General features: G+C 70.9%; 198 protein-coding genes and 2 riboswitches (2 of these 200 running past the window's edge). Of the genes, 104 read left to right on the forward strand and 94 right to left on the reverse strand.

Annotated features, from left to right (window positions below; genetic code table 11):
• Positions 1-135 carry the beginning of a serine hydrolase domain-containing protein gene (locus ACZ7M7_RS08195; RefSeq protein ID WP_472115179.1) on the reverse strand. It extends 957 nt beyond the left edge of the window, so the window shows 135 of its 1092 coding nt (coding positions 1-135); its start codon is at positions 133-135; its stop codon lies beyond the left edge, outside the window.
• Between the two features lie 210 nt (positions 136-345).
• Here ACZ7M7_RS08195 and ACZ7M7_RS08200 point away from each other — a divergent pair, with 210 nt between their 5' ends.
• The 8 genes from ACZ7M7_RS08200 (at position 346) to ACZ7M7_RS08235 (ending at position 16578) form a co-directional block, all read left to right on the forward strand.
• Positions 346-2499, forward strand: coding sequence for a serine/threonine-protein kinase (locus ACZ7M7_RS08200; RefSeq protein ID WP_472114102.1), 2154 nt, complete (start codon positions 346-348; stop codon positions 2497-2499).
• Positions 2500-2684: 185 nt separating this feature from the next.
• Positions 2685-5369 (forward strand): protein kinase, encoded by a 2685-nt coding sequence (locus ACZ7M7_RS08205; protein WP_472114105.1) that lies wholly within the window; start codon positions 2685-2687, stop codon positions 5367-5369.
• 163 nt (positions 5370-5532) lie between these two features.
• Positions 5533-7194: a serine/threonine-protein kinase gene (locus ACZ7M7_RS08210; RefSeq protein ID WP_472114107.1), complete on the forward strand. Its 1662-nt coding sequence runs from the start codon at positions 5533-5535 to the stop codon at positions 7192-7194.
• An 863-nt stretch (positions 7195-8057) separates the two neighbouring features.
• Positions 8058-9335, forward strand: coding sequence for a serine/threonine-protein kinase (locus ACZ7M7_RS08215; protein ID WP_472114110.1), 1278 nt, complete (start codon positions 8058-8060; stop codon positions 9333-9335).
• A 92-nt stretch (positions 9336-9427) separates the two neighbouring features.
• Complete coding sequence (locus ACZ7M7_RS08220) at positions 9428-11125, forward strand: serine/threonine-protein kinase (protein WP_472114113.1); 1698 nt, start codon at positions 9428-9430, stop codon at positions 11123-11125.
• A gap of 38 nt (positions 11126-11163) precedes the next feature.
• Complete coding sequence (locus tag ACZ7M7_RS08225; protein ID WP_472114115.1) at positions 11164-12969, forward strand: serine/threonine-protein kinase; 1806 nt, start codon at positions 11164-11166, stop codon at positions 12967-12969.
• A gap of 137 nt (positions 12970-13106) precedes the next feature.
• Complete coding sequence (locus ACZ7M7_RS08230; protein WP_383630060.1) at positions 13107-14720, forward strand: succinic semialdehyde dehydrogenase; 1614 nt, start codon at positions 13107-13109, stop codon at positions 14718-14720.
• A 49-nt stretch (positions 14721-14769) separates the two neighbouring features.
• On the forward strand, positions 14770-16578 hold the full coding sequence (locus ACZ7M7_RS08235; protein ID WP_383630062.1) for a GMC family oxidoreductase N-terminal domain-containing protein: 1809 nt from the start codon (positions 14770-14772) through the stop codon (positions 16576-16578).
• Between the two features lie 88 nt (positions 16579-16666).
• Here the strand turns inward: ACZ7M7_RS08235 and ACZ7M7_RS08240 are convergent, their stop codons facing one another.
• Positions 16667-17716 (reverse strand): LAETG motif-containing sortase-dependent surface protein, encoded by a 1050-nt coding sequence (locus ACZ7M7_RS08240; protein ID WP_383611897.1) that lies wholly within the window; start codon positions 17714-17716, stop codon positions 16667-16669.
• Between the two features lie 374 nt (positions 17717-18090).
• Here ACZ7M7_RS08240 and ACZ7M7_RS08245 point away from each other — a divergent pair, with 374 nt between their 5' ends.
• Positions 18091-18261 carry a hypothetical protein gene (locus ACZ7M7_RS08245; RefSeq protein ID WP_472114118.1) on the forward strand — a complete coding sequence of 57 codons (171 nt, stop codon included), beginning with the start codon at positions 18091-18093 and terminating at the stop codon, positions 18259-18261.
• Between the two features lie 720 nt (positions 18262-18981).
• Here the strand turns inward: ACZ7M7_RS08245 and ACZ7M7_RS08250 are convergent.
• A complete protein-coding gene (locus ACZ7M7_RS08250) occupies positions 18982-19263 on the reverse strand; it encodes a chorismate mutase (RefSeq protein WP_472114121.1) in 282 nt (93 codons plus the stop codon).
• Positions 19264-19614: 351 nt separating this feature from the next.
• Between ACZ7M7_RS08250 and guaA the strand changes: the two genes are divergently transcribed.
• Positions 19615-21192 carry a glutamine-hydrolyzing GMP synthase gene (guaA, locus tag ACZ7M7_RS08255; protein ID WP_383630064.1) on the forward strand — a complete coding sequence of 526 codons (1578 nt, stop codon included), beginning with the start codon at positions 19615-19617 and terminating at the stop codon, positions 21190-21192.
• A 25-nt stretch (positions 21193-21217) separates the two neighbouring features.
• Here the strand turns inward: guaA and ACZ7M7_RS08260 are convergent, their stop codons facing one another.
• Positions 21218-21691, reverse strand: coding sequence for a pyridoxamine 5'-phosphate oxidase family protein (locus ACZ7M7_RS08260; protein WP_383611885.1), 474 nt, complete (start codon positions 21689-21691; stop codon positions 21218-21220).
• A gap of 158 nt (positions 21692-21849) precedes the next feature.
• Here ACZ7M7_RS08260 and ACZ7M7_RS08265 point away from each other — a divergent pair, with 158 nt between their 5' ends.
• Positions 21850-22656, forward strand: a complete 807-nt coding sequence (locus ACZ7M7_RS08265; RefSeq protein ID WP_383611882.1) for a class II aldolase/adducin family protein — start codon at positions 21850-21852, stop codon at positions 22654-22656.
• A 105-nt stretch (positions 22657-22761) separates the two neighbouring features.
• Here ACZ7M7_RS08265 and ACZ7M7_RS08270 read toward each other — a convergent pair whose 3' ends face one another.
• Entirely contained in the window at positions 22762-23649 is an 888-nt protein-coding gene (locus ACZ7M7_RS08270; RefSeq protein WP_472114125.1) for a DUF4429 domain-containing protein, read from the reverse strand.
• A 346-nt stretch (positions 23650-23995) separates the two neighbouring features.
• Between ACZ7M7_RS08270 and ACZ7M7_RS08275 the strand changes: the two genes are divergently transcribed.
• Positions 23996-25273 (forward strand): hypothetical protein, encoded by a 1278-nt coding sequence (locus ACZ7M7_RS08275; protein WP_383611876.1) that lies wholly within the window; start codon positions 23996-23998, stop codon positions 25271-25273.
• A 424-nt stretch (positions 25274-25697) separates the two neighbouring features.
• The gene (locus ACZ7M7_RS08280; protein WP_383611874.1) at positions 25698-26216 is read left to right on the forward strand and encodes a DoxX family protein; all 519 of its coding nucleotides are present in this window, start codon (positions 25698-25700) and stop codon (positions 26214-26216) included.
• A 12-nt stretch (positions 26217-26228) separates the two neighbouring features.
• On the opposite strand, the gene ACZ7M7_RS08285 is transcribed toward ACZ7M7_RS08280, so the two are convergent.
• Together ACZ7M7_RS08285 and ACZ7M7_RS08290 are read right to left on the reverse strand one after the other, a co-directional pair.
• Entirely contained in the window at positions 26229-26492 is a 264-nt protein-coding gene (locus ACZ7M7_RS08285; protein ID WP_472114128.1) for a hypothetical protein, read from the reverse strand.
• Positions 26479-27921: a PspC domain-containing protein gene (locus tag ACZ7M7_RS08290; protein ID WP_383630074.1), complete on the reverse strand. Its 1443-nt coding sequence runs from the start codon at positions 27919-27921 to the stop codon at positions 26479-26481. Before ACZ7M7_RS08290 ends, ACZ7M7_RS08285 begins: the two co-directional genes overlap by 14 nt.
• 178 nt (positions 27922-28099) lie before the next feature.
• On the opposite strand from ACZ7M7_RS08290, the gene ACZ7M7_RS08295 reads away from it, so the two are divergent.
• Together ACZ7M7_RS08295 and ACZ7M7_RS08300 are read left to right on the forward strand one after the other, a co-directional pair.
• Positions 28100-29389: an ATP-binding protein gene (locus ACZ7M7_RS08295; protein WP_472114131.1), complete on the forward strand. Its 1290-nt coding sequence runs from the start codon at positions 28100-28102 to the stop codon at positions 29387-29389.
• Entirely contained in the window at positions 29386-30105 is a 720-nt protein-coding gene (locus ACZ7M7_RS08300) for a LuxR C-terminal-related transcriptional regulator (RefSeq protein ID WP_383611862.1), read from the forward strand. Before ACZ7M7_RS08295 ends, ACZ7M7_RS08300 begins: the two co-directional genes overlap by 4 nt.
• A 27-nt stretch (positions 30106-30132) precedes the next feature.
• Here ACZ7M7_RS08300 and ACZ7M7_RS08305 read toward each other — a convergent pair whose 3' ends face one another.
• On the reverse strand, positions 30133-31203 hold the full coding sequence (locus ACZ7M7_RS08305) for a C40 family peptidase (protein WP_472114135.1): 1071 nt from the start codon (positions 31201-31203) through the stop codon (positions 30133-30135).
• Positions 31204-31660: 457 nt separating this feature from the next.
• Between ACZ7M7_RS08305 and ACZ7M7_RS08310 the strand changes: the two genes are divergently transcribed.
• On the forward strand, positions 31661-32014 hold the full coding sequence (locus tag ACZ7M7_RS08310) for a hypothetical protein (RefSeq protein WP_383611857.1): 354 nt from the start codon (positions 31661-31663) through the stop codon (positions 32012-32014).
• On the opposite strand, the gene ACZ7M7_RS08315 is transcribed toward ACZ7M7_RS08310, so the two are convergent.
• Together ACZ7M7_RS08315 and ACZ7M7_RS08320 are read right to left on the reverse strand one after the other, a co-directional pair.
• A complete protein-coding gene (locus ACZ7M7_RS08315) occupies positions 31992-32978 on the reverse strand; it encodes a tellurite resistance/C4-dicarboxylate transporter family protein (RefSeq protein WP_472114139.1) in 987 nt (328 codons plus the stop codon). The genes ACZ7M7_RS08310 and ACZ7M7_RS08315 overlap by 23 nt on opposite strands.
• 329 nt (positions 32979-33307) lie before the next feature.
• Positions 33308-34489, reverse strand: coding sequence for a C40 family peptidase (locus ACZ7M7_RS08320; protein ID WP_472114142.1), 1182 nt, complete (start codon positions 34487-34489; stop codon positions 33308-33310).
• Positions 34490-34497: 8 nt separating this feature from the next.
• Positions 34498-34667: riboswitch (cyclic di-AMP (ydaO/yuaA leader) on the reverse strand.
• Positions 34668-35032: 365 nt separating this feature from the next.
• Here ACZ7M7_RS08320 and pcrA point away from each other — a divergent pair.
• Positions 35033-37519: a DNA helicase PcrA gene (pcrA, locus tag ACZ7M7_RS08325; RefSeq protein WP_472114145.1), complete on the forward strand. Its 2487-nt coding sequence runs from the start codon at positions 35033-35035 to the stop codon at positions 37517-37519.
• A gap of 94 nt (positions 37520-37613) precedes the next feature.
• Here the strand turns inward: pcrA and ACZ7M7_RS08330 are convergent, their stop codons facing one another.
• Both ACZ7M7_RS08330 and ACZ7M7_RS08335 read right to left on the reverse strand, forming a co-directional pair.
• Positions 37614-39083 (reverse strand): M23 family metallopeptidase, encoded by a 1470-nt coding sequence (locus tag ACZ7M7_RS08330; protein ID WP_472114148.1) that lies wholly within the window; start codon positions 39081-39083, stop codon positions 37614-37616.
• 302 nt (positions 39084-39385) lie between these two features.
• The gene (locus ACZ7M7_RS08335; protein WP_472114150.1) at positions 39386-40246 is read right to left on the reverse strand and encodes an esterase/lipase family protein; all 861 of its coding nucleotides are present in this window, start codon (positions 40244-40246) and stop codon (positions 39386-39388) included.
• Between the two features lie 646 nt (positions 40247-40892).
• Between ACZ7M7_RS08335 and ACZ7M7_RS08340 the strand changes: the two genes are divergently transcribed.
• Positions 40893-41309, forward strand: coding sequence for a cobalamin B12-binding domain-containing protein (locus tag ACZ7M7_RS08340; RefSeq protein ID WP_383612044.1), 417 nt, complete (start codon positions 40893-40895; stop codon positions 41307-41309).
• A gap of 99 nt (positions 41310-41408) precedes the next feature.
• Here the strand turns inward: ACZ7M7_RS08340 and ACZ7M7_RS08345 are convergent, their stop codons facing one another.
• Positions 41409-43058 (reverse strand): DUF5691 domain-containing protein, encoded by a 1650-nt coding sequence (locus tag ACZ7M7_RS08345; protein ID WP_472114152.1) that lies wholly within the window; start codon positions 43056-43058, stop codon positions 41409-41411.
• A 130-nt stretch (positions 43059-43188) separates the two neighbouring features.
• Positions 43189-44547 carry an SWIM zinc finger family protein gene (locus ACZ7M7_RS08350; protein WP_472114155.1) on the reverse strand — a complete coding sequence of 453 codons (1359 nt, stop codon included), beginning with the start codon at positions 44545-44547 and terminating at the stop codon, positions 43189-43191.
• A 166-nt stretch (positions 44548-44713) separates the two neighbouring features.
• Between ACZ7M7_RS08350 and ACZ7M7_RS08355 the strand changes: the two genes are divergently transcribed.
• The 7 genes from ACZ7M7_RS08355 (at position 44714) to sucD (ending at position 56550) form a co-directional block, all read left to right on the forward strand.
• Positions 44714-45844 (forward strand): ATP-binding protein, encoded by a 1131-nt coding sequence (locus ACZ7M7_RS08355; protein WP_383611833.1) that lies wholly within the window; start codon positions 44714-44716, stop codon positions 45842-45844.
• A gap of 305 nt (positions 45845-46149) precedes the next feature.
• Positions 46150-48771: a DUF5682 family protein gene (locus ACZ7M7_RS08360; protein WP_472114158.1), complete on the forward strand. Its 2622-nt coding sequence runs from the start codon at positions 46150-46152 to the stop codon at positions 48769-48771.
• A gap of 148 nt (positions 48772-48919) precedes the next feature.
• Positions 48920-50083 (forward strand): vWA domain-containing protein, encoded by a 1164-nt coding sequence (locus ACZ7M7_RS08365; RefSeq protein ID WP_472114161.1) that lies wholly within the window; start codon positions 48920-48922, stop codon positions 50081-50083.
• Between the two features lie 905 nt (positions 50084-50988).
• Positions 50989-51678, forward strand: a complete 690-nt coding sequence (locus tag ACZ7M7_RS08370) for a hypothetical protein (RefSeq protein WP_472114164.1) — start codon at positions 50989-50991, stop codon at positions 51676-51678.
• A 198-nt stretch (positions 51679-51876) separates the two neighbouring features.
• Positions 51877-53988: a hypothetical protein gene (locus ACZ7M7_RS08375; RefSeq protein WP_472114167.1), complete on the forward strand. Its 2112-nt coding sequence runs from the start codon at positions 51877-51879 to the stop codon at positions 53986-53988.
• A gap of 468 nt (positions 53989-54456) precedes the next feature.
• A complete protein-coding gene (gene sucC / locus ACZ7M7_RS08380; protein WP_383611816.1) occupies positions 54457-55638 on the forward strand; it encodes an ADP-forming succinate--CoA ligase subunit beta in 1182 nt (393 codons plus the stop codon).
• Between the two features lie 27 nt (positions 55639-55665).
• A complete protein-coding gene (gene sucD, locus ACZ7M7_RS08385; protein WP_383611814.1) occupies positions 55666-56550 on the forward strand; it encodes a succinate--CoA ligase subunit alpha in 885 nt (294 codons plus the stop codon).
• 76 nt (positions 56551-56626) lie between these two features.
• On the opposite strand, the gene ACZ7M7_RS08390 is transcribed toward sucD, so the two are convergent.
• Positions 56627-57808: a helix-turn-helix domain-containing protein gene (locus tag ACZ7M7_RS08390; protein ID WP_472114170.1), complete on the reverse strand. Its 1182-nt coding sequence runs from the start codon at positions 57806-57808 to the stop codon at positions 56627-56629.
• A 114-nt stretch (positions 57809-57922) separates the two neighbouring features.
• Here ACZ7M7_RS08390 and ACZ7M7_RS08395 point away from each other — a divergent pair, with 114 nt between their 5' ends.
• Positions 57923-59641, forward strand: a complete 1719-nt coding sequence (locus ACZ7M7_RS08395) for a cell division protein PerM (RefSeq protein ID WP_472115182.1) — start codon at positions 57923-57925, stop codon at positions 59639-59641.
• 198 nt (positions 59642-59839) lie between these two features.
• On the opposite strand, the gene ACZ7M7_RS08400 is transcribed toward ACZ7M7_RS08395, so the two are convergent.
• On the reverse strand, positions 59840-60634 hold the full coding sequence (locus ACZ7M7_RS08400; RefSeq protein WP_383630097.1) for a hypothetical protein: 795 nt from the start codon (positions 60632-60634) through the stop codon (positions 59840-59842).
• A gap of 146 nt (positions 60635-60780) precedes the next feature.
• Here ACZ7M7_RS08400 and purN point away from each other — a divergent pair, with 146 nt between their 5' ends.
• Both purN and purH read left to right on the forward strand, forming a co-directional pair.
• Entirely contained in the window at positions 60781-61566 is a 786-nt protein-coding gene (gene purN / locus ACZ7M7_RS08405; protein WP_383611805.1) for a phosphoribosylglycinamide formyltransferase, read from the forward strand.
• The gene (purH, locus tag ACZ7M7_RS08410) at positions 61563-63128 is read left to right on the forward strand and encodes a bifunctional phosphoribosylaminoimidazolecarboxamide formyltransferase/IMP cyclohydrolase (protein WP_383611802.1); all 1566 of its coding nucleotides are present in this window, start codon (positions 61563-61565) and stop codon (positions 63126-63128) included. Before purN ends, purH begins: the two co-directional genes overlap by 4 nt.
• Before the next feature lie 61 nt (positions 63129-63189).
• Here purH and ACZ7M7_RS08415 read toward each other — a convergent pair whose 3' ends face one another.
• The 6 genes from ACZ7M7_RS08415 to ACZ7M7_RS08440 form a co-directional block, all read right to left on the reverse strand.
• Positions 63190-64959 (reverse strand): protein kinase domain-containing protein, encoded by a 1770-nt coding sequence (locus tag ACZ7M7_RS08415; protein WP_472114174.1) that lies wholly within the window; start codon positions 64957-64959, stop codon positions 63190-63192.
• 97 nt (positions 64960-65056) lie between these two features.
• Positions 65057-65218, reverse strand: a complete 162-nt coding sequence (locus ACZ7M7_RS08420) for a hypothetical protein (RefSeq protein WP_472114177.1) — start codon at positions 65216-65218, stop codon at positions 65057-65059.
• A 65-nt stretch (positions 65219-65283) separates the two neighbouring features.
• On the reverse strand, positions 65284-65670 hold the full coding sequence (locus tag ACZ7M7_RS08425) for a hypothetical protein (protein WP_383613606.1): 387 nt from the start codon (positions 65668-65670) through the stop codon (positions 65284-65286).
• Between the two features lie 95 nt (positions 65671-65765).
• Complete coding sequence (locus ACZ7M7_RS08430; protein ID WP_472114180.1) at positions 65766-67349, reverse strand: protein kinase domain-containing protein; 1584 nt, start codon at positions 67347-67349, stop codon at positions 65766-65768.
• A complete protein-coding gene (locus ACZ7M7_RS08435) occupies positions 67346-68134 on the reverse strand; it encodes an FHA domain-containing protein (protein WP_472114183.1) in 789 nt (262 codons plus the stop codon). Before ACZ7M7_RS08435 ends, ACZ7M7_RS08430 begins: the two co-directional genes overlap by 4 nt.
• A gap of 142 nt (positions 68135-68276) precedes the next feature.
• Positions 68277-68990: an RDD family protein gene (locus tag ACZ7M7_RS08440; RefSeq protein WP_383613615.1), complete on the reverse strand. Its 714-nt coding sequence runs from the start codon at positions 68988-68990 to the stop codon at positions 68277-68279.
• Positions 68991-69246: 256 nt separating this feature from the next.
• On the opposite strand from ACZ7M7_RS08440, the gene ACZ7M7_RS08445 reads away from it, so the two are divergent.
• From ACZ7M7_RS08445 to ACZ7M7_RS08465, 5 genes are all read left to right on the forward strand, one after another.
• The gene (locus ACZ7M7_RS08445; RefSeq protein WP_383613618.1) at positions 69247-70101 is read left to right on the forward strand and encodes a bifunctional methylenetetrahydrofolate dehydrogenase/methenyltetrahydrofolate cyclohydrolase; all 855 of its coding nucleotides are present in this window, start codon (positions 69247-69249) and stop codon (positions 70099-70101) included.
• Positions 70091-70585, forward strand: coding sequence for a DUF3017 domain-containing protein (locus tag ACZ7M7_RS08450; protein ID WP_383613621.1), 495 nt, complete (start codon positions 70091-70093; stop codon positions 70583-70585). The genes ACZ7M7_RS08445 and ACZ7M7_RS08450 overlap by 11 nt, the downstream gene beginning before the upstream one ends.
• A 215-nt stretch (positions 70586-70800) precedes the next feature.
• Positions 70801-71328, forward strand: coding sequence for a helix-turn-helix domain-containing protein (locus tag ACZ7M7_RS08455; protein ID WP_383613624.1), 528 nt, complete (start codon positions 70801-70803; stop codon positions 71326-71328).
• A gap of 439 nt (positions 71329-71767) precedes the next feature.
• A complete protein-coding gene (locus tag ACZ7M7_RS08460) occupies positions 71768-73102 on the forward strand; it encodes a helix-turn-helix domain-containing protein (protein ID WP_472114187.1) in 1335 nt (444 codons plus the stop codon).
• 444 nt (positions 73103-73546) lie between these two features.
• Positions 73547-74536: a malate dehydrogenase gene (locus ACZ7M7_RS08465; RefSeq protein WP_383613630.1), complete on the forward strand. Its 990-nt coding sequence runs from the start codon at positions 73547-73549 to the stop codon at positions 74534-74536.
• A gap of 93 nt (positions 74537-74629) precedes the next feature.
• Here the strand turns inward: ACZ7M7_RS08465 and ACZ7M7_RS08470 are convergent, their stop codons facing one another.
• The 4 genes from ACZ7M7_RS08470 to ACZ7M7_RS08485 all read right to left on the reverse strand — a co-directional run bounded on the left by ACZ7M7_RS08470 (position 74630) and on the right by ACZ7M7_RS08485 (position 81489).
• Complete coding sequence (locus tag ACZ7M7_RS08470; RefSeq protein ID WP_383630113.1) at positions 74630-77983, reverse strand: SAV_2336 N-terminal domain-related protein; 3354 nt, start codon at positions 77981-77983, stop codon at positions 74630-74632.
• A 22-nt stretch (positions 77984-78005) separates the two neighbouring features.
• A complete protein-coding gene (locus ACZ7M7_RS08475; RefSeq protein WP_383613636.1) occupies positions 78006-78956 on the reverse strand; it encodes an AAA family ATPase in 951 nt (316 codons plus the stop codon).
• Complete coding sequence (locus ACZ7M7_RS08480) at positions 78953-81031, reverse strand: VMAP-C domain-containing protein (protein WP_472114191.1); 2079 nt, start codon at positions 81029-81031, stop codon at positions 78953-78955. Before ACZ7M7_RS08480 ends, ACZ7M7_RS08475 begins: the two co-directional genes overlap by 4 nt.
• Positions 81032-81105: 74 nt before the next feature.
• Positions 81106-81489 (reverse strand): CU044_2847 family protein, encoded by a 384-nt coding sequence (locus tag ACZ7M7_RS08485; RefSeq protein ID WP_472114194.1) that lies wholly within the window; start codon positions 81487-81489, stop codon positions 81106-81108.
• Between the two features lie 265 nt (positions 81490-81754).
• Here ACZ7M7_RS08485 and ACZ7M7_RS08490 point away from each other — a divergent pair, with 265 nt between their 5' ends.
• From ACZ7M7_RS08490 to ACZ7M7_RS08500, 3 genes are all read left to right on the forward strand, one after another.
• Positions 81755-83593: a hypothetical protein gene (locus ACZ7M7_RS08490; RefSeq protein ID WP_472114197.1), complete on the forward strand. Its 1839-nt coding sequence runs from the start codon at positions 81755-81757 to the stop codon at positions 83591-83593.
• A 99-nt stretch (positions 83594-83692) separates the two neighbouring features.
• On the forward strand, positions 83693-84076 hold the full coding sequence (locus tag ACZ7M7_RS08495; protein ID WP_383613647.1) for a hypothetical protein: 384 nt from the start codon (positions 83693-83695) through the stop codon (positions 84074-84076).
• 3 nt (positions 84077-84079) lie between these two features.
• On the forward strand, positions 84080-84982 hold the full coding sequence (locus ACZ7M7_RS08500) for a hypothetical protein (RefSeq protein ID WP_472114200.1): 903 nt from the start codon (positions 84080-84082) through the stop codon (positions 84980-84982).
• 15 nt (positions 84983-84997) lie between these two features.
• Here ACZ7M7_RS08500 and ACZ7M7_RS08505 read toward each other — a convergent pair whose 3' ends face one another.
• Complete coding sequence (locus ACZ7M7_RS08505; RefSeq protein ID WP_472114203.1) at positions 84998-85888, reverse strand: GNAT family N-acetyltransferase; 891 nt, start codon at positions 85886-85888, stop codon at positions 84998-85000.
• 139 nt (positions 85889-86027) lie between these two features.
• Between ACZ7M7_RS08505 and ACZ7M7_RS08510 the strand changes: the two genes are divergently transcribed.
• Positions 86028-86450, forward strand: a complete 423-nt coding sequence (locus ACZ7M7_RS08510) for an SRPBCC family protein (protein WP_362385017.1) — start codon at positions 86028-86030, stop codon at positions 86448-86450.
• 47 nt (positions 86451-86497) lie between these two features.
• On the opposite strand, the gene ACZ7M7_RS08515 is transcribed toward ACZ7M7_RS08510, so the two are convergent.
• Positions 86498-87781, reverse strand: a complete 1284-nt coding sequence (locus ACZ7M7_RS08515; RefSeq protein ID WP_383613659.1) for a YhgE/Pip domain-containing protein — start codon at positions 87779-87781, stop codon at positions 86498-86500.
• Between the two features lie 352 nt (positions 87782-88133).
• Here ACZ7M7_RS08515 and ACZ7M7_RS08520 point away from each other — a divergent pair, with 352 nt between their 5' ends.
• The 5 genes from ACZ7M7_RS08520 to ACZ7M7_RS08540 all read left to right on the forward strand — a co-directional run bounded on the left by ACZ7M7_RS08520 (position 88134) and on the right by ACZ7M7_RS08540 (position 95308).
• Positions 88134-89660 carry an aldehyde dehydrogenase family protein gene (locus ACZ7M7_RS08520; RefSeq protein ID WP_472114206.1) on the forward strand — a complete coding sequence of 509 codons (1527 nt, stop codon included), beginning with the start codon at positions 88134-88136 and terminating at the stop codon, positions 89658-89660.
• Between the two features lie 63 nt (positions 89661-89723).
• Positions 89724-91253 carry a GMC family oxidoreductase gene (locus tag ACZ7M7_RS08525; RefSeq protein ID WP_383613664.1) on the forward strand — a complete coding sequence of 510 codons (1530 nt, stop codon included), beginning with the start codon at positions 89724-89726 and terminating at the stop codon, positions 91251-91253.
• Positions 91253-92377 (forward strand): quaternary amine ABC transporter ATP-binding protein, encoded by a 1125-nt coding sequence (locus tag ACZ7M7_RS08530; protein WP_383630127.1) that lies wholly within the window; start codon positions 91253-91255, stop codon positions 92375-92377. The genes ACZ7M7_RS08525 and ACZ7M7_RS08530 overlap by 1 nt, the downstream gene beginning before the upstream one ends.
• Entirely contained in the window at positions 92377-94326 is a 1950-nt protein-coding gene (locus ACZ7M7_RS08535) for an ABC transporter permease (protein ID WP_472114210.1), read from the forward strand. The genes ACZ7M7_RS08530 and ACZ7M7_RS08535 overlap by 1 nt, the downstream gene beginning before the upstream one ends.
• A 1-nt stretch (position 94327) precedes the next feature.
• Complete coding sequence (locus ACZ7M7_RS08540; RefSeq protein ID WP_383613672.1) at positions 94328-95308, forward strand: ABC transporter substrate-binding protein; 981 nt, start codon at positions 94328-94330, stop codon at positions 95306-95308.
• A gap of 3 nt (positions 95309-95311) precedes the next feature.
• On the opposite strand, the gene ACZ7M7_RS08545 is transcribed toward ACZ7M7_RS08540, so the two are convergent.
• From ACZ7M7_RS08545 to ACZ7M7_RS08555, 3 genes are all read right to left on the reverse strand, one after another.
• Positions 95312-96049, reverse strand: a complete 738-nt coding sequence (locus ACZ7M7_RS08545) for an isocitrate lyase/PEP mutase family protein (RefSeq protein ID WP_472114213.1) — start codon at positions 96047-96049, stop codon at positions 95312-95314.
• A 20-nt stretch (positions 96050-96069) separates the two neighbouring features.
• A complete protein-coding gene (locus ACZ7M7_RS08550; protein WP_472114215.1) occupies positions 96070-96471 on the reverse strand; it encodes a carboxymuconolactone decarboxylase family protein in 402 nt (133 codons plus the stop codon).
• 68 nt (positions 96472-96539) lie between these two features.
• Entirely contained in the window at positions 96540-97088 is a 549-nt protein-coding gene (locus ACZ7M7_RS08555; RefSeq protein ID WP_472114218.1) for a carboxymuconolactone decarboxylase family protein, read from the reverse strand.
• Between the two features lie 47 nt (positions 97089-97135).
• On the opposite strand from ACZ7M7_RS08555, the gene pdxR reads away from it, so the two are divergent.
• Entirely contained in the window at positions 97136-98644 is a 1509-nt protein-coding gene (gene pdxR, locus ACZ7M7_RS08560) for a MocR-like pyridoxine biosynthesis transcription factor PdxR (protein WP_472114221.1), read from the forward strand.
• Positions 98645-98693: 49 nt separating this feature from the next.
• Here the strand turns inward: pdxR and ACZ7M7_RS08565 are convergent, their stop codons facing one another.
• Entirely contained in the window at positions 98694-99560 is an 867-nt protein-coding gene (locus ACZ7M7_RS08565; RefSeq protein WP_451171916.1) for a hypothetical protein, read from the reverse strand.
• A 124-nt stretch (positions 99561-99684) separates the two neighbouring features.
• Here ACZ7M7_RS08565 and ACZ7M7_RS08570 point away from each other — a divergent pair, with 124 nt between their 5' ends.
• The 3 genes from ACZ7M7_RS08570 to ACZ7M7_RS08580 all read left to right on the forward strand — a co-directional run bounded on the left by ACZ7M7_RS08570 (position 99685) and on the right by ACZ7M7_RS08580 (position 102259).
• On the forward strand, positions 99685-100047 hold the full coding sequence (locus ACZ7M7_RS08570; RefSeq protein WP_472114224.1) for a hypothetical protein: 363 nt from the start codon (positions 99685-99687) through the stop codon (positions 100045-100047).
• Positions 100048-100063: 16 nt separating this feature from the next.
• Positions 100064-101266: a glutathionylspermidine synthase family protein gene (locus tag ACZ7M7_RS08575; protein ID WP_472114227.1), complete on the forward strand. Its 1203-nt coding sequence runs from the start codon at positions 100064-100066 to the stop codon at positions 101264-101266.
• A gap of 120 nt (positions 101267-101386) precedes the next feature.
• The gene (locus tag ACZ7M7_RS08580) at positions 101387-102259 is read left to right on the forward strand and encodes an alpha/beta fold hydrolase (RefSeq protein ID WP_472114230.1); all 873 of its coding nucleotides are present in this window, start codon (positions 101387-101389) and stop codon (positions 102257-102259) included.
• A 24-nt stretch (positions 102260-102283) separates the two neighbouring features.
• On the opposite strand, the gene rocD is transcribed toward ACZ7M7_RS08580, so the two are convergent.
• The gene (gene rocD / locus ACZ7M7_RS08585; protein WP_472114233.1) at positions 102284-103498 is read right to left on the reverse strand and encodes an ornithine--oxo-acid transaminase; all 1215 of its coding nucleotides are present in this window, start codon (positions 103496-103498) and stop codon (positions 102284-102286) included.
• A gap of 162 nt (positions 103499-103660) precedes the next feature.
• Positions 103661-103763: riboswitch (ZMP/ZTP riboswitch) on the forward strand.
• Positions 103764-103794: 31 nt separating this feature from the next.
• On the opposite strand from rocD, the gene ACZ7M7_RS08590 reads away from it, so the two are divergent.
• On the forward strand, positions 103795-105243 hold the full coding sequence (locus tag ACZ7M7_RS08590) for a glycine hydroxymethyltransferase (protein ID WP_383613698.1): 1449 nt from the start codon (positions 103795-103797) through the stop codon (positions 105241-105243).
• Between the two features lie 27 nt (positions 105244-105270).
• Here ACZ7M7_RS08590 and ACZ7M7_RS08595 read toward each other — a convergent pair whose 3' ends face one another.
• The 4 genes from ACZ7M7_RS08595 to ACZ7M7_RS08610 all read right to left on the reverse strand — a co-directional run bounded on the left by ACZ7M7_RS08595 (position 105271) and on the right by ACZ7M7_RS08610 (position 108842).
• Positions 105271-105939 (reverse strand): hypothetical protein, encoded by a 669-nt coding sequence (locus tag ACZ7M7_RS08595; protein WP_472114236.1) that lies wholly within the window; start codon positions 105937-105939, stop codon positions 105271-105273.
• A 199-nt stretch (positions 105940-106138) separates the two neighbouring features.
• Positions 106139-106846, reverse strand: a complete 708-nt coding sequence (locus ACZ7M7_RS08600) for a hypothetical protein (protein WP_472114239.1) — start codon at positions 106844-106846, stop codon at positions 106139-106141.
• Positions 106847-107251: 405 nt separating this feature from the next.
• Positions 107252-108247 (reverse strand): hypothetical protein, encoded by a 996-nt coding sequence (locus ACZ7M7_RS08605; RefSeq protein ID WP_472114242.1) that lies wholly within the window; start codon positions 108245-108247, stop codon positions 107252-107254.
• Positions 108240-108842, reverse strand: coding sequence for an RNA polymerase sigma factor (locus tag ACZ7M7_RS08610; RefSeq protein WP_472114244.1), 603 nt, complete (start codon positions 108840-108842; stop codon positions 108240-108242). Before ACZ7M7_RS08610 ends, ACZ7M7_RS08605 begins: the two co-directional genes overlap by 8 nt.
• A 100-nt stretch (positions 108843-108942) precedes the next feature.
• Between ACZ7M7_RS08610 and trpS the strand changes: the two genes are divergently transcribed.
• Together trpS and ACZ7M7_RS08620 are read left to right on the forward strand one after the other, a co-directional pair.
• Positions 108943-109956 carry a tryptophan--tRNA ligase gene (gene trpS, locus ACZ7M7_RS08615; protein WP_383613713.1) on the forward strand — a complete coding sequence of 338 codons (1014 nt, stop codon included), beginning with the start codon at positions 108943-108945 and terminating at the stop codon, positions 109954-109956.
• 211 nt (positions 109957-110167) lie between these two features.
• The gene (locus ACZ7M7_RS08620) at positions 110168-110746 is read left to right on the forward strand and encodes a 2'-5' RNA ligase family protein (protein WP_383613716.1); all 579 of its coding nucleotides are present in this window, start codon (positions 110168-110170) and stop codon (positions 110744-110746) included.
• 330 nt (positions 110747-111076) lie between these two features.
• Here the strand turns inward: ACZ7M7_RS08620 and ACZ7M7_RS08625 are convergent, their stop codons facing one another.
• Both ACZ7M7_RS08625 and ACZ7M7_RS08630 read right to left on the reverse strand, forming a co-directional pair.
• Positions 111077-111832 (reverse strand): decaprenylphospho-beta-D-erythro-pentofuranosid-2-ulose 2-reductase, encoded by a 756-nt coding sequence (locus ACZ7M7_RS08625; RefSeq protein ID WP_472114247.1) that lies wholly within the window; start codon positions 111830-111832, stop codon positions 111077-111079.
• A gap of 69 nt (positions 111833-111901) precedes the next feature.
• A complete protein-coding gene (locus tag ACZ7M7_RS08630) occupies positions 111902-113257 on the reverse strand; it encodes an FAD-binding protein (RefSeq protein ID WP_472114250.1) in 1356 nt (451 codons plus the stop codon).
• Between the two features lie 133 nt (positions 113258-113390).
• Here ACZ7M7_RS08630 and ACZ7M7_RS08635 point away from each other — a divergent pair, with 133 nt between their 5' ends.
• From ACZ7M7_RS08635 to ACZ7M7_RS08650, 4 genes are all read left to right on the forward strand, one after another.
• Positions 113391-113927: a phosphatase PAP2 family protein gene (locus ACZ7M7_RS08635; RefSeq protein ID WP_451171762.1), complete on the forward strand. Its 537-nt coding sequence runs from the start codon at positions 113391-113393 to the stop codon at positions 113925-113927.
• Entirely contained in the window at positions 113920-114912 is a 993-nt protein-coding gene (locus tag ACZ7M7_RS08640; RefSeq protein ID WP_472114253.1) for a decaprenyl-phosphate phosphoribosyltransferase, read from the forward strand. Before ACZ7M7_RS08635 ends, ACZ7M7_RS08640 begins: the two co-directional genes overlap by 8 nt.
• Positions 114913-115133: 221 nt before the next feature.
• Positions 115134-115559 carry a GtrA family protein gene (locus ACZ7M7_RS08645; protein ID WP_383613853.1) on the forward strand — a complete coding sequence of 142 codons (426 nt, stop codon included), beginning with the start codon at positions 115134-115136 and terminating at the stop codon, positions 115557-115559.
• Entirely contained in the window at positions 115547-116527 is a 981-nt protein-coding gene (locus tag ACZ7M7_RS08650) for a YihY/virulence factor BrkB family protein (RefSeq protein ID WP_383613731.1), read from the forward strand. Before ACZ7M7_RS08645 ends, ACZ7M7_RS08650 begins: the two co-directional genes overlap by 13 nt.
• Here ACZ7M7_RS08650 and ACZ7M7_RS08655 read toward each other — a convergent pair.
• Positions 116475-117761: a D-alanyl-D-alanine carboxypeptidase family protein gene (locus ACZ7M7_RS08655; RefSeq protein WP_383613734.1), complete on the reverse strand. Its 1287-nt coding sequence runs from the start codon at positions 117759-117761 to the stop codon at positions 116475-116477. The two genes, ACZ7M7_RS08650 and ACZ7M7_RS08655, sit on opposite strands and share 53 nt — an antisense overlap.
• 91 nt (positions 117762-117852) lie before the next feature.
• Between ACZ7M7_RS08655 and ACZ7M7_RS08660 the strand changes: the two genes are divergently transcribed.
• The 4 genes from ACZ7M7_RS08660 (at position 117853) to ACZ7M7_RS08675 (ending at position 122072) form a co-directional block, all read left to right on the forward strand.
• Entirely contained in the window at positions 117853-118092 is a 240-nt protein-coding gene (locus ACZ7M7_RS08660) for an SCO4848 family membrane protein (RefSeq protein WP_383630163.1), read from the forward strand.
• Positions 118093-118149: 57 nt separating this feature from the next.
• Positions 118150-119751 carry a metallophosphoesterase gene (locus ACZ7M7_RS08665; RefSeq protein WP_472114257.1) on the forward strand — a complete coding sequence of 534 codons (1602 nt, stop codon included), beginning with the start codon at positions 118150-118152 and terminating at the stop codon, positions 119749-119751.
• A 240-nt stretch (positions 119752-119991) separates the two neighbouring features.
• Positions 119992-121551 (forward strand): ABC transporter substrate-binding protein, encoded by a 1560-nt coding sequence (locus ACZ7M7_RS08670; RefSeq protein ID WP_472114259.1) that lies wholly within the window; start codon positions 119992-119994, stop codon positions 121549-121551.
• Between the two features lie 113 nt (positions 121552-121664).
• Entirely contained in the window at positions 121665-122072 is a 408-nt protein-coding gene (locus ACZ7M7_RS08675) for an ATP-binding protein (protein WP_383613743.1), read from the forward strand.
• A gap of 60 nt (positions 122073-122132) precedes the next feature.
• On the opposite strand, the gene ACZ7M7_RS08680 is transcribed toward ACZ7M7_RS08675, so the two are convergent.
• Positions 122133-123590, reverse strand: coding sequence for a sensor histidine kinase (locus tag ACZ7M7_RS08680; RefSeq protein ID WP_472114262.1), 1458 nt, complete (start codon positions 123588-123590; stop codon positions 122133-122135).
• Entirely contained in the window at positions 123587-124276 is a 690-nt protein-coding gene (locus ACZ7M7_RS08685; protein WP_383613749.1) for a response regulator transcription factor, read from the reverse strand. Before ACZ7M7_RS08685 ends, ACZ7M7_RS08680 begins: the two co-directional genes overlap by 4 nt.
• Before the next feature lie 164 nt (positions 124277-124440).
• On the opposite strand from ACZ7M7_RS08685, the gene ACZ7M7_RS08690 reads away from it, so the two are divergent.
• Positions 124441-126885 (forward strand): MMPL family transporter, encoded by a 2445-nt coding sequence (locus ACZ7M7_RS08690; protein WP_472115185.1) that lies wholly within the window; start codon positions 124441-124443, stop codon positions 126883-126885.
• Between the two features lie 18 nt (positions 126886-126903).
• Here the strand turns inward: ACZ7M7_RS08690 and ACZ7M7_RS08695 are convergent, their stop codons facing one another.
• The 5 genes from ACZ7M7_RS08695 to ACZ7M7_RS08715 all read right to left on the reverse strand — a co-directional run bounded on the left by ACZ7M7_RS08695 (position 126904) and on the right by ACZ7M7_RS08715 (position 130430).
• Positions 126904-127689 carry a TetR/AcrR family transcriptional regulator gene (locus ACZ7M7_RS08695; protein WP_472114266.1) on the reverse strand — a complete coding sequence of 262 codons (786 nt, stop codon included), beginning with the start codon at positions 127687-127689 and terminating at the stop codon, positions 126904-126906.
• 37 nt (positions 127690-127726) lie between these two features.
• The gene (locus tag ACZ7M7_RS08700; RefSeq protein WP_472114269.1) at positions 127727-128743 is read right to left on the reverse strand and encodes a trypsin-like serine peptidase; all 1017 of its coding nucleotides are present in this window, start codon (positions 128741-128743) and stop codon (positions 127727-127729) included.
• Between the two features lie 196 nt (positions 128744-128939).
• Positions 128940-129440 carry a thiol-disulfide oxidoreductase DCC family protein gene (locus ACZ7M7_RS08705; RefSeq protein ID WP_472114271.1) on the reverse strand — a complete coding sequence of 167 codons (501 nt, stop codon included), beginning with the start codon at positions 129438-129440 and terminating at the stop codon, positions 128940-128942.
• A gap of 37 nt (positions 129441-129477) precedes the next feature.
• Positions 129478-129885 carry a hypothetical protein gene (locus tag ACZ7M7_RS08710; protein ID WP_383613760.1) on the reverse strand — a complete coding sequence of 136 codons (408 nt, stop codon included), beginning with the start codon at positions 129883-129885 and terminating at the stop codon, positions 129478-129480.
• A gap of 134 nt (positions 129886-130019) precedes the next feature.
• Positions 130020-130430: a VOC family protein gene (locus tag ACZ7M7_RS08715; RefSeq protein WP_383613763.1), complete on the reverse strand. Its 411-nt coding sequence runs from the start codon at positions 130428-130430 to the stop codon at positions 130020-130022.
• A gap of 68 nt (positions 130431-130498) precedes the next feature.
• Between ACZ7M7_RS08715 and ACZ7M7_RS08720 the strand changes: the two genes are divergently transcribed.
• The gene (locus tag ACZ7M7_RS08720) at positions 130499-130891 is read left to right on the forward strand and encodes a hypothetical protein (RefSeq protein WP_472114274.1); all 393 of its coding nucleotides are present in this window, start codon (positions 130499-130501) and stop codon (positions 130889-130891) included.
• 168 nt (positions 130892-131059) lie between these two features.
• On the opposite strand, the gene ACZ7M7_RS08725 is transcribed toward ACZ7M7_RS08720, so the two are convergent.
• From ACZ7M7_RS08725 to ACZ7M7_RS08745, 5 genes are all read right to left on the reverse strand, one after another.
• The gene (locus ACZ7M7_RS08725) at positions 131060-131821 is read right to left on the reverse strand and encodes a succinate dehydrogenase iron-sulfur subunit (protein WP_383613769.1); all 762 of its coding nucleotides are present in this window, start codon (positions 131819-131821) and stop codon (positions 131060-131062) included.
• Entirely contained in the window at positions 131821-133575 is a 1755-nt protein-coding gene (sdhA, locus tag ACZ7M7_RS08730) for a succinate dehydrogenase flavoprotein subunit (protein ID WP_383613772.1), read from the reverse strand. The genes ACZ7M7_RS08725 and sdhA overlap by 1 nt, the downstream gene beginning before the upstream one ends.
• Positions 133576-133596: 21 nt before the next feature.
• Positions 133597-134079 carry a succinate dehydrogenase hydrophobic membrane anchor subunit gene (locus ACZ7M7_RS08735; RefSeq protein ID WP_328879757.1) on the reverse strand — a complete coding sequence of 161 codons (483 nt, stop codon included), beginning with the start codon at positions 134077-134079 and terminating at the stop codon, positions 133597-133599.
• A gap of 5 nt (positions 134080-134084) precedes the next feature.
• Entirely contained in the window at positions 134085-134465 is a 381-nt protein-coding gene (gene sdhC / locus ACZ7M7_RS08740; RefSeq protein WP_079052045.1) for a succinate dehydrogenase, cytochrome b556 subunit, read from the reverse strand.
• A 253-nt stretch (positions 134466-134718) separates the two neighbouring features.
• Positions 134719-135258 carry a 2-oxo-4-hydroxy-4-carboxy-5-ureidoimidazoline decarboxylase gene (locus tag ACZ7M7_RS08745; RefSeq protein ID WP_383630177.1) on the reverse strand — a complete coding sequence of 180 codons (540 nt, stop codon included), beginning with the start codon at positions 135256-135258 and terminating at the stop codon, positions 134719-134721.
• Positions 135259-135483: 225 nt separating this feature from the next.
• Here ACZ7M7_RS08745 and ACZ7M7_RS08750 point away from each other — a divergent pair, with 225 nt between their 5' ends.
• From ACZ7M7_RS08750 to ACZ7M7_RS08760, 3 genes are all read left to right on the forward strand, one after another.
• A complete protein-coding gene (locus ACZ7M7_RS08750) occupies positions 135484-137085 on the forward strand; it encodes a beta-N-acetylhexosaminidase (protein WP_383613857.1) in 1602 nt (533 codons plus the stop codon).
• A gap of 88 nt (positions 137086-137173) precedes the next feature.
• The gene (locus tag ACZ7M7_RS08755) at positions 137174-137677 is read left to right on the forward strand and encodes a hypothetical protein (protein WP_383613778.1); all 504 of its coding nucleotides are present in this window, start codon (positions 137174-137176) and stop codon (positions 137675-137677) included.
• 117 nt (positions 137678-137794) lie between these two features.
• Positions 137795-138415 carry a hypothetical protein gene (locus tag ACZ7M7_RS08760; protein WP_383613781.1) on the forward strand — a complete coding sequence of 207 codons (621 nt, stop codon included), beginning with the start codon at positions 137795-137797 and terminating at the stop codon, positions 138413-138415.
• A gap of 86 nt (positions 138416-138501) precedes the next feature.
• On the opposite strand, the gene ACZ7M7_RS08765 is transcribed toward ACZ7M7_RS08760, so the two are convergent.
• Positions 138502-138963, reverse strand: coding sequence for a DUF1877 family protein (locus ACZ7M7_RS08765; RefSeq protein WP_472114281.1), 462 nt, complete (start codon positions 138961-138963; stop codon positions 138502-138504).
• 166 nt (positions 138964-139129) lie between these two features.
• On the opposite strand from ACZ7M7_RS08765, the gene ACZ7M7_RS08770 reads away from it, so the two are divergent.
• Positions 139130-139513 carry a hypothetical protein gene (locus ACZ7M7_RS08770; protein WP_472114285.1) on the forward strand — a complete coding sequence of 128 codons (384 nt, stop codon included), beginning with the start codon at positions 139130-139132 and terminating at the stop codon, positions 139511-139513.
• A 70-nt stretch (positions 139514-139583) separates the two neighbouring features.
• On the opposite strand, the gene ACZ7M7_RS08775 is transcribed toward ACZ7M7_RS08770, so the two are convergent.
• Positions 139584-140459, reverse strand: a complete 876-nt coding sequence (locus ACZ7M7_RS08775; RefSeq protein WP_472114288.1) for a septum formation family protein — start codon at positions 140457-140459, stop codon at positions 139584-139586.
• Between the two features lie 253 nt (positions 140460-140712).
• Between ACZ7M7_RS08775 and ACZ7M7_RS08780 the strand changes: the two genes are divergently transcribed.
• The 4 genes from ACZ7M7_RS08780 (at position 140713) to ACZ7M7_RS08795 (ending at position 144573) form a co-directional block, all read left to right on the forward strand.
• Positions 140713-141330 (forward strand): RNA polymerase sigma factor, encoded by a 618-nt coding sequence (locus ACZ7M7_RS08780; RefSeq protein WP_383613792.1) that lies wholly within the window; start codon positions 140713-140715, stop codon positions 141328-141330.
• 273 nt (positions 141331-141603) lie between these two features.
• On the forward strand, positions 141604-142425 hold the full coding sequence (locus tag ACZ7M7_RS08785) for a PT domain-containing protein (RefSeq protein ID WP_472114291.1): 822 nt from the start codon (positions 141604-141606) through the stop codon (positions 142423-142425).
• A gap of 358 nt (positions 142426-142783) precedes the next feature.
• Positions 142784-143446: an RNA polymerase sigma factor gene (locus ACZ7M7_RS08790; RefSeq protein ID WP_383613796.1), complete on the forward strand. Its 663-nt coding sequence runs from the start codon at positions 142784-142786 to the stop codon at positions 143444-143446.
• Positions 143446-144573, forward strand: a complete 1128-nt coding sequence (locus ACZ7M7_RS08795; protein WP_472114294.1) for a hypothetical protein — start codon at positions 143446-143448, stop codon at positions 144571-144573. Before ACZ7M7_RS08790 ends, ACZ7M7_RS08795 begins: the two co-directional genes overlap by 1 nt.
• 202 nt (positions 144574-144775) lie before the next feature.
• Here ACZ7M7_RS08795 and ACZ7M7_RS08800 read toward each other — a convergent pair whose 3' ends face one another.
• Positions 144776-145636: a L,D-transpeptidase family protein gene (locus ACZ7M7_RS08800; protein WP_472114298.1), complete on the reverse strand. Its 861-nt coding sequence runs from the start codon at positions 145634-145636 to the stop codon at positions 144776-144778.
• A 176-nt stretch (positions 145637-145812) separates the two neighbouring features.
• Here ACZ7M7_RS08800 and ACZ7M7_RS08805 point away from each other — a divergent pair, with 176 nt between their 5' ends.
• Complete coding sequence (locus ACZ7M7_RS08805; RefSeq protein ID WP_472114301.1) at positions 145813-147393, forward strand: acyl-CoA mutase large subunit family protein; 1581 nt, start codon at positions 145813-145815, stop codon at positions 147391-147393.
• Positions 147394-147459: 66 nt separating this feature from the next.
• Complete coding sequence (gene leuE / locus ACZ7M7_RS08810; protein WP_453824708.1) at positions 147460-148107, forward strand: leucine efflux protein LeuE; 648 nt, start codon at positions 147460-147462, stop codon at positions 148105-148107.
• Here the strand turns inward: leuE and ACZ7M7_RS08815 are convergent, their stop codons facing one another.
• Complete coding sequence (locus tag ACZ7M7_RS08815) at positions 148108-149505, reverse strand: FAD-dependent oxidoreductase (protein ID WP_472115188.1); 1398 nt, start codon at positions 149503-149505, stop codon at positions 148108-148110.
• A 97-nt stretch (positions 149506-149602) separates the two neighbouring features.
• On the opposite strand from ACZ7M7_RS08815, the gene ACZ7M7_RS08820 reads away from it, so the two are divergent.
• Complete coding sequence (locus tag ACZ7M7_RS08820) at positions 149603-150253, forward strand: TetR/AcrR family transcriptional regulator (RefSeq protein ID WP_472114304.1); 651 nt, start codon at positions 149603-149605, stop codon at positions 150251-150253.
• Positions 150254-150266: 13 nt separating this feature from the next.
• Here the strand turns inward: ACZ7M7_RS08820 and ACZ7M7_RS08825 are convergent, their stop codons facing one another.
• The 5 genes from ACZ7M7_RS08825 to ACZ7M7_RS08845 all read right to left on the reverse strand — a co-directional run bounded on the left by ACZ7M7_RS08825 (position 150267) and on the right by ACZ7M7_RS08845 (position 157116).
• A complete protein-coding gene (locus ACZ7M7_RS08825; RefSeq protein ID WP_472114307.1) occupies positions 150267-151196 on the reverse strand; it encodes a class I SAM-dependent methyltransferase in 930 nt (309 codons plus the stop codon).
• Positions 151197-151397: 201 nt separating this feature from the next.
• Positions 151398-152276, reverse strand: a complete 879-nt coding sequence (locus tag ACZ7M7_RS08830; RefSeq protein ID WP_383613816.1) for a sulfotransferase family protein — start codon at positions 152274-152276, stop codon at positions 151398-151400.
• A gap of 132 nt (positions 152277-152408) precedes the next feature.
• Entirely contained in the window at positions 152409-153578 is a 1170-nt protein-coding gene (locus tag ACZ7M7_RS08835; protein WP_383613819.1) for an acyltransferase family protein, read from the reverse strand.
• A 1229-nt stretch (positions 153579-154807) separates the two neighbouring features.
• Complete coding sequence (locus ACZ7M7_RS08840; RefSeq protein ID WP_472114310.1) at positions 154808-156142, reverse strand: polysialyltransferase family glycosyltransferase; 1335 nt, start codon at positions 156140-156142, stop codon at positions 154808-154810.
• Positions 156139-157116, reverse strand: a complete 978-nt coding sequence (locus tag ACZ7M7_RS08845) for a glycosyltransferase family 2 protein (protein WP_328424248.1) — start codon at positions 157114-157116, stop codon at positions 156139-156141. Before ACZ7M7_RS08845 ends, ACZ7M7_RS08840 begins: the two co-directional genes overlap by 4 nt.
• Before the next feature lie 198 nt (positions 157117-157314).
• On the opposite strand from ACZ7M7_RS08845, the gene ACZ7M7_RS08850 reads away from it, so the two are divergent.
• The 4 genes from ACZ7M7_RS08850 to ACZ7M7_RS08865 all read left to right on the forward strand — a co-directional run bounded on the left by ACZ7M7_RS08850 (position 157315) and on the right by ACZ7M7_RS08865 (position 162178).
• Positions 157315-158628, forward strand: a complete 1314-nt coding sequence (locus ACZ7M7_RS08850) for a DUF6716 putative glycosyltransferase (RefSeq protein ID WP_472114313.1) — start codon at positions 157315-157317, stop codon at positions 158626-158628.
• 65 nt (positions 158629-158693) lie between these two features.
• Positions 158694-159992: a cytidylyltransferase domain-containing protein gene (locus tag ACZ7M7_RS08855; protein ID WP_472114316.1), complete on the forward strand. Its 1299-nt coding sequence runs from the start codon at positions 158694-158696 to the stop codon at positions 159990-159992.
• 13 nt (positions 159993-160005) lie between these two features.
• Entirely contained in the window at positions 160006-160944 is a 939-nt protein-coding gene (locus ACZ7M7_RS08860) for an N-acetylneuraminate synthase family protein (protein ID WP_383613831.1), read from the forward strand.
• Positions 160945-161107: 163 nt separating this feature from the next.
• Positions 161108-162178, forward strand: a complete 1071-nt coding sequence (locus tag ACZ7M7_RS08865) for a hypothetical protein (protein WP_472115190.1) — start codon at positions 161108-161110, stop codon at positions 162176-162178.
• Here ACZ7M7_RS08865 and ACZ7M7_RS08870 read toward each other — a convergent pair.
• Genes ACZ7M7_RS08870 through ACZ7M7_RS08880 form a run of 3 tightly spaced genes read right to left on the reverse strand, consistent with a single transcriptional unit; the run spans position 162165 to position 163413 of the window.
• Positions 162165-162353 (reverse strand): DUF397 domain-containing protein, encoded by a 189-nt coding sequence (locus ACZ7M7_RS08870; RefSeq protein ID WP_472114319.1) that lies wholly within the window; start codon positions 162351-162353, stop codon positions 162165-162167. The genes ACZ7M7_RS08865 and ACZ7M7_RS08870 overlap by 14 nt on opposite strands.
• 8 nt (positions 162354-162361) lie before the next feature.
• Complete coding sequence (locus tag ACZ7M7_RS08875) at positions 162362-162553, reverse strand: DUF397 domain-containing protein (protein ID WP_472114322.1); 192 nt, start codon at positions 162551-162553, stop codon at positions 162362-162364.
• Between the two features lie 8 nt (positions 162554-162561).
• Positions 162562-163413: a helix-turn-helix domain-containing protein gene (locus ACZ7M7_RS08880; protein ID WP_472114325.1), complete on the reverse strand. Its 852-nt coding sequence runs from the start codon at positions 163411-163413 to the stop codon at positions 162562-162564.
• 224 nt (positions 163414-163637) lie between these two features.
• Between ACZ7M7_RS08880 and ACZ7M7_RS08885 the strand changes: the two genes are divergently transcribed.
• Positions 163638-164054, forward strand: a complete 417-nt coding sequence (locus tag ACZ7M7_RS08885; RefSeq protein ID WP_472114328.1) for an ATP-binding protein — start codon at positions 163638-163640, stop codon at positions 164052-164054.
• An 11-nt stretch (positions 164055-164065) separates the two neighbouring features.
• Here ACZ7M7_RS08885 and ACZ7M7_RS08890 read toward each other — a convergent pair whose 3' ends face one another.
• Complete coding sequence (locus ACZ7M7_RS08890) at positions 164066-164752, reverse strand: class I SAM-dependent DNA methyltransferase (protein WP_472115193.1); 687 nt, start codon at positions 164750-164752, stop codon at positions 164066-164068.
• 196 nt (positions 164753-164948) lie between these two features.
• On the opposite strand from ACZ7M7_RS08890, the gene ACZ7M7_RS08895 reads away from it, so the two are divergent.
• From ACZ7M7_RS08895 to ACZ7M7_RS08935, 9 genes are all read left to right on the forward strand, one after another.
• Positions 164949-165266, forward strand: coding sequence for a hypothetical protein (locus ACZ7M7_RS08895; RefSeq protein ID WP_472114331.1), 318 nt, complete (start codon positions 164949-164951; stop codon positions 165264-165266).
• A gap of 436 nt (positions 165267-165702) precedes the next feature.
• On the forward strand, positions 165703-166923 hold the full coding sequence (locus ACZ7M7_RS08900; RefSeq protein WP_472115196.1) for a M20 family metallopeptidase: 1221 nt from the start codon (positions 165703-165705) through the stop codon (positions 166921-166923).
• A gap of 390 nt (positions 166924-167313) precedes the next feature.
• On the forward strand, positions 167314-168369 hold the full coding sequence (locus tag ACZ7M7_RS08905; RefSeq protein ID WP_383613847.1) for a BMP family lipoprotein: 1056 nt from the start codon (positions 167314-167316) through the stop codon (positions 168367-168369).
• A 311-nt stretch (positions 168370-168680) separates the two neighbouring features.
• On the forward strand, positions 168681-169727 hold the full coding sequence (locus ACZ7M7_RS08910; RefSeq protein WP_383616277.1) for a BMP family lipoprotein: 1047 nt from the start codon (positions 168681-168683) through the stop codon (positions 169725-169727).
• Between the two features lie 221 nt (positions 169728-169948).
• Positions 169949-171535 (forward strand): ABC transporter ATP-binding protein, encoded by a 1587-nt coding sequence (locus ACZ7M7_RS08915; protein ID WP_383616280.1) that lies wholly within the window; start codon positions 169949-169951, stop codon positions 171533-171535.
• A complete protein-coding gene (locus tag ACZ7M7_RS08920) occupies positions 171535-172659 on the forward strand; it encodes an ABC transporter permease (protein WP_383630211.1) in 1125 nt (374 codons plus the stop codon). Before ACZ7M7_RS08915 ends, ACZ7M7_RS08920 begins: the two co-directional genes overlap by 1 nt.
• Positions 172656-173930 carry an ABC transporter permease gene (locus tag ACZ7M7_RS08925; protein ID WP_472114336.1) on the forward strand — a complete coding sequence of 425 codons (1275 nt, stop codon included), beginning with the start codon at positions 172656-172658 and terminating at the stop codon, positions 173928-173930. The genes ACZ7M7_RS08920 and ACZ7M7_RS08925 overlap by 4 nt, the downstream gene beginning before the upstream one ends.
• Complete coding sequence (locus ACZ7M7_RS08930; protein WP_472114339.1) at positions 173927-174334, forward strand: cytidine deaminase; 408 nt, start codon at positions 173927-173929, stop codon at positions 174332-174334. Before ACZ7M7_RS08925 ends, ACZ7M7_RS08930 begins: the two co-directional genes overlap by 4 nt.
• A 90-nt stretch (positions 174335-174424) precedes the next feature.
• Positions 174425-175702 (forward strand): thymidine phosphorylase, encoded by a 1278-nt coding sequence (locus tag ACZ7M7_RS08935; protein WP_383616288.1) that lies wholly within the window; start codon positions 174425-174427, stop codon positions 175700-175702.
• Between the two features lie 77 nt (positions 175703-175779).
• Here ACZ7M7_RS08935 and ACZ7M7_RS08940 read toward each other — a convergent pair whose 3' ends face one another.
• Positions 175780-176700, reverse strand: a complete 921-nt coding sequence (locus tag ACZ7M7_RS08940) for an AEC family transporter (RefSeq protein ID WP_472114342.1) — start codon at positions 176698-176700, stop codon at positions 175780-175782.
• A gap of 174 nt (positions 176701-176874) precedes the next feature.
• On the opposite strand from ACZ7M7_RS08940, the gene ACZ7M7_RS08945 reads away from it, so the two are divergent.
• A complete protein-coding gene (locus ACZ7M7_RS08945) occupies positions 176875-177261 on the forward strand; it encodes an STAS domain-containing protein (RefSeq protein ID WP_383630219.1) in 387 nt (128 codons plus the stop codon).
• Here the strand turns inward: ACZ7M7_RS08945 and ACZ7M7_RS08950 are convergent.
• From ACZ7M7_RS08950 to ACZ7M7_RS08960, 3 genes are all read right to left on the reverse strand, one after another.
• Entirely contained in the window at positions 177145-178164 is a 1020-nt protein-coding gene (locus ACZ7M7_RS08950; RefSeq protein ID WP_383616293.1) for a sigma-70 family RNA polymerase sigma factor, read from the reverse strand. The two genes, ACZ7M7_RS08945 and ACZ7M7_RS08950, sit on opposite strands and share 117 nt — an antisense overlap.
• 192 nt (positions 178165-178356) lie before the next feature.
• Entirely contained in the window at positions 178357-178725 is a 369-nt protein-coding gene (locus ACZ7M7_RS08955; RefSeq protein WP_383616296.1) for an ATP-binding protein, read from the reverse strand.
• Positions 178726-178864: 139 nt separating this feature from the next.
• Positions 178865-180028 (reverse strand): adenosine deaminase, encoded by a 1164-nt coding sequence (locus ACZ7M7_RS08960; protein WP_383616299.1) that lies wholly within the window; start codon positions 180026-180028, stop codon positions 178865-178867.
• Between the two features lie 173 nt (positions 180029-180201).
• Between ACZ7M7_RS08960 and ACZ7M7_RS08965 the strand changes: the two genes are divergently transcribed.
• Positions 180202-180963 carry an alpha/beta hydrolase gene (locus ACZ7M7_RS08965; RefSeq protein ID WP_383630221.1) on the forward strand — a complete coding sequence of 254 codons (762 nt, stop codon included), beginning with the start codon at positions 180202-180204 and terminating at the stop codon, positions 180961-180963.
• Positions 180964-181036: 73 nt separating this feature from the next.
• On the opposite strand, the gene ACZ7M7_RS08970 is transcribed toward ACZ7M7_RS08965, so the two are convergent.
• Entirely contained in the window at positions 181037-181990 is a 954-nt protein-coding gene (locus ACZ7M7_RS08970; protein WP_472114346.1) for a LysR family transcriptional regulator, read from the reverse strand.
• Between the two features lie 63 nt (positions 181991-182053).
• On the opposite strand from ACZ7M7_RS08970, the gene ACZ7M7_RS08975 reads away from it, so the two are divergent.
• Positions 182054-183328 (forward strand): MFS transporter, encoded by a 1275-nt coding sequence (locus ACZ7M7_RS08975; RefSeq protein WP_383630223.1) that lies wholly within the window; start codon positions 182054-182056, stop codon positions 183326-183328.
• Between the two features lie 101 nt (positions 183329-183429).
• Here ACZ7M7_RS08975 and ACZ7M7_RS08980 read toward each other — a convergent pair whose 3' ends face one another.
• From ACZ7M7_RS08980 to afsQ1, 5 genes are all read right to left on the reverse strand, one after another.
• Positions 183430-183639 carry a PspC domain-containing protein gene (locus ACZ7M7_RS08980; protein WP_383616311.1) on the reverse strand — a complete coding sequence of 70 codons (210 nt, stop codon included), beginning with the start codon at positions 183637-183639 and terminating at the stop codon, positions 183430-183432.
• Positions 183640-183747: 108 nt separating this feature from the next.
• Positions 183748-184299 carry a VanZ family protein gene (locus ACZ7M7_RS08985; RefSeq protein WP_472114349.1) on the reverse strand — a complete coding sequence of 184 codons (552 nt, stop codon included), beginning with the start codon at positions 184297-184299 and terminating at the stop codon, positions 183748-183750.
• 335 nt (positions 184300-184634) lie between these two features.
• Positions 184635-185279, reverse strand: coding sequence for a hypothetical protein (locus tag ACZ7M7_RS08990; protein WP_472115199.1), 645 nt, complete (start codon positions 185277-185279; stop codon positions 184635-184637).
• 50 nt (positions 185280-185329) lie between these two features.
• On the reverse strand, positions 185330-186916 hold the full coding sequence (locus ACZ7M7_RS08995) for an ATP-binding protein (protein WP_383616320.1): 1587 nt from the start codon (positions 186914-186916) through the stop codon (positions 185330-185332).
• The gene (gene afsQ1 / locus ACZ7M7_RS09000) at positions 186913-187590 is read right to left on the reverse strand and encodes a two-component system response regulator AfsQ1 (RefSeq protein WP_190072356.1); all 678 of its coding nucleotides are present in this window, start codon (positions 187588-187590) and stop codon (positions 186913-186915) included. Before afsQ1 ends, ACZ7M7_RS08995 begins: the two co-directional genes overlap by 4 nt.
• Before the next feature lie 267 nt (positions 187591-187857).
• On the opposite strand from afsQ1, the gene ACZ7M7_RS09005 reads away from it, so the two are divergent.
• Positions 187858-188604: a SigE family RNA polymerase sigma factor gene (locus ACZ7M7_RS09005; protein ID WP_369273049.1), complete on the forward strand. Its 747-nt coding sequence runs from the start codon at positions 187858-187860 to the stop codon at positions 188602-188604.
• Between the two features lie 195 nt (positions 188605-188799).
• Here the strand turns inward: ACZ7M7_RS09005 and ACZ7M7_RS09010 are convergent, their stop codons facing one another.
• The 5 genes from ACZ7M7_RS09010 to deoC all read right to left on the reverse strand — a co-directional run bounded on the left by ACZ7M7_RS09010 (position 188800) and on the right by deoC (position 193410).
• Positions 188800-189159 carry a DUF6281 family protein gene (locus tag ACZ7M7_RS09010; RefSeq protein WP_472114353.1) on the reverse strand — a complete coding sequence of 120 codons (360 nt, stop codon included), beginning with the start codon at positions 189157-189159 and terminating at the stop codon, positions 188800-188802.
• Between the two features lie 61 nt (positions 189160-189220).
• The gene (locus tag ACZ7M7_RS09015) at positions 189221-189865 is read right to left on the reverse strand and encodes a uridine kinase family protein (protein ID WP_383616326.1); all 645 of its coding nucleotides are present in this window, start codon (positions 189863-189865) and stop codon (positions 189221-189223) included.
• 192 nt (positions 189866-190057) lie between these two features.
• Positions 190058-190978, reverse strand: coding sequence for an aldehyde dehydrogenase family protein (locus ACZ7M7_RS09020; protein ID WP_472114355.1), 921 nt, complete (start codon positions 190976-190978; stop codon positions 190058-190060).
• A complete protein-coding gene (locus ACZ7M7_RS09025; protein ID WP_451171874.1) occupies positions 190979-192436 on the reverse strand; it encodes an aldehyde dehydrogenase family protein in 1458 nt (485 codons plus the stop codon). It abuts the gene before it with no gap.
• Between the two features lie 5 nt (positions 192437-192441).
• Entirely contained in the window at positions 192442-193410 is a 969-nt protein-coding gene (gene deoC, locus ACZ7M7_RS09030; protein ID WP_427840220.1) for a deoxyribose-phosphate aldolase, read from the reverse strand.
• A 225-nt stretch (positions 193411-193635) separates the two neighbouring features.
• On the opposite strand from deoC, the gene ACZ7M7_RS09035 reads away from it, so the two are divergent.
• Positions 193636-194337 (forward strand): PH domain-containing protein, encoded by a 702-nt coding sequence (locus tag ACZ7M7_RS09035; protein WP_472114358.1) that lies wholly within the window; start codon positions 193636-193638, stop codon positions 194335-194337.
• Between the two features lie 80 nt (positions 194338-194417).
• On the opposite strand, the gene ACZ7M7_RS09040 is transcribed toward ACZ7M7_RS09035, so the two are convergent.
• The 5 genes from ACZ7M7_RS09040 to ACZ7M7_RS09060 all read right to left on the reverse strand — a co-directional run bounded on the left by ACZ7M7_RS09040 (position 194418) and on the right by ACZ7M7_RS09060 (position 199326).
• On the reverse strand, positions 194418-195656 hold the full coding sequence (locus ACZ7M7_RS09040; RefSeq protein WP_472114360.1) for a hypothetical protein: 1239 nt from the start codon (positions 195654-195656) through the stop codon (positions 194418-194420).
• A 126-nt stretch (positions 195657-195782) separates the two neighbouring features.
• Positions 195783-197423, reverse strand: a complete 1641-nt coding sequence (locus ACZ7M7_RS09045; RefSeq protein WP_472114363.1) for a phospho-sugar mutase — start codon at positions 197421-197423, stop codon at positions 195783-195785.
• 202 nt (positions 197424-197625) lie between these two features.
• Positions 197626-198450 (reverse strand): purine-nucleoside phosphorylase, encoded by an 825-nt coding sequence (locus tag ACZ7M7_RS09050; RefSeq protein WP_383616344.1) that lies wholly within the window; start codon positions 198448-198450, stop codon positions 197626-197628.
• A 109-nt stretch (positions 198451-198559) separates the two neighbouring features.
• Complete coding sequence (locus ACZ7M7_RS09055; protein ID WP_362385170.1) at positions 198560-198838, reverse strand: type II toxin-antitoxin system RelE family toxin; 279 nt, start codon at positions 198836-198838, stop codon at positions 198560-198562.
• A gap of 50 nt (positions 198839-198888) precedes the next feature.
• The gene (locus tag ACZ7M7_RS09060; protein WP_328879680.1) at positions 198889-199326 is read right to left on the reverse strand and encodes a gamma-glutamylcyclotransferase family protein; all 438 of its coding nucleotides are present in this window, start codon (positions 199324-199326) and stop codon (positions 198889-198891) included.
• A gap of 96 nt (positions 199327-199422) precedes the next feature.
• On the opposite strand from ACZ7M7_RS09060, the gene ACZ7M7_RS09065 reads away from it, so the two are divergent.
• Both ACZ7M7_RS09065 and ACZ7M7_RS09070 read left to right on the forward strand, forming a co-directional pair.
• On the forward strand, positions 199423-200871 hold the full coding sequence (locus ACZ7M7_RS09065; RefSeq protein ID WP_328879679.1) for an NAD(P)H-quinone dehydrogenase: 1449 nt from the start codon (positions 199423-199425) through the stop codon (positions 200869-200871).
• 166 nt (positions 200872-201037) lie between these two features.
• Positions 201038-201994: a DeoR/GlpR family DNA-binding transcription regulator gene (locus ACZ7M7_RS09070; RefSeq protein WP_328879678.1), complete on the forward strand. Its 957-nt coding sequence runs from the start codon at positions 201038-201040 to the stop codon at positions 201992-201994.
• Positions 201995-202116: 122 nt separating this feature from the next.
• On the opposite strand, the gene ACZ7M7_RS09075 is transcribed toward ACZ7M7_RS09070, so the two are convergent.
• Both ACZ7M7_RS09075 and ACZ7M7_RS09080 read right to left on the reverse strand, forming a co-directional pair.
• Positions 202117-202665 (reverse strand): TetR/AcrR family transcriptional regulator, encoded by a 549-nt coding sequence (locus ACZ7M7_RS09075; protein WP_383616348.1) that lies wholly within the window; start codon positions 202663-202665, stop codon positions 202117-202119.
• A 213-nt stretch (positions 202666-202878) separates the two neighbouring features.
• Positions 202879-204651: an acetyl/propionyl/methylcrotonyl-CoA carboxylase subunit alpha gene (locus tag ACZ7M7_RS09080; RefSeq protein WP_451171886.1), complete on the reverse strand. Its 1773-nt coding sequence runs from the start codon at positions 204649-204651 to the stop codon at positions 202879-202881.
• Positions 204652-205015: 364 nt separating this feature from the next.
• Here ACZ7M7_RS09080 and ACZ7M7_RS09085 point away from each other — a divergent pair, with 364 nt between their 5' ends.
• Complete coding sequence (locus ACZ7M7_RS09085; protein ID WP_451171889.1) at positions 205016-205531, forward strand: hypothetical protein; 516 nt, start codon at positions 205016-205018, stop codon at positions 205529-205531.
• On the opposite strand, the gene ACZ7M7_RS09090 is transcribed toward ACZ7M7_RS09085, so the two are convergent.
• Together ACZ7M7_RS09090 and mmpB are read right to left on the reverse strand one after the other, a co-directional pair.
• A complete protein-coding gene (locus ACZ7M7_RS09090; protein WP_383603708.1) occupies positions 205500-206120 on the reverse strand; it encodes a Maf family protein in 621 nt (206 codons plus the stop codon). The genes ACZ7M7_RS09085 and ACZ7M7_RS09090 overlap by 32 nt on opposite strands.
• A gap of 31 nt (positions 206121-206151) precedes the next feature.
• A complete protein-coding gene (gene mmpB / locus ACZ7M7_RS09095; protein ID WP_328424162.1) occupies positions 206152-206280 on the reverse strand; it encodes a morphogenic membrane protein MmpB in 129 nt (42 codons plus the stop codon).
• 121 nt (positions 206281-206401) lie between these two features.
• On the opposite strand from mmpB, the gene ACZ7M7_RS09100 reads away from it, so the two are divergent.
• Entirely contained in the window at positions 206402-207556 is a 1155-nt protein-coding gene (locus ACZ7M7_RS09100; RefSeq protein WP_472114369.1) for an SGNH/GDSL hydrolase family protein, read from the forward strand.
• Here ACZ7M7_RS09100 and ACZ7M7_RS09105 read toward each other — a convergent pair.
• A complete protein-coding gene (locus ACZ7M7_RS09105; protein ID WP_328879672.1) occupies positions 207553-207762 on the reverse strand; it encodes an acyl-CoA carboxylase epsilon subunit in 210 nt (69 codons plus the stop codon). The genes ACZ7M7_RS09100 and ACZ7M7_RS09105 overlap by 4 nt on opposite strands.
• A 17-nt stretch (positions 207763-207779) precedes the next feature.
• Positions 207780-209402 carry an acyl-CoA carboxylase subunit beta gene (locus tag ACZ7M7_RS09110; RefSeq protein WP_383603702.1) on the reverse strand — a complete coding sequence of 541 codons (1623 nt, stop codon included), beginning with the start codon at positions 209400-209402 and terminating at the stop codon, positions 207780-207782.
• 110 nt (positions 209403-209512) lie between these two features.
• Between ACZ7M7_RS09110 and ACZ7M7_RS09115 the strand changes: the two genes are divergently transcribed.
• Entirely contained in the window at positions 209513-210373 is an 861-nt protein-coding gene (locus ACZ7M7_RS09115) for a biotin--[acetyl-CoA-carboxylase] ligase (protein WP_383603699.1), read from the forward strand.
• Between the two features lie 97 nt (positions 210374-210470).
• Entirely contained in the window at positions 210471-211598 is a 1128-nt protein-coding gene (locus tag ACZ7M7_RS09120) for an adenylate/guanylate cyclase domain-containing protein (RefSeq protein ID WP_383603696.1), read from the forward strand.
• Positions 211599-211605: 7 nt separating this feature from the next.
• Here the strand turns inward: ACZ7M7_RS09120 and ACZ7M7_RS09125 are convergent, their stop codons facing one another.
• Positions 211606-212256, reverse strand: a complete 651-nt coding sequence (locus ACZ7M7_RS09125; protein WP_472114373.1) for a hypothetical protein — start codon at positions 212254-212256, stop codon at positions 211606-211608.
• A gap of 214 nt (positions 212257-212470) precedes the next feature.
• Between ACZ7M7_RS09125 and ACZ7M7_RS09130 the strand changes: the two genes are divergently transcribed.
• From ACZ7M7_RS09130 to hutH, 3 genes are all read left to right on the forward strand, one after another.
• A complete protein-coding gene (locus ACZ7M7_RS09130) occupies positions 212471-213265 on the forward strand; it encodes an enoyl-CoA hydratase/isomerase family protein (RefSeq protein ID WP_383603691.1) in 795 nt (264 codons plus the stop codon).
• An 89-nt stretch (positions 213266-213354) separates the two neighbouring features.
• Entirely contained in the window at positions 213355-214503 is a 1149-nt protein-coding gene (locus tag ACZ7M7_RS09135; protein ID WP_383633563.1) for a GGDEF domain-containing protein, read from the forward strand.
• A gap of 93 nt (positions 214504-214596) precedes the next feature.
• Positions 214597-216135 (forward strand): histidine ammonia-lyase, encoded by a 1539-nt coding sequence (gene hutH, locus ACZ7M7_RS09140; RefSeq protein ID WP_472115202.1) that lies wholly within the window; start codon positions 214597-214599, stop codon positions 216133-216135.
• Between the two features lie 69 nt (positions 216136-216204).
• Here the strand turns inward: hutH and ACZ7M7_RS09145 are convergent, their stop codons facing one another.
• Both ACZ7M7_RS09145 and ACZ7M7_RS09150 read right to left on the reverse strand, forming a co-directional pair.
• Positions 216205-216984: a hypothetical protein gene (locus tag ACZ7M7_RS09145; RefSeq protein WP_383603686.1), complete on the reverse strand. Its 780-nt coding sequence runs from the start codon at positions 216982-216984 to the stop codon at positions 216205-216207.
• Between the two features lie 42 nt (positions 216985-217026).
• Positions 217027-217323, reverse strand: coding sequence for an LAETG motif-containing sortase-dependent surface protein (locus ACZ7M7_RS09150; RefSeq protein WP_383603771.1), 297 nt, complete (start codon positions 217321-217323; stop codon positions 217027-217029).
• 208 nt (positions 217324-217531) lie between these two features.
• Here ACZ7M7_RS09150 and ACZ7M7_RS09155 point away from each other — a divergent pair, with 208 nt between their 5' ends.
• The 6 genes from ACZ7M7_RS09155 to ACZ7M7_RS09180 form a co-directional block, all read left to right on the forward strand.
• Positions 217532-217828, forward strand: a complete 297-nt coding sequence (locus ACZ7M7_RS09155) for a hypothetical protein (protein WP_472114377.1) — start codon at positions 217532-217534, stop codon at positions 217826-217828.
• A 219-nt stretch (positions 217829-218047) separates the two neighbouring features.
• On the forward strand, positions 218048-219292 hold the full coding sequence (locus ACZ7M7_RS09160; protein WP_472114380.1) for a L,D-transpeptidase: 1245 nt from the start codon (positions 218048-218050) through the stop codon (positions 219290-219292).
• Between the two features lie 158 nt (positions 219293-219450).
• Positions 219451-220923: an ABC transporter permease gene (locus ACZ7M7_RS09165; protein ID WP_472114382.1), complete on the forward strand. Its 1473-nt coding sequence runs from the start codon at positions 219451-219453 to the stop codon at positions 220921-220923.
• A gap of 218 nt (positions 220924-221141) precedes the next feature.
• On the forward strand, positions 221142-221825 hold the full coding sequence (locus ACZ7M7_RS09170) for an ABC transporter ATP-binding protein (protein WP_383603675.1): 684 nt from the start codon (positions 221142-221144) through the stop codon (positions 221823-221825).
• A 268-nt stretch (positions 221826-222093) separates the two neighbouring features.
• Complete coding sequence (locus ACZ7M7_RS09175; RefSeq protein WP_472115205.1) at positions 222094-225342, forward strand: S8 family peptidase; 3249 nt, start codon at positions 222094-222096, stop codon at positions 225340-225342.
• Between the two features lie 83 nt (positions 225343-225425).
• Positions 225426-226013, forward strand: partial view of a group II truncated hemoglobin gene (locus tag ACZ7M7_RS09180; protein WP_383603672.1) — the 5' portion only. It continues 183 nt past the right edge of the window; the window shows 588 of its 771 coding nt (coding positions 1-588); its start codon is at positions 225426-225428; its stop codon lies beyond the right edge, outside the window.

Raw genomic sequence — 226013 nt, forward strand, 5'->3', positions numbered from 1 at the left:
GCTGGAGGTCGACGAGGCGGTGCGGGCCGACGAGGAGGTCGAGGAAGTCGCGGACGGACCGAGAAGGGCCGGGGACACGAGGCACAGGACGGTCAGGCACACAGGTATGGCCAGTAGTGTCCGAAGCAGTGGCATCGCCGTTCGCGCCATGCAGGGTCCTTCCCTTGTCGCGGGTCATCATGCCGGGCAAGCGGAACCTGTGATTCACCGGGCCTCGGGTGTGCGGTGCCCGGGCGACTCGGGCCGTGCGGCCGGGTGGCGACGCGTGAGGCACCCTGGGCGTCGGGCACTTGTCGGGTGAGAGACAATGGAGGCTCTGTCAGGGCGGGTTGTATGAGGGGACGCATGTCGGAGGCGGAGCGGGCGGGGACATCTCGTCAGGAGACTCGTCAGGACGACCGTGAGCGTCTCCTCGCGGGGCGGTACCGGCTGGGAGGAGTGCTCGGCAGGGGCGGCATGGGCACGGTGTGGCGTGCCGTGGACGAGACTCTGGGGCGGACCGTCGCCGTCAAGGAGTTGCGGTTCCCGTCGAACATCGACGAGGAGGAGAAGCGGCGGCTGATCACGCGCACCCTGCGTGAGGCCAAGGCGATCGCCCGGATCCGCAACAACAGCGCGGTCACGGTGTTCGACGTGGTCGACGAGGACGACCGGCCGTGGATCGTGATGGAGCTCGTCGAGGGCAAGTCGCTCGCCGAGGTCATCCGCGAGGACGGCCTCCTGGAGCCCAAGCGGGCCGCCGAGGTCGGCCTGGCCGTCCTCGACGTGCTGCGCTCCGCGCACCGCGAGGGCATCCTGCACCGCGACGTGAAGCCGTCGAACGTCCTGCTGGAGTCCGACACCGAGCGGGTCGTGCTCACCGACTTCGGAATCGCCCAGGTCGAGGGCGACCCCTCCATCACCTCGACCGGCATGCTCGTCGGCGCGCCGTCCTACATCTCCCCGGAGCGGGCCCGCGGCCACAAGCCGGGCCCCGCGGCCGACCTGTGGTCGCTGGGCGGGCTGCTGTACGCGTCGGTCGAGGGTGTGCCGCCGTACGACAAGGGCTCCGCGATCGCGACGCTCACGGCGGTGATGACGGAGCCGCTGGAGGAGCCGAAGAACGCGGGACCGCTGAAGGACGTCATCTACGGCCTGCTCACCAAGGACCCCGCCAAGCGGCTCGACGACGCCGGTGCGCGGGCGATGCTCAACGCCGTCATCCATGCGCCGGCGTCCAAGTCCGAGCCGGAGCCGGCGGACGCGACGAAGGTCGTGCCGCTGCCGCCGCAGCCCGACGCGCCGGAGAGCAAGGGGCGTGCCGGGGCCGGTAAGCGGGGCGAGGAGGCCGGGGAGCGGTTGCGCGGGGCGCTGCGTTCCGTGCGCAAGGCCGCGGTGAGTGCGGGGGCGGCCGGGGCGGCTGCGGCCCGTACCAAGTCCGGGAGTGAGACGGCCGCTTCGGGGTCCGACGGGGCGGCGGCCGGTGGGTCGTCCACGGGAGTTGGTGCCCAGGGCGGGGCAGGGGCGTCGGCGAAGGCTGGGGGTTCCGGCCGGGCTTCCGGCGCTGGGGCCTCCGGTGCCGGGGCCGCCGGGGTGGGTGCCGGGTCGACCGGCGGTGACCGTGCCGGTGCCGATGCCGGTGACCGGTCCGGTGCCGGTGAGCAGGACGGGCAGGCGGCGAACGGGCAGGGTGCGGGGGGAAGTTCGGGGTGGCCCAAGATGGCGCCGCCGGATCTGCCGTCGCGGCCCGCGCCGCGGGCGCCGCTCACCGATGTGGTGCCGAAGCGGACCCTGGCGATCATTGCGGTGGCCGTCGTGGTTGCCGTGATCGGTGTGGTGCTTGCCCTCACGCTCGGCGACGACGACTCGAACGGTGCGGCGGGCGCCGGCGGTGCCAAGGCTTCCGCGAAGGCGAGCGCGAGTTCCGACACCAAGAAGGACGACAAGGACAAGACCCGTACGGACGGGGAGAAGTCGGCCTCGGCCGGGTCGGGTTCGGGTTCCGGTACGGAGAGCGGGACCACGCCGAGTGCCGGGGCGAGCGCGACCGGCGGGAGCGGTGCCGACGCGGGATCCGGGAGCGGGAGCAAGGCCGCGTCGACGCACGACGGGAGCCAGGGGTACTCGCTCGGGCTCCCCGAGGGATGGAAGTTCCAGTCCACGGGGTCGGCGGGCGACCGGTTCACCGGGCCCGACGGGCAGAAGCTGCTCGTTGCCTGGACGTCTACGCCGAAGGGTGACCCGGTGGCGGACTGGAAGGACCAGGAGCAGTACATGCAGCGCTCCGGGTACAAGAAGATCCGCATAGAGGAGGTGGACTACCGCGACTGGAACACGGCCGACTGGGAGTTCACCTACGCCGAGGGCGGGACGGAGTACCGGACGATCGACCGGGGGTTCGTGGTGAACGGGCAACTCGGCTACGCGCTGATGTACACCGCGAAAGCCGCCAACTGGGACAGTGACCTGCGTAAGGAAACGTGGCAGACGCTGACGGACTCGTTCAAGCCGAAGTCGTGAAGTGAGCGAATTTCGGTTTGGGCTCGCCAAGGGCGCGATTGGGCCGTGAGATCCGGCAACCCCTCTTTGCGAGTTGCCTCCGGCACGTATCGTGAGTGCTTGCGGACCGTACGCATCCAGTCGTGCGTCCGGAACGGGACGCAAGGCGAACGGAATTGACCAACCGGGCGGCCGGGGGAGGCAACGTGGACGACTATGCGGGTCGGGTACTGGCCGACCGCTACCGCCTGCCGCTGCCGCCGTCCGACGAGTACGAACTCACCGAGACGCGCGCCTTCGACACGTACAGCGGGCAGGAAGTCCTGGTCCGGCAGGTGCCGTTGCCGGAGGTCGTCGAGGCGGAGGTGCTCGACGCCGAGGGGTTGCCCGACGGTTTCACGGCGCGTGACGCGCGCGAGCGCGGGCCGGGGCGACGGGCGTCGGCGCGTTCGAGCACGCGGCGGCCCAGCGATCCCGCCGTTCGGCGGGCGGTCGAGGCGGCGCAGGCCGCGGCGCGGATTCCCGACCATCCTCGGCTGGACCAGGTCTTCGACGTGTTCGCCGAGGGCGGTTCACTGTGGATAGTGAGTGAGTTGGTGGGTGCGCGCCCGCTGGCCGCGCTGCTCGCCGAGAAGCCGCTGACGCCGTACCGGGCGGCCGAGGTCGCCTCCGACGTCCTCATGGCGCTGCGGGTGCTGCACGCGCACGGCTGGGTCCACCGGAACATCACCGCCCGCACGGTGCTCGTCTGCGACGACGGCCGGGTGATGCTGACCGGGCTCGCGGTCGGGGCCGCGGAGGAGGCGCTGTGCGGGTATGACCCGGTGCCGGTCGAGGACGGTGCCGGGGACGGCGCCGCCGGGACATTCGGTGGCGGGGCGGCTCCGGGCGGAGAGTTCGGCGGCCCGGGTGGTCTCGGGGCACCCGGCCCACACGCCGGAGCTGCAGGCGTGGACCCCGAGGCTGCCCGGCGTGCCGCCATAGAGGCGCGCTCCACCGAGGGACTGCCGCTGCCGGCGGCCGAGACGGGTCCTGGGGCCGGAACCTCGGACGCGGCACCGGGTGGCGCCCTCGAAACCGGTGGGGACATCAGGGCCGCGCGGGCCGGAGCCATCGCCGCGTATCGGGCGGGCGCCCGTGCGGCGGCCCGCGTGCAGGAGGCGCAGAACGGGCGGGCGGCGTTGCCCGCGGGGCGCCCGGCAGCCGAAGGCGACCGCGCCGCCCAGGCCAACGGCTCGGCGCAGCAGCCGTACCACTCCGGCAACGGCATCACCACGCCTCCGGGCCGGATCGCCGACCCCTACGGCACGCGGGCCACGCCCTGGCACGGCGCCGCGCCGCGGACCGGGGCCGGTGGAGCCGCGCCGGACGCGGGCCGTACCGCACTTCCGCCGGCGGGGCCGGGCACGCAGCCCGGGGCCACCGGCGCACCGTATGACACACGCGTGCCCACGCCCGGCGTCGGCGGTTTTCCCGCGCAGGGGGCTCCTGCCCCCGGCACCCCGGGCTCGGCCGTGCGTGGCGTGCCCGTCGCTCCCGGCGCGCCCACCCCGCCACCCGTCGGCGACTCCGCCCACCCCGCGACCCGTTGGGGCGACCTGGTAGCCGGTACTCCGGCCCACCGAGGGCCCACGACCGCGCTCGCCGCGGAGCGGGCACGGCAGGCGCGGATGGCTGTCGTCGGACCTGTGACCGAGCGGTGGGCGCCCGAGCAGGCCGGGCCGGTGCACGAGAACTGGCAGCTGGCGGCGCCGATCGGGCCCGCGACCGACCTGTGGGCGCTGGGGGCGCTGCTCTTCCGGGCCGTACAGGGGCATGCGCCGTATCCGGAGGAGTCGACGGCCGAGTTGGTGCAGATGGTGTGCGCGGAGCCGCCCGCCTACGCCGAGGAGTGCGGACCGCTCAGGCCGGTCGTGGAGTCGTTGCTGCGTCAGGACCCCACCGAGCGCCTCGACTTCGAGGAAGTGCGCGGCTGGCTGCGTTCGCTCGTGCGGTCCGCGCCCGAACCGGAGGCTGGTGCGCATGTCGTCGCCGCCCCGCCGGTCGATCCGAACCGGCTGCCGATCGTGCGGCGCCGGGGCGAGCTGGTGCGCAGGCGGCGGTCCGGGCTGCCCGCGCATCACGGGCGGCACAAGCGGGCCAAGCAGGAGGCGGCGCACTCGCCGCGCAGGCTCGGACGTACGTTGCTGGTGCTCGTGCTGCTCGGCATGGCCGCGGCGATCGCGTACGCCATGCTGTTCATGCCGAAGGCCGACCCGGGCGACGGCCCCACCGCGGACGCCGATCGCACCGGAGCCGCGGGACAGGCGAGCGAGGCGCCCGACCAGTCCGCCGACGCGAGCAGCGAGCCGCGGCCCGACCAGACCTCGCCCGCGTCCGACAACAGCCCCTCGGAGTCGGCCGGTTCGACCGAGACGCAGACCAACGGCCCCGAGGTCCCCGACGGCTTCACCCTGCGCAAGGACACGGCCGGCTTCCAGGTCGCCGTGGCCAACGGCTGGGACCGCACACCGGAGAACGGGCGCGGGCAGGTGGTGTACGCGCACGGCGACTTCGACCTCATCGTCGTACCGGGCCGGGACACCACGGCGCAGTACGGCAGCGACCCCATGGTCTACCAGCGGGAGCACGAACGGGAGTTGCAGCCCTACCGCGACTCCAGCTGGGCCTCCTCCAGTGGGCTGAAGACCATTCAGGTCGGGGAGCGGACCATGGCCGAGGGGCAGTTCACCTGGACCGACGACCAGGGGCGCGAGATTTTCGTGCGCAATGTCGCGATCCTGATCGACGGGAAGTACCACGTCCTGCAGGTGCGCGGCCCGGAGGCCGAGCGGGACGAGGTGACGCGGTTGTTCGAGCAGGCGTCGGCGACCTATCAGGTCACCGGCTGATTTCTGGTGCAAACCCTGTGTGACAAAGGCTTGATGGTTGCTTCGCCGCGGCGAAAGCGACAACCATCACAGTGGGGTCTCCTTGGTACCCCCGTGGTTCCCGTCGAGTCGACCGGTCCTTAACCTGACCCTGTCAAGAGCATTGCGGGGCAACGTGAATCAGATGCAGGGCCAGCTCATTTCGGGCCGCTACCGGCTCGCCGACGCGATCGGCAGCGGCGGCATGGGCCGGGTGTGGCGTGCGCATGATGAGGTGCTGCATCGGGCCGTCGCGATCAAGGAGCTGACCGCCGCGCTCTACGTCTCCGAGAGCGACCAGGAGCGGTTGCTCGCCCGCACCCGCGCCGAGGCGCGCGCCGCCGCGCGCATCAACCACTCCGCCGTCGTCACCGTGCACGACGTGCTGGAGCACGACGGCCGGCCGTGGATCGTGATGGAACTCGTCGAGGGGCACTCCCTGGCCGACGCGGTCAAGGAGAACGGACGCGTCGAGCCGACCGAGGCCGCCCGTATCGGCCTGTGGGTGCTGCGGGCGCTGCGCGCCGCGCACTCCGCCGGTGTCCTGCACCGCGACGTCAAGCCCGGCAACGTCCTGCTCTCCGAGGACGGCCGCGTCCTGCTGACCGACTTCGGCATCGCCCAGATCGAGGGCGACTCGACCATCACGCGCACCGGAGAGGTCGTCGGCTCCGTCGACTACCTCGCCCCCGAGCGCGTCCGCGGCCACGACCCGGGCCCCTCCTCCGACCTGTGGGCGCTCGCCGCGACGCTCTACACGGCCGTGGAGGGCCGCTCGCCCTTCCGCCGGACCTCGCCGCTGGGCACCATGCAGGCGGTGGTCGAGGAGGAGGCCGCCGATCCGCAGCACGCCGGCGCTCTCGCGCCCGTGATCAGCGCCCTGCTGCGCAAGGATCCGGCCACCCGGCCCGGTGCCGCCGAGGCCGAGCAGATGCTGGCCGAGGCGGCGGAGGGACGGCGGCCCAGCGCGGCGCAGGTGTACGTCCCCACACAGCACACGCGGTATGAGCCGGAGGCGCGCACAGGGTCCGGGCACGCCGGGGCGCAGACTTCGGTGACCGGTACGCCGTACCCGCCGATGAACGGGCCCACGACGATCGGCCCGCAGTACGCCACCGCAGGCACCGGTGCCGGTGCCGCCCGGCCGCCGCGCAGACGCCGTCGGCTGCGCACGCTGGCCCTCGTCGTCGCGATCGCCGCGATCATCGGCGGGAGCACCGCCGTGGTGCTGCACAGGTGGGGTCCGGGGAGCGGTGGCACGCCCGCTGCTTCCTCGCCCGGCTCCACGTCGAGCGAGTCGGCGCGCCCGGAGGCCGGCGTTCCGTCGTCCTGGAAGCGCTACGAGGACCCCCTCGGCTTCAGCCTCTATCTGCCCGCGGGCTGGGAGCGGGAGGTGGTCGGCAAGGAGATCGAGGGCCTCCAGCAGGTCGACTACACCCCCGACGGCGGCGAGCACTTCGTCCGCATCGCCGTCGACACCTCGCCGGACTTCGCGAACGCCTACGACCACCTGGCCGACCTGGAGCAGCAGGTGGGGGAGCGGCTGGTGGCTTACGAGACGGTGTCTCTGAAGCGGAACCTCTACCGCGACCGCGACGGCTCCCTGTGGGAGTACACGTGGGACGCACAGGCCAAGGACACCCCCTTCCCCGGCCCGCGCCGCGCCATCGACCAGGCGTACATCGACCGGGACGGCACGGAGTACGCGATCTACATGTCCTCCCCCGAGCCGGACTGGGCAACGGCACGCAAGCAGTTCACCGCGGTGCTGCAGGGGTGGCAGGCGAGCGGCGGCGGTAGCTCCTGAGCGGACTTGGGCCTTGCGACGGGGGTTCCAGGGGGCTCGCGGGGCTGCTCGTTGTGGGTGGCCCAGTGGCTTGAGGTGCGGGGGCGGCGAGGTTTTCCCGGTGGTCATGGGGTTTCCCTGGCGGGGGCGCGCCTGTTGGGCCTGTGGCGAGGGAGCGCTGGTCCCTGACGCCGGCTCACCGGGCCCTGACTCCAGGCGGTCCAGTGGTTTCTGACGCGGGCTGCTGCCGAGGTCATGATGGTGGACGGCTGCCGAGGCCTTGCGTGGCATGGGGCTCTCTACGGTGTGCGGGTCCAGGGACCGAGGGGGCTGACCAAGTCGGTTGCCGAGGCCGTGATGGCCCGGTGCGCCACAACCCTTGCGCGGCTCGCAGGGCACCTCACGGCGCGTGGGGTCCGCACAATCCTGTGTACGGGGCCCGATACTTTCGCGGCGGGCGCCTCCCGTGAATTCTCGCTGAGTGCCGGGCTGGGGTACGCCTGGGGCGCGACGCCCGGCCTCGCGGCACCCCGCTCCTGAGGTTCCTCGCGGCCCCCCGCTCCCGAAGCTCAGTCGCCGCCGGGCTCCCGAGGCCCGACGCGGCAGATGGCCCTAAGGTCTTGACGGCACTGGGTCCTGAGGCCCTGGCACCGGGTCCGGAAGCCCTCACGGCACCGAGGCCTGAAGCCCTGACGGCACCTGTCCCGACCCCCTCCCGGCCCCCGGTCCCTCCCCCCCACGCCGACCCCACCCCACGCCCCGACACTCCAGCCTCCCGACACCCCCGCCGAGCATCCCGCGGCTTTTGGAACCCTTTGCTGCTTTGCATAGTTGGCCGATCGGCGCCCGGGAGTCGATCCGTCCGGTGCTGCATGATGGGGCGCATGGGGACCGAGGGAGCCAACTTCCGTGTGATCGCGGGGCGTTACCGTCTCGAGGCTAGGCTCGGTCGCGGCGGCATGGGTGTCGTATGGCAGGCGACCGATCAGTTGCTCGGACGAAGGGTGGCCGTAAAAGAGCTCCCGCTCGACGAGACGCTCTCCGCGGCCGAGGCCCGGCGAGCGCGTGAGCGCACGTTGCGCGAGGCGCAGGCGGTGGCGCAGCTGAGCCACCCGCATGTCATCGTCGTCCACGACATCCTGGAGGACGGCGAACGCCCGTACATCGTGATGGAGTTGGTGGACGGCGACTCCCTCGCCGACCGGATGGCGGCGCACGGCCCCGTCGACGCGCCGGAGGCCGCCCGGATCGGCGCCGACCTGCTGAGCGCGTTGCAGACGGCCCACGCGGCCGGCGTCCTGCATCGCGACATCACCCCGGCCAACGTACTCATCGAGAACGGCACCGACCGCGTCGTCCTCACCGACTTCGGCATCGCCCAGGTGGCCGGCGCGACCACGCTCACCGAGTCCGGGTCCTTCGTCGGCTCGCCCGAGTACACCGCGCCGGAGCGGATGTCCGACTCCAGGACCGGACCCGCATCCGACCTGTGGTCGGTGGGCGCGCTGCTGTGCGCGGCCCTGAGTGGTGAATCGCCCTTCCGGCGCGACTCGTTGAGCGGCATCGTGCTGGCCGTCGTGTCCGACGAGATCTGCCCGCCCGCGCAGGCGGCGCCGATCCTGCCCGTCGTTCAGGGGCTGCTGGAGCGGGATCCGGCGCTGCGGCTGGACGCGGAGGCAGCCGAGCGGATGCTGCGGGAGTTCCTGGACACGGGGCGTGTGCTTGCGGAGAAACGGTTCGGCAGGTCTGCCGTGCGCCCGGGCGGCGGCGCGGAAGGCACGTATTCGACGCGCAGCAAACTGGCCACCGTCGTGCTGGTCGCCGCGATGGCCGTCGCGGGGGTGTCGGCGGCGGCCCTGCTGGTGAGCCGGGGCGGGGACGGGGGCGTGGTGCCGCCCAGCTCGACACCGGGGACGTCGGCCGGACCGACCGGGACACCGAGCGCCTCCAGCCGCCCCGGTACGCCGAGCGCCTCCAGCAGACCCGGTACGGCAAGTCCGTCCGGCGGACCCGGCACGGCAAGTCCCACCAAGCCCGGCACGGTCACCCCCTCCGGAACACCCCGCCCCCGCCCCTCCAGTACCCCCAGCACACCCACCAGCCCCCTCTCGCCCCGCGCCACCACCACCCCGTCACCCCTCGCGCCGGCCAACCTCGGATAAAGCGGAGATAAGTTGCGAGCTGAGTCACGGCTCTGTGACCGGAAAGCATTCCCGCTGGATACCGAGGCGCTTACCGCGATATGGATGGACGTATGAGCAGCAACGGGGGAGCCCCTTACCGGTCCGACGAGCCGACGAGTTTCGAACTGCAACCACCGCAGCCGAACCCGCCCGGTCCCGTTCCTCACCCGGGCAACCCGTACGCGTCGCCCACTCAGGCCGTACCGCAGCAAGCCGTACCGCAGCAGGGCGCGCCCCATCAGCCGGCGCCCGCCCACCCCGCCGCGCCCTCCACCCCGGACCCCGGCACCGGACGTCTGATAGCCGGCCGTTACCGGCTGCTCGCCAAGCTCGGGCACGGTGGGATGGGTACCGTCTGGCGGGCCAAGGACGAGACGGTGGACCGCGAAGTCGCCGTCAAGGAGCCCCGCGTACCTGATCACCTTCCCGATCGCGAACGCGCCAACGCCTTCGAGCGGATGCGCCGCGAGGCCCGCGCCGCGGCCCGGCTCGATCATCCGGCGGTCGTGAACGTGCATGACGTCGCGGTCGTGGACGGCCAGCCGTGGATCGTGATGGAGCTGGTGCAGGGCCGCACGCTGGGCGACGCGCTGCAGGAAGGCACGCTCGGTGCCCGGGACGCGGCGAGAATCAGCCTCGAAGTCCTCGGCGCGCTGGAGGCCGCACACGCGGCGGGCATCCTGCACCGCGACGTGAAGCCGGACAACGTCCTCCTCGGCCGCCACGACCGCGTCGTCCTCACCGACTTCGGCATCGCCCAGATCGAGGGCGAGACCAACCTGACCGACACCGGCGGCTTCGTCGGCTCGCCCGAGTACATCGCGCCGGAGCGGGTGCTGGGACAGCGGCCGGGACCGGCGAGCGACCTGTGGTCCCTGGGCGTCGTTCTGTACGCGGCGACGGAGGGCGTCTCGCCGTTCCGCCGCAGCAACACCCCGGCGACCCTCCAGTCGGTCCTCAACGCCACGCCCGCGCCGCCCGCCGCCGCGCAGGGCCCGCTCGCCGAGGCCATCAACGGCCTGCTCCAGAAGGACCCGGCCCGCCGCCCGAACGCCGCGCAGACGCGTGCGCTGCTGGAGCAGACGGCCAACCCGCGGGCGCCGGCGCCGACGACGCAGATCGTGCGGGTCGCGGAGGGTGCCAAGGGAGGCATCCTGCTGGGGCGCAAGGCGCTGCTCGGAATCGGGGCGGCCCTCGTCGCGGGCGCGGTGGCGGCGTATCTGGTGATCGCGGATCCGTTCGCGGGGTCCACGCCGGACGGCTGGACGCAGCGGGCGCACCCGAAGCTGGGTGTGACCCTGAAGGTGCCCGCGGCCTACCAGCTCACCAAGCCCGACGCCGACGACACGGACAAGAACTGGCTCACCTACTCCGACTGGAGCGGCAGTATCTGGGTCGGCGTGAGGCTGGCCCGGAAGTCCGAGGACACCTCGAACCAGATCAAGAACTCCGCGGCGGCCCAGATGTACGCCGACAACGAGCAGTTCAAGGAGCAGGGCAACTACGAACTCTCCATGCCCGACGGGCCTCAGACCGACACGAGGCAGACCACGTACCAGGGCAAACAGTCCGCCGAGAACACGGTCAAGTACACGACCGACGACACCCAGAACCCCCGCCCCCGCGAGCTGAAGATCTTCTACTACAAGACCACGGCGGGCGACATGTACAAGGTGACGATCAGCTACCCGGGCAAGGGCGACTTCACGGACCGCGGACGTGAGGTGGCGCAGGCGACCATCGCGAACCTGGACATCGGCAAGCTCTGAACTGGCCAACGGCCCGCCCCGCAAGGTAGGCATGGGGCATGAGTAGCGACGGGGGCGGCACCGGCCCCAAGGGGCGTGTGATCGGCGGGCGTTACCGTCTGGCCGAGCGCATCGGCTCCGGCGGAATGGGCACCGTCTGGCGGGCACTCGACGAGCTGGTCGACCGTGAAGTCGCCGTCAAACAGCCACGGTTGCCCGGCGACCCGGATGACGCGGGCCATCAGCGGGCCGCCCACCGCCTCTACCGCGAGGCCCGCGCCGCCGCCCGCGTCGACCATCCGGCCGCCGTCGCGATCCATGACGTCGTCGTGGAGGACGGACTGCCCTGGATCGTCATGGAGCTGGTCCGCGGCGAGTCCCTGCACGAGGTCCTCCAGCGCGGCCCGGTGGAGGCCGCCGAGGCCGCCCGCATCGGTGTCGCCGTCCTCGGTGCCCTGCGCGCCGCGCACGCCGTCGGCATCGTCCACCGCGACGTCAAGCCCGCCAACGTGCTGCTCGGCGCCCACCGCCGCGTCGTCCTCACCGACTTCGGCATCGCCCACATCCAGGGCGAGGAATCCCTCACCGTCAGCGGCGAGTTCGTCGGCTCCCTGGAGTTCATCGCCCCCGAGCGGATGTCCGGCCGCGGCGCCGGCCCCGCCTCCGACCTGTGGTCGCTGGGCGTGCTCCTGTACGCCGCCGTGGAGGGCTGGTCGCCCTTCCGCCGTACGACCCTGGAGTCCACGCTCGCCGCGATCCTCGCCGCCGACCCGCCCGAGCCGAAACAGGCGGGGCCGCTGGGGTCGCTGATCGTGCGGCTGCTGGGGAAGGATCCCGAGCTGCGCCCCGACGCGGAGGATGTCGGCGCCGCGCTGGAGGCGGTCGCGCGGGGGTGGCCCATGCCGGAGCCCGCCCGGGGTTCGGCGGGGGCGGGGCCCCAGGACGCCTCGGGGCTACGGGAGTTCACGGAGGACGCGGGGACGGTGCGGCTCTCGGGCTCGGCGGCTTTAGAAGGGGCGGCCTCCGAACGGACACCTTCCGAACCGGCACCTTCCGAAACCGCGGCGTCCGAACCGGCACCTTCCGAAACAGCGGCGTCCGAAGCAGCGGGCGAGCCGGAGCTGCCGACCTCCGCAGCGGCGCCCGGAGCAACCCCGGACGCGCCCCCCGAAGCACTGCCCGAACCGGCAACCGCCGCCATGACCCCCTCCGGGCCCAAGAGCCGCCCCTGGCTGCGCCCCCTTCCCGTCGCCGTCCTGGGCGTCCTCCTCGTGGCCGGCACCTGGTTCACCACCTCCTCCTTCCTCGTCGACAAGGACGACGGCCCCCAGGAGATGAACCCCGTCTACTCCTCGGCCCCCCTGGCGCCGAGCAGCTCGGGCCCCCGCCCCGGCTCCACCCCCACCGCCGGCTCCTGGATCGCGCACCGGGAGAAGGAGATGGACGCCGTGCTCTCCCTCCCGGCCGAGTACAAGGAGATGGCCAGGGAAGGCAGCGCCACCGACCAGCCCCGGCTCGTCGTGTACGACATCGGCCTCGTCCAGGTCCGCCTCACCCTGTGGGACAAGTCGCCCCGCCCGTTGCTGGACCAGGCGCAGTACGCGCTCGACACCTGGAACAGCTACAACAACGACGCCAGTGGCCAGTCCACACGCACCACCTTCAAGGGCTACGACGCCGTCCTGTCCGACGTCACCTACGACAAGGAGGAGTCCCCGAGCCGCGTCATGCAGCTGTTCGTGGTCACCGGTGACGAGCGCATGTACGAGCTGCGCGTCGACATGCCGAAGGGCACGCCCACGGAGAAGAAGGGCACCGCGGTCTTCAAGGGCGCCCGTGACCGACTTGAGATCGGACCGGACTGAGCGCCACCTCCTCGTCCCCGCGCAACGCCCTGATCAGCGTGTTTACTGCCAGTGGACACTGGCAGCATGTGAGCACTCGGTGAATCCCCGTTACCGACGGGTACACAAAGCCTCCGTCGCGGCATACTCTGCGGCTCATGACGGACGCGCAGGCCCCGGCCAAGACCGGCACGAACCCCCTCGCCCCCGCCCCGGAGGGCGCCCGTACCGCCGCCGACGTGGTGACTCCCGAGCTGGTGGCCCAGCTCACCAAGGGTGTGGCCGGCTCCGGCCGTACCGCGAACCACACGCCGTTCACCGGCGAGAAGCTGGCCGACCTGCCCGAATCCACGCCCGAGGACGTGCAGAAGGCCTTCGAGGCGGCCCGTAAGGCCCAGGCCGTCTGGGCGCAGGTCCCTGTGCGGCAGCGTGCCGCGGTCCTGCTCCGCTTCCACGACCTGGTGCTCGAACGTCAGGCCGAGGTCCTCGACCTCATCCAGCTGGAGACCGGCAAGGCCCGTCTGCACGCCCACGAGGAGGTGCAGGCCGTAGCCGTCGCGGCCCGCCACTACGGCCGTAAGGCGCCCTCCTATCTGAAGCCGAAGCGGCACGCGGGCGCCATGCCCACGCTGACCAAGGTCACCGAACTGCGCCACCCGCGCGGCGTCGTCGGCCAGATAGCCCCCTGGAACTACCCGCTGGAGCTGTCGGTCGGCGACGCGCTCCCGGGGTTCGTCGCGGGCAACGCGGTCGTGATGAAGCCCGACACCGAGACCTGTCTGACCGCCCTGTGGGCCCGTGACCTGCTCATCGAGGCGGGACTGCCCGCCGACGTCTTCCAGGTCGTCCTCGGCGAGGGCCCGGTCATCGGCCCCGAGGTCGTCAAGCACGCCGACTACGTCTCCTTCACCGGCTCCACCCGCACCGGCCGCGAGGTAGCCCAGGGCGCCGCCGCCCGCCTGGTCGGCGTCTCGCTCGAACTCGGCGGCAAGAACGCGATGCTGGTCCTGGAGGACGCCGACGTGGAGAAGGCCGCCGCCGGCGCCGTCCGCGCCTGCTTCTCCTCCGCGGGCCAACTGTGCATCTCCATCGAGCGCCTGTACGTCCACGAGTCCGTCGCCGACGCCTTCGTGGAGCGCTTCGCCGCCCGCACCAAGGCGATGCGGCTCGGCAAGTCCCTCGCGTACGGGGCCGACATGGGCTCACTGGTCGGCGAGCGCCAGCTGGAGACGGTCACCCGGCACGTGGAGGAGGCCGTCGCCAAGGGCGCGAAGCTCGTCGCCGGCGGCACCGCTCGCCCCGACATCGGCCCGTACTTCTTCGAGCCCACGATCCTCGACGGCGTCGAGGCGCCGATGGCCGTCTGCTCCGAGGAGACCTTCGGCCCGGTCGTCTCCATCTACCGTTTCAAGAACGAGGAGGAGGCGATCGAACTCGCCAACTCCACGCCGTACGGCCTCAACTCGTCGGTCTGGACGAAGGACGGCAGCCGCGGCCGCGCGGTCGCCGCCCGTCTGCGCACCGGCACGGTCAACGTCAACGAGGGCTACGCCCCCGCATACGGCAGCGTCCAGTCGCCCATGGGCGGCATGAAGGACTCCGGCCTCGGCCGCCGCCACGGCTCCGAGGGCATCCTCAAGTACACGGAGGCCCAGACGGTCGCCCAGCAGCGGCTGCTGCCGATGGCGCCGTCGCTGGGGATGGACGACGAGAAGTACGCGCAGTTCATGAGCCGGAGCCTGCGGCTGATGAAGGCGTTCCGCTTCCGCTAGATCACGCTCGACCGCACCGCCGCTTCACCGCTTTCAATGAGGAGAGCAAGTGTCACAGGAGAACTCTGCCCAGAAACAGGACGACGGCTCCGGATACGACTATGACGTCATCGTCGTCGGGTCGGGGTTCGGCGGGTCCGTAACGGCGCTGCGCCTGACGGAGAAGGGCTACCGCGTCGGTGTCCTCGAAGCCGGCCGCCGCTGGACCCGCGAGACCCTTCCCAAGAACTCCTGGGACCTGAAGAACTACCTCTGGGCCCCCAAGCTCGGCATGTACGGCATCCAGCGCATCCACCTGCTGGGCAACGTCATGGTGCTGGCGGGAGCGGGCGTCGGCGGCGGCTCACTGAACTACGCCAACACCCTCTACGTACCGCCGAAGGCCTTCTTCGACGACCCCCAGTGGCGTGACATCACCGACTGGCAGGAGGAGTTGAAGCCGTACTACGACCAGGCGCAGCGCATGCTCGGCGTACGCATCAACCCGACGATGACCCCGTCGGACGTCCACCTGAAGGCGGCTGCCGAGCGGATGGGCGTCGGCGACAGCTTCCACATGGCGCCGGTCGGCGTGTTCTTCGGCGACGGCAAGGACGCCGAGGGGGAGTCGCGGGCCGAGCCCGGCAAAGAGGTGTCGGACCCCTACTTCGGCGGGGCGGGACCGGCGCGCAAGGCGTGCACCGAGTGCGGCGAGTGCATGACCGGCTGCCGGCACGGCGCGAAGAACACCCTCAACGAGAACTACCTCTACCTGGCCGAGAAGGCGGGCGCGGTGGTCCACCCCCTGACGACGGTCGTCTCGGTCACGGACGACTCGCAGGGCGGCTTCGCGGTGGCGACCCTGCCGACCGACCGCGGGAAGAAGGGCGAGGGCAGGCTGTTCAAGGCCCGCAAGGTGGTCCTGGCCGCCGGTACCTACGGCACCCAGACCCTGCTGCACCGGATGAAGGCGGGCGGCCAACTGCCGCACCTCTCGGCGAAGCTGGGCGAGCTGACCCGTACCAACTCGGAGGCCCTGGTCGGCGCCCAGACCGACAACCGGCGCTACCGCAAGGCGACGGGGCAGCCGAAGGTCGACTTCACGCGCGGGGTCGCCATCACGTCCTCGATCCACCCCGACGAGAACACCCACATCGAGCCGGTCCGCTACGGCAGGGGCTCCAACTCGATGGGCGGCCTGTCGATCCTGCAAGTGCCCTACGTGGACGGCCGTTCGCGGGCCGGCGCCTGGCTGGCGAACGCGGCCCGCCATCCCCTCCTCGTCCTGCGCTCCCTGTCCAACCGCCGCTGGTCGGAGCGGACCATCATCGGCCTGGTGATGCAGTCGCTGGACAACTCGCTGACGACGTATCTGAAGCCGGACGGCGTGGGCAAGGGCCTGCTGACCGCCCGCCAGGGCCACGGCGCCCCCAACCCCAAGCAGATCAAGGCCGCCTCGGAGGCCGCCTCGGTGATCGCGGCCGACATCAACGGCTTCGCCGGCTCCAACGTCGGCGAGCTGATGGGCACCCCCCTCACCGCCCACTTCCTCGGCGGCTGCCCGATCGGCGACTCGCCCGAGACCGGCGTACTCGACCCGTACCACCGTCTGTACGGTCACCCCGGCATCTCGGTCGTCGACGGAGCGGCGGTGTCGGCCAACCTCGGCGTCAACCCCTCCCTGACGATCACCGCACAGGCCGAGCGGGCGATGTCGTACTGGCCCAACAAGGACGACGCGGACCAGCGCCCCGCGCAGGGAGCGGCGTACGAACGCCTCAAGCCCGTCGAGCCGAAGTCCCCGGTGGTCCCGGCGGAGGCCTTCGGGGCACTGCGGCTGCCGTTCCTGGGGATGCCGACGGTGCCGCCGAAGAAGTAGCGGCCGGCGACAGCCGACAACAGAGAAGGACCTGCGCCCCCCTCCGAGCGCAGGTCCTTCTCCGTCTTGCGTAGAGCTTCGGTGAGGCTTAGGCCTCCGCACCGACCTTGCGGCGCTTCATGGCGAACACGACGCCGGCACCGGCGAGGATGGCGACGCCACCGATGGTGCCGATGACCGGGAGGTTGGAGTCGGCGCCGGTCTCGGCCAGGTTGCCGGTGACCTCCTGGACCTCGCCCTGCGGCTTCTTGCCGTCGACGCCCGAGGGCTTCTCACCGTTCGGCTTGGCCGGGTCGACGTCACCCGGGTTGCTGCCCGCGGCGAGCACGGTGAACTCGTAGAACTCACCGTTGCCGTAGCACGCGGCGTCGTCGCCCGCGTAGATCGCCTGGCTCAGCGCGAAGGACGAACCGGCCGGGGCGGACGACTTCACGCGCACGCGCAGGTCGAGCGTGGAGGAGGAGTTCGCCTCCAGCTTGTCCAGGGAGGCGACGAAGCTGCCGGTGAAGACGATCTCGCCGTCCTCGTCCTTGTAGAAGTCCTGGTAGCTGCTGGTCCACTTGCCGTCCTGCTTGACCTGGATCTCGGCCATGTCCAGGTACAGCGACTCGTCGACGTTCTCCTCCGCGTACTCGGTGAACGCCTCGATCCAGACGTTCTCCAGGTCCTTGTCGGAGTTGTTCGTGGCGACGAACTCGAAGTTGTGCCAGCCCGAACCCGCGACGATCTTGCTCGGCAGGCCCGAGATCTCGGCCTTGAGGTTGTCGTCGAGGTCGAAGGTCTCGCAGTCCTCGTACGGGTTCCAGGACGGGTCGTCCTCGGGGGTGCTCTCCTCCGGGGCCGGCGTGCTCTCCTCGGCGGCCGGGGTCGACTCCTCCGCGGCAGGCGTGCTCTCCTCCGCGGCGGGGGTGCTCTCCTCGGCGGCCGGCGTGCTCTCCTCGGCGGCCGGGGTCGACTCCTCCGCGGCCGGCGTGCTCTCCTCGGCCGCGGGGGTGCTCTCCTCGGCGGCCGGCGTGCTCTCCGACGCCGTCGGCGTCGCAGTGTCGTCCGTGGCAAACGCAGCCGGCGCGGACAGCAGTGCGATCGGCGCTATGACTGCCGTCGCGGCCGCAGCGGCCAGGGCACGGCGAAGCTTCATGAAGACCTCGAAAGTCCGGAGTGCTGCGATGTCGCAGCACGCGCATACAGGGAGGCCTCCGCGTGTGGGGCGCGGGAGTGGCCCTTGGTACGCATGGTTTGATCAGTGACGGCTGTGAATGGTTGCACTGTCACTAACAAGTTTCTTATGTGGCCTGCATCACATGATCTGGTCGCATTGGGTCGCGGTGGGAGTGTGGCCGTCGCTGCTGCCGGGCGACCCCTTGGCTGCGGGCGGACCCGGGACCGCCCCGACGACACTGCTCCCGGCGGAGCCCATCGCCCCGAGCGCCGCACCCGCAGGCACGGCCGCCACTCCCACCCGCTCCCGGCCCTTCGCAGGAGTTCCTGGTCGCCTCGAACCTCGATCGCGAGGTGCTGTACGGCGCCGAGCCGAAGGCCGCCCTGGGACTGGTCGACCCGCCGGAGAAGGACTACCTCGCCGATCTGCGGACGGGCCTGCGCGGCCCCACCCTCGAGAACGACCCCAAGTGGACCTTCACCCGCTTCGACCGCGACGAGGTCGAACTCGTCGCACCCAGGTGAAGGTGCGCGGCCGTATGACGGTCGTGACGGCTTCATCCATCCCCAGTTCGAGGCCGAGCTGTAGGCGAGTCCCCCAGCCCTCCGGCGCCGTGGTCGACCCGTACGACCGGAGCAGGGGACTGGACGGGGCGGACGAGGAGTGCGGCACCATCTCGCGCACCCGACGGGCCGGCATCGGACAGGCGGGCACGAGACGGGTGGGTGCGAGAGGGGCATGAGAAGGGCCCCGCGGGACGGAGCCGCGGGGCCCTTCTTTCGTCAGCACCGACGTCAGGGCAGCGTCGGTGCCTGGGGAGCGGCGCCGGGGGGTTGCGCCGCTGGCCTGTGTGTCTCGACCTCTGGCAGTGCGTCAGCGCACGGCCGGGCCGAAGGAGTTGCAGGTGTCCACGGAGGGACTTGGAGCTTTCTACGCATCGTGCTGGACGGACTCGGCCACCGCAACCGCTCGATCCCGGCGTTACTCCGTCCTGCCCCTTCCGCCGACCGGCCCCGGGCGTCCCCGGAGCCGACCGTTCTCTTGGTGACCGGGCTGCTGTCCCCTGCCGTCCGGTCACTTTCCTGGAGCGAGGTCCCACGACGCACGGGACGATCCGTACGCCACATCGCTCCAGCGAGCCACGCGTGGTTCTTTCGGGCCCGTCCCTGGCTGGCACGGACACCGGTACCAACGAAGGGGTCCGGGCGGCGTCACGCTCCGACCGGGTGAGAGGGGGCCCGAACTCAGATGCGACCCCGGCACAGTTCGAGCAGCGTCATGGCGAGGGCCGTGCCCGGCTTGCCCAGCGCGTCCCTGTAGTGGCCGAGGACCTCCATCTCCCGGGAGAGGTTCACGCGCCGGCCACCGGAGGTGATCCGGGCCTGCTGGATCACCGCGGACACGGCCATCCGTTCCTGGATCAGACCGATGATCCGGTCGTCCAGCGCGTCGATGCGCTCTCGGGCGCCGGTGATCACATCGGCCGCCTCGGGGGTGCGGGCGCCGGTCACGTCGATCGCGGTCATTGGGGGCTCCTCGTCTGGTTCAGCTGTCCCGGCCCGTGTCGGGCCGATACGGCGGGAGGTGCCCCGGAGCGGCAGGATCCGCAAACGCCAGGCGCCCCGGACCTTGTCGGCCCGGGGCGCCTGGGAAGTCGCTTGTCAGTTGCTCAAGCAGCACGACCATGGCAGCCGGTGGGCCGGTTGCCATAGGTAAAGAGGAAGGTCGGGTGCGTGAGCATGGGGCCAGTATGCCGTGCCGCCCGGGGGAGTCCAAGGCGGTTCGCATCCTGAGACGGGGCTTGCCCCGGTAGGGGCCCCGTGGACCCCGGTAGACTCGGCCCCACACACACCTCGCTCACCGCCGGAAGGCAACCCGTGTCATCAGCGAACCCCGCAGCCGCCCCCGACACCGTCCTGGTCGTCGACTTCGGTGCGCAGTACGCCCAGCTCATCGCCCGTCGCGTCCGCGAGGCCCGGGTCTACAGCGAGATCGTGCCGAGCACCACGCCGGTCGCCGAGATGCTCGCCAAGAACCCGGCGGCGATCATCCTCTCCGGCGGCCCCTCGTCCGTGTACGAGGAGGGCGCCCCCCGCCTCGACCGCGCACTCTTCGAGGCCGGCGTCCCCGTCTTCGGCATGTGCTACGGCTTCCAGCTGATGGCGCAGAGCCTCGGCGGGACGGTCGACAACACCGGCTCCCGCGAGTACGGCCGTACCGATCTCCATGTCTCGAGGTCGTCCTCCACCCTCTTCGAGGGCACCCCGGCCGAGCAGCACGTGTGGATGTCGCACGGCGACGCCTGCTCCGCCGCCCCCGAGGGCTTCACGGTGACGGCCTCCACGGACGTCGTCCCGGTCGCCGCCTTCGAGAACGACGAGCAGAAGCTGTACGGCGTCCAGTACCACCCCGAGGTCATGCACTCCACGCACGGCCAGCAGGTCCTGGAGCACTTCCTGTACCGCGGCGCGGGCCTGAAGCCGGACTGGACCACCGGCAATGTCATCGAGGAGCAGGTCGCGGCCATCCGCGAGCAGGTCGGCGACCGGCGCGCCATCTGCGGGCTGTCCGGCGGCGTGGACTCCGCGGTCGCGGCGGCGCTGGTCCAGAAGGCCATCGGCTCCCAGCTGACCTGCGTGTATGTCGACCACGGCCTGATGCGCAAGGGCGAGACCGAGCAGGTCGAGAAGGACTTCGTGGCCGCGACCGGCGTACAGCTGAAGGTCGTGGACGCGGAGGAGCGGTTCCTCAAGGCGCTCGCCGGGGTCTCGGACCCCGAGGAGAAGCGGAAGATCATCGGCCGCGAGTTCATCCGGGTCTTCGAGCAGGCGCAGGCCGAGATCATCGCGGACGAGGGCCCGGCGGTGGAGTTCCTCGTCCAGGGCACCCTGTACCCGGACGTGGTCGAGTCCGGCGGCGGCACCGGCACCGCCAACATCAAGTCCCACCACAACGTCGGCGGCCTCCCCGAGGACCTCGAGTTCCAGCTGATCGAGCCGCTGCGCAAGCTGTTCAAGGACGAGGTCCGGATGGTCGGCCAGGAGCTCGGCCTGCCGGACGAGATCGTCCAGCGCCAGCCGTTCCCGGGCCCGGGCCTGGGCATCCGCATCGTCGGCGAGGTGACCAAGGAGCGTCTCGACCTCCTGCGCGAGGCCGACGCCATCGCCCGCGAGGAGCTCACTGCCGCCGGCCTCGACCGTGACATCTGGCAGTGCCCGGTGGTCCTGCTCGCGGACGTCCGCAGCGTGGGCGTGCAGGGTGACGGCCGGACCTACGGCCACCCGATCGTTCTGCGGCCGGTGTCCAGCGAGGACGCCATGACCGCCGACTGGTCGAGGCTGCCGTACGACGTGCTGGCGAAGATCTCGACGCGGATCACCAACGAGGTGCGGGACGTCAACCGCGTCGTCCTCGACGTGACCTCGAAGCCGCCGGGCACCATCGAGTGGGAGTAGGCCCCATCGCTGAGTGGGGCAGGCCCTAGGTGCGCTTGATCGTGCGCAGGGGCCGGCCGGGCTGCCAGATCTTGACGACGAGGTACTTGTCGTCCTCGATGTAGGTCCTCACGACCTCGGTGAGCTCGGTACGGAAGAGGTGGAACGGCTCCGGCGGTTCCACCTCTTCGCCGTATGCGGCCTTGGTCCCGGGATCCTCGACCTCGATCGCCCGCCCGGCGATCCGTACGTCACCCCCGCCCATGGTCTGCCCCTCCCCGGGGTTCGCCTGGAGCGCGAAGCGCGGGTCGCGTCGCAGGTCGAGGGCCTTGAGCGAGTCCGGCATCATGCCGAGCCACAGCTCGCCGTTCAGGAAGCGGACCTCCAGGCCGGTGGTGCGCGGGGAACCGTCCTTGCGGAGGGTGGCGAGGACGTGGTGCGTGAAGGCGCCGAAGCGTTCCTCCGCGATGCGGGCGAGGTCCGGCTCGGCCGCGGTGAAGGTTGCCCAGTTCGCTGTCATACGGTGAGTGTGGCGCCGATACCTGACATCTGCTGTCGGGTATGCGCCCAACCTGCTCCCGCGGGCGTTGCGTGCGTCATCTTTACAGAACAACTCTGTTTTCCTGCGCTGACCGACGGTAACTTCCGCCCCGTAAGTAACCCAGTGCTGGAGGACACATGCACGGGACGCCCCTCGGGTCCACCCCGCCCTCGCCCCTGCCGACCGACCGCCTGCAATTCGCGATGCCGCCCATGCACGACTCGGTCGAGGACGAGCGCCGACACCGCAAGGAGCGGCTCGCGGGCGCGCTGCGGATCTTCGGGCGGCTCGGGTTCGAGGACGGAGTCTCCGGGCACATCACCGCGCGCGATCCGGAGTTCAGCGACTGCTTCTGGGTCAACCCGTTCGGGATGCCGTTCCGGCACGTCACCGTCAGCGACCTGGTCCTCGCCAACTCCGAGGGGCAGGTGATCGAGGGCCGTTACCACGTCAACCAGGCCGCGTTCACCGTGCACTCCCAGGTCCACGCCGCCCGCCCGGACGTCGTCGCGGTCGCCCACTGCCATTCGGTGCACGGGCGGGCCCTCGCGGCGCTCGGCGAGCTCCTCGACCCGATCACACAGGAGAGCTGCGCCTTCTACGAGGACCACGCCCTCTACGACGCCTACTCGGGCGTGGCCGTCGACGCCCTGGAGGGCCGGCGCATCGCGGCAGCGCTGGGCACGCACAAGGCCCTCGTGCTGCGCAACCACGGGCTGCTGACCGTCGGCGACTCGGTGGACGCGGCGGCCTGGTGGTTCCTGTCGATGGAACGCTCCAGCCAGGTGCAGCTGACGGCCAGGGCGGCGGGCCGTCCGGTCCTCATCGAGCATCGGCAGGCGGTGGCCACGCGGGAGCAGCTGGGCGGGGATCTGGTGGCGTGGATCAACTATCAGCCGCTGTGGCAGGACGTCAGCCGGAGCGAGCCGGATCTGCTGAGCTGAGGGTTCAGGAGGCCGTTGAGCTGAGGATTCGGGGGGCCGGGGGGCAGGGGGCAGGGGGGCAGAGCTCCTTCCGCGGTCAGCGGTGCGATGGTCTGTGGGCCGCGATCAGAAGCTGCGGAGGACGACCGCCTTCGTCATCGCGAACTCCCCGTCCGTGAGCACCCCGTCCCGGTGCAGCTCGCCCAACTCCCGCAGTCTGCGCAGGAGTACGTCGTGATGGTCGGCCGGGGGCGGTACGGACGCCGCAAGCTGCGGGCGGTCGGTGGGGTCCGCGATGCCGGGGTGAGTGGACGGGTGCGGCAGCCGGGCGGTGACCGCAGTCGCGACCAGGGCGGTGAGCAGGTCGCGGCGGGCGCTGCCCCACAGGTCAAGGGCGTACGGATCCTTCTCCGGCGGCAGCTTGGAGAACACCGTCTCCCGGGTCACGAAACGCAGGAAGCCGTCCTCGTAACCTGAGTTGGGCAGCCATTCGACCTGGACCAGGTCGCCTACGTTGATGATCCGGGGACCCGTCGCCCGCTTGACCCGCTCGGACGTGTCCGACCAGTCGATCCGCACCTGGACGCCGTCGAAGGACACCGTGCCGTCGGAGGAACGGACGGAGACGGGGACCGGTGGGCCGGGGAGGAGGTAGGCCTTGGTCGGCTCCTTGGAGATCTGGTCGAGCAGCAGCGCGCGGCGGATCTCCTCGGCGACGTACTCGGCGGCCCCGGCACGGTCGATGTCCACCGTCAGCCGATAGGGGTCGGCGGGGTCGGGGAGCCGGCCGCCGGTCGCCTGAAGGAGCGGGTCGGCGCCCTCGCGCAGCCGCATACGCAGCCGTCCGCGCTTGCGCTCGGGCTCGAAGACGATGCTTGCGACGGCTTCCAGGGGTACGGCGATCTCCCCGTACGTCTGCCGGAACAGCGGCACGGAGCGGTGGAGGCCCGGCGTGATCCGGACCGTTGTGCCGTCGAAGGCCCAGGTCCCGTCGCGCTGGATGATCTCGGCCATGGAGAAATTCTCGCAGCCGGGTCAACACGATGGCCTTGTCTTCACCCGCGCCGACCGGACCTGCCGGGTGGGGAGCGGGCCGGGTGCGGGACAATTCGCTGTCGCCCTCCGGGAGTTGTCGGTCGTGCGGCGGTGGTGCGGCGATGGTCGAGGGCAGCGATGTCCGAAAACGGTGATGGCCGGTATCTGAGATCGGGCTGCCGATCGGTGGGCCATGCGGCTATAAGGCCATGAGGGTTGTCGGGGCCTGTGAAGGACGTAGTGCCCCGAGGGCCGTGAGTTCGTGACTTCGTGAGTTCGTAAGTTCGTAAGTTCGTGAGGATTGTCGGGAAGGCGGGCGTCGGGCGTGGCGGTGCAGGAGGCTGGGCATGGGGGCGCGGTGGGCGCGCATGGGGGCAGCTGCACCTGTGGGGACTGTCCGCACGGGGCGCGGGCGGGGCATCGGCGTGCGGTCGCCGCGTTTCTGCTGAAGCGGGACGAGTTCGCGGCCGGGCAGGGACTGCCTGCGGCCGTGGCCCACTCGGCCTCCGCCTCCCGGCAGTGGGTGTCCGAGGAGTTGACACAGTCCGCAGAACTCGTCGCCCAGCGGGGGCGGGCCGAGGGGGAGGCGTGGCTGGCGCGGCTGTGGTCGCGTACGGCGTGCGTGGTCTGGGCACTGGTCGTGGCGTTGCTCCTGGGGCAGGCGTTCACGGCGATCGGCGCGGGGTGGACGGCTGCGCGTACGGCCGGACTGCTGGCCGCGCTGGTGACGGGCGGGGCGCTGACCGCGGCGTCGTGGTTCCACCGGGCGCGGGGTGGGGCGCTGGCGCCGGTCATCGGTGAGGACAACCGGCTGTCCACGTCGCGTGCGGTGGCCGGGGCGTGGGTGCTGTTCGTCGCATACGCCGTGCTCGTGCTGGTGGGGCAGCTGGCGGTCGCGTCCGGCCACGCGGAACGCGACGCGCTGATCGCCGGCCTTGAGCTGGAGCGTGGCGCGGGTGTCGTGACCGTGCTCGCCGTGGTGTGTGCGATCGCGGTGCTCGTGCGGCGGGTCGTCGGGGTGCGGGTGTTCGGGCAGCGGCTGCAGAAGCTGCGGGCGGATCGGCCTCGTGCCGCGGATCTGCTGACGGATGACGCGGGGCGGGGGACGTTCGCCGACATCCAGTACGTCGTGATCGGCGGGGTTGCGCTGCTGTTCGCGGCGGTGCGGTTGGGGCGGCGGCCGGATCAGTTGCCGGATCTGCCGTGGGGGCTTGCGGTGGTGGTGCTGATCTCGGCGGCCACCTACCTGGCCGGGAAGTATGCGGAAGGGGGGCGGCCGGTGATCCTTTCCGTGGTGCGGGCGCGGGAGGCGGGGGATCTGGACGCGCCCATTCGTACCGGCGACGACATCGAGATTCGGGGAGCGGGGTTCGTGCCGCCGGGGGCGCAGGGGGCGGAACGGTTGTCGCGGATGGTGGTGCGGGTCGGGGCGGTGCATGTGCACGTGCCGTTGGTGCCCGTGAGCGGAGGGTTCAGCAATCCCACGGATGCGGTGCTGACTGTGCCTGTGCCGGTGGAGGTTGAGCCCGGGCGGGTGGAGGTGCAGGTGGTTACTGCGGCGGGGGTGGAGACCAATCGGTATGCGATTGACGTGACCGATTGACGTGACTGGCTGACGGGACGTGGGCCTTCGGCGGTTGGGCGGGGGTGCCTGCGGCGGCCTGTGGCTGTGTGGTGGGGGTTCGCGTAGCGCCTGGGGTTCGGTGGGTGGGTCGGGGCCGTGCCGGGGGGTGTCCGTCCTCGGACCGGCGGCCGGGGTCGGGCAGGGAAGTGCCGCTTCTTGACGCCGGCCACTGCGGGCGGACACCCCCCGGCACGTCCCCTTGCCGCCGTACGCGGGTGCGGCGCCGCGGGGGTCGCCCGCCATGGCCACTCTGTGAGGCCCGTGCTCGAGGGCGACGCAGGGTTTCCTTCGGGCGGGGGAGGTCCCAGAATTCGGGTTGAGCGGCGCAGCCACTGCGTACGTATCGTTTTTTGAGGGGTCACGGCACGGCGGGCGAGAGGCGGCTAGGGCGATGGCTCACGGTATGCATTCGGACACGCACCCCCCTTATCTCGACGGCGACCGGAACTGGCGGGATACCGCCACCCGCTACGCACTGCTCCCGCTCCGCGTCTTCCTGGGCGTCACCTTCATCTACGCCGGCTTGGACAAACTCACCGACAGCGCCTTCATGAAGGACTCCGGCGCGGGCTCGGTCGGCGACATGATGCGGGCCGTGCGGGACTCCTCGGCGATTCCGGCCATGGTCGACATGGCCCTGGAGAATCCCGTCGGGTTCGGCTATGCCATTGCCTTCGGTGAGCTGGCCGTTGGGATCGGCACGCTGATCGGGCTGTTCGCCCGTTTGGCGGCGCTCGGTGGGGCGCTTATCTCGCTGAGTCTGTGGTTGACGGTTAGCTGGGCCTCCGATCCCTACTACTACGGCAATGACCTGGCCTATCTGATGGCCTGGCTGCCTCTCGTGCTGGCAGGCGCCCCCATGTTCTCGGTGGATGCCGCATTTCACAGGCGGCGACGGCAGCGGTCCGGGGGCTATCGGTAGCTCTCGCCGTCGTCAGTGGGGTGCTGCCCGGTGTGAGTTCGGGTCCGGGGGTGCGGGGTGGGCGCCGGCCGGAGTCGTGGAGCTGCGGCGTCTGCGTATCCCTCGGGTCGTGAGCGCCACCGCGGCTGCCAGGCAGAGGCCGCCGATCACTATGGGGATCACCACGAACCATGGGGTCTCCCAGGCGTCACCCGCGTCTCCGACGTAGATGATGCCCGCGAGGGTCAGGAAGGTGCCGGCGACCAGTCTTCCGGGCTGGAACTCATGACGTAGCACGGGTCACCTCCGCCTGTCCCACACCGATGCTCAAGTCGAGGTCCAGCGTGCCCGCCTCCTTGGTGCCCTTGGGCGGTGTCAGGGTCAGCTCCTTGTGCTTGCCCGGTGCCACGTCCACGTCCTGCTTGTCTTCACCCGGCAGCTGGATGTCGCCCACGCCCACGTCGATGCTCACCTCCACGGTCACGTCCTTGGGGACGATCACCTTGAGCCGGCCCACGCCCACGTCCGCTCTCGTCGTCACCGTCTGGTCGTCGGTGAGGTTCAGGCGGGTCAGGTCGAGAGTGCCGACGCCGGTGCCCAGGTCGTACTGCTCTCGGACGTCGGTCACGGCCGCCGGGCGCCAGGTTCTCTCTATCCAGTGGGTGCTGATGTCCTTGGGCAGGGCTGCCGAGGCGGCCAGCAGGCCCGCGGTGATGATCGCCAGGAAGATGGAGCCCGCTCCCGTGCGGCCCAGGAACGCGCTCAACGCTATGCCCAGGCCGAGGACGAGCAGGGCGCAGGCCAGGCCGGTCTGCAGGCTGGTGCCGAGCGCTCGGTCCGCCCAGGTCGCGCTGGTGCCGAGGGCGCCCGCGAGCAGGGCCAGCAGGAACACCCAGCCGCCGATCCAGCGGGGGCCGCGCTGCTTCGGCTGTTGAGGAGGCCGGGCGCGTATGTCCTGGCGGCTGCTCCAGGTCGTGCCGAGGCTGATGTTGACCGCCGCCGCGATGTCGCGGTCGCGCGAGTCGCGGGGGCCCCAGAGATAGCCGGTGCCGCCCTCGTGCGTGCCGTCCTTCACGATGGGCTCGCGCCACCAGGAGGAGAGGGCGGCGGGGACCGGTGGGGCCTGGGCCTCCGGCGGGGCGTCGGCGACGGCCTGGGCGGCGAGCGGGTCTGGGTCGGGGGTGCTGCGGTGGCGCGACCAGTAGCCGGCGCCCGCGAGGAGGAGGGACAGGACCACGGCGAAGGCCAGCACACCGCCGTTCCTCAGCAGGGTCAGCAGGACGCCGCAGCCGACCAGAGCGAACAGCACGGCCGTCAGCGCCTGGCCGTCCACGCGGCCGGTCAGCAGCTTGCGCACCTCGTTCTCGTCCTCGTCGTCGTACGGGACGAAGAGCCAGGCGAAGCCGTAGAAAATGAGGCCGATGCCGCCGGTCGCGGAGAGGACGGCGAGGGTGATCCGGAAGATCACCGGGTCCATGTCGCACTGCCGTCCGAGCCCGGCGCAGACACCGGCCAGCATCTTGTGCCGGCGGTCGCGCCGGAACCTGTGCGGCGGGTCGAGTGCGCCCGTCTCCTCGGGCGGGGCTGCTTCTCCGCTTTCTCCGCCCGTGCGCGCGCGGGGTTCCTCACCCGCGGCGCTCGCGGGTGCCGCGTCGGACGTGGTGCCCGCGGTGGGCACGGCGTCCGGCTCGGGCACGGAGTCCGCGGCGTGCTGGTGATCTGTCATGTGTCCATGGTGACGGGCGGGTCGGCGTGGCGGGAGTCGGAATGACCCTGGTCGGACCCTGATATCGGCCCTGAGGCGGCTGCGGGGACGCGTTCGAGGCGGTGATGGCCGAAGATCAGGGGAGTATCGGGGGTCGACCCTGATGCTCGGGTGCTCCGACCGTGTGAACATCGATGGCATGCCGGAAGCCGCAGCAGCGCCACTCGTCGAACCGCGGCCGCCGCGCAAGCTCTACCGCAGCAGCGACGGACGCTGGCTCGGGGGCGTGGCGCGGGGGCTCGCCGGGCATCTCGGCCTGCCCGTCATCTGGGTGCGGCTCGTCTTCGTCGGCCTGTTCATGGCGGACGGCCTGGGTGCATTGCTGTATGCCGCGTTCTGGTTCTTCGTGCCGCTCGGCGTCGGCGGCGTCGACGCGCAGAAGCCGTCGACCTTCACCACCGAGACCGCGACCGACGGCCGCCGCAGACTCGTCGCCCGCAAGCCGGACAAGGGACAGATCGTCGCCCTGCTCCTCATGGTCGTGGTGGCGATGGTCTTCGTCGGCAGCGTGGACCTGGGAAGCGGCGCCAAGGCCTATCTCCTTCCCGCCGTGCTGGTCGGCGCGGGCGTCGCCCTGGTCTGGCGTCAGGCGGACAACGCCCGCCGGGCCCGCTGGATGGAGGTCGGGCGGCGTCGGCGCACCCTGACTCTGCTGCGCGCTGCGGGTGGCGTGGTGCTGGTCACGGCCGGCGTCTCCGGCATCTTCGTCCTGCAGGGCTCCGCCGCCCACCTCGGCTCGGTCCTGCAGGCCGCGCTGGCGGTCCTCGTGGGCATAACACTCCTCGCGGGCCCGTACCTGGTCCGGATGACCCAGGACCTCTCCGAGGAGCGTCTGATGCGCATCCGGGCCCAGGAGCGCGCCGAGGTCGCCGCGCACGTCCACGACTCGGTGCTGCACACCCTGACCCTGATCCAGCGCAACGCGGAGAACGCGAACGAAGTCAGGCGCCTCGCCCGCGCCCAGGAGCGCGACCTGCGCACCTGGCTCTACAAACCCGAGGGCACCGGCAAGGACGAGGCCGACGAACCCACCAACCTCGCCGACGCGGTCCGGCACAACGCCGCCGAGATCGAGGACAAGCACGGCGTCCCCATAGAGGTCGTGGTCGTCGGTGACTGCCCGCTCGACGAGAAAATCGCCGCACAGATGCAGGCCGCGCGCGAGGCTATGGTGAACGCCGCGAAGTACGGTGGCGAGGGCGGCGCCGTGCAGGTCTACGCCGAGGTGGAGGGCAAGACCGTCTTCGTGTCCGTCCGGGACCGCGGTCCGGGCTTCGACCTCGACTCGATACCCGCCGACCGTATGGGCGTCAGAGAATCGATCATCGGCCGCATGGAGCGCAACGGCGGTACGGCCCGGCTGCGGGCGGTCCCCGGCGGTGGCACGGAGGTCGAGCTGGAGATGGAGAGGGCGGAGAAGACGTCATGAGCGACCCGACCGAGGCGAACGAGCCAGTGGAGTCGACCGGCGGGAGCGCGGGCGAGCGACATGTCCGCGTGGTGCTCGTCGACGACCACCGCATGTTCCGTACAGGAGTGCAGGCCGAGATCGGCCGGACCGAGCAGACCGGCGTCGAAGTCGTCGGAGAGGCCGCGGACGTCGACCAGGCGGTCACGGTCATCACCGCGACCCGACCCGAGGTCGTCCTCCTCGACGTGCATCTCCCGGGCGGCGGCGGGGTCGAAGTCCTGCGCCGCTGCGCCCCGTTGATGGGCGATGCCGAGCAGCCCGTCCGCTTCCTCGCGCTGTCCGTCTCGGACGCGGCGGAGGATGTGATCGGGGTGATCCGGGGCGGTGCGCGCGGGTACGTGACGAAGACGATCACCGGCACCGACCTGGTCGACTCCATCTTCCGGGTCCAGGACGGCGACGCGGTGTTCTCGCCTCGCCTCGCCGGGTTCGTACTGGACGCCTTCGCGTCAACGGACGCGCCGCCGGTCGACGAGGACCTCGACCGGCTCACTCAGCGCGAGCGGGAGGTGCTGCGGCTGATTGCGCGGGGGTACGCGTACAAGGAGATCGCCAAGCAGCTGTTCATCTCCGTCAAGACGGTCGAGTCCCATGTGTCGGCGGTTCTGAGGAAGCTTCAGCTGTCCAACCGGCACGAGCTGACACGGTGGGCCACGGCGCGGCGTCTGGTGTGACGCCGAGCTCCGGTTCGGCGGGCCGGTTCACACCACGCGCGTGGCCCCTGCGAACGGCATCTCGTCGAGGGGGGCCACCCGGACCGGGGCCGAGGGGTTCGGGGCGTGGATCATCTGGCCGTTGCCGATGTAGAGGCCGACGTGGCTGATGCCGGAGTAGAAGAACACCAGGTCGCCCGGGAGTAGTTCGGAGCGGGAGACGCGGCGGCCGGCGTCGATCTGGGCGTAGGTCGTGCGGGGCAGGGAGAGGCCCGCCGAGCGGTACGCGGCCTGGGTGAGGCCGGAGCAGTCGAAGGCGTTCGGGCCGGTCGCGCCCCAGACGTAGGGGCTGCCGAGTTTGGAGTATGCGTACGAAATGGCCGACGCCGCACGGGCGTTGGGTGCCTGCGTCGTGGCTGAGCCGGGGGCCGCCAGGGCGTCGCGGGTGTCTGCCGAGGAGCGGGCCGCGCGGTCGGTGCCGCCGTTTGCGCCCTGGAGTCGGGCGCGCTCCTCGGCGGTCAGTTGGGCGAGCAGAGTGCGGGCGGCGTCCAGCTTGCCGGTGATCGTCTCTCGGTGCCGTTGCAGTTCCGCCTGGCGGGACTGCAGCGAGGTCAGTTCGATGCGCGCAGCCCCGCGCAACTGCTCGATCTCGCGTAATTGCCTGCGGACGCTCGCGACGGACGCCGCCTGACGGTTGCCGGCGCGTTCGGCGAACTCCGCGCCGTCGAGGTAACGGTCGGGGTCGTTGGAGAGGGCGAGCTGGAGGGCCGGGTCGACGCCGCCGTCGCGGTACTGCGCCGCGGCCATCGAACCGAGCGCCTCGCGCGCCGAGTTGAGCTTCTCCGTCTTGCGGGCGGCCTCGTCCTGCAGTGCACTGATCCGCTGCTCGGCAGCGTCCGCCTTCTCCTTCGCGCCGTTGTACTTCTCGGTCGCGACCTCCGCCTCGTGGTACAGCTTGTCCACCTTCGCCTTCACCTGAGCCGGTGTCAGCTGTGGTTCGGCGTGTCCGGTCCCGTCGAAGCCCGTCGCCGTCGCCGCGCCCGCCAGGGCGATCGTCCAGGCCGTGCGGGCCGTACTGCCGCCGACCGAGCGCCGGCGGGGCTTTCGGTGCGCTGCCACGTGGACTGCACGTCCTTTCGTACGACCGCCTCGTCCCGTACGTCCGCCCCGACAGCCTGGGGAGCGGACGTACGACTGCCCGCGGGCGGGATACGCGTCCGGCGACGGCCCACACAGGGGGAGCGGGCCGCCGCCGGACCTTTCTCGGCGGTGGTGGCCGACTGCCGCCCCTGGCCCGGGCGGCGGTGGGGAGCCGGTCACCTGGTGGAGGACGCTAAACCTGAGTGTGTCGGGGTGGTAACGCGTTGTGCGGAAGTGCCGGGAGCGGATCGTGCGTGACCGTAAGTGAGCGTGATCGCGGGATGAGGGCGTCTTGTTCACGCTGTGTGCTGACCGATGTGGCGGAAAGGGGGGTGGGTGGGGGTGGCGGGGTGCTATGGGGCGCATATATGCAAGATCGGAGTGGGGGAGGGGGTGGGGGCGGGTGCCTTGATGGGGCTGATTAGGCTCCCGCCTCATGGACGTACTCATCCACCTCTTCGTCGGTCTGCACATCATCGGCATCGCCGCGTTGCTCGGTGGTTTCTTCACCCAGATGAAGGCGATGGGCCAGGGCACCGCCCGGTTTGTGCCCGCGATGCTGCACGGCGCGCTGACCATGCTGGTCACCGGTGTGATCCTTGTCGGCCTCAATCAGGCGGACGATCAGTCCGTCAACAACATCAAGATCGGTGTGAAGCTGGCGCTGCTGGTCGTGATCCTCGGGCTGGTTTATGTGAAGCGGGACGAGGAGACGGTGGACAAGCGGCTGTTCGGGTTGGTGGGTCTGCTGACCATGGTGAACGTCTTCATCGCCGTTCTGTGGACGTGACCTCGGCGTAGTTCAGCGCTGCGCCTGCGGTGACCGCCAGCCATGCCGCGACGGCGATCCACAGCAGTGCCTCGCCGGGATCCGTGAGCCAAGAAACGTCCACTGCGGTGGCGACGGCGAGGGTCGCTGCGGCGGTCATGCCCATGGGGAAGACGGTGGCCCAGCGGCGTACGTCGTAGCGCAGCCGGGGCCGGCCGATCTCGGCGATGAGCAGCACGGCGTACCAGGCCAGGTCCAGGATCAGCAGGGCGATGGTCACGGTGCGCAGGACGTCGGTGTCGTCCTCGTTCCACAGGTACAGGCTCGGGCTGTCGGCGGACAGGAGCTTCGAGCCGGCGAGGGCGGAGATGGCGAGGGCGCCGCCCGCCACCCAGTGGTCGCCTGCGCCCTCGATCAATTGCCGCAGGTCGAAGCGGGTCAGGGCGATGACGTAGAGCACCAGGCCCAGCCAGAACAGCACGAGCGCCGCGTGGGCGAGCCATGCCGTGGACTCGGTCGCGGCGAGGGTTGCGGCCAGGACGGCCAGGCCCTCGGTGGCCACGCAGCCGAGGAAGACCGCGCCGGGCATGCGCGGGTGCCAGCGGCGTACCACGGCGATGAGGAGGCCCGGCCAGAGCAGGGCCGCCAGGGCCAGGAGGGCCTTGGCGAGGGGTTGCCAGCCGAGGGTGGCGAAGCGGGTGCCGAGAACCGTCGTTGCGGCTACGGCGGTGAGGGCTGCGGGGGTGGCGGCTTCTTTGAGCCACCTGGCGCGGTCCCGGAGGAGCCTTGCGGTGAAGTCGCCGGCGAGGGCCAGCCAGGCCGCGCAGGCGAGGGCCAGGGCGATTCGGGACAGGGTTTCGTAGCCGGTCTGGTGGAGGGCGACCGACAGGATGCCGGTTGCCATGACGGCTGCGCCGGCTGCGGGGGGACGTTGCGACCACCAGGTGTGGAGGGGGGATGTGGTGGTGGTCGTGGGGGCGGGCATGAGATCGATGCTAGGGAGTGGGGGGAGTGGGACGGGTGGGGGCACGCGCGCGTGTGGGGTGAAATGCGGGTGGTTGAGCGCCGGGATGCCTGCGGCGGCCCGCTCGGGTGAGTGGGGGTGCGCGCAGCGCCTGCGGGTGTGTGGTGGGTCGGGGACGTGCCGGGGGGGTGTCCGTCCTCGGTCGGGCGGTTGCTGTGCCTCGAGAGGGGCTGTTTGTTGACGCCCGCCTCTGCGGGCGGACACCCCCGGCACGTCCCTTGCCGCCGTACGCAGCTGCGCTCATCCGCGTCCACGCGCGCGTGACATTGCGCCACGCGCGCGTGCGGTCGTCAGGCCGGGCGGACCACGCTGTGGATCGACGACTCTCCGTCGTAGAAGATCGACTCCTCACGGACGTACGTGCCGGGCTTCGGGGCGTGGATCATCATGCCGTTGCCGATGTAGAGGCCTACGTGCGTGATGTCGTCGTAGAAGAAGACCAGGTCGCCGGGCTGGGCGCTGGAGACGGAGACCGTGGTGCCGGCGTTGACCTGGTCGTAGGTGACGCGCGGGATGTCGACGCCTGCGGCCTTCCAGGCGGCCTGGGTGAGGCCGGAGCAGTCGTAGGAGTCGGGGCCGGTGGCGCCCCAGACGTACGGCTTGCCCACCTGGGAGCGGGCGAAGGCCAGGGCCTTCTCCGCCTTGGTCGCGTACGAGGAGTCCGACGCGGACGAGTCGGAGGAGGACGAGTCGGACGAAGACGAGTCGGACGAGGAGTCGTTGCTCTCCTGCTGCTGGGCCGCTTCCTGGCGCCGCTGCTCGGCCGCCTCTTGCTGGCGGGCCAGTTCCGCCGCCTTGCGGGCGGCCTCCTCCTCCTTGCGCTTCTCGATCGCGGCGAGGCGCGCCTTCTCCTCCGCCGTCAGCTTCGACAGCAGTTCGCGTGCGTCGGCGAGCTTCTGCTGGACGGTGGACTTGGCCGTCCGCAGGTCGTTCTGCGACTCGGTGAGCGTCTCGAGGCTCTGGGCGGCCTCCTGGCGCTTCTTCATCGTCGCGGACTGCTGGGTGAAGTAGTCGTCGACCGATTCCTTCTGGCGGCCCGTCATGCGGTCCATCAGCTGGGTCTGGTCGAAGTAGTCCTGCGGGGTGTCCGCCAGGAGGAAGGTCGCCGTGTCGGGGGCCGAGGCTCCCGTGCGGTACTGGGCGGCTGCGTTGCGGCCGAGTTCCTCGCGTGCGTCGTTGAGCTTCTGGGTGCGCTGGGCGACGTCGTCGAGGAGGGTGTCGACGCGCTTGCGCTGCTTCGCGGTCTTCTCCTTGGCCGCGTTGTACTTCTCGGTCGCCGACTCCGCCTGGCGGTAGAGGTCGTCGACCTTCTTCTCGACCTCCTCGAGGCTCGGCTTGTCGTCCGTCGAGGGGCTCGCGTTGGCCGTCTGGGACAGCAGGGCGACGGACGTGAGGGCCGCCGTGGCGAGGGCGGGGGTCCGTATGCCTGCTACGCGCGTACCAGCGGGACGCGACTTGCGGTGCGACGCCAAGGGAGGCGACTCCTTCCATGCTCCGCCTACCGAGTTAGCTGTCGGGTTCGGGCGGGTGTTTCGGAAGGGTTGCCCTACGGCCGTCCCCCGGGCGGGAGTCGAGCCGATTCACCCCAAGTTCGGTGGGTCCCCGGCTCCGGGTTGCACGGCGGCGCTCCGGACTCGGCGGAGGCCGTGCGGCCCGGCGTCGTTCGCCGGTGGGGGTCGTACGGCCTGTCCGGCACGGTAGCCAACTCGTGTGGCCCCTGTGAAGGTTGATGTTCGATATGCCCGATACGTTTTCGTGACCTTGGCGATGTGTGTCGTGGATCGCGGTCGATGTGGGGCTGTTGGTGGCTGCTTGTCAGATTTTCTGAGGGTGGCGTGCATGTGGGAGGGATTAGGGCGGTTGGGTTCGAGGGGTTGCGCATCGTAATGGGATGGTTCTGCAGGGTGAGGGGGGTGTTGGGGTGTGCGGGGTTCGAAGATCGATGAGTGCTGAAACAGGTGATGTTCTCAGGGTGGCGGCGGGCTGTCAGTGGGGCGCCCTAGACTCGGAGAGCGATGAGCAGCCTCTTTGACGACAGCTTCCTGGCGGACCTCCAGGCCCCGCGGGCCCATGCGGGCGAACCTCCGCCGCCGCCCGAGGACGATCACGCTCCGGAGCCGGTTCCGGACGATCTGTTCGGCGGGAAGTTCGACATGCCGCCGGACCGGGACGAGTACTACCGCGACGGCGCCCCGCGCCCGGCCCTCGACGCGGCCGCGCTGCTGGAGGGGCTGAACGAGAACCAGCGTGCGGCCGTCGTCCACTCCGGCGGCCCGCTGCTCATCGTGGCCGGAGCCGGGTCCGGCAAGACGCGTGTGCTCACCCATCGCATCGCGCACCTGTTGGCTGAGCGGAATGTGCATCCGGGGCAGATCCTCGCGATCACCTTCACCAACAAGGCCGCGGGTGAGATGAAGGAGCGTGTCGAGCAGCTCGTCGGCCCGCGCGCGAACGCGATGTGGGTGATGACCTTCCACAGCGCGTGCGTCCGCATCCTGCGCAGGGAGAGCAAGAAGCTCGGGTTCACCTCGTCGTTCTCGATCTACGACGCTGCCGACAGCAAGCGGCTGATGGCGCTGGTATGTCGTGATCTGGATCTCGACCCCAAGCGTTTTCCGCCCAAGTCCTTCAGCGCCAAGATCAGCAATCTGAAGAACGAGCTGATCGACGAGGAGGACTTCGCCGCCCAGGCGACGGACGGCTTCGAGAAGACCCTCGCGCAGGCGTACGCCCTGTACCAGTCGCGGTTGCGGGAGGCCAACGCCCTCGACTTCGACGACCTGATCATGACGACGGTCAATCTGCTGCGCGCCTTCCCGGACGTCGCCGAGCACTACCGTCGGCGGTTCCGGCATGTGCTGGTGGACGAGTACCAGGACACCAACCACGCGCAGTACGCCCTGGTGCGCGAGCTCGTCGGTACCAGTGAGCACCCCGTCGACGTGCCGCCGAGCGACTCCGACATCCCGCCCGCCGAGCTGTGCGTGGTGGGTGACGCCGACCAGTCGATCTACGCCTTCCGGGGCGCCACCATCCGCAACATCCTCCAGTTCGAGGAGGACTACCCGGACGCGACGACGATCCTGCTGGAGCAGAACTACCGCTCCAGCCAGACGATCCTGACCGCCGCCAACGCGGTCATCGAGCGCAACGAGTCCCGGCGCCCCAAGAACCTGTGGACCAACGCGGGCGCGGGCGCGCGCATCACCGGCTATGTCGCGGACACCGAGCACGACGAGGCGCAGTTCGTCGCCGAGGAAATAGACCGACTGACGGACGCGGGCGATGCGAAGGCCGGTGATGTCGCCGTCTTCTACCGGACGAACGCCCAGTCCCGTGTCTTCGAAGAGATCTTCATCCGCGTCGGCCTGCCCTACAAGGTCGTCGGCGGGGTTCGGTTCTACGAGCGCAAGGAGGTCCGGGACGTCCTGGCCTACCTGCGCGTGCTCGCCAACCCCGAGGACTCCGTGCCGCTGCGGCGGATTCTGAACGTCCCGAAGCGGGGCATCGGCGATCGCGCCGAGGCGATGATCGACGCGCTTGCACAGCGGGAGAAGATCAGCTTCCCGCAGGCACTGCGGCGGGTCGACGAGGCGTACGGCATGGCCGCGCGGTCGACGAACGCCGTCAGGCGGTTCAACACGCTGATGGAGGAGCTCCGTACGATCGTCGAGTCGGGCGTGGGGCCGGCGACCGTTCTGGAGGCGGTCCTCGAACGGACCGGGTACCTGGCCGAGTTGCAGGCCTCCACCGACCCTCAGGACGAGACCCGGATCGAGAACCTTCAGGAACTCGCGGCCGTGGCCCTGGAGTTCGAGCAGGAGTCGGCTGAGGGTGAGGCCACCGTCGGGCTCGCGGCCTTCCTGGAGCGGGTCGCGCTCGTCGCCGACTCCGACCAGATTCCGGACGAGGAGGAGGACGGCTCCGGCGTCATCACCCTGATGACCCTGCACACGGCCAAGGGCCTGGAGTTCCCGGTCGTCTTCCTCACCGGCATGGAGGACGGCGTCTTCCCGCACATGCGCGCCCTCGGTCAGGCCAAGGAACTGGAGGAGGAGCGGCGGCTCGCGTACGTCGGCATCACGCGCGCGCGTGAGCGGCTGTATCTGACGCGCTCGTCGCTGCGGAGTGCGTGGGGGCAGCCTTCGTACAACCCGCCGTCCCGCTTCCTGGAGGAGATCCCGGCGGCGCACGTGGACTGGAAGCGGACGGGGGCGACCGCGCCCGTGTCGTCCGGTCCGGCGGCCGGCGTTGCGGCCTCGCTGTCCTCGTCCCGCTCGCGCTCCTCCGCGTCGGGGGCGTCCGGGTTCGCCACCCGGCGGACCTCGGAGAAGCCGGTCGTCCAGCTGGCGGTCGGGGACCGGGTCACGCACGACCAGTTCGGGCTCGGCACCGTGACGGCGGTCAAGGGCACGGGCGGGAACGCCGAGGCGACGATCGACTTCGGGGACACCAAGCCGAAGCGGTTGCTGCTGCGGTATGCGCCGGTGGAGAAGCTGTAGCGCAGACAAGCGTGCGCCCCCGCTGAGGTCTTGAGGAGCGGGGGCGCTGAGCGCACAAGGCAGTCGGCGGTGCCGAAGGTGTTGGTCGGGCTGCTTACGACGGGTCGAGGCCGTGGCTGCGCAGCCAGGACAGTGGGTCTATCGCCGAGCCGCCGCCCGGTCGCACCTCGAAGTGCAGGTGCGGGCCGGTCGAGTTGCCGGAGTTGCCGGAGTACGCGATCGGGTCGCCGGCCTTCACCGTCGTACCGGAGGCGACGCGGTAGCTGGAGAGGTGGCAGTACCACGTCTCCGTGCCGTCCTTCGCGGTCACGATCATCATGTTGCCGTAGGCGCTGTTCCACTGCGTGCGGACGGTGCCGTCGGTCGCGGCCATCACCGTCGTGCCGTACGAGACGGGGAAGTCGATGCCGCTGTGGATGGACATCCAGTTGATGCCGGACTGGCCGAAATAGGCGCTCAGGCCGTGCTGCGCGACCGGAACCGCGAACTTGGGGCGCAGCCGCTCCTTGCGGGCCGCCTCCTCGGCGGCCTTCTTCTTCTCGGCCACCTGCTGGGCCTTGAGGTCGATGCGCTCCTGCGTGCGGCTGGCCCGGTCGGCGAAGTCGTCGGCGCCGGCGGAGAGACTCTCGAGCTGGGTGTCCAGCTTGTTGTTCGCCGTGGACGGCTTCACGGCCTCGGTGTCCGAGGCCAGCGTGGAGGACGCTTCCTTGTCGTCGGTGAGGCTGCCGACGGAGGCGGCGGCGATTCCCGCGACACCCATCACACACGCCGAGGGCACAGCGACCGTCAGCAGCGCGGAGCGCTTGGGGGGCGTGCGGCGGCGGGAGCGGGCCCCGCTGCGGGAGGCGGCGCGCGGGGAGGGTGCCGGAGCGGTCTCCTCCTGGTCGTCCAGGAGGGGCGTCACGGCGGGGAGTTCGCCGGTGGCGGTCAACTCGGCGTCGCCCTCGGCGGGGGCGTCGTACGCCGTCGGGTCCAGATGCTCGAAGTGCGCGGTCGCCTGCTGATCGAAGGATTCTGCTGAGTGCTCGTACTCGTCGATCGCCTGCGTGCCGGTGTCGATGCCGCCGTCGGAGTTCCATTGCGTGGCGTCGTACGCGCCCGTGTCGTACGCCTGGGTGCCCCATTCCCAGTTCTGGGTCTGGTCGGCCGGGGCGCCGGACTGATCGGGCTGGAGCCAGGCGTTCGCGTCCCACTGCCCCGAGGCGTCGTGGCCGTTGGCCTGCTGGGGGACGAAGGCGAGCCGCTCGTGGTCGGTCGTCCAGGCGGTGGTGTCGTACGCGCCGGTGTCGTAGGCGGCGTGGTGCTGGGCCGCGTAGGCGTCGTAGTTCACGGTGTGGTGGCTGCCCGTGGACCACTGCGTGGTGTCGTACGTGCCCGTGTTCTCGCCGGGAAGGCTGCCGAACAGGGGGTCTGCGTCGAAGGTCGTGGTGGTATGCCCGGTGGCGCCAAATCCGGTGGCGTCGTAGGTGCCGTACGTGGTGGAGTCACCGTAGTGGGCTTCCTGGGCACCGTACGACGCGTAATGCGCCGAGGCGGCATCGGAAGCCGAGGTCGGGGAGGTCATGGTCCCCGACGGGTGACGATCGTCCACCAACTTCTCTCTCGCCTCGACAACAGGGGCTGCCAGAGCAGTGCGGCGACTGTACCCGGCGGTATGCGGGCACGACAATCTTCGGCAGGTTTCGCGCGCGCAGGAAACGGGCATTCGGCCGTGTTTTGGCGGACTGCGGGCGTGAGTTTGGCCTTGTGTTCGAAGATTGTTCGACGTTTGGTCAGCTGTCCTGAGGCCGTATGGCGAGTGCGATCAGCGCGTCGGGTGGCTGTCGGGTGATGGTCGGGCGAGGCCGGCGGGATGGTGCGGGAGGGTTACGCCACTGTCAGGCCGCCGGCCTGGGCGGTGGCCTCGGCTCCGGTTCGTGCGGTGTCGAGGGCCTGCCGGATCCCGGTCGCCACGGCGGGGTGCACGGGCAGGGCGAGGTGCCCGATGCCGGTGACGCGGACGTTCTGCGCCATCAGGTCCGGGTGGTCGATGCAGGCCGTCTCCAGCGGGTCCATCAGGTGGTCGAGATCGCTCCAGAAACTCACGAAGTGGGTACGGCAGCCGGGCGCGGGCCGGGCCAGCTCCTCGAGGACCGGTGAGCCGGGGCGCATCTGACGCACGATCGGGTGCGCGTTCGCCAGCGGGACGACACGGGTGCCGGAGTGCGGCGTGCCGAGTGTGACGAGGGTGCGGACCCTGAGGTCGCCGCCGAGACGCTGCACGTAGTAGCGCGCTATCAGCCCGCCGAGGCTGTGCCCGACGACGTCCACCTGCCTGCTGCCGGTGCGCTCGCAGATCTGCTCTATGTGCCGGCCGAGCAGTTCGGCGGCGGTGCGGATGTCGCAGGTCAGCGGGGAGTAGTTGAGCGACTCGACCTGGTGCCTGCCGTGCTGGGCCAGGCTGCGCCGCAGCAGGACGAAGACGGAGCGGTTGTCGATGAAGCCGTGCAGCAGGACGACGGGGGGATTGGTCTCCGTCGGCAGCTGGGCGGGCTCCTGCCCGGGGAGCTGCGGGCCGGGCCGGCGCTCCTGTGCGATGCCGGAGGGGTACAGCAGCACGTGTCCGGCAAGGATCGCCAGCTCGAGGGCGGTCGCCTTCAGCAGGGCCAGGGAGAGGCCGGCGAGTCTGCTCGGGAGCAGGCGTCGGCAGAGCGGGAGAAAGGGGAGTACTACCCCGGTGACCTTCATGGCCGACCTCCTTGTGGCACGCAGGAGGACGGCTCCGGCCCCCGTGTGCCCTCATGGGAAGCCGCGGTGGAGGTGGCCGGCGAGGCATGAGGAAGGCGCGTGGGGTGAGCGAGGCGCGAGAAGTGGTCGGTCGGGTCGGCCATGGTGCACCGATGACCTGACGGGGCTCCCTGCCGGTGTGGCGACGAGGCTCCCCGCTGTCGTGCCTTACCTGCCCTACGTGCCCTTCGTGCCAGCGTCGATGCGCCGCATCGCCACGTCGCGCGGCCTGCGGCGCGGTGGTGCGGCGACCTCGTTGCGGCTCCCGTTGCGCTTGGTCCCGCTGCGACGCGTGTACCGCAGACCGCTGCGGCGCGTGTGCCGCAGAGATACGGAACGGTGCGCGGCGAACGTGTCCCACCGTGTGATTTCCCCCTCGCTCTGCACCGCGAAACTGCCGGTTGCGGGATGCTGGAGATAACGTTCGTTTACTTGCTCGGGCGGTGTGGCCCGGGACGTCCGTGCCGTGAGGGTGCGTCCGGCGCTGTGAGCGGCGGAAAAGTGCGATACGCGCACCATGTATGACATGTGCGGCCAGTGCGGCATAACTCATATGTGAGCGGTGCTTGTCGGTACGGATGGATGTAGTCGCTTCATGGAGGCAGTGATGGGTGTGGCAGCCGGTCCGATCCGCGTGGTGGTGGCCAAGCCTGGGCTCGACGGCCATGATCGAGGGGCCAAGGTGATCGCGCGGGCGCTGCGCGACGCCGGTATGGAGGTCATCTACACCGGGCTCCACCAGACTCCCGAGCAGATCGTCGACACCGCGATCCAGGAGGACGCCGACGCGATCGGTCTGTCCATCCTCTCCGGCGCCCACAACACCCTCTTCGCCGCCGTGATCGAACTCCTCAAGGAGCGCGATGCGGCGGACATCCTGATCTTCGGAGGCGGGATCATCCCCGAGGCGGACATCCCCCCGCTGAAGGAGAAGGGTGTCGCGGAGATCTTCACGCCGGGGGCGACGACTCACGCGATCGTGGACTGGGTGCGGGCGAACGTCCGACAGCCCGCGGGAGCGTAGGGCGCTGCTCGGTGCGGGGGACTCGACGGTGATCGGGTGGCTGCCCCTGAGGGCTGCCGCCCCCCCACCCCCGGCTTCGGCACTGAACGGGCCTTGTCCTCAAACTCCCCCAGAGGGGATGCCCCCGGACGGGCCGCACGGCGTCAGCTCCTCGATCATGGCCGCCCGCAACCGCAACGTCGTGACCAGCCGCTGAAACGCCTCCGCCCAGTAACCCCCCGCCCCCGGTGACGCGTCCTCCGGCTCGTCCGGTACCGCCAGCAGGCCGTCGAGGCGGCTTGCCTCGGTCGGGTCGAGGCAGCGCTCGGCCAGGCCCATCACTCCGCTGAAACTCCATGGATAACTCCCCGCGTCCCGCGCGATGTTGAGCGCGTCGACCACCGCCCGCCCGAGCGGCTCGGCCCAGGGCACGGCGCAGACTCCGAGCAGCTGAAACGCCTCGGACAGGCCATGCGTCGCGATGAACCCGCCGACCCATTCGGCCCGTTCGGCGGAACCCAGCGTGCCGAGCAGCTTCGCGCGCTCAGCCAGGGACACCGCACCCGGGCCGCCGGCTTCGGGGGCCGAGGGCGACCCGAGGAGTGCCCTCGCCCACTCGCCGTCCCGCTGGCGCACCGCCGCCCGGCACCACGCCGCGTGCAGCTCGCCCTGCCAGTCGTCCGCCACCGGCAACGCCACGATCTCCTGAGGCGTACGTCCGCCCAGCCGCCCCGGCCACGTGCCGAGCGGCGTCGCCTCCACCAACTGGCCGAACCACCATGACCGTTCACCCCGGCCCGCCGGAGCCTTGGCCACGACGCCGTCGCGCTCCATACCCGCGTCGCACTCGTGCGGTGCCTCCACGGTGACCGTCGGGGCCTCGCCTGTGTGATCGAGGGCCACGCATGTCCCGGCCCGCACTGCCATTCGCGCCGCGAGTGCCGAATCCGGCAGCGCCGACAGCAACTCCGCCGCCGTCGCCCGGACATTGCGGCTCCGGTCGGCCAGCGCCTGCTCCAGGAACGGCTCGTCCTGAGGGCCCAGACCACTGCGCAGCGAGTCCAGGAACATCAGCCGGTCCTCGGCCCGCTCCGTCGCCCACGTCGTGGTCAGCAGCTCACGGGCGGCGGCGGGCTCACCCGCGCGTATCGCGGAGAGCAGGGCAACCCGCTCGGCGAACAGTCCCTCCTGCCAGAGCTGCTGGACCTCGGCGGGGTTGTCCAGGTGCGGGAGTGCCGCGCCGCCACCCGGGGTCGCGCGCAGGGCGAAGCGCCAGTCCGGGTTCAGCCGGGCGAGCCACACCGCCCGCGGGCCGGCGAACGTCAGGGCCGCCGGTCGAAGGTCCGTCCGGCCCCGCGCCGCGTCCAGCAGCGCGGGCAGCAACTGCGGGGGCGGCGCGAAACCGCGGTCGTTCGCCGTCGCGAGCCACTGGGGCAGCAGCTCCATGAGGTCCGGGGCCGTGCCTCTGCGGCCGCCGCCGACGCCGGGACGGTCGGTGAGCAGCATCCCCAGCCTGCGGGCCGCAGCCGAGGGCAGTGCGGGGCGAGGGTCCTCGGGGGCCGGCCGTGGCCGCTGCGCTGCCGGGGTCGGCCGCATCCCGGCACGCCGTCGTACGGTCTCCACGGCCGCCGTGTCGAGCAGTGCCAGCGGTGCTTCCTGGCCCGGTGCGGAGCCGGGAGGCGTACGCCGGTCCGTGCCGAGGAGCGCCGCGGTGACGAGTTCCTCCCAGGCGCTCGGTGGCGAGTCCACGGGAACCGAGGGGCTGTTCATCAGGGTCGTTCCTCTCTGCCTTCGTGCTGGGTGCCGTGGAGCGGTGACGGGAGCCTTGGGGTCGGATGCCCCTGGGGCTGGGGCTGGGGCTGGGGCTGCAGCTGGGGTGGGTGGGCGGATCCGGTGCCGCTCAGCACAGCTGCACCGCCTCTCCCTGCCCCTGCGGCCAGGCCGTCAGCGGGGTGAAGCCGCGGTGGCCGCACTCGCCGAACACCTTGACCGGCGCGCCGCCCGACAGCGCGACCAGGCGCCAAAAGCCCGGACGGGCACGGGCGGCCGGCGTGAGTGGCAGGGCCGAGTCCGTGTCGGCATCGGCCAGTTGCCACGAGTCGCCGTCCGGCGTCGGTACGACCCGGTCCAAGGTCACCGGGACGGAGTCCAGCCATGGGTCGTCACGGAGCGCCGCGCCGTAACGGGCGGTCGCCTCGGTCGTCGTCACGCCCGGCGGCCGTATTGCTGCGGGCGCGGGCGGTGCGAACTGCTCGCCCAGGGCCGCCCGCAGCTGCCCGGCACCCGGGTACGCCGACACCTCCGCCTCCAGGGCCAGCCCCACCGGCAGCGCCAGCTCCGGGGCGCGGCCGGCGGCGCCATAGGAGAGGAGCAGTGCCGTGCGGCCCGACTCGGCGCCGTGCAGCCATATCCGGCGCGTCGTCAGCTTCGTGTCCGCCGTGTCGTACTGGGCGAGGACCAGCCAGCGGTCACGGACGGGCGGGCCGTCCGCCGAGGCGGGCAGGCCGATGCGGGAGCGGACCGTGTCCCCCAGGGCGTCGGGCAGCCGCTCTCGGCGCAGCCAGCCCTGGTCGAGGAGGTGGAGAAGCGAGCACTCCTCCAGCAGACGCACCGGCCAGCCGGGGCCCGACGCCGGGATCGTACCCAGTTCCCTTACCCGCGCGGCCAGTCCGGGAGCCTGCGCGTCGACCATGCGGGCCGCTGTCTCCTCCCACATCCCGTACCCCGCCTGTTCCGCGCCGGCCAGGCCGCCGCGCAGCAGGTCCGCCAGGCGCTGCTCCAGCTCCGTCGCCCCCGCCGTGACGCGCACGGCCCGGCGCTCCGCACGACGCCGCGCCGCCTCCGGGTCAGCCGACGCCGTCGAGGAACCGGAGGCGCCCGCCGTCCGCTTCTCGTCCGCGCGCTGCCTTCTCCCCTTTATCCACTCCTCCGCCCAGTCCGGCGGCTGCTGCGCCGGCGGCACCGCACCTTCTCCGCCCGCCCAGAGCAGCAGCAGCCCGAGCGCGTGCTTGCATGGGAACTTCCGGCTCGGACAACTGCACTTGTACGCGGGCCCGGACGCGTCCGCGATGTCGATGACCGTCTGATACGGCTTGCTGCCACTGCCCTTGCACAGCCCCCACACCGTCCCCTCGTCGGAACTCCCCGCCTCGGACCACGGTCCTGCCGCGCCGAGTTTGCTTCCCGCTTTGCGTGATGCGGCGTCAGGTGCCAGTGCCAGCACCTGGTCCGCGGTCCAGCGCACCCCCTGCTGAGTCATGCCATCGAAGGTAGATCCCACCACTGACAATCGGCCGGGGCGGACGACCCGCGAGTGGCTCTGCGGGTGCGTTTGCGCAGGTCGGAACGCGTTGTCAGTGGCGTGGTGCAACGTGGATGCCAGATCCGAAACGGCTGAACCGGCCGAGCTGGAGGGGGACTTTGCCATGTCTGTTTCCGTAGAACCGAAATCCGTCGAAGCGGGGAAGACGGAAGCGGCCGAGGTGTTGCGACCGCACGCCGAGAACGCCTTCGCCCATGAACTCGCCGCGCTGGCCGAGCAGGACGACCGCCCGCGTCCGACCCGCTGGAAACTGTCGCCGTGGGCGGTGGCCACCTATCTGCTCGGCGGCACGCTGCCGGACGGCACGGTGATCACACCGAAGTACGTGGGCCCGCGCCGCATCGTCGAGGTCGCCGTCACCACGCTCGCCACGGACCGCGCCCTGCTCCTGCTCGGTGTGCCCGGCACCGCGAAGACGTGGGTCTCCGAGCACCTCGCCGCGGCGGTCAGCGGCGACTCGACGCTGCTGGTGCAGGGCACGGCGGGCACGCCGGAGGAGGCGATCCGCTACGGCTGGAACTACGCACAGCTGCTCGCGCACGGCCCGAGCCGTGACGCCCTCGTGCCCAGCCCCGTCATGCGGGCCATGGCGGAGGGGATGACTGCGCGCGTCGAGGAGCTGACCCGAATTCCGGCGGACGTGCAGGACACCCTGATCACGATCCTGTCGGAGAAGACGCTGCCGATACCGGAGTTGGGCCAGGAGGTGCAGGCGGTTCGCGGCTTCAACCTCATCGCCACGGCCAACGACCGCGACCGCGGGGTCAACGACCTGTCCAGCGCTCTGCGCCGCCGCTTCAACACGGTCGTGCTGCCGCTGCCGGAGAGCGTCGATGCCGAGGTGGACATCGTCTCCCGGCGCGTCGACCAGATCGGCCGCTCGCTCGATCTGCCGGCCGCGCCCGACGGCATCGACGAGATCCGCCGTGTCGTGACTGTCTTCCGCGAGCTGCGCGACGGGGTGACCGCCGACGGCCGCACGAAGCTGAAGTCGCCGAGCGGCACGCTGTCGACGGCCGAGGCGATCTCCGTCGTCACCAACGGCCTCGCCCTGGCCGCCCACTTCGGTGACGGAGTGCTGCGCTCCGGCGATGTCGCCGCGGGCATCCTCGGCGCCGTGGTCCGCGATCCGGCGGCGGACCGGGTCGTCTGGCAGGAGTACCTGGAGGCGGTCGTGCGTGAGCGGGACGGCTGGACGGACTTCTACCGGGCGTGCCGGGAGGTGAGCGTGTGAACGAGGACGACCTTGGGTGGGGTCGCCCGAGCGGTGGGCCCAAGTCGGGCGGGTCCGTGGCGGCGGATTAGGGGGATGCGGCGGATTCGGGGGATGGGGGTGGCCGGGGTGGCGCCAGGCGGTGGTGCGACGGGTGGGGCGGGGAGGGTGCGGTCGTCGGCGTCGTCCGGCGGCTGTGCAGGAGACGGGGATGGTGCTGTGAGGGGTGACGAGATGCGTCGGGAGCTGAGCGCGGACGGGCGGTCGGCGGGCGTGGCGGTGCGGGCGGCGGCGGTGTCGGACAGTTGGGGACCGAGGGGGACGGTGTGACTGGCGTGGACAGGTCCGGTGGCGAGGGGCGGGCTGTCGGGCCGCTGCTGCTCGGCGTGCGGCATCACGGCCCCGGGTCGGCGCGGACGGTGCGGGCGGCGTTGGACGCGGCGCAGCCTCGGGTCGTGCTGATCGAAGGGCCGCCGGAGGCCGATGCCCTGATCGCGCTCGCCGGTGACGAGGACATGCGACCGCCGGTCGCCCTCCTTGCCCACGCCGTGGACGAGCCCGGCCGCTCGGCCTTCTGGCCGATGGCCGAGTTCTCCCCGGAGTGGGTCGCGATCCGCTGGGCCTTGGAGCACGAGGTGCCGGCCCGCTTCATCGACTTGCCGGCTACGCACACGTTGGCGTGGGGGAGGGATGAGGAGTCGGCGGGTGTCGATGAGGACGGGGGGCCGACGCCCGCCGACAAGGACGGTGGGCTGGTGTCGGCCGACGACCAGGCGGGCTCGGCACCCGGGCCGGCCGACCGGGGGGCCGATGAGCCTGACGGGGAGCAGGCCGACGGGAGCGGCGCCGGTCTCGTCGTCGGCCCTGGCTCCGGCGCCGACGGTCCTGGCCCCGGTCCCGGTCCCGGTGCCGATGTCCGGGTCGACCCTCTCGCCGTGCTCGCCGATGCCGCTGGTTACGACGATCCCGAGCGGTGGTGGGAGGACGTCGTCGAGCACCGGGGGGTGGCAGACGGGGATGCGTTCGCGCCGTTTCTCGGGCTCGAGGAGGCCATGGGGGCGTTGCGAGAGGCGTACGGGAGCGGGGGGCATGAGCGGGACCTCGTGCGGGAGGCGTATATGCGGCTCCAAGTACGAGCCGCACAGCGGGAGTTCGCGGACGATGTGGCCGTGGTCTGCGGGGCGTGGCACGTGCCCGCGTTGCGGCAGAAGAGCACCGTGGCCGCCGACAAGGCGCTGCTGAAGGGGCTGCCCAAGGTCAAGACCGATATGACGTGGGTGCCGTGGACGAACCGGCGGTTGGCCCGGGCCAGTGGTTACGGGGCGGGGATCGACTCTCCGGGGTGGTACGGGCACCTTTTCGGCGTACCGGACCGGCCGGTCGAGCGGTGGCTGACCAAGGTGGCCGGGCTGCTGCGGGACGAGGACCAAATCGTGTCCTCGGCGCACGTCATCGAGGCCGTGCGGCTGGCGGAGACGCTGGCGGCGATGCGCGGACGCCCGTTGCCGGGACTGGGCGAGATGACCGACGCGGTGCGGGCGGTGATGTGCGAGGGCTCGGACGTGCCGCTCGCGTTGGTGCGCGACCGGCTGGTCGTGGGGGACGTGCTGGGGGAGGTGCCGCGGTCGGCGCCGACGGTGCCGTTGCAGCGGGACCTCGACCGGATGCAGCGGCGGCTGCGGCTCAAACCGGAGGCGTTGGAGCGGGAGTTGGAGCTCGACCTGCGCAAGGAGAACGACGCCGAGCGCAGCAGGCTGCTCCATCGGCTGCGACTGCTCGGCGTGGAGTGGGGTGAGCCGGTCGCGTCGCGGGGGAGTACGGGGACGTTCCGGGAGACGTGGCGGCTGCGGTGGGAGCCCGAGCTGTCCGTGCGGATCGCGGAGGCGGGGGTGTGGGGGACCACCGTGTTCGCGGCGGCCACCGCCAAGGCGGAGGCGGACGCCGTCGCCGCGCAGGGGCTCGCCGACGTCACCGCACTCGCCGAGCGCTGCCTGCTGGCCGAACTGCCGGACGCGCTGCCTGTGGTGATGCGGATCCTGGCCGATCGGGCGGCTCTCGACGCCGACGTCGGCCATCTCGCCCAGGCGCTGCCCGCGCTGGTGCGGTCGCTGCGGTACGGCGATGTGCGGGGCACGGACACCAGGGCACTCACAGAGGTCGCTGCGGGGCTCGCCGAGCGCATCTTCGTCGGCCTGCCCCCGGCCTGTGGCGCGCTGGACGCGGATGCCGCCGAGGAGATGCGGCGCCATGTGGACGCGGTGCATGGAGCGGTGGGGTTGTTGGGCGACGCGGTGGCGTCGGCGCGGGGCGAGGGCGAGGGCGAGGGCGTCGCGGTCGGGCCCGGTACCACTCCGGGCGACTCGGCCGCGCTCGGACACGGCGACCTGCGCAATCGTTGGCACGGGGTGCTTCGGGTCCTGTCCGTGCGGGACACCGTGCCCGGCGTCATCAGGGGGCGTGCCGTGCGGCTGCTCCTGGATGACGGGGAGTTGGTGCAGGAGGAAGCGGCGCGGCTGATGGGGCTCGCGTTGTCGCCGGGGACGCCGCCGGGGGACGCGGCCGCGTGGATCGAGGGGTTCGTGGGAGGTGGGTCCGGCGGCGGGATGCTGCTGGTCCACGACGAGCGGCTGCTCGGGCTGGTCGATACGTGGCTGACGGGCGTGTCGGCGGAGGCTTTCACGGACGTACTGCCGCTGCTGAGGCGGACGTTCTCGGCGTATGAGGCCGGGGTGCGGCGAACCTTGGGTGAGCTGGTCCGGCGGGGGCCGGGGGAACGGGGGAGCAGGCAGGCCGGCGGGTCCGGCATACCCGGCTTCGGTGCCGAGCTCGATGTCGAGCGAGCGGATGCCGTGGTGCCGGTGGTGCGGTTGCTGCTGGGACTGGATCGGGCGGAAGAGGACGCCGAGGGCGACGTCGGCGCGAACAAGCTGGTGGGGGCTACGGGATGACGACTGGCGGAGTGACGGAGCCGAGGGAGCGCGTCGGAGCGGTGGGCGCTGTCGGGCAGCTGCACGGGTTCGCGGCGCAGGGGCGGCGCACGACCACGACCGTGCCGGTGATGCCGCTGTGGGAGCGGCCTCGTGAGGGAGTGTGCCGATGACGACCGAGGCGATGGATCCGGCCCGAGAGCGGCTGCGGCGGTGGCGGATGGTGCTGGGCGGTGACAATGCCGACGGCACCGGGTGCGCGCTCTCCGGGAAGGACGCCGCGATGGACGGGGCGCTCACCGCTCTCTACGGCAAGGGGGACAAGTCGTCGGCGGGGAAGGACCGTTCGGCGGGACTCGGGGCGTCGGCGCCGTCCGTGGCGCGGTGGCTCGGGGACATCCGTACGTACTTCCCGTCCTCCGTCGTACAGGTCATGCAGCGGGACGCCATCGACCGGCTCGGGCTGTCCACGCTGCTGCTGGAGCCGGAGATGCTGGAGGCGGTGGAGGCGGACGTGCACCTCGTCGGCACGTTGCTCTCGCTCAACAGGGCGATGCCGGAGACGACGAAGGAGACGGCAAGGGCCGTCGTGCGCAAGGTCGTCGAGGACCTGGAGAAGCGGCTCGCCACCCGCACGCGGGCCACCCTCGCCGGCGCTCTGGACCGCAGTGCCCGCATCAACCGGCCGCGCCACCACGACATCGACTGGAACCGCACGATCGCGGCCAACCTCAAGCACTACCTCCCCGAGTACCGGACGATCGTGCCGGAGCGGCTCATCGGGTACGGGCGGGCGTCGCAGTCCGTGAAGAAGGAGGTCGTTCTCTGCATCGACCAGTCGGGGTCGATGGCGGCGTCGGTGGTGTACGCGTCGGTGTTCGGGGCCGTGCTGGCGTCCATGCGGTCCATCAGCACGCGGCTCGTCGTCTTCGACACCTCCGTCGTCGACCTCACCGACCAGCTCGACGACCCCGTCGACGTCCTGTTCGGCACGCAGCTCGGTGGCGGCACGGACATCAACAGGGCGCTCGCGTACTGCCAGTCGCAGATCACCCGGCCCGCGGAGACGGTGGTCGTGCTGATCAGCGACCTCTACGAGGGCGGTATACGGGACGAGATGCTCAAGCGGGTCGCCGCGATGAAGGCCTCGGGGGTGCAGTTCGTGGCGCTGCTGGCGCTGTCGGACGAGGGGGCGCCGGCGTACGACCGGGAACACGCGGCCGCGCTCGCCGTACTGGGCGCACCGGCCTTCGCCTGCACGCCCGACCTGTTCCCGGAGGTGATGGCGGCGGCCATCGAGAAGCGACCGATACCGGTGCCGGACATGGTGTGAGGGGAGGGGCTGAGAGGAGAGGGCGAGGAGGGGCCCGAGGACGGGATCGGGAAGGTCGAATAGCCCGGAATGGCTGGCGATTTGTCGACCTGGTGACGCCCGACTTGAGTCAGCAAAAGGGACATGAGGTGCATCGGTAGCGGAGGACTTGCGCAACATCGGGAGGACCGTGCGAGTATCGGACGCCTGTTCAGCGGTGCGCCGCGCTCCGCTCGTCCGTACCGCGTCGCATCGACTCGCTGCTCATCACGCGTACTTCGTTCCGCCGCACGGGAGGACTCCCCGTCTTGACTTGGCCGGCCACGTTGCCCGGTGCCGCTCTGCGTGTCCTGCGCACTGCGGCTGGGTGGCGTGCGCTGCAGCTGGCTCTGCTGGTGGGCGGCGTGCTCGCGATCGGGCTCCTCTGCGGAGAGCGGGCTTACGCATCCGACGGGGTTTCGGCGGGGACGGCCACCTCGTCGTCCTCGGGCTCGGCGCCCTCCGTCGTCGTCGGGGCCACAGCTTCGGCGCCGGAGGGTGAGGAGACCGGGACGTCGGCCGGGGGCGCGGTCGAGCGGTTGGTGAGCGGCCCGGCGGAAGCGGGAGCGCGCGCTGCGGCCGACCCGGCGGCGCCGGAGCCTCCGGCAAGTGCGCAGCCCCAGGCGACTTCGCCGTTCTCCCCGACTTCGCAGCCGCCGGCTGCCAGTGGTCCGGCGCCCGAAGCTCCGGCTGCCGGAGCCTCCGCTTCCAGTGCCCCGGCGCCCCACGCTCCGACTTCCGGAGCACCGGCTCCCGGTGACCCCGCTCAGGGTGACCGGGCTCCCGGCACCCCGCCGCCCTCCGGCCAGGCTCCCCACGGCCAGGGCAGTGTCGACAACGCCGCCACCGCGATCCCGCACCCGACCGACGACCAGGTCCTCCGCCCCGTGACCGAGCATGTCATCCAGGGCGTGGGTCATCGCGTCGTCGCGCCGGTCGCGGACGTGGTCGAGCCGGTGACCGGCGGGTTGGCCGAGGTGCAGGCACAGATGCCGCCGTTGGCGTCGCTCCCGACCCTGCCCGCGCTGCCGACGGCGCCCGAGTCGCCGGCGTGGCCGAGTTGGCCCAGCCGGCCGGGGCTGGAATTCCCTGAGTTCCCACTCCCAGAGCTTCCCGGCGCCGGCCTTCCCGGCTTCCCCGACGTCCCAGGCTTCCCCGCCCTGCCCGGACAGACATTGCCCGCGCCCGGCGCTGAGACGCCCCACCCGGTCACCGAGGTGCCCGCGGCCGTCGGCGGACCGGGCGACAAGGGGCGTACCGGCAGGGAAGCGGTCATCGTCGACTACGGCCCCCGGTTCGTCGCTGATGTCGCCGCGTCCCATGCCTCGACGTCCGGCGGTGCGCGCACGACCGCGCCTTCCCGTTACGCCCCCGTTCCTCAGGCGCCGGTCGATCACCCGGGTGGTGTGCTGGGGAACCGTTCGGCGGGGGACAACAACTCGTCGCGGCACGGGGACGCGCACGCCGTCTCGTTGAACGGGCGGGCGCCGCTGCGGTTGGTGCCCGGCGCTGCCGCCCGCGTCGAGGCGGACGAGATCCAGGACAGGCACCGGGACATTCCGGTTTCCCCCGCTTAGGACAGTAGGCCGGCCTTCCCCGCCCTTGACGGAAGCCGCCGGAGCCGTAGCCGGTACCGCTGGTCCTCAACTTCCCGGATCAGCGACCGGAGCCGGCCGGTGCCGCAATGTCCCCAAACCGTCCGAAGCCCCGGAGTTCCTCGACTCTCCGATCCTCCCGGGCCTTCGGAGCCCAAGATCTAGGGATCCGACGCACGTATGAACAAGAACATTCGCCGTTCGATCGTCATAGCCGCCGGTGTCACCGGCGCGTGGGCGCTCGGTTCGGCCGCCGCCAGCGCGGACGAGCTGCACGCCCCCACTCTCTCCGTACCGGACACGACCACCGACGCGACTGAGGCCGCGGACAGCGCCGGCGCCCCCGGGCTGCTCGGTGCGGTCACCGACACAGTCGACGGTGTCGTCTCCGACGTGACGAACACCGTCACCGACGGCGCCACCAGCACGGTCACCGAGACCGCCAGGACCGCGCCCGCGAACACGGGCGGCGCCGAGCAGGCGCGCCGTTACGTCGACGCCGACGTCTCGGCCCCGGCGGCCGCCCAGGAAACCAGGGCCGCCACCGCCACGAAGGCCAAGGCACGGAGCGCCGCCGAGGTCATCCACGGCGCCAAGGCCGCCCGCGCGGACAAGGCGGCAGCGCAGGATGCCGCGCAGGCCGAGGCACACGTCTCCGCGAGCGCCGCCGCTGCCGTCACCGACGTCAGGAACGCATCGCAGGGCGCCCCGCAGCTCCCCGGCACGCCCGACGCCCCCGGCACCATCGACTACCTCTTCGGCCCCCTCGCCGCCTTCGCCCCGGAGCTGGAGCAGGCGCTCGCCGCCACCCAGACGAAGCTGAGGGGCACGCAAGGCGTCACCCAGGCCACCGCAGCCGAAGTCCAGCGCAGGGCCACGGGGAAGACGACGGCCGCGCAGGCCACCGCCACCGGCAAGGCCACCGCCGTCAAGGGGGCCGCCGAGGCCTCCGTCGCCGCCGTGCCGAGCCACGTCACCGGGACGGTCGGCGGCACGGTCGGCCGTGTCGAGCAGCGGGTCGTCGGCACGGTCAGCGCCGTCCCCGGCACGGTCACCCCGGTCGTCGCGCAGACCGCCGACGCGGTCGTCCCGCCGATCGCGACCCAGGCCGTGAACGGCGTACTGCCCGTCGCCGGCCAGGCGGTCCAAGGCGTCGCCCCGACCGCCGAGCACGCCGTGTCCGGCGTCGTCCCCGCCGCCACGCACACCGCGGCCGGGGTGACGCCAGTCGCCACGAACGCGGTGGACAGCGTCCAGTCGGTGGCCGGCGGCGCGGTAACCGGCGTGCGGCCGGTCGTCGGGCAGGCGGTGGACGGCACCGTCCCGGTCGCCCATGGCGCCGTGGCCGGGGTCGACCGGACCGCCGGGCACACGGTCGACGCCGCGACGGCGCTGGCGTACGGCGTCGTCGCCGACGTGCAGCCGGTGGCCGGGCAGGCCGTCGCGGGCGTCCAGCCGGTTGCCGCCGATGCCGTCCAGGGGGTCCATCCGGTCGTCGGCGGGGCCGTCCAGGGCGTGCAGCCGACGGCCCACGGCCTGCTCGGGGACGTCCAGCACCTCGCCCACGGCGCGGTCGGCGACGTCCGGCCCATCGCCTCCGGCGCCGTCGCCGACGTGCAGCCGGTCGTGCGGGGTGCCGCCACGGACGTACCCCCGTACGCCACCGGTCTCGTCGGCCAGGTCACCGCGGACGTCACCGGTGCGGTCCTGCCGCCCGTCGCCGACACCGCCGTGCACGGTGTCGTGCCGGTCGCGGGCCAGGCCGTCGGGGATGCGAGCGGGCTGGCGTACGGCGTGGTCGGCGAGGTCCGGCCGTTCGCGGGCGGTGTCGTCGGCGAGGTCGACCCGCTCGTGCACGGCGTCGCCGGGCAGACCGTGCCCCTCGCCGAGGGCGTCACGCAGGAGGTGCCGCCGTTCGCGTACGGCGTGACCGGTGCCGTGCGGCCCGTCGTCGACACGGTCGTGGACAGCGTCCAGCCGGTCGTCCGGGGCGTCGGCGGCAGCGCCACGACGCTGGCGTACGGCGTGGTCGGCGACGTCCACCCCTTCGCGGGCGGTGTCGTCGGCGAGGTCGACCCCTTCGTGCACGGCGTCGCCGGGCAGGCCGTGCCGTTCGCCGAGGACCTGACCGGCACGGTCCGCGACTCGGCGGGCCCGCTGGCCGGCAACGCCGCCGCGGGTGCGCAGCAGGTCGGCCGGTCGGTCACGCCGGATTACGCGGAGGACCTCCAGCGCGGTCTCTGGAACGAGGTCCGGCACGACCTCCCCCAGGGCGGCGCCTACCGCATCTGACGCATCGCTCCCCACCGACTCCGCGGGGCAGACGGTCCGGCCGGCCGAAAGCCGTCGGCTGTGCCGACCGGAACCCCGCGGACGGGCCGGGTGATCCCCATTGGGGTGGGGATCACCTGCCCGGAGCCCACAGGGGCGGCCCATACGTGCCCCTACGGGCTGCTCAGGGGACCTCACCGGGTCAACCCCAACCCGGTGAGGTCCTTCCGTCCCGCCGTCCGTCCTCCTCACAGTCGGCACGCCGTGCCAGTGATCCCCGCTGATCACGGCATCATGTGACAGGTATCACCGCTCAGGTGTGACCCTCGATTTAGGGGCCTCCTGCAAGCAGAGATAACCTGCGAGACGGACATGCCGCGCGCTCGGACACCGTGTGCGCCTCCCTTGTGACAGCGGACGTCACGTTGCCCTTCGCGGCACGCCCACGCATCCAACGAACCGCGAGATCACTGATAGGGACGGAAGCGCGTGGACCTGTTCGAGTACCAGGCGAGGGACCTCTTCGCCAAGCACGATGTACCGGTGCTGGCCGGTGAAGTCATCGACACGCCTGAGGCGGCCCGCGCAGCCACCGAGCGTCTCGGTGGCAAGTCCGTCGTCAAGGCCCAGGTGAAGGTCGGCGGCCGTGGCAAGGCCGGTGGCGTCAAGCTCGCCGCGAACGCGGACGAGGCCGTCGCCCGCGCGACGGACATCCTCGGCATGGACATCAAGGGCCACACGGTCCACAAGGTGATGATCGCCGAGACGGCCCCGGAGATCCTGGAGGAGTACTACGTCTCCTTCCTCCTCGACCGTGCCAACCGCACCTTCCTCTCCATCGCCTCCGTCGAGGGCGGCATGGAGATCGAGGAGGTGGCGGCCACCCGCCCGGAGGCCGTCGCCAAGATCGCGATCGACGCCATCGACGGCGTGGACGAGGCCAAGGCCCGCGAGATCGTCGAGGCCGCCAAGTTCCCGGCCGAGGTCGCGGACAAGGTCGTCAACGTCCTGATCACGCTGTGGGACACCTTCATCAAGTCGGACGCCCTCCTCGTCGAGGTCAACCCGCTCGCGAAGGTCGCCTCCGGTGAGGTCATCGCCCTCGACGGCAAGGTGTCGCTCGACGAGAACGCCGAGTTCCGCCACCCCGAGTACGAGGAGCTCCACGACAAGGACGCGGCCAACCCGCTCGAGGCCGCCGCCAAGGAGAAGAACCTCAACTACGTCAAGCTCGACGGTGAGGTCGGCATCATCGGCAACGGCGCGGGTCTCGTCATGAGCACCCTGGACGTCGTCGCGTACGCCGGTGAGAACCACGGCAACGTCAAGCCGGCCAACTTCCTGGACATCGGCGGTGGCGCCTCCGCCCAGGTCATGGCCAACGGTCTGGAGATCATCCTCGGCGACCCGGACGTCAAGTCCGTGTTCGTCAACGTCTTCGGTGGCATCACCGCCTGTGACGAGGTCGCCAACGGCATCGTCCAGGCCCTGAAGCTCCTCGAGGACCGCGGCGAGAACGTCTCGAAGCCGCTTGTCGTCCGTCTCGACGGCAACAACGCCGAGCTCGGCCGGCAGATCCTCACCGACGCCAACCACCCGCTGGTCCAGCGCGTCGACACCATGGACGGCGCGGCCGACAAGGCCGCCGAACTGGCTCACGCCGCCAAGTAAGCACTCAGGACGAGGACACAACACACCATGGCTATCTGGCTCAACAAGGACAGCAAGGTCATCGTCCAGGGCATGACCGGCGCCACGGGCATGAAGCACACCAAGCTCATGCTCGGTGACGGCACCGAGGTCGTGGGCGGCGTGAACCCGCGCAAGGCGGGTCAGACCGTGGACTTCGACGGCACCGAGGTACCGGTCTTCGGCACCGTCAAGGAGGCCATCGAGAAGACCGGCGCCAACGTCTCCGTCATCTTCGTGCCGGAGAAGTTCACCAAGGACGCGGTCGTCGAGGCCATCGACGCCGAGATCCCCCTGGCCGTCGTGATCACCGAGGGCATCGCGGTGCACGACTCCGCGAACTTCTGGGCGTACGCGGGCAAGAAGGGCAACAAGACCCGGATCATCGGCCCGAACTGCCCCGGCATCATCACCCCGGGTCAGTCGAACGTCGGCATCATCCCGGGCGACATCACCAAGCCGGGCCGTATCGGCCTGGTCTCGAAGTCCGGCACGCTGACGTACCAGATGATGTACGAGCTGCGTGACATCGGCTTCTCGACCGCCGTCGGCATCGGTGGCGACCCGATCATCGGCACCACGCACATCGACGCGCTCGCCGCGTTCGAGGCCGACGCCGACACCGACCTGATCGTCATGATCGGTGAGATCGGTGGCGACGCCGAGGAGCGGGCCGCGGACTTCATCGCGAAGAACGTGACCAAGCCGGTCGTCGGCTACGTCGCGGGCTTCACCGCGCCCGAGGGCAAGACCATGGGCCACGCCGGCGCCATCGTCTCCGGTTCGTCCGGCACCGCCCAGGCGAAGCAGGAGGCCCTGGAGGCCGCGGGCGTCAAGGTCGGCAAGACGCCGACCGAGACGGCGAAGCTGGCTCGCGAGATCCTCGGCGGCTGACCTTCACCGGCGCCAAGCGCACCATCCGGTGGGCCCGTTCCCTGCGTGGGGGCGGGCCCACCGGCGTTTTCGCAGCTCACTCTGCCCGCGGCGCGAGTCTCTCCGGGCCGTGCTGCATCTGTGCCCGCAGCTTCGCGCGCAGCTTCTGCTCCTTCTCCGACAGCGGCCCCGGGGCCACTCGCGGGGGTACGCCGAGCACCGTCTCCCCCGGCGGCACCGGTGGCTCGTACTGGGTCGGGGCCGTGCGCAGGGTCAGGGCCGTCGTGCCGATCAGGGCCACGGTGAAGGCGATCGCCGCGCGGGTCCAGAAGCGGGCCCGGCGCTCACTGCCGTCGCGCACCACCGCCGGTTTGGCCGCGCGCAGGCGCTCCGTGGAGGCCAGATCCGCCAGGCGGTAGTGGAGTTCGGTGGGGTCGGACAGGTCCGGGAGGCGGGCGGCGACCGCGGCGCGGGCGTTGAGGAGACGGTTCGCGGTCGCCGGGGTGGTGGCCTCCGTCTCCGCCGCCGTCTCGGGCAGGTCGAGGCCCACACCGTCGTACAGGAGCAGCGTGCGGCGCTGGGGCGGGGTGAGTTCGAGGAGTACGTTCAGCAGGGCGCGGTCGGACGCGTTCGACGGTGGGGGTTCGGGGTGCCGGTAGCGCGGGCGGAACCGGTGCCAGGGGGAGAGGGCGAAGTCGTACGCCGTCGCCCGCACCCAGCCCGCCGGGTCAGGGTCGCAGGCCACCTCGGGCCAGCGCTGCCAGGCGAGTTCGAAGGCCCGCTCGACCGACTCGCGCGCGAGTTCGCGGCGCCCGGTGAGCACGTAGGTCTGCCGTACCAGGGCCGGGGCGCAGAAGGCGTAGAGCGCGTCGAACGCCTGGGCGGGGGAGAGGGGGCGTTCGGCCCGGGCTTCGGGGGGCGGTGCGGCCTCGGTGGGATCTGCTGCCGGTACGGCAGTCCGTACGGCTTTGTCCGCGCGTTCGCGGGCACTCTGACCTACCGTCATGTCGCGCCCTCCCATGGCGTGCTGAGCCTCTGTCTCTTCCGGTGACTTCTTCGCCGACGTCTCCGCCGTCTCCTCCGCAAGCGAGCCGAGCAGGTGCGCGTACGCCTCCCTCCTCAGGCCGCGTGGCGTCGTACGGCCGTTCTCCCAAGCGCGTACTGTCTCGCGGCTGACGCCCACCCGTTCCGCGACCTGAGCCTGCGTCAATGAAGCGGCCTCGCGCAGGCGTCGGCGTTCCTTGGGCGGGGGAAGCGGGGATGCGGGGGGCTGCGTCACAGTACGCCCCTTCGTGCGAAAAAGTACATAAACGTATATTGAGCGACACTTCGGAGGTTCGCCTGTTACGACGGGAAAGCGCGTGTCGTTGGGAGCATTGCGGGCGTGATCGAGATGACCGCTCGTCGAACGCCCCTGTCGTCCCTGCTCACTCGGCTTCGGTACCGCACGCCCGGACTCGGCGCGAGCCTTCTGGGCGGCGCGGTCGCGGCGGGGCTGGGGCTCGGTGTGATCGCCGTGGTGGTGATGGTGCTGTGGGTCAGTTCGCCGTACCCGGACAAGGGGCCGGGAGGTGCGTTGCAGGTCGCCGCCGTCCTGTGGCTGCTTGCGCACGGTGCCGAACTGGTCCGCACCGACACCCTCTCCGGTCTCCCCGCGCCGGTGGGCGTCACGCCGCTGCTGATGCTCATGCTGCCGGTGTGGCTGGTGTACCGGGCGGCGCGGGACGCGGCGGCGGACGGCGGTGACGGGGCGCCGCTCGTGTCGGGCCGTACGGCCTGGGCGGGTGTCGTGCTCGGGTACCTCGGGGTCGGGGTGGCGGCCGCGGTGTACGCGGCGGGCGGTGAGCTGCGGCCCTCATGGTGGTGGACAGGGGTGTGTGTGCCCCTTCTCGCGATGGGAGCGGCGGGGGTCGGCGTGTGGACGGCGTGCGAACGGCGGCCCGAGGCGGCCCACGGTGTGCTGGGCGTGATGCCGACGCGGGTACGGCGGCTGGTTCCCGAGGCGGAGGCGCCCGCCCGTCTCGGTGCGGCGGCCCGGGCGGCCGGGGCCGGTGCGGCGGCGCTCGTCGCGGGTGGGGCGTTGCTGGTGGCCGGGTCGCTGGTGTGGCACGGCGCGGCGGCGCGAGGGTCGTTTCTGCAGCTGACGGAAGGGTGGTCGGGGCGGTTCGCGGTGCTGTTGCTGTGCGTGGCGCTCGTGCCGAACGCGGCGGTGTGGGCGGCGGCGTATGCCCTCGGGCCGGGGTTCGTGCTCGGGGCGGGGCATGCGGTGGGGCCGCTGTCCTCGGCGCCGGCGCCGCTGCTGCCGCCGCTTCCGCTGCTGGCGGCGGTGCCGGACCCGGGGGTCGGGGGGCCGGCGCAGTGGGGGGTCGCGGTGGTGCCGGTTGCGGCCGGCGTGGTCGTGGGGTGGTTTGCGGCGGGGTGGGGCGGCGGGCTCGGGGCTCGGTACGAGGGCGGGCAGGCGCCGGCCGTGGTCTGGGCGCCCGGGCGGACCGCCGGGGTTGCCTTGCTGGCCGCCGTGTTCTGCAGCGTCCTGGTCGCCGAGCTGGCCGCGTTGTCGGGTGGGCCGCTGGGGAGAGGGGCGCTTGCGGAGTTCGGGCCGGTGTGGTGGCAGGTGGGGGCGGCGGTGTTGGGGTGGGTCTCTGTGGTGGCGGTTCCGGTGGCTGTGGTGGTGCGGGGGTGGCGTTGCCACCTGGGGCGGCGGGCGGGGCGGCTTGGTGAGACCGAGGGGGCTCGGATCGGGCGGCCTCGGGTGGAGGCGGCGGCGGGGGGTGCGGCCGGGCGGGCGGCCTTCGTGCAGGAGGGGCCGTTCACTGCGTTGGTGCAGGACCAGGAGGGTCGGGGGGGTGTGGCTGATGAGGACGGGGCCTACGGGGGTGAGGGGGAGGGGGTTCCGTACGGGGCGTATGACCATGACACGACGTTCGAGCCGGACGGCTTTTCGCCTGTGGAGGTGCCGGTTGCGGGGGTGGCGGAGGGTGAGCCTGAGCCTGAGCTGGAGTCGGCGTCGGCCCCCTCGCCGTGGGGTGATGACGACTCGCGTGAGGCGCGTTGGGCGGCGATGAAGGATGCGGCGGATCCGCCGGAGGCGCCGGAGGAACGGGCGTCGCCGTGACGGAGCGGATCTCGCCCCCGCCGCCCCTGCCCTTCCCGTCCTTGAAGAGGCGCTGCCCCTACGACCCCGGTCCCTGGGGGCTGCCGCCCCCAGACCCCCGCTTCGGCCTGAACGGCCTCGTCCTCAAACGCCGGACGGGCTGAAATACCCGGACCGGCACCGAGGGGGTGCCGTCAGCGGGGAGCGCGTCCGCGTTGCTCAGTCCCCCGTCCCCAGAACCCCTCGCAGCTCCTCCGGCAAATGCTCGTTGCACGCCTTCTTCGCCGCGGTCGTCAGGGCGTCGTTCGTGCAGGTGTAGTAGTCGCTGTAGACCATCTGGGCCGTGAAGCCGGCGGCGACCACTGCGATGGCGAGGGAGGCTGTGACCAGGCCGCTTACTGCTGCTGTGGTCTGGGGGCGGCCGGTGGGGCGCGGGGGGGCCGGGGTGTTCGGGTCGGGGGTGCGGGGCTTGGCCCGGAGGCTGGTGATGCCCCAGTAGAGGGCCAGGGCGCCCAGGAGCAGGGCGACGTACGGCCAGCTGAAGAGGGCGAAGAAGAAGGCCCACATACCGGACAGCAGCGCGAAGCGGGCGCGGCGCTGGACGGGGTCGGTCGGGTCCCAGCGCGGGCCGGAGCCGGGGCCCGGGCCGCCGGAGCCGTCCTGGCCGCGTCGGGAGTTGTCGCCGAAGCCGTCGGGGGAGCGGCCGGGCTGGCGGTCGCTCCACTGGTTGCCCCACGGCGAGCGGCCGCTGCCCTCGTCGGAGTCCTGCGAACCGTCCTCGCCCGAAGGGCGGCGGCGCGGCTGCCACGGGCGGTCCGGGGTGCCCTCCGGCGGCGGCGCGAAGGGGTTGTCGTCGTCCTGCCCCTGGCCGCTGCCCCGCTCGTCGCCGTTCTGTCCGCCCGAAGGCGCGTCGGGCGGTGAGGTGGGGCGCTCCCGCAGCAGCACGCCGCTGTGCTCCCCTCCCTGCACCGGGTGCGGGGGGAACGTGAGGAGTCGCAGACTGCGGTCCGGCATCAAGTGAGCGTCTTCCCCTAGGTGATAAGGCTGGCTGTTCTGAGCTGTCACACAAAGAACGCACCGCACGACGACCGCGTTCCCGAGCCCGCTCGCCCCAGACGCTACCTTCCGGCCACGCCCCCGTCCCGTGGGGGCCTTCCGGTGTGCCGGTATCGTTGCTGACGGTCGGCTGCTTCGTAGACTTCCCCGTATCCAGGGGCGCGATGCATTCGTATGAACGTACAGGTGTGAGACGTACGGACGTGAACCTACATGCCGTCGGCCGCATGAAGAACGCACCCCCGAGAAAGGGCCCCACCGTGGCCGCCAAGCCCGTGGCCAAGCGCCTCGTCGTGCTGGTCTCCGGATCCGGCACCAATCTGCAGGCGCTGCTCGACGAGATCGCCGCCGTCGGTTCCGAGGCGTACGGCGCCGAGATCGTGGCCGTCGGCGCCGACCGCGAGAACATCGAGGGGCTCGCTCGGGCCGAGCGCGCGGGACTGCCCACCTTCGTGCGGAAGGTCAAGGACCACGGCAGCCGGGAGGAGTGGGACGCGGCGCTCGCGGAGGCCGTATCCGCCTACGAGCCCGACCTCGTCGTCTCCGCCGGGTTCATGAAGATCGTGGGGAAGGAGTTCCTCGCGCGCTTCGGCGGGCGGTTCGTCAACACCCACCCCGCGCTCCTGCCCAGTTTTCCCGGCGCCCACGGCGTCCGCGACGCGCTCGCGTACGGCGCCAGGGTCACCGGCTGCACCGTCCACTTCGTCGACGACGGCGTCGACACCGGGCCGATCATCGCGCAGGGCGTGGTCGAGGTCCGGGACGAGGACGACGAGAGCGCTCTGCACGAGCGCATCAAGGAAGTCGAGCGAAGGCTGCTCGTCGAGGTCGTGGGGCGGATCGCCCGCAACGGCTATCGCATTGAGGGACGAAAGGTAGTTATCCAGTGACCGCCGAGAGCAACAAGCGGGCCATTCGACGGGCGCTCGTCAGCGTCTACGACAAGACCGGTCTGGAAGACCTCGCGCGCGGCCTGCACGAGGCGGGTGTCGAGCTCGTCTCCACCGGCTCCACGGCCGCGAAGATCGCCGCGGCCGGTGTCCCGGTCACCAAGGTCGAGGAACTCACCGGCTTCCCCGAGTGCCTGGACGGCCGCGTCAAGACGCTGCACCCGCGCGTGCACGCGGGCATCCTCGCCGACCTGCGCCTGGACAGCCACCGCGAGCAGCTCGCCGAGCTGGGCGTCGAGCCGTTCGACCTGGTCGTCGTCAACCTCTACCCGTTCCGCGAGACCGTCGCCTCCGGCGCCACCCCCGACGAGTGCGTCGAGCAGATCGACATCGGCGGTCCGTCGATGGTGCGCGCCGCCGCCAAGAACCACCCGTCGGTCGCGGTCGTCACCGACCCGGACGCGTACGCCGCCGTCCTTCAGGCGGTCCGCGAGGGCGGTTTCACCCTCGGGCTGCGCAAGCTGTTCGCCGCGCGGGCCTTCCAGCACACCGCCGCCTACGACGTGGCGGTGGCCTCCTGGTTCGCCTCCTCCTACGCCCCGCTGGACGACTCGCAGTTCCCGGAGTTCCTCGGCGCGACCTGGGAGCGCGAGAACACCCTGCGCTACGGCGAGAACCCGCACCAGCCGGCCGCCCTCTACGTGGACGGCGACGGCGGCGGTCTGGCCAAGGCCGAGCAGCTCCACGGCAAGGAGATGTCGTACAACAACTACACGGACACGGACGCCGCGCGCCGTGCCGCGTACGACCACGCCGAGCCCTGCGTCGCGATCATCAAGCACGCCAACCCCTGCGGCATCGCGGTCGGCGCGGACGTCGCCGAGGCGCACCGCAAGGCCCACGCCTGTGACCCGCTGTCGGCGTTCGGCGGCGTGATCGCGGTCAACCGCCCGGTCAGCAAGGAGATGGCGGAGCAGGTCGCCGAGATCTTCACCGAGGTCATCGTCGCGCCGGACTACGAGGACGGCGCCCTCGAAGCCCTCGCCAAGAAGAAGAACATCCGCGTGCTGCGCTGCCCCGAGGGCCCCGGCAACCCCGTCGAGATCAAGCCCATCGACGGCGGCGCCCTCCTCCAGGTCACCGACCGCCTCCAGGCCGACGGCGACGACCCGGCCAACTGGACGCTGGCGACGGGTGATGCGCTCAGCGCCGAGGAGCTCTCGGAACTCGCCTTCGCCTGGAAGGCGTGCCGGGCCGTGAAGTCCAACGCCATCCTGCTCGCCAAGGACGGCGCCTCGGTCGGCGTCGGCATGGGCCAGGTCAACCGCGTCGACTCCGCGAAGCTGGCCGTCGAGCGGGCCGGCGCCGAGCGCGCGCAGGGGGCGTACGCCGCGTCCGACGCGTTCTTCCCGTTCCCCGACGGCCTGGAGATCCTGACCGAGGCCGGCGTGAAGGCCGTGGTCCAGCCCGGCGGATCCGTCCGTGACGAGCAGGTCGTCGAGGCCGCCCGGAAGGCCGGCGTCACGATGTACTTCACGGGGACGCGGCACTTCTTCCACTGAGCCGACATGGGTGAGGGGCGGGCCGTACGTGCGGCCCGCCCCTCACCCGCGGCTGCCGCCGTCACGTCGAACTGCGCAGCGCCGCCCAGGTGTTGGGTCCCACCTCGCCGTCGACCTCCAGCCCCTTGTCGCTCTGGAACAGCCTGACCGCGGACTCCGTGTCCGCGCCGAACTCTCCGTCCACGCCCGAGCCGCCGACGCTGTAGCCGCGCTTGCTGAGCATGCACTGGACCTGGACGACGCGCTGACCCTTGTCGCCCCGGTCGGTGAGTTCGGTGCCGGAGTAGTGGGTGCAGTCCGAGATCCAGGGCGGGGTGGCCGGCGTCGTGGCGGTCCTGGTGGGGGTGGCGGTCGGGGCGCCCCCACCGTTGCCGCTGTCGCCCTCGTCGCTGCCGGAGGGGGTGGAGCCCTCGCCGGGCGTGGCCTGCGTTCCGCCCGCGCCGCCGCTCTCGGAGGCGCTCGGGTCGGCCGACTCGGCATCGGCCGACGCCTTCGCGTCGGTGTCCTTCTCTTTCCCTTCCCCCTTCTCCTTGTCACGGGAGGGCGACGCGGAGGAGCTGGGGAGGGAAGAGCCCCGTGCGTCGTCGGGGGCGGTTCCGGCGGCCGACGTAGCCGCAGCCGAGGCCGTTTCGTCGACGGACGGGCCGGTGAGGAAGAAGGCGCCCGCGGCGACGGCACAGACGGCGAGACCCGCAGCGACGGCGAGGTATGCCCGCCCCTTGCGCCGCTTGCCGTCGCCGTCCGGGGCGGGGGCAGCCGTACGTTCCCCCGGCAGCCGCAACTGGACCGTCTCCTGCGAGGTCCGAGAGGTGTGCGAACTCAGGGGTGCCCGGGCGGTCTCCTGGACGGCGACACCTTCCAGTACCTCGCAGGCCTGCCGCCGGGCCAGCAGCCGGGCGCTCAGCGGCTTGTGCCAGACCGCTGCGCCGCCGTGACCGGCTGCCGTGGCGGCGTCGGTGAGCTGGCGTGGGGTGGGGCGCCCTGCGGGATCCTTGGCGAGACAGGCGGTCAGGAGGGCGGCCAACGCGGGTTCCACGGCCAAGAGTTCGGCCATGATGTCCTGCTTGGGCTCCTCGAACGCGACCCGGTGCATCACGTCGACGCCCGTTCCGTCCCCGAAGGGGGCGTGCCCGGTGGCGGCGTAGATCAGGCTTCCCGCGAGCGAGAAGACGTCGGAGGCGGTGTCGCAGCGGCCCTCGCGCAGATACTCGGGTGACATGAAGGCGGGCGTGCCGACCCGGCTCCCGGTCGACGTGATCGCGCTGCTGTCGGCGGCCTGCGCGATGCCGAAGTCGATGACGTGGGCGCCCTGCAGGGACAGGATCACGTTGGACGGCTTGAGATCCCTGTGTACGACGTCGGCGGCGGTCAGCGCCGACAGGGCCTGCCCCATGTCCCCGACCAGCCGCCACACCCCGGCGCGCTCCAGCTTGCCGCACTCGCGGACCGCTTCGGCGAGGTTGAGGCCGGGCAGGTACTGCGTCGCCATCCACAGCAGCGAGTCGTCGAACCCGGTGCCGAGCAGCTGCGGCGTGCGCGGCGTGTGAACCCGGCCGTGCACGGCGGCCTCCCGCTCGAAACGCCGCCGGAAGCGGGGGTCTTCGGCGTACTCGGGACGGATCACCTTGACGGCGGCGAGGCCGGCGGTGTCGGCGGCGGGGCGGGCCAGGTAGACGTGGCCCATGCCGCCGCTGCCGAGCAGTCCAAGGGGGACGTAGGGGCCGATGCGGGAGGGGGCGGTCGGCTTCAGCGGGGTGGCGCCCGCCTCCACCAGAGCGGCGTCGACGGCCGCCGGGGTGGGTGATGGCATGGGCTGCCGCTGGTCGGTCATGGATCCCCCGAGTGCTGCTCTTCCCCAACGGCCACTCGTGTCCCGTCAGTTGATGTGAGGCTACCGCTTGAGGCGGCAGGGGGATGGGCGCTCGCGGTTACGGAAGGGTGCCGCAGTGGCCGGTGGCGACGCGGACGTCGTCGTCGGACATGTCGTCGACGTCCGGGCCGTCCGCGTCGGAGGCGGCTGCCACGGGGACGGCCGGCGGCGGGGCCGATTCGGTACCGGTCGCTGCCGGAGAAGGGAGAAGCACGGGCACGCGTCGCGGCCTCCGGCCCTCCCCCGAGGGAGCCGGAGGCCGCGACGCGTGCCGTCAGCAGGCGCTCAGCAGGTGCGCAGACCCGGGATCGCCCCGTAGTTCACGCCGCCGGACACCTTGTTGGCGGGGAACCAGCCCCAGCCGCCGTTGCTGACGTTGGTGTCGGCCTGGGTCCACAGCCACCAGTCGTTGCGGGCGTCGCCGACCGGCGGGTTCTCCTGGCCCGGGAACTTCTTCTGGCAGACGAACCAGTTGTCACCCGCGTGCAGCCGGCCCGCGACGTTCCCGTTGAACATCACGTTGCCGGCCTGGTAGTTGTGGCAGTAGCGGGAGTTGTTCGGCCCGCTGCCCCAGCAGCCGTTCGGTGCCGCCGAAGCCCCCGTCGGCGTCAGGGCCACGGCGCCCGTGGCGAGTACGGCAACGGCTCCCAGCGAGGCGAGCATGCGCTTCATGGTCGGTGTCCCTCCGGAATTGCCACCCCCGTTGGTGGACAGGAACACCGTGGCGCCGACCGGCCCCGAGCGGTACCTGTGAACTCTCAGGGTCCCTACTTCGCGGGCGGCGTGTACTCCTTGAGGTAGTGGGCGACGCGGGTGGCGTAGTCGCGGTACTTCGGGGGAACGCCGCCCGCGTTGTTCACGACCTTGGTCGAGGTGCGGTAGGCGGCGGCCAGCAGCACCTTGCGGTCGCCGGAGAGGCCCGTCCGGTTCAGGAGCGGCTCCATGTAGCAGAGGTAGCGGCCCACGGCGGGGATGGACTCGGCCGGGGTGAGGGGAGGCTTGGGGGTCTCCGTCGCGGGGACACCGTCCGCGCGGATCCACCAGCGCAGCAGACTCGGCGTCCAGCGGGCGATGCCGTACTCGCCCTCCTTGCCCACGGACGGGTCGGCGAGGTCCGGGTCGAAGTTGCTCTCCGCCTTCAGCAGGGCGGCGATCAGCGCGGGGGTGACCTCGGGCCGGACGCAGTCGTGGGCGGAGTCGACGATGAGGCGGCGGTAGGCCACCGGGACGCCCTTGTCGGTACGGAGTTCGGAGGCGCCGTAGGAGGCGGCCGTGCCCCTCGTGGTCTCGCGCCCCGGCCCGCCAGCCCCGCTTCCGCCCCCGTCGGCGCCGGTGTCCGCCCAGTTGCTGACACCGTAGCCGAGGGCCGCCACCGCCACCACGGCGGTCGCGGCGGTCAGCATCGTCGTACGGCGGGAGCGGCGGCGAGGGAGGAGCGCCCGCGGCAGCCGCGGCGAGCTGCCCGTGCCCGCCGCGGCGCCCACCCGCCGCAGCAGCGCCTGGGTGCCGATCCGGTCGCCGTGCGTACGGGTCAGACAGTCCCGCACGATCTCCCGCCAGACGTCAGGGAGTTCGGGCGACAGGCGTAGTTCGTCGGTGCCGCGCGCGTAGGCGGCGGCAGCGTCGCGGCGGGTCGACGGGGTGGCGCCGGGCAACGGGAAGGAGCCGGTGAGGACCAGATGCGCCAGCACGCCGAACGCCCAGACGTCGGCCGACGGGCGGATACGGCGGCCGCGCTCGCCGATCTCCGACCAGAGCAGCTCCGGCGGCGTGTAGTCGGGCGTCGAGAAGGCGGGCGTGTACGCGTGCGTGCCCTCCAGTTCCGCCGCCATGTTGAAGTCGGCGAGCCGGGCCGAACCGTCCTTCATCAGCAGCACGTTGGCGGGCTTCAGGTCCCCGTGCACCCAGCCCGCGTGATGCAGCTGCGCCAGCCCCTCGCAGATCTGCGCGAGCAGGACGGGGCCGGAGCCGGGGCGCGGCTCCGCCGAGAGCAGTGCGGACAGGGAGCCCTGCGCCTTCTCCAGCACGAGGATCGTGGCGCCGTCGAGGGCGGGACGGGCCGGGTCGTCGACGGTGAGGGTGTCGTACATCCGGATCAGTCGTGGCTGCTTCAGCCGGCGGTGCAACGCGACCTCGCGCTCGATGAGTTCGCGCAGGTGAGTGAGTTGACGGGGGGTGCCGGTGCCGGTGGGCAGGAACTTCAGGGCGACCGTCTTCGGCAGGGCCTCGTCGTCTCCGACGCGCCTGCCCTCGTACACACTCCCGAACGCCCCCGTGGCGATCGGCTCCCGCACCTCCCACACGCCCACCCGGTACCCCTTCGGCACCGGCACGGCATACGGCTCGGTCACCGGGCCACCCGGCCGGACGCCGACGCGGACGAAGCCGAGAGCGACGGAACTGACGGCGACGACTCGCGCAGGACGACGAGATCGTCCTCCCGCACCAGGTCGAACCGTAGCGCCAGAGAGACCAGCGACTCCTTCTTGCCGTTGAGCCGCGGACCCGTGTCCGCCGTCTCCGGGCCGGGCTTGAGCCGCAGCTTCACGGCGAGGTAGTCGATGTTCCACTGGACCGACGTACGGGACGCGGCGGGCCAGTTGGGGCGCAGCCGCTCCACGACCTGGTCGACCGTGGGCAGCGGGGCGTGCGGTTCACCGCGCAGCCGGGGCTCGCACAGGGCCGCCAGGACGGCGAAGTAGCGCTTGGTGTGGTCGACCGAGAACGCGGGGGCGGTGGTCGCGCCGTCCAGGCCGCCCTCGGAGCTGAGGTAGTCGTGGCGCGGCGCCCACACCTCGATGGGCAGCAGATCGCCGGCCGCCGGCAGCACGATCCGCGAGAACTCGAAGGGGATCGGCGCGTCGAGGCGCCCCGGCCCGACCTTGATGTGCTCGCCCGCGCCCTCCGGGTTCTCCACGACGTACGTCTGTTCCCGGCTGAGGTTGCTCAGTATCCAGAAGGCGCCCTGCGCGGTGATTTGACCCGCTCTGCGGGACACCCCGTCGTGCGCGATCGTGAGGTCGTTGTCGGCGACGGAACGGCCGAAGCCGAGCCGCTCGCCGGGCGCCAGCCGGAGCTGGGTGCGGTCGGTCTCGTCCTCCGTGGTCGGCGGAGGTACCACGATGATGCTGTACAAGGTGCGTCTCCCCGTGCCTGACGGCTACCCACGTCAGGGTAGGGCGACGCAGCGAGGCCGTGCCCCCCTCGTACGAGTGAGACACGGCCATCGGCTGTGTTTGGCGTGAAGTGAGTCCCGCCCAACGAAACCTCGGGTGAGGTCAGTTCTGTACGACCATCGTGCTCGCGGCCTTGTCGTGCCAGCCCTGCTGGCGGCCCGACTTGTCCCAGAACGGGGACAGGTAGACGAGGAGCTGGCCGATGCCGCAGGCCAGGCTGCCGACGATCGGGATGATCCAGCGGATGAACGAGGAGCCCAGGCCGGGCTTCTGGCCGGTGTCGGCCTTCACGACCCGCAGGCCGACGGCCATCTTGCCGAGGGTGGCACCCACCAGACCGACCATCAGCCACTCGTACAGCAGGCCGATCACCGCGAAGACACCGACCACGGCGCCGATCGAGGCCACGATGTCGGAGCTGGCGTCGTTCACGCAGGAGCTGTAGTCGACGGCGTTGGGGTCACATTCGTTGGCCGCGCTGAAGGAGCCCGCGACACCGACGGCGGCAAGGATGATGTAGATGACGGTGAACGCCACACCGTCGATCAGCCGCGCACCGAAGCGCCGGCCCATGGACGCCACGCGGGGAGGCATGCCCGAACCGCCGGGGTAACCCGGCTGCTGCGGATAGCCGTAACCGCCCTGCGGGGGCACGCCCTGCGGCGACTGCGGGTAGCCGTAACCGGCCTGACCCTGCGGGTAGGGAGGCTGTCCCGGCTGGGGGTAACCGGGCTGCTGTCCTTGCTGGGGGTACCCGTAGCCCTGATTCGGGTCCTGCGGCTGACCGTAAGGCGGGTTGGGCGAGCCGAAACTCATGGCCGGATTCCTCCGTTGCGAATGCGGGGACGATGCGGCATTGCGCGGAGGAACTTCACGATTTGAGCGGTTTTGCCCCCCGAACACGTTCCGCGAAACTGCGCCGTTCATCGTTCTAGGTACCGTGCGATTTTGTCCAGTCTGAGGCGGAACCTGTTGTGCAGATGCAATCTTCGGGATCTTGCTGGGGCGATGTACGTCACGGGCCAGGCGTCCGATTGGAACACCGAGGGCGTCATCCGGGAGGATGGGGGTCATGACCGCCCAGATTCTCGATGGCAAGGCCACCGCAGCCGCGATCAAGTCCGATCTGACCGCCCGGGTGGCGGCGCTGAAGGAGAAGGGCATCACGCCCGGCCTCGGCACGATCCTGGTCGGGGAGGACCCCGGCAGCCAGAAGTACGTCGCCGGCAAGCACCGCGACTGCGCCCAGGTCGGCATCGCCTCCATCCAGCGCGAGCTGCCCGCCACGGCGACGCAGGCGGAGATCGAGGCGGTCGTCCGCGAGCTGAACGAGGACCCGGCCTGCACCGGCTACATCGTCCAGCTGCCGCTGCCCAAGGGCATCGACGAGAACCGGATCCTGGAGCTCATGGACCCGGACAAGGACGCCGACGGCCTCCACCCGATGAACCTCGGGCGCCTCGTCCTGAATGAGCCGGCCCCGCTGCCCTGCACCCCGAACGGCGTCCTCACCCTCCTGCGCCGGTACGGCGTCGAGATCAAGGGCGCCGAGGTCGTGGTCGTCGGCCGCGGTGTCACCATCGGCCGTCCGATGCCGCTGCTGCTGACCCGGCGCAGCGAGAACGCGACGGTGACCCAGTGCCACACCGGCACGCGGGACCTGGCCGCACACCTGAAGCGCGCGGACATCATCATCGCCGCCGCGGGCTCCGCCCACCTGATTCGCCCCGAGGACGTGAAGCCCGGCGCGGCCGTCCTCGACGTCGGTGTCTCGCGCAGCGCCGAGGGCAAGATCGTGGGCGACGTCCACCCCGGCGTTGCCGAGGTGGCCGGCTGGATCTCCCCCAACCCCGGTGGCGTGGGCCCGATGACGCGGGCGCAGCTGCTGGTCAACGTGGTCGAGGCGGCGGAGCGCAGTGTCGGCTGAGGGCGGCGCCGGCAAGGCGCAGGAGATCGAGGACGCCGAGGAGATCGAGGTCCGGGATCCGGTGAGCGCACCGGACGCGGAGGGTACGCCCCGGCGCACCACCCGCCGCTTCCCGCTGTTCACCAAGGACACGGCACGTCCCGAGGGCGGCGGCCGCGCCGCTCCCGGTGACGCCCCGGCGCCCGCCCGGCAGTGGCCGGTCCTGCTGGTACTGGGCATGGTCGCGGTGGGTCTGCTGATCACCGCGCTCGACGTGTTCCGGGTCGGCACCCTGGTGATCGGCAGCGCCCTGCTGGTAGGCGCGGTGCTGCGGTGGCTCCTGCCGAGCGTCGGCATGCTCGCCGTACGTTCCCGCTTCACCGACATAGTGACGTACGGCGTGCTGGGCCTCGTGATCGTGCTGCTGGCGTTGATGGCGCAGCCGGACCCGTGGCTGAAGATCCCGTTCCTGAAGGACGCCCTGCATTTCACGGTGGACAGCTGAGGCCTCCCGGCCCCGAAGGCCACTGGGCGCGACGGCGGCCCGTCCTCTCCCCCGAGGAAGGACGGGCCGCCGTCTGCGTCAAGCCTCGGGCACGGCGAAGGTGCTGTTCAACGCCTGTCAGTGCGCTGTGGCACGGAAGTGACCGTTCCGCTACGTCGGGAACCAATGCGCCGCCCCGTGTCGTCACCCGATCGGATCCGGTTCGGAGGTGAGCGATGGGTGCGTGGCAGCCGCTGCCCGACGATCTGCCGCCGGAGGTGCGGCACTTCGTGGAGCAGTTGCGGCAGCTCAAGGACCGCACGGGCCTGAGTCTGGTCGCGCTGGGCGCGCGTACCGCGTACAGCAAGTCGTCCTGGCAGCGCTACCTCAACGCCACCCAGCCCCCGCCCCGGCAGGCGGTCGTGGCCCTGTGCCGGGTGGCGGGGACCGGCAGGGACGAGGCGGAGCGCTTCGGAGTGCGGTGGGAACTGGCCGTACAGGCATGGCCGAAGCCTGCGGTGATGCCCACGAAGGCGGAGCCGGGGGCACACGGGGCGCACGGGATGCACAGGCCGCGTGAGGCGGGCGAGACGCATGAGGGGCCCGAGGGCTACGAGGAGTACGAGGACGACCCCACCCTGCCGTGGTGGGACGCGCCGCCGAAGGAACCGGAGCCGTCGTCGAGTTGGCTGCTGGCGGCCGCCGTCGCACTCGCCGTGGTTCTGGTGCTGACGGCACTGGTCGGGGCCCTAGCGCTGGGGTGAGCCCGGTGAGGCCCCCGCGTCTGACCTGCCCGAATACGACCCCTGTGACGGGCGTGATCGTTTATGTGCTTTCTGTGTGTCGATGTGTTGACAAGTTCGCGCATTTGCAAGGAAGTCGTTCAACAGGCGGGCTAGCGTGGTCGACCGGGACGCACCGGGGTCGTCCCGCGTGTTGGCAAGGGCTTACTACCAGGGTTGCGTCGGCCGAGGAGGGTCGCCGATGGAACACTGGACGCCATTCGACGGGCGTGCAACGGTGCATGCCCACGGTCCCAATGCTCCCGTGCGCCCCCACCCCGGGAACTGAGATCCTTACTGGGCGCATCCCTGTGGGTAGCCACATCGGGGACTCGGCAGAGGGCACCACGCGCGGGGGAACGCGAGAAACACCAGCACGAACCGGGGGGAAGAGGGGGAAGCAATGCCTCGTTGGAGGGCCTTGCCGGATGAACTCGATCCGCAGGTCAGGGAGTTCGCGAGCCAGCTGCGCCGGCTCGTGGACCGCAGCGGTCTGAGCATCGCGGCGCTGGCCGACCGCACGGGATACAGCAAGACGTCCTGGGAGCGGTATCTGAACGGGCGGCTGCTCGCGCCCAAGGGTGCGATCGTGGCGCTTGCCGAGGTCACGGGTACGAATCCGGTCCACGTGACGACGATGTGGGAGCTCGCCGAACGTGCCTGGAGCCGTTCGGAGATGCGCCACGACATGACCATGGAGGCCATCCGGATCTCCCAGGCCCGCGCGGCGCTGAGCGAGTTCGGGGCGCCACCGGCCGGCGCCAAGGAGGGCGCCAAGGCGGGCCGGACGGCACGCAAGAGCGGGAGCGCGACGGCGACGCCCGGCATTGCGGGTCCGGCGGGCGTGGCACCGACGGTGCCGCCGGTGCCTGCACAGCCGACGGCGCCGGAGGTGCGGGACTCGGCCGCGCGGGATTCCGCGGTTCGCGACACCCCGGTGCGGGACTCCTCCGTACGGGACTCGGTCCGGGATTCCTCGGTACGGGACTCGCCGGTCCGGGACTCGGACGGAGCCGACGTCCGGGAGGACGGGGCCGCTTCCGGGGGCAACTCGTGGGGGCTTGCGGGGTATCGAGGTCCGGCGGCGGGTGGCCGTACGTCGGGGGCGGTGCCGTCGGGAGCATCCGGGGCGTCTGCGACGTCCGGGGCATCCGGTGTCTCCGGGGCGTCCGCCGCGTCGGGGTGGGCGCAGAGTCCGCCCCAGCCGTACGGCGAGCCCCCGCAGGGCCCCCGTCCCGGAGGCGGGTCCTCCGGTGGTGGCGGTGGCAAGCGGCGGCTGACGATGTTCCTCGCGGGGGTCGTCGGCGTGCTGGTCGTGATCGCGGCGGTGTTCTTCTTCACCGACGCCGGCCGCGGGCAGAAGGGCGACGAGGCCGCCAACTCGCCCTCTCCGTCCGCGACGACCGACCCCGATCTGCCGGCCGGCGTCAAGTGCAGCGGTGACTCCTGCACCGGCAAGGACGCGGAGAGCATGGGGTGCAGCGGTGACCTCGTGACGACCGCAAAGACCGCGACCGTCGGCGCGGCCGTGGTCGAGGTGCGCTACAGCGAGACGTGCGGCGCCGCGTGGGGCCGCATCACGCAGGCCGCGCAGGGGGACGAGGTGGAGGTGTCGGTCGGCAAGAAGAAGCAGAGCGGCACGATCACCGTCGTCGGCGACACGATCGCGTACACGCCGATGGTGGCCGTGAAGGACGCGGGCGAGGCCACGGCCTGCGCGACGCTGGCCGCCGGTCAGGAGGGTTGCACGCAGTAGCGGAGCACCCGAAAGCTCCTCGGAGCGCTGTCTCGACGCCGGTCAGGCCCTCGCGGCCTGGCCGGCGTCGGGCGTTGGCGACGGGCCGGCGGATCGGGACGATCGGGGCGACCGGGGCGAAAGCACCAAGGCGAAAAGATTTCGGGTTGGACAGGAATGGCCGTCGGCAAAGTGGGCACGCGCACCGTACCCCCACGGGAGTCCGGCAACCGGTACCCCCACCCGGCGGCCGCCCGAGTCCCCCTCTCCCGGACAGGGCGGCCGCCGCTTTTCGGCCCACTTGTGCCTCTCTGTGGGCCGGGCCACACGGACCCGGCCGTGCGAGATCCCGGAGGCGCGATAGCCTGACCGGTGGATCTCTCGACGCCAAGAGATCGATCATCTCTACGCCCCGCACCCCGGGGCAGGGATGCCCTCACCGCCAGCTGTCATACGGAGAACGCCATGACCCGCACTCCCGTGAACGTCACCGTCACCGGCGCGGCCGGCCAGATCGGTTACGCCCTGCTCTTCCGCATCGCCTCCGGCCAGCTGCTCGGCGCGGACGTGCCGGTCAAGCTGCGCCTCCTTGAGATCACCCCCGCGCTCAAGGCCGCCGAGGGCACCGCCATGGAGCTCGACGACTGCGCGTTCCCGCTCCTTCAGGGCATCGAGATCTCGGACGACCCGAACGTCGCCTTCGACGGCGCCAACGTCGCGCTGCTCGTGGGTGCCCGCCCCCGCACCAAGGGCATGGAGCGCGGTGACCTCCTGGAGGCCAACGGCGGCATCTTCAAGCCGCAGGGCCAGGCCATCAACGCCCACGCCGCGGACGACATCAAGGTCCTGGTCGTCGGCAACCCGGCCAACACAAACGCGCTCATCGCGCAGGCCGCCGCCCCGGACGTACCGGCCGAGCGCTTCACCGCGATGACCCGCCTCGACCACAACCGCGCGCTGACCCAGCTCGCGAAGAAGACGGGTTCGACGGTCGCCGACATCAAGCGTCTGACGATCTGGGGCAACCACTCCGCCACGCAGTACCCGGACATCTTCCACGCAACGGTCGCCGGCAAGAACGCCGCCGAGGTCGTCAACGACGAGAAGTGGCTGGCCGACGACTTCATCCCGACCGTCGCCAAGCGCGGTGCGGCGATCATCGAGGCCCGCGGCGCCTCCTCCGCCGCCTCCGCCGCCAACGCCGCCATCGACCACGTCCACACCTGGGTCAACGGCACCGCCGACGGCGACTGGGTCTCCATGGGCATCCCGTCCGACGGCTCGTACGGCGTCCCGGAGGGCCTGATCTCCTCCTTCCCGGTCACCACCAAGGACGGCAAGTACGAGATCGTCCAGGGCCTGGACATCAACGAGTTCTCCCGCGCCCGCATCGACGCCTCCGTCAAGGAGCTCGAGGAGGAGCGCGAGGCGGTCCGCTCCCTCGGCCTCATCTGACGGGCGCGAGCCGACACTCACACCGATCCCCGGGCGGCAGGGCTGCCCGGGGATCGGTGCGTCCGCATCCCCGCTCCCTCGCAGTCGGCCCGTTCAGTGACCTACGACCAACTCGGCCAGATCCAGAAACGCGTTCAGCGTCGGCGTCCGCAACTGCTCCAGTTCCCGGAAGCCCGGGGAGTGCAGAGCCTTGTCGAACGGGACGGCGACCACCTGGTCGGCACCGATGTCGAAACGGCCGGGCAGATCGGCCGGTACCGGACGGCTGGAGACCCCCTCCACCTGCGTCACCACGACGATCGCCTCGTCCGCCAGCTGACGGCGCCCGCTGCCCCGCAGCTGGTCGAGCACCCGCCAGGCGGCGTCGAGGAACCAGCCTGCACTGCCGCAGCACAGGATCAGCCGGTCGGTCAGATCGAGGACGGTGTCGGCCGACCGGTCGAGCCGCAGGGGGGCCCAGTCGGTGAGGACGAAGGAGTAGTACGGCGCGGTCCGCGCCAGGGCGTGCGTGTACGCCTGGGTGTGGGCGAGGTTCGGGGGGACGTGGCCCGGCGGGTGCGCGGCGACCTCCAGACCCGACGACAGGTGCGTGGTGCGGGCGCCGACCTCCTCGTACGAGGCCTCGGCGGGAAGGTCGGCCAAATCGCGCACGGTGGCGGGGTTCCGGCGGGTGAGGAAGGAGCCGAGCGCGCCCTCGTCGGCCGCTCCGTCGAGGGCCAGCACTGGTTCGCCCCGGACGGCGGCGAGGAGGGAGCCGAGCGCCATGGTCGTGGTGGCCCGGCCGCTGTAGTGGTAGGCGCCGATCAGCGTGAGCCGCCTGGCTCGGTTCAGAGGCGTCCGCAGCCGGGCCAGCCGGGCCTCCCGCTCGCGGCGGGCGGAGCCGAACCGTGGCGGGCGGATCGGCGGAACTCCGGTGGGCGGCACGGTGGTCCGCGGCAGCGCGAGTGGTGCGTCCACCGCGGGCCTGGCTGCGGAGGCCGACCGGGGCGTGGGAGCGCGTTCGGCGCGGGACTGGGCGATGTAGTTGGCCAGGACGTCCGCGACCTCGCCCGCGGAGGGCCGTTCGGCCGGATCCGGGTCGAGGCAGCGCAGCACGACCTGCCGCAGCCGTGCCCAGGTGTCGCCCTGCCACAGATGCATGCCCTCGGGGCCGGGAACATGCCGGTGCAGCTCCCGGCCCGCCTTGCTGCTGACGAGCTGGAGCAGATCGCCCAGCGCGCGCACGTTGTCCTCGGGGGTGGGTACGGGGCCGGTGCCCGCGTAGCGGCCGGCTACGGCACAGTCGGACAGGTCGCCGAGCAGCACGGTGCGCCGTAGCACGAAGATGTTCTCGGCGCTGAGGTCCGCGGGCACGATCTCGTGGAGGTGGCAGAGGGCCACGGCGCTCGCCAGATGCCAGCCGACCAGGAGCGCGGTGAGCTTGTCGAAGGGGGCGGTTCTCGTCGCGTGGGCCTGGTTGAAGATCTCCGCGAGCCGTGGCGGCGGCTGGGTCCCGGAGTCGTCCTGGATCGGGGCCGTCGCCAGCCACAGCCGGCCGCTGCTGTTGTCGCGCCCCTGCGCGAGCATCGCGGGGGCGTACTGCCGGTTCAGCCTGAGCAGTGCCTCGGCCTCCAGCGAGATCAACTCGTGCGCGCCGACCGGCAGATCGAGCCGCGCGGTGCGAACCATGGCGCGGGTGCCCTGCCGATGGATGCCGTCGTACTCCACCGTCCGTCGCAGCCGTCGTCGGCCGTGCAGCCGGTAGGGGCCCAGTTGCCGGGGATCGTCGTCGGTCAGCGGCTGCCAGCCGTCCGCCGTGGGGCCATCCCTGCCCGGCTCTCGCTCCAGCCCGTGCACGTCCCGGTCGAACGACACCCCGAACCGGGTCAGCAGTCTGCGCTCGACGTTCGTGAACGGACGGTGCGAGCCCGGCAGCTGGGCCGAGCCGTCAGGATGGGCGAGCCAGGCAGGGAAGTCGGGGGAGACCCCGGCGAGTTGTTCGAGGCGCCGCCCGATGCTGCGGCTGGTCCTCAGGAGCTCGGACTGCGGGACCGCGTCGAGGAGCGCCGAACGTGATGAGTCGGAGAAGTCGAACACCTGGTGCTTGGCGGGCAGCGGCCCGGACACCGGCGCGGGATGCGGCCGCATGAGGCCGCCGAGGAAGACCTCCGCGAGATGGGAGGTTCGCGCCTGCCACGGGACCGCTGTCTGGACCAGCCGCATGACCGGCACGGTGAGCGGCGACACGGCCGCCAGATGGGCGGCGAGCCGGTAGGCCTCCGGCGTGGCCGCGTCCCGGAAGTGCTGCAGGTCCCCTTGGCCGGCGGATGCAGCGACGGTGCCCGACCGGAGCGGCCGGGCCAGCATCGGCAGCTCGACCGTGGCGCCGGGCGAGGCGAGGAGGTGGGCCCAGTCCCGCAGGGAGGCGGCCGTCGGCTCCAGGACCGGGACCGGCACGCCGTCGAAGCGGGCGAGGTCGGACGGCAGCACAGGATCGGTGATCTCCCAGGAGGTGTTGGCACCGCCGATCCGCCGAGTCGTGGCCTGCCACCGCTCCGCGTGGATGCCGGATCCTTCCCACAGGCCGGACGGCAGGGTGTGCAGCACCGCGGCCGGGCCGCGGGAGGCCCAGAAGGAGAGCAGGTCGTGCAGGGCACCGCTGCGCCAGGAGCCGCCCATGCCGTCGCTGATGACGAGGACGAGGGTGCGGCCCGACGGGTCGCCGACCGCGCTCAGCGGCACCGGCGTGCTGTCGGGCCGGAACGGGCGGGCGTGCAGGCGCGGCTCGGAGACGCTGCGGGCGTCGAGGCCGAGGACGCGGGTGGTGGCGAAGGCGCCCAGGCGTTCGAGCAGGGTGCGCAGTTCGGCGCCCAGCCGGTGCCACAGCAGCATCGACAGGCCGTCGTCGACAAGCAGTGCCAGATGCAGCCAGCGCTCCTGCACGGGCCGCAGCACCACGTCGGGCAGCAGGGTCTCGGCGAGCTCGGCGGCGGTGCGTTCCTCGTCGATCTCCCGCCGGTGCGGGCTGGCCTGCCTGCGCCGCAACGGTCGCAGCGCTCGCCCCAGTTCGAGCTCGCGGGTCAGCGCCTTGTCCTCCGGCACCCGTACGGGCAGCGCCTTGCCCGGTTCGGGGTCCTGGCGCAGTCGTATCCCGGGAAGGGGCGGCGGGGTCTGCCGGGCGGCAGCGTACAGGGAGGGGGCGGTGAGGTCGGGCAGGTCCGGGTCGTCGGGGTCGGGCTCCGGTGTGGGCCGGGGCGGCGTGGCCCCCTCCGGCTCGACGGTGGGCGGTGGTTGCGGCGCCGGCTGCTCGACGCGGGCGAGCCGGTTGAGCGGTGCGACGTCCCCGCCCGGCATCCGACGCGCCAGCCACAGCACGTCGAGCACCTGGTCGGCGTCCAGCTCCTGTCCGGAGGCCGCCAGCACCCGCAGAGCCGCCACGAGCCGCGACCCGCCCCCACCCCCGCTCACGACGCGCCCGTCCACACCGCCGTCACAGCGCCCCGGTCAGCTGGTGCAGCACGGCGTCCAGCAGGCCCTCCGCGTCCAGGTCGACACCGCCGGTACGCAGGAACACCGCGTTCAGGAGCTGGTCGGTGGCCAGTTCGCCGGGGGCGCGGCGGCGCAGGAAGGCCTCGATGAGTTCGTCCGCGTCGCGCAGGGCTTCCTCGCCGAGGTGGGCCGTGACGATCGCGCGCAGCCGTGCCTCGTCGGGGACCGGCAGGGCGAGGCGCACACAGCGGCGCAGGAAAGCCGGCGGGAACTCGCGCTCGCCGTTGCTCGTGATGACCACGACCGGGAACTCGGCGCACTGCATCCGGCCCTGGTGCACCGTCACCGAGCCCCGGTGGTCCGCGGTCTGCACCTCGACATCCGCCATGTCCTCGGGGAGCCGGGTCAGTTCGGGGATGTCGAAGTAACCCTCCTCGAAGACGGTGAGCAGGTCGTTGGGCAGGTCCACGTCGCCCTTGTCCATCTCGTCGATCAGCAGCGCCCGCGGTGTGGCCGACGGCACCAGGGCCGTGCCCAGCGGGCCGAGCCGGATGAACGTCCCGATCGACGGCTCGCTTTCGCCCCGGTCACGGCTGAGCGTGGTTTCGCGCAGGCGGCCGATCGCGTCGTACTGGTAGAGCGCCTCGCGTACGGTCGACCGGCTGTTGATGGACCAGCGCAGCAGCTCGCCGAGCCGCAGTTCGTGCGAGACCGCCCGGGCCAGCGACGACTTGCCGGTGCCGGCCGGCCCGGTGACCAGCAGCGGTCGGCGCAGATGCAGGGCGGCGTTGACGACGTCGGCGTGCTCCGGCTGGATCAGGTACGGCAGTTCGGGGCGCAGGGCCGGAGCCGGGCTGAACCGGCGCCACGGCGGCGCCGAGGGCAGGGTGACGGCGCGGGGGACGCCGTCACCGCGAAAGAGGCGCCAGTCGGCCTCGGAAGCGGAGGTCATGCGCTCTCCTGTGGTTCGCTCAGGTGCAGTCGGGGCACCGTACGGTCGGCGTCCGCCCAGGCCAGGACCGGGCGCCCGGGGAAATCGGGGGCGCGGGTGCCCCGGGCGTTGGCCCGGTAGACCCGCACTCCGTCGGGCAGTTCACGGGTGGCGACATCCGCCATGTGCTTGGTGACATGCGAGGGGGTCTCCCGGCCGCGGTCCCACACCACCACCGGTATGCCCACGGCGAGACAGATCTGAACGATCGCGTCGCGCGGCCCCGGGGGCACGTCGACGGACACCCGGACGGTGTCGAGCCGGCCCATCAGCTCGTAGTAGATCTGATGCGGGTCCTGCGACGCGTCCGAGACGACCAGGGTCTCCCCGGAGTCGAGCTGGCTCCACCGCTCACGCCAGTCGGGTAGGAAACGCTCGTGCCGGCGCAGGAGTTCCGGACAGTGCACGACCAGCGGGAACTCCACTCCCAGCATGCCCGGCACGACTTCGCCGGGTACCTGGGCCGCCCATTCGTCGATCGGCAGGTTCAGGTCGGCACGGTCCACGAGCACCTCCACCAGCGGCCGACCGACGTCACGGTCCGAGGGGGTGAGGGACTCCATGACACGCAGCAGTTCGCGCGCCGCCTCGGGCGCCGAGTACGAGGCGGCGCTGTCGACCGACACCTGCCGTGGGCCGGTGCCCTCGTCGCACCAGATGCGCAGCCGGTGCCGCCCCCGACCGGCCCGCGCCACCTGGACCAGGACCCGCTTGCGCCGGACACTGCCGCGCAGCACGCGAGCCCAGTCCTGGGCGTCCGAGCGCCGCTCCCTGACGGCGGCGCCCGGGATACCGAGCCGGCCCGCCACGCCGTCCGACCACAGCCGGAGCTCGGCCTGCCGGGGCGCCGGGCACAGCGCGGCGACGTACTCGACGACCCGCAGCAGGGCCGGAACCCGTGTCTCGCCGTCGTCCGAGTGGCCGTCTCCGGGCAGCTTCTCCAGGTCGTCCAGCAGGACGTCCAGGGTGGCGCCGTCGGTCAGGGCGGCGACCCGCTTGGTGGCCTCGCGCACCGCCTCGGGGAACCGGTCGAGCACCGACCGGTCGACGTTGCGCAGGAGTTGGTGGAGGCGACGGTGTTCGCGCGGTGAGAGCAGCAGCGGAGTCTCCGACAGCCGGCCGGCGACCAGCACGCGGTTGGTCGCCATCGGGTCCCTGGGGCGCAGGATCTCGGTGAAGGCCGCCAAGGCGCGGCGATCGCGGAGCAGGAACGCCGCGAACTCCTCGATGGGGGGCGGGCTCACCGGGCTGCCCTGTGCGACGCCGCACGCGAGGGCCAGTTGGCGGGCGGTGTCACCCAGCGAGTACGGCGACGGCAGGGCGTTCCCGATCGCCGTCACGAGCATGCCGAAGGCGGGGTCGTCCGGATCGGCGGCCTCGGCGCCGTCCTCGACGAGGATGCCGAGGGGCCGCAGCTCGGCCTCGACCTGCTGCCAGGGAATCGCCCAGCTGCGTCGGACCATGTGCTGCGGGCTGTGCGGAAGCGGGGCCCCGCCGGGATCGCACGGCGGCATGAAATGCGCGGCGAGGAGTCCGACCACGGCTCCGTCCTCCTCGCACCACAGCGGGCCGCCGCTGTAGCCGGGGCCGACCGCCATGCCCGTGGCCTTGCCGTCGAGGTAACCGACGGAGCCGTCGAGGGCGGCGACCCGTAGATCGGCGAAGGTCGCGCTGTGCCCGCTGCCGTGCCAGGCCCGCACCTGCTGACCGGGAACCATGGCCGTACGCCGGTCGGCTGCGGGCATGCCGACGGGCGGTGCGTCGATCCGCAGCACCGCCAGATCGCCGAGCCACTCCCCGTCGCCGTCCCGCACGGCCGTGCCCTCGCGTGTGCGTGGGGCGATCCAGTGCGCCACGCGCGCGGGGTACCGCTCCGTCTTCCGCGTCCCCTGCACCTCGACGAACAGCGGGTCGAGCCCGGGTGGCCGGGTCTCGAACAGCGCTCTGCCCAGGGCGTCGTTGACGACATGCGCGCAGGTCAGCATCGCGTCACCGCCGAGTGCGACGGCCGCGCCGGCCGTCTTGCCGTCGGTCATGCGGCGCACCGACGCGACGCGGGATCTCCCCTCGGTGTCCGGCGCTGCCCCGACCGGCCTGAACCAGTCCACCATCACTCCGCGCCGGGTGACGGCTTCCAACTGGCGGTGACGGTGAGGTGCGCCTGCCCGTTGCCACCGACGATCCCGAGCTTGAGGTCCTGGCCGACCTGGACGCCGAACGTCACGCTGAGCTCGCTCGGCGGATCCGGCACGGACGAGGCCACGTCGTGCACCTCCTGCAGCAGCGGCCCGAGCGGCCTGAGCGCCCCGCGCAAGGTCGCTGCGGCGAGGTTGGCGACGGCAGCCCGCCCTCCCGTGGCGACGGGGACGGCCCGCCCCATGCCCTCGGGCAGGTCGCCGTCCTGCGCGGAGGGTTGTCCGGTGGCCGCTGCTGGAGCGAGGAGGAACCTTACGACCGTTCCGTCGTCGAACTCTGATTCCAAGAAGGTGGACACCACAACATTGTGGCCTGAACTCCCGTGACAGGAGGCCAAGTTCGCCACTCACAGCGGACCCTCCCCCTCGGCGCAGGCCCGGTGCAGGCGCTGCGCAGGAAACGTGAGCGGAAGGGGTGAGACCATGGCTTCGGGTGACTCGCGTCACACGTGTGGCCTATGCTGGTCGATCCTGATGAGACCAACTCCTGTGCAGGATGGGGGAGTTGGTCGCGCCATGACAGGGCAACCTGCCATGACTGGTTCCTGAATCGGGGGACGATCCATGACCCAGCCGCAGCTTCCGCCGCAGCGGGAGCAAGCGCCGAGATCCGGGCCGCGCCGTCCGGTCGACCCGGCGCGCAGTGAGGCGTGCCGGCTGCTCTGCGCGGGGACGTATCTGCACGTCGGTTACCGGGACGCGGTGATCGACGAACTGTACGTGCACCGCGAGCGGTTCGCCGCGCCCTCCTACGGCTACGACGCGGCCCGCGTCCTCGCCCATGCCCTGCGTTCCCGCCGCCAGGAAGTGGCGTGGTCGGCGGGGATGATCGCCCTGTGGGTGGTCGTGGCGGCGCTCACCAAGTTCCACATCACCGTGGTGATCTGGCCGATCCTCCTGATCGCGCTGGGCCGCCGACTGGGCGGCAGCCGCGACATCGACGGGAAGTTCCCGCAGTTCGCCATGTTCCGGCGGCTCCTCGCCTTCGTACTGCGCTGGTACGGGCGTATCACCCTGGTCTTCGTGTACGTCACCCTGTTCCGGCTGCTCATCGCCGGTCCGGACGAGTACGCGTCCGACTCCTACGGCGATTCCGGGGACAGCTTCCTCGACGCGTCGGACGGCGCCGACCTCGGCACCCCCTTCGACCTGCTGAACGCGGCCCTCGCGGAACCCAACCGCTTCACCGCCGCCTGCCTGCTCGCGCTGCCGCTGCTGCTGGCCCTGCTCAGCGTGGGGCAGCGGGGCCAGTTCGCACGCACGATCGCGGGCGAGCTGTCCAAGCAGCGTTTCCCGAACGTCGCCGACGACCCGGCCGAGGCGGCATCCGCACCTCGGTTCGGCGAACTGAGCCGGCGTATCCGCCAGGAGCAGCACGCGCCGCTGATCCTCTACACCAAGGCCGACCCGTTCCGCGGCGCGGGACTGCCCTTCGAACCGTGGTCCCTCTCGATCGAACTGCGCCCCCGCACGACCGGCGACGGGGACTCCCCTCTCGACGTTCTCAGGAAGACCGACGCGACGCCCGCGGAGCTGCTCGACAACGCCACGGTCCTGGAGAAGATCAAGCCGCTGGTGGAGCAGTTGCGGGAGCCGTCGGCGCGCACCTCCCCGCAGACCTCCGACGCCGTGCTCGACCGGCTGCGCGAACTCGTCGTGGACGAGTGCGTGTTCCTGCCCGCGGAAGGACTGCCGGGCCGGATGGCCTTCCCGTACACGCAGGACACGTATCGGATGCACCGCACCGACGCGGTCGAGGAAGGCGGCGAGCAGCGACGGCACTTCCTGCGGGTGCGTGTCGGCGGGTGGGACGAGGAGGTCGTCGTCACCGTCTTCGTCCGGGTCCACACCCAGGGCGGCATGCTGATGCTCGAAGTGGCCCCGCACGTACTGCCGCCGGTCAACGCGCTGTTCGCGACCGCCGACAGGAAGGCGCACGAGCATCTGCACCGCGGCGGCTTCGGCCGCTACCTCTTCGCGTTGCTGCGTATCCCGGCCGCGACCGGCGACGCCCTGCGGGTCCTCGCCCGCGCCGTCGCCCAGACGTGGCGGCAGCTCACCGACGTCCACGCGGACACGCTGCCGGACGGGCCCGGTGCGTCCGTACGGGAACTGGGCGCCGACGACCGGGCGACCCTCTTCCAGGAGATGGACATCGCCCGCTACCTCAAGTCCATCCAGGACCGGATCGCGAGCGGGGTCGGCGAGGCGCTGTGGAACGCGGGGTACGAGGTCGCCGAGTTCGAGCAGAAGGTCACCAACGTGTTCAACAACAGCGGGACCTTCGTCGGCGGCAACGTACAGGGCAACGGGATCGCGATCGGCAAGGACAGCAAGGCCAACTCGCCGGCCGGCAAGCCGCCCCCGGCCGCGTCGGCCGGTGCCGGTGGCGCGTCGAAATAGCGCGTCGCAGCAGAGCGCCGCATCAGCCCATCGCATCAACGCATCGCATCAACGCATCACACCAGCGCGTCGAACAGCAGCAGACAACGGAGGGATCACATGAACCAGCCGCCAGCGGCCGACGGACCCGGCTCCGGTACGTACGTCGGGGGATCCGTCACCGGCAACGGCATCGCGGTCGGTGCCGGTGCCAGCGCCGCGTACACCTCGACGTCGGCCCCGGCCGACGAGTCGCATCAGGCCCTGCTGAAGGCCGTCCGCGACCTCGGCGAGGACCTGAAGAGGTACCCCGCCACCTCCGAGACGGAGGAGCTCTCCGCAAGCCTGGAGGAGACCGAGCGGCAGGTGACCACCACCGGCCGCGCCCAGCCCGGCGTCCTGGACCGGCTCCGCACCGCCCTGGAGGCGGCCAGCGGCATCCTCGGCGCGATCACGTCCGCCACCGCCCTCGGCACGGCCGTGGCCGGCCTCATCGGGGGCTGAGCGATGCGCGGCGGGGGCGCCGGCGAGGTCCGGTGGAACAAGGACGCACAGTCGTGGGAGCGGGTGGGCGCGGGCGGTCACTCGGCTCCGCCCCCGCCTCCCAAGCCGCCGACGGCCGGGGCGCCGGGGGAGTGGCCGGAGTGGCCCGCCGGGGATCCGGTGGACGGGTCGTTACCGCCTGCCCCGGGCTCCGACTGGCCGCAGGCGCCCGTCGCACCGCCCGGGGCCCCGCGCGGCCGCCGGAACAGGGTCATCGCCGGCGCGGTCGGCGCGGCGGTCGCGGTCACCGCGCTCGCGACCTGGCTGGCGGTCGACCGGGCAGGGGACGACGACAAGGCGGGCGGCGCCTCGTCGAGCACGGCCGCGACGTCCCGGGACGGACAGGCCGAACCGCCCTCGGACACCTGGTCCGACCCGGCTCCCACCTCCGAGGACCCGTTCACCGCGGCATCCGGGTCGCCCGAGGTACCCGACGGGTTCCGGGCGGTCGAGGACACCTCGGGCTTCTCCACCGTCGTCCCCGAGGACTGGACCCGCAGCGAGCAGAAGGGCGGAGCCGTCGTCTTCTACACCTCGCCCGACGAGCTCGGCCTGCTGCAGATCTTCGAGGTGGTCGAACCGGGCTACACCCCCGACGACGCCCTCGACATCGCCGTCGACAGCCTCTCCGGGCAGCCCGGCTTCACCCAGATCAGCCGGGGAGCGGTCCCGGACGAGACGTATGCGAGCGAGCTCGTCTACGAGTACGACAGCGAGGAGCTCGGCGAGCGGGTCAAGGCCGTCGACCGGGTCTTCCAGACGGACGACGGACGCCTGTACGCGATGGTCGTGCGGGGCACGACGCAGGACTGGCCCGGGACCCAGGAGACGCTGGAGCAGGTCAGGGCCGCGTTCACACCGAGCTGAGGCCCTCAGGGGCGGTCAGGCGGGAGGCAGCCGCTTCTCGAACCAGTGGCTGGCATAGATGTTGTCGTCATACGCCGGGATGTCCGTGTATCCGCAGGCCCGGTACATCGCCTGCGCCTCGGTGAGTGCGGCGTGCGTGTCCAGGCGTACGGCGGTCAGGTGCCGTGCGGCGGCCTCCTGTTCGAGGGCGCCGAGCAGACGGCGGGCGAGGCCGAGGCGGCGGGCGTCGGGGTGCACCCAGACATGGCGGATCTCGCCGACGCCGGGTTCGAGACGCCGTAGCGCTCCGCAGCCCACGGGGCGGCGCTCCTCGTAGGCGACGAAGAACGCGCCGGCGTCGCCGGACACCTCCTCGGGCAGTACGAGGTCGTCCTTGTCGAACCCCTCGGGGAACCGCTCGTCGAGGTCGGCCGCGTAGGCGTCCAGACAGGCCCGGGCGTCCGGTGCGGCGCCGTCGACGAGGTCGACGGTGATGCCCGCGAGGCGCAGCAGCCGCTGGGCGGTGGCCATCGCCCCGGTCAGTTCGGTGCGCTGCGGTGCGCTCAGGCCCGCCAGCAGCCCGGCCGCGGCGACGCCCGCCCGCCGGTCCTGCTCCGTCACCTCCACCCGCCCGGCCGGGGTCAGCTCGATCATGCGCGACCGGTTGTCCTGCGGGTGCGCGCTCAGCCTGACCATGCCCTGGGCCTCCAGTGCCTTGGCCATCCGGCTCAGATACCCGGCGTCCAGACCGAGCCGGCTCCTGAGCTCCCTGAGGGACGCGCCGTCCCCGATCTCGAACAGCAGCCGGGCCTCGCCGAGCGGGCGGTCCTGGCCGAGGTAGTGGTCGTCCAGTACGCCGATGCGGCGCGTGAAGTAACGGTTGAAGCGGCGGAAGGCCGTCACATGGTCCGTCGACACTGGCTCCATATTTCTTTGACTTTAGTCAAAGACCTTGCCGGCGTCCAGACCTCCGCCGGGCCGCGAGACTGCCGGTGCGCAGCGCTGGGCCGAGGTGCATCCTGAGAAGTGGTCCTTCAGCGGTCTTCTCGAACGAAGGAGCAGGTCAATGCCATCCCTGCATTTCCACGTGAACTCCTCGATGAGCCCGTCCGAGGTCATGGGGGTACTGACCAATTTCAGCCCCACCCGCGTCGAGGAGTGGCCCTCGATCGACGCCGAGCACTTCCAGGTGCACGAGCGCGGAGACACCTGGGCCGAGGTCACCGAGGGAAACGAGAAGTCGTGGGAGCGCGCACGCTACGAGTGGGACCCGTCGACGAACCACGTCACCGTCACCACGCGTGACTCGAAGCCCTTCGGCTCGGGCGGCTGGGAGTTCCAGATGACTCCCACGGATGACGGCACGCGCATCGACGTCGATCTCGAACGGCACCCCACCTCGCTCAAGGCGAAGATGCTGTCCCCGATCATCCCCTTCGCCGGGCCGGTGTTCCGCAAGTCCTTCAAGGAGCCCCTGCACACCATGTAGCCACCTCGCCGAGGGCCGAGGGCCGAGGCCGCGGCACACGCGCCGACTCACGCTTCCTGGAGGACCAGGCGGTGCAGCCCCTTGCGGTCGTAGTAGCGGGTCATGGCGAAGCCGAAGAGCAGAGCGACGGCGAGGCCGATGCCGATCATGGTCCAGCCGCGGGTCAGGCCTGCTTCGGCGCGGGCGTCGAAGTAGAGGATGGCGCGCACGCCGTCGGTCACCTGGCGGAACGGTTCGAACAGGGCGAGGAAGCGGTAGAAGTCGGGGACCGCCTGGAGGGGGACGGTCGCTCCCGAGGACGGCAGGGCCAGGGCGATGAACACGAACATGGACACCACCTGGCCGATGCCGCCGAAGGCCGCGTTGATGGCCTGCACGCCCAGGCCCACGGCCAGGCTGGCGCAGTACGAGAAGATCCACAGCAACGGCAGATGCGACGCGTCCATGCCCAGGATCGCGACCGTGGCGACCATCGTCAGGCTGGTGGTGATCACGGCAATGCCGGCAGTCATGATCATTTTCAGCAGCAGTGTCTGCGTACGGCTGATCGGGACCGTCGGGCGTCGCGAGTGCCAGGGTCCGATCTCGTTGTCGGTATAGCCCAGGCCCGCGTCGACGCCGTTGTTGATGATGTTGCCGCCCACGAAGGCGGTGAGCACCAGGAGCAGCGTGTAGTAGAAGGCGCTCAGACCCAGGCCGCTGTGGCGGCCGATCGGGTGGCCCACCCGGGTGGTGACGGTGACCGGGTCGGCCAGGAGGGCGCGGAGCGTCGCGTCGGCACCGCCGGCCTGTGCCCGGTCGGTCAGCTGACGGCCGATCGTCAGGGAGCTCCGGTGAGCGGCGCGCTGGGAGATCTGGTTGGCCAGGGACGAACCGAGGCTTCCCAGGCCGGGGTTGGTGAGGAGGGTGAGGGTGGGCCGTGCCGTGGCGCGGGAAGTCGTCAGGGCCGCCACCGACGAGGTGAAGTCGGCCGGGACGACGAGGGCGCCGTAGATCTTGCCCGCCGCCAACTGCTCCTGCATCTGGGCCTGGTTCAGTCTGCGCCACTGCACGGCCTTCGACGGAGTCGCCGCGATGACCTCCCGGCTCAACTGCGCCCCCACGGGCTGCCGCTGTCCCGGCAGAGGCGGGCCCTCGTCCGAATCGACCAAGGCGATCGGCAGATCGCGCAGGCTGTCGTTCGGATTGATGATGCCGCCCATGTAGAGCAGCGACAGGAACAGCGCCACCAGCGCGGACAGGATGGTCGGCACAAGCCAGAGCTTTCCGTGCCGCGCGACGACGACTGCGCGTGCCTGTGCCGGCTGCTGCCCGGACCCCGCTGATGTCATGGCACTCCGTCCGGCTCCTGTCCGACGTGGCGCCGGCCTCGTCGTGATGTCGACGGTCGGACCGCGGCCGCGCACCAGGGGTCACAGCTCATCCCGGGAACGGCGGCGGCACCGGGGCGCTGCCGGCGACGATAGCTCCGCTGCTGGAGGCCCTCCGCCACGACACGCTGCGTCGATCGAGGGGAGGAGTCGGCTGCCTTTTGTCGTATTTGTGCGCATCTTCCGTGACGCAGCGCACTTTCGACCGTGGATCGCGCATGCATTCGGAGGGTGGGGGCAGGCGCACTCGGTCCCGTGAGTGACACGTGTGTGACACAGGGGCTCTGAACAGGAACGGAAGGCAACACCGATCATGGCGGACAGTACGGAACTCCAGGCGCGCGGCACCCTCCACGTGGGAGGGGAGTGGCGGACGGCCGTCTCCGGCGCGACGCGCGAGATCCTCGACCCCGCGGACGCCACGCCGTTCGCCGTGGTCGCCGAGGGCGACGAGAAGGACACCGATCTGGCGGTGGCGGCAGCCCACCGTGCCTTCGACGGTGGCCAGGGGGAGTGGCCGCGCACGCCCGTCGCCGAGCGCTCCGCCCTGCTGCGCCGCGTCGCCGACCTGCTGACGCGCGACCGCGAGAAGCTCGGCCTGCTGGAGAGCCGCGACGCCGGCAAGACCGTCGAGGAGGGCCGGGTCGACATCGACTGCGTCGCCGATGCCTTCCGCTACTTCGCCGACCTCGTCGCCGCCGAGGCCCCGGGTCGGGTCGTCGACGCGGGCTCGCCCGACCTGCACAGCGTCGTCGTCCATGAGCCGGTCGGTGTCTGTGCGCTGATCACCCCCTGGAACTACCCCCTCCTCCAGGCGAGTTGGAAGATCGCGCCGGCCCTCGCCGCCGGGAACACCTTCGTCGTCAAGCCCAGCGAGATCACCCCGCTGACGACCATCGCCCTGATCGAGCTGCTCGTCGAGGCGGGCCTGCCGGCCGGTGTGGCCAACATCGTGACCGGGCCCGGCCACACCGTCGGCGCCCGGCTCGCGGAGCACCCCGACGTCGACCTCGTCTCCTTCACCGGCGGCCTGGTCAGCGGCACGAAGGTGGCCCAGGCCGCGGCGCCCTCCGTCAAGAAGGTCGCCCTCGAACTCGGCGGCAAGAACCCCAACGTCGTCTTCGCCGACGCCTGCGCCACCGACGAGGCCTTCGACACCGCTGTCGACCAGGCCCTCAACGCCGCCTTCATCCACAGCGGCCAGGTCTGCTCGGCGGGCGGCCGCCTCATCATCGAGGAGTCCGTCAGGGACCGCTTCGTCGCCGAACTCGCCCGCAGGGCAGGCCGGATCCGGCTCGGCCGCGGCACCGCCGACGGCGTCGAGTGCGGACCGCTCGTCTCCGAGCAGCAGCGCGCCAAGGTCGAGGCGTACGTCGACTCCGCGCTCAAGGAGGGCGCGGTGCTGCGCTCCGGCGGCAGGCGGCCCGAGCCGTCCCCGGAGCGCCCGGCGAACGGCTACTTCTACGAGCCGACCGTCCTCGACCACTGCCACCGCGAGATGCGCGTCGTGCGCGAGGAGGTCTTCGGCCCGGTCCTCACCGTCGAGACCTTCCGCACCGAGGACGAGGCGATCGCCCTCGCCAACGACACCGAGTACGGCCTCGCCGGCGCCGTCTGGACCGCCGACGCGGGACGCGCCCGCCGGGTCGCCGGCCGGCTGCGGCACGGCACCGTCTGGATCAACGACTTCCACCCCTACCTCCCGCAGGCGGAGTGGGGCGGCTTCGGCAAGAGCGGAGTGGGCCGTGAACTCGGGCCCGCCGGACTCGCCGAGTACCGCGAGAGCAAGCACGTCTACCAGAACCTCGCGCCGAAGCCGGTCCGCTGGTTCGCCGGCTGACCGGTCCGGTCCCGCTCCCCTCAACCCCGTAAGACCTCGCACGCCCCTGGAGCCACCCCCACCATGTCCCAGAGCACCCATGTCTACGACTACGTCGTGATCGGCGGCGGCACGGCCGGCTCGGTCATCGCCTCCCGCCTCACCGAGAACCCCGACGTCACGGTCGCCGTGATCGAGGGCGGACCCAGCGACGTCGGCCGCGACGACGTCCTCACGCTGCGCCGCTGGATGGGCCTGCTCGGCGGCGAGTTGGACTACGACTACCCGACCACCGAGCAGCCACGCGGCAACTCGCACATCCGGCACAGCCGGGCCCGCGTCCTCGGCGGGTGTTCGAGCCACAACACCCTCATCGCCTTCAAGCCGCTGCCGTCCGACTGGGACGAGTGGGAGGAGGCCGGCGCCACGGGCTGGGGCGCGGTGCCGATGGAGGCGTACTACGCCCGGCTGAAGAACAACGTCGTTCCGGTCGACGAGAAGGACCGCAACGCCATCGCCCGCGACTTCGTCGACGCCGCCCAGGGCGCACTCGGCGTCCCGCGCGTCGAGGGCTTCAACAAGCAGCCCTTCACCGACGGCGTCGGCTTCTTCGACCTCGCCTACCACCCCGAGAACAACAAGCGCTCGTCGGCGTCGGTGGCGTATCTGCACCCGGTGATGGACGAGCGCGAGAACCTGACGATCCTGCTGGAGACCTGGGCGTACAAGCTGGAACTCGACGGCACCCGCGCCGAGGGCGTCCACGTGCGCACCAAGGACGGCGAGGAACTCCTCGTCCGCGCCCGCCGCGAGGTCGTCCTGTGCGCCGGCGCCGTCGACTCGCCGCGGCTGCTGATGCACTCCGGCATCGGTCCCAAGGAGGACCTCACCGAGCTGGGCATCCCGGTGGTCCACGACCTGCCGGGCGTCGGCGAGAACCTGCTCGACCACCCCGAGTCGGTGATCGTCTGGGAGACCGACGGCCCGATCCCGGACAACTCCGCGATGGACTCCGACGCGGGCCTGTTCGTCCGCCGCGACCCCGAACACCAGGGCCCGGACCTGATGTTCCACTTCTACCAGATCCCCTTCACGGACAACCCGGAGCGACTGGGCTACAAGCGCCCGGAGTTCGGGGTGTCCATGACGCCGAACATCCCCAAGCCGAAGAGCCGCGGCCGGCTCCACCTCACCAGCGCCGACCCGTCCGTGAAGCCCGCGCTCGACTTCCGCTACTTCACCGACGAGGACGACTACGACGCCCGCACCCTCGTCGACGGCATCCGCATCGCCCGAGAGATCGCCAAGACCGAACCGCTGGCGCACTGGCTCAAGCGCGAGGTGTGCCCCGGCCCGGACGTCACGGGCGACGAGGAGCTGAGCGAGTACGCGCGCAAGGTCGCGCACACCGTGTACCACCCGGCCGGTACCTGCCGTATGGGCGCCGCCGACGACGAACTGGCCGTGGTGGACCCGCAGTTGCGGATCCGCGGCCTGGACGGAATTCGTATCGCCGACGCCTCCGTCTTCCCGACGATGACCGCCGTGAACCCGATGATCGGGGTGCTCATGGTCGGGGAGAAGGCCGTCGACCTGATGGGAAGTGAGGCGTGATGAGTACTGCGACGCCCGAGAACGTGACGAGTACGACGACCGCGACGAAGGCGGCGACGCCCGAGGACACACCGGTCTTCTCCGTCGAGGGCCTGTGGAAGGTCTTCGGCTCGAAGGCGCACCGCGTGCCCGCCGACCCCGAGCTGGCCTCGCTCGCGCCCGCCGAGCTGCGCGCGCGAACCGGCTGCACGGCGGCGGTGCGGGACGTGTCCTTCGACGTGCGCAAGGGCGAGGTCTTCGTCGTCATGGGCCTGTCCGGCTCCGGCAAGTCCACGCTGGTGCGCTGTCTGACCCGGCTCATCGAGCCGACGGCGGGCTCCATAGCCATCGACGGTGAGGACGTCCGCGCCATGGACAAGACCCGGCTGCGCGAACTGCGCCGCCACCGCGCCGCGATGGTCTTCCAGCACTTCGGCCTGCTGCCGCACCGCACGGTCCTGGACAACGTGGCGTACGGCCTGGAGATCCAGGGCGTCGGCAAGGCGGAGCGCCGTGAGCGGGCCGCCGAGGTGGTGGCCAAGGTCGGTCTGGAGGGCATGGAGCACCGCAGGCCGGGCCAGCTGTCCGGAGGTCAGCGCCAGCGCGTCGGCCTCGCGCGGGCGTTGGCGGTGGACCCGGAGGTGCTGCTCTTCGACGAGCCGTTCAGTGCGCTGGACCCGCTGATCCGTCGGGACATGCAGGAGGAGGTCGTGCGCCTGCACCGCGAGGAGGGCCGCACGATGGTCTTCATCACCCATGACCTCAGCGAGGCCCTCAAGCTCGGCGACCGCATCGCCCTGATGCGTGACGGCAGCGTCGTCCAGCTGGGCACGCCGGAGGAGATCGTGGGCTCCCCGGCCGACGACTACGTCCGCGAGTTCGTCCGGGACGTCCCGCGCGAGCAGGTCATGACCGTGCGTACGGCCATGCGGGCCGCGTCGGCGGACGAGACCGGCAGCGGCCCGGCGATCGCGCCGGACGCGACGGTGTCCGAGGCGATCGAGGCCGTGGCGCGCACCGGTTCCCCGGTCCGCGTCATGGAAGCCGGACGGTGCCTGGGCGTCGTCGACCACGAGCGGCTTCTCGGCGTCGTGGCCGGGACGCAGCAGGGTGCGGGCGTGGAGAAGAGTAAGGAGGTGGCTTGATGGCCACCGTCACAGCCGCCGCCCCCAGGGCCACTGCGCCCGGCATCCTCAAACGCCCGGTCGTCCGCAAGCTCCTGCTGCTGGCGCTCGTCGCCGCGATCCTCGTACCGCTGGCGAACGCCCGCTGGGCGAGCGGCACCTGGCCCTCCGCGCTCACCGTCGACTTCTCCGAGCCGCTCACCAAAACCAGCGACTGGATCATCGACAACCGGGACGGCCACCCGCTGTTCCTCTACTTCTTCGGCCACATCAGCAACGCGGTCGTGATCTGCGTACGCGCCGTGTACCTGGTGCTCCTCGCCGCCGGCTGGGCCGGCGTCACGGCCGCCGCGTCCCTGACCGCCTGGCGCGTCGCGGGCCCGAGGCTCGCCACCGGCACGGCTGCCGCGTTCCTGGCCTGCGGGTTCCTCGGCATGTGGATCCCGACCATGCAGACCCTCGCGCTGATGATCGTGGCGGTCCTCGCCTCGGTCGTCGTGGGCATGCTGCTGGGTCTCGCCGCCGGGCTGTCCGACCGTATGGACCGGGTCCTGCGTCCCGTCCTGGACACCATGCAGGTGCTCCCGGCCTTCGCCTACCTGCTCCCCGTCGTCCTGGTCTTCGGCATCGGGGTCCCCGCCGCCGTCCTGGCCACTGTCGTCTATGCCGCCCCGCCGATGGCCCGCCTCACCGCACTCGGCCTGCGCGGCGCCGACAAGGAGGTGCTGGAGGCCGTCGAGTCGCTGGGCGCCACCGCACGGCAGCGCCTGCTGACCGCCCGCATCCCGCTGGCCCGCAAGGAACTCCTGCTCGGCCTCAACCAGACGATCATGATGGCGCTGTCGATGGCGGTCATCGCCTCCGTCATCGGCGCCGGCGGCCTCGGTGACCGCGTCTACCAGGCGCTGGCCTCGGTCGACGTCGGCGCGGCGCTCGCGGCCGGCATCCCGATCGTGCTCCTCGCCGTCGTACTGGACCGGGTGACCGGAGCGGCCGGGGAGGGCCTCGGTGACGAGCCCCAGCCGAACGGCCGGGCACGCTGGCTGTACGCCCTGGTCGCCGCCGTCGCCGTAGCCGTCGTCGGACGCCTCCTGGGCCGCCTCGACTGGCCCGACGCCTGGACCCTGAACATCGCCGAGCCGGTCAACCGTGCCGTCGACTGGATGACCGCCCACCTCTACTCCGGTGTCCCCGTCATCGGCGGCACCGCCGACTGGGCGGCCCACTTCACCACCTGGGTCCTCGACCCCGTGCGCGACGGCCTGCAGTGGCTGCCCTGGTGGTCGGTCCTGCTGATCGTCGCCACCCTCGCCTGGCTGATCGGCACCTGGCGCACCGCGCTGACCGCCGTGCTCGCCATGGCCGCGATCGGCGTACTGGGCGTGTGGGGACCGTCGCTCGACACCCTCTCCCAGGTCCTCGCGGCCGTCGCCGTCACGCTGGTCCTGGGCTTCGCGACCGGCATCGCGGCGGCCCGCAGCGACCGCTTCGAACGCCTGCTGCGGCCCGTCCTGGACGTCTTCCAGACGATGCCGCAGTTCGTGTACCTGATCCCGGTGGTGGCGCTGTTCGGCGTCGGCCGCGCACCCGCGGTCGCCGCGGCCGTCGTCTACGCGCTGCCCGCCGTCGTCCGCATCACCACCCAGGGCCTGCGCCAGGTCGACCCGGCCGCCCTGGAGTCGTCCCGCTCACTCGGCGCGACCCCCGCGCAGCAGCTGCGGCAGGTCCAGCTCCCGCTCGCCCGCCCGGCGTTGCTGCTCGCCGTCAACCAGGGCGTGGTCCTGGTCCTCGCCGTCGTCATCATCGGCGGCCTGGTCGGCGGTGGCGCGCTCGGCTACGACGTCGTCTTCGGCCTCGCGCAGGGCGACCTCGCGACCGGTCTGGTGGCCGGCGCGGCGATCGTCTGCCTGGGTCTGATGCTGGACCGCGTGACCCAGCCGACGGAACGCCGCGCGAAGAAGGGAGCGTGACATGCGACTTCGTACGCGTAGTACCCGTGCGTTTCGCACGACTGCCGTAGTGGCCGGCGTGTCCTCGCTGGCACTGCTGACCGGCTGCGGCGCCGCCGACATGACCAAGCAGGCCTCGCCGTTCGCCAACGCGCAGGGCGCCAGGACCGTGACGCTGTCCGTCCAGTCCTGGGTCGGCGCGCAGGCCAACGTGGCCGTCGTGCAGTACCTGCTGGAGAAGAAGCTCGACTACCGCGTCGACACCGTCCAGATCGACGAGGTGCCCGCCTGGGACGCCCTCAGCCAGGGCCGGGTCGACGCGCTCCTGGAGGACTGGGGCCACCCGGAGGAGGAGCAGCGGTACGTCAAGGACAAGAAGACGATCGTGCCCGGCGGCGACCTCGGGGTCACCGGGCACATCGGCTGGTACGTCCCGACGTACTTCGCCAAGCAGCACCCGGACGTCACCGACTGGAAGAACCTCAACAAGTACGCCGAACAGATGCGCACCGCCGAGAGCGGCGGCGAGGGCCAGCTGATGGACGGCTCACCCTCCTACGTCACCAACGACAAGGCGCTGGTGAAGAACCTCGACCTGGACTACAAGGTCGTGTTCGCCGGCTCGGAGGCCGCGCAGATCACCCAGATCAAGCAGTTCGCCAAGGAGAAGAAGCCCTTCCTGACGTACTGGTACTCGCCGCAGTGGCTGTTCAAGAAGGTCCCCATGACCGAGGTGAAGCTGCCGGCGTACAAGGAGGGCTGCGACGCGGACCCGGAGAAGGTCGCCTGCGCCTATCCGCACACCCCGCTGCAGAAGTACCTCAACGCCGACTTCTCGAAGAACGGCGGCGAGGCGGCGGCCCTGCTGAAGAAGTTCAAGTGGACGACCGAGGACCAGAACGAGGTCTCCCTGATGATCGCCGACCAGAAGATGTCGCCCGAGGAGGCGGCGAAGAAGTGGGCGGACAGCCACGAGTCCACGTGGAAGGCGTGGCTGTCCTGACGTTCATGTGGTGAGGTCGGCGGCGATGCCGCGCAGCGCCTGAGTGGCGGTGCGGTGGAGCCCCGGCCCGAACGTGATGCGGGTGGCCCCGAGTTCGCCGAGTTCGGCGGGCGAGGGGCCGCCGGTCACGGTGCCGTGCACATTGACCGGCCCCTGGATGCCGGACCGCAGCAGTGGCAGTACGTCCACGGGGGCGCCGATCGGATAGACGCAGTCGGCGCCGGCGGCGACGTACAGGGCGGCGCGCTCGATGGCCTGTTCGGCGGCCCGCTTGGGGTCGGCGTCCTGGCGCGCCCGGATGAACGTGTCGATCCTGGCGTTGACGAAGAGCCGGTCGGCGGCGGCGTGCCGCACCTCGGCGAGCCACTCGGCGTGCCGGCGCGGATCCTTCAGGACCCCGCCCTCGGAGTCCTCCAGGTTGCATCCCACGGCCCCGGTCTCCAGCAGCCGTTCCACCAGCTCCTTCGGCGCGATCCCGTACCCGCCCTCGATGTCCGCCGACACCGGCACGTCGACCGCCCGTACGATCCGCGCGACCGCCGCGAACATCTCGTCGGCCGGGGTCTGCCCGTCCTCATGGCCGAGGGAGGCGGCGACCCCTGCACTCGGCGTGGCGAGCGCCGGGAACCCCGCCTCGACGAAGACGCGGGCGCTGGCGGCGTCCCAGGGACCGGGCAGGACCAGCGGGTCGCCGGGGGAGCGGCGCCGGTGCAGTGCGCGTAAGGCGTCGGCCTTGCTCACGGTTTCCGTCCGTCGTTCGGTCACGTCGGGTATCCCCCTGGTGGAATGCGGCGGGCGACCATCACCCGGTTCCAGTTGTTGATGGCGACGACCAGCCCGATGAGATGGGCGAGTTCGGAGTCGTCGAAGTGCTTGGCGGCCCGCTCGTACACATAGTCGGGCACGAAGCCGTCCGTGAGGACCGTGACCGCCTCGGTCAGCGCGAGCGCGGCCCGCTCCCGTTCGTCGTAGACGTCCTCTGCCTCCTCCCAGGCGGCCAGCAGATCGAGCTGCCGCTCGCTCACGCCGTACTTGCGGGCGATCGTGAGGTGCATGTCCAGGCAGAAGGCGCAGTGGTTGAGCTGTGAGGCCCGGATGACGACGAGCTCGGCGAGCGCGGGGTCGCCGAGGCCCTTCTTGGCGGTGGCGCTGAGGGAGGACATGGCCTGCCCGACCGCTGGGTCGAGAGACCGGGTCCGGACGGTTCGGGCCGTTCCGGCCGTTCGGACCGTCACTTGTGCCCGCCCGCGTGCTGTGCGGGCTGGTGGTGGCCGGGGGCCATGCGGAAGCTCACGCCGAACCGGTTCCATGCGTTGATCACCGCGATCGCCGAGATCAACTGAGCCAGCTCGGCCTCCTCGAAGTGCTTGGCGGCCCGCTCGTACACCTCGTCCGGCACGAAGCCGTCCGTCAGGACCGTCACCGCCTCGGTCAGCTCCAGGGCCGCGACCTCCTTCTCGGTGTAGAAGTGCCGCGACTCGTCCCAGGCGCTGAGCTGGACGACCCGCTCGACGCTCTCGCCCGCCGCGATCGCGTCCTTGCTGTGCATATCGACGCAGAACGCGCAGTGGTTGATCTGCGACGCGCGGATCTTCACCAGCTCGTACAGCCTGTGGTCGAGGCCCTGCTTGGCGGCGGTGTCGAGCCGGATCATCGCCTTGTAGACGGCGGGGGCGAGCTGGGCCCACTGCAGCCGGGCGGGGCGTTCGGGGGCGTACTCGATGGTCGAGGTGGAGGTGGAGGTGGAGGTTCTGGTCGAGGTCGTGTCCGTGGTCGTCATGATCTCGACCCTAGGAGCGAAGCAGCCCAGGAGTATGGTCCACTTCCATGCCGAAACCCTGGGCCACTTTGGGCGTCGACCTCCACCTGGAACCGGCGGGTGGGGGCCTGCGGCGGGGCCTGACAGGCGCTCTGCGCGAAGCGGTCCGCACCGGCCGCCTCGCCCCGGGCACCCGCCTGCCCTCCTCCCGCTCCCTCGCCGCCGACCTGGGCATCGCCCGCAACACGGTCGCCGAGGCCTACGCCGAACTGGTCGCGGAGGGCTGGCTCACCGCCCGCCAGGGGTCGGGCACGAGGGTGGCTGACCGGGAAGTGATCCCGCCAGGGGGCGGGGTGACGGCATCGGCCGCCACGGCCGCGGCCGGCGTCAGGCCGGCATCCGGCGGGCCCACCGCGCCCGGCGCCGGCGCCGCGCCTCGTGCCATCACCCCACCTCACGCCCCCGCCCGCCCCTTCACGGGTCCCCGTCCGGAGCGCCCCCGCCCCGTCTACGACCTGGTCCCCGGCACCCCCGACCTCTCCGCCTTCCCCCGCGCGGAGTGGCTCAAGGCGGCCCGCCGTGCCTTCCTCGCCGCCCCGAACCACGCCCTCGGCTACGGCGACCCGCGCGGCCGTGCCGAGTTGCGCACCGCCCTCGCCGGCTACCTCTCCCGAGCCCGCGGCGTACGCGCCGACCCCGACCACATCGTCGTGTGCGCCGGCTTCGCACACGGCCTGCACCTGCTCGCCACCGTGCTACGGGCACGCGGGCTGAAGACGGTGGCCGTGGAGTCGTACGGCCTGCCACCGCACTGGAGGCAACTGACGAGGGCGGGCCTGTCCACGACCCCGCTCCCCTTCGACGAACTGGGCACGAACCCTGGGCAGTTGAGCGACGAGGGCGCGGTCCTCCTCACCCCCGCCCACCAGTTCCCGATGGGCGTGCCCCTGCACCGCGACCGCCGGGCGACCGTGGTCGACTGGGCGCGCCGCACCGGCGGTGTGGTCCTGGAGGACGACTACGACGGCGAGTTCCGCTACGACCGCCAGCCCGTCGGCGCACTTCAGGGCCTGGACCCCGACCGCGTCGTCTACCTCGGCACGGCCAGCAAGTCCCTCGCCCCGGGCCTGCGCCTGGGCTGGATGGTGTTGCCGCCGACCTTGCTGGAGGAGGTGACGGAGGCGAAGGGCGGCGTGGACACCTGCGGCACCCCGGACCAGCTGACCCTCGCGGAGTTCCTCACCTCCGGCGCCTACGACCGCCACGTCCGCGCCGCCCGCCTGCGCTACCGCCGCCGCAGAGACGCCCTGGTCCGCACCCTCGCCACCCACGCCCCCCACCTCCAGGTCACCGGCATCGCGGCGGGCCTCCACGCCGTCCTCCGCCTCCCAGCCGGCACGGAACAGTCCGTCACCCAGGCAGCAACCTGGCAGGGTCTGGCCCTCCACGGGCTGACGGCCTACCGCCACGAGTCGGCCACGGTGCCCCCGCTGGATGCCTTGGTCGTGGGATACGGGACGCCGCCGGACCATGCGTGGGCGGGGGCGTTGGAGGCGTTGGGGAGGGTGTTGCCGTGAGGGGGCGTGGGCATTGCAGCCCGTCCGGCGTCTGAGGACGAGGCCCCACTCAGTCGGCCACCCGAGCCCGCCCCTCCCCGTCCCCCTCCCCGCCGGAGGCAACCGGCGCCTCCCCGAACCGCGCCAACGCCAACGCCCCCACCACCGACACCACGAACCCCAGCACCGCCAGCCAGGCCAACCCCTCCCGCGTACGATCCCCCAGCCACACCACCCCCACCAGCGCCGGCCCAATCGTCTCCCCGATCACCAACGCCGCCGTCGCAGTCGTCACAGACCCCCGCTGCAACGCCGACGTCAATGCCAGAAACGCCGCCCCGCCCCCCAACACCAGCGCATACGTGGCCGGGTTGGCCAGCAGCTCCGGCACCGCCACCGAGTCGATCAACCGCACCGCCACCTCCACCACCCCGAACCCGAACCCCGCGGCCAACCCCAGCACCAACCCCCGCCCCCGCTCCGGCAACCGCCCACCGGCCAGCCCGACCCCCAGCACCGCCAGGGCCACCCCGAGCATCGCGAACCTGAGCGCGTCCGACCCCTCCCGATCCCCCTCCGCCCCCGAAGCGAGCCCCAGCATCGCGAGCCCGGCGCACACCACCCCCACCGCGGCCCACTCATTGCGCCGCAACCGCACCCGCAGCAACCGCGCCGCGACGACCGCCGTCACCGCGAGACTGGACGCCAACGCCGCCCCGACGGCGTAGATGGGAAGCGACCGCAGGGCGACGACCTGCAGCACGAACCCCAGCCCGTCCAAGGCCAGCCCGGCCAGATACCGCCACTGCCGAAGCGACCGCAGCAGCACCCCCGCCTCGCCGCCCCGGCCGCCCTGCGCACTCGCCGCCCGCGCGGCCATCGCCTGCAGGACGGTGGCCGTACCGAAACAGACCGCCGCACCCAGCGCACACACCATCCCAAACAGCACAAAGCGACTGTAGGCGAGCATCGAATGGGCAGCCCCCCTGACAGCCCCGTACGAAACGATCTCTAGGCTGTCCGCCGGACGAGTCGGAGCAGGACCATCGGGGGAGACACACATGGCGGAAACACGACGCAGGCTGCGCTCCAGCACTGTCGTCCTCGGCGGCATGGGAGTCATAGCCGCGGCCCTCACCTCCTGCAGCTCCGCCCCGGACCGCCGCTGTGTCGACCGCGACAGCTACACCTACGAGGGCTACAAGGTCGTCGCGGACAAGAACTGCAAGTCCGGCACGGGGTCGAGCACCTCGTACGGCAAGAGCGGCAAGGGCGGCAAGAAGAAGACCGGCAGCGCGGACGCCGCCTGGTACTACGACGCCGACGTCTCCGGAAGCCGCGCCGACTACGGCACCTTCAGCCGCAGCGAGGCCGTCGACCGCGGCGGCTTCGGCTGCTCGGGCTCGGGCAGCGGCGGCGGCTGAGCGGGACCCGTAGACGATGGAGCGCCGCACGACCACCCCCCGCCCCGGCTGGCAGCAGACCGTCGAGGAGCAGGGGCTCATCTATCCCCTCACCCGCCACCCCGACAACTCCCTGCGCCCGTACTGGGACGAGAGCGCCTACTACGTCTTCTCCCTGGAGGAGGTCGAGGCGCTGGAGGAGGTCGTCGAGGAACTCCACCGCATGTGCCTGACGGCGGCCGAGCACATCGTCGCCGAGAACCGCTTCGCCGACCTCGGCATCACCGACCCGCGCGTCGTGCACGCGGTCACCGACGCCTGGCACCGCCGCGCCGAACTCCCCTCCGTCTACGGCCGCTTCGACCTGCGCTACGACGGCACCGGCCCGGCGAAGCTCCTGGAGTACAACGCCGACACCCCCACGTCCCTCGTCGAGGCCGCCTCGCCCCAGTGGTTCTGGATGGAGGAACGCTTCCCCGGCGCCGACCAGTGGAACTCCCTCCACGAACGCCTCATCGCCGCCTGGAAGAAACAGTCCGCCCTGCTCCCGCCCGGCAGCCCCCTGTACTTCGCGTACTCCTCCGCCGACGAGCTCGGCGAGGACATGATGACCGTCGCCTATCTGAAGGAGACCGCGGAACAGGCGGGGCTGGACACCGGCTGGATCTCCATGGAGGAGATCGGCTGGGACCGTCTCTCCGGCCGCTTCGTCGACACCCGACTGCGCTTCATCCGCAGCTGCTTCAAGCTCTACCCCTGGGAGTGGCTCACCACCGACCGCTTCGCCGACCACGTCCTCGGCACCCTCGACAACGGCGGCGGCACCGGCTCGACGCTGTGGATCGAGCCCGCCTGGAAGATGCTCCTCAGCAACAAGGCCCTCCTCGCCATCCTCTGGGAGCTCTACCCGGACCACCCGAACCTGCTCCCCGCCCATCTCGACGGGCCACGGGAGCTGGCGACGACGACGGGCTACGTCGCCAAGCCCCTGCTGGGCCGGGAGGGCGCCGGGGTGACCGTGCACGAGCCGACGTCCTCGAACACCACCGGCGCCGACCCGGCCGTCCGCGAAGAGCCCTGCTGCTACCAGCAGTTGGCCCCCCTCCCTGCCTTCGACGGCAACCACGTCGTCCTCGGCGCGTGGGTCGTCGAGGGCGAATCGGCAGGCCTGGGCATCCGCGAGTCGTCCGGCCTGATCACGGATGGGTACGCGCGCTTCCTCCCGCACGTGATCCTCTGAAAGCGCCGACCGGCGCACCAAGCCCAGGAGCCTGAGAACGGCATGACCGACCGGCAGCGGCAGCGGTAGCGGCGAAGTTGCGATACGGTACGTATCGTCTCGCGCTTCGAAGGGGGTCACATGGAACACGTCATCGACGCAGCACCCGGCATCCATCTCTGGGCAGAAGACCGCGGCGCCCCCGACGCGCCCCCGCTCCTGCTGATCATGGGCGCACAGGCCTCCGGCTGCGGCTGGCCGGACGAGCTGGTCGACCTCCTCGCCGCCCAGCACCGAGTCATCCGCTACGACCACCGCGACACCGGCCGCTCCACCTGGGCATTCGACAGCCACCCCTACCCCCTCACAACCCTCGCCGACGACGCCCTCGCGGTCCTGGACGGACTTGGCGTCGCACCTGCCCATGTCGTCGGTATGTCGCTGGGCGGCATGCTCACCCAGCTCCTGATCGCCGATCACCCCGACCGCCTGCGCAGTGCGACCCTGATCGGCACCGGTGCCCTCAGCGACACCCCGTACCTCCACCCGGACGGCACCCGCACCCCGCCGGAGGAACTCCCCGGCGTCGACCCCCGCATCATCGAACTGTGGTCCCAGCCGTGGACGGACCAGGGTCAGGAGGCCGAGCTGGACCGGCGGGTCGAACACTGGCGAGCACTGTCCGGCGACCAACTCCCCTTCGACGACGACTACTTCCGCACCCTGGAACGCAAGGTCATCGCCCACACCGGCCACCACAGGCCCGGCGACGCCCACGCCCGCGCCGACACCTCCGGCATGCTCCGCACCGAGCAGCTCGCCCGGACCACCGTGCCCACCCTCGTCGTCTCAGCGCCCGCTGAACCCGTCTTCCCCCTCCCGCACGCCCACCACCTGACCCAGACGATCCACGGTGCCAACCTCGTGGAGCTCCGCGGCATGGCCCACGCCCTCCCGCCCGAGCTCCACAAGCCTCTCGCCCATGCGATCCTCGACCACACCGAACACAGTTGAAGCCGGCCGTCCGGCGGCGCCGGTTTACATCCCGAGCACACCCCGCAACTGGGCCAGCCCCCAGTCCAGATCCTCCTCCCCGATCACCAGCGGCGGCGCGACGCGGATCGTCGACCCATGGGTGTCCTTGACCAGCACACCCCGGTCCATCAACTTCTCCGACACCTCCCGCCCCGTGCCGTACATCCGGGCGATGTCGATCCCCGCCCACAGCCCGCGTCCCCGCACCGCCGTCACCCGCCCCGTCCCGGCCAACAGGCCCAGCTCCCGATGCAGATGCGCGCCGAGTTGCGCCGCCCGCTCCTGGAACTCGCCCGTCCGCAGCATCGCGATCACCTCCAGCGCCACCGCACAGGCCAGCGGATTCCCGCCGAACGTCGACCCGTGCTCCCCGGGCCGGAACACGCCCAGCACATCGGCCGACGACACCACCGCCGACACCGGCACGACACCGCCCCCGAGCGCCTTCCCGAGCACATACACATCGGGCACCACCCCCTCGTGCTCGCACGCGAACGTCCGACCCGTGCGACCCAGCCCCGACTGGATCTCGTCCGCCATGAACAGCACGTTCCGCTCCCGCGTCAGCTCCCGCACCGCCGGCAGATAACCAGCCGGCGGAACGAGCACCCCCGCCTCGCCCTGGATCGGCTCCAGCAGCACCGCCACCGTGTTCTCCGTCAACGCCTCCCGCATCGCCGTCAGATCCCCGTACGGCACGATCTCGAAGCCAGGCGTGTACGGCCCGAAGTCCGCCCGCGCCTCCAGGTCGGTGGAGAAGCTGATGATCGTCGTCGTACGGCCGTGGAAGTTGTTGCCCGCGACGACGACCTTCGCCATCTCCGCAGGCACTCCCTTGACCCGGTAACCCCACTTCCGGGCGGTCTTCACCGCCGTCTCCACCGCCTCCGCCCCGGTGTTCATCGGCAGGACCATCTCCATCCCGCACAGTTCGGCGAGCTGCTCGCAGAACGCAGCGAACAGGTCGTGATGAAACGCCCGCGACGTCAGCGTCACCCGCTCCAGCTGCGCCTTCGCCGCATCCAGGATCCGCCGGTTGCAGTGCCCGAAGTTGAGCGCCGAATACCCGGCCAGCAGATCCAGATACCGCCGCCCCTCCACATCCGTCATCCACGCCCCGTCCGCCGTCGCCACCACGACCGGCAGCGGGTGGTAGTTGTGGGCGCTGTGCGCGTCGACCGCGGCGATCAGGGATTCGGTGGTGCTCGACGTACTCACGGGGCTCTCCGTTTCCGCCGCCACGAGGACTCGCGCTCCGCCAGTCACGAGATTCGTGGCCACTGTCCATTTCTGGCCGTTCGAGTGCTTTGCGGCCCCTTCCTATCGTTGCTCGCATGGCGGACGCGGGACCATGCCCCATCGGCGCGCCCGGTAGGCTGATCGACGGGCCGTGACTGGCGCGCTGGGATGGGACCGACCATCGGGGAGCGGCCCACTGGACCTCGTCGTCCAGTACCGAGTGCCGTGCGCCTGGGCCGAACCGTGAACGCTGTACACGCCGTCCGGAGGTCCCCATGTCAGCCGAGCCCCTTTCCACCGAGTCCACCGCCTTCCGCTCCGCCCTCGACGTGATCCGCGCCGTCGAGCCGCGCGTGGCCGACGCCATCGGCCAGGAGGTCGCCGACCAGCGCGAGATGCTCAAACTGATCGCCTCCGAGAACTACGCCTCCCCGGCCACCCTCCTGGCGATGGGCAACTGGTTCAGCGACAAGTACGCCGAGGGCACCGTCGGCCGCCGCTTCTACGCCGGCTGCCGCAACGTCGACACCGTCGAGTCCCTCGCCGCCGAACACGCCCGCGAGCTCTTCGGCGCACGCCACGCCTACGTCCAGCCCCACTCCGGCATCGACGCCAACCTCGTCGCCTTCTGGGCCGTCCTCGCCGCCCGCGTCGAGGCCCCCGCCCTGGAGAAGGCCGGCGTCCGCCAGGTCAACGACCTCACCGAGGCAGACTGGGCCGAGCTCCGCCAGGCCTTCGGCAACCAGCGCATGCTCGGCATGTCCCTGGACGCCGGCGGCCACCTCACCCACGGCTTCCGCCCGAACATCTCCGGCAAGATGTTCAACCAGCGCTCCTACGGCACCGACCCCACCACGGGCCTGATCGACTACGAGGCGCTGCGTGCCTCCGCCCGCGAGTTCAAGCCGCTGATCATCGTCGCCGGCTACTCCGCCTACCCCCGTCTCGTGAACTTCCGGATCATGCGAGAGATCGCCGACGAGGTCGGCGCCACGCTCATGGTCGACATGGCCCACTTCGCGGGTCTCGTCGCCGGCAAGGTCCTCACCGGCGACTTCGACCCGGTCCCGCACGCCCAGATCGTCACCACCACCACCCACAAGTCGCTGCGCGGCCCGCGCGGCGGCATGGTCCTGTGCGACGACTCCCTCAAGGACCAGGTCGACCGCGGCTGCCCGATGGTCCTCGGCGGCCCGCTCCCGCATGTCATGGCCGCCAAGGCCGTCGCCCTGGCCGAGGCCCGCCAGGAGTCCTTCCGCGACTACGCACAGCGCATCGTGGACAACTCCCGGGCGCTGGCCGAAGGCCTGATGCGCCGCGGCGCGACCCTCGTGACCGGCGGCACCGACAACCACCTCAACCTGATCGACGTCGCCTCCTCCTACGGGCTCACCGGCCGCCAGGCCGAGGCCGCGCTCCTCGAGTCCGGCATCGTCACCAACCGCAACGCCATCCCGGCCGACCCCAACGGCGCCTGGTACACCTCCGGCATCCGCATCGGCACCCCCGCCCTGACCACCCGTGGCCTGGGCACCGCGGAGATGGACGAGGTCGCCGCCCTCATCGACCGTGTCCTCACCACCACCGAACCCGGCACCACCAGCAAGGGTGCCCCCTCCAAGGCTCAGCACATCCTGGACCCGAAGGTCGCCGACGAGATCTCCCACCGCGCCACCGACCTCGTGGCGGGCTTCCCGCTGTACCCGGAGATCGACCTGGGCTGACGCCTCTGGGGCATCTTCCTGGCGTTCTCAGAGATCCAGGTCGATCAACTCATGGCGTGGTTCCTCCCGCGGCGGTCCGGCTCCCGGCCGGGTCGCCGCGCGGCGTATCAGGAGCGTGCCGCCCACTCCGGTCGCGAACCCGAGAGCCAGCCCGGCCACCGCCCACCCGGCATCCGTCTTTGCCAGGCCGGGCCGCTCCCCGGCGTCAGAGGCTTCGACGAACTGGTCCTCCGTCTCGCCGAGGAGTCCTGCCAGGTCCAGCCGCTCGAAGACGGAGCGTGGGGCCCGGTGCCAGCGGATGTCGTCGTCCTCCACGTCGGGAGCGAGATCCGACCGCACCCAGGGCGTGCCGTCCCCGGCCACGAACAGCTGGTCCTGCCGCTGGATGGCCACGTCTCCGCCCGGCGGCCGATGCGTGCGAGGCCAGCCACCGACCCCGGTCAGTCCCCAGATCACCGTGATGCGCATCGACGGATGACGCCCTTCGACCCACTCCTCCGACACCCGCTCCGTCCCGACATACGTCGGCTGCAGCAGCTGCCAGAGGCGAGCGAAGGCCGACTCGCCGGAGCGCAGAGTCGTCGTCCGTCCCATGCCACCCGCGACGACCACCGCCACATCGGGAACGTCCCGCCCCTGCGCCGGGGCCGCCGCGGCGGTCGTCGCTGGTCCGCACAAGGCCAGCGCAGCCGACATCGGGACGAGCAGCGCGAGCCTTGCCTTGCCCCAGCCAGCTGCTCTCCACCCTTTCCATCCTCTCCGCCCTCGGCCAGGTGCCCCCACTGCTCCCCCTCGCGTCTCATCAGCCCCATCAGTTCGCTCGTCGGCCGAGCCGTTCCTTGCCGGGTAGGGCCCCCAGTCCCCACCGGTCTGCGGTCCGCCTCTCAGGCCGTCCTCACACGTCGCGCAGCTCCTGCCTGGGCCCCGGTTCACCGCGCAAGCGCGTCAGAGGCAGCCGAGTGGCAAAGGGCCGCAGGACCAGCGCAACCATCGCTCCGGCTGCCGCGCCCGGCAGTGCCCACCACCAGTCGGTGCCGTCACCCGACCCGGTTGATTGGGCCAGCGGCGCCTCGGTCGCGGTGTCCGTGGTGTCGGTCGCGATGCCGGACGAGTCCTGCGCGCCCTCGCCGTCTCCGGATGCCTCCGACTCCGGAGGGACGGCTGCTGCGCTTCCCTCGGCCGAGGTCTTGCTCATCAGGCCCAGGTCCTTGAACAGGGTGCGCAGCTGGGCCGGCTGCTCGGCGCGATGCCAGGTGCCGTTCATCGGCTGGTCACGGCCCACAGCTGTGTGTATCCAGACGTTCCGTCCGTCGTCCATCTCGTAGACCCGGTCGAGGCGCCACGGCGTCACGTCATGGGCCATCCACGTGACGCTGATCTGGTGGGACGCCATGAGGTCGGCCTCGGGCGGCTTGTCCCGCGTGCCCCTGCCCCCGGGGCCGAGCAGCCGGTCCAGCTCGCCGTACTCCTCGTCCGAGTAGTACAGCGAAGCCGTCTCCTGGCTCTCCGGTGAGGCCAGGAAGACGCTTGTCGATCCTCCGGCCGCGGCGGGAGCCGCACCCCACAGCAGCAGGGCGAGCGTGGCACCCAACGCCCCGGTCATGGCCGTAAGTTCACGACACCTGCTCCTCCAGCCGCCCCCGCGCCCAAGCGACCGAGCTCCCGAGCGGCCGGCCTCCTGTCCCGGCAACCGGCCTTCGAAGCGGCCGACCTCATGTCCCCACATCCGAACCCCCAAGCGAGCGATCCCCGTACGGCCCGTCCCCGAGCCGCATGTCACTTCTGGTACACCGCCCGACCCGCCGGGGTTCCCACCCTCGGCCCACTATTTCCGGACCGGCTCCTTCATGCCTTCGTCCCGACCATGGGCTCGTGCCGACCATGGGTTTGGCCCCAGCCATGGACTCGTCCCGACCGTGGGTTGGTCCCGGCCGTGGGTTGGTCCCGGGTTGGGTCCCGGCAACGGGTTGTGTCCCGACCGTGGGTGGTCCGGCCACGGTCGGTCCGCCTAATTCGAGGACACCTCGGCCGGCCTCTCGAGCGACTGCGCGATCTCCACCGCTCGGTCCTTCGAGGCCACGCCTTCCAGCCGCAGGGTCACGACCTCGCCCCTGGCCTTGTGGGTCCACAGCAACGTCGGCCCGGCCGTCCGCTCCTCTTGGGCATAGCGCCGGCCGCTCGCGTCGACGAGCCAGAAGGTCAGCAGGTGCGGTCGGGCGAACCACAGGGCCGGATCGGTCGTGCCGCTGGTCGAGGTGTCGGTGCCCAGGGAGATCCATTCCGGCGGTTCGCGCACCGTCTTGGCGAAGCCGACGTCCAGGCTCGCGCGCCGCACGTCCAGCCGTATCGGGCGCCCGTCCTCGCGCCAGCACAGGCTCACCACGATCCGTCCCCGCGGCTCACCCGTCACCGCGACCGCGTACGGCATGCCGAGCTCCTCCGGCACCGGTGGCTCGAACCCGGCCCGGCGCTCCGCCTCGGCGAGCGACACCGAGCGGCCGCAGCCGGGGACCTCGGCACCGGGCGGGGGGACCGCCGACGGGTCGTACCGCACCTCGACCCCGGCGAAGTCGAACCAGTCGAACACCGCAGCCCGCACCGGGGGCGTGAGCACGAGCACCGCCAGCAGGCCGCACAGCGCCGCGGTCAGCGAACGCCACCGCACCCGCGTCCAGCGCCGCAGCGCTCGCAGCCGTTCGGTGGCGCCCGGTCGCTCGGCCGCCGGAACCGGTACGCGCTCGGCGAGTATCTGCCCCAGCACCCGCTCGACCATCGTCTCGGCGCCGTCTGCCGCGCCCGGCGCGTCCAGCGAACGCCCGAGTGCCCGCAGCTCCTCGGGCAGCCCTGCGGCGGCGTCGCGTCGGCCGCGATCACCAGTGCCCGTGCTGCCGGATCCCCGACCGCCCCGACCGGCGCCGTCACGCCCGTACGCAGGTCGTCCGTCGCCCTCACCCTCGTACGCCCCCTGACCGTCGCTGTCGTAGGGCTTGCGTCCGTCACCCATGCTCATCACCCCCTTCCCGAGGCTGAAAATCGGGCAGCAACCGCCCCAGCTTCCGCAGCGCGCGGTTCAGCCGGGATTTCACCGTGCCCCTGGGCCAGCCCAGCGCCTGGGCCGTCTCGGACTCGTCCATCTCCAGGAGATAGCGGTAGGTCACGACCAGGCGATGCTCCTCGCTCAGCTTCTCCAGGGCGGACTGCAGCGCGGCACGACGCTCTATCTCCAGCGCGGCCACCGCCGGGTCCGCCGACTCCGGTATCAGCGGCTCCGCCTCCACGAACGCCGCCTCACGCCCGGCGAGCGAGCGCTGGCGGGCCGCCGTGCGCACTGTGTTCCTCGTCTCATTGGCCACGATCGCGAGCAGCCATGGCTTGAACGCCGAGCCGTCCTTGAAGCGGCCCAGCGAGCAGTACGCCTTCACGAAGGCCTGCTGCACCACGTCCTCCGCGTCCGCCCCCGCCCCGAGCGCGGCGGCCGCCCTGAGCGCGATGCCCGTATGGGCCCGCACCAGCTGCGCATACGCCTCCGGCTCTCCGGCGCGTACGCGTGCGATCACCGCGGCCTCATCGACGATGCGGCCCCCCTCCCGCGTTCTCACATTCTTGGTACACCGCCCGGACCGGATCGGTTCCCACCCGTGTCAGATCTGTTTCCGTGCCGTTCCGGATCGGCCCCCGACACCTGAGAGAATGGTGAGCATGGCCTCTGATCGACCCCGCGTGCTCTCCGGAATCCAGCCCACCGCAGGCTCGTTCCACCTCGGCAACTACCTCGGCGCCGTCCGCCAGTGGGTGGCCCTGCAGGAGAGCCACGACGCGTTCTACATGGTCGTCGACCTGCACGCGATCACGCTCCCGCAGGACCCCGCGGACCTGCGTGCCAACACCCGGCTCGCCGCCGCGCAGCTCCTTGCCGCCGGCCTCGACCCCGAGCGCTGCACGCTCTTCGTCCAGAGCCACGTCCCCGAGCACGCCCAGCTCGCCTGGGTCATGAACTGCCTCACCGGCTTCGGCGAGGCCTCCCGCATGACCCAGTTCAAGGACAAGTCCGCCAAGCAGGGCGCGGACCGGGCGTCGGTCGGCCTGTTCACGTACCCGATCCTGCAGGTCGCGGACATCCTGCTGTACCAGGCCAACGAGGTCCCGGTCGGCGAGGACCAGCGCCAGCACATCGAGCTCACCCGCGACCTCGCCGAGCGCTTCAACGGCCGCTTCGGCCAGACCTTCACCGTCCCGAAGCCGTACATCCTCAAGGAGACGGCGAAGATCTACGACCTTCAGGACCCGTCGATCAAGATGAGCAAGTCGGCGTCCACGCCGAAGGGCCTCATCAACCTGCTCGACGAGCCCAAGGCCACCGCCAAGAAGGTCAAGAGCGCGGTCACCGACACCGACACCGTCATCCGCTACGACGTCGCGAACAAGCCGGGCATCAGCAACCTGCTCACGATCTACTCGACCCTCACCGGGGCGGGAATCGCGGAACTGGAGCAGAAGTACGACGGCAAGGGCTACGGTGCGCTCAAGACGGACCTCGCCGAGGTCATGGTCGAGTTCGTGACGCCGTTCCGGGAGCGCACCCAGCAGTATCTGGACGACCCGGAGACGCTGGACTCGATCCTGGCCAAGGGTGCGGAGAAGGCGCGTGCCGTCGCCGCGGAGACGCTCTCCCAGGCGTACGACAAGGTGGGCTTCCTGCCCGCCAAGCACTGAGCCCGCACCACGGCAGGCGGCCGGAATACGGCCGTACCACCGCACAGCGCTGCACATCACTACGGTTGCGCCTGCCCGCAGCACTGCCGTGGCCGTACAGTCGATAGCCAAGTGGCCGCACCAGCGGCCGCTCACGCTCACCAACAGGGCACGAGCTCACAACAGGACGAGCCTCGCGATGCGAGCTCACCGACAGACGACAGGAGACGACGTGGGGACCGTAACGATCGGCGTGTCGATCGCGGTCCCGGAGCCTCACGGCAGCCTGCTCCAGGAGCGGCGCGCGGGCTTCGGCGACGCCGCGGCTCACGGCATCCCCACGCACGTCACACTGCTGCCGCCGACAGAGGTCGACGCCTCGCTGCTGCCCGCGATCGAGGCGCATCTCGTCGAGGTCGCGGCGGCGGGCCGTCCCTTCCCGATGCGGCTGTCCGGCACCGGCACCTTCCGGCCCCTCTCGCCGGTCGTCTTCGTCCAGGTCGTCGAGGGCGCCGCTGCCTGCACCTGGCTGCAGAAGCAGATCCGCCACGCCTCCGGGCCGGTCGCCCGCGAACTGCAGTTCCCGTACCACCCGCATGTCACCGTCGCGCACGGCATCGACGAGGCCTCGATGGACCGTGCCTTCGAGGAGCTGGCCGACTACCAGGCCGCGTGGTCGTGCAACGGCTTCGCCCTCTATGAGCAGGGCGCCGACGGTGTGTGGCGCAGGCTGAAGGACTTCGCCTTCGGCGGCTCGGTGGTGCCGCCGCAGGCGGGCTCGGTGGAACGTGGGTCGATCCCGGCGGGGTAGCTCCGCTGGTGAGGCGGGGGCGGTGGTTGGTCGGCTGCGGGTTTGTTGTGGCTGGGTGCGCAGTTCCCCGCGCCCCTGGGGGGTTGTGGGGGCGCGGCGTTGATGCGGCGCCCCACTTGGCTTCGCTGGTGGTGCCGGGACCGGTTGTTGGTCGGCTGCGGGTTTGTTGTGGCTGGGTGCGCAGTTCCCCGCGCCCCTGGGGGTTGTGGGGGCGCGGCGTTGATGCGGCGCCCCAGTCTTGCGCCACAGGGGGCAGCCGGGTGGGCGGCACCATGGCGACGAGTGCGTCGCGCGGGGCGTTGTGGAGTCGGGGCGCCCCACCAGCGGGATCTAGATCGGCAGGCGGCGGAACATCGCTCGGGGCATGTGCCGTAGCGCTGACATCACCAGCCTGAGCGCGCCCGGGACCCATACCGTCTCCGAGCGGCGCCGGAGGCCTACTTCGATGGCCGTGGCGACGGCCTCCGGGGTGGTCGCGAGCGGGGTTTCCTCCAGGTCGGCGGTCATCTTGGAGCGTACGAATCCGGGGCGGACGATCATGACGTGGACGCCGGTGCCGTGCAGGGCGTCGCCCAGGCCCTGGGTGAAGGAGTCGAGGCCGGCCTTGCTGGAGCCGTAGATGAAGTTGGCGCGCCGGGCCCGTTCGCCGGCGACCGAGGAGAGGACCACCAGGGAGCCGTGGCCCTGGCTCTGGAGGGCGCTCGCGGTGACCAGGGTCGCCGACACGGCGCCCGTGTAGTTGGTCTGGGCGACCCGCACCGCGCTCAGCGGCTCGCGCTCGTCGTGGGCCTGGTCGCCGAGGATCCCGAAGGCGAGCAGCACCATGTCGATGTCGCCCTCCGCGAAGACCTTGCCGAGCGCCGTCTCGTGGGACTCGGGGTCGAGGGCGTCGAAAGCCACCGTGTGCACGTCGGCTCCCAGAATGCGCAGATCGGCCGCGGACTGCTCCAGGGCGGGTGACGGGCGGCCCGCCAGCCAGACCGTGCGGGTGCGGCGCGCGATCAGGCGGCGTGCGGTGGCCAGCGCGATCTCGGACGTACCGCCGAGGACGAGCAGGGACTGGGGGAGGCCGAAGGCGTCCTTCACGACAGCTCCTAGGGATCTGAGGGTCCGAGAGATGAGGGGTTGACGGTGCGAGAGGTCCGTTGGCCGGTGCTACAGGCCCAGGCGGCGGGCCAGGTCCGAGACGAACACCCCGCGCGGGTCCACTTCCGCGCGCAGCGCGCGGAAGGCGTCCAGGCGGGGGTACATCGCGGCGAGCAACTCGGGCCGCAGCCGGGAGTCCTTGGCGAGGTACACACGCCCGCCCGCCGCGGCCACTTCCTCGTCCAGCGTGTCGAGGAGGGTGGCGAGGCCGGGCAGGCGGGCTGGGATGTCCAGGGCCAGGGTCCAGCCCGGCGCGGGGAAGGAGAGCCAGCCGGGGTCGGCTTCCCCGAAGCGTTTGAGGACGGCCAGGAAGGACGGGCAGCGGTGCTCGGAGATGCGCCGCACGATCCGGCGCAGCGTCTCCTCCTGGCCGTGTCCGACGACGAACTGGTACTGCACGAAGCCGTCCCGGCCGTAGATCCGGTTCCAGTGCGGGACGCCGTCCAGCGGGTGGAAGAAGGCGGAGAGCCGCTGCAGTTCGCCGGTACGCGCGTGTGGGGCCTTGCGGTACCAGAGCTCGTTGAACCAGCCCACGGTACGGCGGTTGAGCAGTCCTCCCGGCAGGAACGCGGGCGCGGCCGGCAGGCGGGCGGGGCGGAAGGCGAGCGGGTCCTTCCACGCGCGTGTGCCTTCGCGCAGCGCCTCCAGGGGCGCATGGCCGCCGCGCGTGAGCACCGCGCGCCCCAGGGCCGCGCCGCGTGCCAGCAGGTCGATCCACGCTACTGAGTAGCGGTAGTGGTCGTCGCCGGTCGCCAGGCGTGCCATGAGGTCGTCGAGGTCCCGCGCGCGTTCCGTGTCGACCGACATCAGCGAGGTCTGCACCGGCTGGAGTTGGAGCGTGGCCGTCAGGATCACGCCGGTCAGGCCCATGCCGCCGGTGGTCGCGTCGAAGAGGGGCGTGCCTCGGCGGACGGTACGGATCTCGCCGTCGGCGGTGAGGAGTTCCAGCGACAGGACGTGACGGGAGAACGCGCCCGACACGTGGTGGTTCTTGCCGTGGATGTCGGCCCCGACGGCGCCGCCGACCGTCACATAGCGGGTGCCGGGCGTCACCGGCACGAACCAGCCGAGCGGGAGCAGCACCTCCATCAGCCGGTGCAGGGAGACACCCGCGTCGCAGGCCACGGTGCCGCCGTCGGCGTCGATCGCGTGGATGCGGTCCAGGCCGGTCATGTCGAACACGGCACCCCCGGCGTTCTGCGCCGCGTCCCCGTACGCCCGCCCCAGGCCCCTCGGGATGCCGCCACGCGCCCCGCAGCCCCGGACGGCGGCCGCCGCCTCCTCGTACGTCCTGGGGCGGATCAGACGGGCTGTGGTGGGGGCGGTGCGGCCCCACCCCGTGACGGAGACGGTGTCGGCAGGCATGTCGGCGACCGTAGCGCCCGCATCTGAGGGATTACTTCTGAAACATCCAGCTTCTCCCCGAAATGGGTGATTAATGGGATGTCGCTCAATATTGCCGTAATTCTGGCTCTGTGGGCGTGAACAGTGAGTCCACATGGACCACCTCGACGACATCGATCAGCGGAGCCTTCGGGGCGCGGACCGCCGAACCCTTTCCGCACTCCATGCCCGCGGCCGTGACCCACGGGTCGCCGCCGCCGCTCGTGTCCTCTCCCGGGCGGGCGAGCACGGCGCGCTGTGGCTGGCGGTCGGCGTCGCGGGTGCCGCCCTGGACGGTGGGCGTCGCGGCGCATGGCTGCGCGGTACGGCGCTCACCGCGGGTGCGCACCTCGTCAGCATGGGTGTGAAGAGGGTGGTGCGCCGCCCGCGCCCCGCGCATGTCGAGCCCCTGGTGCGCACCCTCGGCCGGCACTCCTTCCCCAGCTCCCACGCGGCCTCCGCGGCGGCTGCCGCCGTCGCCTACGGCGCGCTCGGCGCGCACACGATCGTGCCGCTCGCCGCAGCGATGTGCGTGTCGCGCCTGGTCGTCGGTGTGCACTACCCCTCGGATGTGGCGGCAGGCGTGGCGCTCGGGGCGCTCACGGCGCGCGCCGGGTCGCGCTGGATGAGCGCAGGGGGCGCCCGTGCCTGAGACCGCGCACCTGACGAGCGCCGCGCGCATCAGACAGGCTGCGCTCCACGAGCAGCGCACGCCCCCGCGACGAGCCGTGCCACCACCCCGCAAAGGCGGCCCCCGCGCGCTGCTGAAAGGCCTGCTCAGGACCGCACGCCCCAAGCAGTGGATCAAGAACGTTCTGGTCATCGCCGCTCCGGCTGCCGCCGGTCGGCTCTTCTCGACCCATGCCCTGACCCAACTCGCGCTCGTCTTCGTCCTCTTCACCGCCAGTGCCGCCGCCGTCTACCTGATCAACGACGCCCGCGACGCCGAGGCGGACCGCGCGCACCCCACCAAGCGCCACCGGCCGGTCGCCGCCGGGCTGGTCCCCGTGCCGGTCGCCTACGCCGTCGGAGGCGCCCTGGCCGCCCTCGCGCCTGCCGCCGCGGCCTGGTTGACCTCACCGGCCGTCGTGGCCCTGCTGGCGGCGTACATCGGCATGCAACTGGCGTACTGCGTCAGCCTCAAGCACGTCCTGGTCGTCGATCTCGCCGTCGTCACGACCGGATTCCTGATGCGGGCGGTGATCGGCGGGCTCGCGCTCGGCATCCCGCTGTCGCGCTGGTTCCTGATCACGACCGGGTTCGGGGCGCTGTTCATGGTGTCGGCCAAGCGCTACTCCGAGGCCGTGCAGATGGCCGGGAAAGCGGGCGCCACGCGCGCGTTGCTCACCGAGTACACGACCGGCTACCTGCGCTTCGTCTGGCAGCTGGCGGCAGGGGTCGCCGTCCTCGCCTACTGCTTGTGGGCCCTGGAGGAGGGCGGCGTCCCGCACACGAGCGTGCTGCCCTGGCGCCAGCTGTCCGTGGTCGCCTTCATCCTCGCCATCCTGCGCTACGCCGTCTTCGCCGACCGCGGCACCGCGGGCGAACCCGAGGACGTCGTCCTGCGCGACCGCGCGCTCGCCCTCATCGGCATGGTGTGGCTGGCCATGTACGGGTTGGCCGTGGCCAATTGGTAGGCACGCGCGTGTGTCGGGGCCGGGGTGAAGTGATCGCCACGCGTGCGTGGCACGACGGGAGTGAGAGGGGCTGTACGCATGTGAGGGAGGGCGGAATTGACGGGGAGGGCTCGCGTGCGTGGGAGGGCGGAGGCGAGGGGGATGGCCCACGTGTGCGGGAGCAGGGGCGAGGGGGCGGCACGCGTGTGTGCGAGCGCGGGGACGCGGCGCGGGGTACGCGCGTGTGGGGTGACCGGCGTGAACTCCTCGGCTTCGCCACTGTCGGCCTGCTCGCCTACGCCGTCGACCTCGCCCTCTTCACCTGGCTGCGAGGCCCGGCCGCCCACGGCCCCCTCACCGCCAAGGCCCTCTCCTTCGTCGCCGCCTGCACGGTCGCGTACGCCGGGAACGCCCTCGGCACCTACCGCCACACCCAGCCGACGGGCCTGCGCCCCTACGCCCTCTTCCTCGTGGTGAACATCGCCGGGGCGGCCGTACAGCTGCTGTGTCTCACCGTGAGCCACTACGGGCTCGGCTTCACCTCCCAGCGTGCGGACACCGTCTCCGGAGCGGGAATCGGGATGGTGCTGGCTACGGTCCTGCGGTTTTGGGGCACTCGCACATTGGTCTTCCGGAGGGAGGGCAGAGTCGGATCATGGACTGGCTGAAGAAGCTCCCCGTCGTCGGGTCCGCGGCGACCTGGCTGATGACCACGCACGCGTGGCGGTCGTACGAGCGCATGGACCGGGTGAAGTGGACACGGCTGGCCGCCGCGATGACGTTCACCAGCTTCGTGGCGCTGTTTCCGCTGCTCACCGTGGCCGCGGCGATCGCTGCCGCGACGCTGAGCACGGAGCAGCAGGACAAGCTCGAGGACAAGATCGCCGACCAGGTGCCCGGCATCGCCGACCAGCTCAACATCGACGCGCTGGTGCAGAACGCCGGCACCATCGGCCTCATCGCCGGTGCCGCCCTGCTGTTCACCGGCATCGGCTGGGTCACCGCCACGCGCGAGTGCCTGCGCGCGGTGTGGGAGCTGCCCGACGAGGAGGAGAACCCCGTCCTGCGCAGGGCGAAGGACGCGGGCGTCCTCCTCGGCTTCGGCGGCGCCTTGCTCGTGACGATCGCGGCCTCCACGGTCGCCTCCGCCCTGGTCGGCTGGATCACCCGGCAGCTGGGCATCGACGAGGGCGGCTGGGGCGGGATCCTGCTGCAGACCGCCGCGTTCCTGGTCGCCGTACTCGCCAACTTCCTGCTCCTGCTGTACGTGCTGACCCTGCTGCCCGGCGTCGAACCGCCGCGCCGCCGGCTGATGGTGGCCGCACTGATCGGCGCGATCGGGTTCGAACTGCTGAAGCTGCTGCTGAGCGGCTATATGCAGGGCGTGGCCACGAAGAGCATGTACGGCGCGTTCGGCGTGCCCGTGGCCCTGCTGCTGTGGATCAACTTCACCTCGAAGCTGGTGGTGTTCTGCGCCGCCTGGACGGCGACGCAGAGCAAGGAGGTCGAGCTCGCCGACGAGTCCGACAGCCCCAGCGAGCCCGAGACGGATGAGCCCGGGAAGAGTGAGCCCGAGCCCGAGGTCAGGAACGGCCCCGACGCCGCACCAGGTCGGGCAGCGGCCACCGGCGGTTGATCAGGAACGCGCCCGCCGCGAGCAGCACCAGCGCCCCGCCGGTGATCCCGAGCGCGACGCCGACGCCGCTCGAGCCGTCCGCGGCCGAGGCTCCCACCGCCGGCTTCGAGGACTTCTCGGCGTCCCCGGCGCCACCGGCCTCCCCGGAGTCGTTCGCACCCGGCTGGGCGGTGGCCTGCGCCGCGCTCTTCGGCGGCACCAGCTCACCCACCGGCTGCACCTTGCCGGCCGCCTGGAAGCCCCAGTCGAAGAGCCTCGCGGTCTCCTTGTAGACCTCGTTGTGCTCGCTCTTCTCCGGGTTCATGACGGTGACGAGCAGCACCTTGCCGTCGCGCTCGGCGACGCCGGTGAAGGTGGAGCCGGCGTTCGTGGTGTTGCCGTTCTTGACACCCGCGATGCCCTGGTAGACGGAGATGTCGGAGTCGCCGCTGAGGAGTCGGTTGGTGTTCTGGATCTCGAAGGTCCCCCGGACGGACTTGCCCTTCTTGTTCTTCTTCGTCTCGCCCGGGAACTTGGCGCTGACGGTCGAGCAGTACTCCCGGAAGTCCTTCTTCTGCAGTCCGGAGCGGGCGATCAGCGTCAGGTCGTACGCCGACGAGACCTGGCCCGGAGCGTCGTAGCCATCAGGGGACACCGCGTGCGTGTCGAGGGCCTGCAGCTCCTCGGCGTGCTCGTTCATCTCCTTGACGGTGTTGTCGATTCCGTCGTTCATCTTCGACAGCACGTGCACGGCGTCGTTGCCGGAGCGCAGGAAGACCCCGAGCCACAGGTCGTGGACGCTGTACTTCTCGCCCTCCTTTATCCCGACCATGCTGGAGCCGGACCCGACGTCCGCCAGGTCGGACGGGACGACCTCGTGCTCCATGGTCTTCGGGAACTTCGGCAGCAGCGTGTCGGCGAACAGCATCTTCATGGTGCTCGCGGGCGGCAGCCGCCAGTGCGCGTTGTGCGCGGCGAGCACATCGCCGGACTCGGCGTCGGCGACGACCCAGGAGCGGGCGGTCAGGTCCTTGGGCAGCACGGGGACACCGCCCGCGAGGTTCACCTGGGTGCCGGCCTGTCCCAGCCGCTCGCCGCCCACGCTCGACATGTTCGCCGGGGGAGTGGCCGAGGGGCTCGTACTCGGTGACGGCTTCGGAGCCGCGTAGGAGACTGGCGCGGTCAGCGCGAGGGACGACACGACGGCTGAAGTGACCAGCAGGGCTCGCCCGGTGGTCTTCTTGGGTGCGGACACGAGCGAGAACGTACATGCCGTTCCCATGGAAGTCCCGCTTCTGTCCCCACCCCGCCCGGACGGCCGGACACGCGGCGGCGATACTGAACGCATGAAGCTCAGCCGCCCCGTCTCCTGGTTCCTGCTCGCCTTCGGGGTGTGGAGCTGGGTCATCTGGGTCACTTTCGTCAAAAACCTGATCAAGGACAGCAGCGGGCTCGCGTTCGACGACGGTCACCCGACGGCCTACTTCTGGGTGCATCTGCTGCTCGCCGTCGTCTCCTTCGTATTGGGGACGGGCGTCGGGGTCATCGGGTTGCGTGGAGTGCGCGCACTGCGCCGGACGTCATAGGAACTCGGCCATCGCGCCGGGCGTTCACTCAGCACGCAACGGAAAGGGAACGTCGGCGTGGTCATCGTCTTCGCGCTTGTCGCACTGCTGGTGCTGTCCGTCCTGGTGGTGGGCAACTGGTGGCTGTGGCGCCGCCTGTTCCGCGACACGACCCGCGGCCCCGGGTTCGTCCGCCGCGCGGGCGTGGTGGTCATCGCCGGTGGCTGGGCGCTGACGATCGGGGGCCTCGTCGCCGAGCGCTCGGGCGCACCTTTCTGGCTCCAGCAGGTCCTGGCCTGGCCGGGCTTCCTGTGGCTGGCCCTGTCGATGTACCTGATGCTGGGTGTGCTGGCGGGTGAGGTCGTACGACCCCTGCTGCGACGGTGGCTCGAGCGGCGGGCGGGCACGGGGGAGCCCGAGCCCGTGCCGGAGGGTGTGACGCCGGCCACGTCACCCGACACCGGGACCGCCGACCGCCGGACCCTCACCCACGCGTCCGGCCCGGCGCCGACGCGTCCGGCCGCCCCTGACCCGGCGCCCACGACCGTCCCGACCGGGGCACCTACCGCGGGTGCCACCATGGCGCCCACGGCCGGCTCGGCGACGGCCCCTACGGCAGGCCCGACCGCGGCGCCCTCGACGGGCCTTACCGCGGCGACCAAGGCCGGCGCGGCCTCAGCGCTCACGACCGACCCGTCTCCGGCCCCCACCCCCAGCCCGTCCCCGGCGTCCGTGACGGACCCGATCCCGGCGTCCGCGAACGGATCTGCCCCGGCGACTGCGACCGACCGGTCCCCGGCGTCCGTGACCGACCCCGCCCCCGACCCCACAGCCCCGTCCCGCCCCCTGGCCACCCCCACCCGCCGCCTCTTCGTCTCCAGAGTCGTCGCCGGGGCCGCCGCCGCGGCTGCCGTGGGGACCGTCGGTTACGGCTCGTACGGCGTGCTGCGCGGCCCCAAGGTGAAGCGGGTCACCGTCCCGCTGGCCAAGCTCCCGCGCGCGGCGCACGGTTACCGGATCGCCGTCGTCAGCGACGTCCACCTGGGCCCGGTCCTGGGCCGCGGTTTCGCGCAGAAGGTCGTCGACACGATCAACGGCACGCAGCCCGACATGATCGCGGTGGTCGGCGACCTGGTGGACGGCAGCGTGAAGGACCTCGGCCCGGCCGCGGCCCCGCTCGCCGGGCTCCGGGCGAGACATGGCGCGTTCTTCGTCACCGGCAACCACGAGTACTTCTCGGGCGCCGAGCAGTGGGTCGAGGAGGTACGCCGCCTGGGCCTGCGCCCCCTGGAGAACGCCCGAGCGGAACTGCCCCACTTCGACCTGGCCGGCGTCAACGACGTCGCGGGCGAGAGCGAGGGCCAGGGTCCCGACTTCGCCAAGGCCCTCGGCGACCGGGACACGGCACGCGCGTGCGTGCTCCTCGCCCACCAGCCGATCCAGATCCACGACGCCGTCGACCACGGCGTCGACCTCCAGCTCTCCGGCCACACCCATGGCGGCCAGCTCTGGCCGGGCAATCTCGTCGCGGAGCTGGCGAACCCGACCCTGGCCGGCCTGGAGCGGTACGGCGACACCCAGCTGTACGTCAGCCGCGGCGCGGGCGCCTGGGGCCCTCCGACGCGCGTGGGCGCTCCGTCGGACATCACGGTGATCGAGCTGACGTCCCGTCAGGCCTGACGACGCCTGCTGCCCGGTCGGCGCAAGGCCCGCCCAACTCGCCTCACCCTGACTGTGAATGAACTACGGATCACCTGTGAAACACGGCCGAAACGCCCGTAGGTAAGTTCTTTCCCATGTCACCAGAATCCTCTTCCCCCTGCTGAAACACGTGTGATTGGGTGTGCGCGCCGCCAAGGGGATGCGGCGCAATTCACTGCTCATGCGGGGCTCGTAGAGGGCCGGGGAGAGGGCACACCCATGCGTTCGGTTCGCATGCGGATTCTCGCGACGCTGCTCGTGCTGGCGGCCGTGGGAGTGGGCGGCTGGCAGCTGTTGCCGTCGCAGCGGGACGAGAACAGGACCATCACGGTCGGCACGACGGACGCCGTCACGTCGCTCGACCCGGCCGGCGCCTATGACGCCGGCTCCTGGGCGCTGTTCAACAACGTCTTCCAGTCATTGCTGACCTTCGAGCCGGGCGGCGTCACACCCGTGCCGGACGCGGCTCAGAGCTGCGAGTTCGTCGGCAGCAACCTGAGTATGTACCGCTGCGAGCTGCGCGAGGGACTCACCTTCCCGAGCGGGCGCGCCATGACCGCGCAGGACGTCAAGTACTCGTTCGACCGGGTCAAGCGGATCAAGTCGGACGTCGGCCCGTCCTCTTTGCTGGACACCCTCGGCTCGGTGAGCGCCAGCGGCCGTACCGTGACGTTCCAACTGTCGTCGCCCGATGCCACGTTCCCGCTGAAGGTGGCCACCGGGGCGGGCGCGATCGTCGACCGCGAGAAGTATCCGGCCGACGCGCTGCGCACCGACAACGCTGTCGACGGCACCGGCCCGTACACCCTGACCGCGTATACGAAGGACAGCAAGGCCGTCCTCGCGCCCAACTCCCTCTACAGGGGCGCCCTGAAGGAAACCGGACGCCCCGTCGAACTGCGCTACTTCTCCGACGCGGACGCCCTCGACGGCGCGTGGAAGGCGAAGCGGATCGACGTGGCCACCCGCACACTGCCGCCCGAGGTCCTCGCCGGTCTGAACTCCGCGGACCCGGACCAGCGCGTCTCCGAGGCCGACAGCTCCGAGACCCGCAATCTGTACTTCAACACCCGCACGGGCTCACCCCTGCACGACGTCCGGGTCCGGCAGGCCCTGGCCTGGCTGATCGACCGCGAGCGGCTGGCGGCCACGGTCTACAAGGGGACCGTCGACCCGCTGTTCTCGCTGATCCCGACGGGCATCACCGGCCACACCACCTCGTTCTTCGACAGCTACCCCAACCTGAGCCCGACCAAGGCGCGCGCCCTGCTCGACGAAGCCGGCGTCAGCCTGCCCGTCCGTTTCACCTACGGCTACGCCACCGGTCGGGGCGCCGCGACCGCCGAGGAGGCCGCGGAGATCAAACGGCAGCTGGAGGCGAGCGGGCTGTTCAAGGTGACGGTCAAGGGCTACGAGTGGACCGACTTCCAGAAGCGCTGGGCGAGCGGAAAGCTCGACGCGTACGCCGTCGGCTGGGTCGCCGACTTCCCCGACCCGGACACCTACGGTGGACCGCTCGTCGGCACCAAGAGCACCATGAACACCGGTTACAGCGACAAGGCCGTCGACCGGCTGATCACGGCCAGCCAGCAGTACGCCGACCGCAGCGAGGCCACGAAGGACTTCCGCTCGTTGCAGGAGGCCGTCGCCCGCGACGTCCCGGTGATCCCGCTGTGGCAGGCCAAGGAGTACGTGGTCACCAGCGAGGACGTCGGTGGTGGTCAGTATCTGTCGGACGGTACCGGCCTCTTCCGTCTCTGGAGCCTCACCTGGATCTGACGTCTCACCCGGATCTGACGCGATCTCGCGGCCTTGACATTCGCCCGGTGATGCCAGGGGACCGCTCGGCGCTGCACCATGTGTCGAAGGTGTGCGCGGGGTGAGGAGCAAACGTGCTGAGACGCAACGCCTTCCGGCTGCCCCGGCATCCGGCGTCGGTAGGTCTCGCCCGGCGCCGGGTCCAAAACCACCTGGCCGACTGGGGGCACGGGCCCAGGGATCCGGCGCTGGAGGACGCCGTGCTGCTCGTCTCCGAGCTGGCCACCAACGTCGTACGCCACGGCCCGCTGCTGGAGCGCGAGTTCGAGGTCGCCGTGACCGCACTCGCCGACGGATCCTGTCTGATCGAAGTGTCGGACGAGGGACAACTCGCCCCGCGCCTGAGGTCGGTGGGGGAGTCGGAGGAGACCGGCCGCGGCCTGCATCTCGTGGAGAACCTGGCCTCGGCGTGGGGAGTGTGGAGCCGGGGGCGGCACGGGAAGACGGTGTGGGCACTCGTCCTCGCCGACGCCAACCCATGAGAACCGGCAGGCTTTACGAGCGTAAAGGCGCGCGTGGACGCGGGCGTGGATGCGCGCCTGTCACCGCGACGGCAGCGTCACCGTCACCGCCAGCCCGTCATCCTGCGCTGTCCGCACCGCCACCTCCCCGCAGTGCGCCTCCACCACCCCCTGCACGATCGCCATCCCCAGTCCGCTGCCCGCGCCCCCGCCGGTCCGGAAGAACCGGTCGAAGACGCGTGCCGCGTCCTCCTCGCACAGCCCCGGCCCCTTGTCCGCGACACATAGCCGTACGACCCCGTCCGTCCGCTCCACGCCCAGCCGCACCGGCACATCGGCGGGCGTGTGCGTGCGGACGTTGCTCAGCAGGTTGCCCAGCACCTGCCGCAGCCCCGACTCGTCGGCGTGCACGAGCAGTGTGCCGTCGGCGTCGACGGTGATGGGCCGCTCGGGTTGCTGCACTCGCAGGTCCTCGGCGGCCTCGCGCACGAGTCGGCTCAAGTCGACGTTACGGAAGCGCAGTTCGGGCCGCTGGTCGAGGCGGGCGAGGGTGAGCAGCTCGTCGACGAGGCGCCCCATGCGGTCGACCTCGCCGTTCATCCGGTCCCAGGCCCGTCTGCGCTCGGCCGGGTCGGTGAGCATCCCTTTGTCGTACAGCTGGAGGTAGCCGCGTATCGCGGACAGCGGCGTGCGCAGTTCGTGCGAGGCGTCACCGACGAAGCGGCGCAGCTGTGCCGTGCTGCGCTCGCGCGTGCGGTAGGCCGACTCGACCTGGTGGAGCATGGAGTTGAGGGCGACCCGGAGCTGTTCGACCTCCAGGGTCGGGTCGCGGCTGGAGGGGACGCGCCGGGTCAGATCGCCCTCGGCGATCGCCGACGAGGTCTCCACCATGTCCTCCAGCGGGCGCATCCGGCGGCGGACGCTGAACATGGTCAGACAGCCGAGCAGGGCCAGCAGCAGGGCGCCGACGGCGAGGTCCATCCGCAGTGCCTTGCCCATGCCCTCGTGCAGGCCCTCGGTCGGCATGGCGATCAGCACGACGGTGCCGTCCGACAGCCGTGCGCCGACCATCCGGTGGCGGTCACCCTCGACCCGTACGTCCCGTGGCTCCTCGTCGGCGGCGAAGTCGACCGGGTTCTTCGCGGCGGCGGCGAGGGCGTGCTGCCGGGGCGTCGGCTGCAAGGGGCCCAGGGCCACCGGCTTCCCGCCGGAGCCGACCGCGACGTACACCATGCTCGGGCTCGGCAGCGGATCGGTGTCCGTGGCTCCGCCGCCGTTGAACCTGTCCAGCGCGATGCCCAGTTCGCTCAGCGACTCGATCTGCCGCAGGGTGAACCCGGCGTTCTGCAGTGCGGTCCGCGCCCCCTGGAGTTCGGTGTCCACCTTGTCGAGCAGGTAGAACCGCGCGGTCATCAGGCTGACCGCGGTCGCCACGACGATGCCGACGGCCAGCAGCGCGACGTTCGCCAGCGTCAGCTTCCCGCGCAGCGAGTGGATGCCGCGCCGGCGGCAGACGTCGAGGATCCCGGCGAGCCTCATGCCAGCCCGTACCCGACGCCCCGCCGAGTGGTGATCACCGGCGGTCCCAAGGTGTCCAGCTTGCGCCGCAGATAGCTGATGTAGGTCTCCACGACGGTCGACTCGGGCGGCGTGTGCTCGTACTGCCAGACGTGGCGCAGGAGTTGCTCCTTGGGCACGATCCGGCCGCCGTTGCGCACCAGGAAGCGCAGCAGGGCGTACTCGGTCGGGGTGAGTTCGACGGTGCGGCCCGCGCGGTGGACCGAGTACGTCGTCTCGTCCAGCTCCAGGTCGCCGTACCGCAGGGGCGGTCGCTGCGGGAGGACGTCGGCAGGGCGGGTGCGGCGCAGGACCGCCGTGACGCGGGCTATGACCTCGTCGATGTTGAACGGCTTGGTGATGTAGTCGTCGCCGAAACCGAGGGCACCGACGATCTCGGCGGGGGAGTCGCGCGCGGTGAGGAAGACGAGCGCCAGGTCGGGGCGCCGCTCGCGCAGTTCACGCCCGAGCGCCCGGCCGTCCCCGTCCGGGAGCATGACGTCGAGCAGCGCCGCGTCGGGGCTGGTGCGCTCGACCAGCGTGAGCGCCTCGCGGACCGAGCCCGCGGTCATGACCTCGAAGCGGTGGTAGCGCAGGGCGATCGCGAGGACGTCCGCGATGCTCTCCTCGTCCTCCACGATCAGCACGGTGCCGGAAGCCGTCGTCATGCCCCCAGTATCGGCGGCGCCACTGACAGTCGGGTGGCCGGCCGCTTTGGAGTTCCTTGAGAGTCATGGCCATCGCCTGTCACGCGCGCGTGCCGCCGCCAATCCTGTTGCCCAGGACCTGGGGGACCGACCGAACCGAATAAGGAGCGTTGAGCGTGGCGGCATTGGCACGGTGGTGCTATCGGCACCGGCTGGTGGTCCTGTTGCTGTGGTTGGGGGCACTGTTCGGCCTGGGAGCGGCGAGTTCGGCCGCGGGTACGAACTACGCGAACGTCTTCTCCCTCCCGAACACGGACTCCACCACCGCGTACGACCTGATGGAGAAGGCCTTCCCGGAGCGCGCGGGCGACACCGACACGGTGGTGTGGAAGGTGGACGGAGACGGCGGGGCGTCCGTCCGGGACGAGTCCGTACGGTCCCGGATCGAGCCCGCGCTGGAGGAGATCGGGCGGATGAAGGGGGTCGGTGAGGTCACCGACCCGTACGCGGCACAGGGAGCCGCGCAGATCAGCCGGGACGGGCGGATCGCGTACGCCCAGATCACCTTCACCGAGCAGGCGAACGCCATCCCCAAGGAGCTGATCGAGGACGTCGTCGACACGGCGCAGGCCGCCGAACGCGACGGACTCCAGGTCGAGCTGGGCGGCCAGGCGATCGCCCGCACCCAGGAGCCGCCGCAGGGCACGGCGGAGGCGGTCGGCATCCTGGCCGCCGCGGTCGTGCTGTTCCTGGCGTTCGGCTCGCTCTTCGCGATGCTGCTGCCGATCATCGTGGCGATCGCGGGCGTCGGCACCGGCCTGATCGGGACGATGCTGCTCAGCCATGTCACGGATGTGCCCGAAGTGGCCCCGCTGCTCGGCTCGTTGATCGGACTCGGCGTCGGCATCGACTACGCCCTGTTCATCGTCACCCGGCACCGCCGCGGCATCCTGCGCGGGATGAAGCCGGAGGAGTCGGCGGTGACGGCCCTCAACACCTCCGGGCGTGCGGTGCTGTTCGCGGGCGGCACGGTCTGCATCGCGCTCGCCGGCATGCTGGTGATGAACATGCGGTTCCTGGACGGCGTGGTCGTCGCGACCTCCCTGACGGTCGTCCTGAGCGTGTTGGCGGCGATCACCCTGCTGCCGGCCCTTCTCGGCCTGCTCGGCATGCGGGTCCTCAGCCGCCGGCAGCGGCGTCGGCTCGCCGCGGCGGGACCGGAGCCGGAGGAGGCGAGCGGCCTCGCGGCGCGCTGGTCGGCGTACGTTCAGAAGAGCCCGCGTCGGCTCGCGGCGCTGGCCGTCGTCGTCATGGCGGTCCTCGCGATCCCGGTGCTGTCGCTCCGCCTGGGCGCCACCGACCAGGGCAACCACCAGGACTCGACCACGACCCGGCAGGCCTACGACCTGCTCGCCGAGGGCTTCGGGCCCGGCGTCAACGGCCCGCTCCAGGTGGTCGTCGACGGCAACGCCCCCGCCGGCCTGGTCGACGGCATCCGATCGACCGAGGGCGTCGCCCAGGTGGCCGCCGTCCCGCCCGCGAACGGCGTCACGGTCATCCAGGTCGTACCGACCACCTCACCCCAGTCCGAGCAGACGGACCGGCTGATCGACCGGCTGCGCGACGACGTGATCCCGAAGTCCGGGGCCGAGGCCCATGTCGGCGGAGTGACGGCGGTCTTCAAGGACTTCGCCTCGGTGACCGGCGATCGCCTGCCGTACTTCGTCGCGACGATCATCGCGCTCGGCTTCCTGCTGCTGATGGTGGCCTTCCGCTCGCTGGTGGTGCCCCTGACGGCCGCCCTGATGAACCTCATCGCCGCGGCGGCGTCCTTCGGCGTCCTGGTGGCGATCTTCCAGTGGGGCTGGGGCACCGAGCTGATCGGTGTCGGCAAGGAGGGGCCGATCACGTCGTTCCTGCCGGTCATCATGCTGTCCCTGCTGTTCGGTCTCTCCATGGACTATCAGGTGTTCCTGGTGAGCCGTATGCACGAGGAGTGGGTGCACACGAAGGACAACGCGCGCGCGGTGCGCGTCGGCCTCGCGGAGACCAGCCGGGTCATCAACTCGGCCGCCCTGATCATGATCTGTGTGTTCAGCGCGTTCGTGCTGAGCGGCGACATGGAGGGCGCGATGGCGGGCATCGGCCTCGCGGCCGCCGTCGCCCTGGACGCGTTCATCCTGCGTACGGCCCTGGTGCCGGCCGCGATGCACCTGCTCGGCAAGTCCAACTGGTGGCTGCCGGACTGGATGGAGAAGCGGCTGCCGCACCTGGCGGTCGAGCCGAAGGAGGAGCCGGTCGCGCCGGCGGGCGAGGAGGAGCCGGCCGGGGCGGGCCGGACCTCGGTCGTGCACGGGTACGTCCGCACGGCCGACGGTGAGCCGGTCGACGGCGCCGCGGTGACGCTGCTGACGAAGGGCGGGCGTCAGGTGGACCGGGTGACGTCGCTCGCGGACGGCTCGTACATCGTGTCCGTGCCGGCGCCGGGGACGTATCTGCTGGCGACGACCGCCCCGTCTTACGGGTCGCGCGCGGGGCAGGTCGTCGTGGCGGACGGGCCGCTCGTGCACGACGTCGAGCTGGCCGAGGGAGAGGTGGACGCCGCACCGCGCGGGGGCGGCGTCAACTGACCGGCGCGGCAGGAGGCTTCAGGGGCGCTCGTCCTCGACGGGCGCCTCTTTGCCTTTCGTCCTGTCCTTCGTCCGGCCCTTCGCCGGGTCCGGCAGCGCGTTCGTCATCCCGGGCAGGAAGTCCGTGAACAGCTCGTGCACGTCGCGCACCAGCGGCCGCAGCACCCGGAACCGCGCCAGCGCCACACCCCGGGCGGTCAGCCGGGCGGACCGCTCGGCCAGCCGATAGCTGCGCTCGCGCCCCTCGGTCCGGTCGAAGATCCAGTACAGGACGAGCCCCATCTGGCCGAGCCACATCATCTCGGGCAGTACGTCCCGGAGGTCCTCGGGCACCTTCGTCTTCGCGGAGCCCGCGAGCACCTGCCGGTGGATGGCGATGGCCTCTTCGCGCGCGTGCTCCGACTCGGCGGAGAAGGGGCTGAGCGGGCTGTCGGGATCGGCGGCGTTCTTGAAGAACTGCACCGCGAACTCGTGGTACGGCGTGGCGATGTCCAGCCACACCTTCAGCACGCCCGCGAGCCGAGTCTCCAGGTCGGTCTCGCGGGCCAGGACGTCCCGGATCGCCGCTCGGTGCTCGCCGGCGATCCGGTCGTAGAAGCCCTGGATCAGGTGTTCCTTGCCCGCGAAGTAGTAGTACGCGTTGCCGACGGAGACCCCGGCCTCCTGGGCGATCGCCCGCATCGTCGTCTTGTCGTAGCCGCGCTCCTGGAACAGCCGCATGGCCGTCTCCAGGATGAGCGCACGGGTCTGCTCGGACTTGCTGGGCGCATCGCCCTGTTCAGGGCTGTCGTTCTTCGAGGACACGGAAAGAGAGCCTAACGAGTGGCGTTTCGGCCGCCGGTCAGGAGGCCTGTGCCGCCTGGTAGAGGTTCTGGGCGTCGGCGCCGAAGTACGGGCCGTACATCCGGTTCGGCAGGAAGTTGTACTTGAAGCTGTTCACCGAGGACAGCAGGCCGGTACCGGTGGCCTCGTTGAACTGTGTGAACCAGGGGCCGCCACTGGAGCCGCCGGTCATGTTGCAGTTCATGCCGTGGTCGTTCGACAGCAGGAAGTCCCGGTTGGTGTTGCCGCTGCAGTAGATGAACTTCTCGCCGTTGTACGGGGCCGCGGCCGGGAAGCCGAACGCGTACATGGGCAGGTTGTAGCCGGTGTTGAAGGCCAGCCCCTGTCCGCCGACGACGTCCGTCAGCAGTTTGCCGTCCAGCGGGGCGACGACCGCCGCGCCGACGTCGTAGTTAATGTCCTCGCTTGCCGTCCACTGCGGGGTGGACAGGGTCTTCGACGCGGTCCAGCGGCCATGGGGGGCCTGTCCGTCGTGGTAGCCGGGCACGAAGACCCAGTTGGTGTGCCAGGCGCCCTCCAGCTTCACGCAGTGGCCCGCCGTGATCACGGTGCTCTTGTTGGCGCTGGTGACGGCGTTGCCTGAGCAGGACGCCGTACGGCCCTGGTACGAGAAGAACACGCGGCCCGCGGTGGACACGATCGCTCCACCGCCGGTCCACTGGCCGCCGCCGTTCGGGAAGGCCAGCACACCGATGTCCGATCCGGTGCTGTTGACCGGGGCGCTGGGCGCGATGGTGGTCGCCTTGCCCTTGAGGGGCGCCGAGCCGCCGTCGTAGTGCCCGTTCACGGTCACCAGGTCGAGCGGGGTGGCCGCGCGCATCCGTTCCGATGTCCAGAACTCACGGGCCTGCTGCTGCGCGCCGGCCGAGACCGAGCTGACACCGGTCGGGTTGTCGGACCTCGGCGCGGCGCCCGCGGGTGTGGCGAGGGCGCCGGCGGTGAGCAGCGCGGTGACGCCGACCAGAGCGCCGAGGAGGGGGCGGGGTATGCGGGTGACGCGGGGTATGCCTCTCACGCGTACTCCTTCTGCGATGGGGGGACCGGGCGACCGGGTGGGGCGCCGCCCGGCGGACGACAGACAGTCGGTGCGAGTGCGGAGTGGTGAACCGGGGGCAGCGTGCCAACCTCGGGACGGTTTTGGAAGGGTGCATGCCAAACCGGTGTCCCAAAACGTGCCGTTCAGGACGAGTTGGGTCCGCTCGGCACCCGCCTCACCGCGTGGCGCAGGTGCCGCTCTCACAGCCCGGCGGCTCGTACGTCCAGCCCCGGCTCGTGTCGTACGCCCATCCGTCCGGACGCCGGTAACTCCGCCCGCCCCGGCCTGTCCCGTCCCACTGCGCCCCTCGCCACTTGGCGGCGGCGAGCACGGCTCCCTTGGCGAGCCGTGCCCCCGACGGAGTACTGAGGCGATGTGCGAGCGGCCGGTGCTCGCGCAGGGCCCACAGGGTGACGATCCAGGCGGCGCCGCCCCGGTAGACCTGCCCCGCGTCGCCGACGACGGTGATCTCGGCGAGGGTGGCGCTGTGGTCGAGCCCGGGGTAGCGCCGCCGTGCCTCGTCGGACCCGGCGGCCACGAAGTCCAGCGGCACCAGCTGGGGCTGCCGTACGAGCCAGTCGTGCAGGAAGGTGCACAGGGAGCACTGGGCGTCGTAGAGGACGGTCAGGCGGCGGACCTGAGACCTGGGCGTGTCGGTCGCGACGCGGTCCGTCATGGCGTCCGTCCCGCTCGTCGCCTCGCCGGGCATCCGCTCACGCCCCGGCTGTCGGAGCGACCCAGTCCTGCGGCGCGACCGGCGGCGTCTGCTCCCGCTCCATGACACTGCGCCGCCGGATCTTGTTGAGCACGTAGACGTTGCCCAGGTGCATCACGCCGAGCACCAGCAGCACCACGCCGAGCTTGGTCGACAGGGCCTCGAAGACCCCGCGAACGTCCACGACGGTGTCGTCGTCGCTCAGGTACAGGGCGACGAAGCCGAGGTTGACGAGGTAGAAGCCGACCACCAGCAGGTGGTTCACGGCGTCGGCGAGCTTCTCGTTCCCGCGCAGCACGTCGGCGAGGAAGATCCGTCCGTTGCGGCTGAGAGTGCGGGCCACCCAGATGGTCAGGGCGATGCTGACGACCAGGTAGATGACATAGGCGATGACCGTGCGGTCCATGACGCCTCCCCCTCCTTGAACACGTTCAAAAAGCTGACAGTGATGACTTTAGAGCTGTCTTTGAACGTGTTCAACTCAATAGCGTGAGGCCTGCGTCACGCACCACGGCAGGGCGCTGCCCGCCGTGACTTCGGTCAGGGGCGGCGCCCGAGCATCGGTCGTTTGGAGTAGTCCGTGAACCCGACGACGTTCCCCCAGGGATCGGCGATCTCGACCGTCCAGCCGGTGGCCACCGAGGCCGGCTCGTCGAGCAGCACGATGCCCACGTCGCACAACGCCCGCGCCGCCGCACGCGCGTCCGGCACCTCCAGCCATACGCGCGCGGAGGGCCAGGGTGGTGGCCGGTACGTCAGTCCTTCCTCGGTGCGCAGCAGGATCCCGGGCGTCTCGCCGCCGACCTTCAGCCCCGCGATCCCGGCCTCGTCGAGCCGGAACCCGACCGCGAACCCGGCGCGCTCGTAGAACGCGAGGGCCTCGGCGAGGTCACCGACCGGCAGCAGCACGTTGTCGAACCCGAGCAGTTCGTACGACTCGTCATCTGACATACCGTCAGGGTAAGGCGATGATCGGCGAGAACCGGTGATTGTCAGTGGTGACTCGTACCGTCGTCGTCATGGGAATCGTGACGTTCGTCGACGAGACGACCAGCGGGGGCCGCAGCGACGGCTGGGGGCTCGAGATCGCCGAGGAGCGGCTCACCGTGCGCGAGTTGATCCGGCGCCGGGTGTTCCAGGAGGTCGCCGAGTACAACGCGCGCACGCCGGAGGTCTTCCAAGGGCTCGTGCAGCCAAGGGACGTGGAGCGCGTGCTGAACGGCTATGCGGTGCGCACCCGCCGCCGGATGGACCCCGAGACCCGGACCGACCAGGCGCTCAAGGCCTTCGCCGGCAACGGATTCCTCGTGCTCGTCGGCGACCGCCAGGTCACCGACCTCGACGACGAGATCGAGCTCGGGCTGGGCCCGGAGATCACGTTTCTGAAGCTTGTACCGCTGGTGGGTGGCTGATGACCGAGTCGCTCGCGTTCGCCGAGATGGCCGACGGCCACTGGGGTCACGAGCTGCTGTAAAGGGCGCACGGGCGCGGCGCAGCGTGTTCCGCCGTGCATACCCGAACACCACAGGGCCCCGTTCCCGAAGTGACGGAAACGGGGCCCTGATGTGGACCTGGGAGGGTCAGAAGCGCCGAGTGATCAGCGCCTTCTTGACCTCCGCGATCGCCTTCGTGACCTCGATGCCGCGCGGGCAGGCGTCCGTGCAGTTGAACGTCGTGCGGCAGCGCCACACGCCGTCCTTGTCGTTGAGGATCTCCAGGCGCTGCTCGCCGGCCTCGTCGCGCGAGTCGAAGATGAAGCGGTGCGCGTTGACGATGGCGGCGGGGCCGAAGTACTGGCCGTCGTTCCAGAAGACCGGGCACGAGGACGTGCAGGCGGCGCACAGGATGCACTTCGTCGTGTCGTCGAAGCGCTCACGGTCCTCGGCCGTCTGGAAGCGCTCGCGCGTCGGCTCGTTCGTGTCCTTCGTGATGAGGAAGGGCATGACGTCGCGGTACGCCTGGAAGAACGGCTCCATGTCGACCACGAGGTCCTTCAGGACCGTCAGGCCCTTGATGGGCTCGACCGTGATCGGCTTCTCGGGGTTGATGTCCTTGATCAGCGTCTTGCAGGCAAGGCGGTTCTTGCCGTTGATCCGCATCGCGTCCGAGCCGCAGATGCCGTGGGCGCAGGAGCGGCGGAAGGTCAGCGTGCCGTCGACGTCCCACTTGATCTTGTGGAGGCCGTCGAGGACGCGCTCCTTCGGGTCGATCTCCAGCTCGAAGTCTTCCCACACGGCCTCAGCGGAGACTTCCGGGTTGAAGCGGCGGACCCGGAACGTGACCGTGATGTACGGGGAGGCCGTGGACTCCGCCTCGACCTTGTCCATAACGGGGGTTGCCATCAGTACTTACGCTCCATCGGCTGGTAGCGGGTCTGGACGACCGGCTTGTAGTCGAGACGAATGGACTCCGTGCCGTCGTCGCCGACCTCGCGGTACGCCATGGTGTGGCGCATGAAGTTGACGTCGTCGCGGTTCGGGTAGTCCTCGCGGTAGTGACCGCCGCGGGACTCCTTGCGGGCCAGGGCCGAAACCGCCATGACCTCGGCGAGGTCCAGGAGGTTGCCGAGCTCGATGGCCTCCAGCAGGTCCGTGTTGAACCGCTTGCCCTTGTCCTGGATCGAGACGTTCTTGTAGCGCTCGCGCAGCTCCGCGATCTTCTCGACCGCCGTCTTGATCGTCTGCTCGGTGCGGAACACCATGACGTTGGCGTCCATGGTCTCCTGCAGCTCCTTGCGGAGCGTGGCCACGCGCTCGGTGCCGGTGGAGGTGCGCAGGCGCTCGACCTGGTCGATCACCAGCTCCGAGGGGTTCTCCGGCAGCTCCACGAAGTCCGCCTTCTGGCTGTACTCCGCGGCCGCGATGCCGGCCCGGCGGCCGAACACGTTGATGTCCAGGAGGCTGTTCGTGCCCAGCCGGTTCGCGCCGTGGACGGACACGCAGGCGACCTCGCCGGCCGCGTACAGGCCCGGGACCACCGTCGTGTTGTCGAGCAGGACCTCACCCTCGACGTTCGTCGGGATGCCGCCCATGGCGTAGTGCGCGGTGGGCTGGATCGGGATCGGGTCCGTGTACGGCTCGATACCGAGGTAGGTGCGCGCGAACTCCGTGATGTCGGGCAGCTTCGCGTCCAGCTGCTCCGGCGGGAGGTGCGTGAGGTCCAGGTAGACGTGGTCGCCCTCGGGACCGCAGCCACGGCCCTCGCGGATCTCCGTGTAGATGGAGCGCGAGACGACGTCACGGGACGCGAGGTCCTTCATGACCGGCGCGTACTTCTCCATGAAGCGCTCGCCGTCCTTGTTGCGGAGGATGCCGCCCTCACCGCGGGCGCCCTCCGTCAGCAGGATGCCCATGCGCCAGATGCCGGTCGGGTGGAACTGGAAGAACTCCATGTCCTCCAGCGGCAGACCCCGGCGGTACACGGCCGCCTGGCCGTCACCGGTCAGCGTGTGCGCGTTCGACGTCACCTTGAAGAACTTGCCGGTGCCGCCGGACGCGTAGATCACGGCCTTCGCCTGGAAGATGTGGATCTCGCCGGTCGCCAGTTCGTAGGCGACCACGCCGGCGGACCTCTTGACGCCGTCCACCTCGGTGATCAGCTGGTCGAGGACGTAGAACTCGTTGAAGAACTCCACGCCCTCCTTGACGCAGTTCTGGTACAGCGTCTGGAGGATCATGTGGCCGGTGCGGTCGGCCGCGTAGCAGGACCGGCGGACCGGGGCCTCGCCGTGGTTGCGGCTGTGACCGCCGAAGCGGCGCTGGTCGATGGTGCCGTTCGGGGTGCGGTTGAACGGCAGGCCCATCTTCTCCAGGTCGAGGACCGAGTCGATGGCCTCCTTCGCCAGGATCTCGGCGGCGTCCTGGTCGACCAGGTAGTCACCGCCCTTGACCGTGTCGAAGGTGTGCCACTCCCAGTTGTCCTCCTCCACGTTGGCGAGCGCTGCGGCCATGCCGCCCTGCGCGGCGCCCGTGTGGGAGCGGGTGGGGTACAGCTTGGTCAGCACGGCGGTGCGGCTGCGCTTCGTGGACTCGATGGCCGCGCGCATGCCCGCGCCACCGGCGCCGACGATGACGGTGTCGTACTTGTGGATCTTCATGGTGGTTCCTCAGCCCCGTGCCTAGCGGATGTTCGGGTCGAAGGTGAAGATCACCAGCGTGCCCAGCAGGATGGTGAACACCGTGGCGGTGTAGAGCAGGCCCTTCAGCCACAGCCGGGTGTTCGCGCGCTCCGCGTAGTCGTTGATGACCGTGCGCAGGCCGTTGGCGCCGTGCAGCATCGCGAGCCAGAGCATCAGCAGGTCCCAGACCTGCCAGAACGGGGACGCCCAGCGGCCCGCGACGAACGCGAAGCCGATCTTGGACACGCCGCCGTCCAGCACGAGCTGGATCAGCAGGTGGCCGATGACCAGGACGACCAGCACGACGCCGGACAGGCGCATGAAGAGCCAGGCGGCCATCTCGAAGTTGCCCCGCGTGGACTTCGGGGTCTTCTTGGTGCGCTGGCGCGGTGCCTCGATGTAGGGGGCCGGGTTGTCGACGTTGTAGAGGGACTCGCCCTCGACCGGGCCGATACCGGTGGCGGTCTTCTCAGTGGTGGACATGCGCGTCAGCTCCCGAACAGTTCACGAGCGGCGTGGCCGAGGACGGGGTAGATCGCCCCGAGCATCAGCACGACCCACAGGCCGACGACGGACCAGAGCATCTGCTTCTGGTAGCGCGGGCCCTTCGACCAGAAGTCGACAGCGATGACACGCAGGCCGTTGAGCGCGTGGAACAGGATGGCGGCGACGAGGCCGTACTCCAGCAGCGCGACGATCGGCGTCTTGTACGTGGCTACGACCTTGTCGTAGTCCTCGGGGGAGACACGCACGAGAGCGGTGTCCAGCACGTGAACGAACAGGAAGAAGAAAATGAGGACGCCGGTGACTCGGTGAGCCACCCAGGACCACATTCCTTCCCGGCCGCGGTACAGCGTTCCAGCCGGCACGGAAGTTCCTCCGGGAGCGGGGATTGGGGCCGCGCCGGCTTGTGCTGTCGGTCGGGCCCGGCCGGGTACGGTCCACCGGCCCTCAGCATCGTATCCACGTGGCGCCGCGCAGCTGAGCGGGGGGCTGCGTATGTGATCAAAGTGGCACGCGGATGGGGTATTGGCGGCCAATGCGATGGAATGTTCGGTTATCCATCGGGTGTGGCGCCGTTGACGCTGGTCGCGCGCCCGCGCGGCCGTGGTCGCGCATCGACTACAGCCCCGCGCCCCTGAGGGAATCGAGCAACCGCCCCTTCGCCAGGCGGCGCAATTCCTCCGCCGCGACGACGCGTTCCTCCTCAGGATCGTTCGTCAAACGTGACCGGATTCCCGCCAGTGCCTGGTCCAGGGCCTGGGTCGGCGACAGGTTGTCCACGCAGATCACGAACGCGTGGCCGAATTTGGCCTCGTATGCGGCATGCGCGGCGCTGAGTGCCGTATGGGCCGCCCCGTACACACCCTCCGGCAGCACCGGCAACGTTTCTCCTGCCAGGGCCTGCGCCAGATCGCCCGGAGCCAGGTCGTAGGCCGCCTCGTCGGACGCGGCCAGCAGGGACTCGACGTCGGGGTACGGGCGGTGGTCGGTGAGGCGGTCGGCCCAGCGGGGGCTGTGCAGGCAGGTCAGGAGGACGCGCCGGACCGCGTCGGCAGGGGCAGCGTTGAACGCCTCCAGCGCGTCCGGGGACGGTGGAGTGCGGGTCTGCTCGGGCAGCGACGGTATGGCGACTCGGCCAGGAAGGTGTGTGGGCGTCACGTGGTTTCGACAGGAGATTTTGGGGGAGGAGTGGCGCCACGTTACCGAGTGTGGACGTGAGGTGTCCGACGGATGCCCGAATTTCAGTCGAACGGGAGAGTTTCGGAACGCTCGCTGGACGGCGGCCGGACGGCGGGCTGAGTCCATAGGGCCTACGTTGGCCATGTGAGCCAGCACAAACACAGGCGCCGGGCATCGGCCAGGAGGACGCTGAAGCAGACGTGGGTGCTGATCGTCGCCGTGGTCGTCGTGACGGTCGGGGCCGGGGTGAGCCTCGGACTCCTGGCCACCGGCGACGACGGATCGTCGGCGCAGTCGGAGCAGCGGCGGTCGGGGCCGGGGACCGGCGAGGCCGCCTCGAGAGGGGCGACGACCCCGACTCCTTCGCCCACCCGGTCGTACCCGCTCTCGAAGGCCCCCCGCACCATCCCGGCCGTGACCTCCCACACCGCCGCCCGCGGGCCCGGCTGGCGTCCCGCGCAGGGCGAGCGGGTCGTCGTGAGCGATGCGGGCCTGGCCGACGAGGGCCGGCTCATCGCCGGTGAGCTGGGGCTCAAGTACGCCGGCGAGAAGGACGACGTGCGGGCCGGGGACGTGCGGCTGGCCCTGAACGACGACGAGGGTGCGGACCCGGAGTCGTACGCCATGACCGTGCGCGGCGGGCGGGTGACCATCAGCGGGCCCGGTGAGGCGGGGGTCTTCTACGGGACCCGGACGCTCAAGCAGGAGGTCCATGACGGGGGTACGGCGCCGGAGGGCGTCGTGCGGGACGAGCCCGCCAAGCCGGTGCGCGGGTTCATGCTCGACATGGCCCGCAAGTACTTCACCGCGGACTGGATCGAGGACCGGGTGCGGGAGCTCGGCGACCTGAAGTACAACCAGCTGGGGCTGCATTTCTCCGACGACCAGGGATTCCGTATCGAGTCCGAGTCGCATCCCGAGATCGTGTCCCAGCAGCATCTGACCAAGGCCCAGGTCCAGAAGATCGTCAAACTGGCGCAGAGCCGGCACATCCAGATCGTGCCCGAGATCGACTCGCCCGGGCATCTGGGCGCCGTCATCGCCGCGCACCCCGATCTTCAGCTGCGCAATGTCAACGGGGTGGCGACCCGGGGCGCCATCGACATCTCCAAGCCCGAGTCCGCCGAGATCGTCGACGACCTGCTCAACGAGTACGTCGGCCTCTTCCCCGGCAACCAGTGGCACCTCGGCGGTGACGAGTACCAGGCGCTGGTCGTCTCCGACCCCCAGGCGTCCTACCCGCAGCTCGCCGCCGCCGCCCGGGAGGCCTACGGCTCCGGCGCCACCGTCGCCGACCTCGCCACCGGATGGCTCAACGACCGCGCCGACACCGTCCGCGCCCACGACCGCACCCCCCGTGCGTGGAACGACGGGTTCTTCCGGGACACCTCCGTCCAGCCGGACAAGGACATCCAGGTGGCGTACTGGACGGGCAAGGAGATCGGCGCCCGGCTGCCCGAGGAGTATCTGAGCACGGGTCGGAAGGTCATCAACTACAACGACGAGTTCCTCTACTACGTGCTCGGGGAGCCGCAGACCTTCGTCTATCCGACGGGTCAGCGGATCTACGAACAGTGGACGCCGCGCGTCCTGCGGGGCACGGCGCCCGTGCCGGCCAAGTACGACGACCAGATCCTCGGCGGTTCCTTCGCCGTGTGGTGCGACCTCGCGAACTCGCAGACACAGGACCAGGTCGCGGCCGGGATCCGGATGCCGCTGCGGGCGACGGTGCAGAAGCTGTGGGACGCGGGTGAGCCGGAACTGTCGTGGGCCGAGTTCAGGGCGCTCGCCGACCGGCTGGACTGAGCCCCGGATTGGCCGATACGGCTGCGAACCCCCGTGCGACTGTGGTGTATTCGGCCCGAGCCGTACCTAACAGCCAGGGGGAACCGGAATGGGGTACTGGGGGTACTTCGTCGTGGGCCGCGGGGAGCGGCCGCTGGCGGAGCTGGACGCGCTGGCGGGCGCCGAGGGGATGACCCTGCGGGCGGAGGCGCCCGGCGGGTGGCAGGTGTGGGAGTACCCGAGCAGCGGCGCCGACGTCGGGAGCATGAACGCCCTGGCCCTGGAGACGGGGGCGCCCGCGCTCTTCGGGTACGTCATGGACAGCGACTGCGTGGTGGTGGAGGCGGCGGCGCCGGAGAGCGGGGCCTGGACGACGTGTCTCGCGCGCGGCGCGATGGCCGGGTACCTCGGCGCCGGAACCGAAGGGCTCACGCTCGAGGACTACTTCCTCGAACCCCCCGACGCCGCCGAGCGGGCCGTCGCCTGGGCCGCCGAGGCCGGGCACGAAGTGAACGCCGAGTCGCTCGTCGCCGTACTCACCGCTGATGCGGACCCTTTGGCCGAAAACCTCTTCTTCCGGCTGCTCGACCGGCTGGGCGTCGTGCCCCTGTGACACTCACGGGCCGTCGCACGCAGTAAGGGGAAGTGCGGGCTCCGTAAAGGATGGCGCTCGCCAGGGTTCTGTGCGGGGACCCCGACCCTCAGGAATGACCCGCTTAGGGAGGCGTGGATGAGCCTGGTGGAATTGATCGCTCAGGCCGACGAACGCGGACTGGCCGCCAGCGGGTTGGCTTGTTTGGATCGGTGCGTGCCGCTGCTCGGCGGTGACGACGAGGTGCTGCGGCCGCTGTGGGCGAACCTCGCGGACGGCGGGGACTCCGCCGCCTGGGGCGAACTGCTGGAGCAGGTACGCGCGAAGCTCGGCGTCGCCGATGTCATGGACGACGAGGACGTCGAGGACGAGGCCGCCCTGCTCGCCCGGCGGATGCTGGCCGCGGCCCCGGCCGTACGGTCCGCCGCCGAGGCACGGATCTGGGCCGACGCCTGCTCCGTCGCCTCGCTGCAGATCCACCGGCTCCTCGACCCCGCGGAGGACGACGCGTCCTCGGCCGACGCCCTCCCCGAGGCGCTCAGCTCGGCCCGCGCGGAGGGGCCCTCCGCCTCAGCCGGGGGCCGTACGCAGGGCATGTCGCCGCTCGTCGCCGCCGAACTTCGCCGCCAGATCGGCGTCCTGGAGATTCTGGCCGGGCATGGCGCGAGCGGGTTGCGCCGGGCGCTGGAGGTTTCGACGGAGGGGCGGCGGGTGCTGCGGGCGGTGGTTTCCCGGCGTGCGCGGACGCTCCGCGGGTAGTTCCGGGTGCGGGGTGGTGCGGGTGCGTTGGGGCTTGTCGCGCAGTTCCCCGCGCCCCTTCTTGCGGCGTTGGAGGCATGGGACCTTCATCGCAGGAGGCACTTCACCACCGCGTCGCCGTACTCCGCGGTGCGGGTGTAGAAGGCCGTCAGGTCGCGGTGGGCGGCCGCGAGGATGGTGCGCACTTCCGGTTCGAGAGGGACTGTGGTCTGCAGTGGGCGCCACAGTGCCTCGAAGTCGGTCGATCCGAGGTAGTCGGCCACACGGGTGACCTGAGCCGCGGTGAGGATCAGGAACGGCGGGTGTTCCGGCACCGGGTGGTACACCGGCCGGCCGCCCAGGACCACGTCGGCCCGCGGTCCGTCCTGGACCTTCCCGGCGTAGAGGGCGTGCTGCTCGGCGTACCGCTCGTCCAGCATCTCGTCGCGGTGCCGGTCGAGCCGTCGGCGCACGGTGTCCCAGTCGTCCTGGAACAGGCGCTGGAACCAGGTTGCGCTGTTGCGCAGCGCCGGGGGCGGCACTGCTCGGAGATGGAAGTACAGGCTCATCAGTGAGTGGAGCGCACGCGAGCGGCGAAGCGTCACTCTCCCGTAAACCTGGTTCCTGGGTGAGTCCTGTGACGTTGGTGGGAGCGAGGTGGGGCGGTCCTGCACCGGTCCCGGGAAGTCGCCGGATCCGGGTGACGAATCCCAGTTCAGGCACGCTCTCCAGGGTGTGACGACTCAAGCGGAAACCAGGCCCGCAGCCGCTACCAAGCCGGTGCGGTGGGCGGCGGACGCGGTGGCGACGATGCGTGAGGGGGCGCGGCTGCGACTCGACTACTCGGCGCAGAGTCTGTGGCGGGTCGACCGGATGATCGAGGAACTGCGCCGGGAACGGACGCCGTATGCCGCCGTGGAGAACACGCTGCGCGGCCTCGGCGCATACGCCGGTGAGGTGATCGCCCGTCAGGCCGGCGCCGAGTGGTGGGCGTCGGGAGGCGACCACTGGATCCGTACGCCCGACGGTCGGCTGTGGGATCCGATGGAGGAGGCGCGGCGGTGTTTCGCGGGCGACGGGTCGCTGCGGTTGCTGTGCCGGGACGCCGTCCAGCAGTAGGCGACGGAGGGGAGACGGCCCGGCCGGGCCGCCCTGGAGGGGCGGGGTCCCGGCCGGGGCCGAGGGAGCGTCAGCTCGCCCAGACCTCCGCCTCGTCGGCCGGGACGGTGGTGGCCAGGCCCAGTTCCTTGCGGGCGGCGACCGTCTTGTTCGGGTCGATGCCGGTGAACGCCGGGTCGTAGGCGACGTAGAACGCGTCCGTGTCGGCGGCGTTCGCGGCCTTCCTCCAGTGCGCGGCCGTCTTCGTCAGGTCCGCGCGGAGCTTGCCGACCTCCGTGCCGTCGACGTCCTTCAGGCCCTTCACGTGCGCGTCGAGGGCGTCCGCCACGGCCTTGGCCTGCGCCTTGTAGCCGGCGAAGTCCGCCTCGACGGAGTCCTTTTCGGACTGGTTGGTCCACAGCGCCTCGTAGACGGCGTTCGAACCGTTCAGGTACGCGGTCTGCTCGGGCTTCGGGGACTTCGCGTTCAGCTCGCCGGCGAAGGTGCCCGACTCCTTGGTGTAGCTGCAGCTCACGGCGCGGTCGCCGGTCGCCCAGCTCTCCTGGGTCGGGGTGTAGTGGATGAGCCCGACACCCTTGGGGAGTGCCCAGGTGTCCGGGGCGAACTTCTGGGCCTCGGCCGGGCATCGCTCGTCGGCGATGGCGGCGACCGCGTCGGTGCCGGGGTACTTCGACCCTTCTTCGATCTTGAAGTCGCCGACGACCTGACCCGTGTGCGCCTCGGCGCAGGGCACGATCTCGACGAGGATCTCCGTGCCTTCGCCCTTGTTGTTCGGGTTGTAGCAGTCCCCGACGTTCAGCGAGAACACCGATCTCTGGCGGGCCACCTTCTTCGCGCCGTCCTTGGCGCTGTCGACGACGTCCGAGCATCCCACCGCACCGATCGCGAGCAGGGCGACGACGGAGGATATGCCACGAAGGGAGCGAAATGGACTGCGAGCTGACATGACGTTACATCCTCTTATGCGAACTTTATGTGGATCGCGCCGCATCGTATGCCATCCCTGTGATGGGGCTGTGTGCAGGTCGCGGCGTCTGTGACTCCCGATGGGCGGCAATGGTTGTAGCGACCGGCCGCAGGTGCGGCCCCTGTGACACTTCTGTGAGGCCGGGCGCTGTTGACCGTGGAGGGGCGTGGGAAAGGGTGGCCGCACCGTGGGGTGCGAATCCGCCGCGAACCGGTACGGACGAGGACAGTTCTTGGGCCAGGGAGGGGAACCCCGCCGCGGGCACGCGCACGACGGGGAGTTGAGCGCGGCCGTCGCGCGGGCTCAGGAAGGTGACGAGGCCGCCTTCGCGGTCGCGTACCGGCTGGTGCACCCGGGACTGCTCGGGTACCTGCGTGGGCTGGTCGGGGACGACGCGGAGGACGTGGCGTCCGACGCCTGGCTGGAGATAGCCCGGGACCTCGGCCGGTTCAAGGGGGACGGCGCCGGATTCCGGGGCTGGACCGCGACCATCGGCCGGCACCGGGCGCTGGACCATCTGCGCCGGCAGAAGGTACGGCCGCGGTCGTCGGCGCTGGAGCACGACGTACTGGACCTCCCGGGTCCGCAGAACACGCACGACCAGGCCCTGGAGTCGATCTCCACCGAGCACGCCCTCGAGCTGGTCCGGGGGCTGCCGAAGGACCAGGCCGAGGCCGTACTGCTCCGGGTCGTCGTCGGCCTCGACGGCCCCGCCGCCGCACGCGTCCTCGGCAAGCGACCCGGCGCGGTCCGGACGGCCGCGTACCGGGGGCTGAAGCGACTGGCCGAGCAGCTGGGCGTCGCAGGTGTGACGGATGACGGCCCCCGGACGCTGGGGGAATCGAAATGAACAGTGAGGGTGTCGGCGGCTGACGGGCGGCGCTTCGGCGCATCGCGCACCGGTGCCACGGCGCTTCGGCGAAGCGAGGCGACGTGTTCGGTGAGTCGAACGGGCCGTGACGGACGTACAGGCTCTTGAAGCTCGTGAGTCACAACAGCAACGAGAGTCACAACAGCAACGACAACTCACTGCAGCCACATGGGCCACGCAGGTCGCAGCGGTTGCGCAGCCAAAGGGTGGCAAAGGCCAACCAAGCAGGTCGGACAGGGACGGGAAACGGACATGGGTGAACGGCAGAGTCGCGGCGGAGACACCGGCCGTCGGCATGCGCACCCTGACGGCAGGGCAGCGGGTCACGCCTCCGGCCCGGCAGTGGCCCTCGACGCCGCCGAACTGGAGGCGCTGCTCTCCGCCGCCGTGCTGCGTGGGCACCCCGCGGACGCCGAGGGCGAGCAGCGTGCCGTGGCCGCCTTCCGTGCCGCGCGTGCCGAGGGCGCCCACGGGGCACGCACCCGGCGCCGGGACGACTGGCGGCCGCGTGCGCCGCGCCGACTGGCGCTGTCGGTGAAGACCACGCTCTCCCTGTTCGCCGCGAGCCTCACGCTGGGCGGCGTGGCGGTCGCTGCGATCGGCTCGTCCGGCTCCTCGGAGGCCCCCGGCGACGACAGGGCCAGGCCCACCCCGTCGGCCGGCGCCCCCGACCGGCCGACCGCCGCGGACCTCTCCACGGCGTCCGGCGCCGCCTCCGCCAAGCCCGGCCACCCGACCACTGCCCAGGACACCGAGGCCAGGTGCCGCGCGTACGACCAGGTCGAGGATCGTGGCAATGCCCTGGACTCGACGGCCTGGCAGCGGCTCGTCGCGGCGGCGGGCGGTGCGGACAAGGTGGACGCGTACTGCGACGAGCAGTTGGCGGGGGCGAAGGGCGGGCCGACGGACAGGCCCACGAACGGCCCGACCAACCGCCCCACGAACGGGCCGGCCGGCGAGCCGACGAACGGGCCGACGGACCGGGCTGACGAGGGCGGTGTCACCGGCAACGGCCAGAGCCAGGGCCCGGGCGACAAGGGTGAGTCCGGCAAGAGCGCCGAGAAGAAGGACTGACCCCGCACCGACGCGACGCGGGCCTTGCGCGAGACGACCGGGGCCGCCACCCCCCACAGGAGAGGCCCCGGCCGTCGCGCGGCACGGGCCGCGCGGCGGCCCGTACTTTCTACAGCGCCATGACTGCGTTTTCTGTCACACCTGGGCGAGGACATCGCGGAATCCGGGGTAGTTGCACGTTGTACGGACATGGACGAGCAGCGCTTTCAGGCCGTAACGTGCCTTTCGCGCCGGACGCGGAAGGTGTATGACCACCGCAACGACCTGCGGTTCCAGAACCGCAACCATCAATTGAGGAACCACGACGGCGAGAACCGGTCCGTGACAGCGGCACCGGCTTAGGCGCAAAAGGGGCGCAGTGCTGGGGGACGACGCGGAGCTGACCGCCGCGGTGCTTGCGGCACAGGACGGGGACGAGAGCGCGTTCCGGACTGTGTACCGCACTGTGCACCCGCGGCTGCTCGGGTACGTACGGACGCTGGTCGGCGACCCGGACGCCGAGGACGTAGCGTCGGAGGCGTGGCTGCAGATAGCGCGTGACCTGGAGCGGTTCAGCGGGGACGCGGACCGCTTCCGTGGCTGGGCCGCCCGGATAGCCCGCAACCGCGCCCTGGACCACATACGCATGCGCGGCCGCCGCCCCGCGATCGGCGGCGATGAGACGGAGCTGACCGGGAAGGCCGCCGAGTCCGACACGGCGGGGGAGGCCATGGAGGCCCTGGCCACCGACGGCACCCTCTCCCTCATCGCCCGCCTGCCGCAGGACCAGGCCGAGGCCGTCGTCCTGCGCGTGGTCGTGGGGCTCGACGCCAAAACGGCCGCCCAGACGCTGGGCAAGCGCCCGGGTGCCGTACGAACCGCCGCGCACCGGGGGCTGAAGCGGCTCGCCGAGCTGCTCGGCGACGATCCGGAATCGACCGGGGTGCTCGACGCCCTGCCTCCCCAGCGAGGAACCCGCGACCGTGCGGTGACGTCTGCGAGTGTGACGCATATGCGTGCGCGGACGCAGAAGGATGTGTGATGGCCGACGAGCAGTACAGGTGGCTGGACCGCGAAATTGCGGAGCGTTTGCTGCGCGGAGAGTCACTCGAAGCTGTCGATCCGGTCGACCGAGATCAGGCCGAACGCCTCGCCAAGACGCTTGAGGCGCTGACCGCCGAACCCCCGTTGAGCAGCACGGAACTCCCCGGAGAGGCCGCAGCGCTGGCGGCGTTCCGTGCGGCGCGCGCAGGCCGGGACACCGAGTCGGCGACCGTCGGCCAAGGCTCCGCATCCGGTGGCTCCGAGGACCGCAACGCCCCCGATGCCGGGCCCGTCGACGTCGGGCTGGTTCGTATCGGTTGCGCCGACAACGGTGTCCGCCGGCCCCGCTGGGCCCGTCCCGTACGGCTCGGTCTCGCCGCCGCACTGGCCGTCGGCATGATCGGCGGGGTTGCGGTCGCGGCCGGAACCGGAGTCCTGACATCGCCCTTCGTCGAAGACGAAGGGGGCCGCCCGGCCGCCACGGTCTCGGCACCCGCACCACCGGAACGCCCGCTCTTCTCGCCCTCGCCGGAGGGCGGCGTGCGGGGCGGACCCACTCCCGACGACGACTCGCGGGCGCCCACCGATCCGGGCACGACCGAGGGCGCCGAACCCGGCGGTCCCGCCCCGGACCGCGGATCGGCTCCTGACCGGGACAAGGCCGCCGGCGGCTGGTGGAAGGTCGTCACCGCGTACTGCCGCGACCTGAGCGACGGCAGGGACCTGTCCAACGACCGCCGCCGCGCCCTGGAGCGCGCGGCGGGGGGCTCCGAACGCGTGCGGAAGTACTGCGCGGGCGTCCTCAAGGCCGCCGGCGACGGCACCTGGGGCAAGTCGGGCGGCACGGACAGGGACCGCGACCGGGACCGGGAACGGGAACGGGACAGGAACCGAGACCGGGACGGCGACGACGACGAGGGCGACCGTGCCGATGCGCGTGGCGACGGCCGGGGCGGCCGGCACGGCGACGACGACCGCGACCACCACGGTGACCGCGGCCGTGACCGTGACGGCGGCCGTGCCGGTCACCGCACGCAAAGCGCCGCAGCAGCCCCGTCCACCGTGGTGGCACGCGCGGCGGCCCTCTTGCCGGACCGCGTCCTCACTTCCGTAACAGGTCGCTGACCTGCGGTTTTGTGATTGGTTGAAAATTCTTCGCCGCAGGGAGTGACACTTTCGGCCGCCATGGCGCTGATGTGAGTGAGCCGACTGGTCATCGGCCGTCGCACAGAGCCGGGGTTCCCCCCGTACCTACGGCTCAGTGCATCGGCGCGGGCGGGACACGTTCCCCCGGTCCCGCCCGCGCCCCACACCCACCCCTCGCGCCTCACCAGTGGACGACGACCTTGTCGCCGGTCCTCACCTGCGCGAACATCTCCGCGATCGCCCGCTCGTCCCGTACGTTGACGCAGCCGTGCGAGGCGCCCGCGTAACCCGTGGCCGCGAAGTCGGACGAGTAGTGCACCGCCTGGCCGCCGCTGAAGAACATCGCGTACGGCATCGGCGAGTCATAGAGCGTCGACACATGATGCCGTGACTTCCAGTAGACGCTGAACACACCTTCCCGGGTCGGCGTGTACTGCGACCCGAACCGCACCGGCACCGTCAGGACCGACCGTCCGTCGATCATCCAGCGCAGCGTCCGGCTCGACTTGCTGATGCACAGCACCCGGCCGGTCAGGCACCGCGCGTCCGGCGCGTCGGCCGGCTGGCCGCCCATCAGATACAGGTCCCACTTGCCGGGCTCGCGCGTCATCCGCAGCAGCCGCTGCCAGGTGACCTCGTCGGTCTTCCCCGTTCTCGGCAGTCCCCGCTTGCCCTGGAATCCCCGGACCGCCTGCTCCGTCAGATCGTCGTACGACCCGGTCGGCCCGTCGAAGAGCCAGGCGATCTGACGCAGACGGGCCTGGAGCTCGCGTATGTCACGGCCCTCGTCGCCCCGGGACCACAGCACGGCGGGTGGTGCCGCGGGCGTGGGCTTCGCGCTCGGCTTGTCGTCGGGCGGTGCCGACTTCGGGGACGGTGTGCCGCTCGGGAGCTCTATGTGCACGGGTGAGCGCCGCTCCTCTTCGCCGGAGGCCTGCACGGTGCAGCCGCACAGCACGGTCAGCGCGGCACCGCAGGCCAGCACGGCGGTCCCGCTCCCCAAGCCCCTGCCCCGTGTCCGCCCCATACCCCTGGTACGCATCCCGGCCCCCGTCGTCTCACCGCGGCCGCCCCCGACCGCCCGACCGCCCTGGTGTCACCTGAGATGTTCCCCGCACGTGACCGGTTGCGAACTACGCGGCATGGTTGGACACAGAGGTGAAGGACACCGTCCGTCTTTTGCGGGCGACAACCACGGCGACCTCGGAGGCACCCACCATGACGCGCGAGTCCGAGTCCGCAGTGCCCATCGAGCCGGTCTACGGGCCGGACGCGCTCAGCGGCTGGGACCCGGCCGAAAAGCTGGGTGAGCCGGGCTCGTACCCCTTCACCCGCGGCGTGTACCCCACGATGTACAGCGGCCGCCCCTGGACGATGCGCCAGTACGCCGGCTTCGGTACGGCGACGGAGTCCAACGCCCGCTACCGACAGCTGATCGCCCACGGCACGACCGGCCTGTCGGTCGCCTTCGACCTGCCCACCCAGATGGGCCACGACTCCGACGCGCCGATCGCGCACGGCGAGGTCGGCAAGGTGGGCGTGGCCATCGACTCGATCGACGACATGCGGGTGCTCTTCGGCGGGATCCCGCTGGACAAGGTGTCGACGTCGATGACCATCAACGCGCCGGCCGCGCTGCTGCTCCTGCTGTACCAGCTGGTGGCGGAGGAGCAGGGGGTCCCGGCGGACCGGCTCACCGGCACGATCCAGAACGACGTGCTGAAGGAGTACATCGCGCGCGGGACGTACATCTTCCCGCCGAAGCCCTCGCTCCGGCTGATCGCCGACATCTTCCGGTACTGCCAGGCCGAGATCCCGCGCTGGAACACGATCTCGATCTCCGGCTACCACATGGCCGAGGCGGGTGCGTCCCCCGCGCAGGAGATCGCCTTCACGCTCGCCGACGGCATCGAGTACGTCCGCACCGCGGTGGCGGCGGGCATGGACGTGGACGACTTCGCGCCCCGGCTGTCCTTCTTCTTCGTGGCCCGTACGACGATCCTGGAGGAGGTCGCCAAGTTCCGCGCGGCCCGCAGGATCTGGGCCCGGGTGATGCGGGACGAGTTCGGCGCGCGCAACCCCAAGTCCCTGATGCTGCGCTTCCACACGCAGACGGCCGGCGTCCAGCTGACGGCCCAGCAGCCGGAAGTGAACCTGGTGCGTGTGGCGGTGCAGGGCCTCGCGGCCGTGCTGGGCGGCACCCAGTCCCTGCACACCAACTCCTTCGACGAGGCGATCGCGCTGCCCACGGACAAGAGCGCCCGCCTCGCCCTGCGCACCCAGCAGGTGCTTGCGTACGAGACGGACGTGACGGCGACGGTGGACCCCTTCGCGGGCTCGTACGCCATCGAGCGGATGACCGACGACGTCGAGGCGGCCGCGGTCGAGCTGATGCAGCGCGTCGAGGACCTCGGTGGCGCGGTGGCGGCCATCGAGCACGGCTTCCAGAAGGGCGAGATCGAGCGCAGCGCCTACCGGATCGCCCAGGAGACGGACTCCGGCGAACGGGTCGTCGTCGGCGTCAACCGCTTCCAGCTCGACGAGGAGGAGCCGTACGAGCCGCTCCGCGTGGACCCCGCCATCGAGGCCCGGCAGGCGGAGCGCCTCGCGGAGCTGCGCGCCGGGCGCGACCGGTCCGCGGTGGACTCGGCCCTCGCCGAGCTGCGGAAGGCCGCCGCGGGGGAGGACAACGTCCTGTACCCGATGAAGGACGCGTTGCGGGCCCGGGCCACGGTGGGGGAGGTGTGCAACGCGCTGCGGGAGATCTGGGGGACGTACGTCCCGAGCGACGCCTTCTGATCCGCGCCGTCTCGCCCGCTGAAATCCGGGATCGGAATGTCGTACCCCCGTGCCACACTCCTTTCCATGTTCGGTGTCATCGACCTCCCCACCTATCTCGCGGGCCTGATTCTGATCGTCCTGCTGCCCGGTCCCAACTCGCTGTACGTGCTGTCCGTCGCCGCGCGCCGGGGCGTGCGTCCCGGGTACACCGCCGCGGCCGGTGTCTGGTGCGGGGACACCGTGTTGATGACACTGTCCGCCGCCGGCGTCGCCTCGCTGCTGCAGACGAACGCCGTGCTGTTCGGGATCGTGAAGTACGCGGGAGCCGGGTATCTGACCTGGCTGGCGATCGGGATGATGCGGGCGGCCTGGGGGATGTGGCGGGCCCGGCGCGAGGCGGTCGTCGAGGACAGCCTGGCCCCGGCCTCCGAGGAGCGGCCCTTCCGGCGGGCCTTCGTCGTCAGCCTCCTCAACCCCAAGGCGATCCTCTTCTTCGTCGCCTTCTTCGTGCAGTTCGTCGATCCGGCGTACGCCTACCCCGCGCTGTCGTTCGTCGTGCTCGGCGCCTTCGCGCAGCTCGCGAGCTTCCTGTACCTCAGCGCGCTGATATTCGGCGGTACCAAGCTGGCGGCCGCGTTCCGCAGGCGCAAGCGGCTGTCGGCCGGGGCCACTTCGGCGGCGGGGGCGTTGTTCCTCGGGTTCGCGGTGAAGCTCTCGCTCGCCGGCACCTGATCAGAGGCCGACGCGCGCGAGGTAGGCGGGCAGGCCGTCGGCAGTTCCGCCCGCCCACCCCACATACCCGTCCGGCCGGACCAGGAGCAGGCCCTTGCCGTACGACGCCTGCGCCTGCCCGCCGACCACCCGCACCGCCTCCGGCAGTTCCGGTGCCTGCGCGCCCACCGCGACCAGCGTCCAGTGCGGCCCCCGGAACGCGTCGAACAGCCGCACGCCGCCCAGCGTCCCGTCCGGCGCGCGGTCACCCGCCCGCACCGGGCCCGGCGTCGGCCGTGTCTCCCGGGTGAGCGACGACTCCCGGTACCCCAGGCCGAGCTGGCGGGTCGCCTCGCCGCGGCGCACCTGGCCGCGGTGCACGCTCGTCGACAGGCCGAGCATGTCGGCGGCGATGGGACGCCGTTCCTCCTCGTAGGTGTCGAGGAGCGCCGCGTCGGCCCGGTCCCGCAGCACCGCGCCCAGCTTCCAGCCCAGGTTGTAGGCGTCCTGGACACTGGTGTTGAGGCCCTGCCCGCCCGCCGGCGAGTGGATGTGCGCGGCGTCCCCCGCGAGGAACACCCGCCCGTCCCGGAACCGGTCCGCCAGGGCCGCGCGCGGCCGGAAGTCCGAGGCCCAGCGGACCTCCGTCACGTCTTCCGGCGCGAGGTGGGAACGCGCCGCGACCGCCTTGCGCACGCCGTCCGGTGAGACGTCCACCGACGTCCCCTCGGGGAACCGGGCCGCGACCTGGAAGTCCTCCGTGCCCGCGAGCGGGCAGATCGCGAGGAAGTCCTGGCCCTCCCCACGCGGCGGGAAGAGGTGCCAGTTGTCCCGGTCCAGGCCCGTGATCCTGACGTCCGCCACCAGTGTCGGGCTCGGGTCGACGGTCTCCCCGGTCATACCGATGCCGAGGGCCCGCCGTACGGCCGAACGGCCGCCGTCGGCGGCGACGACGTACCGCGCGCGGACGCTCTCGCCGGACGCGAAGAGAGCCGTCACGCCGTCCTCGTCCTGTGCGATCCCGACGACCTCCCGGTCGAAGGCGACCTCTCCGCCCAGCTCCGCCAGCCGCGCGAAGAGGATTTCCTGCGTCCGCCACTGCGGAACCATCCAAGGCTCGTTGTACGGCGAGTCCTCCGTGACCTCCGCCGCGTCGAACATCTGGTGCTCGCCGATCCGCCGGCCCTCCTGCCAGATCATCCCGACCGGATAGCCACCGCCCGCCGCGCGGATCGCGTCGAGGACGCCCAGGTCGTCGAAGACCTCCATGGTGCGCGGCTGGATTCCCTTGCCGCGCGACCCGGGAAAGAGCCGCTCGGCCCGCTCCACGGCCAGCGCGTCCACCCCACGCCGGGCGAGATCGATGCCGAGGGCGAGGCCGGTGGGGCCCGCGCCGACGATCAGTACATCCGTGTCCACCGGTACATCCGCATACGCGTTCATGAGCACACCCTCCTTAACGCTGTTAAGTTCCCTCGGTCACGAGCGTGCCCTTAACGGCGTTAAGCTGTCAAGCGTGAATACGGAACGCCGAGCGCCCCTGGATCGCACACGCGTCGCGGACACCGCCCTCAAGCTCCTGAACGAGGTCGGTCTCGACGGCCTGACCCTCCGGGCCATCGCCAAGGAGCTGGACGTCAAGGCGCCGGCCCTGTACTGGCACTTCAAGGACAAACAGGCGCTGCTCGACGAGATGGCGACCGAGATGTACCGGCGGATGGTCGCCGCGACGCCCCTCGACCCGGACGAGGGCTGGCGGGAGCGGCTCCTGAGGTCCAACCGCGGACTGCGCGCGGCGCTGCTCGGCTACCGCGACGGGGCCAAGGTCTTCAGCGGCTCACGCTTCACCGGCATCGAGCACGCCGAGCAGATGGAGGACAACCTGCGCCTGTTCACGGCCGTCGGCTTCGCCCTCGCCGACGCCGTCCGCGCGACCTCGACGACGTACTTCTACACCCTCGGCTTCGTCACCGAGGAACAGGGCGTCGAGCCGCTCGCGGGTGAGCGCCGTGAGGGGTACGACATAGAGCAGCGCGCCCGCCTGATGGCCGACTTTCCCTTGTCGGCTCAGGCGGGCGCGGAGATCTTCACCGACTACGACCGGCACTTCGAGGAGGGGCTGGCGGTGGTGATCGCCGGGATCGAGGCGCGGTACGGGGTCGGCTGAGCCGGGCGGCGGATCACCTCGCCCGGCGGCGGGCGTTGCGGATCGCGCGGGTGACGACCGGCGGGAGCACATCCGCGGCGAGCCTGCGGGCGCGGCTGCGGGGCGCCTTGGGGCGCGCGGGACGAGCGGCGGAGGCGGCGGGCGAGGCGGGCGCGGCGAGCTCCGCGGGGATGCTGTCCGCGTGCCGGGACGGCGGGAACGGCGGCGCCTGCGTGCCCTTGGCCTTGAGACGGATGATGCGGTGTCCGGCCGCCTGCTGGACGCTGAGGTGGCAGTCCTTGCGTGCCCGCACCATCGCCAGCAGCTCCTCCTGGACCGGCTCGGGGTCGCCCCAGGTGGCGTACAGCTTCTGGGTGCTCAGGCAGATCGGACGCAGACCACGGTTGATCACGGCCTCCCAGGTGGCTATCGCCACTCCCGGGGTGTGCTCGGAGCGGAAGTCGTCCAGGACGACCACCCCGTCGGGCAGCAGCAGGTCGTGGGCCGCGCCGATGTCCGCGTACACGTGCTCGTACAGGTGCGAGCCGTCGACGTGGACGAACCGGCAGGAGCCCGCCGGGACCTCGTCGGGCACGATCGAGCTGGGGCCCTGCAGGACGCGCGGCAGCTCGTCGTGGAAGGAGAGGTAGTTCTCCTCGAAGGCCTGCCGGGTCAGCGCGCTGTACGACTTCGCCGACTCCGCCTTGTTGGCGTCGTCCGGCGCGTCGCCCTCGAACAGGTCGCACACCGTGTAGCGCTCACCCGGCTGGAGGCGTTGGCCGGTGAAGATCGCGCTCTTGCCCATGAACACCCCGATCTCCAGCAGGTCGCCGCGCATCCCCGCGGACTGCTGCCGGTCGAGGAGCCAGTCGAAGAGCACCTGGTCGAGCGGGGGAAACCAGCCAGGGACGTCGTCAAGGGTGCGAGGGCGTCGGACGGCGGGCGTGGACTGTGTGGCTGCCATAGGCGCGAGCACTCCGTTGTGATCCTGCGAGTCGGACGGGGTACTCCGGTGTCTGCCCCGTGCGAATACGCCAAACCAGCTGTGCGATGAACGGCAGGACAACATCGCATGGTCAACGGGGGGCTCGCCGGTTTCCTGGTGGTGTACCGGGTCGCCGGGCCGTGGCAGGCCGCCCCGGACGGGGTGCCGGACCAGCGGTTTTCAGTCCGGATACCCCCATGCACGCGCCAATTCTGCCAGCCGTTGCGGAAGCTCTACGTCCGGGTGTGTTGTGCGGGCGGGCTGGATCCGGCCGGACTTGAGGGTGCTGGACCAGTCGCCGAGCTGAGGGCGGAGAGTGCCGTGGTCCTGTGCGCCGTAGTCGAGCATGCCGGGCTCCCACGGAAGGCCGAGATAGGCGCAGATGCCGCGGGTGACCCGCTCCGGCTGCGCGGTCAGCTCCTCGTACCGGATCACATGGACGTCGAGGTTCCGGCGCGCCTCCTCCAGCTTCTCGCTGTAGCCGAGGACCTCGGCGCGGATGGCCTCGTGGTCGGGGTCCGCCCGGCGGCTGGTCAGGGACGCGATCACGGCGGCCGGGTGCCGCAGGAGCAGGATGTGGCGTGCCTGCGGCCAACATCGGTGCAGCCTGGGCCAGATGAGGGTGTTCGGCGGGGTCTTGTCGACGATGACGTCCTTGCCGCTGCGGGTGAGCTCCAGGTGCAGCACCCGGTCCCACAGCAGGTGTTCCAGCTCGTCCTTGTCGAGCTCCAGCTCCCTCATGGCGGCCGCGGTGAACTCGCGGGACAGGTGCACGTGCAGGGTGCGCAGATGCATCTCGTGCGGGGCCCGGATCCGGCTGTGGCTGTTCAGCAGCACCCGAAGCAGCGTCGAGCCGGAACGCACCGAGGACAGGACGAAGACCGGCGACTCCACGAGGCGCGGTGCGGGCGGGGCGGTGTAGCCGGCGTCGCACTCATCGGGGCTGCGGGGCGAGGGGACCGCGTTGAGGTTCCCGCGCGGCGGGCTCACGGCCTGCATCATCAGCCTGCCCCGACGCTTCAGTCCCTTGCTGATCGCCGTCATCCGAGGGTCTCGCACGGTGACACCTTTCTCTCGCGCTGTGCCCTCCGCATCCCAGGGGCGGCAGTTGAACGGCAGATGACGCGCGGGAGAAGCGAAGCGGGGACGTGCGTGCGCACATCCCCGCTGACCAGGTGTCTTACCGCTTCCTTAATTCTTCCTGGGAATCGAGGCCAGCTTGCGACGAATCAGCGGAGTGGCCCGGTCCTCCACGTACCGGTTGAGCAGCCGGGCGAGCAGCAGCATCGCGCCGACGGTCAGCAGGACGGTGGCGTACGACGGGATGTTCAGCCCCTGGTGGAGTGCCTTGATGACGACCCAGCCCAGGTGCTCGTGCACGAGGTAGAAGGGGTACGTCAGGGCGCCCGCGACCGTCAGCCAGCGCCAGTTGGCCCAGTGCAGCCAGCCCAGTGCGATCGCGGCCACGGCGACGTAGCCCAGGGTGACCACCAGCATGATGCCGAAGGAGCTTCGGTAGGAGAAGGCGTCCACGTCGGGGGCGTGCCACAGCCGCGACACCGCGTAGTGCTGGCCGATCAGCCAGCTCACGATCACGATGCCCCAGGCGTACGCGTCCTTGCGGTCGCGGTGCACCAGGTACAGGCCGACGCCGCCGATGAAGTACGGGGCGTACTCGGGCATCAGGACGATGTCGAGGAGCGGCTCCTGTGCGCCCTCCGTGATGACTGCGGCGAGGGTCCAGACGGCGCAGAACAGGATCACGCGGCGGCGGGTCGCGCCGGGCAGCACGACGCACAGCGCGAACAGGGCGTAGAAGCGGATCTCCGCCCACAGGGTCCAGCACACGCCGAGCACCCGGTCGACACCCAGCGGCTGCTGAAGCATCGTCAGGTTCACCAGGGCGTCGCTGGGGGACACCGCCTTGTAGGTGACGACCGGCAGCGCGAAGACGAGGGTCACGATGATGATGGCCGCCCAGTAGGCCGGCAGCAGCCGGGCGGCGCGGGACGCGAAGAACGACTTCAGCGGTCTGCCCCAGCCGCTCATGCAGATCACGAACCCGCTGATCACGAAGAACACCTGGACGCCCAGGCAGCCGTACGCGAAGTAGCCGTGCAGCGTGGGGAACTGCTGCTGGGGCGAGCTGCCCCAGGCGTCGGTGACCTCGCCGCCGCGGCCTCCGTAGTGGTACGCCGCCACCATCAGCGCGGCGACCAGGCGCAGTCCGTCCAGTGCGCGCAGCCGGGACTCGCGGGGCTTGTCCGGCTTGGGTGGGCGGGACGAGGCGGCCGGTGGGAGGACGGTGCGTACCACGGTGCCCGTGGAGGTCACTTTGGTGTCCTCGGGCGTGTCGATCACAGGATTCCCCTCGCTGGGATTCAGCCGGACCACAGCACACTAGTCCGAATCCAAGCGCCCACTTCGGCGAGCGGAGCAAGATTCGCCGCGCCGTCCGCGCGAGTTCACCTACGCGTCGCTTCCAACTCCGGCCCCACCGTCCCCACCCGTGCGACGCCTCGCGGTTGTGAAAACGCCGCATAGATGGAGTGTCGTTTCGGCGACGCGGGGGTGCCGGGTGGGTGGGTCCGCGCGGGTGAGGGGAGCGGAACAACTGCTCGACGGGGAGGGTCGGGCGGGGCCCTCCGGGCGTATCAGCGGGACGTCGAAAACGCCGTCGGGGACGGGTGGCTGCGCGGCGCCTACCGGCACGGCGTGCAGCATGCTCTGCCCGGGCGCCGAGCCTCCGCCCACCCGGCCGGCGCGCACCCCGCCGAGGGCGACGCCGGCGCGGGAGCGCCCCTCGCGCCACCGAGCTCTTACGACCGACGGCTCCGCCTGCTTCGAACGACAGCCGAACGCCCCCGGTGGTCGAAAGACCTCGCACGAGCGCCCCGCAGCACCCTGCCGTGGCCGGCGGCCGGATGTCCTCAGGCTCGACGGGTGGTCGGCAGCCCTGTTCTCGGAGGCCTCGGGTGTCGCGCCCCGGCGTGCCGGTGTCCTGCTGTGGCCGACAGCGGAAGGCTCGCCGGGCTTGACCGGCAGTCGGGCAGCGCCCGGCCGGCACGGTTCGCGCCGGGTGCCCGGCAGCGCTGCCTCTGCCGTGGTCGGCGGCCGGATGTCCTCAGGCTCGGCTGGCGGTCGGTTGTCCTGTTGTTGGAGGCCTCGGGTGTCGCGCCCCGGCGTGCCGGTGTCCTGCTGTGGCCGACAGCCGAAGGCTCGCCGGGCTCGACCGGCAGTCGGGCAGCGCCCGGTCCGCACGGCTTCGCGCCGGGTGCCCGGCAGCGATGTCCCTGTCGTGACCGGCGACCGGAGGCCCCCACGCTCGAACGGCCTCGTCACAGTGCCGCCACTCTTCCGACGCGGCCGGCCGGAGGCTTCTCCTGCTCGGACAGCCTTGCGCGAAGGTGTTCCAACAGGGCCCCCGGCGGGCGCATTCCGGGCTCGCGTCAGCGTCGCGCCGGGGCACCACAACGTGGCCGCTCTTCCGCGGCCGGCCGCCGGAGGCCCCGTGCCGAAGAGACGGGGCGGGGGCGCACCCGACGTCAAGACGCCGTCAGCTTCTTTCCGAGTAGTCCGCCGGCCAGGCGTCAGCGGCGTACCGCCCGCCGCAGGTTGCGGGCCTTGCGGGCCATGCGGCGGACCGTGGCGTTGCGGGGGATGAAGGACAGCTGGGCGGGGACGCCGCCGGGCAGGGCCAGGGACGTCAGGCGCTTGCGCTTGAAGTAGCGGAGCGTCCGTTCGCTCAGGTTCTTCGCCAGGTACCGCTCGGTCTCCTCGCGCAGCCCCGGCAGGATCTTCGGCTGCATCGCGAAGCCCACCGCACGCACCAGCGCGCCCAGCGCATCGACGTCCATGCTCCGGCGCTGCTCGGTGACCGCGGTACGGTCGCCCAGCTCAGGAAGCAGCGCGTGCACGATCGTGACCGGCACACGGTTGCTGTTCTCGTACGGCGTCAACCGCTCCAGCAGCAGCTCGGTGCCCACCTGCGCGACCGGCAGGCCGTACAGCGCGGACGCGGTGAGCAGGGCAGTCGAGAAGCAGCCCACGACCAGCGCGGGCCGCATCCGCTGGTACAGCACCTCGGCGAGGACCGGCGTGTCGAGCACGGTGAGCTCGACGCCGAGCTTCTCCGCCTCCTTCTCCAGGCTGCGGGTGAAGCGGGCCGGAGCCGAGGGGTGCGGCTTGAACACCACCTTGTCGTGGCCCAGTCCGGCCGCGCCCTTCAGCATCCGCACATGCAGGGCCTCCTCCTCGTCATCGCTGAGGATGCCTAGCGCGGAGAGGTACTGGCCCAGCAGCAGCGCGGGCTCCTCGATCTCCGGCAGGGTGTCACCGGAGGAGACGAGTTCGGCCAGCACCTTGGTGATGGCCGGAGTCGGCACGATCTCCGCCGGCACACCGAACTCGGTGAGCAGCAGCGGCTTCAGACCGGGCACCAGATCGAGGTGCAGCACCCGGTCCACGCGGGTGCCGACCAGCGGGTCGATCTTGTTGCGGGTGGGGCCGTAGCTCATCAGGCCGTCGGCGTAGACGGTGACCGGCGCACCGGTGAAGATCTGCGCGATGCCCAGCGACGGGTTGACCTGGATCGACTCGACGGCCAACTCGACGTCGTCGTCCTCGAGTTGCCACTCGTGGCGCAGGAACCTCTCCCACAGCGGCAGGTCGTCCTGCCGCGGGGCCCAGCCACCGGGGTGGAAGGGGAAGATCGTCTCGTTGTACGACAGCACGTCGTCGAAGCGCTCACGCAGCCGCTCGAAGCCCGGCATCTCGTCGAGGCCGGGCGTCGTCTCCGGCGTGGCGGCGTTGTTGCAGACCAGCAGGATGCGCCGGTCGGCGGGGCGGAAGCAGCCGGAGTCCAGGGCGGTGGCGAGGGTGGCCACGCCGTACAGGGTGGACGCCTGGAAGATCTGGGTGGTCACGCGGCGACCCCCGCGGGGGCGGGACGGCGACGCAGCCGGCGCAGCCGCGTGGCGCGCTGGATGTCCATGGAGTCCAGCGCCTCGTCCAGGACGTTCTGCGGCATGCGCCGCAGGGCCGCGGCACTCATGGATTTCAGCTTTTTCGCCACCGCGGGCTCGAACCTTTCGATGGATCCCAGATGATGGGAAATGATGGCGCAATAAGTACGCACAGCCTTCGGCAGGAGTTTGTCCGCCTCCGGGTCCTGCGCGGTTTCCTCGATGACCTGGTCGAACGCGCGAATGAAATCGAGTTGGCGCACATCACCGATCTGGGTGAGCGACGAGGCGACGCCACGTCGGTAGAAGACACCGAGCAGGCTCACCGCGGCGAAGGAATCCGCCTCCCGGTGCAGCTTCCAGATCCACGGCCGGTCCTCGGCCGTCCGGAGCCCGTCGGTGAAGTGCAGCACCCCCTTGTCGACCAGCCGGCGGTGGTAGATCCCCGCCCAGGCGTACGCGTAGTCGACGGAGGTGGAACGGTCGGCGGGCAGGATCGCCTCGCGCGGAGTCATCACGACGTTCCGGCGCCCGTGCGGCACCCGGTGCACCGCGCGCGCCCGTGCCGTGCACTGGACGTGATCGGTGCGCAGGAAGTCGCAGCCCAACTCCTCGATCGCGGCGACCAGCCGGGGGTAGTAGCCGGGGGCGAGCCAGTCGTCGCCGTCCAGGAACGTCAGGTACTCGCCGCGCGCGCGGTCGATGCCGGTGTTGCGCGCGGTCGCCAGTCCCCCGTTCTTTTCGTGTCTGACATGTACCGCGCCTGGCAACTCGCGTTCCGCGCGCGCGAGGATCTCTGGCGTCCCGTCGCGCGAACAGTCGTCGACGAGAATGAATTCGAAGTCCTCACGTGCGTTCGCACGCAGGCTCCTCAGGGTGTCGGGCGCGTATTGCTGCACGTTGTAGAACGGCACGATGACGGAGAGCTTGACCACGCAATGGACGTTAGGACGAAGCCCGTCATTCGTCTTGACGATCGCCTTGAATCGAGGTGAACGACGTGTGGCGAAGCCGTGAACCGGGCTTTTTTACAGCCTGTTCCCGGCTCGATTCGCCGTTCGTCGATGTGCTGTTAACCGTCTGTTGCATTCTGGTTGGGCAGAACCTCGAAAAGGCTTCCTAGCGTCTTCGGTGTGCCAGCAAGTGCGACGAAGACCCGACGAGTTGCCGTCCTCGCGGATTCCGATACCCGGTGGAAATGGGGCGCGCTCACCGCGAACCGTATCTCCCCGGAGGATTCGGACATCCGTTTGGACGGATTCCTCCTGCGTGGCCGGGCGACCCCCACCGCCCGCCAGCTCCAGGAAGTGGGCGTCCACGCCGACTCCCTCCGTGAGGTGAGCGCCGTCGAGTTCCTGCGCACCATGGCGCAGGAGTCGTACGACGTCCTGGTCCTCGCCCTCGTCGGCGGGGGCGTACAGGCCATGCTGCACGGCCTCAAGCGGGTCTGGGAAGCGCAGCCCCAGCGGCCCGTGGTCGTCACCGGCTACGTCGGTGTCGTCTACGAGAAGCTCGCCGACGGCCTGCTGCTGCGGCACGGCGCGGACCTCGTCCTCGCCAACTCCCGCCAGGACGCCGAGCGTTTCCGCGCGGTGTACGACGGGGTCGGCGCCGACTCCTCGGCGGTGACCGAGGTCGCCCTGCCGTTCCTCGGCGGCGCGCCCTACCCCGGCGAGCACGACCCGTACACGGTCGTCTTCGCCGCCCAGCCCTCCGTGCCGGACAGCCGCAAGGACCGTACGTACCTGCTGAACCGGCTCATCCAGCACGCCCGCAAGCACCCCGAGCGCGAGGTGCTGCTCAAGCTGCGCTCCAAGCCGGGCGAACACACCACGCACATCGAGGAGTTGCCGTACCAGAAGCTGGTCCAGCGGCTCGAACCGCCGGCCAACTTCAAACTGGTGTACGGGAACATGGGCGAGGTCCTCGACCGCACCGACCTGCTGGTCACGATCAGCTCCACGGCGGCGCTGGAGTCGCTGCACCGCCGTATCCCCACCGTCGTCCTCAGCGACCTCGGCGTGCGCGAGGTGCTCGGCAACCACCACTTCGTGGGCTCCGGCTGCCTCGCCTCCTGGGACCAGCTGGACGACGGACACAGCCCGGCACCCGACGAGGAGTGGGTGTCGCGGCAGGGCGTCTGCGCCGACGGCTCGTACGCCACCGCCTTCGACGCGGCCCGCGAGCGCATCTCCAAGCTGCTGGAGCGTCCGGGCGGACTGCCCGCCCTCACGCCGTACTACACGCCGGCCACCGCGCCCGGCTATCTGCCCGGCATCCTCGCCCGCCACCACCTCGGCCCGGACGGCAGCCCGCTGCCCGGCGCCCCCGCCCACGACAGGGAGCCCGGCCCCGTCCGGCAGATCGTGCGCCGGGCGGCGCGCGGCGCCTACCGGCACGGCGTGCAGCGCGTGGCCCCGGTCATCCGGCGGATGGGGGAGCTGTGAGCGACCCGACCGGGGCGCCGGGACGCGCCCCGAAGCCTTTGCAAGGAGCCCAAGGAGTGGAGCCCATGTCCAACCCGGAAGCAGGTCAAGGCACCTCGGTGCCCAGGGTGCTCGCCGTGATCCCCGCGCGCGGCGGCTCCAAGGGCGTGCCCGCGAAGAACCTCATGCCCGTCGGCGGCGTACCGCTGGTGTCGCGTGCCGTGCGTGAGTGCCGGGCCTCGCGGCTCGTCACGGACGTCGTCGTCTCCACCGACGACCAGGGCATCGCGGCCGCCGCCCGCCAGGCCGGCGCCGAGGTCGTGCTGCGCCCCGCCGCCATCGCAGGCGACACCGCCACCTCCGAGGCGGCCGTCCTGCACGCCATGGACGCCCACGAGGCGCTGCACGGCTCGCCGGTGGACGTGGTCCTGCTCGTGCAGTGCACCAGCCCGTTCATCATCCGCGAGGACCTCGACGGCGTCGTCAAGGCGATCGTCGCCAACGGCGCCGACACGGCCCTGACCGTCGCGCCCTTCCACGGTTTCGTGTGGCGCCACGGCGACGACGAGCCGACAGTCCTGCGCGCCGAGCGCGAGGCCGCCGAGGGCGGCACCGACACCGTCACCACCCGCACCATCAGCGGTGGCGGCTACGGCGTCAACCACGACAAGTCCTTCCGCCCGCGCCGCCAGGACCGCCCCCAGGACTTCCTGGAGACCGGCGCCGCCTACGCGATGGACGCCACGGGCTTCCGCGAGCACAAGCACCGCTTCTTCGGCCGCACGGAACTCGTGCGCACCGACCCCGCCCGGGTCCTGGAGATCGACGATCCCCACGACCTGGCCCGCGCCCGCGCGCTGGCCCCGCTGTTCGACGCGGACCGGCCCGGCGCACTCCCGACCGCCGACGACATCGACGCGGTCGTACTGGACTTCGACGGCACCCAGACCGATGACCGGGTGCTGATCGATGCCGATGGAAAGGAGTTCGTCTCCGTGCACCGCGGAGACGGCCTCGGCATCGGGGCCCTGCGCAAGAGCGGGCTCAAGATGCTCATCCTCTCCACGGAGCAGAACCCGGTCGTCGCCGCCCGCGCACGGAAGCTGCAGATTCCCGTGCTGCACGGCATCGACCGGAAGGACCTCGCACTCAAGCAGTGGTGCGAGGAGCAGGGCATCGCGCCTGAGCGCGTGCTCTACGTCGGCAACGACGTCAACGACCTCCCGTGCTTCGCCCTCGTGGGCTGGCCCGTGGCGGTCGCGAGCGCCCACGACGTCGTGCGCGGCGCCGCACGCGCGGTCACCACTCTCCCCGGTGGCGACGGCGCAATCCGAGAGATCGCCAGCTGGATCCTCGGCCCCTCTCTCGATTCCCTCACCAAGTAAGGACATCTCTGCCATGAGCACCTACTCCCGCCTCCGCAACTTCGGTCCGCGCGAGGTCGGCCCGGGCAAGCCCGTCTACATCTGCGGCGAGATCGGCATCAACCACAACGGTGAGCTGGAGAACGCCTTCAAGCTCATCGACGCGGCCGCCGAGGCCGGCTGTGACGCCGTGAAGTTCCAGAAGCGCACCCCGGAGATCTGCACCCCGCGCGACCAGTGGGACATCGAGCGCGACACGCCCTGGGGCCGGATGACCTACATCGACTACCGCCACCGTGTGGAGTTCGGTGAGGACGAGTACCGCCAGATCGACGAGTACTGCAAGACCAAGAACATCGACTGGTTCGCCTCCCCGTGGGACACCGAGGCCGTCGCCTTCCTGGAGAAGTTCGACGTCCCCGCCCACAAGGTCGCCTCCGCCTCCCTCACCGACGACGAGCTGCTGCGCGCCCTGCGCGCCACCGGCCGCGCCGTCATCCTCTCCACCGGCATGTCGACGCCGAAGCAGATCCGTCACGCGGTCGAGGTCCTCGGCTCCGACAACATCGTCATGTGCCACGCCACCTCGACGTACCCGGCGAAGGCCGAGGAGCTCAACCTCCGTGCGATCAACACGCTGGAGAAGGAGTTCCCGAACGTCCCGATCGGCTACTCCGGCCACGAGACGGGCCTGCAGACCACGCTGGCCGCGGTCGCCCTCGGCGCCGTCTTCGTCGAGCGTCACATCACCCTGGACCGCGCGATGTGGGGTTCGGACCAGGCCGCCTCGGTCGAGCCGCAGGGCCTGACGCGCCTCGTCCGCGACATCCGCACCATCGAGGCCTCCCTCGGTGACGGCGTCAAGAAGGTCTACGACTCCGAGCTCGGCCCGATGAAGAAGCTGCGCCGCGTCGCCGGTGTGGTCGCCGAGGCGGAGATCGCCGCGGCGGCGGGCGAGCCGGTTTCGGTCTGACCCGGAACGCCTCAAGTTCGAACGTGCGCCGTTGTCCGAGTGCCCCGATCAGGGGGCGCTCGGGCTCGGCGCCCTTCGAGCTTCCCGAACACGAGCAGCGCGAGCTGCACGAGCTGAATACGAGCGCCGCATGAGCGCCTTACGACGGGACGGTCGTACGTCGATGAGCCCCCGCGCCGGGAACACCGGCCCCCACACTCTCGCCTTCGTCGAGAGCCCGGTACAGCTCCTGAATGTGCTGGAGTGGGCGCACGCCCGCCGGCATGCCATCGGCACGGGACTCACCCTCGTCGTCCTGTCCCCGATCGACCCCATGACCCGCGGCCAGCTGCGCCGGATGGCCGAACTGGCGCGCGAGGACGGGCACGCGGTCCGCTGGGAGGAGGCGCGGGGCGGCCCGGCGGCCCCCTTCCAGACGATCGGCGGCCTGGCGGGCCTGCTCCGCCGTGCCGACCGGATCGTCCTGGGCGACCCCTTCTCCCGCTACGTACAACTCCTGCTGACCATCACCAAGGCCCGTGACATCGTCGTCGTCGACGACGGCACGGCGACCATGGAGTTCGTCGCCCAACTCGCCCGCGGCGAGCGCCTGGTCCGCTGGCACCGCAAGGGCGGCCGCCCCGGCCCGCGCGACCTGGTCTTCGCGCCGGTGTCGTCCGCGGCCCGCAAGCGCCTCACGCCGAGCGAGCGCCGCACGGTCGAGATCTTCTCGTCGATGCCGATGGAGGAGACGCCGGAAGGCGTGACGGTCACCGCCAACACCTTCGCGTGGACGCGTGACCGCTTCGGGCCGCCGCGCATCACCAAGGGCGCGGACATGGTCGGTACGTCGCTGGTCGAGACGGGCGTGGTCGACGGCGACCGCTACCTCGAAGCCGTCCGCTCCCTGGCCAAGGCCCACGGCGCGACCCGCTACTTCGCCCACCGCCGCGAGAGCGCGGAGAAGCTGCACCGGCTGGCGGTGGAGACGGGGTTGGAGGTCGTGCGCCCTGATTTGCCGCTGGAGCTGATCGCCCGCCGCGGGCCCATCGGCCGTACGATCCTGAGCTTCCCGTCGACGGTCGTCCACACCTTGCCGCTGGCGCTGTCGGGGACGGAGGTCCGCGTGGCGGTGTGCGACATCGACCCGGCATGGCTGACGGAGAACGCCTCGCCGCGGGCGCAGGGGTTCTTGTCGGGGGTTACGGGGACGGCGCGGGATGTGCACCGGTTGTCGGCGGTTACGGCTGTGTGAGCGACTTCAGGGCTTGGATGAAGGGGGTGAAGGCTTCGGCCGGGACGCTCAGGGGTCCGTGGGCCGGGGCCTTCGAGTCGCGGATGGCTATGTGGGTGCGGCGGTCTGAGACTTCCACGCAGTCGTTGCCTTCGCCGCCACCGGAGTAGGACGACTTCCGCCAGTGGGTGTCCATTGGCTGCCTCACAGCTCTTTCGCCTTCAGGGCTTCGATCAAGGGAGTGAAGGCGTCGGTCAGGAAGTTGAGGGTTCCGTAGGCTGGGGCCTTTGAGTCGCGGATGGCTATGTGGGTGCGGCGGTTCGAGATCTCCACGCAGGAGTTGCCGTCGCCGCCACCGGAGTAGGACGACTTCCGCCAGTTGTCGGAGGTATTCACTGTGTGCCTCACAGCTCCTTGGCCAGCTTGTGGATCAGTTCACGCGACCCTTCGGGATCGAGCGACGCAGCTTCTACTCTACGGAAGAGCGTTCGAAAGACGCCGAGTTGTGCCTCGGAGTCGATGAACGTTGTGCCGTGAGGGCCATCGCGCACCACGGTGTCCAGCTTCGGCACGGCGCCGCCCGCATAATTCATGGCGCTGCCGGTGTCGTCGAAGCGTTCCAGGGCGAAGGGGATGACACGGACGGTGACGTGGTCCGCTTCGGAGATTTCCAGGATGCGGGCGAGCTGAGCCTGTCCGGCGGCCCGGCCGCCGACTCTGATCCGCAGAGCCGCCTCGTGGATCACCGCCTCGTACGGGGTCGGTGTGGACCCTTCGATGATCAGTCGCCGTTGCATGCGGTGCCGAACACGCAACTCAAGCTCACCCTCTGGTAGTTCGGGAATGCGGGTCGAGAAGAGCGCCCGTGCGTAGTCCTCGGTCTGCAGAGGCCCTGACACGTGGAGCAGGTCCACGTCCCTTCGGGAGGTGGCGTGGTGCTCCAGCTCGGACAGGTCCAGGAATGAGTTGGGCAGATGCCCCCGGTACTCCTCCCACCAGCCGCGCGTCCGGTCGGTTGCCATCGCCGCCAGAGCGTCGATGAACTTCTCGTCCGTGCAGGAGTAGTGCGCCGCGAGTCGACGCAGCCGCTGCTCACTCACGCCTGAGGTGCCGGACTCGATCTGACTGATCTGGACGGAGTCCACGCCGAGGAGCGCTGCTGCCTCACGGGCACTGAGCCCCGCTGCTTCGCGGAGCCTGCGCAGTTCGACCGCGAGCCGCATCTGTCGCGCTGTGGGCTCGCGCTTGGTCCCCATCGACTGCTCCTTGGCTCAACGCGCCTGTCAGCGCGAATCGTTCGGGGGTCAGGTTACGCGATCGGCTTGCCGTTTCTTAAATCTAAGGTCTACCGTCGGTGACGCAACGCACACCCTGCGGAACCCCGGGACCCCGGAAGCGCACCACTCCGTCCTGCCACGACGGCTGCGGCACTGCCACCGCCCGCCGACCGCACCCCCCACCACCGAACCGGAGCTGACGCATGCCCGAAACCGAGCCCGAGGCCGAGCCCTGGGAGTACTCCCTCTACATTCCGAACGACGTCAGAGCAGTCACCGTCTCCCGCCGCACCCTCCGCCTGATCCTCACCATGCACGGCCTGATCAGCCACGTCGACGTCGCCGAACTGCTCGCCACGGAGCTGGTCTCCAACGCCGTACGCCACACGAAGGGGCCCGCCGCCCTACGGGTGCGCTGGTCGGCGGGCGTGCTCCGGATCGGAGCGTGGGACGCAGACCCCGAACCGCCCGAACCCCCAGGATCCCTGGACCGGCCGGCCGAGCTGGAGGACGGACGCGGCCTCGTCCTCGTCCGGGCCTGCGCCGACCTGTGGGGGTGGCAGCCGCTCTCCCGGCACGGCAACCGGGGCAAGTACGTGTGGTGCGAACTGGCCACGTAGGTCAGATCACGTCACGGCTGCTTGCGGGCCAAGATGAACGCGCGGGGGCGCTTCTCCCCGTCGACCGGTTCGCGCAGCACGCGGGCCTGGACCGGGAGGCCCGCCTCGGCCAGGTGGGCGGCGACCGTCTCCGGGGCACGCCAGTAGTAGTCGAGCGAGATCTCGTGACCGAAGCGCTCCGCGAGGTGGAGATGCTCCTCGTCGTGGTCGGCTCGGCCGGTCTGGAACCCGAGGAGTACGTGCCCGCCGGGTACCAGAACGCGGTGGAACTCGGCGAACGTGGCGGCGAGGTGCTCGGTCGGGATGTGGATGACCGAGTACAGCGCGAGGATCCCGCCCAGGGTCCCGTCCGGGAGGTCGAGGGACGTCATCGAGCCCACGTGGAACCGGAGTTCGGGATGCGCGCGACGGGCCAGCGCGACCATTTGCGGCGAGAGGTCGACTCCGAAGACCGGTATGCCGAGGTCGTCGAGATGGGCGGTGGCGTAGCCGGGACCGCTGCCGAGGTCGGCGACGGGAGCCGGGACGTGCTCGCGGGCCAGTTCGGTGAAGGCGCTGATCAGGGAGCGGTCCAGTGGATGGCTGTCGGCCGGCCAGTCGGGGAAGCGGTCCGTGTAGGCGGGGGCTATCGCGTCGTACGAGGCCTTGGTGGCTTCGAGGAAGTCGGCGTTCTCTGCGTACTCGGCGTTGTGGGGGATCGCGGGGATCTGAGGCTTCCGGCGTTTGTCGGCGGTCACGCGGCACACCCTAGCTCCAGCCTTTCCCGGTCCATCTTCGGTCTCGTTTTGTTCATCTGCTGGGCACGACCCCGAATTTGAGAATTGGGCATACCCTCGAACGCGCATACGAGGTTCGGGGAATTTCCAGACTGATGCTGGGGGTGCAATGAGACGCATGACGGCTGATGCGCGCGACATCATGGTCACAGCTCAGGAGGTCGCCAGGCTTCGAGATGCTGAGCAGCTCGAAGTGAGGGATATCGCGTTGGCCGCGTTGATCCGCCACTTCCTCCGGGCGTCGGAAGAAGTGGAGGGCCCGGAGGTTCCGTCGCTCTCGCCGGAACAGCTGCCGATGGCCGATGCGGTGCGGGAAATCATGACTGCCGGAGAGGGTGACCTCCGGAATCTCGACCTCGTCGAGCTGGCAAGGCGGGATGAATCCGAACTCTCCGGTTATTTGGGTCCTGTGCGGCAGGCGATAGAGGGGCTCTGATTCCGTCGGGCCCGTCGCTCGCGGCCTCCTCGCCGGCACCGCCGTATGGCTGCTGTCCCGTGCTACTGGCACCTCGCGGCCCTGTCCGACCCGCCCGGCGTCCGGAAACTCATAAATCACCCGAAATGTCCGACTGTAATCTGCCCCCAGGGCAGTGGTGGCACCGTGTCCCGGAGCCGACGTATCGCCCACGCCGGGCTCCGACAGGTGAACAGAACCGACGGGACGGAGCTGAACGTGGTATCCGTGAAGGAGGGAGATCCTCACTCTCCGTCGATTTCATGATCGACTCGGCGGAGTTGGGCGAGTTTACCCACCTAAATCGATACCTACGCGTCGGGCGGCCAGATTTTCTTCCCCAAACGGGTTGAACTTTTGTTGATCGAGGGTCAGTTGGCCACCTCGGCGTCCTACCCTTTAGAGGGTGAACCAACTGATGTCCTCCGAGTCCGAGTCCGATCAACCCGGGGAAGCCGCCCTTCCCGGCACCTTGCCGGAGGCGCTCCGTGCCGAACTCATCGAGTTCCGGCGCGACTTGCACATGCACCCGGAGCTCGGCAACCAGGAGTTCCGTACGACCGCCGCGATCAAGGGCCGCCTGGAGAAGGTCGGCCTGACGCCCCGCGTGCTCGACTCCGGAACCGGGCTCATCTGTGACATCGGGGAGTGGGACGGCGAGCGCCCCATGCTCGCCCTGCGCGCCGACATCGACGGCCTGCCCATCCCGGACACGAAGAGTGAGTGCTCGTACCGCTCTACCGTGCCGGACCGCGCGCACGCCTGCGGGCATGACGTGCACACGACCGTGGTGCTGGGCGCCGGCCTGGTCCTGGCCGACCTGCACAAGCGCGGACAGCTCCCGCGCCCCGTCCGGCTGCTCTTCCAGCCCGCAGAGGAGGTCCTCCCCGGCGGCGCCCTCGACGCGATCGAGTGCGGGGTGCTCGACGGGGTCGGCCGGTTCCTCGCCCTGCACTGCGACCCCAAGGTGGACGCCGGGAAGCTCGGCCTGCGGGAGGGCCCCATCACCTCTGCCTGCGACCGGCTGGAAATCGCCCTCGACGGGCCCGGCGGGCACACGGCACGCCCCCATCTGACGACCGACCTGGTCACCGCCGCCGCCCGCGTCGTCACCGACGTGCCCGCGGTCGTCGCCCGGCGCACCGACGCCCGCAGCGGCCTGTCCGTGACCTGGGGCCGTATCGAGTCCGGCCACGCGCCCAACGTCATCCCCCAGCACGCCGAGCTCTCCGGGACCGTGCGCTGCCTGGACCTCGACACCTGGCGGCAGGCGCCCGATCTCGTCGTCGCCGCCATCGACGAGGTCGCCAACCTGCACCGCGCCAAGTCGGAGATCAACTACGTCCGCGGCGTCCCGCCCGTCGTCAACGACCCGGACTCGACCGAGCTGCTGCGCGCCGCCATGACCGCCCGCCGTGGCGCCGACTCCGTCGAGGGCACCGAGCAGAGCCTCGGTGGGGAGGACTTCTCCTGGTACCTGGAGCACGTGCCCGGTGCCATGGCCCGGCTGGGGGTCCGCGTGCCCGGTGACCGGATCGGGCGCGACCTGCACCAAGGGGATTTCGACGTGGACGAGTCCGCCATCACGGTGGGCGTGGAGCTGTTCACCGCGGCAGCGCTGCTCGACGCCGCGGGTTAGGCGGGGCCCAGTCGCCGTAGGGGGCTGCGGTCGTGTGGCGGCTGCGGGTCCTTCGGGGCTGGTCGCGCAGTTCCCCGCGCCCCTTGAGGCGTTGCCCTGCCCGGCCTCGTATGTCGCCGTCAGCCGGCCCTCCCGCTCCGCTTGCGGGCTCGGTGAAGCAGGGGGAGTCTTGCCCCATGGCGGGCGGTCCTGAGCGCCATCGTGGCGAAGGCACCACCGGTGTTGTCGCCCCATGCGTGCCTTTCGATCCGGTGGTTCACAAGGACGTAACCGGCCATCGGCACGAATGGATAACGGCCAGGCGAAACCCCGTTCCCAGGAGTGTCTACGCGCGTTAATGTGCGCCGAACTCAGCACCCACTGCGGGGCTTGGAGAATGGGGACTTCACGATGCGTCGGACATCCAAACTGACCCGTGTCGCGGTGGGGGTCGCGTCGATCGCGCTCGCTGCCACGGCGTGCGGTGGTACCAGCAGCGACAGCGGCAGCGACAGTGACGCGAGCGGCGACACCAAGGGTCTTGCCATCGCGTACGACATCGGCGGCAAGGGCGACCAGTCCTTCAACGACGCCGCGTACGCCGGTCTGCAGAAGGCTCAGAAGGAGTTCAAGTACAAGACGGCCGACATCGAGCCCACCGAGGGCGAGACGGACGCCGACAAGGAGCAGCGGCTGGCGTCGCTGGCCAAGCAGGGCTACAACCCGGTGATCGGCGTCGGCTTCGCCTACGGCCCCGCGATGGAGGCCGTGGCCAAGAAGTACCCGGACACCACCTTCGGCATCGTCGACTCGGTTGTCGAGGGCGACAACGTCGCCTCCCTCGTGTTCGCCGAGGAGCAGGCCTCGTACCTGGCGGGCGTCGCCGCCGCCAAGGCCACCAAGACCAACACGGTCGGCTTCATCGGCGGTGTGGACATCCCGCTGATCCACAAGTTCGAGGCCGGCTACAAGCAGGGTGTCCAGGACACCAGCGGCGGCAAGGTCAAGGTCCTCTCGCAGTACCTGACGCAGACCGCGGAGGAGGGTGGCTTCTCCAGCCCCGACAAGGGCAAGGCAGCCGCCGAGGGCCAGATCGAGAAGAACGCCGACGTCCTCTACCAGGCGGCGGGTCTGTCCGGTCAGGGCGTCATCGAGGCCGCCGCGAAGGCCAAGGTCTGGGCGATCGGCGTCGACTCCGACCAGTTCGAGCAGGCCGCTCTGGGCGCGTACAAGGGCTACATCCTGACCTCCGCCCTCAAGGACGTCGGCGGCGCGGTCTACGCGCTGGCCAAGTCCGTCGAGGACGGCAAGCCGCTGACCGGCACCCAGACCTTCGACCTGAAGGTCAACGGCGTCGGCCTGTCCGAGTCCAACCCGGAGTTCGCGAAGATCCCGGGCCTCACGGACGCCGTGGCGAAGGCCAAGGAAGGCATCATCGACGGCTCGATCAAGGTCAAGACCGAGTAGTCACGGCCGTCGCACAAGGTCGCACCAGGCAGAACCGGGTCGTACCAGGTCGTACGGCCGGAAGCGGGCGGGCATCCGAGGATGCCCGCCCGCTTCGCTGTTCCCGGCCCCTCCACCCCTGCTCCCGCTTTGCGATCGGCAAGCCCCGGGTCAAGGTCGCGCGTGGACTTGGCCACGGGCGCATAACAAGGTGGACAGAAGGGGTTTTCAGGTTGGTCTACGCGCGTTAATCTGCGGCGAAAGCCAGCGCCGTTGCTGTGAAGCTGTACCGAGCTGTACCGTCCGGCGCTTGTACTAAGGAGCACCTACACATGCGCCGGATTTCCCGGATCACGGTCGCAGGCGCAGCGACCGCCTCCCTGGCCCTCGCGCTCTCCGCCTGCGGCGGCACCTCGACGTCCGCCTCGTCGGACTCGAAGGGCGACAAGGGTCTCGCCATCGCGTACGACGTCGGCGGCAAGGGCGACCAGTCCTTCAACGACGCCGCGTACGCGGGCCTGGAGCAGGCGAAGAAGGAGTTCCAGTACGGCACGGCCGACGTCGAGCCCACCGAGGGTGAGACGGACGCCGACAAGGAGCAGCGCCTGGCCTCGCTGGCCAAGCAGGGCTACAACCCGGTCATCGGTGTCGGCTACGCGTACGCGGCCGCCGTCAAGGGCGCCGCGGAGAAGTTCCCCGACACCACCTTCGGCATCGTGGACGACTCCACGGTCGAGGCGAAGAACGTCGCGGACCTGGTCTTCTCCGAGGAGCAGGCCTCGTACCTGGCCGGTGTCGCCGCCGCCAAGAGCACCAAGACGAACACGGTCGGCTTCGTGGGCGGTGTGGACATCCCGCTCATCCACAAGTTCCAGGCCGGCTTCGAGCAGGGCGTCAAGGACACCAACCCCAAGGTCAACGTCCTGTCCCAGTACCTCACGCAGACCGCGGAGGAGGGCGGCTTCTCCAGCCCGGACAAGGGCAAGTCGGCCGCCGAGGGCCAGATCGAGAAGAAGGCCGACGTCGTCTACGCGGCCGCCGGTCTGTCCGGCCAGGGCGTCATCGAGGCCGCCGCCGCCAACAAGGTGTGGGCGATCGGTGTCGACTCCGACCAGTACAAGCAGGAAGCCCTTGACAAGTACAAGGACTCCATCCTGACTTCGGCGATGAAGGACGTCGCCAAGGCGGTGTACAACCTGGCGAAGTCGGTCGAGGACGGCAAGCCCGAGACCGGTATCGTTCGTGGCGATCTGAAGACCGGCGAGGTGAGCCTGTCGAACTCCAACCCGAAGTTCGCGGACAACACCGAGCTGCAGGACGCCATCAAGACGGCCAAGGAGAAGATCATCAGCGGCGAGATCAAGGTCAAGTCCAGCTGATTTGCAACACCCTGAGCAGCGGTAACCGAGGGGTTACGTCCGCGCGACGGGGTACGGAGAGACTCTCCTGGTGGGAGATTTCCCCGTACCCCGTTGTCGCGGTGCGTCGGCCCCTTATCAGGCCATAGGGGCGCTACGCGCGTAGACGACCCCCGTCCCCAGGAGAGTGCGCCATAAACGCGTCCAGCAGCCCTCCGGCCGGAGCGGCGGTCAACGGTCAGGTGACCGCCGTCGAGCTCGCCGGGATCACCAAGCGTTTCCCGGGCGTCGTGGCCAACCACGACATCCACCTCACCGTCCGCAAGGGCACCGTCCACGCCCTCGTCGGCGAGAACGGCGCAGGCAAGTCGACACTGATGAAGATCCTCTACGGCATGCAGAAGCCGGACGAGGGCACCATCGCCGTCGAAGGCCGGCAGGTCACCTTCTCGTCGCCGGCCGACGCCATCGTCCGCGGCATCGGCATGGTGCACCAGCACTTCATGCTCGCCGACAACCTCACCGTCCTCGAGAACGTCGTGCTGGGCAGCGAGAAGCTCCACGGCATCGGCGCCAAGGCCCGCCGCAAGATCAAGGAGATCTCCGAGCGCTACGGCCTCGGCGTGGAGCCCGACCGCCTCGTCGAGGAGCTCGGTGTCGCCGCCCGCCAGCGCGTGGAGATCCTCAAGGTCCTCTACCGCGGCGCCACCACGCTGATCCTCGACGAGCCCACGGCCGTCCTGGTGCCGCAGGAGGTCGACGCGCTCTTCGACAACCTGCGCGAGCTGAAGTCCGAGGGCCTGTCGGTCATCTTCATCTCCCACAAGCTCGGCGAGGTCCTCTCCGTCGCCGACGAGATCACCGTCATCCGCCGCGGCACGACGGTCGGTACGGCCGTGCCCGCCGAGACCACTCCCAAGCAGCTGGCCGAGATGATGGTCGGCAGCGAGCTGCCCACGCCGGAGACCGCCGAGTCCACGGTCACCGACCGCCCGGTCATCACCGTCGACAAGCTGCGCCTGGAGGCGGTGGGCGGCAAGGCCCTGCTGGACGACATCACGTTCACCATCCACGCGGGCGAGGTCCTGGGCATCGCCGGCGTCGAGGGCAACGGCCAGACCGAGCTGGTCGATGCGCTCATCGGCCTCAAGGGCGCCGACTCCGGCACGATCACCCTCATCGACGAGGAGATCACCGGCTGGACCACCCGCAAGCGCCGCGAGCAGGGCATCGGTTACATCCCCGAGGACCGCCACCGCCACGGTCTGCTCCTGGAGGCCCCCCTCTGGGAGAACCGCATCCTCGGCCACGTCACCGAGAAGCCCCTCGCCAAGGGCGTCTGGCTGGACCCGAAGGCCGCGCAGGAGGACACGCGTCGCATCGTCGAGGCGTACGACGTCCGCACCCCAGGCATCGACGTCACCGCCGCGTCCCTGTCCGGCGGCAACCAGCAGAAGCTGATCGTCGGCCGCGAGATGAGCCACACCCCCCGCTTCCTGATCGCCGCGCACCCCACCCGTGGTGTGGACGTCGGTGCGCAGGCCGCGATCTGGGACCACATCCGTGAGGCCCGCCGCGAGGGCCTGGCCGTGCTGCTGATCTCCGCCGACCTGGACGAGCTCATCGGCCTGTCCGACACCCTCCGCGTGATCTACAACGGCAAGCTGGTCGCCGACGCCGATCCGGCCACCATCACCCCGGAGGAGCTCGGTTCGGCGATGACCGGCGCCGCGACCGGTCATCTGGAACACGACGAGACCCCCGAGACCCCGGCAGACACCCCCGAGATCCGCAAGTCTCCCGAGTCCGGCGAAGACGAGGCCCGCTGATGAAGAAGTTCGACAAGGAGCGCCTGCTCCTCGCGGTGGCCGGCCCGGTCATCGCGCTCGCCGTGGCCTTCGTGCTCAGCGCGATCGTGCTGATCGCCTCCGGCAAGAGCCCGGTCGAGCCGTACACCCTGATGTTCGAGCAGCTCGGCTTCTCGGACATCCAGGTCCTGATCATCAACCAGGCCTCGATGTACTACATCGCGGCCCTCGCGGTGGCCATCGGCTTCCGGATGAACCTGTTCAACATCGGCGTCGACGGCCAGTACCAGCTCGCCGCCATGATGGCCGCGATCGTCGGTGCCCACGCGAACCTGCCGGCCGCCCTGCAGATCCCGCTGCTGCTCCTCACCGCCGTCTGCACCGGCGCCTTCTGGTCCGGAATCGCCGGTGTCCTCAAGGTCACCCGCGGTGTCAGCGAGGTCGTCGCGACGATCATGCTCAACGCGATCGCCACGTCGGTCATCGCCTACCTGTGGCTGCCGAACGTCTTCGGCGTCAAGGTCGGCAACAACAACACCACGGGCGAAATGCACGAGTCCGGCTGGGTTCCCGGCATCAGCATGGGCGACGCCGGCGAGATCTACGGCCTGGTCTTCCTCGCCGTCCTGCTCGGCATCGCCTACTGGGTCGTCCTCAACCGCACCCGCTTCGGCTTCGACCTGCGCGCCTCCGGAGCCTCGCTGACCGCCGCCGCGGCCAGTGGTGTCGACCCCAAGCGCATGGTGCTCACCGCCATGCTGCTCTCGGGCGGTCTCGCCGGTCTCGCCGGTCTGCCGATCCTGCTCGGCGACACCCACACGTACAGCCTGAACTTCCCCACCGGCATCGGCTTCCTCGGCATCGGCATCGCCCTGCTCGGCCGCAACAGCCCCGTCGGCATCGCGTTCGCCGCCCTGCTGTGGGCCTGGCTCGACAAGGCGTCGCCGGAGCTCGACTTCCACGGCTACGACAAGGAGATCGCGGTCATCATGCAGGGCCTGATCGTGCTCTCGGTCGTCGTCTCCTACGAGGCCGTCCGTGAGTGGGGCCTGCGCCGTCAGCAGCGCCAGGTCGGCGCCGAACTTGCCGCCGGTCACGTCCTCGGCGCCGACAACAACACCACGAAGGAGGTGGCTGGCCGATGACCGCCCCGACCTCGGCGACCGACGTCAACCAGCCCACGCTGCAGCCCGCGGCACCGACCGGCCGCCGCCTCTCGTGGCCCGTCCTGCTCCTGGTCATCGCCGGAGCCCTTGCGCTGACCTCGATCGTCCGCCTCATCACCGGCGCCGACGGCATCACCAACGTCAGCCAGATGTCCACCGCGCTCCAGCTCGCCGTGCCGATCGGCCTCGCCGGTCTGGGCGGTCTGTGGGCCGAGCGGGCCGGCGTGGTCAACATCGGCCTCGAGGGCATGATGATCTTCGGCACCTGGTTCGGCGCCTGGGCCGGCTTCCAGTGGGGCCCCTGGAGCGGTGTCGTCTTCGGCATCCTCGGCGGCTGCATCGGCGGCATCCTGCACGCCATCGCCACCGTCACCTTCAGGGTCAACCACATCGTCTCCGGTGTGGCGATCAACATCCTCGCCCTCGGCATCACCCGCTACCTCGCGCCCCTCGCCTTCGAGGGCCACGCGGGCGGCTCCGCCAAGCAGTCCCCGGCGATCGACTCCCTCGGCCACTTCACGGTGCCCGGCCTGTCCGACGGACTGCGGGACCTGAACAACCAGGGCTGGTTCTTCATCTCCGACATCGCCGGCCTGCTCGGCGGTCTGGTCACCAACGTCTCCTGGCTGACCCTGATCGCCATCGCTCTGATCCCCGGCACCTGGTGGATCCTGTGGCGCACCGCCTTCGGTCTGCGCCTGCGTTCCTGCGGCGAGAACCCGGTCGCGGCCGAGTCCCTCGGCGTGAACGTCTACAAGTACAAGTACATCGCCGTGATCATCTCCGGCGGCCTGGCCGGCCTCGGTGGCGCCTTCCTCTCCATCGTCGCCAATCCCTTCTACCTGGAGGGTCAGGTCAGCGGCCGCGGTTACATCGGCCTCGCCGCGATGATCTTCGGCAACTGGATGCCCGGCGGCCTGGCCCTCGGCGCCGGCCTGTTCGGCTACACCGACAGCCTCAACCTGCGCGGCGGCTCCACGAACGTGCACGCCCTGCTGCTGCTCGGCGCGCTCCTGCTGATCATCGGTGCCATCTGGCTGGTGATCCGCAAGAAGTACGCCCCGTCGATGATCACCGCGGTGGTCGGCGCCCTGGTCTACACCTGGTACGCCACCACCAACGAGGTCCCGAACCAGGTCGTCTCCGCCACGCCGTACGTCGTCACGCTCGTCGTCCTCACGCTGTCCGCGCAACGCCTGCGGATGCCGAAGGCGGACGGCCTGCCGTACAAGAAGGGCCAGGGCAAGTGACCCCGGCCGCCTCCCACGACGTCGACTGGGACAAGCTGCGCGCGGCGGCCCGGGACGCCATGTCCCGCGCCTACGCCCCGTACTCCGGCTACCCGGTCGGCGTCGCGGCCCTGGTCGACGACGGCCGTACGGTCACCGGCTGCAACGTCGAGAACGCGTCGTACGGCGTCGGCCTGTGCGCCGAGTGCGGACTGGTCTCGGAGCTGCAGAACACCGGGGGCGGCCGTCTGACGCACTTCACCTGCGTCGACGGCGACGGCGACGTCCTCGTCCCCTGCGGCCGCTGCCGGCAGCTGCTCCACGAGTTCGGCGGCCCGGAGCTCCTCCTGGAGACCCCGGCGGGCATCCTGCCGCTGTCGGAGATGCTGCCGCAGGCCTTCGGGCCGGGCCACCTCAGAAAGTAACTCCCGTGCGGCCCTTCCGAGTTGCTCCCGTGAGCCGCTCGGAGGGGCCGTGCCGTTTCCGAAAGTTCGGCCGGAAGGAAAGTCATGGCCATGGACGCAATCTCTGTCATCCGCACCAAGCGGGACCGCGGTGAGCTCAGCGACGAGCAGATCGACTGGGTCATCGACGCGTACACCCGCGGGGAGGTCGCCGACGAGCAGATGTCCGCGCTCGCCATGGCGATCCTGATCAACGGCATGAACCGCCGCGAGATCGCCCGCTGGACGGCGGCGATGATCGCTTCCGGCGAGCGCATGGACTTCTCGTCGCTGTCGCGCCCGACGGCCGACAAGCACTCGACGGGCGGTGTCGGCGACAAGATCACGCTGCCGCTGGCTCCCCTGGTCGCGGCCTGCGGCGCGGCCGTCCCCCAGCTCTCGGGCCGGGGCCTCGGCCACACGGGCGGCACGCTGGACAAGCTGGAGTCGATCCCGGGCTGGCGCGCCCTCCTCTCGAACGAGGAGATGCTGTCGGTGCTGGACGGCACGGGCGCGGTGATCTGCGCGGCGGGCGACGGTCTGGCCCCCGCGGACAAGAAGCTGTACGCGCTGCGCGACGTCACCGGCACCGTCGAGGCGATCCCCCTGATCGCCTCGTCGATCATGTCGAAGAAGATCGCGGAGGGCACGGGCTCCCTGGTCCTGGACGTGAAGGTCGGCACGGGTGCCTTCATGAAGACGATCGAGGACGCGCGCGAGCTGGCGTCCACGATGGTGGGGCTGGGCACCGACCACGGCGTGAAGACGGTCGCGCTCCTCACGGACATGTCCACGCCTCTCGGCCTCACGGCGGGCAACGCCCTGGAGGTCCGCGAGTCGGTCGAGGTCCTGGCGGGCGGCGGCCCGGCGGACGTCGTGGAGCTGACCATCGCCCTGGCCCGCGAAATGCTGGACGCCGCCGGGGTGAAGGACGCCGACCCGGCCAAGGCCCTGGCCGACGGCTCGGCGATGGACGTCTGGCGCCGCATGATCGCGGCCCAGGGCGGCGACCCGGACGCGAAGCTGCCGGTGGCGCGCGAGCAGCACGTCATCAAGGCCCCGTCCACCGGCGTCCTGACCCGCCTCGACGCCTACGACATCGGCGTCGCCGCCTGGCGCCTGGGCGCCGGACGCGCCCGCAAGGAGGACCCCGTGCAGGCGGGCGCCGGCATCGAGCTGCACGCCAAGCCCGGCGACACGGTCACCGAGGGCCAGCCCCTGCTGACCCTGCACACCGACACCCCGGAGCGCTTCGAGTACGCGCTCCAGTCGGTGGAGGGCTCGTACGACATCGCGGGGGCGGGGACGGACTTCTCGGCTTCGCCGGTGGTGCTGGAGCGGATTGCCTGAAGCGCATGAGCGGGCGACGGGCCGGGGCCCTCGGGTCCCGGCCCGTCGTGCTTCGAGCTCCTTCAGGCTCCTCCGGGTCAGCCGAGAAGTGCGGCGACGACCACCAGCACCGGCACCGAAATCACAGTCGACAGCAGAATCGAGTCCCGCGCCAACCGCTCGCCCACCCCGTAACTCGACGCGTACGTATAGAGGTTCTGTGCGGCAGGCAGTGCCGACGTCACCACCACGTCGAGCAGGGGAGCGCCCCGCAGGCCGAAGATGCCCGCCGCGAGCGCCCAGGCTGCCGCCGGCTGGCCCAGGGACTTCAGGGCGACCGAGAGCAGGACGGGATGCCGGTCGGGTCCCCGGCCGGGCATGGTGCTGCCGCACAGGGAGATGCCGAAGGCCAGCAGAACCGCCGGGACCGACATGCCGCCGATCAGGGTCAGGGGGTCCAGGACGGGGGCCGGGATGCGCAGTCCCGTCGCCGACACCGCCACGCCCGCCAGTGAGCCGACCGCGATCGGGTTGCGCAGCGGGGTCAGCAGGCGGCGCCACAGCGGGCCCTTCCCGCCCCCGCCGGACAGGTCGAGGATCGTCAGGGCGATCGGAGTGACCCCGACCAGCTGGAACAGCAGCACCGGCGCCACCAGCGAGGCGTCGCCCAGGACGTACACCGCGATCGGGATGCCCAGGTTGCCGGAGTTGACGTAACTGGAGCACAGCGCGCCGATCGTCGTACGGCCCACTCCCCAGCGCCGTACGACACCCACCGCGACGAAGACGCCGGCCGCCGCGGCCGTGCTCAGGGCGGTGACCAGGAGGCGGCTGGAGAAGATCACCGAGAGGTCGGTCTGCGCGAGCGTGGTGAACAGCAGCGCCGGGGACGCCACGTGGAAGGCCAGCTTGGTGAGGACCTCGCGGCCGTGGTCGCCGAGGTAGCCGCGCCGGCCGATGGCATAGCCCACTCCGATGACGACCGCGATCACCGCGAACCCCGTCAACACCCCCTGCACGGCACCTCCTTGGCGGAAACGAAACCGCAGGGTATTCGGGGAGGTGCTGATACGTGGGGCATACAGGCAACCCTCCGGGGAAGGAGGGCACCGGGTCAATGTGATCCCGGCAGGCGGACACCTCGACGGCGCACGACACCGGGCGGCGGGCGACGGACGGGGGCCCCGGCCGCGATGAGTTATCCGTCGCCGCCCGGTCTACCGATCGTGGATGCCATGACACCCGCTGTACTCGTGCTGGCCGGCCCCGTCACCCGGGATGAGGTGGCAGGGCTGTGCGACGACGTGCGGGCCCGGCTGGAGGCCGGCAGAGCGGGCGTCGTGGTGTGCGATGTCGGAGGGCTCGGACCACCCGGACTGGGCACCGTCGACCTGCTGGCACGGCTCCAGCTCGCCGCCCGGCGGGCCGGGGGCCGGATACGGCTGCGCGACCCCGACCCCGCGCTACACGCCCTCCTCGACCTGGTCGGCCTCCGCTTCGAGGTGGAGAGGGAGCCCGAACAGCGGGAACCAGCGCTTGGTGTCGAGGAAGCAGTGGAACCCGGTGATCCGGCCGTCTGAGACCTCCAGCACCTGCACCGCCCACGGAGTGAAGCCGCCCGCCTCCGGGTCCGGCTTGTACTGGGCGAAGCCCGGCAGCCCGTTGACCTGGACCGGCAGCAGACGCGAGCCCGCACAGGGGGCGCCGAGCGTCGTCATGAAGCCCGTGATGTCCTTGACGCCGGTCAGCCACAGATCGAACGGCGGCATCGTCATGATGGCGTCCTCGTGCAGCAGCGCCGTGAGCGCCGTCATGTCGTAGCCCTCGAAGGCCGCGACATACCGATCCAGGAGCTTTTGCTGCTCCTCGTCCAGCGGATCGGAGACGACTGCCTCACCGCCCGGCTGCTGCTGCTCGGCGAGCGTGGCGCGCGCCCGCTGCAACGCGCTGTTGACCGAAGCGACCGTCGTGTCGAGCAGCTCGGCGACCTCGCTCGCCTTCCAGGCCAGCACCTCGCGCAGGATCAGCACCGCCCGCTGCTTGGCGGGCAACTGCTGCAGGGCGGCCATGAAGGCGAGCCGCACCGTCTCCTTGGCGACCGCGGCCTCGGCCGGGTCCTCGGTGCTGGGCAGCACGCGGTTGTCCGGCATCGGCTCCAGCCAGGTGTTGTCCGGGCGGGGCGAGAGCGCCGCCTGCGCGAGCGGGGTCGACTCCGTGAGGTCCATGGGCCTGGCCCGCTTGTTGCCGGCCGTCAGCATGTCCAGGCACACGTTCGTCGCGATGCGGTACAGCCACGACCGGAGACTGGAGCGCCCCTCGAACTTGTCGTAACTCCGCCAGGCGCGCACCATCGTGTCCTGCACCGCGTCCTCGGCCTCGAATGAGGAGCCGAGCATGCGGTAGCAGTACCCGGTCAGTTCGACGCGGTGTTTCTCCAGCCTGACGTCGAGGTCCGTTGTCGTAGTCGCCGTGCCGTCGCTCATCGTCCACCCACCCCTGTGGCCGTATCCCGAAGTGCGCCTCATCGCGCCCAACACTTCGGAAGCTACCGCAGCCCACTGACAATGGCCCCCGGAGCGAACAAAGCGGCAGTTCGGAAGGGGTCGACAACACGCCGCTTGGGCGCACCCGGTGTCCATGGGCGCGCCCCAGCGGCGTGGTGCGGGGGATGCGGCTCAGGCGAGCGGCAGGCCGTTCAGGGGCAGGCCCTGGGCGGGCAGGGTCTGCGCCACCGGCAGACCGCCGAGCAGCCCGGTCGGGCCCGCCGCCAGCGCCTGCTCGGCGGCCGGCTGGGCGGCGGCCAGACCGGCGCCGAGCGCCTCCTGACCCTGGGCGAGTCCCGCACCGCCCTGGGCGAGACCCGCACCGGCGGCGGGCGCCGCCTGGGAGAGGTTCTCGGCCGGGAGCGTCCTGGTGACGGTGTCCAGCGCCGAACCGGCGGCGTCCGGGGCGACCGGCGCGGCGTTCGCGGCACCCGCACCGGCGGCGGCGAAGGCGGCACCGAGAGCGGCGACACCGAGGGTCTTGGCAGCAGACTGCTTCATGAAGGTAAGTCCTCGAAATTCGTTACGGGGTTTGTGAGCGGTTCTCGACCGTAAACACGCCCCGCACGCCACCGCAAACATCGAAATGCGGACGGATTGTGAATGGCGTCCGCATTCCGTGTGCGCGGAGAACTCCCGGTCAGCCCTCCTCGTCCTCAGAACCGCTGGTAGAGCTGGTCTGACGGAACAGCCATTCGGACTTGAGTTCGGCATATCCGGGCTTGATCACGTCATTGATCATCGCGAGTCGTTCATCGAAAGGAATGAACGATGATTTCATCGCATTGACGGAGAACCACTGCATGTCATCGAGCGTGTAACCGAATGCCTCGACAAGATGCTCGAATTCCCGGCTCATGCTGGTGTGGGACATCAGGCGGTTGTCGGTGTTCACGGTGGCGCGGAAGTGCAGCCGCCGCAGCAGACCGATGGGGTGCGCGGCGTACGAGTCGGCCGCGCCCGTCTGGAGGTTGGAGCTGGGGCACAGCTCCAGCGGGATGCGCTTGTCCCGGACGTACGAGGCGAGCCGGCCGAGCTTCACGGAGCCGTCGGACTGCACCTGGATGTCGTCGATGATGCGCACCCCGTGTCCCAGCCGGTCGGCGCCGCACCACTGCAGGGCCTGCCAGATGGACGGCAGGCCGAAGGCCTCGCCCGCGTGGATGGTGAAGTGGTTGTTCTCGCGCTTGAGGTACTCGAAGGCGTCGAGATGCCGGGTGGGCGGGTGGCCGGCCTCGGCGCCCGCGATGTCGAAGCCGACGACGCCCAGATCGCGGTAGCGGTTGGCGAGTTCCGCGATCTCCAGCGCGCGGGCGGCGTGCCGCATGGCGGTGAGCAGCGCGCCCACGCGGATGCGGTGGCCGTTCTCCCGGGCGATCCGCTCGCCCTCCCGGAAGCCGTCGTTCACGGCCTCGACGACCTCTTCGAGGCTGAGTCCGCCCTCGAGGTGCTGTTCGGGCGCGTACCGCACCTCGGCGTAGACGACCCCGTCCTCGGCGAGGTCCTCCGCGCACTCGCGCGCGACCCGGACCAGGGCGTCGCGGGTCTGCATCACCGCGACGGTGTGGGAGAAGGTCTCCAGGTACCGCTCCAGGGAGCCGGAGTCGGCGGCCTCGTGGAACCACACGCCGAGCTTGTCGGGGTCGGTCTCGGGGAGCTGGGTGTAGCCCGTCTCGCGGGCGAGCTCGACGATCGTGCCGGGACGGAGCCCGCCGTCGAGGTGGTCGTGCAGCAGAACCTTCGGTGCCCGGCGGATCTGGTCCGAGCTCGGGGTGTTCGCCTTCGTGGCAGTCTCGCTCGTCATTTTCGCACTCTAACGCCTACGCGCGTAGATGGCTCCTTCATCGCTGATTTCCTCGTCGCCGTCGCGTATTTCTCCCCTGGTGTACGAATCCGTCGGGTGTACGAATCCGTCGATACGTAACGGTGACCCCAAGGACGGGTGGCGTACACCCGCGCTTCTGACACTGTTCTGTCATGGCACAGGAAGTGACGCCGGTGCGCAGGGTCCGGCTGGGCAAGGCGATCGGGCCGGAGCTGACGGCCGTGAGCGGAGTGGTGCTCCTGCTTCCCGGAGGTGACGAGGTCTCACATCGCAAGCCGTCGACGTTGTTGGCGACCTCCTACGTGCGCACCCTCGGGCGTCGGCTGGCGCGGGCGGGTCGTGCGGAGGGTCTGGCCGCGCATGTCGTCCGCTACCGCTTTCGCGGCTGGAACGGCAGTGACGCGAACCTCGTGAGCGACGCGTTGTGGGCCGCCGACGAGGTCGTACGGCGCTACGGCGACGTCCCCGTGTGCCTCGCCGGGGTCGACATGGGCGCGCGGGCGGCGGTGCGGGCGGGTGGCCACGAGGCCGTCAACTCCGTGCTGGCCATAGCTCCTTGGCTGCCGGAGGCGGACGTGGCGGCGTCACCCGAACCGGTGAAACAGCTCGGGGGACGGCGGGTGATGTTCGTGCACGGCACCAACGACGAGCGAACCGATCCCGAGCTGTCGTTCCGGCTGGCGGAGCGGGCGAAGAAGGCGAACCGGGACGTGTGCCGGTTCGAAGTGCACTCCGATCGGCACGGGTTGCAGCAGCATCGGGACGAAGTCCTCGCGCTGGCCGAGGACTTTGTCATGGGGGTGCTGTTCGGGAGGTCGTTCTCGCGGCCTGTCGCCGATGCGTTCGCGGCTCCGCCTCCTTTGGGGTTGCGGATGCCGTTGGCTGCGGGGTTCGGCAAGTCGTTGCGGCGGTAGCGCCGTTGGGGTGCGGGCTTGGTCGGCGGCTGCCGGCCGTGTGTGGTTGCTCGCGCAGTTCCCCGCGCCCCTTCTAGGTCGGCAGCAGATTGCCTCTCCTTGAGAGCAGGAACTTCTTGAAAGCGGCCACAGGGGGCGTGTCCGGGCGGTCGGCCATCCATGCGACGCCGATCTCGCGGGCTGCGCGCGGCGCTGTGACCGTCAGTTCCGCGACTCCCGGGCGCGGTACGGCCGGCGGTGGCAGCAGTGCGACTCCGAGGCCCGCCGCCACCAGACCCCTCAGCGTCTCCGCCTCCTCGCCCTCGAAGGCGACGCGGGGCCTGAAGCCCGCCTCCTTGCACAGGTCGTCGGTGATGCGGCGCAGGCCGTAGCCCGGTTCCAGGGTTACGAAGATCTCGTCGGCCGCCTCCGCCAGGCGGATGCGCTTGCGGCCGGCCAGGCGGTGGTCGGCGGGGACGACCAGGCGGAGTTTCTGTTCGTCCAGGCGGCGGGCGACCAGGTCGGGGGCGTCCGGGACGGGGGAGGTGAGGCAGAGGTCGAGCTCGCCGGCCCGGAGTCGTTCGAGCATGGCCTCGCCGTAGTTCTGGACCAGGCTGAAGCGGACGCGGGGATGGTCGGCGCGGAAGGCGTGGATGAGGCCGGGGACCGTTTCGGCGCCCATGGTGTGCAGGAAGCCGAACGCGACCTTGCCGGTGGCCGGGTCGGCGTCGGCGCGGACCTCGTCGGCGGCGCGCCGGATCTCGGCGAGGGCACGTTCGGCCGAGGCCAGGAAGGTGCGGCCGGCGGGGGTGAGGGAGACCGTACGGCCGTGGCGGGCGAACAGGTCCACCCCCAGGTCCTGTTCCAGGCGGACCATGGCACGCGAGAGCGTGGACTGCGGGACCTGCATCTCCTGGGCGGCCCGTGTGACGTGCTCGGTGCGGGCCACGCCGGCGAAGTAGGCGAGGCGGGGTGCGAGCAACATCGTCATGTCTTCTGTGTCACTGGATGGTGACAGTCGAGGCTGTGAACTGTACTGATGCGCCATGGGAACGATTATGTCGAATCCATGCATTGGACGGATGAGTGGGGGCGTACGTAGCTTCGAGGCATGTCTCCCGCCAGTACCGGGGCGTCCACCATCGTGGGCGCCGCACCCGCAGTCCCTGTCGTCGACTCCCGAATGGCCCCGGGCGGCCCCGGCTACCGCCGGATGAGCTTCGCCCTCTTCCTCGCCGGTGTCGCGACCTTCGCGCTCCTCTACTCCACACAGGCCCTGCTGCCGCTGATCTCCGGAGAGTTCGGGGTGGCGGCGAGCGAGGCGAGCTGGACGGTGGCGGCGGCGACGGGCGGTCTGGCGCTGTTCGTGCTGCCCATGAGCGCGCTGTCGGAGCGCTTCGGACGCCGTACGGTCATGACGGCGTCGCTGGCGGTCGCGGTGGCGGTCGGGCTGCTGGTCCCCTTCGCGCCGAACCTGACGTCCCTGGTCGTGCTGCGGGCGGTCCAGGGTGCGGCGCTGGCGGGTCTGCCCGCGTCGGCGACGGCGTATCTGGCCGAGGAGGTCCGGCCGAAGGCTCTGGTCACGGCCATCGGACTGTTCGTCGCGGGCAACAGCGTCGGCGGGATGAGCGGCCGTGTGATCACCGGCTGGGTCGCGCAGGAATGGGGCTGGCGGATCGCGGTCGGCGTGATCGGCCTGCTCGCGGTGGCGTGCGCGGTGGCCTTCCGGCTGCTGCTCCCGGCGCCGCGCCACTTCAAGCCGGGCTCGCTTCGCCCTCGCGTCCTCGCCCGCGCGGTCCGCGACCACCTCTCCAACCCGCTGCTGTGCCGTCTGTACGCGATCGGCGCCCTGTTCATGACCGTCTTCGGCGGCGTGTACACCGTCATCGGCTACCGCCTCACGGAGGCGCCGTTCTCGCTGCCCCAGGGCATCATCGGCTCGATCTTCCTCGTGTATCTGGTCGGCACGGTGTCCGCGTCCACGGCGGGACGGCTGGTGAGCCGCCTGGGCCGCCGAGGCGCGCTGTACGCGGCCGGCGCCACGACGGCGGCGGGCCTGCTGCTGTCCCTGGCGGGCTCGCTCCCGCTGGTCCTCCTCGGCCTGGTGCTCATCACGGGCGGCTTCTTCGCGGGCCACGCGGCCGCCTCCTCGGCGGTCAGCAAGACGGCCACCCACGGCCGCGCCCAGGCCTCGGCGCTCTACCAGTCCGCCTACTACATCGGCTCCAGCGCGGGCAGCACGGTCGGCGCGGTGGCCTTCCACGCGGGCGGCTGGGCCGGCACGGTCGGGGTCGGCCTGCTGGCGGTGCTCGGCGTCGTGACGATCACGGTGTTCGGAACACGTGCGGCACGGCTGGAACAGCGGCGACTGGCTACGGCGGCCTGAGGCGGGCGCGGCTGTAGGTCGTCACTCGTACGTTCCGCCCGCTGTGCCAGAAAAACAGGTGCGCCCCGCCGGACATCGGCGGGGCGCACCTGTTTCTGTGGTTACCAGGCTGCGCGCGTCTTGTTCGCCTTGTCCTCCGAGGGGAGCAGGATCCAGAGGGCTATGTAGAGCAGGAACTGCGGGCCGGGGAGCAGGCAGGAGACCAGGAAAATCACGCGCATCGTCGTCGCGGAGGTGCCGAAGCGCCGTGCCAGCGCGGCACACACTCCGCCGATCATGCGGCCGTTGGTGGGTCGGGCGAGCGCGGTCATGGTGCGGCTCCTTCGCGAGCGTCGGTCGGAGGCCTCCTCGTGGGGCCTCCCGAGGGCTTCCCTCATCTGACATCCACGCTACGGCGACGAACCGGGCAAAGCGTCACTCTATGGAGCTATCCCGACCCTGGGAATCGTCGGGGTCCGACCCTGAGAGGGCTCCTCCTGGGGGACGGTTGCCCGGTCTGTGCGCTCGGACCTGCGGCGGAGCCAGGCGCGGGCCGCGGGTACGACCGCCGCGTGCGCCAGGGCCACGCCCACGGTGTTCAGCAGCAGGGAGTCGACGTCGACGATCTGGCCGGGTACGCCGGTCTGCAACAGCTCGATGCCCAGCGAGATCAGGGCGCCGGCGGCGACCGCCCGGACCAGGGAGCCCAACGGGGAGGCGTTGATCCTGCCGTGTGCCATCGGGATCAGCACGCCCAGCGGTGCGAGCAGGGCGAGTCCCTCGGCGATGTGCCGGACGCCTTCCTGCCAGCCCAGCGCCAGATCGGCTCTGATCCCGGCGAACGGCCGCAGGTTGGGCGGCATCACCCAGGGGACGTCCAGGGGGCGCAGCGTGAGCCAGGCGACGAACACGAGGTGCGCGACCAGGAGAACACCCCCCGTCGCACGGATGCGGATCGCGGCGCTGCCGCCGATGGAGCCTTGACGCTGCACGCCCCCCTAGACGCGCCCCCCGGCAGGATCGGTTCCGGGAGAGGGCTTACGGCGGTGAGGCGTCCGCCACACGGGCCTCCGGCGGAGGGTGCGCGCCTGTGCCTCCGGCGGTTGGGCGGGGATGCCTGCGGCGGCCGGTGGCGCTGAGTGGGGGTTCGCGTAGCGCCTGCGGTGTGTGGTGGGTCGGGGCCGTGCCGGGGGTGTCCGTCCTCGGACCGGCGGTTGGGGTCGGGCAGGGAAGTGCCGTTTCTTGACGCCGGCCACTGCGGGCGGACACCCCCCGGCACGTCCCCTTGCCGCCGTACGCGAGTGCCGCGCCGCGGGGGCTTTCGCCGTCAGTTGTCTGTGATCTCCGTTGACGGGGGCTCGTTGCTGCCGGGGCGGGTGCGGACCTCGTCCGTGCACTCGTAACGGCGCAGGGGCTCGGTGCCCGGGCCGCCCAGGATCACCGAGCCGTCGCCCTCGGCCGCCGTCGAGTCCGAGAACGTGCAGACGATCTGGGCGAGGGCGTACGAGGTGAGGTCGTTGGGCGGTGTGCTCAGGCGCAGGGTCTCGTCGGGGTCGCCGGGGTGCGGGCCGCTCACGGCCATGGCGCCGCGTACGTCGGTGGTGTAGCCGGCCTCCTTCTCGGCGGCCGACGGCGTTGCCTCCAACTCGTCGAGCAGCCCCTGCGCCACCAGCACGCGCCGTGCCGAGTCCGCCGTACCGTCCGTCACCCGCACGGTTCGGTCCACGGCCACCAGCTGGGACCCGCACAGCAGGAAGACCTGCACCGGAAGCCCGCGCGTGGCCTGCGTCGACACGTTCGGCTCGGAGAGCGAGCAGTGCACGCGCGAGGGAGCGGGGCCGAAGTTGGTCGGTACCTCCGTGGAACGGATGCCGCACCCGGTCAGCAGCGCGGCGGTCGCTGCGGAGAGGGCCAGGAGGCTGCCTACGCGCGCGTGCCGGCCTGAGGCGGCCGGCAGCCTGGGTACGCCCACGTCGCGTACGTCCGCCTTGCCTCCGGCGCCCACCGGGCCGCGTACCTTCATCAGGCGTCCCCCTTCTCCGGCCCGTCGGAGCCCTTGCCGTCGGTCTCGTTGGCGTCTGTCTGCTCCGCCAGTTTCGATGCGTCCCGGGGGAGGCGCAGGGTGAATACCGCGCCGCCGTCGGGGGAGTTGGCGGCGGTGATCTCGCCGCCGTGGATGTGGGCGTTCTCCAGGGCGATGGACAGTCCGAGGCCGCTGCCCTCGGAGCGGGGGCGGGAGGCGCTGGCCTTGTAGAAGCGGTCGAAGACGTGCGGGAGGACGTCCTCGGGGATGCCGGGGCCGTGGTCCCGTACGGCGATCAGGATCGAGTCGTCCGCCTCCTGGACCGCGACCCGGACCGGCGAGCCGCCGTGCTTGAGCGCGTTGCCGATGAGGTTGGCCAGGATGACGTCCAGGCGGCGCGGGTCCAGGCGGGCCATGATGCCGCGCTCGGCGTCCAGGTCGACCGCGTCCAGCCAGGCGCGGGCGTCGATGCAGGCCGTGATCTGGTCGGCGAGGTCGACCTGGTCGAGGACCAGGCGGGCCGTGCCCGCGTCGAAGCGGGTGACCTCCATGAGGTTCTCGACGAGGTCGTTCAGGCGGCGGGTCTCGCTGACGACCAGGCGTACGGCCGGTTCGATCATCGGGTCCATGGAGCCGGTCTCCATCTCCAGCTCCTCCTCCAGCACCTCCGTCACGGCAGTGATCGCGGTGAGGGGGGTGCGGAGTTCGTGGGACATGTCGGCCACGAAGCGGCGGGACGCCTCGTCCCGGCCGGCCATGTCGGCGACCCGTTTCTCCAGCGCCTCGGCGGCCTTGTTGAACGTCCGGGAGAGATCGGCCAGTTCGTCCGTGCCGGAGACGCGCAGGCGGGTGTCCAGCTTGCCCTCGCCGAGCCGGCGGGCGGCGACACCGAGGCGTTGGACCGGCTTCAGTACGGTCGTGGCGGCGGCCTGCGCGAGCAGCGCGGAGCCGATCAGCGCGAGACCGGTGGCGATGCCCAGCGACCAGGCGAGGGAGTTGAGGTCCTTGGCCTCCGGCTCCAGGGACTTGAGCATGTAGCCGGTCGGGCCGCCGCCGATCACCTTCGTCCCGGCGACCAGGTAGGGGGTGTCGTCGGCGACGGTCCGCTGCCAGTACAGGTGGTACTCGGCCTTGTTGGAGGAGTCGACCTGCTGCTTCTCGTTCACCGCCGTGCGCAGCGACTGGGGCACGTCCGCGAGCGTGAAGCCGTCCAGGCCGCCGGAGTTGCCGTACGCGGGCTTGCCGTCGGCGCCCTGGGCGACGAGCAGCACGCTGAAGCGCTGACTGCTGTTGGCCATCTGCCCGGCGGTGTGCTGCAGTTCGTCCTGCGTCGGCTCCTCGGGCAGCAGGCCCGCGCGGTTCTGCATCTCCTGCTCGAAGTCGCGCAGCACCGCGTCCTGGGTGCGGGTGAGCACCGCCTCGCGGTTGAGCCAGTAGGCGATCCCGGACGCGGAGACGGCGGCCGTGAGCGCCACGAGGCCGAAGACGACGACCAGGCGCAGGCGCAGGCTGGTGAAACGCAGCCTCGACCACACTCCCTTGCGAGCCGCGACCCAGCCGCGGAATCCCCCCTGTACGTCTGTCACTGAGGCGCGTCCAGGCGGTAGCCGACTCCGCGGACGGTACGGATGAGCGTGGGGGACGACGGGACGTCCTCGACCTTGGCGCGCAGGCGCTGGACGCAGGCGTCCACGAGGCGGGAGTCGCCCAGGTAGTCGTGCTCCCAGACCAGGCGCAGCAGCTGCTGGCGGGACAGGGCCTGGCCCGGCCGGCGGCTCAGTTCGAGCAGCAGGCGCAGCTCGGTCGGGGTGAGCTGGAGGTCCTCGCCGTTCTTGGTGACGGTCATGGCCGCGCGGTCGATGACGAGGCTGCCGTAGGTCGCGGCGTCGTTCGACTCCCGCTCCCCGCGCCGCAGCACGGCACGGATGCGGGCGTCCAGGACCCGCCCCTGCACGGGTTTGACGATGTAGTCGTCCGCGCCGGACTCCAGTCCGACCACGATGTCGATGTCGTCGTTGCGTGCGGTCAGCAGGATGATCGGCAGCTGGTCGGTGCGCCGGATGCGGCGGCACACCTCGAAGCCGTCGATACCGGGCAGCATCACGTCCAGCACGATCAGGTCCGGCCGCTGCTCACGCAGCAGTTTCAGACCGTCCTCGCCGGTGGCAGCAGTGGCCACACGGTGTCCCTGGCGAGTCAGTGAGAGCTCCAGGGCCGTACGGATGGCGTCGTCGTCCTCGATCAGCAACAGGGAAGGCACGGGGGTCATTCTGGCCCATGCGGGGGCGGTCTTTCGACTCCTGTACGAGCAGTAGGGATACGTGCGCGTAGCGCTGCTGCCTGTGCTCGCGCTGTGCCGGTGCTGGGAACGGGCTCGGACACAGGCCCCTGTGACACGTCTGTGACAGTCGGCGGACACGTCCATGAAGGTGCCCCGGCAAGCTTTTCGGCACAGGCAAGACAGCAGGACGCAACACAGCAAGCAGCACCAAGCAGAACACCGGAAGTCCACGACGGGGGGCGCGAGATGAACACGCTGCACGGCACCAGCACCAGCGCAGTGATCACGCGTCTGCACGACGTGAACGGGGGCCGGGGTTCCGAGAAGTCCGGTGCCGTGAGCGGGCGGGGGTGCGCTCGCGGCACCGGGCGTCAGCACACCGCGTTCATGACGGTGGTTGACGGTTTCACGGGGGAAACGCACGGGGGAGCCGCGTACAGGGAGGACTCGGGGGAGCGTCGTCGCTCGCTGTCGGAGGCGGAGTTCACCGCCTACGTCCAGGAGCGCCGCGCCTCCCTGTACGCAACCGCCTACCACCTGACCGGTGACCGCTTCGAGGCCGAGGACCTGCTCCAGAGCGCGCTGTTCTCGACGTACAAGGCGTGGGACCGGATCAGCGACAAGGCCGCCGTCGGGGGTTATCTGCGGCGGACGATGACCAACCTGCACATCAGCGCGTGGCGCCGCCGCAAGCTGAACGAGTACCCGACCGAGGAGCTGCCGGAGACGCCCGGCGACACGGACGCGATGCGCGGCACCGAACTGCGCGCGGTCCTGTGGCAGGCGCTCGCCCGGCTGCCCGAACTCCAGCGCACGATGCTGGTCCTTCGTTACTACGAGGGCCGCACCGACCCGGAGATCGCGGACATCCTCGACATCAGTGTCGGCACGGTGAAGTCCAGCATCTGGCGGTCGCTCCGCCGGCTGCGCGAGGACGAGGTCCTCAGCTTCGGCCGTGACGAGGAAGACGCCTTCGGGGAGCTTGTCGCCTGAAGGTCCGGGGGGACCGTACCGGGGGGAATGCAACGGGGGAACGGTAGGTAGTGGGGGGACCCACGGGGGTCGGGGGGCCCACGGGGGACCAACGGGGGAAACACGGGGGAGTGCTCCCACGGGGGATTCGGGGGAGCACGACGAGAGCGGGGCTGGAGGGCCGGGGGGTCCGTCCAGTCCCGTTTTCGTGTGCGCTCAGCGGGCCTTCATGAGGATCGCTCCGGCGGGAGTGTCACCGACGGCGATGGCGACGGCCGGGTCCATCCCCTCGACCGCGTACGCGGTGATCCGCTGTTCGCCGATGGCGTCCGGGGGATCGTTCGGGGTGTCGTCGCACGCCGGGATCGTGGCGGTGCCCAGCTTCTTCCCGACGGTGAAGTCGGTGTTCGCGACGTTCAGGTAGGAGCGGTGCGCGTACGTCACCACGTACGCGCAGGACGCCTCGGCCGCACCGCCGGCCTCGGCCGCACCGCCCGCCTCCGTGCAGCCCACGGCCGCGGTGACGAGCAGGGCAGTCATGAGCAGGCGACGGCCGGGCTGGAGGGCGGCGAACATCGGGATTCCTCTCCGCGGGGACCTTCTTCCGGTCCTACGACGGAGAGGGCGCCGTGTTCGTTCAGGTGGCCGGCGTCGCCGGAGCGGCCGCCGGGCAGCGGCCCGCTGCGGCTGCGGTGAGACGGCCGAGGGCCTCGTCGCGGTCGCAGGCGTGGGCGCCCAGGGACGTCTGGTGGGCGACGATCGAGCGTTCCAGGCGCATCAGGCGCCAGCCGCGGCGCAGCAGGAACGGGACCGACTTGCGGCCCTCTCGCAGGTCGCGGACGAAGCGGCGGCGGAACGTCTTCACGGGGCCGCGGCTCAGGCACAGCGCGTCCGCGAGGAGGCCGAGCTCCCGGCAGCGGTTGACGATCTCGGCAGCGAAGATGCCCTCCGCGATGAAGAGGGGGGTGCGGCCGATGTCGACGGTCTCCTCGCCGGTGCGGACGCTGAGGGAGATGTCGTAGAGGGGCACGTTCGTACGTCCCGTGCGGCACAGTTCCGCGATCGCCGCGACGGCCGTGTCGGCGTCCCACGAGTCGGGGTGGTCCCAGTCGATGTCGGAGCTCCCGGGGACCTGCGGCAGGGTCGGGTCGTCAGCCTCTTTGTAGAAGTCGTCGAGCCGCAGCACCGGAAGACCGGAGTGGGCGGCGAGAAGGGACTTGCCGGAGCCGGAAGGGCCGCAGAGCAGCACGACTCGCGTCGGTATGGGCGGATGGGAACTCACGGGACACCAGTGTGAGGCATCGCAGGGCCCGTGTACGACCCGGTGTACCGCAATTGAAGCGCGCGTCACACCTCACAGCCCTCTCGCGTTCACCTGACAGCACTTCGCAGCGGCAGCACGGCAGAGAGCCGCGCCTCCCCCGGACGGAGGGGAGGCGCGGCTCTCCGGTCTCGGCGGCCGTCGCGCCGGTGATCAGTACGACGAGCCGGACGCGCCCAGCGAACCGGTCGGGTGCCAGACCGTCTTGGTCTCCAGGAACGCGGTCATGCGGTCGATGCCGGGGGCGGCGGCCCAGTCGTCCACAGGCTGTGGACGCAGGACGCGCTTGAGGTTGTCGGCCGCCGCGATCTCCAGGTCCTTCGCCAACACGTCGTCGGCGCCGGCCAGGTCGATCGCGTTGACGTCCTGGTGCGCGGCCAGCGGCGTCGCGATCTCCGCCGTACGGCCCGACAGCACGTTGACGACGCCGCCCGGCAGGTCGGACGTGGCCAGGACCTCGCCCAGGGAGAGGGCGGGGAGCGGGGACTTCTGGGACGCCACCACGATCGCCGTGTTGCCCGTCGCGATCACCGGGGCCAGCACCGAGACCAGGCCCAGGAAGGACGACTCCTGCGGGGCCAGGACGGTCACGACACCCGTCGGCTCGGGGGAGGACAGGTTGAAGAACGGGCCCGCGACCGGGTTTCCGCCGCCGACCACCTGGGCGATCTTGTCCGTCCAGCCCGCGTACCAGACCCACCGGTCGATCGCCGCGTCGACCTGAGCCGCCGCCTTCGACTTCGACAGGCCCTCGGCGTCGGCGACTTCACGGACGTACTGCTCGCGGCGGCCCTCCAGCATCTCCGCGATGCGGTAGAGGATCTGGCCGCGGTTGTACGCCGTCGCGCCGGACCAGCCGCCGAACGCCTTGCGCGCGGCGACCACCGCGTCACGGGCGTCCTTGCGGGACGACAGGGGAACGTTCGCCAGCCAGTTGCCCTTCGAGTCCGTCACCTCGTACACCCGGCCGCTCTCGGAACGCGGGAACTTCCCGCCGACGTACAGCTTGTAGGTCTTGAAGACGGAGAGTCGCTCGGCGCGCTCGGTCTTGTCGTTCTTGTCAACTGTGCTCATTTATCGCTCGCCCTCCGGGCTCGACGGGGCGAGGTACGCCTCCAGGCCGTGGCGGCCGCCCTCGCGGCCGAAGCCCGACTCCTTGTAGCCGCCGAACGGCGAGGTCGGGTCGAACTTGTTGAACGTGTTGGACCAGATGACGCCCGCGCGGAGCTTGTTCGCGACGGCGAGAATCCGCGACCCCTTCTCCGTCCAGATGCCCGCCGACAGGCCGTACGCGCTGTTGTTGGCCTTGGCGACGGCCTCGTCCGGCGTGCGGAAGGTGAGGACCGACAGGACCGGGCCGAAGATCTCGTCGCGGGCGATCCGGTGCGCCTGGGTGACGTTCGTGAAGAGCGTGGGCGCGAACCAGTAGCCGCTCTCGGGGAGTTCGCAGGCCGGTGACCAGCGCTCGGCACCCTCCGCCTCGCCCTGCTCGACGAGCGAGGTGATGCGGGTGAGCTGCTCCTCGGAGTTGATCGCGCCGATGTCGGTGTTCTTGTCGAGGGGGTCGCCGAGGCGGAGTGTGGAGAGGCGACGCTTCAGCGACTCCAGCAGCTCTTCCTGGATCGACTCCTGGACCAGCAGACGGCTGCCGGCGCAGCAGACCTGCCCCTGGTTGAAGAAGATGCCGCTGACGATCCCCTCCACCGCCTGGTCGATCGGGGCGTCGTCGAAGACGATGTTGGCGCCCTTGCCGCCCAGCTCCAGGGTGACCTTCTTGCGGGTACCGGCGACGGTCCGCGCGATCTCCTTGCCGACTGCCGTCGATCCCGTGAAGGCGACCTTGTTGACGTCCGGGTGCGCGACGAGCGCGGCGCCGCTGTCGCCGTAGCCGGGAAGGATGTTGACGACGCCCTTGGGCAGGCCCGCCTGGCGGCAGATGTCCGCGAAGAACAGGGCGGAGAGCGGGGTGGTCTCGGCCGGCTTCAGCACGACGGTGTTGCCGGTCGCCAGCGCCGGAGCGATCTTCCACGCCAGCATCAGCAGCGGGAAGTTCCAGGGGATGACCTGGCCGGCCACACCGAGGGGCCGCGGGCTCGCGCCGTAACCGGCGTGCTCCAGCTTGTCGGCCCAGCCCGCGTAGTAGAAGAAGTGCGCGGCGACCAGGGGAAGGTCGGCGTCGCGGGTCTCCTTGATCGGCTTGCCGTTGTCCAGCGTCTCCAGCACGGCCAGCTCACGGCTGCGCTCCTGGATGATCCGGGCGATACGGAACAGGTACTTCGCGCGCTCGGAGCCGGGCAGCGCCGACCACTTCACGAAGGCCTTGCGCGCGGCCTTCACGGCCCGGTCCACGTCCGCCTCGCCGGCCTGGGCGATCTCGGCGAGGACCTCCTCGGTGGACGGGGAGACGGTCTTGAAGACCTTGCCGTCCGCCGCCTCCACGAACTCGCCGTCGATGAACAGGCCGTACGACGGCGCGATGTCGACGATCGAGCGGGACTCGGGGGCCGGTGCGTATTCGAATACCGATGCCATGGTGATCAGTCCACCGTCACGTAGTCGGGGCCGGAGTAGCGGCCGGTGGCCAGCTTCTGACGCTGCATCAGCAGATCGTTCAGGAGCGAGGAGGCGCCGAAGCGGAACCAGTGGTTGTCCAGCCAGTCCTCGCCGGCGGTCTCGTTGACCAGGACGAGGAACTTGACGGCGTCCTTGGTCGTCCTGATCCCGCCGGCCGGCTTCACACCCACCTGGATGCCGGTCTGGGCGCGGAAGTCGCGCACCGCTTCCAGCATAAGCAGGGTGTTCGCGGGGGTGGCGTTGACGGCGACCTTGCCGGTGGACGTCTTGATGAAGTCGGCGCCCGCCAGCATGCCGAGCCAGCTCGCGCGCCGGATGTTGTCGTACGTCGACAGCTCGCCGGTCTCGAAGATGACCTTGAGGCGGGCGGACGTTCCGCAGGCCTCCTTCACGGCGACGATCTCGTCGTACACCTTCATGTAGTTCCCCGCGAGGAACGCCCCGCGGTCGATGACCATGTCGATCTCGTCCGCACCGGCGGCGACGGCGTCCCGGACGTCCGCCAGCTTCACACCGAGGGCGGCGCGGCCGGCCGGGAAGGCGGTGGCGACCGAGGCGACCTTGACCGAGGAGCCGGCGACGGCCTCCTTGGCGGTGGCCACCATGTCGGGATAGACGCAGACGGCCGCGGTCGCCGGGGTCGTCCGGTCACTCGGGTCGGGGTGGACCGCCTTGGCGCCGAGCGCCCGGACCTTGCCCGGGGTGTCCGCGCCTTCCAGCGTCGTCAGGTCGACCATCGAGATGGCGAGGTCGATGGCGTACGCCTTGGCGGTCGTCTTGATGGAACGGGTACCGAGGGACGCGGCGCGCGCCTCCAGGCCGACCGCGTCGACGCCGGGCAGCCCGTGAAGGAAGCGGCGCAGCGTACTGTCGGACGCGGTGACGTCCGTGAGGGTGTGCGCTGCGGAGGATGCATTGGTGGGCATGGTCACCAGACGAGCATATCTACGCGCGTAGCGGCTGTACACCCCGAGGGAAAGGGATCTGTTCTGCAGCGAGGAACGGATCCGCACGACGCAGGGGAGCTGTCCCACCTCAGGGGCGCGGGGAACTGCGCGACCGGCCACCGACAACCCGCACCCGCCCACGAACCCATCCCCCCGCGGCGATGAGGCGCCCCGCCGAGCCGCCGGCAGGCATACGGCAGAATCGGCCCCATGACGACCCCGGAACCCCAGCCCCCCACCCCGGCCCCCGTGTCGAAGGACCGCGTCTACCGCTCGCCCATGGGCATGGTCGGCGGCGCCGCGCTGCTCGGAATCGCCCTCTGGCTGGGCATCGACGCACTGGTCCGGGGCGAGGGCCGCACCCAGTGGGTGGCGCTCGCGGCGCTGATCCTGATCGTGCCGCTGGTGTCCGCGTTCACGCTGAGGCCCGCCGTCTACGCCAACGAGGACCGGCTGCGTATCCGCAACCCGCTGCGCGTGATCGTGCTTCCGTGGGGACAGGTCGCCGCACTGCGGTCCAGCTACTCGAACGAGGTCGTCGACAAGTCCGGCGCCAAGTTCCAGCTCTGGGCGGTGCCGGTCTCGCTGCGGGCCCGCAAGAAGGCGGCACGGCGTTCGGCCCGGGCTGCGGCGGACCGGAGCGCTGCCTCGCGGGGTGAGCGGAGCGGCCGCGCCGGCGGAGGGATGGGGTTCGGCGGGCTCGGGATCGGGGCGCCGCGAGGGGATGTCGACATGGACGGCCCGGCGCGGGCCGAGACCGACAAGGTCATGGACGACCTGCGGGAACTGCTGGAGCAGCGGGAAAAGCTGGAGTCCTCGCAGGGTGAGGTCACCGTGCGGTGGGCCTACGAGGTGGCGGGGCCGGTCCTCGCCGGGGCAGTGCTGCTGGTGATTCTGCTGGCGACGGCCTGACGGGCCTGGTCCGAGCGGTGGCCTGATCCGGGCAGTGACAGGGGTGCCCGACCCCCCCCGTGAACCGGCCCGCGTGCGGCTCAGGGGGCGCCCGGATACACGAGTGCCATGTACGCACCGCAGTAGGCCGAGCCGACGACTGCCGCCGCGATGACCAGCATGCGGTGGCGGCGGGAGGCCCGGGACAGATGCAGGGCGAGGGGGAGCAGCAGGGGGAAGGCGGGCAGGAGGAAGCGGGCGCGGGGGAAGTAGACGCCACCGCTGCCCAGCACGATCGCCAGCAGTACGGCCGTGAAGACCAGCAGCGGCACCGGCTGCCGGTCCCACACCGACAGCCCGAACAGCACCACCGACGCGATCAGCGTGAGCGTCACGACCACCAGGAACAGTTCGGGCATCCGGTCGTACACCAGCAGCTGCCGCATCACACGCAGGGTCTCGCGGCCACCGTCCAGCTCGTTGCGCCACAGCCGCTGCACGGCGAAGTACCCGTCCCAGCGGCCCAGCCGCAGGCCCACCCAGCCCACGTATCCGCACCAGCCGAGCGGCGCGATCGCGGCGGCCGCGAGGGTACGCGGACGGAAGCGGCGGCGCAGCGCGAGCAGGGCCGCCACCGTGACCGCGGCCGCCACCGCGATACCGGTCGGACGGGTCAGGCCTGCCGCCGCGGCGAGAGCGGCCGCGGTGAGGAGGCGGCCGGTGAGCACGGCGTACAGCGACCAGGCCGCGAGCGCCGTGAACAGGGACTCCGTGTAGCCCATCCACTGCACCAGCCCGACCGGCAGCGCGGCCCACAGGACGGTGAGGAGGACGCCGACCCGGCGCCCGTGCAGCCGGTCCCCGACCGCGAACACGCCCCACGCGGCGACGAGGGAGGCGACGACGGCGAGGGCGAGACCGGCACTGGCTGGGGAGCCCGGCGTGACCGCCGCGACCGCTCTCACCAGCACTGGGTAGAGCGGAAAGAAGGCCAGGTTGTTGGCGCTGTAGGCGGTGCCGAGCTCGTGCGCGTACCCGTGGTCGGCGATCCCGAGGTACCAGTCGGCGTCCCACTGCGTCGCCAGGATCGGCCGGACACCGTGGCGCTGCCGGTGCGCCCAGACGGTGAGCAGCAGCAGGCCCGTGCCGCGTACGGCGAGGTAGGCGAGGAGGGCGGGGGCCGCGTACCGCAGGGCGCGCAGGGGTGCGGGGCGCCTGCGTGGGAACGGGGAGCCGGACCGGGCTTCGCCGTCGCGGGCGGTGGTCGCTCGGGGGGCGGCCGGACGGTCGTGGACACGGCGGCGGCTCCAGGCAACTCGGTGACGCGCTTGCCCGTCCACCGTTGCCCGTGCGCCGGGGCCGGGCGTGGAGCCCGGGTCAACCACCACGAGGAATTCGCCCGAAGGGGTGCCTCCGAATGGGGGCACCCCTTCGCGAACGACCAGAACTCTGCGTACTCGTACGGCTCAGATGCCGGCCGCCGCCGACAGGTCCCGCTTGATCGTCGCGAGCAGCTCGGCCGCCTCGGCGCGGGCGGCCGGGAGGCCGGCGTGGGCCGCGACCGGGACGACGACCTCCAGGTAGCACTTCAGCTTGGGCTCGGTCCCGCTGGGACGGACGATGACGCGGGCGCCCTCGAGCGTGTAGCGCAGACCGTCGGTGGGCGGGAGGGTGTCCGTGCCCTGGGTGAGGTCCTCAGCGCGGGTGATGGCCAGCCCGGCGAGCTCGGTCGGCGGCTGCTCGCGCAGCTGCCGCATGGCGTCGGCGATGACCGACAGGTCCTGGACGCGCACCGCGAGCTGGTCGGTGGCGTGCAGGCCGTGGGTCACGGCGAGGTCGTCGAGGAGGTCGAGGAGCGTGCGGCCCTCGGCCTTCAGGACGGACGCGAGCTCGGTGATCAGCAGCGCGGCGGTGATGCCGTCCTTGTCGCGTACGCCCTCGGGGTCGACGCAGTAGCCGAGGGCCTCCTCGTAGCCGTAGCGCAGACCGTCGACGCGGGCGATCCACTTGAAGCCGGTGAGGGTCTCCTCGTACGGCAGCCCCGCCTTCTCGGCGATACGGCCGAGGAGGGAGGAGGAGACGATGGACTCCGCGAAGGTCCCGCGTGCTCCACGGCTGACCAGGTGGGCGGCGAGCAGGGCGCCTACCTCGTCGCCGCGGAGCATCCGCCACTCGTCCGCGCTCTCCCCGTCCGGCACGGCCACGGCACAGCGGTCGGCGTCCGGGTCGTTGGCGATGACGAGGTCGGGGGCCGTCTCGCGGGCCTTGGCGAAGGCCAGGTCCATCGCGCCGGGCTCTTCCGGGTTGGGGAAGGCGACGGTGGGGAAGTCCGGGTCGGGCTCGGCCTGCTCGGCGACGAGGGCGGGGGCGGGGAAGCCGGCGCGCTCGAAGGCGGCGAGGAGGACGTCCTTGCCGACACCGTGCATCGCCGTGTAGACGGTGCGGGCGATGCGCGGGGAGTCGGGGGACAGGACCGCGTCCGTGCGGGCGAGGTAGGCGTCCAGGACGCTGTCGTCCAGGGTCTCCCAGCCCTGGGTGGGGCGGGGGACGACGGTGAGGGACGGCACCGCGGCGATCTCCTGCGCGATGTCGATGTCCGCGGGCGGGACGATCTGGGAGCCGTCGCCGAGATAGACCTTGTAGCCGTTGTCGCGCGGCGGGTTGTGGCTCGCGGTGACTTCGACTCCGGCGACCGCGCCGAGGTGCCTTATCGCGTACGCGAGGACCGGCGTGGGGAGCGGGCGGGGCAGGACGGCGGCGCGCAGGCCCGCGCCCGTCATCACGGCGGCCGTGTCCCGGGCGAAGTCCTCCGACTTGTGGCGGGCGTCGTAGCCGATGACGACGAGGCCGTTCTCATGGCCCTGCTTCTTGAGGTACGCGGCGAGGCCGGCCGCGGCGCGGATGACGACCGTGCGGTTCATGCGCATCGGGCCGGCGCCGAGTTCGCCTCGCAGGCCCGCGGTGCCGAACTGGAGGGTGCCGCTGAAGCGGGCGGCGACTTCCTCGACGTCCGCGGCCTCGATGAGCTTGGCGAGCTCGTCGCGGGTCTCCGGGTCCGGATCCTCGGCGAGCCACGCCTGGGCCCGGGCGATGAGATCGTCGTGCACGTCGGTCAACCTCTCGTTCTCGTGGTGGGGCGGGGGCTGCGGGTGGTGGGGAGGGGTTTCGTCCCCGCCGCCCCTACCCGTCCCGTACCTGGGGGCTGCCGCGAACTACTCAGCCCCTCCGGCGTTTGAGGAGCGGGGTCGAAGGGGCGGAGCCCCTTCAAGGACGGGCAGGGTAGGGGCTGCGGGGGCGAAGAAAACCGCCTTACAGACGCCCCAGCACCTGCGCCAGCAGCGACCCCATCTGCGTGGCCGAGTCCCGCCCGGCCTGCAGAACCTCCTCGTGGTTCAGCGGCTCACCCGTCATCCCCGCCGCGAGGTTCGTCACCAGCGAGATCCCCAGCACCTCGGCCCCAGCCTCACGCGCGGCGATCGCTTCCAGCACCGTCGACATACCCACCAGGTCCGCCCCGATGACCCGAGCCATCCGGATCTCCGCCGGCGTCTCGTAGTGCGGCCCGGGGAACTGGGCGTAGACGCCCTCCTCCAGCGACGGGTCGATCTCCTTGCAGAGGGCGCGCAGCCGCGGCGAGTACAGGTCCGTGAGGTCGACGAAGTTCGCGCCGATGATCGGGGACGTCGCCGTGAGGTTGATGTGGTCGCTGATCAGGACCGGCTGCCCGGGACGCATGCCCTCGCGCAGACCGCCACAGCCGTTGGTGAGCACGACTGTCTTGCAGCCGGCGGCCACCGCGGTACGGACCCCGTGCGCGACGGCGGCCACCCCACGGCCCTCGTAGTAGTGGGTACGGCCCAGGAAGACCAGCGCACGCTTGTTGCCGATCCGGTACGAGCGGATCTTGCCGCCGTGCCCTTCCACCGCCGGCGGGGGGAACCCCGGCAGCTCGGTGACCAGGAACTCGGCCTCGGGTTCGCCGAGGGCGTCCACGGCCGGAGCCCAGCCGGAGCCCATCACGAGGGCGACGTCGTGGGTCTCGGCGCCCGTGAGTTCGCGCAGGCGTGCGGCGGCGGCGTCGGCGGCGGCGTGGGGGTCGCCCTGGATGTCGTCCGGAAGAAGAGATGCGTTCACGCGACTGAGGGTAGCCGGTTTGGGCCTACGCGCGTAGATGACGGAGCTCACGGGATGGCGATCGTTGTCTTGTCGTTTCCAACGAAGAGCGCGCCCGAAAGCGGCACGCTCACTCTTCGGGAATGAGGACGTCCTTGTCGTTGAAGACCTCGACGATGAAGATCAACAGGCGGCCGCGACTGACCGTGTACTCCACGAGGACGTTCTGCGTGAGCCGGATCGTACGATCGTCGCCCGTGGAGCTTATGGGCCGTGACACCGAGAGGAACGGGTCGCGGGCCAGCAGCGCGATGCCCTTGTCGAACGCGTTGCGCTGCCTGTCGTCGAGCCGGTCACGGGCCTCGGCGGCCTGCACCGTGTAGTAGACGTCATACGTGGTGGGGGCCATGAGTTCTCCCGATGATGGGCCGATCCCTCCAGTTTAGAAGCCGCCCTCCGTCAGCACGGGCGCTTCCGCAGCTCCATCACGTAATCGTGTGGCGCGCCGGCCGACTCAGCCGCGTCCGCGACCTCGCCGAGGTACCTGGCCGACGGCAGCCCGCCCTCGTACGCGTTCAGCACGTACACCCACGCCGACTCCTCGCCCTCCAGCGTGTGCACACGCACCCGCAGCCGGCGGTATATGCCGAGCCCGACGCCCTCCCAGCGGTCCAGGGAGTCCTCGTCCATCGGGGCGACGTCGTACAGCGCGACGAAGACCTGCTCGCCGGGTTCCTCGACGAGTGTGGCCAGCGCGCCGTCCCAGCCGAGCTGCTCGCCCCCGAACGTCAGTCGCCACCCGTTCAGCCAGCCGGTGGCGCGCAGCGGCGAGTGCGGGGCGCGGCGCGTCATCAGCCGCGCGTCGAGATTGCCGGCGTACGCGGCGTAGAGCGACATGGGGAGAGGGTACGGCAGGTGAATCGTGTGCCCCTCCCGTAACGGTGGTGTCTCGGGCGGGCCCCCAGGCAGTACCACGGTGATGCGTGCGGGACAATGGAGTACGTGACTCGGATCGTGATCATCGGTGGCGGACCCGGCGGATACGAGGCGGCCCTGGTGGCCGCCCAGCTCGGCGCGGAGGTGACCGTCGTCGACTGCGACGGTCTGGGCGGGGCGTCGGTGCTCACCGACTGCGTGCCGTCGAAGACCCTAATCGCCACGGCCGAGGTGATGACCACCTTCGATTCCTCGTACGAGGAGCTGGGAATCATCGTCGCCGACGACACCCCGCACATCGACACGCCCGCGCGCGTCGTCGGCGTGGACCTGGGCAAGGTCAACCGGCGTGTCAAACGGCTCGCGCTCGCGCAGTCCCACGACATCACGGCCTCCGTCACGCGCGCCGGCGCCCGGGTCCTGCGCGGCCGCGGCCGGCTGGAGGGCATGCAGGGTCTCGACGGCTCGCGCAAGGTCGTCGTCCGTGCGGCCGACGGCACCGAGGAGACCCTCACCGCGGACGCCGTCCTCATCGCCACCGGCGGTCACCCGCGCGAGCTGCCCGACGCCCAGCCCGACGGCGAGCGCATCCTCAACTGGACCCAGGTCTACGACCTCACCGAGCTGCCCGAGGAACTCATCGTGGTCGGCTCCGGTGTCACCGGCGCCGAGTTCGCCGGCGCCTACCAGGCGCTCGGATCGCGGGTCACCCTCGTGTCGTCCCGGGACCGCGTGCTGCCGGGTGAGGACCCGGACGCCGCCGCTGTCCTGGAGGACGTCTTCCGGCGCCGCGGCATGAACGTCATGGCGCGCTCGCGTGCCGCCGCCGCCAAGCGGGTCGGCGACCGGGTCGAGGTCACCCTCGCCGACGGCCGCGTCATCAGCGGCAGCCACTGCCTCATGGCCGTCGGTGCCATCCCGAACTCCGAGGGCATGGGCCTGGAGGAGGCCGGCGTCAAGCTGCGCGAGTCCGGGCACATCTGGACCGACAAGGTGTCCAGGACGACGGCCCCCGGCGTGTACGCGGCCGGTGACGTCACCGGAGTCTTCGCCCTCGCGTCGGTCGCGGCGATGCAGGGACGTATCGCCATGTACCACTTCCTCGGCGACGCGGTGGCCCCGCTGAACCTGAAGACGGTCTCGTCCAACGTCTTCACCGACCCCGAGATCGCCACCGTCGGCTACACCCAGGCGGACGTCGACGGGGGCAAGATCGACGCCCGGGTCGTCAAGCTCCCCCTCCTGCGCAACCCGCGCGCGAAGATGCAGGGCATCCGGGACGGCTTCGTCAAGATCTTCTGCCGGCCGGGCACGGGCATCGTGGTCGGCGGTGTGGTCGTGTCGCCGCGCGCCTCGGAACTGATCCATCCGATCTCGATCGCGGTCGACAACAATCTGACGGTCGAACAGATCGCGAACGCCTTCACCGTGTACCCCTCCCTTTCGGGCTCGATCGCCGAGGTGGCACGGCAGCTCCACACGCGGAAGTCCGGCGGCGAACTCTGACGGCCGGAAGTGATTCCCTGCTGGTCACAGGGAGTTGTCGAGCATGCGTACGGCATAGGCGGCAGGACTAGGCCCTATACCACTCCTTGCCCTTGCGTGCGAACAACTTCTGTTATTCGGCGCAAACTGCTGAAACCAGACGGTCGTTGGGGTTACTGTCAGTTTCGTGTTCGCTGCAGAACGTCGCCAATTGATCCTCGAAATGGTGCGAGCGAACGGGGCCGTGTCGCTCCGTGAGCTCGCCCGCGTCGTCCAGACCTCCGAAGTGACCGTACGGCGGGACGTGCGCGCACTGGAGGCAGAAGGACTCCTCGACCGCCGGCACGGCGGTGCGGTATTGCCGGGCGGGTTCACGCGGGAGTCCGGCTTTCCGCAGAAGTCACATCTCGCGACCGCCGAGAAGACGGCCATCGCCGACCTCGCCGCGAATTTCGTGGAAGAGGGCGAGGCAATCGTCGTCGGGGCGGGGACCACCACACAGGAGCTGGCGCGCCGGCTCGCCCGGGTGCCCGGACTGACCGTCGTCACCAACTCCCTGCTGGTGGCACAGGCGTTGGCCCATGCCAACCGGGTCGAGGTCGTGATGACCGGCGGGACGCTCCGCGGGTCGAACTACGCGCTGGTGGGCAGCGGTGCCGAGCAGTCCCTGCAGGGGCTGCGGGTGTCGCGGGCCTTCCTCTCCGGGAGCGGTCTGACCGCCGAGCGCGGTCTGTCCACGTCCAACATGCTCTCGGCCTCCGTCGACCGGGCCCTCGTCCAGGCGGCCGCGGAGGTCGTCGTCCTCGCCGACCACACCAAGCTCGGTACGGACACGATGTTCCAGACGGTGCCCACGGATGTCATCACCCGGCTGGTCACCGACGAGCCGCCGGCCCATGACGACCGTGCCCACACCGAGCTCCAGGCCCTGGCCGATCAGGGGGTGCAGATCGCCGTGGCCGGGGCGACCGGGAACCCGGGGGGTGACGAGGTCCCGGCGCGGCGGCGTGCCTTGCCGGGGCCGCGGCGGGGTCAGGTGCCGGGCGGTGCCGCGGGGTTGCGGTCGGCCGCTGCGGTGCTGGGGGAGCAGGGGGCGGAGCGGGAACGTGAGCGGGCCCGGGTTGCGGATCTGCGGCGGCGGTAGTCTGCCGACGGCGCGGCCGGGCGCCACTTCGCCGTAGGGGTTTGCGCTGATGCGCGCGTGCGGGTGCTTTGTGGCTGGTCGCGCCCACGCGGCGGAGCCGCACATCGATACAGCCTCGCTCCCTAGGCCGGCTTCAGTCCCCGCAGCGTCAAATGCAGCAATCTGTCCGCGAGGTCCGGGTCTCCCGGCGTCTCCTCCGCTGCCAGTGCGATCGCGTGGGTCAGCTGGAGCAGGTCGCTGATCGAGACGTCCGGCCTCACGGCACCCGACTCCTGAGCCCGTGCCAGCAGCGCGCCGCCCGCCTCCCTGATCGGGCCGCTGCACTGGGCCAGGGCCGAGGTGTTGTCGTACGAGACGGACATCAGGGACCTGGCCAGGCCGCGGTACTCGCCCGCATGGGTGACCATCTCGCGCAGCCAGGTCACCAGGGCCGCGCAGGGTTCCGGGGCGTGCAGGAGTTCGCGGGAGCGGGTCAGCAGGTCGCCGACGGCGTCCTCGAAGACCGCGCTCAACAGCGCGTCGCGGTTGGGGAAGTGGCGGTACAGCGTCCCGATCCCGACGCCCGCGCGGCGGGCCACGTCCTCCAGGGACGCGTCCGTGCCATGGGCGGCGAAGGCGGACCGGGCCTCGGCCAGCAGGCGCTCATGGTTGCGGCGGGCATCAGCGCGCATGGCACGCGGCTGGGCGGTCGGCGTCGTCGCCGCGCCTGAGTTCCCCGCACTCTCGCGCGAGGTCGCGCCCACCATGACTCTCACCTGCCCTCTCACGCGCCCTCGGCGTGCCTCCAGGATGCCATCGCGCCCACCTGCAACGAGGCGCCCGGCGGACTGTACGTTCCAGTCCGCCGGGCGCCTCGGATGCCGTAAGGCGTGTGCCGTGTGGCGTCAGTCCTTGATCTCGCAGATGGCCGCGCCGGACGTGAGCGACGCGCCGACCTCGGCGGACAGGCCCTTGATGGTGCCGGACCTGTGGGCGTTGAGCGGCTGTTCCATCTTCATCGCTTCGAGTACGACGATGAGGTCGCCCTCCTTGACCTCCTGGCCTTCCTCGACGGCGACCTTGACGATCGTGCCCTGCATCGGCGAGGCGAGGGTGTCACCGGAGGCAGCGGGGCCGGACTTCTTGGCCGCGCGGCGCTTCGGCTTCGCTCCGGCGGCAAGGCCGGTGCGGGCCAGGCTCATGCCGAGCGAGGACGGGAGGGAGACCTCCAGGCGCTTGCCGCCGACCTCCACCACGACCGTCTCGCGGCCGGCTTCCTCGTCCGTCTCCGTGTCGGCGGGGGCGGCGAAGGGCTTGATCTCGTTGACGAACTCGGTCTCGATCCAGCGGGTGTGGACCGTGAACGGGTCGCCGGAGCCGGTCAGTTCCGGCGCGAAGGCCGGGTCCTTGACGACCGCGCGGTGGAAGGGGATCGCCGTGGCCATGCCCTCGACCTGGAACTCGGCCAGGGCACGCGCGGCCCGCTGCAGGGCCTGCCCGCGGGTGGCGCCGGTGACGATCAGCTTGGCCAGCAGCGAGTCCCACGCCGGGCCGATCACGCTGCCGGACTCCACGCCCGCGTCCAGGCGGACGCCCGGACCGGTCGGCGGGGCGAACGTGGTGACCGTGCCGGGGGCGGGCAGGAAGTTGCGGCCCGGGTCCTCGCCGTTGATGCGGAACTCGAAGGAGTGGCCGCGCAGCTGCGGGTCGTCGTAGCCGAGTTCCTCGCCGTCGGCGATGCGGAACATCTCGCGCACGAGGTCGATGCCGGTGACCTCCTCGGTGACCGGGTGCTCGACCTGGAGGCGGGTGTTGACCTCGAGGAAGGAGATCGTGCCGTCCATACCGACGAGGAACTCGACGGTGCCGGCACCGACGTAGCCGGCCTCCTTGAGGATGGCCTTAGAGGAGGAGTACAGCTCGGCGACCTGGGCGTCGGAGAGGAAGGGCGCGGGGGCCTCCTCGACGAGCTTCTGGTGGCGGCGCTGCAGCGAGCAGTCACGGGTGGAGACGACCACGACGTTGCCGTGGGTGTCGGCCAGGCACTGCGTCTCGACGTGGCGCGGCTTGTCGAGGTAGCGCTCGACGAAGCACTCGCCGCGTCCGAATGCCGCGACGGCCTCGCGGACCGCCGAGTCGTACAGCTCGGGCACTTCCTCCAGCGTGCGGGCGACCTTCAGGCCGCGTCCGCCGCCGCCGAAGGCGGCCTTGATCGCGATCGGCAGGCCGTGCTGTTCGGCGAAGGCGACGACCTCGTCGGCGCCGGAGACCGGGTCGGGCGTGCCCGCGACGAGCGGGGCGCCGGCGCGCTGGGCGATGTGACGGGCGGCGACCTTGTCACCCAGGTCGCGGATGGCCTGCGGGGGCGGGCCGATCCAGATCAGGCCCGCGTCCAGGACGGCCTGGGCGAAGTCGGCGTTCTCCGACAGGAAGCCGTAGCCGGGATGGATGGCGTCCGCGCCCGACTCGCGTGCCGCGTTCAGGACCTTGTCCATGTCCAGATAGCTGCTTGCCGGGGTGTCACCGCCCAGGGCGAACGCCTCATCCGCAGCGCGGACATGCAGAGCGTCGCGGTCCGGATCCGCGTAGACGGCCACGCTCGCGATCCCGGCGTCCCGGCAGGCCCGGGCCACGCGGACAGCGATTTCGCCACGGTTGGCGATGAGCACCTTGCGCACGATTGAGGCTCCCTCCTTGAAACAAGCCGAGTTTAGGGACTGCCGACACGCCACATCGACCCGTCCCCAGTGGTGAGCTTGCCCACACGGAGCGTGATTCCAGGCTCGCTCGACCTGCGAAATCCCATGTCGCGCCTCGGCACGCAGGTCTCTCCCGGAAAACCCTAGCCCTCCTCTGTGGTCAAGGTCTCTGTCATCACGTGCTGCGGGCCACTCGGTTTCTTTGTGGAATCCCTACGAATGGCCCAATGATTCTTTGCCCTCGACCGAACCCTTGTCCCTGGGTTTACCCGTTAGTAGCGTTCGCGATGTAGTTGAACGTACTTGGGGTAACAGCGCGGAGCTCGGAAGTGGGTGGGGGCCGGTGGTGCGCAGGCCGGTGGCGTGGGTGGTGGCGGTCGTCCTCTTCACGGAGGCGCTCGGCATCGCAGCGGTGAACTGGTTCCTCGGGGTCGTCGTCGACCGTCAGGACATGTCCTTGGCGGGGCTCGACCCGAACGTGATGTCGGTGTCCTCGAAGGTCGGCGGCCTGGTCTTCGGCGCCTACTTCGCGCTGTGCGGCCTCGTCGCCCTGCTCGTGGCCGTGCGCGACCGCGCCCCGGCCGGCTTGGGCCGCATCCTGCTGATCAGCGCGGCCGTGGTGCACGCGCTGCTGGGCGCGCTCGCCTGGGGTCTGGTGGGCTGGACGGCGTTCCTGTTCATGGTCGTCGTACTCGGCCTGATAGTGCTGCTGCTCATGACGTACGACGCCCGGACGGCGCCCGAGGAGCCCGCCGACGCCGCTCCCGACGGGGGCAAGGGCGGCGACGGCTCCCCGGCAGGAGGCTCTCCGGCAGGAGGCTCTCCGGTCACGCCTCCGCCGGCGCCCACAACTCCGTGATGCCGATGCCCAGTTGCGCCAGCAGCCGGCGCACCAGCGGCAGGCTGATGCCGATCACATTGCCGTGGTCGCCGTCGATGCCGTCGATGAACGGGGCCGAGCGGCCGTCGAGGGTGAACGCCCCGGCGACGTAGAGGGGTTCGCCGGAGGCGACGTACGCCGCGATCTCCTCGTCGGTCGGCTCGCCGAAGCGGACGACGGTGGAGGCGGTGGCCGAGGTGTAGCGGCCGGTCGCGGTGTCGTAGATGCAGTGGCCGGTCTGCAGCGTGCCCGCCCGGCCGCGCATCGACTTCCAGCGCGCCGTGGCCTCCTCGGCGTCGGCCGGCTTGCCCAGGGCCTGGCCGTCCAGGTCCAGGACCGAGTCGCAGCCGATCACGATCGCGCCCATGACCTCCGGTTTCGCCGCCACGACGGAGGCCTTCGCCTCGGCCAGGGCCAGGGCCAGCTCGGCGGGGGTGGGTGCGGTGACGGCGTCCTCGTCGACGCCGCTGACGATGACCTCGGGGGCCAGGCCCGCCTGGCGCAGGAGATTCAGCCGGGCGGGGGACTGGGAGGCCAGGACGAGCCGGCGGCGGGGCTGATCAGTCATGCGGTCAGCGTATCGGCGTGCCCGGCCCGACTCACCTCAGACCGAGCACGATCATCGTGAGCACCATGGCCAGCGCCATGAGAACGCCCAGGCGCCGCAACATCTCCTGCGTCTCGCGCAGTTCCTCGGGCGGCTCGTTCTCGGGGTCGGACCACAGCATGCCTTCCATCGTCGGTCGGCGGTTCACGGCGGCGCCTGAGTACGCATACTCAACTTTCCCCTAAACGGTGCTACTGTTCCATTAGCTAAAGGGATTCCAGTTCCGTTTGGAAGGTCGTGCCATGTTCACCACTTCCTGGACCGCATCACCTCAGCAGCCCAGCGAGGGCTTCACGCCCAACTGGTCCCGCGAGGGCTTCTGGCGCCAGTCACTGCGGCAGGTCGTACGGCTCTCGGCAGGCGGTGGCCGGGTGCGGGTGCGGCTCTCCCACGCGTACGGCACGTCGCCCGTCCGAGTCGCGGGGGCGAGCGTCGGCCGTACGGCCGACGGGGCAGCCGTGGAGCCGGGGTCGCTCATGCGGCTCACCTTCGGGGGTGCCGCACAGGGCGTGCTGCATCCATGGCGCGCCTCCGGCACGACGGCACGCGGGGAGCTGGTCAGCGACGACGTCCCCCTCGCCGTCGCCGCCGGTGAATCGGTGACCGTCACGCTCCACTTCGACTCAGCCACCGGCCCCGCGACCTTCCACGCCCAGGCCTTCACGACCGGTTACCGGGGCGAGGGCGACCGGTCGGCGGACCCCGGCGCCGAGGGCTTCGACGCGGCGACCGAGTCCTGGTACTTCCTGTCGGCCGTGGAGGTCGACGCCGGCCGCACGGACGCCGTGGCTCTCTTCGGCGACTCGATCACCGACGGGTTCGGGTCGACGCCGGGTGCGAACCGGCGTTGGTCGGACGTCCTCGCCGAGCGCACGGGGCGGCCGGTCCTGAACGCGGGGATCGGCGGGAACCTGCTGCTCAACGACTCGGCGTGGTACGGCGAGAAGGGTATCCACCGGTTGCGCCGGGACGTCCTCGACCGGTCGGGCGTGGACACGCTGGTCGTCCTGCTCGGCCTGAACGACATCGGCTTCAGCGAGACGGACGAGCAGCCGACCTACAAGCCCGCGCCGGTGGTGGAGGCCGGGGAACTCATCACCGGGCACCGGGAGTTGATACGGCAGGGCAGGGCGGCGGGACTGACGGTGATCGGGGCGACGCTGCTGCCGTTCGGGGGCTCGGACCACTGGGGCGAGCGGGCGGCGAAGGTGAGTCACGAGCTGAACGAGTGGATCCGCAGCTCGGGGGAGTACGACGCGGTGGTGGACCTGAACCGGGCGCTGGCCGATCCGGCGGACCCGGACCGGCTGCGTCCGTCGTACGACTTCGGCGATCACCTGCACCCGAACGACGCCGGGTACGAGGTGATGGCCGAAGCCGTCCGGGCGGCCCTCTAACCGGGCCAGTACGTGCGCGCCCACGTCGACGGACCCGGCTGCGGCAGCCGGTGCGCGGCGATGCGGGACGGGTCCGACCACCCGTCCCGCGGCTTGGGTGCGCCGGGCGGCGTGGCTGCCGCCGCCGCGGCGCGGGCGCGGACCACCGCCAGTGCGGCGGCCAGCTCCTCGGGTGTCGGGTTGCCCCGCAGGACCTTGATGTTCATGACGGCTCCCAGCAGGCCTAGAGGGGGATGTTGCCGTGCTTCTTCGGAGGCAGGGATGCCCGCTTGGTGCGCAGCTGACGCAGGCCCCGTACGACATGGCGGCGGGTTTCGGACGGCATGATCACCGCGTCGATGTAGCCGCGCTCGGCAGCGACGTAGGGGTTGAGGAGGGCGTCCTCGTACTCCTGGATCAGCCGGGCGCGCACCGCCTCGGCGTTTTCGGGGTTCTCACCGCTCGACTCCGCCTCGGCGATGGTGCGCCGGTGCAGGATGTTGACCGCGCCCTGGGCGCCCATGACGGCGATCTGGGCGGTGGGCCAGGCCAGGTTGAGGTCGGCGCCGAGGTGCTTGGAGCCCATGACGTCGTAGGCGCCGCCGAAGGCCTTGCGGGTGATGATCGTGATCAGCGGGACCGTCGCCTCGGCGTAGGCGTAGATCAGCTTGGCGCCGCGGCGGATGATGCCGTCGTGCTCCTGGTCGACGCCCGGGAGGAAGCCGGGCACGTCGACGAAGGTGAGGACCGGGACGTTGAAGGCGTCGCAGGTGCGCACGAAGCGCGCGGCCTTCTCGGAGGCGGCGATGTCGAGACAGCCGGCGAACTGCATCGGCTGGTTGGCGACGATGCCGACCGGGCGGCCCTCGACGCGTCCGTAGCCGGTGACGATGTTCGGGGCGAACAGCGACTGCGTCTCGAAGAACTCGGCGTCGTCCAGAATGTGTTCGATCACGCCGTGCATGTCGTACGGCTGGTTCGCGCTGTCCGGGACCAGCGTGTCCAGCTCCAGGTCCTCGGCCGTGACGGTGAGGTCGGCCTCCTCCGGGAAGGCCGGGGGCTCGGAGAGGTTGTTGGACGGCAGGTACGACAGCAGCTGCTTGACGTACTCGATGGCGTCCTTCTCGTCGCCGGCCATGTGATGCGCCACACCCGAGGCGGAGTTGTGGGTGCGCGCGCCGCCCAGCTCCTCGAAGCCGACGTCCTCGCCGGTGACCGTCTTGATGACGTCCGGGCCGGTGATGAACATGTGCGAGGTCTGGTCGACCATGATCGTGAAGTCGGTGATGGCGGGGGAGTAGACCGCACCGCCCGCACAGGGCCCGACGACGAGGGAGATCTGCGGGATCACACCGCTGGCGTGGGTGTTGCGGCGGAAGATCTCACCGTACGCGCCCAGTGAGGCCACGCCCTCCTGGATGCGGGCGCCGCCGGAGTCGTTGATGCCGATGACCGGGCAGCCGGTCTTCAGCGCGAAGTCCATGACCTTGACGATCTTCTGGCCGTAGACCTCGCCCAGCGCGCCGCCGAAGACGGTGAAGTCCTGCGAGAACACGGCGACGGGGCGGCCGTCGACGGTTCCGTACCCGGTGACGACACCGTCGCCGTACGGGCGGTTGGCCTCCAGGCCGAAGTTGGTCGATCGGTGCCGGGCGAACTCGTCGAGCTCGACGAAGGACCCCTCGTCGAGGAGGAGGTCGATGCGCTCACGGGCCGTCAACTTGCCCTTGGCGTGCTGCTTTTCGACGGCGCGTGCGGAGCCGGCGTGCGTCGCTTCCTCGATACGGCGCTGGAGATCCGCGAGCTTGCCCGCGGTGGTGTGGATGTCGATCCCTTGGATCTCGTGACGCTCTTCCGGCTCGGACATCGGGATGGCGCTCCCTGCCTGCTCAAAAGGGGGGACGGTTACTCATCCGTAGAGTAGTGGGGGGCCTACGAATCAGCAGTGCGGCGTTTCACACACCTAGGGTGGCTTGCATGACGCCGCGAGATGCATCAGACGACAGCCGTTGGTCCGACCTGGACCGTCCGCCGCTGAACGCCGCCGCCCTGCGGCGCGGGCTTGTCCGGGAGGGCGGGCTGTGGCGCGAGGTGGAGCTGGTGCAGCGCACCGGCTCCACCAACACCGACCTGGTGGGCCTGGCGACCGACGGCAAGGCGGTCGAGGGCTCGGTGCTGGTCGCCGAGGAGCAGACGGCCGGCAAGGGCCGCCTGGACCGCACCTGGACGGCACCGCCTCGCTCGGGGCTGTTCTTCTCCGTGCTCCTGAACCCCGCCGAGGTGCCGGCGGCCCGCTGGGGCTGGCTGCCGCTCCTCACGGGCGTCGCCGTGGCGACTGGCCTGTCGCGCGCGGCAGGCGTCGACACGGCACTCAAGTGGCCGAACGACCTGCTGGTGACCGTCGGCGGCGAGGAACGCAAGGCCGGCGGCATCCTGGCGGAGCGGGCCGGCGACGCAGGCGTGGTCATCGGTGTCGGCATCAACGTCACGCTGCGTGCGGACGAGCTGCCGGTGCCGCAGGCGGGCTCCCTGGCCCTCGCCGGAGCCGTGAGCACGGACCGGGACACCCTGCTGCGGGGCATCCTGCGCTCGCTGGAGGAGTGGTACGGGCGGTGGCGGGCCGCGACGGGCGATCCGGTGGTGAGCGAACTCCAGGAGACGTATGCCGCAGGGTGCGCGACGCTGGGGAGAGTGGTGCGGGCCGAGCTCCCGGGGCATCGGTCGATCATGGGGGAGGCGGTCGCGATCGACGGGGACGGGCGGCTGGTGCTGGCCACGGCGGAGGGCGTGCAGGAGCCGGTGGGAGCAGGCGACATCGTGCACTTGAGGTTGGCGTGACTTCGCCTACCGGGCTTCCGGAGTGAGGTGGCCCACACCTGCCGTAAAGTGAAGGCCGGTCGATTACTGACCGCGGCAGATCGGAAGGGCAGCAGGCGTGACCGTCGACGACACGGGCTCCGGCGCGGGCGAGGACGGCCGGGTGGATTCCCCCGACGCCGACCCCGGCGAGGATCCGCTCGCGCTGCGCCTGGAACAGCTCATTCTCGGTGCCGAGCGGCGCTACACCCCGTTTCAGGCGGCCCGTAGCGCCGGTGTCTCCATGGAGCTGGCGTCCCGGTTCTGGCGGGCCATGGGCTTCGCCGACATCGGGCAGGCCAAGGCGCTGACCGAGGCCGACGTACTGGCGCTCAGGCGCCTCGCCGGTCTCGTCGAGGCGGGACTGCTCAGCGAGGCCATGGCCGTGCAGGTGGCCAGATCCACCGGGCAGACCACCGCGCGTCTGGCCGACTGGCAGATCGACTCGTTCCTGGAGGGGCTCACCGAGCCGCCGGAGCCGGGGATGACGCGGACCGAGGTGACGTATCCCCTGGTCGAGCTGCTCCTGCCCGAACTGGAGGAGTTCCTCGTCTACGTCTGGCGCCGCCAGCTCGCCGCCGCGACCGGCCGGGTCGTGCAGGCCGCCGACGACGAGGAGATGGTCGACCGGCGGCTGTGCGTCGGCTTCGCGGACCTCGTCGGGTTCACGCGGCTGACCCGCCGGATGGAGGAGGAGGAACTCGGCGAACTCGTCGAGGCCTTCGAGACCACCGCGGCCGACCTGGTGGCCGCGCGCGGAGGGCGGCTGGTCAAGACGCTCGGCGACGAGGTGCTCTTCTCGGCCGACGACGCGGCGGTCGCCGCGGAGATCGCCCTGCGGCTCATCGAGACGATGGCGGGCGACGAGACGATGCCCGAGCTGCGCGTCGGCATCGCCTTCGGCACGGTGACCACCCGAATGGGCGATGTCTTCGGTACGACCGTGAATCTCGCCTCCCGGCTGACGTCGATAGCTCCGCGTGACGCGGTCCTCGTCGACAGTGCGTTCGCCGAGGAGCTCATCCGGTCGGGTGAGGCGCCGGCATCCGAGGCGGAGGCGGCGGAGGCCGCGGTCGCGGCGGAGAAGGAGGGCGAGGAGCCGCCGGTGTACCGGTTCGCGCTTCAGCCGATGTGGCAGCGGCCGGTGCGAGGGCTTGGCGTTGTCGAGCCGTGGCTGCTGACGCGCAGGGCGTTGCCGGCGGACTGAGCGCCGTTCAGCGGCCGCCGGCCAGGCGGTCCACGCAGAGGCCGATGATCGGGATGCACACGCTGCCGTGGTCGGAGTGGTCCGGCTGTGGCGCCGGGGGGTTCGATGCGGTCCGGCTCGGTGCCGCGGTCTTGGTCGGGGCCGGGGCCGGTCGCTGTGCGTGACCGGTCGTTGCCGGTGGGTCCGGTGCGGGGGTGGGCGCCGCGGCGGCGTCCGCCGGGCGGCCCCGGTCACCGGCTGGCGTGGTGGCAGCGCTGTTCGTGGTCGGCACGACGATCGTGCCCGTCGTCGGTGTCGTGCCCAGGCCGCCCATGACGGAGGTCGCCGACGGGCTTGGCTTCGGGCCGGCCGTCGGGATCGTGGCGGCGGCGTTGGTCGCGCCGTCCGTATCCGTGCCGGGGGCCGGCGTGGGGTCGGCTTCCGCCGTGCCGAGGCCGGTGACGTCGGAGTCGGGGGTCAGGCGTACGAGGCTCAGGGCGCCGGCGGCGAGGGCGAGGCCTCCGGCCGCGAGGAGGGCCTTGCGGGGCCGGGGCCGGCGATGGCGGCCGCGGGGGCCGAAGAGGCGGCCGACCGCCTCGGTGTCCGCCGGTGCCTGGCTCGCGTCGCTACTGCGCGCCGCCGCCCCTCTCGCCTGCGGTTCTTCCGCCGTCACACCCATCACGACCCTCCCAACGAGCTCGCGCCCCCAATGCGCCGTGGCTCGCGCACGTTATGCGCTGTCGTAGGCGGTAGGGCGGGAGTTGGGCGGGATGTCACTCGAACGGGGTGTCGGGACTCGACTCGGGAACCGCTCGCGACGGGCCTTTCCCCGGAAGGGTCCGGCTGCGATGATCGGGGCGAGTGTTGTTAACCCGCGTTAACCGGAGGGTGTCATGAGCGAGGAGCGGTACGGGGAGTTCGTGCTGGTGCGCAGGCACGGGCATGTCGCGGAGCTCGTACTCGACCGGCCCAAGGCCATGAACGCCGTGTCGACGGAGATGGCCCGTTCCATCGCGGGGGCGTGCGCGGCGCTGGGCGCGGACAACGACGTGCGGGCGGTCGTCCTGACCTCGACGCATGAGCGGGCGTTCTGTGTCGGTGCGGATCTGAAGGAGCGGAACTCCTTCAGTGACGCGGACCTGGTGCGGCAGCGGCCGGTGGCGCGGGCGGCGTACACGGGGGTGCTGGAGTTGCCGGTCCCGACGATCGCGGCGGTGCACGGCTTCGCGCTGGGGGGCGGCTTCGAACTGGCGCTGTCGTGCGACGTGATCGTGGCCGACCGTACGGCCGTGGTGGGGCTGCCCGAGGTGTCGGTCGGGGTGATTCCGGGGGGTGGAGGCACACAGTTGCTGCCGCGGCGGGTGGGTGCGGCCAGGGCTGCGGAACTGATCTTCACCGCGCGCCGGGTCGAGGCCGTCGAGGCCCGGGAGCTCGGGTTGCTGGAAGTGCTGGTGGAGGAGGGGCAGGACCGGGAGGAGGCGCTGGCCCTGGGGGCGCGGATCGCCGTGAACTCGCCGGTCGGGCTGCGGTCCGCCAAGCGGGCGCTGCGGCTGGGGCACGGCATGGACCTGCGGGCGGGGCTGGAGGTCGAGGACGCGGCCTGGCGGGCCACGGCGTTCTCGGGGGACCGGGCGGAGGGTGTGGCCGCGTTCAATGAGAAGCGGAAGCCCGAGTGGCCGGGGGAGTGACGGTGTCCCTCGGCTCGTAGGCCGGCGCGGAGGTCCCCGTTCGCCACACCAAAGTCTCAAATCATGGCAAACCTCCCTAACCTGGAGTGATGGGTGAGGACACACGGCTCGCGGCCGTAGTGGCGTTGGCGCAGGGGATGGCGGCGGTGCACACCCCGCGTGAGTCCTGGCGGGCGGCGGCGTTCGGGGCGTGTCGGGCACTGGCCGGGAGTTTTGCCGCGCTGTCGGTGTGGGAGCGCGAGCTCGGGCGGTTGCGGGTGCTGGTGAACGTGGGGGACCGCACCCAGGGGGAGGAGGAGTTCCCCACCGACGAGGCCTATCCCGTGCATCAGTTCCCGGAGATCACCGAGTTCCTGCACGAACGGTGGGCCTCCGGCGGGGAGCCCAACGCCTGGGTGGAGACGGCCGACGGTCCCGCCGCCGGGCAGCCCGGGTACTGCCATCAGCGCGTCGCCGCCCTGCGGCGTCGCGGGCGGGGGTGCTGTGTCGTCGCGCCGATCGTGCTGAACGGGCGGGCGTGGGGGGAGCTCTATGTCGCCCGCTCTGCCGGGGCTCCCGTCTTCGGCCGTGGGGATGCCGATTTCGCCACCGTGCTCGCCTCCGTCGTGGCCGCCGGCCTTGCGCAGAGTGAGCGGCTGGAGGAGGCGCGGCGCCTGGCGTTCACCGACGCGCTCACGGGGCTCGCCAACCGGCGTGCCGTCGATGTGCGGTTGGAGGAGGCCATCGAGCGGCATCGCAGGGACGGGATCGTGGTCAGCCTTGTCGTCTGTGACCTCAATGGGCTCAAGCGGGTCAACGACACCCAGGGGCATGCGGTGGGTGACCGTCTGCTGGAGCGGTTCGGGTCGGTTCTGTCGTTGTGCGGCGCCATGCTGCCGGGCGCTCTCGCGGCGCGGCTCGGCGGTGACGAGTTCTGTCTGCTGGCCGTCGGGCCGGCTGCCGACGACGTGGTGAAGGCCGCGGACGAACTGTGCCGTCGGGCCGCCGAGTTGGAGCTCGGGGAGGGGGTGGCGTGCGGGGTCGCGTCCACGGCGGATCCGATCGGGGCCGTGGGTTCGGCCCGGCGCTTGTTCCGGCTGGCCGATGCCGCGCAGTACCAGGCCAAGGCCGTGCTGGCCGACAAGCCGGTCGTCGCCGGGCGGGAGGGGCCGGACGACCCGGTCGTACGCCTCGCCGACGCCGAGCCCTCCGGTGAGGGCGCGGTGGAGCGACGGCGGTTCCGGGGACGGCTGCCGTGACCGGTCGGCCGGTGCCGACCGGTGTGTAAGGGGTGTACCCCGCACCCACTAGTGACATCTTCGTCTTCACTGCGTACGCTCCTGAATATGGATATGCACACTGTGGTGGTGGGGACGTCCGGGGTCACCGCGTCCGACGTCCTTGCCGTGGCGCGGGGTGGGGCCCGCGTCGAGCTGTCGGAGGAGGCGGTCGCGGCGCTGGCCGCGGCGCGCGGGATCGTGGACGCGCTGGCGGCCAAGCCCGAGCCCGTCTACGGCGTCTCCACCGGCTTCGGCGCCCTGGCGACCCGGCACATCAGCCAGGAGCTGCGGGCGCAGCTGCAGCGCAACATCGTTCGTTCGCACGCCGCGGGAATGGGTCCGCGGGTGGAGCGGGAGGTCGTACGGGCCCTGATGTTCCTGCGGCTCAAGACCGTCTGCTCGGGGCGCACGGGAGTACGGCCGGAGGTCGCGCAGACCATGGCCGACGTGCTCAACGCCGGGATCACCCCCGTCGTCCACGAGTACGGCTCCCTCGGCTGCTCCGGTGACCTTGCTCCCCTTTCGCACTGCGCCCTCACCCTGATGGGGGAAGGCGAGGCGGAAGGTCCTGACGGGAGCGTGCAGCCCGCCGGCGAGCTGCTTGCCGCGCACGGCATCGCGCCCGTCGAGCTGCGTGAGAAGGAGGGGCTCGCCCTCCTCAACGGCACCGACGGCATGCTCGGCATGCTCGTCATGGCCCTCGCCGACCTGGACGCGCTCTACAAGTCCGCCGACGTCACCGCCGCGCTCAGCCTCGAGGCGCTGCTCGGGACCGACAAGGTGCTCGCGCCCGAGCTGCACGCCATCCGGCCGCACCCCGGGCAGGGCGCCTCCGCCGCCAACATGCTCGCCGTGCTGAAGGGTTCGGAGCTGACCGGGCATCACCAGGACGACGCGCCCCGCGTCCAGGACGCGTACTCGGTGCGGTGCGCCCCGCAGGTCGCCGGCGCCGGGCGGGACACCCTGGCGCACGCACGGCTCGTCGCCGAGCGGGAGCTCGCCTCCGCCGTCGACAACCCGGTCGTGCTGCCCGACGGACGTGTCGAGTCCAACGGCAACTTCCACGGCGCGCCCGTCGCCTACGTCCTCGACTTCCTCGCCATCGCCGTCGCCGACCTCGCCTCCATCGCCGAGCGCCGCACCGACCGGCTGCTGGACAAGAACCGCAGCCACGGGCTGCCGCCGTTCCTGGCCGACGACGCCGGTGTCGACTCGGGGCTGATGATCGCCCAGTACACACAGGCGGCCCTGGTGAGCGAGCTGAAGAGGCTGGCCGTTCCGGCGTCCGCCGACTCGATTCCCTCCTCCGCCATGCAGGAGGACCACGTCTCCATGGGCTGGTCGGCCGCACGCAAGCTCCGTACCGCCGTCGACAACCTCACGCGTGTCCTGGCCATCGAGCTCTACGCCGCCACGCGCGCCATAGAACTGAGGGAGGGGCTCGCCCCGGCACCGGCCTCGCAGGCGGTCATCGACGCCGTACGGAACGCCGGGGTCCAGGGCGCAGGGCCGGACCGGTTCCTGGCACCCGACCTCGCCGCGGCCGACGCGTTCGTGCGCGGCGGGCAGCTGGTCGCCGCCGTGGAGAAGGTCGCCGGGCCGCTGCAGTGACACGGAAGGGGCCCTGTCGTACGACCGACAGGGCCCCGATGTGTCTTGAACGGCTTGATTCTTGAGCGGTTACTTCAGCTTGGCGCTCTGCGCGTCGATCAGGGCCGCCGGGACGTCGTACGGCTTGTCCGAGAACATCAGGCCGAGGTTGACCGTGTAATACGTGGCGATGCTGCTGCCGTGCCGCACCACCTCGATGTGCGAGGTGCCCTTGTCGCCGTCCTCCTCGTTCACCAGGGTGAACGCCACCGACTCGTCACCGGCGCCGGACGCCTTCTCCGCGGTGATCTCGGTGATCTTCTGGTCCGTGCCCTGCATGGTGAGGGGGAAGCCTCCGGAGCAGCTCTTCACCGCGTCCGACACGGACTTGAAGGTGTCGGCGGCACCGGCACCGTCGTACGAGGACAGGCCCACGACCGTCAGGTTGAGGCTCATCGCGTCGGTGAGCGAGTCCTCGATCTCACCCTCGCTCAGGTCCTCCAGGGACTTGGAGGCGTTGGGGGTGGGCTTCTCCTTCTTCTCGCGCGTCATGACGGCCGCGTTCGACGCCGAGTCGCCCGGCGGCAGCCCGCCCATGGCGTAGGCCAGCGGCGTGCACTGCGTCTCGCTGCTCTTGATCTGGTCCTTGGACTTCGGCAGCTGCTTGCCGGAGTCGTCCACCTCGTAACCGTCGACATCGCCCTGCGCGATGATCGCCTTCTTCAACTCCGCGGCGCTGAGCGCCTTCGCGGCCTGCCCGTCCGACCCCTTCGAGTCGTCCGACCCCCCACCGCAACCCGTGACAAGGGCGAGCGACAGTGCGCTCACGGCAACCGTGGCGGCTGCGCGCACGCCCGATGATCTCTTCATGAGCGGACTATGAAGCCGATGTGAAGGAATCGTCAAGCGAGTTCAGAAGCCGAGCTGTTCCCGGCGTACCGAGTAGGCGACGAACCCCGCGCCCACGGCGAGGAAGACGGTCCCGCCGACGATGTACGGCGTGGTGTCGAAGCTTCCTGTGTCGGCCAGCCGGGTGCCGTCCCCGGTGCTGTCGTCGGCGCTCTCGGACGCGGCCCGCGCCTGCTGGGTGACCTGGGTCGTGGGTGTCGCCGAAGGCTCGGTTCTCGCCGGCTCGTCGCCCGTCGCGTTGGCGGAGGGTACGAACCACAAGGCGCCCAGCAGGGCTCCCGCGGCGGTGGCGGTCAGCAGCGATCGGCGTGCGGTGGACGTCGATCGATGAGCGGCGGACACGGAATATCGATCCCCTTGTGGCGCTGGCGAATTGGCCGTGTGGGCCGATGTTAGTGAAAGTCGCGGGTCACGGGAAAGTCACGGGAGAAAAGGGCCGTACGCTCCAGGTATGAGTACTCCAGAAACATCACGGTTTGTACGGCTTCGAGTCGAGCTCGTTCTCGAAGTGGACGACCGCGACGCCGTGACCAAGGCCGCCCTGCAGCGGATCGCCGACGACGTCACCATGCCGGTCGACGAACGGGCCCACGCCGAGAGCGCTGTGACGGAAGACACTGCCGAGGCCCTCGCCTATCTCGTTGATCCATTCGACCTGGTCAGCGAGGTGCCGGGAGTCGAGCTCGCGCAGGCCTCCTGGTCGAGCGAGCGCATCGACTACGACCCGGATTCGCCGGAGTGGGACCTCGGCGAGGATGATGGTGAGGAGGACTTCGACGACGAAGTGGCCGAGCGGGCCGGCTGAGGCGTCTTGGGGAAATCGTGACCCCGGACGGCAACCGCCGCCCGGGGTTTCGTCGTCTCATGGGACGCACTGACCGAAACCCGCACCACCTGCCGCGGCAGACGTGGTGTGCCCCACACATACGTGGGATGTGGAACGGGACGAACCGGTCGTAGCGTTGAAGATCCTTGACGGGGACTCTCGGGGTTCTGGGGATTCGGGAAGATGGAGAAGCGTGTGATGACGAACAGTAGGCGGCGCAAGGGCCTGACGGTCGCGTCCGCACTGCTCGGCGGTGTCCTGGTGCTCTCGGCCTGCTCCGGCGGCGACGACGACGCCTCCGGCGGTGGCGGCGACTCCTCGCAGGCCAAGGTCGACGAGGCGGCCGCCAAGAAGACCTCCGAGGCCCAGATCAAGATCAAGCCCGAGGACGGCACCGACAACGCCTCCATCAACTCCGCCGCCGTCACCGTGAGCAAGGGCACGCTCACCGAGGTGACGATGAAGACCGCCGAGGGCGCCGCGGTCGAGGGCGAGATATCCGCCGACAAGACCAGCTGGAAGCCCAGCGCCCAGCTGGAGCGCTCGACCACCTACAAGATCGCGGTGACCGCGAAGGACTCGAAGGGCCTGGACGCCCACGAGAACGCCTCCTTCACCACGGTCTCCCCGGACAACAGCTTCCTCGGCTACTTCACGCCGGAGGACGGCTCGACCGTCGGCGTCGGCATGCCCGTGTCGATCAACTTCGACAAGTCGATCAGCAACAAGGCGGCCGTCCAGAAGGGCGTCACCGTCTCCACCACCAGCGGCCAGGAAGTCGCCTGCCACTGGTTCAACGACACCCGCATGGACTGCCGGCCCGACGAGTACTGGCAGGAGGGCTCGACCGTCACCCTGAAGATGGCCCTGGACGGGGTCGAGGGCTCCGACGGTGTCTACGGCGTCCAGGAGAAGACGGTCACCTTCAAGATCGGCCGCAACCAGGTCTCCTACGTCGACGCGAAGACCAAGCAGATGAAGGTCACGCAGGACGGCAAGACCATCAAGACCATCCCGATCTCGGCCGGTTCGCCGGAGAACAAGACCTACCAGGGCGTCATGGTGATGTCCGAGAAGTTCAAGGAGACGCGCATGAACGGCGCGACCGTGGGCTTCACGGACGACGACGGCAAGGGCGAGTACGACATCAAGGACGTGCCGCACGCCATTCGCCTCAGCAGCTCCGGCACCTTCATCCACGGCAACTACTGGGGCGCCAAGTCCATCTTCGGCAGCGTGAACACCAGCCATGGCTGCGTGGGCCTGTCCGACACCAAGGGCGCCAACGACAAGGGCACCGCGGGCTACTGGTTCTACAACAACTCGATCGTCGGTGACGTCGTGGTCGTCCAGAACACCGGCGACAAGACGATCTCGCCGGACAACGGCCTCAACGGCTGGAACATGGACTGGGCGCAGTGGAAGGCCGGTTCGGCCGCCTGACCTGTCCCACGCGGACAGCCGCCGCACAGTCCCCCCACAAGTAACCGATGCCGCCCCCAGGGGCGGCATCGGTGTTTCCGGGGACGCTCCCAGCGTTCTCATCCATCTCTTATTTCGGCCTTATCCCTTCATCACGCGCCGTACCTACTTTGCGGCCCATGTTCTTCACCTACCTGAGGCGCGAGCTGCGCCGCCGCAGAAAGGCGGCCCTCGTCGTCGCCTCCGGACTCGCGCTGGGCATCGCGCTGGTCATCGTGGTCAACTCCGTGTCCTCCGGCATGAGCCAGGCCCAGGACAAGGTCCTGCAGTCCCTGTACGGCCTGGGCACGGACATGACCGTCACCAAGGCCGCCGAGCCGGCCGCGAGCAGTTCCGAGCGGCCGCGCTTCCAGTTCGATGCCCAGGAGGACGGCTCCGACGAGGAGCAGTCCACCGACCGCGTCATGGTCCAGGGCTTCCAGACGCTCGCGAGCTCGACCGTGACCGAGGTCGGTACGCAGAGCGGTGTCTCGGACGCCGTCGGCGGGCTGAGCCTCCAGGTCATCAAGGTCAGCGGGCAGTTCACGCGCGGGCAGTTCCAGCAGGACCAGAACGGCGGCGGCCAGCAGGGCGGCCCGGGGCAGGGCACCGGCGGGACCGGGCTGCCGCAGGGCGAAGTGCGCGGCGGCGGCGCCGACTTCGACGTCAACAACTACTCCGTCTACGGTGCCGACGTCACCAAGCCGGGGCTCGGCCCGCTGACCTCGTCGAAGATCACCAGCGGCCGTACGTTCAAGTCGACGGAGACCAACGCCAAGGTGGTCGTCGCCGACACCTCCTACGCCAAGGAGAAGAAGCTCAAGGTCGGCTCCACCGTCACCGTCAAGGGCACCAAGTACCAGGTGATCGGCATCGCCACGCCCGACAGCGGGGACGCGGCCGCCAACCTCTACATCCCGCTGAAGCAGGCGCAGACGCTCGCCGACGCGAAGGACAAGGTCACCACCATCTACGTCCAGGCGTCCGACTCCCAGCAGATCGACGCCGTCAAGTCGGCCATCCAGAAGAACATCTCCGGTACGACGGTGACGACCTCCGCGGACCTCGCGGACACGGTGTCCGGTTCCCTGTCCACGGCGTCCTCCCTGGCGACCAGCGTCGGCAAGTGGCTGTCCATCGCGGTGCTGATCGCCGCGTTCCTGGTGGCCGGACTGCTGACCTCCTCGGCGGTGTCGCGCCGGGTCCGGGAGTTCGGCACGCTGAAGGCGCTGGGCTGGAAGTCGGGCCGGGTGACCCGGCAGGTGGTCGGCGAGGCGATCGTCAACGGGCTGCTCGGCGGCGCGCTGGGCATCGCGATCGGCCTCGCGGGCGCATACGTCGTAACGGCCATCAGCCCGACGCTGCAGGCCCAGTTGGGCGGCGGTGGCGGGGGCGCCATGGGCGGCGGCCCGGGCGGCGGCTTCGGGGGCGGCGGCCCTGGACGGCAGACGGCCAGCACGACCCTCGACGTCGCCCTGACGGCACCGGTGAGCCTCACGACGGTCGCCCTCGCGGTCGGCCTCGCGGTGGCGGGCGGCCTGATCGCGGGCGCGTTCGGCGGCTGGCGAGCGTCACGGCTCCGTCCGGCGGACGCGCTGCGGCGCGTCGAGTAGCCGACGTCGGCGGGGGCTGAGGGTGCGTGACGCTCACCCGCGCTTGCGGGGTGCCGCTCTCCAGGTGAGCCAGGGCTATGGCAGCCAACGGGACTGCAACCCCCTAAGGGGCGCGGGGCGGCATCGATATGCGGCTCCGCCGCGCGAGCGCGACCAGCCCCCACCCACCCGCAGCCGAAGACGATCCGCACCACCCCGAACCCCACCCAGGAGTCACCATGTACGAACTCAGAAGCGTCACCAAGCGGTACACCCGAGGCAAGGACACCGTCCACGCCCTCGACGGAGTCGACCTCACCATCGCCGACGGTGACCGGCTCGTCATTCAGGGCCCCACCGGCGGCGGCAAGTCCACCCTCCTCCAGATGATCGGCGCCCTGGACCGGCCGACCTCCGGCGAGGTCGTGCTCGACGGCACCGACTTGGCCAAGCTCTCCGAGACCCGGCTGACAAGGGTCCGCAGCGAGAACATCGGCTTCGTCTTCCAGTCCTTCAACCTCATCCCCACCCTCACCGCACAGGAGAACGTGGAGACCGCCCTCGTCCCCCTCGGGGTCAAGACGAAGGCGCGGCGCGAACGGGCCGCCGAGGCCCTGAACTCCGTAGGCCTGGGCGAGCGGCTCGGACACCTCCCGTCCGAGATGTCCGGCGGCCAGCAGCAGCGCGTCGCCATCGCCAGAGCACTCGTCAAGCAGCCGAAGGTGCTGCTTGCCGACGAACCCACCGGCAACCTCGACGAGTCGATGCGCGACGAGATCATGGACGTACTCGAACGCATGTGGAAGGAGCTCGGGTTGACCTTCATCATGGTCACCCACGACTCCGCGATCGCGAAGAAGGCCCCGCGACTGGCGACCATCCGCAAGGGACGGATCACTGTCAAGGAGAACGCGGGGGCGTAACCCGGCGACTGCGTAACGGAGTTCACGCCGTCGCGTAACAGTCGGGCGGTGTGCTTCTTGCCTTCTTCTCAACTATTGAGGTGTCTGATCGCCCCTCGGCATACTCCGTATTCCGGGGGGCGGCGCACATGCGTACGGGACCACCCCCGGCCGGGTGAACGGGCACATTCGCCCGGACCTTCTGCAAGGGGGAAACTTGCGCAGACAAGTCAAAAGAGTATGTGCGGCCTCTGTCGCCACGGCCGCCGCCGTCGCCCTCGCCGCGGGAATGACCAGCCCGGCGTCGGCCGAACCGGAGCAGCGCCCGTCCGGCGCCGCTGCCTCGCTCACGTCCCCCCACCGCATCACCCTGATCACGGGTGACCGGGTATCCGTCGACTCCAAGGGCCGCGTGGTCGGCCTGGAGCGGGCGAAGGGACGCGAGCACATACCCGTACAGACCCGCAAGGTCGACGGACGCACGCTGGTGATACCGGCCGACGCGGCCAGACTGGTCGCCACCGGCCGCCTCGACCAGCGGCTGTTCGACATCTCCGAGCTCAACAAGTCCGCGAGCCGCGCCTCCCAGGCCAAGGGCCTGAAGGTCATCGTCGGCTACCAGGGCGCCGCAGCCGGCGCCAAGGCGGACGTCCGGGACGCGGGCAAGCTCCGCCGGACCCTGAAGTCCCTGAACGCGGATGCGGTGCAGACCCCGCACCAGGACACCCCGGAACTGTGGGACGCGCTCACCAACGGCGACAGGGCGGCCTCCGGCATCGCGCACGTCTGGCTCGACGGCGTCCGCAAGGCCAGCCTCGACAAGTCCGTGGCGCAGATCGGCGCCCCCAAGGCGTGGGCGGCCGGCTACGACGGCAAGGGCGTCAAGATCGCCGTCCTGGACACCGGCGTCGACGCGACCCACCCGGACCTCAAGGACCAGGTCGTCGCGGCCAAGAACTTCACCCCCGCCGCCACCGCCGAGGACAAGGTCGGCCACGGCACGCACGTCGCGTCCATCGCGGCGGGCACCGGCGCCAAGTCCGGAGGCAAGTACAAAGGCGTGGCCCCCGGCGCCGACATCCTCAACGGCAAGGTCCTCGACGACAACGGCTTCGGCGACGACTCCGGCATCCTCGCCGGCATGGAGTGGGCGGCCGAACAGGGCGCCCAGGTCGTCAACATGAGCCTGGGCGGCGGCGACACCCCGGAGGTCGACCCGCTGGAGGCGACGGTCAACAAGCTGTCCGCCGAGAAGGGCATCCTGTTCGCGATCGCGGCGGGCAACTCCGGCCCGGAGACGGTCGGTTCGCCCGGCAGCGCGGACGCCGCGCTCACCGTCGGCGCCGTCGACGACAAGGACGTCCTCGCGCCCTGGTCCAGCACCGGCCCCAGGCTCGGCGACGGCGCGATCAAGCCGGACGTGACCGCGCCGGGCGTGGCCATCACGGCGGCGTCCGCCAAGGGCAGCCTCATCGAGCAGGAGGTCGGCGAGAACCCGCCCGGCTACCTGACCATCGAGGGCACCTCCATGGCGACCCCGCATGTCGCGGGCGCGGCGGCGATCCTCAAGCAGCAGCACCCGGACTGGACGTACGCCGAGCTCAAGGGTGCGCTCACCGGGTCCACCAAGGGCGGCAAGTACACGCCGTTCCAGCAGGGTTCGGGCCGTATCCAGGTCGACAAGGCCATCGAGCAGACCCTGATCGCCGACCCGGTGTCGGTGAGCTTCGGTACGCAGCAGTGGCCGCACACCGACGACAAGGCCGTCACCAAGGAGCTGACGTACCGCAACCTCGGTACGAAGGACGTCACGCTCCAGCTCGCCGCGACGGCCACCGACCCCAAGGGCCAGGCGGCTCCGGCCGGCTTCTTCAAGCTCGGCGCGACGAAGGTGACGGTCCCGGCGGGCGGCAAGGCCTCCGTCGACTTCACCGTCGACACCAAGCTCGGCGGCACGGTCGACGGCGCCTACTCCGCGTATGTGACGGCGACGGGCGGCGGGCAGAGTGTCCGTACGGCCGCCGCGGTGCAGCGTGAAGTGGAGTCGTACGACGTCACCGTCCAGCACATCGACCGGGACGGCAACTCGGCCAAGAACTACAGCACCAGCCTCGCGGGCATGTCCGGCCTCGGCAAGGACGAGTGGTTCCCGGTCTACGACGCCGCCTCCGGCACGGTGAAGGTGCGCGTTCCCAAGGGCTCCTACGTTCTGGACGCCGCGCTGTTCGTCGACCCCGAGGACTTTGCCAAGGGCGCCGACTGGCTGGCCCAGCCGAAACTGGACATCGCCAAGGACACCACGGTCACCGTGGACGCCCGCAAGACCAAGCCGGTGAACATCACCGTGCCCGACACGGCCGCCAAGTCCTACTTCGCGGCGCCGGGTTACACCGTCGAGGCCGGCAACTCCACCTGGGGCTTCGGCTGGTGGATGGACTCGTACGACGGTTTCCGCAGCGCGCACCTCGGTCCGCAGATCACCGACGGCACGCTCTCGCAGCAGTGGGACGGCCACTGGATCAAGGGCGCCGACAAGCAGTACTCCACGACGACCGGGTCCGTGGTCAAGCAGCTGGCCACCGGCTACACCAAGCGCTACAAGGCCGCCGACCTCGCCACGGTCAAGGTGAACGCGGGCGCTTCGACGTCCGGTAAGAAGGGCGCCGTCTCCGCGACCGGCTGGCTCCCAGGCTCCTCCGGCGCCACCTCCGTCGCCGTCCCGCAGGAGCTGCCGGGTACGCGCACGCTGTACCTGTCCACGCAGAACGGCGTGAAGTGGGACATCGACTTCGAGCAGCACGGCGGACTCGACCCGGACGGCTTCCCGATCACCGAGGCGTACTACTCGGTCGGTGCAGAGCAGGCGTTCAAGGCCGGCAAGAGCTACTCGCGTACGGTCAACCGGGCCGTGTTCGGGCCGAAGCTGACCGCCGACTTCGGTCTGTACCGCGACGGCAACGAGATCAGCGGCCTGATCCCGCTGTTCGCCGACTCCCAGGGCAACCCGGGCTCGTCCCTCTTCACCTCGGTGGACACCACCCTGTATCGCAACGGCACCAAGGTCGGCTCCAACACCGACCCGCTGTTCGGCGACGGCGTCTTCAAGGTTCCGGCCGGTGACGCCGAGTACCGCCTGACCACCTCGGTCAAGCGCACCGTCAAGGTCGCGGCGGCCTCCACCAGGATCGACGCGAGCTGGACGTTCCGCTCCAAGAAGACCGCCGACCCGACCAAGCTGCCGGCCTCCACGGTCCGCTTCAACGCGGTCACGGGCCCTGACAGCCGCGTCCCGGCCGGTCGCACGGCCACCGTTCCAGTCTCCGTGGAGGGTGCGGCCAAGGGCAGCAACCTCAAGTCGCTGCACGTGTACGTGTCGTACGACTACGGCCGGACCTGGAAGAAGCTCGACGTCAAGAACGGCAAGATCACCGTGAAGAACCCGGCGAAGGGCAAGGCGGTCTCCTTCCACGCCAAGGTCGCCGACAAGAAGGGCAACAAGGCGACGATCTCGATCTACAACGCGTACTACGCCAAGTGAGCCTCGAATAGTCGGCTGAGCCGATAGCGAACCGCCCGCCGGAAGTGCAGCTTCCGGCGGGCGGTTCGTGTTTCCGTGAGGCCATGACGGCTCACACGGTGGAATACATCCGGTACCGCATCCCCGAGCAGAAGTCGGCCGAGTTCCTGGCCGCCTACACCCGCGCCGCGACCCAGCTCGCCGCGTCCCCGCACTGCGTCGACTACGAACTCGCCCGCTGCGAGGACGACTTCGAGCACTTCATCCTGCGTATCACCTGGACGTCTTCCCAGGACCACATGGAGGGCTTCCGCCAGTCGGAGCTGTTCGCCGACTTCCTCGCCGAAATCCGCCCTTACATCCCGCACATCCAGGAGATGCGCCACTACAAGCCGACGACGGTACGGGGCGCCGGCGCCTCGGTGCCGACGCTGTACGCCTGGGCGGGCGGCGCCGAGGCATTCGCCCGTCTGACCTCGGCGTTCTACGACAAGGTCCTCAAGGACGACCTCCTGGCCCCGCTGTTCGCCGACCTCGACCCGGCCCACGCGGAACACGTGGCCCTGTGGCTCGGCGAGGTCTTCGGCGGCCCGCCCGCCTACTCCGAGACCCAGGGCGGCCACGGCCACATGGTCGCCAAACACATGGGCCGCGGCATCACCGAGCCCCAGCGCCGCCGCTGGGTCAACCTC

The organism is Streptomyces sp. NPDC111606 (assembly GCF_055656945.1).

Bases quoted from the DNA above. Each gene is read 5' to 3' on its own strand.
- ACZ7M7_RS08595 (WP_472114236.1), bottom strand. From the start codon at position 105,939: ATGTCGGCTGCGCTGGCCTTGTGCGGACCAGCGACGACCGCCGCGGCG.
- ACZ7M7_RS08880 (WP_472114325.1), bottom strand. From the start codon at position 163,413: ATGGGGACCAAGCGCGAGCCCACAGCGCGACAGATGCGGCTCGCGGTC.
- ACZ7M7_RS08870 (WP_472114319.1), bottom strand. From the start codon at position 162,353: ATGGACACCCACTGGCGGAAGTCGTCCTACTCCGGTGGCGGCGAAGGC.
- ACZ7M7_RS09020 (WP_472114355.1), bottom strand. From the start codon at position 190,978: ATGAGCACAGTTGACAAGAACGACAAGACCGAGCGCGCCGAGCGACTC.
- ACZ7M7_RS08495 (WP_383613647.1), top strand. From the start codon at position 83,693: ATGAACCAGCCGCCAGCGGCCGACGGACCCGGCTCCGGTACGTACGTC.
- ACZ7M7_RS08265 (WP_383611882.1), top strand. From the start codon at position 21,850: ATGCACGGGACGCCCCTCGGGTCCACCCCGCCCTCGCCCCTGCCGACC.
- ACZ7M7_RS08210 (WP_472114107.1), top strand. From the start codon at position 5,533: ATGCAGGGCCAGCTCATTTCGGGCCGCTACCGGCTCGCCGACGCGATC.
- ACZ7M7_RS08650 (WP_383613731.1), top strand. From the start codon at position 115,547: ATGGACTGGCTGAAGAAGCTCCCCGTCGTCGGGTCCGCGGCGACCTGG.
- ACZ7M7_RS08240 (WP_383611897.1), bottom strand. From the start codon at position 17,716: ATGAAGCTTCGCCGTGCCCTGGCCGCTGCGGCCGCGACGGCAGTCATA.
- ACZ7M7_RS09125 (WP_472114373.1), bottom strand. From the start codon at position 212,256: ATGGGTGTGACGGCGGAAGAACCGCAGGCGAGAGGGGCGGCGGCGCGC.
- ACZ7M7_RS08950 (WP_383616293.1), bottom strand. From the start codon at position 178,164: ATGAGCGACGGCACGGCGACTACGACAACGGACCTCGACGTCAGGCTG.
- ACZ7M7_RS08660 (WP_383630163.1), top strand. From the start codon at position 117,853: ATGAAGCTCAGCCGCCCCGTCTCCTGGTTCCTGCTCGCCTTCGGGGTG.
- ACZ7M7_RS08970 (WP_472114346.1), bottom strand. From the start codon at position 181,990: ATGGCGCATCAGTACAGTTCACAGCCTCGACTGTCACCATCCAGTGAC.
- ACZ7M7_RS09130 (WP_383603691.1), top strand. From the start codon at position 212,471: ATGAGCGAGGAGCGGTACGGGGAGTTCGTGCTGGTGCGCAGGCACGGG.
- ACZ7M7_RS08885 (WP_472114328.1), top strand. From the start codon at position 163,638: ATGCCCGAAACCGAGCCCGAGGCCGAGCCCTGGGAGTACTCCCTCTAC.
- ACZ7M7_RS08800 (WP_472114298.1), bottom strand. From the start codon at position 145,636: ATGCGTACCAGGGGTATGGGGCGGACACGGGGCAGGGGCTTGGGGAGC.
- ACZ7M7_RS08555 (WP_472114218.1), bottom strand. From the start codon at position 97,088: ATGACGACCACGGACACGACCTCGACCAGAACCTCCACCTCCACCTCC.
- mmpB (WP_328424162.1), bottom strand. From the start codon at position 206,280: ATGCTGTGGTCCGACCCCGAGAACGAGCCGCCCGAGGAACTGCGCGAG.
- ACZ7M7_RS08230 (WP_383630060.1), top strand. From the start codon at position 13,107: ATGACGGACGCGCAGGCCCCGGCCAAGACCGGCACGAACCCCCTCGCC.
- trpS (WP_383613713.1), top strand. From the start codon at position 108,943: ATGGCCTCTGATCGACCCCGCGTGCTCTCCGGAATCCAGCCCACCGCA.
- ACZ7M7_RS08670 (WP_472114259.1), top strand. From the start codon at position 119,992: ATGCGTTCGGTTCGCATGCGGATTCTCGCGACGCTGCTCGTGCTGGCG.
- sdhA (WP_383613772.1), bottom strand. From the start codon at position 133,575: ATGAAGATCCACAAGTACGACACCGTCATCGTCGGCGCCGGTGGCGCG.
- ACZ7M7_RS08400 (WP_383630097.1), bottom strand. From the start codon at position 60,634: ATGCCGGACCGCAGTCTGCGACTCCTCACGTTCCCCCCGCACCCGGTG.
- hutH (WP_472115202.1), top strand. From the start codon at position 214,597: ATGCACACTGTGGTGGTGGGGACGTCCGGGGTCACCGCGTCCGACGTC.
- ACZ7M7_RS08825 (WP_472114307.1), bottom strand. From the start codon at position 151,196: ATGGCAGCCACACAGTCCACGCCCGCCGTCCGACGCCCTCGCACCCTT.
- ACZ7M7_RS08715 (WP_383613763.1), bottom strand. From the start codon at position 130,430: ATGTCAGATGACGAGTCGTACGAACTGCTCGGGTTCGACAACGTGCTG.
- ACZ7M7_RS09010 (WP_472114353.1), bottom strand. From the start codon at position 189,159: ATGTTCGCCGCCCTCCAGCCCGGCCGTCGCCTGCTCATGACTGCCCTG.
- ACZ7M7_RS08760 (WP_383613781.1), top strand. From the start codon at position 137,795: ATGAGCCTGGTGGAATTGATCGCTCAGGCCGACGAACGCGGACTGGCC.
- ACZ7M7_RS08975 (WP_383630223.1), top strand. From the start codon at position 182,054: ATGTCTCCCGCCAGTACCGGGGCGTCCACCATCGTGGGCGCCGCACCC.
- ACZ7M7_RS08765 (WP_472114281.1), bottom strand. From the start codon at position 138,963: ATGAGCCTGTACTTCCATCTCCGAGCAGTGCCGCCCCCGGCGCTGCGC.
- ACZ7M7_RS08330 (WP_472114148.1), bottom strand. From the start codon at position 39,083: ATGACCTCCCCGACCTCGGCTTCCGATGCCGCCTCGGCGCATTACGCG.
- ACZ7M7_RS08905 (WP_383613847.1), top strand. From the start codon at position 167,314: ATGCGTCGGACATCCAAACTGACCCGTGTCGCGGTGGGGGTCGCGTCG.
- ACZ7M7_RS08600 (WP_472114239.1), bottom strand. From the start codon at position 106,846: ATGACCGGGGCGTTGGGTGCCACGCTCGCCCTGCTGCTGTGGGGTGCG.
- ACZ7M7_RS08310 (WP_383611857.1), top strand. From the start codon at position 31,661: ATGGACGTACTCATCCACCTCTTCGTCGGTCTGCACATCATCGGCATC.
- pdxR (WP_472114221.1), top strand. From the start codon at position 97,136: ATGCCGAAACCCTGGGCCACTTTGGGCGTCGACCTCCACCTGGAACCG.
- ACZ7M7_RS08510 (WP_362385017.1), top strand. From the start codon at position 86,028: ATGCCATCCCTGCATTTCCACGTGAACTCCTCGATGAGCCCGTCCGAG.
- ACZ7M7_RS08250 (WP_472114121.1), bottom strand. From the start codon at position 19,263: ATGACCGCGATCGACGTGACCGGCGCCCGCACCCCCGAGGCGGCCGAT.
- ACZ7M7_RS09035 (WP_472114358.1), top strand. From the start codon at position 193,636: ATGACGACCCCGGAACCCCAGCCCCCCACCCCGGCCCCCGTGTCGAAG.
- ACZ7M7_RS08855 (WP_472114316.1), top strand. From the start codon at position 158,694: ATGTCCAACCCGGAAGCAGGTCAAGGCACCTCGGTGCCCAGGGTGCTC.
- ACZ7M7_RS08350 (WP_472114155.1), bottom strand. From the start codon at position 44,547: ATGACTCAGCAGGGGGTGCGCTGGACCGCGGACCAGGTGCTGGCACTG.
- ACZ7M7_RS08290 (WP_383630074.1), bottom strand. From the start codon at position 27,921: ATGACAGATCACCAGCACGCCGCGGACTCCGTGCCCGAGCCGGACGCC.
- ACZ7M7_RS09135 (WP_383633563.1), top strand. From the start codon at position 213,355: ATGGGTGAGGACACACGGCTCGCGGCCGTAGTGGCGTTGGCGCAGGGG.
- ACZ7M7_RS08980 (WP_383616311.1), bottom strand. From the start codon at position 183,639: ATGACCGCGCTCGCCCGACCCACCAACGGCCGCATGATCGGCGGAGTG.
- ACZ7M7_RS09175 (WP_472115205.1), top strand. From the start codon at position 222,094: ATGACCAGCCCGGCGTCGGCCGAACCGGAGCAGCGCCCGTCCGGCGCC.
- ACZ7M7_RS08795 (WP_472114294.1), top strand. From the start codon at position 143,446: ATGGCCGACGAGCAGTACAGGTGGCTGGACCGCGAAATTGCGGAGCGT.
- ACZ7M7_RS08440 (WP_383613615.1), bottom strand. From the start codon at position 68,990: ATGAGTTTCGGCTCGCCCAACCCGCCTTACGGTCAGCCGCAGGACCCG.
- ACZ7M7_RS08455 (WP_383613624.1), top strand. From the start codon at position 70,801: ATGGGTGCGTGGCAGCCGCTGCCCGACGATCTGCCGCCGGAGGTGCGG.
- ACZ7M7_RS09100 (WP_472114369.1), top strand. From the start codon at position 206,402: ATGTTCACCACTTCCTGGACCGCATCACCTCAGCAGCCCAGCGAGGGC.
- ACZ7M7_RS08720 (WP_472114274.1), top strand. From the start codon at position 130,499: ATGGGAATCGTGACGTTCGTCGACGAGACGACCAGCGGGGGCCGCAGC.
- ACZ7M7_RS08895 (WP_472114331.1), top strand. From the start codon at position 164,949: ATGACGGCTGATGCGCGCGACATCATGGTCACAGCTCAGGAGGTCGCC.
- ACZ7M7_RS08705 (WP_472114271.1), bottom strand. From the start codon at position 129,440: ATGACGGACCGCGTCGCGACCGACACGCCCAGGTCTCAGGTCCGCCGC.
- ACZ7M7_RS09165 (WP_472114382.1), top strand. From the start codon at position 219,451: ATGTTCTTCACCTACCTGAGGCGCGAGCTGCGCCGCCGCAGAAAGGCG.
- ACZ7M7_RS08315 (WP_472114139.1), bottom strand. From the start codon at position 32,978: ATGCCCGCCCCCACGACCACCACCACATCCCCCCTCCACACCTGGTGG.
- ACZ7M7_RS08480 (WP_472114191.1), bottom strand. From the start codon at position 81,031: ATGACCGACGGCAAGACGGCCGGCGCGGCCGTCGCACTCGGCGGTGAC.
- ACZ7M7_RS08225 (WP_472114115.1), top strand. From the start codon at position 11,164: ATGAGTAGCGACGGGGGCGGCACCGGCCCCAAGGGGCGTGTGATCGGC.
- ACZ7M7_RS08525 (WP_383613664.1), top strand. From the start codon at position 89,724: ATGTCCCAGAGCACCCATGTCTACGACTACGTCGTGATCGGCGGCGGC.
- pcrA (WP_472114145.1), top strand. From the start codon at position 35,033: ATGAGCAGCCTCTTTGACGACAGCTTCCTGGCGGACCTCCAGGCCCCG.
- ACZ7M7_RS09160 (WP_472114380.1), top strand. From the start codon at position 218,048: ATGACGAACAGTAGGCGGCGCAAGGGCCTGACGGTCGCGTCCGCACTG.
- ACZ7M7_RS08520 (WP_472114206.1), top strand. From the start codon at position 88,134: ATGGCGGACAGTACGGAACTCCAGGCGCGCGGCACCCTCCACGTGGGA.
- ACZ7M7_RS08550 (WP_472114215.1), bottom strand. From the start codon at position 96,471: ATGTCCTCCCTCAGCGCCACCGCCAAGAAGGGCCTCGGCGACCCCGCG.
- ACZ7M7_RS08925 (WP_472114336.1), top strand. From the start codon at position 172,656: ATGACCGCCCCGACCTCGGCGACCGACGTCAACCAGCCCACGCTGCAG.
- ACZ7M7_RS08465 (WP_383613630.1), top strand. From the start codon at position 73,547: ATGACCCGCACTCCCGTGAACGTCACCGTCACCGGCGCGGCCGGCCAG.
- ACZ7M7_RS08630 (WP_472114250.1), bottom strand. From the start codon at position 113,257: ATGCCTGCCGACACCGTCTCCGTCACGGGGTGGGGCCGCACCGCCCCC.
- ACZ7M7_RS08805 (WP_472114301.1), top strand. From the start codon at position 145,813: ATGACGCGCGAGTCCGAGTCCGCAGTGCCCATCGAGCCGGTCTACGGG.
- ACZ7M7_RS08725 (WP_383613769.1), bottom strand. From the start codon at position 131,821: ATGGCAACCCCCGTTATGGACAAGGTCGAGGCGGAGTCCACGGCCTCC.
- ACZ7M7_RS08960 (WP_383616299.1), bottom strand. From the start codon at position 180,028: ATGACGAGCGAGACTGCCACGAAGGCGAACACCCCGAGCTCGGACCAG.
- ACZ7M7_RS09145 (WP_383603686.1), bottom strand. From the start codon at position 216,984: ATGAAGAGATCATCGGGCGTGCGCGCAGCCGCCACGGTTGCCGTGAGC.
- ACZ7M7_RS08935 (WP_383616288.1), top strand. From the start codon at position 174,425: ATGGACGCAATCTCTGTCATCCGCACCAAGCGGGACCGCGGTGAGCTC.
- sucD (WP_383611814.1), top strand. From the start codon at position 55,666: ATGGCTATCTGGCTCAACAAGGACAGCAAGGTCATCGTCCAGGGCATG.
- ACZ7M7_RS08540 (WP_383613672.1), top strand. From the start codon at position 94,328: ATGCGACTTCGTACGCGTAGTACCCGTGCGTTTCGCACGACTGCCGTA.
- ACZ7M7_RS08500 (WP_472114200.1), top strand. From the start codon at position 84,080: ATGCGCGGCGGGGGCGCCGGCGAGGTCCGGTGGAACAAGGACGCACAG.
- ACZ7M7_RS08220 (WP_472114113.1), top strand. From the start codon at position 9,428: ATGAGCAGCAACGGGGGAGCCCCTTACCGGTCCGACGAGCCGACGAGT.
- ACZ7M7_RS08340 (WP_383612044.1), top strand. From the start codon at position 40,893: ATGGGTGTGGCAGCCGGTCCGATCCGCGTGGTGGTGGCCAAGCCTGGG.
- ACZ7M7_RS08515 (WP_383613659.1), bottom strand. From the start codon at position 87,781: ATGACATCAGCGGGGTCCGGGCAGCAGCCGGCACAGGCACGCGCAGTC.
- ACZ7M7_RS09060 (WP_328879680.1), bottom strand. From the start codon at position 199,326: ATGTCGCTCTACGCCGCGTACGCCGGCAATCTCGACGCGCGGCTGATG.
- ACZ7M7_RS08680 (WP_472114262.1), bottom strand. From the start codon at position 123,590: ATGAGGCTCGCCGGGATCCTCGACGTCTGCCGCCGGCGCGGCATCCAC.
- ACZ7M7_RS08605 (WP_472114242.1), bottom strand. From the start codon at position 108,247: ATGGGTGACGGACGCAAGCCCTACGACAGCGACGGTCAGGGGGCGTAC.
- ACZ7M7_RS08775 (WP_472114288.1), bottom strand. From the start codon at position 140,459: ATGTCAGCTCGCAGTCCATTTCGCTCCCTTCGTGGCATATCCTCCGTC.
- ACZ7M7_RS09075 (WP_383616348.1), bottom strand. From the start codon at position 202,665: ATGCGCGCTGATGCCCGCCGCAACCATGAGCGCCTGCTGGCCGAGGCC.
- ACZ7M7_RS09055 (WP_362385170.1), bottom strand. From the start codon at position 198,838: ATGGCCCCCACCACGTATGACGTCTACTACACGGTGCAGGCCGCCGAG.
- ACZ7M7_RS08710 (WP_383613760.1), bottom strand. From the start codon at position 129,885: ATGGACCGCACGGTCATCGCCTATGTCATCTACCTGGTCGTCAGCATC.
- ACZ7M7_RS08270 (WP_472114125.1), bottom strand. From the start codon at position 23,649: ATGGCCGAGATCATCCAGCGCGACGGGACCTGGGCCTTCGACGGCACA.
- ACZ7M7_RS08365 (WP_472114161.1), top strand. From the start codon at position 48,920: ATGACGACCGAGGCGATGGATCCGGCCCGAGAGCGGCTGCGGCGGTGG.
- ACZ7M7_RS09115 (WP_383603699.1), top strand. From the start codon at position 209,513: ATGACGCCGCGAGATGCATCAGACGACAGCCGTTGGTCCGACCTGGAC.
- ACZ7M7_RS08445 (WP_383613618.1), top strand. From the start codon at position 69,247: ATGACCGCCCAGATTCTCGATGGCAAGGCCACCGCAGCCGCGATCAAG.
- leuE (WP_453824708.1), top strand. From the start codon at position 147,460: ATGTTCGGTGTCATCGACCTCCCCACCTATCTCGCGGGCCTGATTCTG.
- ACZ7M7_RS08945 (WP_383630219.1), top strand. From the start codon at position 176,875: ATGAGTTATCCGTCGCCGCCCGGTCTACCGATCGTGGATGCCATGACA.
- ACZ7M7_RS08685 (WP_383613749.1), bottom strand. From the start codon at position 124,276: ATGACGACGGCTTCCGGCACCGTGCTGATCGTGGAGGACGAGGAGAGC.
- ACZ7M7_RS08920 (WP_383630211.1), top strand. From the start codon at position 171,535: ATGAAGAAGTTCGACAAGGAGCGCCTGCTCCTCGCGGTGGCCGGCCCG.
- ACZ7M7_RS09005 (WP_369273049.1), top strand. From the start codon at position 187,858: ATGAACACGCTGCACGGCACCAGCACCAGCGCAGTGATCACGCGTCTG.
- ACZ7M7_RS08910 (WP_383616277.1), top strand. From the start codon at position 168,681: ATGCGCCGGATTTCCCGGATCACGGTCGCAGGCGCAGCGACCGCCTCC.
- ACZ7M7_RS08865 (WP_472115190.1), top strand. From the start codon at position 161,108: ATGAGCCCCCGCGCCGGGAACACCGGCCCCCACACTCTCGCCTTCGTC.
- ACZ7M7_RS08425 (WP_383613606.1), bottom strand. From the start codon at position 65,670: ATGAAGCGCATGCTCGCCTCGCTGGGAGCCGTTGCCGTACTCGCCACG.
- ACZ7M7_RS08280 (WP_383611874.1), top strand. From the start codon at position 25,698: ATGCATTCGGACACGCACCCCCCTTATCTCGACGGCGACCGGAACTGG.
- ACZ7M7_RS08475 (WP_383613636.1), bottom strand. From the start codon at position 78,956: ATGACCTCCGCTTCCGAGGCCGACTGGCGCCTCTTTCGCGGTGACGGC.
- ACZ7M7_RS08860 (WP_383613831.1), top strand. From the start codon at position 160,006: ATGAGCACCTACTCCCGCCTCCGCAACTTCGGTCCGCGCGAGGTCGGC.
- ACZ7M7_RS08785 (WP_472114291.1), top strand. From the start codon at position 141,604: ATGGGTGAACGGCAGAGTCGCGGCGGAGACACCGGCCGTCGGCATGCG.
- ACZ7M7_RS08965 (WP_383630221.1), top strand. From the start codon at position 180,202: ATGGCACAGGAAGTGACGCCGGTGCGCAGGGTCCGGCTGGGCAAGGCG.
- ACZ7M7_RS08490 (WP_472114197.1), top strand. From the start codon at position 81,755: ATGACCCAGCCGCAGCTTCCGCCGCAGCGGGAGCAAGCGCCGAGATCC.
- ACZ7M7_RS08530 (WP_383630127.1), top strand. From the start codon at position 91,253: ATGAGTACTGCGACGCCCGAGAACGTGACGAGTACGACGACCGCGACG.
- ACZ7M7_RS08535 (WP_472114210.1), top strand. From the start codon at position 92,377: ATGGCCACCGTCACAGCCGCCGCCCCCAGGGCCACTGCGCCCGGCATC.
- ACZ7M7_RS08295 (WP_472114131.1), top strand. From the start codon at position 28,100: ATGCCGGAAGCCGCAGCAGCGCCACTCGTCGAACCGCGGCCGCCGCGC.
- ACZ7M7_RS09025 (WP_451171874.1), bottom strand. From the start codon at position 192,436: ATGGCATCGGTATTCGAATACGCACCGGCCCCCGAGTCCCGCTCGATC.
- ACZ7M7_RS08355 (WP_383611833.1), top strand. From the start codon at position 44,714: ATGTCTGTTTCCGTAGAACCGAAATCCGTCGAAGCGGGGAAGACGGAA.
- ACZ7M7_RS08200 (WP_472114102.1), top strand. From the start codon at position 346: ATGTCGGAGGCGGAGCGGGCGGGGACATCTCGTCAGGAGACTCGTCAG.
- ACZ7M7_RS08635 (WP_451171762.1), top strand. From the start codon at position 113,391: ATGGACCACCTCGACGACATCGATCAGCGGAGCCTTCGGGGCGCGGAC.
- ACZ7M7_RS08565 (WP_451171916.1), bottom strand. From the start codon at position 99,560: ATGGTGTGTGCGCTGGGTGCGGCGGTCTGTTTCGGTACGGCCACCGTC.
- ACZ7M7_RS08755 (WP_383613778.1), top strand. From the start codon at position 137,174: ATGGGGTACTGGGGGTACTTCGTCGTGGGCCGCGGGGAGCGGCCGCTG.
- ACZ7M7_RS08900 (WP_472115196.1), top strand. From the start codon at position 165,703: ATGTCCTCCGAGTCCGAGTCCGATCAACCCGGGGAAGCCGCCCTTCCC.
- ACZ7M7_RS08575 (WP_472114227.1), top strand. From the start codon at position 100,064: ATGGAGCGCCGCACGACCACCCCCCGCCCCGGCTGGCAGCAGACCGTC.
- ACZ7M7_RS08260 (WP_383611885.1), bottom strand. From the start codon at position 21,691: ATGACAGCGAACTGGGCAACCTTCACCGCGGCCGAGCCGGACCTCGCC.
- ACZ7M7_RS08415 (WP_472114174.1), bottom strand. From the start codon at position 64,959: ATGACCGACCAGCGGCAGCCCATGCCATCACCCACCCCGGCGGCCGTC.
- ACZ7M7_RS08395 (WP_472115182.1), top strand. From the start codon at position 57,923: ATGACCGCTCGTCGAACGCCCCTGTCGTCCCTGCTCACTCGGCTTCGG.
- ACZ7M7_RS08375 (WP_472114167.1), top strand. From the start codon at position 51,877: ATGAACAAGAACATTCGCCGTTCGATCGTCATAGCCGCCGGTGTCACC.
- ACZ7M7_RS08505 (WP_472114203.1), bottom strand. From the start codon at position 85,888: ATGGAGCCAGTGTCGACGGACCATGTGACGGCCTTCCGCCGCTTCAAC.
- ACZ7M7_RS08955 (WP_383616296.1), bottom strand. From the start codon at position 178,725: ATGAAGCAGTCTGCTGCCAAGACCCTCGGTGTCGCCGCTCTCGGTGCC.
- ACZ7M7_RS09105 (WP_328879672.1), bottom strand. From the start codon at position 207,762: ATGAACATCAAGGTCCTGCGGGGCAACCCGACACCCGAGGAGCTGGCC.
- ACZ7M7_RS08335 (WP_472114150.1), bottom strand. From the start codon at position 40,246: ATGAAGGTCACCGGGGTAGTACTCCCCTTTCTCCCGCTCTGCCGACGC.
- ACZ7M7_RS09065 (WP_328879679.1), top strand. From the start codon at position 199,423: ATGGAGTACGTGACTCGGATCGTGATCATCGGTGGCGGACCCGGCGGA.
- ACZ7M7_RS08215 (WP_472114110.1), top strand. From the start codon at position 8,058: ATGGGGACCGAGGGAGCCAACTTCCGTGTGATCGCGGGGCGTTACCGT.
- ACZ7M7_RS08300 (WP_383611862.1), top strand. From the start codon at position 29,386: ATGAGCGACCCGACCGAGGCGAACGAGCCAGTGGAGTCGACCGGCGGG.
- ACZ7M7_RS09170 (WP_383603675.1), top strand. From the start codon at position 221,142: ATGTACGAACTCAGAAGCGTCACCAAGCGGTACACCCGAGGCAAGGAC.
- ACZ7M7_RS09110 (WP_383603702.1), bottom strand. From the start codon at position 209,402: ATGTCCGAGCCGGAAGAGCGTCACGAGATCCAAGGGATCGACATCCAC.
- ACZ7M7_RS08570 (WP_472114224.1), top strand. From the start codon at position 99,685: ATGGCGGAAACACGACGCAGGCTGCGCTCCAGCACTGTCGTCCTCGGC.
- ACZ7M7_RS08345 (WP_472114152.1), bottom strand. From the start codon at position 43,058: ATGAACAGCCCCTCGGTTCCCGTGGACTCGCCACCGAGCGCCTGGGAG.
- ACZ7M7_RS08735 (WP_328879757.1), bottom strand. From the start codon at position 134,079: ATGTCCACCACTGAGAAGACCGCCACCGGTATCGGCCCGGTCGAGGGC.
- ACZ7M7_RS08590 (WP_383613698.1), top strand. From the start codon at position 103,795: ATGTCAGCCGAGCCCCTTTCCACCGAGTCCACCGCCTTCCGCTCCGCC.
- ACZ7M7_RS08580 (WP_472114230.1), top strand. From the start codon at position 101,387: ATGGAACACGTCATCGACGCAGCACCCGGCATCCATCTCTGGGCAGAA.
- ACZ7M7_RS09090 (WP_383603708.1), bottom strand. From the start codon at position 206,120: ATGACTGATCAGCCCCGCCGCCGGCTCGTCCTGGCCTCCCAGTCCCCC.